We start from the raw sequence: 230,686 nt of genomic DNA, 5'->3' as shown, positions 1-230,686 counted from the left end.
TCAGATGCACATTATGGATGTGATCAGGTGGTAATGGAAGCACGCTGCTACGGACTTGCCAAGAAATATAATCCATTCCTTGTTAATACCGTGGTAGGATTTATCGGACCGGAATATCTCTATGACAGCAAACAGGTTATCCGTGCCGGGTTAGAAGACCATTTCATGGGAAAACTTACGGGAATTCCGATGGGATGTGACTGTTGTTACACCAACCATATGAAAACGGATCAGAATGACGTTGAGAATCTGGGTATGCTCTTATCAGCGGCGGGATGTAATTACATCATGGGAGTTCCTCACGGGGATGACTGTATGCTGATGTACCAGTGTACCGGATATCATGATGCAGCGGCATTCCGTGAGATTCTGGGACTGCGTCCGATTAAAGAGTTTGATATGTGGCTGGAAAAAATGGGATTTTCAAAAGACGGAAAACTGACCTCTCTTGCAGGTGATGCATCCGTATTTATGAAATAAGAAGTGAAGAATGCAGGAAGCTGCCAGAGCCTGTCTAAAAATATTTCTATCGGCATACAGCCTGATGAAATGAATTTTCAGACACGCTCTAAGAGAGAAAGGAGATATATATGATTGACCAGAAGGATTTAAAACGAATAATAGAGCAGGTATTAGTAGAAATGCAGGTGACAAAAAGTACATCAGGTACAAATGGTGCAGCGTTAGAAAGCCAGGGCACTTCACCGGCAATATCTGCAGCTGATGCCCAGACAGTACCAAAGGCAGAGGCAAAGACCGTAAATACATTTCAGCAGGCAGAATACTCTGAAAATGTTAAAGAACCGCCGGTAATTGAAGACGGATGTCTGGAAGATATTACAGAGATAGACATTAAAAAGCAGTACCTGGTACCAAATCCGGTAAACGGGGAGGCATATTATGAATTAAAGCAGTATGCACCCTGCCGCCTGGGTATCTGGAAAGCCGGAGCAAGATACATGACTTCTACCTGGCTGCGTTTCCGGGCAGACCATTCTGCAGCGCAGGATGCAGTATTCTCTAATGTGGATGAAGCTTTTGTAGAAAAGATGAACTTATTCAGCATTCAGACCAAGTGCGACAATAAAGACATTTATCTGACCCGTCCGGATCTTGGAAGAAGACTGAATGAAGAAGGAGTCAAAGCAGTTCAGGAAAAATGCAAAAAGCATCCTACTGTTCAGGTTTATGTATCGGATGGGCTGAGTTCCGCTGCAGTTGCTGCAAATGTGGGTGATTTGCTGCCGGCTATTCTGCAGGGGCTGGAAAGCTATCAGATCGATGTGGGAACGCCGTTTTTCGTAAAATACGGCAGAGTGGGAGTTATGGACCAGGTATCAGAAATTACCGGGGCAGATGTAACCTGTGTATTGATCGGAGAGCGCCCGGGACTTATTACAGCAGAATCTATGAGTGCATATATCGCTTATAAAGCAACGATGGACATGCCGGAAGCCAGAAGAACCGTATTATCCAATATACATAAAGCTGGAACAGTGCCGGTAGAAGCAGGTGCCCATATTGCAGAAATCATTAAGATTATGTTAGAGAAAAAAGCAAGCGGAACGGATTTGAAACTCTAATTGAGAGAGAGGTGTAATGAAACATGAAAAGAGATCCATTAAAAGCAAAGGTACTCAGTACAAAAATGATTCCCAATGTATCGCCGGATCTGGCAAAAAGCCTGGGATTATCGCCGAGACAAAAATCCATCGGAATGGTAACGGCGGACTGCGATGATGTAACGTATACGGCACTGGATGAAGCGACCAAAGCGGCTGATGTGCAGGTGGTTTATGCGAAGAGTTTTTACGGCGGAGCAGGCAATGCAAGTACAAAGCTGGCTGGTGAAGTTATCGGTATTATCGCAGGAACCAATCCGGCAGAAGTGAAAAGCGGTCTGGACGCTGTCATCGGTACAATTGAAAATGGTGCATGGTTTGTAAGCGCCAACGAAGATGATTCCATACCTTACTATGCCCATTGTATAGCAAGGACAGGAAGCTATTTATCAAAATCAGCAGGAATTAAAGAAGGACAGGCGCTGGCATATCTGATTGCACCGCCTCTGGAAGCACTTTATGCGTTGGATGCCGCATTAAAAGCAGCAGACGTAACCATGTGTGAACTGTATGCACCGCCCTCTGAGACAAACTTTGGCGGGGCCCTGCTCACCGGGAGCCAGTCAGCATGCAAAGCAGCGTGTGAAGCATTTGCCGCTGCAGTTGAGTTTGTAGCGGATAATCCGCTGGCATTATAATGATACGCAGAAAATGCAAAACGGGAGGTAATTATGCAGCTTTATGATAAAGACCTGTTATCAGTACAGGAAGTAAGAGAATTGGTAGAGCGCTCAAAGGCAGCGCAGGAAAAATTACTGGAGATGTCCCAGTGCCAGGTTAACAGAATTGTGGAGAGTATCGCTAATGCAGGTGTGAGAAATGCAAAAAGGCTTGCACAGATGGCTCATGATGAGACGGGATTCGGAATCATGGAAGATAAGGTGATTAAAAATATCTTTGCAAGCAAGAGCGTATTTGAATACATCAAAGATATGAAGACGATTGGAGTAATTTCGGAAGATGAAAAAGCAGGAACAAAAGATATTGCCGTTCCGGTAGGTGTAATTGCCGGGCTGATTCCTTCGACGAACCCTACATCAACAGTCTTATATAAATCGGAAATTGCAATAAAGGCCGGAAATTCCATTATCTTTTCCCCGCATCCAAATGCAAAAGAAGCGATTCTGGAAACAGTCAAAGTAATCCGACAGGCAATTGCAGAAGCGGAAGGACCGGAGGATCTGGTATCGGTAATCACCATCCCGACGATTCAGTCTACGGATACTCTGATGCGCCATCCGGATATATCTCTGATCCTTGCAACAGGAGGAAGTGCCATGGTACGTGCGGCTTACTCTTCCGGAACACCTGCAATTGGTGTGGGACCCGGAAACGGACCGGCTTATATTGAGCGGTCTGCAGATCTTAAAAAAGCCGTAAAACGCATAATGGACAGTAAGACATTTGACAATGGCACGATCTGTGCATCTGAGCAGTCCGTCATTACAGAGAGTGACCGGGAAGAAGCCGTTAAAGCCGAAATGCAGGCACAGGGAGCATATTTCTTAAGTAACGAAGAATCGGAAAAGCTGGGAAAATTCATTCTTCGCGCCAATGGAACTATGAACCCGATGATTGTTGGAAAAAATGTTCAGCATATTGCAGATCTGGCTGGTCTTAAGGTTCCGGCAGATGCCAGGGTTCTGGTAGCAAAAGAAGACGGTGTTGGAAACGGGCATCCCTATTCCAATGAAAAACTGGCGCCGATTCTGGGATTTTATGTGGAAGATAATTATCAGAAGATTTGTGAAAGATGTCAGCAGATTCTTCATTATGAAGGAGCAGGTCATACCTTTATCATTCATTCTGAAAATCAGGAAATCATCAATTATTTTGCAAAGAGAATACCGGTTTCCCGTTTTCTGGTGAATGCACCGGGAGCCCTGGGTGGTGTAGGTGCCGCAACCTCTTTAATGCCTGCATTTACATTGGGATGCGGAGCGGTAGGCGGAAGTGCAACCTCAGATAATATTGGTCCTATGAACCTGCTGAATATTCGCAAGGCAGCTTATGGTACAAAGGAACTGGATGAAATCCGGAAAGAGGCAGATCTGGCAATACCGGCAGCTGAGCCCTGCCATATAAATGTAGATTATATTGTTGAGAAGATTTTGAAGGAATTAGAGCGTATCTGAAAATTATAGCTCTGGTAAAAATAAAATAACAGGCAGGAGGAATTACAATGGCTAATTTACAGGCATTGGGATTGATCGAAACAAGAGGGTTGATCGCAGCAATCGAAGCAGCAGATGCAATGGTGAAATCTGCTGACGTATCTTTAATAGGAAAAGAATATATTGGAAGCGGACTTGTTACCATTATGGTAAGAGGCGATGTTGGAGCGGTAAAGGCTGCAACAGAATCAGGAGCGGCAGCAGGAGCTGCTGTGGGTGAAGTGGTTTCCGTACATGTAATACCAAGACCGCATAAGGATGTGGAGAGCATTCTTCCGGTAATTGCTGAAGCAGCAGAGTAAGTAAAAAAACAGGTAGTTCATAATAGAATTTAAACTTAAAGTTTAAATTTGATAAGATGAAATTGAGATAAGATTAGAATCAGGAGGACAATAAAATGGCGGTTATGCAGGCATTAGGAATGATAGAGACAAAAGGTTTAATTGGTGCAATCGAAGCAGCAGATGCAATGACAAAAGCGGCAGATGTGAAATTAATTGGAAAAGAACGTATCGGAAGCGGGCTGGTTACTGTTTTAGTCAGAGGTGACGTAGGTGCAGTAAAAGCAGCTACAGATGCAGGTGCGGCAGCAGCAGAACGGGTTGGAGAGCTGATTTCCATGCATGTAATACCAAGACCTCACGGAGATGTAGAAACCATACTGCCACATTTATAGAGAGAGTCCCAAAATCATATACTTTGGAACAATACAGGGACAGGCTTAAGGGGGCAATCATTTGAATGTTATAACAGAAGCGTATTTACGGGATATCATGAAAGAGAATCGCCCGGAGGTCTTTTATGTGCCGGAGGGAAGTTTATTATCCCCTTCTGCCCGTGATTATTTGAATCAATATAAAATAAAGATAGAAAAGCAGGAACCGGGCACTTTAGAAAAAGAAAATGCAGAGAAACCGGCGGCAGAAAGTCCTGATGATATGAAAGCTGCATATGTGGATTATGCCACCGGAGCATTTTTTACATCCAAACCGGAGCATATGACGCAGCTAACCGGTAATAAGCTGGTTCCAAAGAATCATCTGCGTATCATATTTCGTGGTAAACTGGATTCACTTCAGTCACTGATTATACGTAACCAGACTGCAATTGCAAAGAATCCCAGGCGCTCAAAGCTGCTGGAGGATCTGGAAGATATCATGAAGATCTTACAGAATATTATGCGGTGTGATGTGCTGGATGAGCCATTTACCATAGAGCGCATTATCGGACTGACTCACGCAGAGCTGCGGGAACACTCGCACAATCCAGTGAAATTTTACAATATCCGGCAAATGATCCTGCCCCACTACACCATGGGGGAGGAATATGCTATACTGAATCAAATCCGTACAGCGATCCGGGAATGCGAGATCAGTGCGGTCAATGCATATCAGGTAGGAAATGATTACACACACCAGGATATACTGGAAGAATTCAACAGGCTTTCCAGCGCGCTGCATATAATGATGTGCAAATATCTTGCGGGAGAATACAATTAGTGCGGTCACAATAATCCAATTGTGGTCCGGAGCGTGTTAAAAAATACTTAGCATGATTTTGAAACAGGCTATAGAGGAAAGAGGAGGGAAAGAGTACATGTTCAGTGAATTAATTGAAAACATAACAAACTTAGATGTATTTACAGAGAGTATTAAACAGTACATCAGCGGATTGTCAATCAATTCCGTAATTATTACAATTATGATGATCTTCATGGTCATTGGAGCTATTGACCGTATCCGGGGAAATAAACTGGGGTACGGAGAAGAATTTGAAGCCGGTTTTAATGCAATGGGCCCCCTGGCAATTGCCATGATGGGCGTGGTTGCAGCAGCTCCGGTACTCCGGGTAATTCTGCAGCCGATTATTGCACCGGTCTATGAATTATTCGGAGCATCTCCGGCGATGTTCGCAACCACACTTCTGGCAAATGACATGGGAGGATATCCCCTGGCAATGCAGCTGGCAGGAGACAATACTGCCATTGGTAATTTTGCAGGATTAATCCTGGGTTCCATGATGGGACCAACCATTGTATTTACCATTCCGGTTGCGCTGTCCATTATTAAACCAAAAGACAGACCGTTTCTTGCAGCAGGAGTACTGGCTGGTTTAATTACCATTCCAATCGGTTGTATCGCAGGTGGTCTGGTAATGAATATGACACCAAATAAGATTGATATGATTACAATTTTACAGAATTTAATTCCGGTTATTATTGTAGCAGGATTGATCGCCATTGGACTTTGGTTTAAACCAACCCAGATGATGAAAGGATTTAATCATTTTGGAAATGGAGTTACCATATTAATTACTATTTTTACCGCAATAGCTGTTTTCCAGTATGAGACCGGCATTCGTCTTCCATTATTTGATATTATGGTTGACCCGAACAAAAACGGCGGTACCATTCCTCTGGAAGAAGGTATTAAGGTTGTAGGAACGATTGCATGCGTATTAATCGGTGCTTTCCCAATGGTAAAATGGATCACCAAGACATTTAAGAAACCATTGATGAAAGTGGGAGAAAAGCTGAAAATGAATGCAGACGGCTCAGCCGGTTTAGTAGCTTCTCTTGCAAATAATATCGCAATGTTCAATATTATGGAAAATATGAATGCTAAGGGTAAACTGTTAAATGTAGCATTTGCCGTTTCAGCAGCATTTGTATTTGGAGATCACCTCGGATTCACCGCAGGTGCAAATCCGGATATGATCTTCCCGGTTGTAGTGGGTAAACTGATAGCCGGAATTACAGCTTTAATCCTCGCAAATGCGCTGGCACCAAAATTGCTGGCAAAAATTAAGGCAAGCGGAGGCAAAGAGGAGATAGAAGAAAAAACAGATTAATATATCAGATAAATAGCCGGGAAAGACAGCAGCCAGACCAAATGCTGTTAAAGGCAGCGAATAAAGATTAGTTTCAGAAAGAAGGTTATATAATGAGTATCAGCGAAGCAACCATCCGTGAGATCGTAGAAAAAGTGGTAAAGCAGTCTTTGATTACCAGGGAAAAAGCAGACTTTAAAAAAGTAAAAGATCCAAGCGGGATACTGTCTGTCTCCTGCGATACCGTTCAGACAGAACCATTCAAAGGCGCCCAGGGTGTATCATTAAAGGATATCGTTTCACTGGAAGAAAGCCCGAGAATGGGAGCAGGAATCATGGAAGTAGATCATACCAGTTTTGAGTGGACCCTGACATATGATGAATTTGATTACATAATAGAAGGAACTCTGGAAATAGAAATTGATGGACGTGTCGTAACCGGACATGCCGGTGATATCATTTTTATTCCAAAAAACAGCCATATTCACTTCCAAAGTCCGGATAAAGCAAGATTTGCATATTTCGTTTATCCGGCAGACTGGCAAAGCTAAATCATATTTTAATAAAATATCATGCAGTCAATGATAGAAAAGGAACCGATGCACTGTCTTAATCAGATAATGTATAGGTTCCTTTTAGGATTAGTGGATCTTATTAAAATGCAGACTCTCTGTATATATGAACTCTAAGTTTCTTGTTCTTAAGCGATTTTTCAATCTCATTTATTCTGCCTGATTCTAAAAGTTTTAATGTCAGTTTTCCAAATCGGTCTTCCCCTTCTTCACGAATCATATCTTCATATTCTATTGCCTTCATAAATCGAACACCTACCTCTTTATATTTAGACATTCTTTATTTAATAATCTTTTCCTGAATATTATGATAAATATCAAAATATTTTGATATAAGAATTGTGCAATACAAGTTATGATAAGCATAATAACAGATCAAAAGAATTTGATTTTACAAAAGGAGAAATTGAAAATGGAACAGAAAACTGGAATAACGAAGACTTACAGCAAGAAATTTTTATGGCGGCAGAGAATTGGATTTGGAATCTCTGATTATGCTTGTAATTTGGCATATCTGATGGTAAATACGTATCTTTTGATTTATTATACGGATGTAGCAGGCCTGAATGCAGCAGCCGTGGGGTTTATGTTTTTAGTAACGAAATTTTTTGATGCTTTTACAGATTATGTAGTAGGTACTCTAATTGATAAAACAAATACCAAGATGGGAAGAAACCGCCCATGGATGCTGGCAGGTGCTCCTGTTCTGGCAATTGGTATGGTGCTTGTGTTCACCAGTCCTGATTTTTCACAGTCAGGTAAAATGATCTGGGCTTATGCAACTTACATTATCTTTTCATTTGGTTATACACTGGTAAATATTCCGATGGGATCCATTCTTCCAACCTTAAGTTCAGATCCAACGGAACGTACAAAAATTGTTACTTCAAGAACGATTTTTTCCAATCTTGGTTCCTTAACATCTGCATCAATGGCACTGTTTTTAATTTCCAGACTGGGCGGAGGAGATGTAGCTACCGGTTATCGTAATACGAATATTATTTTTGGAATCATTGTAGTTATAATTTTATTTATTTGTGTTTTTAATATTAAAGAAATAAACCCTGCACCGAAGGTTGTAAAGAAAACAAGCATCGTTAATGACCTTGGAAGTCTTGTTAAGAACAAGCCTTATATGTTAATGCTGGCTCAGACTTTCTTCTTATTTGTAGGTTATCTGGGAATGTTCGCAACGATCGCTTATTATTTTAAATATATTGTGGGAGATGAAATGCTTACCTCTGTTGCAGTATCACTGTTAACGATTGTGCCGATTGTCTCCATGCTTATGTCAGGTGTAATGAACCAGAAAGTATCCAAGAAAAATATTTCCATTCTTGGTACTGCAATTCAGATTTTAGGATTCGCATTGCTGTTTATAGCAAAAGAATCCATCTCCATCATCTATCTCAGTATTGGAGTCATTGGTTTTGGAATGGGATTCCGCCAGACAATGTTCTTCTCTATGCTTGCAGATACAGTGGATTACGGAGAATGGAAAAACGGTAAGAATCTGGCAGGTACCCAGACGGCTGTATCCGGATTTATTAATAAAGTAGCAAGCGCTTCCGCCAGTGCAATAGCGGCAGGACTTCTTGCATGGGGAGCATATGACGGGGCAGCTGCCGTACAGAGCGCCAGCGCCAATACGGCGATTACCATTGCTTTTATCGGTATACCGATTGTTTGTAATGTAGCATGTATTATTATCTTGTTTTTCTATGATTTAGATAAAGTATATCCAAAGATCAAGAGGGAAATGGATGAGAGAAGAGCATTAAACGAGAATGAGGAGAATGCGTATGTGGAAGTATGATTTTAAAGTTCCGGATCAGAAAAAGTATCGGGTCATTGTTCACACAGACTGTAAAAATGAAGCCGATGACCAATTTGCCGTTGCGCACCATCTTATGACGCCTAAATTCGATGTAGTGGGGATTATTGCAGGTCATTTCTGCAAAAATCCTCAGGAATATGGGGAGGAAAATACGGCAAAAGCCAGCTTCGATGAGGTAAAAAAAGTACTTGGGCTAATGGGAGTGGAAGATGAATATCCTGTTTTGCTTGGTGCACCCCATTCCTTAGAAGATGGGGAGACTCCCATAGAATCAGAGGGAGCCAGATTCATCATCGATGAAGCATTAAAGGAAGACCCGCGCCCTCTGTTCGTAGTTTGTCAGGGCGCAATTACAGATCTGGCAAGTGCTTTGCTTTTGAAACCGGAAATTGCAGAGCGTATGACGGTCATCTGGATTGGCGGCGGTGTATGGCCAAAAGGTGGATTTGAATTCAATCTGATGATGGATGTCAAAGCAGCAAACCTGGTATTTTGCTCTAAGGTTCCATTATGGCAGGTTCCCATGGATGTGTATAAGCAAATAGCGGTATCACTGGCTGAATTACAATACAGAGTAAAACCATGCGGTGAAATTGGGAGATACCTGTTCGATCAAATGGTGGAATTCAACAACAAGCTTGCAGATTTTGCGCCATGGCCTCATGGGGAGACATGGGGACTGGGAGATCAGGCTACGGTTACTCTGCTTTTAGATGAATTGGAGAAAATGAATTATGATTTAAAACCAGCTCCGGCAATTGCGGATGACATGACATATATTCATGAGCAAAATAACCGTGATATCCGTGTCTACCATACATTAGATGCAAGAATGACAATGGAGGATTTCTATGCAAAACTGGCAATTAATTTTGGCAGCCGGACTGTCTGAGTCAACTAAGTAGAGCAATCAGCCATGCACAGGCATTTTAAAACACGTTTTATCGTCAGATAAGGGAATGGAGGAGTGATACATGGCATATCTGGTATTTGATGCAGGCGGAACATTTACGAAGTTTGCATTGATGAATGAAAAAACAGATATTCTGGAGCGTGGGAAATTTAATACACCGGATTATACATCAGGAACAAAAGAAGAGTTTATTAGCATGATCAGCGAGGTGATTGAGCGTTATAAGGACAGAAGTGAGGGGATTGCTTTCAGCATGCCGGGCATGCTGGACAGTGATGCCGGTTACTGTGTAACTGCCGGATATCTGGCATATTTGTGCGGTACCCCACTGGCACAAATTTTATCGGAGAAACATAAAATTCCTGTCACAATAGAAAATGACGGAAAATGTGCTGCTCTGGCAGAATTCTGGAAAGGAAGTCTGAAAGGCTGTACCAATGGTGCGGTTTTAATTCTCGGTTCCGGAGTAGGCGGCGGACTTATTATTGATAAAAAGCTGTATAAAGGCAGACGGCAGACAGCAGGAGAATTCAGTTATGTAATGGTTGATGAAAACCAGAAATATGAATTGGACAGTTACTGGGGAATGAAGAGCGGCTTCCAGGGACTAGCTAAAAGAACGGCATTTTACACCAGGGAAGACTGGGAAAGCTATGACGGGCTGAAATTATTTGAACGCGCTGCAGCAGGCGATGATATGGTATTAAAAGGGCTGAAAGATTTTACGGACACCCTTGCTTTGCAGGTATGTAATCTGAATATGCTGCTGGATCTGGATGTGGTAGCCGTAGGCGGTGGTATCAGCCGGCAGCCGCTGCTGCATGAATTTCTGCAAAAAAGTATTGATGAATATTTAGAGAATCATCCGATGAGGTTTTTAAGTCCTTATATACCAAAGCCGGTTGTTACAAATTGTGAATTCTATAATGATGCGAATTTAATCGGAGCATTATATCATTTCTTACAAAAAGAAGGAGGGGCAGTATAAATGGGATTTCCAGAAAATTTTTTATGGGGCGGTGCCGTTGCGGCAAACCAGTGTGAAGGTGCTTATCAGGAAGCCGGTAAAGGTCTGTGCATACAGGATGTAACACCACATGGTATCGTAGGTCCAAGAACAAAGGAGCCAACGGAAGATAACATGAAGCTGGTGGGTATTGATTTTTATCACAGATATAAAGAAGATATAAAACTGTTTGCGGAAATGGGATTTAAAGTATTTCGTACCTCTATTGCCTGGAGCCGTATCTTTCCAAAAGGTGATGAAGAGATGCCAAACGAAGCAGGACTGAAATTTTATGATGACCTTTTTGACGAATGCCATAAATATGGCATAGAGCCGCTGGTTACCCTGTCACATTATGAGACACCTCTCCATCTGGCAGAGGAGTATGATGGCTGGATCAACCCGAAAATGATCGGATTTTATAAAAATTATGTTACTTGTGTTTTCCGGCGCTATAAAGATAAAGTAAAGTATTGGCTTACATTTAACGAAATTAATTCCATTCTGCATGAGCCGTTCTTAAGCGGAGGAATTAATACACCCAAAGATAAATTGTCTCAGACACAATTATTTCAGGCAGTACATCATGAATTTGTAGCAAGTGCATCAGCGGTAAAGATCGGGCATGCCATAAATCCGGATTTTAAAATCGGCTGTATGGTACTGAGCATGCCTGTTTATCCACTAACGCCCAATCCCGATGATGTGATTGCTGTTATGGAAAAAGACCATATGAATATGTTATTTGCAGATGTGCAGGTACGTGGAACTTATCCCGGTTATGTGAACAGATATTTTAAAGAGCATGACATTGAGCTGATGATTACAGAGGAAGAGCGTGAGATTCTGAAAAATACCGTAGATTTTGTTTCTTTTAGCTATTACATGAGCATTTGCGAGACTGCAGATAAAAGCCTGGGTGTGCAGGGAAAAGGAAATCTTCTGGGAGGAGTCAGGAATCCGTTATTAAAGGAAAGTGAATGGGGATGGCAGATAGATCCTAAGGGGCTGCGTTACGTACTGAATACCTTTTATGACCGGTATCAGAAGCCATTGTTTATTGTGGAAAATGGGCTTGGTGCAGTTGATAAACTGGTGACTGGGAACGATGGAAACCCCACAGTAGAAGATGATTACCGCATTGAGTATCTGAGAGACCATTTACTGCAGGTAGCGGAAGCAGTAGAAGATGGCGTTGAGGTGATGGGTTACACAACCTGGGGATGTATTGATCTGGTCAGTGCATCGACGGCAGAATTAAAAAAGCGCTACGGATTTATCTATGTAGACCGTAACGATGATGGAACCGGAACATTAGAACGCTATAAGAAAAAATCATTTTATTGGTATAAGAAAGTAATTGAAACGAATGGAGAAAGCCTGAAAGAGACTTTCTAATAAATATACAAAACGTATGGGAAATGCAGAGAATGCGAAAAGTTATTTCGTATTCATCTGCATTTTTATGTCATGGAGATGGAATAAAGCTGGGAGTTACCGATAAGTTTATCATGATTAATTTAAAGTTAGCCTTGACAAACCACCCGCGGGAGTGTACACTTAAGAAAACTAAATAGTTCCGGTAGGTAAGGTTACCACAGGGATACGGATTGTTGCCGCGAAATGATGGAGACATCATCAGTTGGTTTGAACAGGCCGCATCGAAAAACAAGGTGCAGCATAATACAATTTCATCGCCCTGTGATACTAAAGCTCAAACGGTGGCAGTTCCATATTATTTTATAATATGGCTGAATGTAGAATGTTTAATTCCCATACCATAGTTTGTCCTTTGGTGCGGGATTTTTTTTGTGAAAAGAAAAGGAGGTGGTAAGAATGGATAGTGGAGGCAGTCATGAGCGATATGACATCAGCGTAGAGGGTATAGATGAAGTTCCGGATTTGCCGGGAGTGGATCATTTATCCATTCTTGGACTTCCCGGGGTGGTTTTTGTGATCGGTCTTTTTCGATAATAATGCCATTTCCAGGTTCTAGAGCATGTTTTAAAATTGCTTTGTGACAGATGTACTGGAATATTTCATCGGATGCCATCGCTGCTGTTTTTATACACATTTGATATATCTGCTGAGAATAAAGTGTTCCCGGCATTTATGCCTGCTATGTAAATGAAAACAATAGCGGTGGATTTTTATGCCCTTTTTTAAGAAATGTTACTGTGAACATGAATAAAGGAGGTATAAGACAATGAAAAAAAACAGAATGAGAAATATGGTACGCCGTGAAACGGTGAACGAAAAATTAAAATATGCAGCAACTGTTGAATGGAATAAATTTTATGAGGAATTTCAGACATCATCAGAGGGAATGACAAATGCACAGTTAGAAGTTTCTGAACAAGAATATGGAAAGAATATTGTGACTCACGGACAGAAGGAATCCCTAGTCAAGAGAATCTGCGGTGCTTTTATTAATCCATTTACAGCAATTTTGTTTGTTTTGGCAGCAGTTTCCGTATTTACAGATATTATTTTTGCGGATCCAGGCGAGCAAAATCCCGTTACGGTTATTATTATCACAACTATGGTAATGATATCCGGTATGCTGCGGTTCATACAGGAAACGAGAAGTGGTAATGCGGCTGCCAGATTGTCAGCAATGATCCGGACCACTACCTGTGTTAAGAGAATGGAAGAAGGAACAAGGGAAATTCTACTGGAAGATGTGGCAGTTGGGGATGTTGTGCTGCTTTCGGCAGGAGACATGATACCTGCTGATATCCGTATTATTTCGGCAAAGGATCTATTCATCAGCCAGTCAGCACTTACCGGAGAAAGTGAACCGGTTGAGAAGTGCAGCGCTTTAATTGGCAGCAAAGATGCGGTAACCGATTATTCCAATCTGGCATTTATGGGCAGTAACGTAATCAGCGGCAGTGCGGCAGGAGTTGTAATTGCAGTTGGTAACAATACGATGCTTGGTGAAATGGCGAAGTCTCTATCTGAAAAACCGGATCAGGCATCCTTTGAAAAAGGGGTGAATTCGGTATCCTGGGTATTGATCCGTTTTATGCTGATTATGGTTCCAGTTGTATTTTTTATCAATGGCTATACGAAAAATGACTGGATGGACGCAGCATTATTTGCCATTTCCGTTGCGGTAGGTCTGACGCCGGAAATGCTGCCAATGATCGTAACCACCTGCCTGGCAAAAGGTGCAGTATCCATGTCCAGGCAGAAAGTAATTATTAAGAATCTGAATGCGATCCAGAATCTGGGATCAATTGACATCCTGTGTACCGACAAGACAGGTACCCTGACCAGAGATAAGGTAGTATTGGAATATCATCTGGATATTGAAGGAAATGAAGATCCAAGAGTATTGCGTCATGGATTTTTAAACAGCTATTATCAGACAGGGCTTAAAAACCTAATGGATATTGCGATTATAGACAGGACGAACGAACTGCAGGAGCAGGAGGTACAGCTTCAGGGTATACAGTCCAACTACGAAAAAGTAGATGAAATACCATTTGATTTCGAAAGACGCAGGATGAGTGTAGTAGTAGCCGATAAAAATGGAAAGACACAGATGATAACAAAAGGTGCAGTGGAGGAGATGCTGCGGGTTTGTGCATTCGCAGAATACGAAGGAAAAGTAGAACCGCTGACGGATCAGATGCGCAATAAAATCCTTACAAAGGTAGAAGAATTAAACGAGAGCGGAATGCGTGTGATAGCAGTGGCACAAAAGACAAATCCATCACCGGAAGGAGCGTTTTCTGTTGCAGATGAGGCGGATATGGTTTTGATTGGCTATCTGGCATTTCTGGATCCGCCGAAGGAAACAGCAGCAGCCGCAATCAAAGCACTGCACGGTTACGGAGTAAATGTAAAAGTCCTGACCGGAGATAATGAAAAGGTTACCTGCTGTATTTGCAAACAGGTAGGCTTATCTACGAAATATTTGCTTCTGGGAACACAGGTGGATGCTATGGATGATGACCAGCTGGCAAAAGAAGCTGAGAAGACAACCGTATTTGCAAAGCTTTCTCCGGCTCAAAAGGCAAGAGTAGTAAAGATCCTCCAAAAGAACGGGCATGTGGTGGGATATATGGGAGATGGAATTAATGACGCAGCTGCGATGAAAGCATCAGATGTGGGAATCTCCGTAGATACGGCGGTGGATATTGCAAAGGAATCGGCAGATACAATTCTTCTGGAAAAAGATCTAATGGTATTGGAAAAGGGAATTCTGGAAGGACGAAAAACCTATGCGAATATGATAAAGTATATAAAAATGACAGCGTCCTCTAATTTTGGAAATATGTTTTCAGTGCTTGCCGCCAGTGCATTTCTGCCGTTTTTACCGATGACAGCAATCCACTTAATCTTGCTGAACCTGATTTATGATATATCCTGTACGGCGATACCATGGGACAATGTAGATATTGAGTTTCTGGCTGTGCCCAAAAAGTGGGATGCATCTTCTGTCAGTAAATTCATGTTGTGGATAGGGCCTACCAGTTCCATATTTGATATTGCAACATATCTTGTGATGTATTTCGTAATTTGTCCGTTGATGAGCGGCGGATTACTGTATCATCAGATTTCGGATCCTCAGATGCAGGATGCATTTGTTGCTGTATTTCAGGCAGGCTGGTTTATAGAATCCATGTGGAGCCAGACGTTAGTTATTCATATGATCCGGACAGCAAAAGTTCCGTTCATTCAGAGTCATGCAGCAGCCCCGGTAACAATACTGACACTGGGTGGAATCCTGACCGCTACCATAATTCCATTTACGGGATTAGGCAGTGCGATAGGTCTTGCAGCACTGCCGGCAGTATATTTTGCCATTTTGGCAGCAGTGATTGTTTGTTATATGGGGGTGGCAACTTTTATGAAGAAGATGTATGTGCGGCGGTATGGGGAATTGTTGTAGTTTGTTGACACAGCTTGATTTTTCTATGTTTAGAAACTGTAATCTGGAGTGTTGGAGTTTGCTGTTTTGGATAGCAGCAAGGCTTTTTTAACAGCACTCCAGTTTTTTTTGCAATAGAATTGTAAAGAATAATTAAATAAAATGAAATACATATTTTACTCACATTTCTTTGTTAATATAATAAACTGGTGGGTTATTATAAATCATAATAATACATATAGGAGGAGCAATTTAATGAAGAAAAGAGCACCATATATTGTTGCGATGGGACTAGCGGTTCTTGCACTGACCGGATGTCAGGGAAATGATTCTGCAAAGGAGACACAGCCGGGCAGCGTTCAGACAGAAGCTGTATCAGAGGCGAAAACAGAAGCAAAAACAGAGGCTGCCAAAGCAGAGGATACAGAAGCAGGTTCAGAAAAGGCAGTGACAGATGCAGGAAGCGGAGCAGCTGAAAAGAACTCTGAATATGAGGAAGGCGGCTGGAAGATTACCTATGAAGATGTAATGTCAGATACAAAACTGGAAAATGTATCTACACAATTGGGATATACAGACGTCAGCACCAGCGAATATCATAAGCAGGCTTCCGATGGGATGAAATTCTGCATGATTAAGTTAATTTTTGAAAAAGTAGATAGTAAAGAAGAAATTGATTTTACGAAATTAAAGTTAGTTGATGAAAATGGAAAAGAATATAGCCGTATGGACGATACATTCATCAGTGATCTGGGAATGAAACGACTGCAGGGAACAAAGCTTAATTTTGGTACAAATGAAGGCTGGATCTGCTTTGAAGTGGATGAATCAGCCACTCAGCTTACATTAGAATATCCTTTTGAAGCAGGTACACTGAGTATTCAGGTACTTTAGAGGGGATTAACTAGAATGAAGAAAAAATCATTAATAGTAGGTGCAGCAGCTATAGCTATAGTTGTTTGTCTGGGAGGATTTGGATATTTTTATATGACCAGGCCTAATTTAAGGTTTACAAATACCCGAATGAGCGATAAAGATAAAGGGCCGCAATATGTAAAGGTGAAAGTGGATGGCAAAAAGACCATGCCAATTTCTGCAAATGAAGAGTCAGGGAAAAATATAACTACAGACATTCCAAAGGCAGAAAGCCTTGAGGAGACTACATATCAGGTTGATCAGATGATAAACCAGGAACTTCAAAATGGAGATTATACCTTTGAAGAGCCGCTGGTTATACAGGATCCATACCAGAATTCACCGTTAACTGCAGTTGCCGTATACTCCGGGGAGGACAGTACATCTGTCAGAGTTACGGTAAAAGGCAGAAAAGAAGAAAATGATATTGTAGACACAATAGATGCGGCAAGCGATCACCTTATTCCAATTGTCGGTCTTTATCCAAATACCGAAAATGAAGTACTGTTGGAGGAACTGGACGCTGATGGTAAAGTGGTAAAATCTAACACATTGAAGATTCAGACGGAAGATCTGCCGGATGCATTGAGAGAGGCAGTAAAGGTAGAAGAAAAGACGGCAGAATCTGCAATGGGGCTAATGATTGTTACCGGCGGAGGTACACCTTATCTCTATGGATTTGATTCAAACGGTGATATCCGATGGTATCTGTTAAATAAACCAGGTGCTACTTTTGGCGGTTATCCGCTGGCAAATGGGCATTTTCTGATTGAATCGGAAAATACACTGATGCCTACAGCCGGAAAACCCAGATCAGCACAGTTTCACGAAATTGATTTAACAGGCAGAGTTTATCAGGACTTTTTCTTTGCTTCCGGCACACACCATGAAGTAAAGGAAAAGGAAGCAGATGGGAATCTTCTTGTGCTCTCAGATTCCGGAGAAGGTTATGTACAGGATCTCCTTCAGGAATATGACCGTTCAACAGGAGCACTGGTAAAAGAACTGGATTTAAAAGAGGTCTTTAAGGACAGTGGTTACGTCAGCAAATCTGACTGGGCACATACAAATACCTTTTCTTACGATCCTGATACGGACTCTATTATTGTAAATCCAAGAAATCTGCATTCCGGTGTTAAAATCAACTGGAAAACGAATGAAATAGAGTGGATACTTGGAGATCCCAGATTCTGGGAAGGAACCGGATTAGAAGACAAAGTATTGAAACCGGAGGGGGATATACAATGGCATTATCAACCTCATACTCTCTATCAGCTGGCAGAGGATATAGACAATAATCCTGAGACAATCCATGTCATGGTTTTTGATAACCATAATGATTCTGACAGAAAGGTAGATTATTTTAAAGCTACCGGCAGTTCTTATGTAAAACTGTATACCATAGATCCTGCAAAGATGACCGTGACACAGGATCATATGTATCCGTGTGAATATTCATCTGTTACATCGAACTATCTGCTGGATTATGCAAAAAAGAGAGTATTCGCTGTCAGCGCATATTCTGGTGAATCAGAGACCGGTCTATACGGAAAAATTATAGAATTTGATTTTGATTCGGAAGAGAAATTAAATCAATATTATATTAATCACAATTTTTACAGGAGCTATTCCGTACAGGTGGATCTAAACAGCTGCCTGAAAGAAGTAAATATTAGTGATACCTACTTAAAAGGTGAATTGCGCGTACCGGTACAAGTAGATAAAAAAGTGAATAAGCCGATCCGAAACTTAAAAGAAGATTCCAAAGCGCAGATAAGCATGTCATTATTAAAGGATATTCTTTTATTCACAGCACAGAACCATACTTATACCCAGGTGATTTTTTCTGGTGAAAAGCACACCTATGTATATGATATATCTGATATTAAAATGAGGTCAAAGGTTTCCTTTGTTTATGCAGTACCGATCCCATTAAGTGAGATGACAGCGGATACATACCAGATTTACGCAATGTGTCAGGATGATTATTTCAATCTGAATCAAACAATCACTATTTCTTAGCAGGAGGAGAAAATGAAAAGAAAATTAGTAATGTTGGGGATTTTAACAGGGGTTTTATGCCTTACAACTGCCTGCAGCGGCAAAAGCACGCCTACGCAGGATACACAGGCGGCCCTGGAAACACAGGAGTCAAAAGCGACAGAAGCAGCACAGACGGAAACAGCTCAAAAAGAAACGAAAGCAGCAATGGAATCAGACAGTGAAAAGCCAGGTGAAGAGGAGTCTGAGGCGAAAGAGCCAGTAGCTGTAAAGACAGTTACGGTATCGGACAACCTGGCTGAACAGGCAAAAGTAGATGAGCAGCTTATGGCAGAAGCACAGAACGGCTACACCATTGAGAATCCCTTTGTCGTGGTAAATCCTTATGGAAACTCCCCGTTAACAGCTGTGGCAATCTTTAATACGGAAGATGCTACCGGAGTAAATCTTCTGGTTAAAGGAGATCAGGAGCAGGATAATATAGAAGGAACATTTGCGAAAGAGACAACTCATATTATTCCAATCTATGGTCTGTATGCGGGAAGGGACAATGAAGTTACGTTTACGCTGGATGACGGAACAGAGAAGACAGTGACCGTTACAACGGAAGCTTTAGAAACATCTATCGGAAATAAAGCAGAAGTAAAAACCCTTGATGATACTGCATATGATTTTTCTAAGCTTACATTTGCATCCTGCGGCGGAGAGAATGAAATAGCAGCTTATGACAGTAATGGAGACATCAGATGGTATTGTAAGATTGCAGGTATGCCGTTTAAGCAGTTGTCCAATGGACATTTTATGGCTCTGACGGACACCCTGATTCATCCCTTATACTATATGTCCGGACTCACAGAATTTGATTTGTCAGGAAAAATCTATAATGAATATAGTATCCCGGGTGGATCCCATCATGCAATGTTTGAAATGCCAAACGGCAATCTGCTGGTTGGAAGCTGCAGTACGGATTTTTCCAAAGTGGAAGACCGGATTGTAGAGTTAGACAGAACCACTGGAGAAGTAGTATGGGAACTTCAGCTGGAAGATATTCTGAATCCGGAAGACGGCGGTTCTTTAAACAGGACAGATGAAGACTGGTTCCATAATAATGCGCTGTGGTATGACGAGGCAACCGATACCATTTTACTTTCCGGACGTCATGTAGATGCGGTAATCGGAGTAAATAAAACCGATAAATCCTTAAGCTGGATTATGGGTAATCCTGATGGGTGGACCACGGTTGACTCCAAATACTTCTTTACACCAGTTGGGGAAAACTTTGAATGGCAGTATGCACAGCATAATGTCACCATGCTACCTAACGGAAATGTAATGGTATTTGACAATGGTGCTTCCAGAGCCAAAGCAACGAATCCGGATGCTGCTGTAACCGGTGACCAGGTATATTCCAGAGCTGTTGTGTATCAATTGAATACGGCAGATATGACCATTGAACAGGTATGGGAATATGGAAAAGAAAGAGGTGCCGAATGGTTTTCTTCCTTTATCAGCGGTGCTGACTATATCGGAGAGAACGATTACTGGATAACATCCGGCGGAAATATGTTTGATACAGAAAATAATACTTATGATGTATCTCCTATGAATCAGCTCTCCGGGAATGTAACAAAGCAGGCATACATCAATGAGGTAAAGGATGACAAGCTGGTATTCGAAATGGTGATCCCAGGTCTTGTTTACCGTAGTATCAGAGTTTCCATGTACCAGGAAAGCAACCCATACCTGGATCTGACTGCTAAGGGACAGTGGCTTGGAGATCTTGGAGTTACCCAGACTGCAGAGCAGGAAGTAAACTGCGAAAATGCAGTGGCAGGTGATGCATCCTGGAGCATTGTGCAGAAACCATTTGGTATGATGTTCAGCGGTATTCTAACCAGTAAAAATGAAGAAGTTCAACCTGGTTTCGTGGTATTGAAAGACGAAGAAGGAAATCAGAAGGTATATACTTTAGGACAGATGCCTGTAAAGCAGGATGATGGTTCTACGCTTTTGAATATGTCTGCAACAGTTTCCGGGAAAGGACTGGAAGGCAAGACGTATCATGTCTATATTCAGACGGATGGCAATGTATACGATACTGGATATCAGGTGAAATTTTAGTATGAAGCAGACAAAGAGTATATGCCTACTTTAGGTAATATACTCTTTGTTATTTATATGGAGGGAAAACGATGAAGCATAAATTTATCAGAAGTATGCTGTGTGTCATTACCGTAGCGGCTGCACTAGGCATTTCCGGCTGCTCCACTGCTAAAACGGACAGTAAAGCATCAGATAAGGCACAACAGCAGAAAAACAGCCAGACTGCTTCCACGGAAGCGGAATATACAGATGAGCAAAAAGAGCAGTTCATTGACACGAGAACCAATAAAAAAGAAAAAGGCCCCCAGCTGGTAAAGTATAAGATTGATAAACAGGAAACCACGCTTATTCAGGGGAACGATAAAACAGGGGAAAACATAACAACAGATATTCCGCAGGTTGAGAGTCTGGAAGAAAATACATATCAGGTTGATCAAATGATTCAGGATGAGCTGGAGTCCGGTAACTATACATTTGAAGAACCTTTCGTTATCCAAAATCCTTATCAGAATGCGCCGCTCACTGCTTTTGTAGTTTACACCGGAGACCAGGAGGCCTCGGTAAGGGTTACGGTGAAAGGAAAAGACGAAGAACATAATATTGTTGATACTTTAGACGCAGCTACTCAGCATAAAGTGCCCATTGTCGGCTTATACGCAGATACGGATAATGAGGTACTGCTGGAAGAACTTGATGCTGACGGCAAGGTAATAAAGTCAAGCACAATAAACATAGAAACAGAATCTCTACCGGATGAGCTTAAAGATGTCGTAAAATTAGAAGAAAAGACAACGGTATCTGCCATGGGATTAATGATAGTAACCGGAGGAGGAGCACCTTACCTCTATGGTTTTGATTCCAACGGGGATATCAGGTGGTATCTTCTGAACAAACCCGGGGCCTCTTTTGGAGGCTATCCCCTAACCAACGGACATTTTCTGATCGAAGCAGAAGATACTTTAATGCCTACTTGCGGTAAGCCAAGAGCGGCACAGTTCCATGAAATAGATTTGATGGGAAGAGTATATCAGGATTACTTCTTTAATTCGGGATCACATCATGAGATTAAAGAAAAAGAACCGAATGGCAATCTTCTTGTATTATCAGATTCCGGATCAGGCTATGTGCAGGATTTATTACAGGAATACGACAGAAAAACCGGAGAAATCGTAAAAGAACTGGATTTAAAAGAACTTTTTAAAGACAGTGGATATGTCAGTAAATCTGACTGGGCCCATACCAATACGTTTTCATACGATGCTAAAACAGAATCCGTGCTGGTAAATCCCAGGAATCTGCATTCTGCAGTAAAGATTAATTGGAGTACAAATGAAATAGAATGGATCCTTGGAAACCCCCAATTCTGGGAGGGAACCGGGCTGGAAGATAAAGTACTGCAGCCGGAAGGGGAGGTTCAGTGGCACTATCAGCCTCATACCGTTTACCAGTTGGATGAAGATCTGGATGGAAATCCGGATACAATTCACGTTATGATGTTTGATAATCATTATGCGGCTAACCGAAAAGTGGACTATTTTGATGATACCGGTTATTCTTATGTAAAATCCTATACAATTGATCCTCAAAAAATGACAGTAGTTCAGGATCACGTATATGAATGTGACCGCTCACAGGTAACCTCTAATTTCCTGTTTGACGGAGCGATGAGCCGTGTGTTTGCCGTATGTGCCTATGCAGGTGACTCGGACAGTGGCTTATATGGAAGAGTGATTGAATATGATTACGAAAGTGGTGAAAAACTAAATCAGTACTACATTGACCATAATTTCTATCGTGGCTATTCTATCAAGGTTGATTTAAACAGCTGTATAGATGACGTAAATGTATCGGATTCTTATTTGAAAGGAACCCTTCGAATTCCGGTAGAAGTGAACGAGAAGGCAGAAGCACCCACGGACACCCTTTCATCTGATGAAATGAAAGAGATGAGCGTATCCCTTTATAAAGATATTTTGCTGTTCAGAGCTCAGAATCATGCATTTACCCAGGTTATTCTGGCAGGAAAAGATCATACATACGTTTACGATATTTCCGATTTGAAAACTAAGTCAGAGACAAAATTTGTGTACTCCGTTCCGATTCCGCTGGGTAAGCTTTCACCTGATGAATATGAGATTTATGTTATGTGGCAGGATCGGTATGTATCAATAGATCAATCCTTTACCATAAAATAAACGAACGATACAAAAATAAAGATTCCATAACTGAGTGCTCCTAAAAAGCCGGTGACCCCTATAAATGGGGTTATTGGCTTTTTTGCTGTCAGTACCAATCGGAGCCGAAATTATAAAATGGAGTATTTTTACAATTGAAACTGAGTTTATCATATTTTTTTCGTATTTTTATGCTAAAATTCTAACTAAAATGTTTTAGAATAAAGTTGGAGGAGAAAATCAATGATGGAATATCCATTTGAAGGAGAAAAATTAAGTATAACAGTTCAGTGATTTTGAGGGGAGAAATAATGAGTAAGAAAAAAAAGTATATAGCGATAGGTAGTATTGCAGCCGTGCTCCTGTTATTATTAGCCGGTGCTGCAATCTATTATATAACTCAGCCTGATTTTCGTTTTATTGATACCAGAATAAGCAAGAAGGACAAGGGCCCACAATACGTGAAAGTAAAAGTGGATGGCAGTGAAACAAAAATCATTGAGAGTAATGATGAATCTGGCAAGAATATATCTGCATCTGAGGGGATTAAGCTGACACAGTCATTAGAAGAACAAACAGTTGAAATTGATGAGATGATTCAGGCTGAATTAGATAAGGGAGAATATAGCTTTGAAGAACCATTGGTAATACTAAATCCGTATCAAAATTCTCCGCTTACAGCAGTTGCAGTTTTTTCTACAAAAGAAGAGAGTCAGATTAAGGTAACTGTGAAGGGAAGAACACAAGAAAATGATATCACGGATACCATAGGTGCTACAAGACAGCATATTATACCAATAATTGGTTTATATGCTGAGACGGAAAACAATGTTGTACTGGAGGAACTGGATAAGGATGGGAAAATGACTCGCTCCACTACTCTGAAGATTCTTACAGATTCTTTACCGGATGTATTCATAGATGCAGTGAAAATGAAAAAGAAGACCACCGAATCGTCTGTTAAACTGATGGTAATTACAGGAGGTTCAAATCCCTACTTATATGGATTTGATTCCAGCGGTGACATTAGATGGGCACTCTTGTATACCAAGGGAGCTAACTTTGGAGGATATCCATTAACAAATGGACATTTTCTTATTGAATCAGAAAATACATTGATGGCAAATGCCGGAGAACCCAGATCTGCCCAATATCACGAGGTAGACTATTTAGGAAGAGTATATCAGGATTACTTCTTTACTTCAGGGGCACACCATGAAATAAAGGAAAAAGAACCAGATGGTAATCTGCTTGTCTTATCCGATTCAGGAAATGGATACTTAAAAGATCTTTTGCAAGAATATGATCGTGAGACAGGGGAAATTGTGAAGGAATTAAACTTGCGTCCATTATTCGAAAAAACCGGCTACGTTAACAAAGCAGACTGGGCACATACAAATACTCTTTCCTATGATAAAGAAACAGATTCAATTATAGTAAATCCAAGAAATCTGCACTCTGCAGTTAAAATTAACTGGAGTACAGAGGAAATAGAATGGATACTGGGTGATCCGAAGTTCTGGGAAGGTACGGGATTAGAAGAGAAGGTTCTGCAGCCTGAAGGAGATATTTACTGGCATTATCAGCCGCATACAGTGTATCAGCTGGAGGAAGACTTGGACAATGATCCGAATACGATACATGTAATGCTGTTTGATAATCACAATGATAAGAACCGTAAAGTGGAAGGCTTTGAAAATACAGGCTATTCATATGTAAAATTATACACTATAGATCCTGAAAAAATGACAGTAAGACAAGATCATATTTACGAATGTGAATATTCACCGGTTACTTCAAATTACCTGTTAGATTATGAAAATAAAAGGGTGTTTGCAGCATCTGCATATTCAGGAAGTAAAAAGTCCGGACTTTATGGCACTGTTACAGAGTATGATTTTGATACTGAAGAAGTATTAAATCAATATAAAATTAATCATAATTATTATCGGGCATATAACATAGAGTTGGATTTTAGCAGTTGTTTGCAAAAAGTGAATGTTGAGGATACATACTTAAAAGGCCAGATACGATTTCCGGTTAAAGTAGATGCGAAAGTAAATAAACCTATTAGAAATTTAAAGGCTGATTCAAAAGCACAGATCAGTATGGCTATGTTAAAAGATATATTGCTATTTACAGCTAAAAATCATTGCTTCACACAAGTTATTTTTTCAGGTCAAGATAACACATATATATATGATATTTCAGATATAAAGGTAAGAATTGAGTATTCCTTTGTTTATGCTATACCCATCCCGTTAACAGAATTTGCAAGTGATACATACAATATATATATTATGTGCCAGGATGAGTATTTTAATTTAAATCAGTCCATAACCATTTCTTAGTATGCTTTCTCACGGTTGATTTAGGAGTAGCACAAGCTATCTTGCGCTATTTATGGGGGGATAAAAGTGTTGAGTTATTAACTGCCGTATTCATTATGATACGGCAGTTTTTATCATTTTTCCCAAAACTTCATCCCTTCTTCATAAGGTATCGTAAATTCAATAATACCATTGGAATAGGGTGCAATATCATATTGCTGGAAATAGATTACAATTCCTTCCGGTGTTAAATAAAAGTTATCCGGGGAAAAGGATACAGAGACATTTTGCTCAGGATTTTTAAAATAATCCGGATGGGAAACAGAACTTTCCAATTGCTTGCTTATCATTTCATTGATCTTGTTACGAATATAGCTTTTATAGTCGCTGCCGGGTTCAAAGAAATCCTTGAGGCGGATCATATGGCCATTATTTAAGTTCCAGGTGTTTGAATAGCGGAGAGTAGAACCATGAGCTCCGCCGGTAAATAAATAGTGGTCAAAATACAGACTTAGAATACAGCTTTCATTGAAAGTTACTTTATACCGGATATCTACCTCGTCCGGGAGAAAAGGATATCCGTGTGTCTTAGTATACTGCAGCTGCATAGAAGCATCATGAAACAGGTTGGTCCGGCATTCATTTTCGTAGACTTTAGCTCTTGTTACATAAAATTTATTAACTTTTTCCAAAGCGTCTTCGTCACAGCCGTCTTTGAGCTGCGGGTAATTAATCGTATAAGAAAGAACAGGGGTATTTTCGAAATACAGGGTATCTTCCAGTAAAAAATCTTCCACAGTAACCATTTTTCCAACTCATTCGTTTTTTCTATTATATGAAGAAAAAAAGCATTTGATAAAAATTCAGGTGACTTTGAGTGGAAAACCGGATACATAAGAATAAAACATCTTGATTTATAGAGGAAAAGTAAGACGTGCGGCAGATTTTACAAAGATTTTACACTACATTTTCACGGATTCATGTAAAATAAAAACAGGCAGGAAAATATATGTAAGCTTGTGACACCATGGAATATTGTAGTTTTTCTACAAGAATGGTGATTTCATTTTCCAGGAAGAAGGAATCAGTATGCGTTTAGAAGAAACAATTAGTTTTCGTATCGAAGAAGTTTATGCATCTTTGCGGACATCAGAAAAGCGGACAGCGGATTATGTGTTAGGGTCTTTAGCACAGGTTGGGAAAATGTCACTTACGGATTTGTCAAAAAAGGCAGGGGTAAGCCAGCCTACGATTCTGCGTTTTGTAAAGGCTTTGGGATTTAAGGGATTCCGGGAATTTAAATATGCTGTTGTGGAAGAGATGGCACAGGATGTGAAAACACAGCCGGATGGGATCTCTGCGATGTACGGATACCGGCTGAATGCTTCTGATTCTGTAGATAAGGTGCCGGCCAAAACAATTGCTACCACAATCAAGGTGATGGAAAATACACTGAAATGCATATCTGCCACTAAGTACAGCCAGGTGGTAGAACTCATAGCCAATGCCGATTTAATTGATGTCTATGGTGTGGAAAATTCAGGCACTACGGTCAGTGACCTGTATACGAAGCTGCTTTATCTGGGGCTGAAATGCCGTAGCTTTAATGACTATTACCTGCAGAGAATCTGTGCCAGCAACTTAACAGAAAAAGACGTGGCAATCGGTATCTCTTATTCGGGCTGTTCTAAGGATACGGTAGATGTAATGCGGATAGCCAAAAAAAGCGGGGCAAAAACCATCGTAATTACAAATTTTGAAAATGCACTGATCAGCAAATATGCGGATATTACACTGTGCACCACTCATGAACAGCTGCTTTATGGTGATGCTATCTTTTCCAGGGCATCCCAGCTTGCCCTGGTGGATATGATTTACCTGGGGATTATCTTAAGTGATTACGATAAATATGCCAGGCGTTTAGATAAGAGCGGACGCATTATAAGGGACAAAGCATATGATGCATAAGTGCGATAATAGCAGACAGCAAAATATTTTCTAAAAGGAATCGAAGAAGGAACTGTAATTTTTGTAGAAAAACTACAAAGATACAGTTCCTTTTTTGTGCCTATTTTACAATAACTTTACAAAGAATTGAACTGGATTTTATTGTTATTTGGAGAGGGCATTGCTATAATGGCGGTGTTCAAAGGAAAACAGTGTTGAAAAGTAAAGGAGTATTGTGATGTTAAAATTAGATCAGGTGAATAAGTCCTATGATGGAGTCAGTATTTTAAATGATATTAGTTTAGAAATAGAGGATGGTCAGATTGTTTCGATCCTGGGACCTTCCGGATGCGGAAAAACGACGCTTTTGAATTTGATTCTGGGAATTACCGATGTAGATAATGGAAGAATTATTTTTAATGATGTAGATATTACTTATGTACCTATGGAAGAGCGTGGATTCAATATTGTATTTCAGGATTATGCCTTGTTCCCAAACCTGAATGTATATAAGAACATTACATACGGATTAAAGAATAAACCGCTGATCGCTTCTAAAAATGAAGTAGAAGAATTAATTGATCTGCTGGGGCTGCGGGAACATCTGTCAAAGAAGATTGACCAGCTCTCAGGAGGTCAGAAGCAGCGGGTAGCGCTGGCAAGGACTATGGTAATGAAACCTAAGATCCTTTTGCTGGATGAGCCGCTGAGTGCCTTAGACGGGGTTATTAAAGAGTCAATCAAGGAGCGGATCAAAACTATTGCAAAAGAATATCATCTCACAACAATTATTGTAACACATGATCCCGAAGAAGCGCTGACATTGTCTGACCGGGTATTGATCGTAAATGAGGGCGGCATTTCCCAGTATGGGAAACCGGAAGATATTATACAGAAGCCGGAAAATGATTTTGTGAAGAACTTCATATTAAACCAATTAGAAATTAAGAGAAACAATATTTTTACTTTATTCCAAATGCCGGGAAAAACCAATTTCGTTTCACAGGCGGTATAGGGTTATGAAGAAAAATAAAGAGGTCAAAGTTGTATTTATTTTGCTGGCACTGCTCTTTCTTATATTTCTGGCAGTGCCGGTAGTACAGCTTTTATTAAAGTCTATTGTGGGCGGTTCCGGCATCAGCCTGGAATACTATAAATCAGTATTTACCGGCAGAGGGTTTGGGAAAGCCGTAGGAAACAGCTTTTTGATAGCGGGAGTCAGTGCATTTGTAACGACTCTGCTGGCATTTTTTATGGCATATACGATTCATTATACTAACATTGCACAGTTTTATAAAAAAATCATAAGAGCCATTGCAGTTCTTCCCATGCTGCTGCCTACAATTACATATGGATTTGCAATTATCTATTCATTTGGAAAACAGGGGCTTCTCACAAAATTATTTGGAACACAGCTGTTTGAAATATATGGATTTAATGGACTGCTGCTAGGTTATGTGATTTATACCCTTCCCATTTCCTTCATGCTGATTGACAACACCATGCGGTTTATTGATAAAAAATATATGATCGTATCCAGGATCATGGGAGACAATGGATTTTCAACTTTTTGGATTACGGTTGTGAGGCCCCTTCTGGGAACTTTGGCGGCATCCTTTATCCAGTCGTTTTTCCTCTGTTTTACGGATTTCGGTATCCCGGCATCGGTAGGAGGGGAATTCGATGTAATTGCAAGTGTGCTGTATAATCAGATGCTTGGAAGCATTCCGGATTTCAACAAAGGGGCAGTCGTGGCAGTCGTAATGCTGGTACCTTCCATTGTAAGCATCCTGGTACTGCATTATCTGGAAAAATATAATGTCCGGTACAATAAAATATCGGCAATTGAAATTAAGAAAAACAAAAAACGGGATACATCATGTGCGATTATCAGCGGAATATTTATGCTCTGTATCGTATCCATATTCCTGGTGATCTTCATTGTTCCATTTGTGGAAGAATGGCCATACAATATTCGTTTTACGCTGAAAAACATTCAGAATGTTCTGTCAGATCCCAATCTGTCCAATGTATATACGAATTCTTTATTTGTAGCTGTGATTACAGCAGTCTGCGGAACGCTGACCGCCTACGGAGCTGCACTGGTTACAGCCAGAAGTACCATTAACAGCAAGTTAAAAAGCGTAATCGAGAGCATTGCTCTTATTACAAATACCATTCCCGGGATGGTTTTAGGTCTTGCATTCCTGTTTGCATTTTCAGGAAGCAGCCTGCAGAACACATTTTTTATCATTATTATCTGCAACATCGTTCATTTCTTCTCTACACCCTATTTAATGATGAAAAATTCTCTGACAAAAATGAATGCATCCTGGGAAACAACGGCGAAACTGATGGGTGATAATTGGATTAAAACAGTCATTCGGATTGTAACGCCCAATGCAGTTTCCACAATACTGGAAGTCTTCAGTTACTATTTTATTAATGCTATGGTGACAATCAGTGCTGTAATCTTCATTGCAGGAGCCAGAACGATGGTTATCACCACCAAAATCAAAGAATTACAGCACTATGCAAAATTTAATGAGATATTTGTGTTATCGCTGTTAATTTTATTTACCAATATCCTTGGGAAAATTATATTCCAATGGCTGGCTAATCGCAAACAGAGAAATTCAAAAGGAGAGTAATATTATGAAAAGATGGAAAAGAGCAACAGCAGCGCTTATGGCAGGAGTGATTCTGGCATCGGGAACTTTAATGGCAGGCTGCGGTAAAAAAAATGATCAGGTAATTATTTATTCCAATGCGGATGACGAGGCTATGACAGCCATGAAAAATGCGCTGGACAATAATGGATTTAAGGACAAATACATACTGCAGTCATTTGGAACATCCGAACTTGGCGGGAAGCTCCTGGCAGAAGGGACGAATATAGAGGCTGATTTAGTAACGATGAGTTCCTTCTATATTGATAGTGCGCAGCAGCAAAACAGCATGTTCAAAGATTTGACATTTGACCATAAAACCTTAACGGAGTACCCATCCTATTATACACCGATTACCGCTCAGGAAGGCGCAATTATTGTAAATACCGAACTTATGAAAGAAAAGAACCTTCCCATGCCAAAATCATTAAAAGACCTTGCGGATCCACAGTACAAAGATATGGTTTCCGTAACGGATATCATGTCATCCTCTACAGCATGGCTTCTGATTCAGGCACTTGTATCGGCTTATGGGGAAGATGGAGCAAAAGATGTGCTGACTAAGATTTATGAAAATGCAGGACCGCATATTGAGGACTCCGGCTCAGGACCAATCAAAAAAGTGCGTGCTGGTGAAGTTGCTATTGGATTCGGATTAAGGCATCAGGCAGCGGCAGATAAGAAGAGTGGTCTGCCCATCGACTTCGTAGATCCTGAAGAAGGTAATTTTTCACTCACCGAATCAGCTGCAGTAATTGATAAGGGTGATAAAACAAATGAAATGGCAATGGAGATGGCAGACTGTATTATCAATAAGGGCAGAGCAGAATTAATCAAGACTTATCCAATTCCAATTTATGAAGGTGAAACAGCTGACAGCGAAAATATGTCTGCAAATCCAAAAATATTTGAAGAAGCTTTGACGGTGGATGTTTTAAAGAGACATCAGGAATTATCAGAAGGCAGTAAAGCAAAATAATACAAAAAGTATAAAAACAGATGAATTCAATTAATCAAAATAATCAAATAAAAATAATCAAATAAAAATAATCAAATTAAGGAGATATACACAAATGAATAACTATAAATTATTAACCCCTGGACCATTAACTACGACAGATACTGTTAAAAAGGAGATGATGTTTGATCATTGTACATGGGATGACGATTACAAACAGATTACGATGAAGATCAGAAAACAGCTTCTTGAGCTGGCACATGTTGCCGAAGAAGACTACACGGTAGTTCTGATGCAGGGAAGCGGAACCTTTGGGGTTGAATCTGTCATTACCAGTGTAATCGGTGATGGAGAAAAGCTATTAATTGCATCGAATGGAGCATATGGGGAACGTATGGGAGATATTGCAAAGCATGGGAAAATTCCTTATACTTTATACCAGCAGGATTATGACAAGGTTCCGGATGCCGAAAAAATAGCGGAACTTTTGGATGCAGATCCTCAGATTACCCATGTGTCTATGGTACACAGCGAAACTACTTCCGGGATCTTAAACGATATTCAGGCTGTTGCAAAGGTTGTAAAAGAAAGAGGACGCACCTTTATCGTAGATGCAATGAGCAGCTTTGGCGGTGTAGAAATTCCAGTTGGGGAATGGGGAATTGATTTCATCGTGAGCAGTGCCAATAAATGCATCCAAGGAGTTCCGGGATTCTCCTTTATCATAGCTAATAAAGAGAAACTGATGGAAAGCAAAGGGAAAGCAAGAAGCCTGTCATTAGATTTATATGACCAGTGGGAAACCATGAACAAGGATGGAAAATGGAGATTTACATCCCCCACCCATGTAGTTCTGGCATTTTCAAAAGCATTAGACGAACTTCAAACAGAAGGCGGTATAGAAGCCAGAAGCAAACGCTATTATGACAATAACAGGCTATTAATAGAGAAGTTAGAAAAAATGGGAGTTCGTCCATATATCGGAGGTGCTCTGCAGGGACCGATTATTACAACCTTTTTCTATCCGGATAACCATCACTTTTCCTTCGATGAAATGTACCGTTACATCAAGGAGAGAGGTTATGCAATCTATCCTGGAAAAGTTACAGAGGCAGACACCTTCCGTATCGGCAATATCGGTGAGATCTATAGAGAAGATATTGAAAAGTTATGTGAAATCATGGAAGCGTTTTTTCGCCAGCATTAGAACCTGTTTTAAAGTTACTTTCTGAAAGTTTCTAAAACGGTACGCCCCATTTAGTAGAAAATTCAAATGTATATATTTCGTCATACGTAATGAGCAAACGTGAAAAGATAAGGAGACAGAACATGAATAATATAGAAGCAATTATTTTAGATTGGGCAGGAACCGCCGTAGACTACGGATGTTTTGCGCCGGTACAGGCATTTGTCGAAGTGTTTAAACACTTTGGAATCGAGCCCACTATGGAAGAAGTCAGAAAACCAATGGGTATGCTGAAAAGAGATCATATCCGTACCATGCTTGCAATGCCCCGCATACAGAAATTATGGGTTGAAAAATATCAGGGTCCATCGCAGGAAAGCGATGTGGAAAAGCTCTATGAGTTATTCGAAAGCAAATTATTGAGTATACTGGACGAATTTGCACAGCCAAAGCCTTATGTGCTGGAAACAGTTGAACAGTTGAGAGAAAAAGGCATAAAAATCGGGTCAACAACCGGTTATACAGATATTATGATGGATATCGTAACGCAGAAGGCAAAAGAAGCCGGATATGAGCCGGATGCATGGTTTAGTCCGGATGCTGTGGGCAGCATGGGACGCCCATATCCTTTCATGATTTTCAAGAACATGGAGACCCTTAAAATATCTTCCGTACAAAGCGTCATAAAGGTGGGAGATACCGTATCTGATATAAAAGAAGGAAAAAATGCCGGTGTATATACCGTTGGCATACTGGAAGGCAGTTCCGAGATGGCACTTACCCAGGAGGAATATGAGGCTCTTTCCAAAGAAGAAAAACAGGCAGAACTGGACAGAGTGAGTAAAATCTATAAAGAAGCCGGTGCAGACTGTGTGATTAAGGATATCCGTGGGATCTTAGAATTAATATAATTAATGAGGTACAGATTGAGAAAGACCTTGAATCGATAGATACGTATTAGTGCGTGTTGGATTCAAGGTTTTTTTTGTGTAAAATAAGAATAATAAACAATTTTATTATATATTAAATACAATAAGATATTTAATAAAAAACAATTGAAACTTAATAACTAATATGATACTATATATACATCAAATGGGATCTCTATAAAAACAATTCTTTTCAATCTAATATAAAAAAATTCCCAAAACAAATATAAAATTGAAGAAAGGTAAATAAAGAAAACGATGATAAATGGAGAAAATACATTTTCAGATTCTAATTCTGAAGCTGAAAAAATCCGGGGAGAAAACAATACGTATCATATTTATGATAAGATATTTAAAAGAATATTAACCTTGTCCAAGAAAGCAGTCATTCATTTGATTAATGGTTTATTTCAACAGAGTTATCCTCAAGACAGTGAAGTAGAATATAATTGGACGGAACATGTGGACAAAGACTTAAGAAAAACGATCGCAGATACAATTATTACTATTAATCATACAGACAGTTATCATCTGGAAGCCCAAATGTATCAGGATGAACAGATTGTCCTGCGAATGTTCGAATATGGTTACCACCATTCCATGAAGACCAGGCAATTTCAGGATACGATTATATTTCCAGAGCCCGTAATAATATACCTGGCGGATAATTATGATAAAATTCCGGACTATTATCTTCTGAATATAGAATTTAAAGGCCAGGGGAGCTTTTCGTACAAGGTTCCCACTATTAAATATTTATCGGAACAAATAGAAGAGATCAATCGCAATAAAATGATAATCTTAATCCCCTTTCAACTGCTGAGACTTCGAAAAGCATTAAAAAAAGAGCGTAGCGATGAAAATATTGAAGCGTTGAAAAAGTTAATAAAAACTGATATAATCGAAAGTATCATAGAGAATGAAAAGTTGGGTAATATAACCAAAGATGATGCAAGACGATTAAAACGTCTTACACTACAGTTATACCATCATATCTACGACCGATATGAAGAACTGGAGGAAAGGGGTGTGTCAGAGATGGTAGAAGAGGCACTGGTATTAGATATTGATATTATTGAATATGAACATGAAAAAAAGATGGAGAGTTTAAGGAAAGAACTGGAAACGGAAATTAAAGAGAAAGAGTTGGAAATAGACAAAATTACCGAACAAAAAAACAAGGATTTAAAAGCCATGCGAATGTTGCTGGAACAAAAACCAAGAGAATATATTCTGAAAGAGACGGGTCTGTCTGATGAACAGCTAGAGGCATTAATCCAGGGGAAATAATATTCATAGATCTGCAACAGTGGGAAAGAACCTGAAAATACCGAAAAAGCTCTTGACATCTACAGTAAAAAATGTTATGTTGATTTTAGTTATACGACTGACGGAAGTGGAATTAACCACATGAAGTATAATGATAATGAGCCGACCGTCTGGGCAGAGAGCCCGGGTAGTAGGCTCTTTTTTATCAAATATTAACCATAGAGCAATTTATAAGCACGCTCTAGCATGAAAAGGAGTGTAACAGTGATGAAAGAATTCGAATTAAAGTACGGTTGTAACCCAAATCAGAAACCAGCTAAGATTTTTATGAAAGAGGGAGAACTCCCGATCAAGATTTTAAACGGCAGACCAGGGTACATAAATCTTATGGATGCTTTTAACAGCTGGCAGTTAGTAAAGGAATTAAAAGCTGCAACAGGAATGGTAGCAGCAGCTTCTTTCAAGCATGTCAGCCCGGCAGGAGCAGCCGTTGCAGAACCCCTTGATGAAACGATGAAAAAAATCTATTTTGTGGAAGGCTGTCCGTTAACAGAAGCTTCTACTGCATATATCCGTGCAAGAGGCGCAGACAGAATGTCTTCTTATGGAGATTTTGCAGCACTGTCAGATGAATGTGATGAAGCAACCGCATTATATATTAAACGAGAAGTATCCGATGGTATTATTGCACCTTCTTACTCTGAAAAAGCTTTAGAAATCCTGAAAGCGAAAAAGGGCGGAAATTATGTAGTTATCCAGATGGATCCTAACTACGTACCGGCTGTACAGGAAACAAAAGATATTTTTGGAATCACATTTGAGCAGGGAAGAAATAATATTGCGTTGAATGAAGAAATGCTTCAGAACATTCCGACTCAGGTAAAAGATATGCCGGCAGCAGCAAAAAGAGATTTATTGATATCACTGATTACTTTAAAATATACACAGTCCAATTCTGTTTGCTATGTAAAAGACGGACAGGCAATTGGCGTAGGTGCCGGACAGCAGTCCAGAGTACACTGTACCAGACTAGCAGGCAATAAAGCAGATGTATGGTATTTAAGACAGCACGCAAAAGTACTGAACCTTCCATTTAAAGAAGGTGTAAGAAGAGCTGACAGAGACAACGCTATTGATGTTTATGTATCAGACGATTACGATGATGTATTGCGTGATGGCATGTGGGAAGCAGTATTTTCTGTGAAACCGGAACCTTTGACAAAAGAAGAAAAAGTGGAATGGCTGAAGACAATGGACAATGTAGCACTGGGGTCTGATGCATTTTTCCCATTTGGTGATAATATTGAGAGAGCACATAAGAGCGGTGTTAAGTTTGTAGCGCAGGCCGGTGGTTCTGTAAGAGATGACAATGTAATTGACACCTGTGATAAATATGGCATTGCGATGGCAATGACAGGTATTCGTTTCTTCCATCACTAAGATAATAAATTTACCGTTGCTTTGGCAGATTAGTACATGCCGGAGCAGCGGTTTTTTTGCGTTTTATGTTGATTTATAAAAAAGTATTGCGATTTTTTCGTTATTCCATTAATATAATCTATATACGTTAAGCGTTGAAGTATGTATGGATACATGAGGGAGCAAGTCAAAATCGTTGTTGAAAAGGAGGCAAAAGTATGAAGAAGAAATTGTGGAAACGGGGATGTGTTGTACTGGGAGGAGGAATTCTGGCTTTTAGTATGGCAGGATGCGGCAAGGTAACTTCAGAGACGCTTTTAAAATCCATGTCAGAGAATATGTCTAAAGAAGAAAATTATAAGCTGGATATGATAATGGATTTGCAGGCGGGCGGCAGTGTTCAGGGAATCACCCTGGATATTAAAATGAATATGGATATGGGCATGAAAGTAAATACCAATCCCCAGGTGATTTATGGTGAAGGGGCTATAACGTTAGATATGCTGGGGATGAATCAGGAAATGAATATGCAAATGTATACTGCCAAAGATGGGGATAATACCGTTTCCTACTCGAAATTAGATGAAGGTGAATGGCAGAAAGAAATCAGTGGAGATATTGATGAAATGATCAAATCTTATGATTTCGGAGAAGTTCAGAAATTAGCGGGAGATCTGGAACTGGAAGAGAAAACACAAGACGTTGACGGAGTAGAATGTTATGCATTAAAAGGAACCTTAGACGGAGAAGCATTAGAAACGATGATTAAAGCAGCTCTTAGTATCATGGATGATTCCACGAAGTTAATGGGAGAAGCTGATTGGACGAAAATGGAACTTCCGGTTGAAATCTATATTTCCAAAAAAGAGAAAAAACCGGTTAAAATGAGTCTGGATATGAAATCCATGATGCTTGAGTCTATGAAAGGGTCGGATACCGGCGAAGTGGATGTAGAATTTAAATGTGATAAATGTACGTTTGATTTAAAGTTTGGATCTTTTGGAGAAGTTGAAAAAATAACAGTACCGGATGAAGTAATAAATTCAGCAGTTGAAAAAGAAGCGGATCCGGATACGGAAAAAGAAACGGATCTTGTTGCATAAGAGGATCAGAAAAATATAATACAACAAATAAAATGGACCAGGAGAAAAAGAATTGAAATCTTTCCCGGTCCATTTTGTTTTGCACAAAATGATTTGTGAACGGATGGATTTGTATGTAAATTATGCTGCGATATAAGGCTCCATGATCCGTTCTGCTAAAAAAGGATTGTTTGTATTAATAGCGAGCTTGAGAGACCGGTTGATATCCAGGCTGAATACCCCCAACAAAGATTTTGCATCAACCGTTGCCCGTCCGCAGATTAAGTCTGCATCACAGTCCAGTTGGTTGCATTTTTTTACAAATTCGTAGATGTCTTCAAAAGATTTCAGTTTAATGGTGTAGTTAACCATAGCGCCCTTCCTTTCTAAAATGTGAGTGTTTTTGTGTCTGTCAGCTGTGTTCTTTTCATTATCTTACTAAGATTCTGTCAACACAGCATGATACCTCCGTAAAGTATATGTAAAATATTTATGAAATATACCACTTTTAAGAAAAATTATGAAAAAAATAAAAATAAATTCATCTAGAGAAGAATTCTGGAAAATAATTGTAGAAAAAGTATCGTGTTGGTTTACTTTGCCACATAAAGTTAACGGCGCTTCGCTTGCTAATTGTTGTTGAAACATATACAATACGGATAACAAATGAAACGCTTTAAGTTAAGAAAGGTAAGGGAAAATTATGGTAAAGAAAAATCAGGCAGCAGCGGTTTTAAAAATACAGGATTTAACGAAGATGTACGGTGATACAAAGAAAGCAGTTGACCACTTGAATCTGGAAGTAGAGGCGGGGGATATTTATGGATTTATCGGCCACAATGGAGCTGGAAAAACCACTACCATCCGTTCTGTTGTGGGAGTGATGGAGTTTAACAGCGGAGAAATATGGATAGGTGGGCATTCTGTGAAAGAGGAGCCTATACGGTGTAAAGAGATGACAGCTTATATTCCTGATAATCCGGATCTGTATGAATACCTGACAGGGATACAATATCTGAATTATATCGGTGACATGTTTCAGGTGCAGGGAGGGGATCGTGAGAAGAGAATCAGAAAATATGGAGATCTGTTAGGAATTACGAAGAATCTGGGAGATTTGATTTCTTCTTATTCTCATGGTATGAAACAGAAGCTGGCAATCATATCGGCTTTTATACATCAGCCACGATTGTTGGTGCTGGATGAGCCTTTTGTGGGTCTGGATCCTGAAGCAGCTTTTAACCTGAAGAAAATGATGCATGAATTATGCGATAACGGAGGTGCGATTTTCTTTTCTACCCATGTTCTGGAGGTGGCAGAAAAACTTTGTAATAAAATTGCAATTATTAAAGCAGGTAAACTAATTGCCAGCGGTAGGACAGAAGATGTCCGGGGCAACAGCAGCTTAGAAGAAGTATTTTTGGAGGTGGCAGCACATGACTAAATTTATGGGGCTATTGAGAGTGCAGATATTAGGAACGTTTGGAGTGAATAAGCTTCTGCATGCCAGAGATAAAAAGGAAAAAAGCAGAGCTGTCAAGGTTGTGATTGTGGCAGTTATTCTGATTTTACTGATGTTTGGATACAGTACGGGGCTGGCAATCGGATACCGGGTACTGGGGCTGACTGAGATGCTGCCGGGGATGATGCTGATGGCAGGTGCAATGGTGACAATTGTGCTTACCTTTACCGGAAGTACAGGCGTATTATTTGGCATGAAGGACTATGACATGGTGATGTCACTGCCGGTAAGCAGTGCGTCTATTATATTAAGCAGGCTGCTTGGGGTATACATATTGAATCTTCTGGTAGGCTGTATTGCGCTTCTGCCTTCTATTATAGTATTTGGTGTGACAATGCACAGCAGTGTTGATGTCTGGCTAATGATGCTAATCGGTATATTTTTTGCACCGTTACTTCCAATGACACTTGCTTTGGCAGTGGGAGCACTGATTACAGCCATTGCATCCCGGTTCAAATACAAGAATATGGTAGTGATTATCCTGAGTATAGCTGCTACGATAGCTGTTATTGCCGGTTCATTCAGCCTGCAGGGAGGAACCGTCCAGTTGGTGGAGATCGGGACAATGTTATCCGATGCGATAAACCGTTTTTATCCGCCAGCCCGCATGTTTTCTAACGCACTGGTTCAGGGAAGCTGGATGGATTTTGTTCTGTTTTTAGCGCTATCGGTAATTCCGGCTGCTTTATTTGTAGCGCTGCTTGCTAAGTTTTATAAGAAAATAAATACAGCCATATTAAATCATCATACAAAAAGTAATTATAAAATAGGTGCTCTGAGTGTGCGTTCTCCATTTATGGCAGCATATAAAAGAGAACTTACAAAGTATACATCATGCAGTATTTATATCATGAATACGTCTATTACAGCAATACTGATGGTTGTAATGGGAATCACCCTGTTATTTATCAAACCGGATCAGATAGATAAAATGATGGAAATGCCGGGGTTATTTTCAAACTTACAAAAGTATGCACCTTTTGTTATGATATTAATTTCCTCACTGTGCTGTACCACATCTTCAACCATATCGCTGGAAGGAAAAAGCAGGTGGATCAACTGTACAATGCCGGTTAAAAACAGTTTGATTTACAATAGTAAAATTGCGTTAAACCTTACAGTGCTGCTACCGGCAATCATTGTAACGGGAATTTTATTTACCATAGCCTTTAAACCGGGGTTACTGAATGGGATCCTGATTTTCACAGTTCCTGCAGTGTATGCTTTTTACATTTCAGTATTAGGGCTTGCTATTAATTTAAAATATCCAAAATACGATTGGAATAATGAAGTTGAAGTTGTAAAACAGTCTATGTCAATGGGAATTACCATGGGTGTGGGAGCGTTGTCAGCATTTGTGCCCATCATAGCAGCAGTAATTTTTAACCAATATATAGAAATTGTTTTAATTGCCGCAACGATTATAACAGGAATCCTTACAATCGCACTTTATCGTAAAACGGTAAATACCGGGCTTTATGATTAACAGAGAATTTATCTGCATATTATCGGATCTTCGGAATAAAATGAAAGTGACTTAATATCCGGAGTCTGCCATGGACAAGAAACGTGAAAAACGTATTATACAAATAGAACTTATTATATTGATACTGCTAACAATTTTTGCCGTTTACAGAGGGGTACATAGTTCATTGTCGAACCACGCTGCAGCGGAAAATTTAAAGAGTACTGAAGATACGGGCGAGCAGGAAACAGGGCAAACGACCCGGGTTAGTGAGAAAGAGGAATCTTCCACAGCAGAAACGGAAACAGAAAAGAAGTTCATAAAATGGGTTGATTTTCATGTGACAAATGAGGCTATGCGGGCAGCTTACCAGCTTGATACAGAGAGTTACGGACAGGAGATACATCTGGACTGGGTAGACCTGCTGGCTTATCTGGGAACAAGATATGGTGGTGATTTCACACGATATAAAGAGAAAGATCTGCAGGAGTTAAAAGAAAAGCTGACCACTCAGGGACAGACTATGGAGGATTTGACAAAAGATCTAAAATATTATCCTTATTACCGGGAAGCATATGGAGCTGTTCTGGATGGCTGGGTTGGAGAATATGAGATTCAGGTAGAAAAAGACAATGCAGTGGTATGGGAAAAGAAATACGGATTGAAAGCATACCTGCCTATAGCGAAAGGGTATGAATATTCCGATTATGATGATTTTGGAACTTCGAGATCCTATGGATACAGCCGTCCTCATCTGGGGCATGACATGATGGGGCAGGTGGGTACACCGATTATTGCGGTAGAGTCGGGCTGCGTAGAAGCAATCGGGTGGAACCAGTATGGCGGATGGCGTCTGGGAATCCGAAGTTTTGATAAAAAGAGATATTACTATTATGCACATCTGAGAAAGAATTTCCCTTATAACAAGCAGTTGGAGGTGGGAAGTGTAGTGCAGGCAGGAGATGTAATCGGTTATCTTGGACGTACCGGGTACAGTGCTAATGAAAATGTGAATAATATTGATACCTCCCATCTTCACTGGGGACTGCAGCTGATATTTGATGAATCCCAAAAAGAAGGAAACGGAGAAATATGGGTTGACTGTTATCAGCTGACAAGGTTTCTCTATCAGAACAGGAGTCTTACGGAAAAGAATCTGGAGACAAAGGAATATCACAGAATCTATGATTTCAGGGATCCTGCAGTAGAGCAGTATCAAGAAACTTTGAAAAAAGGAGATTGACATAAGTCTGGAATACTGATATAATGAACGTTGTTCAAGATGGAGGTGAGCGTGTGAACCGTGTTGTAACTTCGAGAGAAGAGCTGATAAAAGCTGCGAAGGCAATTGTTTTTGAAGAAGGTGCCGATAAATTAAATATAAGGTATCTGGCTAAAAAATGCGGCATAGCCACGGGTTCCGTTTATAATTATTTTCCATCTAAGTCAGAACTGATATTTGCAGTGGTGGAAGAATTCTGGAAAACGGTATTTCATCAGGATGTATGTAAAATGCAGGGTGATATTTCGTTTGTAGAATTTTTTGAAACTGTTTATCTCAGGCTTTGTGCCAATCTCCAAGATTTCCGTTCGATTTTCATGAGCCAGTTTGAAGCAATGAAGAGTTCGGAAAAAGAAAAAGGCAGGATGGTGGAACAGAAGTATCTGGAACATGTACAGGACGGGTTTTTGATTGCTCTTGGGCAGGATAAAAAAATATCGGATGCTGTATGGACAGATACATTTACAAAAGAGAAATTCGTAGCATTTCTTTTTACCAATATGTTCTCTATGCTTACGGATGAAGAAAGAGACTGCAGTTATTTTAAAGAAGTCTTAAACAGGATTTTATATATTATCTGATCCACTTTTTGACACTTGAAAGAGTGGATTTTCTTAAAAGAAAAATGAACATCGTTCAGTAAAGACGTGTTCAAAATTTTTACACGAGAGGAGAAATGTACATGAAGAAAATGATAAATATTGCCTTTGGTTATGCGATTGCAGCTATGGCAGGAGGCGTCTTCTATCGGGAATTTACGAAGTTTAACGGTTTTGAGGGTCGCACATCCCTGGCATTCGTACATACCCATTTATTTTTACTTGGAATGGTAATGTTCCTGGTGACCGCTTTGTTTGTGGGAAAATTAGAGGATTTATGCAGGTCCAGAAAATGGAAAGCATTTATGGTGATTTATAATATCGGCGTACCTTTAACAGCATTGATGCTTCTGATAAGAGGTGTGATACAGGTGCTTGGGATCAAAGGGTCAGCAGCACTGGATGCATCGATTTCGGGTATTGCCGGAATTGGACATATCCTGACAGGCGTGGGTATCGTTTTACTATTTTTATGTTTAAAGGAGTGTGCGGCTAAAAATGAAAAATAAATTTTTTCATATACCGAAGAAGTATCTGCTGCTGGCAGCTGGAATTGTCTGGTTTGCAGCAGGATTCAATATTATAAGAATTGGAATACTGGCTTCCGGCAGGCCCTGGAGCATTTGGGCGGTATTTTCTGCTTTACTGGTATTTGGCGTGTTTTATGGTTTTATTTTTCGACGGTTAATTGGAAAGCATACGGCGCGCATCCTTCGTTACGAAGGGGAACGGATGCATATCCTTCGATTTTTTGATTTAAAATCTTATTGTATTATGGCATTTATGATGACGTTTGGCATTCTGCTGCGGCGTGCAGATGTTTGGCCGGGACATTGTATACGGATGTTTTATACCGGCTTAGGTGCTTCTCTTGTTGCAGCGGGGATAGGGTTTTGTATTAAGTTTGGTACGGTGGAGAAATTAATGGAAGATAAATGTGAGAAAAGTCACGTATTCTAAAGTTTTATAGAGTTTGATATGAGGAATTATTCAGCTTCAGGACAGCAGTATATAAAAATACGTTTTTTTAACTGGATTCGGCGTAAACAGCGGATGACAGTCAAAAAAACGTATTTTTTATTTTAGAGTCAAAACCCAGGTCAAAAAAACGATTCTTTATGAAGATTCTGTTTATTCAAAATCCACTTTCAGAATGGTAAATTATAATTAACATGAAAGGACTGCGTATAACGGGCGGAAAAAGAGATTTCTTTTAGAAAATGATTATGATATGATGTTAATCGTGAAGGAAAGTATTGGGTATGCAGATTAGGGAACTGTCTGCGGGACGGGAGGAAGAAGACGAAATGTATCGTGTAATGGTAGCTGATGATGAACCTTTAATGAGAAAGGCCATGGTTTCTTTGACAAATTGGCATGAGTTAGGATGCGAGGTAGTATATACTGCTGAAAATGGACAACAGGTAATGGAAAATCTTAAGGAGATCAAGCCAGATATTTTAATTACAGATATTAAAATGCCTGGAAAAGACGGGATTGAAATCGCCAAATATATCTGGGAAGAAAAATTGCCTATAAAAATTATTTTACTGACCGCGTATGCTGATTTTTCCTATGCCCAGTCGGCAGTTAAATATAATGTAGTGGACTATGTGACGAAAACAGGTGCTTTTGATGGCCTGATCATGGCGATCAATAAGGCAAAAGATCTGATAAAAAAAGAGCAGACCAGCATATCCAGGGAAGATAAAGAAACGGTGTTGGAATATTTCCTGAAATCGGTATTTGACGGGTCAATTTATGATGAAGAAGAGATACGATCAAAGATGTCAGAACTAGGCATGAAACCGGAAAATTATCTGGTACTGCTCCTGCATTTCCGCCTCAATGAAGACATGACTACGGAGAAGAAAAGCAGGACGTATAAGAGCCTTTTAAACTTCTTTTCCATGGTGTTTGGGGAACAGATGTTAAGAGGGATTCCGGTTCAGCGGGATATGTATGCCATCGTAGTACAAAATGTGCCGGAAAATTATATGGATACCATATTAATGAAGGGACAGCAGATTACAGATATGATGGATAACTTTATGGGGCTGTATGTCAATATCGGAGTCAGTTCCAGGCAGCAGGAAGTTATTTATATGAAAAAAGCCTATGATCAGGCGGAGAGCGTTCTTGGAAACAGCTTTATCAGCGGAGACAGTAAGATTAGCTTTTATGAAAGGGACGGAGTGAATCCGGAAAAATATAGTGCAAAGGTGGATGAATTGATTGAACAGCTCTGCTTTCAGGTAAGCCAGGGCAATACGGAAGAGGTTCAGCTAAAATTCAAAGAAATCTTAAAAACGCAGAAATTGGAGTTGTGCGCAGCAAATACAATTAAAAATTCCGGAATTATTATACAGCAGAGATGCAGAAAAATCTTAGATTCCTTTGGTACAGATATTTATCAGATTACCGGCTATAGGGGAAGCATTACGGAGAAGATTCACCGGTGTTTTTATGCAGATGAGTATGAAAAAGTCATGCTGGAAATTCTGCAGGGTACCTCCTCTTATGTCTCAAACGCATCCAGTCATAAGAATACTATTGTTAATGAATGCGAGCGTTACATAGAAGAAAATTTCCATAAAGGAATAACGGTAACGGATATTGCCGAACACGTTGGTACCAGTATCAGTTACCTGAGCAGGATTTATAAAGAAGCAACAGGGGAAAAAATTCTGAACCGGTTAAATCAGATGCGGATAGAGAAAGCCAAGGATTATCTGAAAAATACAGACATGAAAATATATGAGATTGCAGATGCACTGGGCTTTGAAAATACCACTTATTTTTCATATTTCTTTAAAAAATATACTGGGGTTTCACCAAAAGACTTTAAATAGCGGGGAGGATCGGATGTTGAAGAAAAAAACAATGCTTTTGTTGTTTGTAGCGGCAGCATGCCTCCTGGGCGGGTGTTCAGAAAAAGAGGATGTTCAGGTTACGGATATCATTCTTATGCACGGATGGGGCGGAACACTTCCCACCCATGCCACAATGCAGGAAATCTATCAGGAATTCTCCGAACTAAATCCGGATATTAACCTGATCACCTACCCATCATCAGACAGCAGTATTGCGGTGGAAAAAGCAAATGATATGCTGGCTGTCGGAAAGATGCCGGATATTGTCAGTACGAATGGTTTATCATATTATGTTTTTAATGCGGTAAAAAGGGGGATGGCGCTTGATTTAATGCCATTTATAGAAGAAGACCCGGAGCTGAAAGAGAGTATTCATCCCGCAGTTCTGGCTGGCTGGACCACGGAAGACGGGGCGCTGTATTCTATTCCGGATGCGCTGGAAATAGCAGGGTACTGGTATAATAAGAAATTTTTTGTGGAAGCGGGAATTGTGGATGAGTATGGAGCAGCGAAAACGCCGGACACCTGGGAGGAATTCCTGGCTGACTGTAAAATTTTAAATGCGTGGGGAAAACAGCAGAATCCTGATTTTGCCGCGGCAGCACTAGACAGTGTACAGCTTTCGGAAGATATTTTTCTGGCAAGAGTTGCGGGTGAAGGAGAAGAGGGCGTAGAGCTGGCGTCTAAACTGCCGGAGAATTTCAGCAGTAAGATAATTTTTCAATCGCTAAAGGATATCCGTAAGCTGGGTAAGGAGTCTAACTTTGTGTCCAGCATTGACAATGCAAGGCAGTATTTTCTGGATGGAAAGAGTGCTGTATACTTTAACGGAGTTTGGGATAGTGAGCTGCTTGGAAGCAGTTCCATAAAGGAAGATGTGGCATATGCCAATTACCCTACGAAAGATGGCAGAAGTGTTGCTTATATCTCACCTTCTTCCGGTTACGTGATTTATAAAAATGAGGATCCGAAAAAGCAGGAGGCCTGTATCCGATTCCTTAAATATATGCTGAGTGAAGAAGTTCAGAAAAAAATGGCAATGGAAACCGGACAGGCACCGTCTAATCCTAATGTAAGCGGAAATGAAATCAAAGAAGGCTATCCACTTTTGGGAGAAGCGTTGGAACTTGCTAATGATGCAGACATACACATTAAGGCAATCAGCCTGTCCTGGGGAAATGATGCGGTAGATGATCTGTCCCAGCGTTTATTTGAGGAAGCACAAGGCAAAATAGGACCGGAGACAGTGGTCAATTATCTAAATCAATAACAGAGAATATAGGCGGAGGAAACGATGAAGGATAGAAAAACGAAACGTCATTCCCTAAGAGAGAAAATGATGGCATTAAATCTCAGCGTTACACTGCTGTCCCTTATTTTCTGCGGGGTGGTATTCATCTGTTCGGTTTGGCTGATCGTGGGAAAGTATATAGAACATGATCTGGATTTTTTCCTGACCGAAACAAATAATAATCTCAATACGAAAACAGAATATCTGGAAAATATTATTTATGAAATCCGGGGTTCCGAAGAACTTATGGCATATCTGGATAAAGCAGGCAGGGCGGATCTGGACGATAAGGAACAGGAGAGGCTGCAAAATATTTATACCCGTACGGTAAATATCAGCAGTCAGAAAAACCTGGGCAATGGTAATGAACCGATTGTGGAAAAAGTGTATTTATTTGACAGTCAGGATGACTTTTTATTTACCGGTTACTATGCGATGGTGGAGTCAGAAGTACAAAAAAGCAGGGAAGAAGCAATCGGGGTATATAATAATTTCAGGAAACAACAGGAAAAACCGGGAGGCAGCGCAGATTACTGTTATTATCCGGGTCAGCAAGGTAGGGAGTACCTTGCATTTACCCTGTATGACCGGAATATGAAGGATCAGGGCAGTGTTATCTTTGAGATCCGCCTGGATGTTTTGGAAGGTATTATGAACCAGGTGGAGAATTATAAGGGAGCTTTCTGGATGTTATATGACCGGAGGGGCAATATAATCAGTGGTGAGAATTATAATATGGCTGGTGAGAAGTTAGGTGAGATCAATCAGTCATTTCAGACGGTACCATATGAGGACGTAATTGATAACACGGGGTTTCGCCTGTATACAGAAGATATGAGCATGTATCTGAGGGCTACCATAGGAATTCCGGAGGGACAAACTACCTACTTACTTTATGATTCCGTTAAAATTTATATTTTTATACTGGCTGTAATCTGTGTTGGAGTATTTGCCGCATTTGTAACGATTGTCTATCATCTGACAAAACCACTGAAAGAATTTACAGAAAAACTGCAGTCTGTAAAAGAAGGGGATTTTGAAACAAAACTTCCGGATTACAGTACAGAAGAATTCCATGAGATCAGCCTGGTATTCAATGAAATGACCGAATATGTAAATTATCTGATTAAACAGGTTTATGAGAAACAGCTATCGATTAAAGAAATGGAATTGAAATTTTTACAAACCCAGGTTAATCCCCATTTTATGTTTAACGTATTAAATACGATTGCACTGCAGGCAAGGATGGATCATAACGATGAGACCTATAAGATGATAACCTCATTTTCCCAGCTGATACAGGCGAAAATATATCGAAAAGATACGGAGAAGGTACAGATACGGCAGGAACTGGAGTATGTGGAATATTACCTGTATCTGCAGAGCTACCGTTATGGAGACAGACTTAATTATAATATTATTGTGGAAGATGAAGAAGTATTGGATATGTTTATTCCTAAGCTGTGTCTTCAGCTGATTGTAGAAAATGCGGTAGTACATGGGATTGAGCCTAAACTGGAACCGGGTTTTGTAGAAATCGTCATGTTTGAAAAGGACCGCAGTATCTATATTGAAATAAGTGATGACGGTGTGGGATTTGATCAGGAAGGGCAGGTAAGCCTTCCAATTAACAAAGAAGTGAAAGAAAAAGGACACAATCATGTGGGACTAAATAATGCCCATCATATCATACAGCTCACTTATGGTGAGAAATACGGAATCCATATTTTTTCTAAAAAAGGAGATGGGTCAAAGGTTACCGTACATATACCGTTTGATGAAGGAAACTGCACAGAATAATGTGCAGTTTTTTATGTGGAAAAGAACACCATTTATACATGGGAATGACGAAAAGGAATTAACTGGAATAATTCTAAAATTGTTATAAAAAAACAGACATTCTGTGTCGTAAACCGCGAAGTGTGTTATAATGACCTTACACTTCAGATGGCAGGATTATCCCACATTGAAAAGTGCGGGATGAAAGGATCTGAATTGGAAATATGGCGCAGTGTAGGTGTTTTGGATTCACAGAGGAGGAATGATTATGAAGAAATGCAGAATTGGAATTATTGCAGATACCCATGGATTATTGAGACCGGAAGTTTTAGAAGTTCTGGAAATGTGTGATTATATCATACATGCAGGCGATATTAATAAGGCTGAAGTATTAGAGGAGTTAAAACGGATTGCTCCGGTATACGCAGTCCGCGGAAATAATGACAAAGCGCAGTGGGCGGAAGAATTGCCGGAGGAACTATATTTTGAAATCTCAGATATGAAATTCTATATGGTTCATAATAAAAAATCCATTCCGGAAAATCTTACGCATGTGGGCGCTGTAATATTTGGACATTCCCATAAGTATTTTTGTGAAGAAAAAGATGGAGTCCTGTGGCTCAATCCCGGCAGCTGTGGCAAACGCCGGTTTGATCAGCAGATTACCATGGCGGTTATGGAAATCCATGACGGCAGATATATGGTTGAAAAAATAGAGCTAAACCAGGAATTGCAGGAGGGGTAGGAATTTTTGACAAGTGAAATTCGAAATCCCTATCTGCGGCAAAGCCTGTATGAGACTGCCTTAAAAATAGGAAGCGGAGAACTTAGTCCGGATGAAGAAACACTGTTTCAATGGATCCGGTTCTGCACGGCTAAAAAATACCATTATTTGTATGAATACCGTGAAATTACAAATCCATTATTGGAAAGAAAAGATGATGAAGATATCTGTTCCGGTGAAGAGCCACATGCAGTCTGCAGGATACTGGGGATTCAGACGGATCGATACCTAACCTGGGAGCGGGTAAATTTCAGGGAACAGAATTCTCAGCTGCTGCATGGGAACGTGCAGGACAAGGGTAAAGAGCAGACAGCAGAAAAACGAAAAGGCAATGGGGGTATTTATGAAAATCTCATACACAGAGACTTCCGCCCCTTGACCCGGGGCGAAAAGTATAGTATCGGCATTGGCGTATACACTACGAAAATGGATGGGCCCATATACCTTGCAGGCATTATAGATATGTATGATAAAAGTGCCGCCGGTGTCGTGCTGGGCGGCTATCGTTCTGCAGAGCTTGCCGGAGCGGCAATGGATATGATTCTGGAATCGAAAAAAGCAAATGCACCTATTCTTCATAGCAGTCAAAACCCCATTTATCGAACAAAAGATTATCATCAGGAGATAGAAGCCCGGGCGCTTACACCGTCCATGACATCTCCCGGAGAACGGGGCGGAAACGCTGTGATCAGCACTTTCTTCTCCCAGATAAAACGCAGAATGAAGGGATATCAGTTTGAGGATTGGCAGGATGCAGTGAACTGGATGGAAAATGACCTGTTATTACATAGAAAAGTTTGGATCAGGTAATATCTGTGAAAAGGAGACGATGATATGGCAGAAGACATCGATAGAAACCAAGAAGAAGAAATGGAACAAGCAGTTAAGATAGCGGTAAACAGCGGTTTTCACCACGCGGTATGGATAGACAGCAAAGAATTGATTTTCGATGCTGCCCTTCGTAAATACTGTGAAGAGAATCTCTGTGGAAATTATGGAAAGAACTATGCCTGTCCACCAGATTGCGGGACTGCGGTTGACATGGAAGAAAGAGTAAGAAAATATAAAAAGGCACTGGTTTTGCAGACGATAACCCAGGTTGAGGATATTATGGACAGCCAGGAGACAAAAGCTGTTAAAAAGCGCCACAACCAGAAGACACGGGAATTTGTTGCCAGAATGGAAGAGAACGGAAAGCAGGGACTTATTATTATGGCGGGACCCTGTTCTCTTTGCGCAAATTGCGGGATTCAGGAAGGTATGCCCTGCAGGTTCCCCAAGAAGATTGCATCCTGTTTGTCGGCTTACTGTATCAATGCACAGAAAATGGCAGAGAACTGCGGTTTGGAATACTGGTGCAAGGATAACCGGGTAGCATTTTTCAGCGTCTATCTGACGGAAGAAGCAGAAGAAATCAACGAAGGAAGTGAACTGCTATCTTTCTCAGATAAAATGCGGTGGTGAACAGGATGGAATATGAACTGATTTACAGTACCAGAAAAACCATTGCCATTCAGCTCATGGAGGATGGCAATGTAGTGGTGCGGGCACCTAAAAGAGCCGGAAAGCATGCAATAGAGAAGTTTCTGAAAGAAAAAGAAGACTGGATACTGACAAAACAGCAGGAAATCCGGGAAGCTTCTGAAAATAGGAAAAGCAGACAGTTAACGGATGCCCAGAGGCTTAAGATGATCAATCTGGCAAAAGAAGTGTTTGCTGCAAAGACTGCGTACTTTGCCAGAATAATGGGTGTTTCATATGGAAGAATTACTATTCGGGAACAGAAGACCAGATGGGGAAGCTGCAGCTCAGCAGGGAATTTGAATTTTAACTGGAAACTTTTGCTGGCGCCGGAAGAAGTAGTGGATTATGTGGTGATACACGAACTTGCCCACCGGAGAGAGATGAATCATTCAGCACGGTTTTATGCGGTGGTAGCAGAGATCATGCCGGATTATAAAGTGTGGCAGCGGTGGTTGAAAGTGAATGGAAAGCGGTTATAGAATTACATGAAGTTATCCGTTAAGAGCAGGTTTAGTCTATATATATGACGTGGCGGTAATCGAAGTGGCGGTGACCGAAGCGACGGCAATTAGAGTGACGGCGATCGAAGTAACTGCGATCGAAATGGCGGCAATCGAAGTAACGGAGACCGAAGTAACGGTGACTGAAGTAACGGCGATCGAAGTAACGGCGATCGAAGTAACGGCAATCGAAGTAACGGCGATCGAAATGGCGGCAACCAAAGTAACGGTGATCGAAATGGCAGCAACCAAAGTAACGGCGACAGAAGTAACAGCAATCGAAGTGACTGCGATCAAGATAAGGGTTAATGAGATTAGAAAGGGAGTTTTATATGAGAAGTGAGCAGGAGATGTACGAACTGATAGTAGGAGTTGCGAAAAATGATGACAGAATTCTGGGGGTTTATTTAAATGGGTCCAGAGCGAAATCTGATGCGCCAAGGGACTTGTTTCAGGATTATGACATTGTGTATGTGGTAACAGAAACCGCATCTTTTTTAGAAGACAGGGACTGGATTAAGGTATTTGGAGAACTTCGTATGGTACAGGAACCGGATAAGCTGGATAAAATGCTGGGGAGGCAGGTGGATTTTACCAGCTCATATGGATATCTTATGCTGTTTCAGGATGGAAACCGCATCGATTTGCATATACAGATTCTGGAAGCCGTTGAAACGGAAGAGTATTTTAAGGATTCTACAGTGATTCTCTGGGAGAAGGATGGCTGTTTAAGTAAAATCAATGATATCAAAAGGTACAGCTATCTGGTAAAATGCCCCCAGGAAGGGGATTTTACTGCATGCTGCAACGATTTCTGGTGGTGTATGGCAAATGCTGCAAAGGGAATCTGGAGAGATGAATTACCCTATGCAAAAAACATGCTGGAGACAGTAATCCGGCCGAAGTTGGATCTCATGGTCGGCTGGTGGATCGGATGTCAAAATAATTTCGAGGTATCACCCGGGAAGATGGGGAAATATTTTAAACGCTATCTTACCGAAGAATACTGGAGACTCTACAGGCAGACCTATACGGATGCAGTTTATGAAAATATGTGGCTGGGAATATGGGCAGCCTGCAGCCTTTTTCGGGAACTGGCAAAAAGTGTTGGAGCACAATTGGGCTTTTTGTATCCAATGCAGGATGATGAAAATATGACGGAATATCTGGAAGCCGTAGAATCGCTTCCAGCGGATGCTGTGGATCTTCCGTTATAAAAATGAAACTACGAAGCAAAGGAATAGAGAATGAAACTAAAATATCTGGAATATTTTATCGTTATTGCAGAACAGAAGAGTTTGCATAAAGCGGCTGAGGTCTTGTTTAACTCTCAGCCTAATCTGACCAGGGCAATGCACAGCCTGGAAGAAGAAGTAGGGGCGGAATTGCTGATAAGATCTAATCAGGGGGTAGAATTGACACCTATAGGTGAGAGTTTATATTATTATGCCAAGTCTATCCTAACCCAGTTAGATGCTGTATCAGGTTTAAAGATGCTGAGTCAGGAAACGGTGCAGAGTAAATTAAATGTTGCCGTTGCCAGGATTATTTTTGCGGATGATTTAATGCTGCGCTTCTACGAGACGGTAAAGTCAAACCATACAACGATTAATTTATTTGAAACCACAGTAGAAGAGGTGATTAACAGTGTGGCTACAATACAGTCAGAAATAGGCATTGTTGCAATCAATACCTTCCAGTTTCCTATCTTTCGCAGATCGCTGGAATTAAAAGAAATGGAATACGAAGTTCTGGACAGGGGTCCAATCTATATACAGGTGAGCGAAGAAAGTCCACTGTTAAAACAGGAAAAAATATATGCAAGGGATTTGCTGGATTATAGTTACATTCACCTTCCATATGATTATTATGCTAATATAAATTTTGGATTAGATATGGGAGGTGTCCGTTTTTCAGATTTTAGGAAAACGATAACCATGAATAATTATCATGCGATCATACGAATGTTAAAGCACGCAGACGCCTTTATTTTCGGGAACAAATGGCAGATGGAAGAACTTGCAAAAGGCAGAATTGTCAGCAGGGAAATAGAAGATGTTACCGGTGAGATGCTGCTTATTTGGATAAAACGAAAAAAAGAAGTGATCTCAGGGAATGGTCGAAAATTCCTGCAACTATTCCGGGAATACTATGGGGATAAATCAGATACCCGCGATACCTAAAAAGCATCACAAGGTTATCCGGATTAAGTATTGGCATGATTTTGGATATGGCGGTATAATCTAGGCAGATAGTAAGAAATATCCAAGTCAGAGAGCCATAGCAGCATTAAATAAAGACATAGGAGTGGCAAATATGGCGGAAGAGAAGAAATTACCTAACGAAGAGGAACAATTATCAACCGAAGCGGCCAAGAGAGCGGCGGGCGAGACAGCTGCAAAGTCGGCGGGAAAAGCAGCCGGAAAGACAGCAGAAGAACTGGCGAAAGCACTTATCAGGCAAAAGATTATTATCGGAAGCCTGGCAGGCGTAATTGCTCTGGGCGGTGCAGGAGCAGCAATTGGTTATAATATGGGATGTTTTGGCAACAAACCGGCTTCCTCTCAGATGACAGAGTCGATAGCAGATGTATCCACAGAAAAGCAGCAGCCGGCATCCGCAGATGTTGATCCAAATGCAGGAGAGTGGGACGGGACAGTACCCCAGGCACCTAAAGGTGATCCAAATGCAGATTCCATAGCGATCCCGGGATATCCTCAGATCTATTTACCGGCTGGTAAGACTGAAGTAGATGTGGCATTTTCAAATCCGGAAGGAAACCCCTGTTATTTTACCTTTGAACTTGTATTAAAAGATACGGATGAAGTACTGTATACTTCAAAACAGGTTCCGCCGGGTGAGGCAATTACTCATATTACTTTAAACCGTGCGCTGGATGCGGGAGAATATCCGGCAGTATTAAAAATATCCACATTCCATATCGTAACCCAGTCCGGTATGAATGGTGCAAATGTGGAGACAACGCTGGAAGTGAAGTAAGGAGGCGTATAGGAGGGTGGTATTTAGACACAGATCCTGGAAGAAAGGTTTTCCTCTAATTCTGATCGCAGCCCTGATAACACAAACGTTTCCCATGAAAGTGGTTAGAGCCGAAGAGGCAGGCAGTTGTATCTGTTCCTGTGAACAGTGCAGCTGCGATAATGAGGAAAAAGAAGAAATAATAAGTGACGATCTTACAGAGGGTAATGAAATATGTGCTTGTAATGAAGCGGAATTAAATCAAGGTTGTGTCCGGTGTGGAGAAGGATGCACCTGCTGTCTTATGAATGCCGGGACAGAAAATTCGGTATGCAGCCATCAACACGATGGAACTTGCGGGTATGCAGAAGCGTTACCTGAGGTTTCCTGTGATATGGATTGCAAAGATACAGATGGTGATGGCATGATTGAACATTGCCAGGGATGCTCTTATATGCCTGCAGTTGAAGGAAAACCATGTATGCATGTACATGATGAATATTGTGGACTTTATATGGAAGAAACAGTAATCCAGCCGGAAGAAATGACAGAAGAAGATACAGAAAATATGTCGGAACTTTCGACAGAGCAGGTTCTTAATGATGTGGAAGAGGTGACTGAGGATGAGAGGAAAACCATAGAGGAGACCAACGGGAATTCCAATACGGATTCAGAAGAGGAAACAGAAGCTGAAAAGTGTTTAGAGACCGAAAAATGTACGGAAACGGAAAGTGACGTGCAGGAAGCTGGTAGTACAAAAGAAAAAAGTAAAGTGCCTGAAAAAGACAGCACCCAACAGGAGACAGAAGTACTGAATGAAAGAAAAACGGCAATGACCGAAAGAGAGAAAGTCATAACCCAGGAATCAGATAGCGAAACAGAAAAGGAAAAGGGCGATGGCTCGTATGATATTCAATCGCCATACTATGCTATTAAGATTCCTTCGGAAGTGATGATCAATGAAAGTACGGACTTTGAGATTGGGACTTCTTTTATAAAAGATGTGGGAGATAAAAAATCATATCTTGAGATAGATGGGGACTGGGCAGATGATGGAACAGATTGTTTTGTTCTGATGCGGGACGGCGATGAAGATACAACCTGGAAATATCAATTATATATAGAAGGAAAGTTGATACGTAAGGGAGATAATCGCATAGAATTGGATCAGACAAAGGATAGCCAGAAGGCAAGGATTGTATCAATGGCTGATAAAGAGATCGTGCCGGCTGGGAAGTATAGTGGTGGTTTGAGATTTAATGTAGTCTATGAATAAATAATTGTAAAATATAGGAGGAATTTATCATGATGAAAAAAAGATTAGTGGCGTTTGGGTTAGCTGGGGTTATGTTGATGGGGATGAGTATGAATGTGTTTGCGGCGGATTTGGATAAGAATACAAATTCTGGTAGCACAACTCTTACTTATTCTGTACCTGAAGAATATATTGTACAAATACCAGCATCGATAACTTTTACTGCTGCTGGAGATAATTTATTTGATATAACATCAACAAAAATGTTATTGGCTTTACCAGGTACCTTAACTGTTAATGCGGGTTCAGCAGATGTTAATTTGGCGACTAGCGATGGTTCAACTTATAAGGTAAGTATTAAAAATAATGATGGTACTGCTATAGCAGATGCAACTAAGTTAAAAGTATTTACAAATGGTGATACAACTACAACTAAATTTAAATTAGTAGGCGATGGAAATCCGTCAGCTGCAGGTGAATATACGAGTACAATTAATTTTAATTTGGTATATAGTGCTACAAAATAGTTAAACTGTGTTTAAAATAATCTTGATGAGCAAAGCATTCTTATTACTTTTTAAAGAGAATGCTTTGTTTATTTTTTTAGCTTTTTTAGTGAATTGGATATTATTAATAAGTTATATAAAATATCTATTTTTTATGAAAATCATCATGATGATATATAGATGATATGGAAAGGTGAATTTTTCATAAAAATGCGTTACATATCCCCCAAAGTATGCTATACTATCATCGAAGATTCTACTCGGGTCAATGACCTGCTGGAAAGAAAAAATATAGCAGAGGTGCAAAGATGAAGAGAGTATTACTGAAACTCAGCGGCGAAGCGTTAGCCGGAAGTAAGAAGACAGGGTTTGATGAGCCTACCGTAACGGAAGTGGCGAATCAGGTAAAGCAATTAGTAGATGATGGTATTGAAGTTGGAATCGTAATTGGCGGTGGTAATTTCTGGAGGGGACGTTCCAGTGAGACGATTGACCGCACGAAGGCAGACCAGATTGGAATGCTGGCAACTGTTATGAATTGTATTTATGTTTCAGAAATTTTCCGTTCCGTTGGAATTATGACACAGATTTTAACGCCATTTGCATGTGGCTCTTTCACAAAACTGTTCTCGAAGGACCGTGTGAATAAATATTTTGAAAAAGGAGTTGTTTCTTTCTTTGCGGGAGGAACCGGACATCCTTATTTCTCAACCGATACTTCTACTGTACTCCGTGCCGTTGAAATTGAAGCAGATATGATTCTGCTTGCAAAGGCTGTTGACGGGGTTTATGACAGTGATCCAAAGGACAACCCGGATGCTAAGAAATACGACGAGATTTCTATCCAGGAAGTAATTGATCAGAAACTGGCTGTTGTGGACATGACGGCATCCATACTCTGTATGGAGAATAAAATGCCGATGCTGGTATTTGGCTTAAACGAAAAGGACAGCATTGTCAATGCCGCAAAAGGTAAGATTAACGGTACAAAAGTAACCGTATAATTTCAACTATAAAAATCAGGAGGAATGAAAAATGGATGAAAGAATTAAGTTATACGACACAAAAATGACAAAATCTTATGATAACCTGTTATCAGAGTTTGGAGCGATCAGAGCCGGACGTGCGAATCCACATGTATTGGATAAGATTAAGGTAGATTATTACGGAACCCCGACACCCCTTCAGCAGGTTGGTAATATTACCGTTCCGGAAGCCAGAATGATTCAGATTCAGCCTTGGGATGCAACTCTCGTTAAGGCGATTGAAAAAGCAATCATGACTTCTGATCTTGGAATTAACCCGAATAACGATGGTAAGATTATTCGCCTTGTATTTCCGGAATTAACAGAGGAACGCAGAAAAGAACTGGTTAAAGATGTGAAGAAAAAAGGCGAGGCTGCTAAGGTTGCAATCCGTAATATTCGTCGTGATGCAAACGATGCTTTTAAGAAAATGGCAAAAGAAGATGTATCTGAGGATGAGATCAAAGAATTAGAAGATAAGACTCAGAAAATGACGGACAAATACATCAAGGAAGTGGACAAGGCAGTGGAAGAAAAGTCCAAAGAAATCTTAACGGTTTAAGAAATTATTATAATTTTATAAATAATAGAAGGGGGCTTCTTGACAGTCCCCTTTTTTGTGATATGATGGAAAAAGGTCTATGAAATGGCAGTGTTTTGGCTGTCCTGTGAGATAGGCGCAGGAGGGAGAATAAAGATGGCAATACCACAGCATGTGGCAATTATACTGGATGGAAATGGAAGATGGGCGAAGAGCAAAGGAATGCCCAGAAATTACGGGCATGTCAGAGGAGCAAAAAATCTGGAGATTATTTGCGAAGATGCTTATAATATGGGAATCAAATATTTGACGGTGTACTTGTTCTCAACAGAGAACTGGAACCGTCCAAGCGAAGAGGTGGCATCACTTATGAAGCTGTTTCGTAGCTATACGAAGACCTGTATTAAGACGGCTCAGAAGAATAATATGAAGGTGCGTATGTTGGGAGATCCCTCGGCATTGGATCCGGATTTACAGGCTAGTATGCGGTCTTTGCAGGAGACATCGAAGAATAATACGGGACTGAATTTTCAGATTGCCATTAATTATGGAAGCCGTGATGAAATCGTGCGTGCTATCCGCAATCTGGCACAGGACTGTAAGGATGGAAAAGTAATGGTATCGGATATTACGGAGGATGTTTTTTCCGATTATCTGGATACGAAAGGGATACCGGATCCGGATCTTCTGATTCGAACCAGCGGGGAACTTCGGCTTTCCAATTATTTGATGTGGCAGCTGGCATATACGGAATTTTATTTCACAGATGTGCCGTGGCCGGCATTTAATAAGAATGAACTGATGAAAGCGATTGATAAATTCAATGGCAGAGATCGGCGTTTCGGGGGCGTGAAGGAGGATTAACCATGTTTGTGACGAGGCTCATAAGTGGTATTGTGTTAGTACTGATTGCGCTGTTGACGATTATTTCAGGGGGCTATGTATTATTTGCTACCTTGCTTCTGATATCGTTGATCGGCTTGAACGAACTTTACAGAGCAATGAAAGTAGAATCCGAGCAGAACCATGGACTGGCAATAGTAGGTTATATTGGAACTGTTGGTTACTATTTCATGTTACTTTTTGGATTTGAAGCATATAGTATGATAGGGCTGATTTTTCTGCTGGTAGCATTTATGTTTGTCTATGTGTTTACATTCCCGAAGTATCGGGCAGAACAGGTGATGGCAGGATTTTTTGGCGTTGCCTATGTATCTGTGATGCTGTCCTATATTTTCCAGACGAGAAATCTACAGGACGGTGCATTTATCGTGTGGCTGATTTTCCTGTGTTCCTGGGGATGCGATACCTGTGCGTACTGTGTGGGTGTATTAATTGGGAAACATAAAATGTCTCCGAAGTTAAGTCCGAAAAAATCCATAGAAGGGGCAGTTGGCGGAGTGGTCGGCGCTGCACTTCTGGGAGCAATTTATGCTGCTGTAATTGGAAAATATCTGGAGGCACAGAATCAGATTGCAGTCTATGCGGTTATTTGCGGAATTGGTGCATTGATTTCCATGGTAGGCGACCTGGCAGCTTCTGCAATTAAGAGAAATCACGATATTAAGGATTACGGCAAGCTGATACCGGGGCATGGCGGGATACTGGACCGTTTTGACAGTGTTATATTTACAGCTCCGGTTATTTACTTTTTAGCAACACTTTTTAATTAAGAATCAGAGTGTGTTTGAAAAAGTGCCTGGCTAATGGGGCGGGCAGATTGCTGCAATGATATTTTAAGTACACTCCAAGAAAGAACAAGAGAGGATTTTTTATGAAGACGATAGCAGTGTTAGGATCAACAGGTTCTATCGGAACCCAGACATTAGAAGTAGTAAGGGAAAATAATGACTTACAGGTAGCGGCATTGGCGGCAGGCAGTAATATCGTGCTTTTGGAAAAACAAATTCGGGAATTTGCGCCAAAGGCAGTTGCGGTCTGGGATGAGAAATCTGCTTCGGAATTAAAAGAATCCGTTAAAGATCTGGATGTAAAAGTTGTAAGCGGCATGGAGGGATTAATTGAGATCTCCACGCTGCCGGAGGTGGAGATTCTGGTCACTGCTATTGTGGGGATGATTGGAATTCTGCCTACAATTGAAGCAATTAAGGCGAAAAAGGATATTGCGCTGGCAAATAAGGAAACACTGGTTACGGCAGGACATATTATTATGCCATTAGCTAAAGAATGCGGTGTCCGTATTTTGCCAGTGGACAGTGAACACAGCGCGATTTTCCAGTCCTTAAACGGAGAGAATCCAAAAAGAATTGGTAAAATACTTTTGACGGCATCAGGCGGTCCATTCAGAGGAAAAACCAAATCATTTTTGGAAAAAGTCAGGTTGGAAGATGCTTTGAAGCATCCAAACTGGGCAATGGGACAGAAAATTACCATAGACTCGGCAACATTGGTAAATAAAGGTTTGGAAGTTATGGAAGCCAAGTGGTTGTTTGGAGTAGATTTGGATAAAATACAAGTAGTGATACAGCCGCAAAGTATTATCCATTCTATGGTGGAATATGTAGATGGAGCGATTATGGCAGAACTGGGAACACCGGATATGAAGCTGCCGATACAATATGCGCTTTATTATCCGGATCGTAAGTACCTGGGCGGAGAACGGCTGGATTTTTGGAAATTGTCACAGATTACTTTTGAAAAACCGGATATGGATACTTTCCTCGGACTGCCGCTGGCATTTCAGGCATCGAAGGCAGGCGGATCTATGCCGACGGTATTCAATGCAGCCAATGAGCGTGCAGTCAGTAAATTTTTACATAAGGAAATCCGTTTCCTGGATATTTATGATATCATTATGTACTGTATGGAGGAACATAAGACCATCCAGAATCCAACTGTGGAAGAGATACTGGCTACGGAACAGGCAACTTATGAATTGATTGAAAGCAGGTGGTAGATTGAAAATCGTTATTGCTATATTAATATTTAGTATTATCATTATTATTCATGAGCTGGGACATTTTATCCTGGCGAAATTAAATGGAATTACCGTTACAGAGTTTTCAGTGGGTATGGGTCCAAGACTGGTAAGCACTACAAAAGGTGAGACCAGGTATTCGCTGAAACTGCTCCCGTTCGGAGGTTCCTGTATGATGCTTGGGGAAGATGAAGCAGCCGGTGACGATGGTTCCTTTGGCAGTAAATCCGTTTGGGCAAGAATTTCCGTTATTGCCGCAGGTCCGATATTTAATTTTATTTTAGCATTTGTTCTGGCATTGTTTATTATTGGTAGCATTGGCCATGATTCACCTGTAGTAGGAGCCGTTACCAAAGGTTATCCTGCGGCAGAAGCAGGTCTAAAAGAAGGCGATGTTATTACGAAGATGAATAATAAGAAGATACGTGTTTCCAGAGAAATCAATAATTATGTTACATTTAATCAGGGGAAACCGGTTACGCTTGATTTTGAACGGGATGGGGAAAGCCATACTATTCAGATGACACCTGAGAAGACGGACAGCGGCAGATACGTATTCGGCATTGCTCCTGCAGGTACCAGAGTGAAAGGCAATCCTATAAGTACTCTTAAGTATAGCGCCTATGAGGTGAAATATTGGATCGATACCACGATTGGAAGCCTGAAGATGCTTGTCAGAGGTCAGGTGGGTATCAATGATATGTCGGGTCCGGTTGGTGTTGTAACGATCATTGGAGATGCATACGAAGAGAGTGCCAGAGAGGGAGGCGGTTTCCTGGTTTGGCTGAATATGCTGAACATTTCCATATTATTAACTGCCAATCTTGGGGTTATGAATCTGCTCCCGCTTCCGGCTTTAGATGGCGGCAGGCTGGTATTTTTAATTCTGGAAGCTATCAGGGGAAAGAGGATCAGTCCGGAAAAAGAAGGAATGGTACATTTTGTTGGGCTAATGGCACTTATGGTTCTGATGGTAGTCGTTATGTTTAATGATGTTATGAAGATTCTGTAAATGTGATCAGGCTGGTACACCGTTTATAAAAATATAGGATCATTATAGCAGAGTATTTTGTTTATTTTAGAAGTGTAAAAGTCAGAGCTGCGAAATAAAGGAAGATTAACTTTATTTCGCAGCTTTTTTTATTAAAGAAGTGAAGGAACTATTTTAGAAGAATTTTTAAGAGACAGTTCAAAAACGCGGTTTTTTGTCAGGAAATGCTCTCATTGCAGACAGATAACGAATATCGTATACACATGTTAAATTTCTGCATATACTATAGATGACAGGATATTTGCGAGGTCAGGCATGTCAAATAATACAATCAAAGCCATGCAGCAGGACACCCCGGATCGGGGGCGTTTACAGATACGTGTACTGTCGAACCAGCGTGCTACGCCGGTTGCAGACGCGACGATAGATATCTCCTATTCAGGGGACCCGGAAAGTACAGTAGAAGAAATCAAAACAGACAGCACAGGACAGACGGCAGCTATAGAATTGGCAACGCCGCCTCTGGAATACAGTCTTGCTCCATCAGAGACACAGCCTTATTCGGAGTATACACTTCGGATTACTGCTGAAGGATTTGAGACAATCACGATTAGTGGTACAGAGATTCTGGCGGATCAGACAGCTTTGCAGGAAGTGCGGCTGCGCCCCCTTGTTGATAATGAAGGGATTGATGTAATCGTAATTCCGGCACATACGCTCTATGGGGTTTATCCGCCGAAGATCGCGGAAGCGGAAATTAAGCCTGTTAATCAGATCGGGGAAATTGTTCTGAGCCGTGTCGTTATCCCTGAATTTATCGTGGTACACGATGGTTCTCCAAGGGACACAACAGCGACAGACTACTACATTCGTTACAAGGATTATATCAAAAATGTAGCGTCAAGCGAGATCTATGCGACCTGGCCAAGAGCTACAATTGAAGCGAATGTACTGGCTATTATGTCATTTACTTTGAACAGGGTTTATACGGAATGGTACCGGAATAAAGGATTTGATTTTACGATCACCTCATCTACAGCATTTGACCATAAATGGATCTATGGCCGCAATATATTTGAAAGCATTTCGGAAGTAGTAGATGATTTGTTCAGTAATTATCTGTCCAGGCCGAATGTTAAACAGCCTATTCTGACACAGTATTGTGATGGACAGAGAGTCCAGTGTCCAAACTGGATGACGCAGTGGGGATCAAAGACACTGGGGGATCAGGGGTACACACCGATTGAGATTCTGCGTAATTATTATGGTCAGAGTATGTATATTAATAGTGCAGAGGAAATTGCGGGCATTCCTTCATCCTGGCCGGGTTACAGTCTGGATATTGGTTCCAGCGGGGATAAAGTCAGACAGATTCAGGAACAGTTAAATGCAATTTCCAATGCATATCCGCTGATACCTAAAATTGCAGTGGATGGGATTTATGGAGAGGGTACGCAGAATGCAGTCCGGGTATTCCAGGATGTGTTTGGGCTGCCGGAGACGGGGATAGTAGATTATAGAACCTGGTATAAGATTCAGGAGATTTATGTGGGTGTTACCAGGATAGCAGAATTAAATCCGTGATTTGGTTAATGAAGTGCAAAATGAATTGCATGATTTATGAGATGATTTAGAGGATCATTATAAAATCTCTAATTAGTGAAAGCGTGTTTGAAAAAGGGAAGGATATCTTTCAGACACGCTTTTATTTTTTGTTTTCCGGCTAAGCTGTGCTGTCCAGGGCTTTGTGACATAATTTGCCGGAATTTTCATGCATAGGGGATGCGTTTATTGAATCAGGCATATTAGTGCTACAGCGAACAATTTTATCTTAAATTTGGGTTTAGCTGATTAAGGACGCTTTGTAGATGTAGGTAGTGTACGGAAAGATGGGAGTGGGAAACTTGTATGGACTCCGTCAGCTGGCCGCAGAACTGGTATTTTCTAACCTTTCCGAAGCGCTTTTTGGCGGCACGCGGGTATTCACCGAGAAATCCTGATGCATTTCTCGGTTCAGTACCCGCTTAGTATCCGATGGGAGCCAGTCGAATACTATCCGCCAAAAAACACTTCGAAAAGCTAAGTAAATACTCAGCTCTGCTCTACGCTTCCTCCGTCCATACAAGTTTCCCACTCCCATCTTTCCGAGATTCATGTTACCGCCACAAAGCTGAATTTCTCAGCATGGTCGGCCCCCTGGGCTGTGGCAGGCTGTTCTTTATTGGATGCAGCGTAGTATGTTTCGGCTATTTAAGCGTAAAAGGAGATGAAAGTTTGCTACTTTTTCTGGAATGAAGAAACAAATCACTGTGATAAGTTCAGTTGCTTTATGTTACTCGTTCTCAGCATGATAGATTCCCTGGGTGTAGATGGATGTTCTTTATTGGATGTAGAGCAGTATATTTTGACAGTTTATGCATAATAGAAGATGAAAGTCTATTCCTTTTCTGATTGCAGAATATAAAACAAATCCCGTTCTCAAGATCAGTTGCTTAACGCCAATATTGTTCAGCATGCCACAACCCCGGGGTCCCACCACGCTGAGAAAACCAGCTTTGTATCAACGAATGCTATCTCGGAAAGAGAAGGGGGCCAGCCAGGACATTGATTTGGAAGGCGTATAGCAGAGCTGAGTATTTACTTACCTTCCCAGAGCCCTTTTTGGCGGATACAATTCGACCAGTACTGCATTGCAAAATGCAGTACTTCTCCCATCGGATTGTAAGCGGGCAGTGAGCTGCGAAATGCATCAGGATTTCGCAGCGAATGCCCGCGTGCCGCCAAAAAGGGCTCTGGGAAGGTTAGAAAATGCCAGTTCTGCGGTAAGCCTTCCAAATCAATGTCCTGGCTGGCCCCCTTCTCTTTCCGTACACTACCTATCATCTACAAAGCGTCATTACTCAGCTAAACCCAAATTCAAGAAACTGTTCGCTGTAGTACTACAGCGTGTCAGGAGGCTGATCCGCCATGCAGAATAGCAGTCAGCTGTGTAAGCAGGCCACTGCTGCCATTAACAGAAATATTGCCCACGTTCTCACAGATTTTTTCCAGATACTCAAGTTCTTTGAGTTTATATAGTGTAGTATTTTCATCCATAAGCCGGGCGGTATTAAGCAGTGACCGTGTAGAAGCGACTTCTTCCCGGCGGGTAATCACGTTTGCCTGGGCGCGTTTTTCGGCAATTAGTACGGTATTCATAATATCCCGGATTTCACCGGGGAGTATGATGTCTTTTACGCCGGCATCAGTAATTTCTACGTAGAGTTCACTTGATTTTTCTTTTAGCTTTTCGAAGACATAGGCAGAAATCTGCTCTTTATTTTCAAGAATCTCATCAATGCGGTATTTACTGATATAATCCCGAAGTGCAAATTGGGCCGCAACATGCATTTGTTCCTCATAATTATCTATTTCTGTAAATATTTTGACGTAGTCTGTGATCCTATAAGTACATACGAAATTGATTCGTAGTGCGACTTTATCCTGAGAGAGTATTTCCTGCCCGTTTATATCCATTTGGGTAAGACGGGTATCTACAATGCTGTAGTCAACCTTTGTACTGCATTTCCAGTAGTAGTAGGTTCCTGCATCAAGCAGTTTTACCAGCTTCTGGTCATAGTATAACAGTGCTTTCTGATATTCTTTCACTTCAATTTTAGAATATAGATATGATGGGATTTTACTAAAAATATACTGCGGTATATCGGTTGGTACCTCCGGCGCCTTGATGGACACTTTGGTAAATTCATGTTTATGAATAACAGACCAATATGCGTATTTGCCGCGCCTTAGTATTTCCTCAAATTTACCGTTTATAAAATGAAGTGCCAGTTCTTCATCCGCGATATCTACAGTGGCTGTCTGTCTTTCAACCTTTTCATTACGAAGCAGAACTTCCGGTGAGCAGGTCTCAGATGTAAGCGGCTGATCAAGCTGGACGATTTCTATGTTTTGAGTGCCAAAGATGAAATATCTTCCGGCTTCCAGTAATTTCACAAACTTTCCGTTTTTAAAGAGCAGGCCTCTTTGATTTTCCTGAATAATAATGCGCATATGTATACCTCCCGATGATTCTTTGATTGACAGACATCCAATGTAAAAAATGCGGCTGAGTAATTAAGTTTAACATTGTCACGGGCGTAAGCATTAGCTCTGGCCGATGATTAAGCAAAACGGTATCCTTTTCAGGCAAGGCATTTGATACACTGCAGGCAAAGGGACCTTTGCACGTAACGGTGCAGATCCGGCATTTACCTGCGGGAATGTCTGTATGTTGTAATGTTAAATTCTGTGTAATGAGCACAGCAGATTGTGCCTTTTAAGCACACCAAAACCACTTGGCCGGTGAATATTCCCGGGCAGGATTCGAACCTGCGATTGTCGGCAGCATTGCTCTGGCATACGCTTTGGCAGACCTGGCGCACCGTGGTGAGATCAGAACACACACACTGAAGCAACCCTGCAACTATATTCTAATGGAAAATTATGTATTTATCACGGAAAAAAAGTTGCGAACTCTTATTTGAGGTCACAACTTTTCTGCATTAACAGTCTTTTTTTTATCAATCCTACAAAGTGTTCCGGTTCCGTTACTTTGACAAAAGGTCCAAATGATAAAACCCGGATCAGCAATTCTGTCTCATCTTCCCGCTCGTAATATATTTTTATTCTGTATTTATGTTCGGAAAGGCGTTCGGCTTCTTTTTTAAAGTGAGCAAAATGAAGCATAATACGCTCCAATGCATTTCTTTCGTCAAAAAGTTCCATTATCAGAAATTCTGTAGTGACGTTCCTGATTTTCTTGCCGGCTGTCCCTTCTGCCTCTGTTATTTCACATTCTTTGATGCGGCCCACATTGAGCATATCTGCGTACCGGCACCCTAAAATACGAATACGGAATTTATCATCCTTTTCTGAATATTCGAACTGATAAGGTGTACAGATGATGGCCCTGTAGTTGTTTTTCTGACTGTTATACCGGATGATTACCTTTTTACGGGCATGCATGGCGCTGCGGAGTTTATGAAAAATCTTAATATAATTTTCATCTTCATATTCATCTCCGTCATTATATTTGTCGAACACAACATAATCTGCGGGTGTAAACAGTGGTTCCACACCCTTTAAAAACGTAAAATCTATCTCAAATAGTTTGATTCTGGGATCAAGGGTGACTGCTTTTAACCAGCGTTTTTGCAGGGTTGTAAGCCCTATGGAAGGTTCGTGGGTCAGCGGTGTATGTAATGAGTCATCCATTAATTGCCATTCTTCATTTTTCAATGCAGGTATAATGGTTAAATGACTTTCACCAAAGGCTGTTTCATTTATGATCTTTTCCATTTCCGTATTAGTCAGGTTTCCTTTTACTGATGCTGATAAAATATTTGCTACTGCATGATAGTAACAACTGTAGATTTCATGAAAAAGCACTACGTATCCCCTCCTGATTCTTCTAATTGATATAAATCATACATATCCCTGATATCCTGTTTGAACTGGTTTTCGATTGTTCTGTTAGAAAAGCTCATGGAAGTAATCCGGCATATAAAGGTACGTATCCAGGGAATCATCTCGCCGGTATCATATACATCAGCAATAAAGCGGCAGGTATTAGCATCAATCCGCTGTATTGTTCCACATCGTTTTTCACGTTCCAGCCGATGAAAAATGTGTTCTTCACCGTTACCAATATATATGGTAAATTCTACATGTTCCAATGCGTTCCGCCGGTTACATGAAATGCCCCACATGTATTTTTGCATCTTTGCCAGTTTGTCCCGCAGCTGATCAAAATTTTCTGAGATATCCCCAAGTTTTACACCGGTAATATAATCAAGACGGTAGGAATTGATCCTATGATATTTGGTGCTATAGCCCATTAGATAGCGTCTTCCATTTTGGACACTTACGAATATCCTGAGAGGGATCAGGTCCCATGTGTTTGTATTTTCTGATCTGTTTGTATAGTTCGTGATAGTTACGAAACGCTTTTGGGAAATCCCATACAGAAGCTGGCAAAGTACTTCGCTTTCAAGAGCATGTGCTATGTAGTGATGCTTGAAAGAATAAAATTCAGATTCGTAACCGGTCTGATCCAGTAAAAAGCTGCCAATTACCCCGCAAAGCCCTGCTTCAGAAAAGAAATTTAATGCATCGGACCAGGATGACAGGTCTTCAGAGCAGGTTCTGCTGTACACAATCTGCCTTCCTTGTTTTTTACCTTTTACTAAGCCTGATTCGATGTACTCTTTTAGTTTTTTCCGAACAGTAGATTCATCAAAAAGCATAGGGGATTGGAAAAAAGAAAGGTACGATGCATCAATTTTATCTGTTATTTCTTTTAAAGTATAAGAAATACCCGGATTATACAAGATATCGAATAATATAAAATGCAGAGTGATATCGCCGTTTGTAAAGCTCTTTGCTTTTAATGCCTTATAGAGAGGATTGTGCACACAGGTTCTGCTGTCAATGGAAAGAAAGACATTTTTTCCGCCGGGAGTCTGGCGAAAGCCCATGTAATCACCAAGATAGCTTTCGATTCTGCGGCGTTCATTATCGTATGAGCGGCTGCTTTTCTTTTCGAACTCCTCTCTGCACTTAAAACCATAGACGTAGAATTCTCTCATATAATCCCGTATGCGCTCAAAATTTTTAATCAGTTCCGTATATGCCATTCAATCACCTCATTCCAATATCTACTCAAATCTTTTCCCGACACGATATTTGGAAGGCGCCACCCCATAATGCTTTTTAAATAATTTACTAAAGTGGTATACATCATCATATCCTACACAGGCGGCAACATTCTGCACGCTGATCGCTTCATCTGTTTCAATTAATTCCCGGGCTTTTTCCATCCTCAGGTTAATGAGATAGTTAATCGGAGATTCTCCGGTTTCACTTTTAAAAATACGGGAAATATAGAAAGTGCTCAGATACATATTCTGGGCGATCTGATCCAGGGATATTTTATCGGAATAGTGCTGGCTAAAATATTGAATAATTTTTTTGACGACATATTTACGGTTCGTAGATTCAAAGATACAGCCATCCGGAATCTTTTGAGAATCCTGCTGTTCCCGTATGATTAAAAGAATAATCTGTATCAGATAAGATTTTAACATAAAGTATCGTCCCGGTTTCCAGGTCTGGTATTCTTTTTCCATTGCAGAACAGATTTTGAAGATTTCCTGCTTGATAATTGCATCCATGGCAATAATGTTTTCTCCGTTGATCAAGGGCATTTGTCCTTTTGGAAGATTCTGAAAATGTACATCGGAAAAGGACAGGAAACACTCCAGGGCCTGGTTATCCGAAGAGGTAACCAGGCTTCGGTGATAGGTACCGGGATTGTAAATGACGAAATCCCCTTCTTTTACAGGATAAATCTCGCCATCAATCACGTGTGCACCTTCTCCTTTCAGAATGATGGAGAACTCAATAAAGTCGTGGCAGTGGTAATTGGTCTCTTCCTCATTTCGCTTCAGAGTACAGAAGTATAAAAATGTAGGATTTAAATCTTCGTATGTAATATCATAGTTTTGATTGCACATGTATCATCACTCCGGGTCTTTTATAATTTTATTATACACGGTTTTGGATGGGATGCAAGGCAGTATGCAAAATACTACATGAACTGTACAAGAAATTACATTCTATTTTTTTGACGAAATACTATAATAGACCGTGTTTCATTAAAATAATGAAGGGGGAAAGCAACTATGACAAAAAATATGACATCCGGACAACCGGCGAAATTAATCCTGTTTTTTACAATTCCGCTGCTGATTGGAAATATATTTCAGCAGTTCTACAGCATGGCGGATACCTTAATTGTAGGCAGGACAATTGGAGTCCATGCGCTTGCAGCAGTGGGGTGTACGGGAAGTATTACATTTTTGATACTGGGATTTGCAATGGGGCTTACCGCCGGGTTGTCTATCGTAACGGCGCAGCGGTTTGGAGCTTCTGATGAGAATGGAGTTCGCCGCAGTATTGCAGTTGGGGCATTAATCAGCCTGGCAGTTACAATATTGCTGACCGTGATTGCGGTTCCTCTGACCAGACCAATCCTGGAGTGGATGCAGACACCGGCAGAGATTATTGATGATGCCTGGAGTTATCTGGTAATTATATTTACAGGAACTGCGGCATGTATGCTGTTTAATATGTTATCGAATATTATCAGGGCGGTTGGCGACAGTAAGACGCCTCTGCTGTTTTTGATCATTGCATGTATACTGAATATTATTCTGGACTTTGTTTTGATTCTGGTATTTAAGATGGGTGTGGCAGGAGCTGCATGGGCAACGATTCTGGCACAGCTGGTATCCGGATTATTATGTCTGTGGTATATGAAGAAGCGGCTTACTTTCCTGATTCCCAAAAAAGATGACTGGAAGGTGACATCCTGGGAGGTTACCCTGCATCTGAAATTAGCCCTTCCTATGGCATTTCAGATGTCCATTATAGCAATTGGTGCAGTAATACTGCAATATGCTCTGAATGGACTGGGAGCTGTGTCTGTTGCGGCATATACGGCGGCACAGAAGATTGACAGTATTGCCACACAGCCGATGAATTCCTTTGGAACTACCATGGGTACATATGCAGCGCAGAATATGGGTGCAGGAAGAATAGACCGTATCCGTAAGGGGGTATTCCAATGTGCTTTGATTTCTGTAGGATTTAGTATCGTGATGGGACTTGTAAATATCTTTGCCGGTTATCAGCTTGCGGGAATATTTGTAGGCCCCGGACAACCGGAGGTACTTAACCTGGCACAGGTATATCTGGGCATAAACGGAAGCCTGTATTTTGTATTAGCACTGCTGTTTGTTTTCCGGTTTACGTTACAGGGGCTTGGAAAAAGCTTTATGCCGACACTTGCAGGTGTAATGGAATTGGTTATGCGCTGTTTTGCTGCAATTTGTTTGTCAGGAATTATGGGGTTTGCCGGAGCGTGCTGGTCAAATCCGCTTGCCTGGATAGGAGCTGCAATACCACTGGGAATAGCGTATTTTATGACAATGAAAAAAATGAAAACGATTTATCCGGATGGAAAACCGAAAGAAAGTGTAAGCTAGTACTCCATCCGGCTAGAAACCCTACTGACAGCACTCTATTTTGCCATCTGCCGCGTTGTCGTCAGTCAGCGGAGGAACCAACTCCGCTTCCATCCTCCACCTTGCAGACTGACAAAATAATCAGCACTGTCAGTAGGGTTTCTGGCTGGATGAAGTACTGGATTTTAGAATTATTATTGAAACAGAAGCTTTATGAACTACTGGTTCCGGTAAAAGCAGAGGTGCTATTAACCCGAACTTTTTATTGTTTTACTGCATACCATTATTAAAAATATTTTCTACATAGCTGCGCATCGCATCATGGCTGTTAATGTTTCTTGCACCGTTAATAATCTTTTCCTGTTCTTGTTTGGGGAGTCCTGCAAAACGATTTAAAACTTCGGAATGCATGGCCATTTCCATTGTAAATCCGATAGGAAGTTCTTCATTGTTAATCATGTTAGTTCACCATATCATAAAATGATTCTGCCGATTTCACAGGTTGAGTAGCTTTGGCAGTTCCCTTCTTATTATATTTTTCAACCTGTTTCTTTGTTTTCTATTTAGTTTTTGCATTCTGAGAAAAAATATCCCTGAAATGTACATATTTTTTGTAAAATTTTGCTAAGTTAAGAACACATCGACTTGTAATCAAAAATCGACCATGGTATGATATCAATATGAAATTTATCAGAGTGTGTGAAAAAATGCTTGTGCCTGTCTGATTGTAACGGTGTGTGGGATGTAACCGTGTAATTTCAGGAGCGTAGCGGTGCTGCATTCCTGAAATTGCACGATTGCAGCATACGCGGCGGAGTGGTTAGACGGGTATAATCATTTTAGGACATGTTCCAAGGTGGAGGGCGGATATGAAAAGTTCTGAGATGGTAAAGGAAATTCGTAAGCGTGCCGGGCTTAGCCAGACTCAGCTTGCAAAAGTACTGGGCGTCAGCTTTGCCACGGTGAATCGCTGGGAAAATGGACATTGTGAGCCGACAGCAGTGGCGATTAACAGCCTTCGTATGATTTGCCGAGATAATCTTATTGATTTTGATGAACTGCAAAAGGATGCAGTGGTGATTACTTCGGAAAAAAGCCTGATGTTATATCATGGTTCAAAAAGAGGGATTCAGGGAGCCGTACGCCCAATCAGCAGTGAGTTTTGTGATTTCGGCAAAGGTTTTTATATGGGGACAAATCAGAGTCAGCCAATGTCACTCATCTGCAATTTTCCGGAGGCAAGGATGTATACCGTAAAAGTAGATCTTACGGGGTTAAAGATATTGAATTTAGAGGTAAGTATTGACTGGGCCATGCTGATTGCTTTAAACAGAGGAAGAATGGAGGACATGAAGGGGACTCCTTATTATGAAAAGTTTAAAAATATTGCAAAAGATTGTGATATGATAAGCGGATACGTTGTGAGTGACAGAATGTTTGTTGTTCTGGAACGTTTTTTCTCCTGCGAGATTACAGATGTGGCATTGATGAACAGTCTGAGTGCGCTTAAGGCAGATAAGCAGTATGCAGCCGTCAGCGAACGCGCCTGTAAGCAGATTCGGATCATTGAAAATCTTCCTATTGGTGAAAAGGAAAGAGCTTATTCTAGGAAAATGTGCGAAGCAAACCGTGCCGGCGAAATCACCAGGGCGGAGGAAATCTGCAGAAAATATCGCAGGGAAGGCCGCTATTTTGATGAAATACTGAATGGGGGCAGCCGTATATGAGGAGAAAGTTAAGTTTGATGGAACACCAGATCTGTAATGTACAAGGGCGATTATTTGAACTTTCTTTAAAAATGGGATATGACAGCCCTGATTTTATAAAAGTTTTTATGAATAGCAGTGCAGCGGCAGGATTAGATGAGGATTACGACAGACTGCAGTGGGCGGGAGAAGCTTACCTGTTGGAATTGCTGGCACAGGAAGCCCGGGGACTGAAAGGGGCTGGCAATAAATATACCAATGAAGTGATGTATTGGAGCGGTTATTTGTACCGATGCTGGCATTTTATGACCGGAGAAAAGAGCCGTGATATCTTTGAGCAGGCGGATGCACAGATAATGAATGAAATTTATTTTGGTTTTCATATATTGGATATGGGAATGGCAATAGAAGACCTAAAAGAATTATACAGGCAGAGACAACATTTATGAAAGAATTATTTACAATTGGAGAAGTTGCAAAATTATTTGATGTTAATATACGTACCTTGCGGTATTACGATGGGATTGGACTTTTAAAACCGGAGCTGACAGATTCAGCTACCGGATATCGGTACTATTCTACCAGACAGTTTGAACGGCTGAATACCATAAAGTATCTCAGGGCACTCAATATGCCGATCGGGAAAATCGCAGATTTTTTTGGAAATAAGGATATTGACCAGATGGTTTATATCTTAAAAGTGCAGCAGGATGAAATTGCATCCAGAAAACGCGAATTAGATCTGGTGGAGAAAAAGCTGAAGAGAAGGCTGACTCAGATTCAGGATGCAGTGGAAACAGTGTATGACCGGATAATGGAAAAGCGAATACCGTTAAGAAAAGCAGCATATCTCAGAAAAGAGATCCCGGTAGGTGAGGATCTGGAATATCCAATCCGTGAACTGGAGCGTAACAATAAATTAAATGCGGTAATGTTTCTTGGAAAGGTAGGAGTTTCTGTATCCCGGGAAGATTTGCTGAAGCGCAGATTTGATAAGTTTTCCGGGATTTTTGTATTGCTGGAACAAGAGGATGAATACCGGGGCGACACCGTGTTTTTAAAAGAAGCGGATTATCTGTCTATCCGTTTTCAGGGAACCCATCAGGCAGCAGAGAGATATTATCTTGAATTACTGTCTTATATGGAGCAGCAGGGGTATGAACCGGATGGAGATTCCGTTGAAATAACCCTGATTGATGCGGGGATGACAAATGATTCCTCCAGATTTGTAACTGAATTGCAGATTCCATACAAAATTACTTGACCCTCTATCTACTGGAGGGTTTATATTTGAGTCTGTATGAGGAGGATAAATTTGTTATGATTGGAACGATTGTAAATACAGGAACGATTCTGGCTGGAAGTCTGATTGGGAGTCTGGTTAAGAAGGGAATTAAAGAAGAATATCAGGGGGCACTTTTTAACGCAATGGGTCTGGCTGCAGCAGGACTTGGCATCAATGCAATCGTACAGAACATGCCTAAAAGCCAGTTCCCGGTATTGTTTATTATCAGTCTGGCAATTGGCAGCCTGCTTGGCACGATGCTCGGCATAGACAGACAGTTTGCGCGGTTAACCAGTAAATTTTCAAGCAGTAATCTGGGGCAGGGGCTGGCTACCGGAATTTTATTATTCTGCATTGGTACGTTGTCAATTTTGGGACCTATGGAAAGTGCACTTCACGGGGACAATACTTATTTATTTACAAATGCTGCATTAGATTTTGTGACCTCTATGGTTCTTGCCTCCACTTATGGAATCGGGATGGCGATAACAGCAGGGGTATTGTTTGTATGGCAGGGAAGTATTTATCTGGGGGCAGGACTTTTAAGCGGTTTTTTAACTCCGGAACTTTTGACGGAGATTTCTATTGTTGGAGGTTTTCTGATTGCCAGTTCAGGACTTTCTATTCTAAAAATAAAAGACTGTAAAACATTGAACATGCTTCCGGCGCTGCTTGTACCGCCTGTCTGGTTTTTGATAAAAGGGTTACTTTTAGGATAATGAAATTTATTAGAAGATTTTAACCATCTGAAGATAGGTACTGCCATCGGACATGGTGATTTCCAGATAAGACTTGAATCCATTGCTTTCGTAGAGGGCGGCTACTTTAGAATTCTCTTTTTTACAATCGAGAAAGATAAAGCGGCCGCCTATGTTTTTGTGGCTTGGGAGGATGATAGTTTGAGCAGCATTTAATATTTCGTTTATAGATATAAACGTCAGATATTGTGAATATTTAAAATTTTTGGAGATTTGCCCAATGAGATATGCAGATAAATCTTTTGAATTTGAGAACATATCAGATCTTTTACTTTGACAAAAAGTTTCGTAAAAATTCCCAGCCTTCTTCAGATTTTTGAATTAGATTTGAAGTTGGAATTGCTGTAACCGGATTTGCAGCCGATTCCTCCAAAGCCTTTATCAAAGCCTCTGCTTCCTGATCATTACGTATTACACGTGGTGTTGTAAAAGATATCGTTGCCATAATCGACACTCCTTTCTGCTTTGTTATGTTTTAAATCTACAGTTATAGTTTAACGCAGATCACCCTCACTAATCAAGTGAAATTTTTATAAATTCATAAGCGGAAATCATACCAATCTTGTATAAAAAGCGGTATAGCTTCAGGCTAAAACAGAGATACGAATGATTTCAAAAAAATAATTCCAAAAATTTCTCAAAAAAAAGGTTGAAATGTGTCGTAAGATATGGTAGAATCTTAACAATTTGAGAACCTATAGTGTGGTGATACAAAGAAGCCTGAATTTGGATTCAGACTTCAAAGTTTGACTCGAGGGGGAGCGCATGGCAAAATTTTGCGGCTATAGGAGCCTGAGATTTTAGTGGCGTTCTCTTTTTTTTTGCGCGAAGATAGGAACTTAAGTATTTTTTCAAGGTTTTCTTGAACAGATTGCTTTGGAAATAAGGGTTATGGTTCGTACAAAATGGTTACTATAAATAAAAGAAAAAGAAAGGGCAAGGTGGCATATGAAAGCTTTTCTAATACTAGAAGATGGCACTGTATTTACCGGAACCAGTATCGGAGCCGAGAAGGAGATTATCAGTGAGATCGTATTTAATACATCCATGACAGGATATCTGGAGGTTCTGACAGATCCTTCTTATGCAGGACAGGCAGTGGTAATGACCTATCCGCTGATTGGTAATTATGGTATCTGCCATGAGGATATGGAATCTGCAAGGCCATGGCCGGACGGTTACATCGTGCGTGAGTTATCCAGAATCCCAAGTAACTTCAGAAGTGAAGGTACGATTCAGGAATTTCTGAAAAAGCATGATATACCCGGTATTGCAGGAATTGATACCAGAGCGCTCACGAAGATCCTTCGTGAAAAGGGTACCATGAACGGGATGATAACCACAAACGAGCATTATATGATAGAAGAAATCATTCCGAAACTAAAAGCGTATACCACTGGAAAAGTAGTGGAAAAGGTTTCCTGTAAGGAAAAATATGTACTGGAAGGGAATGGCCCGAAAGTTGCCCTGTTAGATTTAGGAGCTAAAAGAAATATTGCACGTTCTTTGAATCAGCTGGGATGTGAAGTGACGGTTTATCCGGCGCTGACTACTGCTGAGGAAATTATCGCATCCAATCCGGATGGCATCATGCTTTCCAATGGACCTGGAGATCCCAAAGAGTGTACTTCTATTATCGAAGAAATCAAGAAGTTATATGACTCTGAGATTCCGATTTTCGCAATCTGTCTTGGACATCAGTTAATGGCACTGGCTACAGGTGCAGATACTCATAAAATGAAATATGGACATCGTGGAGGCAATCATCCGGTTAAAGACCTGTCTACAGGAAGAGTTTACATCTCTTCACAGAATCATGGTTATGTAGTAGATACGGACAATCTGGATCCGGCTGTTGCTACACCTGCTTTTGTAAATGTAAATGATGAAACAAATGAAGGGCTGGCATATACAGGTAAGAATATTTTTACCGTACAGTTCCATCCGGAAGCTTGTCCGGGACCGTTAGATTCCGGATACTTATTTGACCGGTTTATGAAAATGATGGAGGTGACAAAATAATGCCAAAAAATCCTGAGATAAAAAAAGTATTAGTAATTGGTTCCGGTCCGATTATCATTGGACAGGCAGCAGAATTTGACTATGCAGGTACACAGGCCTGCCGCTCTCTGAAGGAAGAAGGCTTAGAAGTTGTATTGCTGAATTCTAATCCGGCTACGATTATGACAGATAAGCAGATTGCGGATAAAGTATATATTGAACCACTGACAACAGAAGTTGTAAAGCAGCTGATTTTAAAAGAAAGACCGGACAGCGTGCTTCCTACCCTTGGCGGACAGGCGGGACTGAATCTGGCGATGGAGCTGGATGAAGAGGGCTTCTTTGAAAAGAACAATGTAAAATTAATTGGTACCACTTCCATGACCATTAAGAAAGCAGAAGACCGTCTGGAATTTAAGAGTACCATGGAAAAAATAGGAGAGCCGGTTGCAGCTTCCAAGGTTGTAGAAAATATTGAAGACGGTATCGCATTTACGAATACTATTGGATATCCAATCGTATTAAGACCTGCATATACCCTGGGCGGCAGCGGCGGCGGCATTGCCCACAACGAAGAAGAACTGGTTGAAATCCTTGGTAACGGACTTCGTTTAAGCCGTGTGGGACAGGTTCTGGTAGAACGCTGTATCTCCGGATGGAAAGAAATCGAATACGAAGTAATGCGTGACAGCGCAGGAAACGTAATTACAGTTTGTAATATGGAAAATCTTGATCCCGTAGGCGTTCACACCGGAGACAGTATTGTAGTGGCACCGTCACAGACGCTGGGAGATAAAGAATATCAGATGCTTCGTACCTCTGCACTGAATATCATCAGTGAGCTTAAAATCACCGGAGGCTGCAACGTTCAGTATGCACTGCATCCAACCAGTTTTGAATATTGTGTTATCGAAGTAAACCCACGAGTAAGCCGTTCATCTGCTTTGGCATCCAAAGCAACCGGTTACCCAATTGCAAAGGTTGCTGCTAAAATCGCAGTTGGCTATACGCTGGATGAAATTAAAAATGCCATAACCGGAAAGACATATGCAAGCTTTGAGCCGATGCTGGACTATTGTGTTGTAAAAATACCCAGACTTCCATTTGATAAATTCATCAGTGCAAAGAGAACACTTACTACACAGATGAAAGCAACCGGAGAAGTAATGAGCATCTGCAATAATTTTGAAGGTGCACTTATGAAAGCGATCCGCTCACTGGAACAGCATGTGGACAGTTTAATGTCTTATGATTTCTCAAATCTACATGGGGATGACCTGTTAAAGCAGCTTGGGAAAATTGATGACAGAAGAATCTGGGTTATCGCAGAAGCAATCCGCCAGGGCGTATCTTATGAAGTGATTCATGATATAACCAAGATCGATATATGGTTTATTGATAAACTTGCAATTTTAGTGGAAATGGAACAGGCGCTTAAGGGACAGGAATTAACAAAAGAATTACTGGAAGAAGCGAAGCGCATTGAATTCCCGGATAATGTAATTGCAGCACTTACCGGAAAAACAGAGAAAGAAATCCGCGATATGCGTTATGATAACGGAATTGTTGCAGCATACAAGATGGTAGATACCTGTGCAGCAGAATTCGCGGCAACCACACCTTATTATTACTCTGTATTCGGAAGTGAAAATGAAGCAATCGAAACCAAAGACCGTAAAAAGGTACTGGTATTAGGTTCCGGTCCTATTCGAATTGGACAGGGGATTGAATTTGACTTCTGTTCCGTACATTGTACCTGGGCATTTTCAAATGAAGGTTATGAGACTATTATTGTAAATAATAATCCGGAAACGGTAAGTACCGATTTTGATATTGCAGATAAACTGTATTTTGAACCGCTTACACCGGAAGATGTGGAAAATATTGTTCGCTTTGAAAAACCGGACGGAGCAGTGGTGCAGTTTGGCGGTCAGACTGCGATTAAGCTCACGGAAGCGCTGATGAAGATGGGTGTTCCGATTTTAGGAACTTCCGCAGAAAATGTAGATGCGGCAGAAGACAGGGAACTGTTTGACAAGATTCTGGAGGAATGCCAGATTCCAAGGCCGGCAGGACATACCGTATTTACGGCAGAAGAAGCGAAGAAAGTAGCAAATGAACTGGGTTATCCCGTACTGGTAAGACCTTCTTACGTATTGGGCGGACAGGGAATGCAGATAGCAATTAATGATGAAGATGTAGATGAGTTTATCGGAATTATCAACCGAATTGCACAGGAACATCCGATTCTGGTAGATAAATATCTGGTTGGTAAAGAAATCGAAGTAGATGCGGTATGTGATGGAGACGACATCTTAATCCCTGGAATCATGGAGCATATTGAAAGAGCAGGCATTCATTCCGGTGACAGTATTTCTGTATATCCGGCACAGAGCCTGGATGCAAAGGTAAAGGCTAAGATCGAAGATTATACCAAAAAGCTGGCGCAGTCACTTCATGTAATCGGATTAATTAATATCCAGTTCATCGTATGCCAGGAAGATGTGTATGTAATTGAAGTAAATCCCCGTTCCAGCCGTACCGTTCCTTATATCAGCAAGGTTACCGGAATTCCAATTGTGACCCTTGCTACGAAAGTAATTTTAGGTTCTAAAATAAAAGATCTGGGTTATACACCCGGAGTACAGCCGGAAGCGGACTATATTGCAATTAAGATGCCGGTATTTTCATTTGAAAAAATCCGCGGTGCCGATATCAGCCTTGGTCCGGAAATGAAATCCACAGGTGAATGTCTGGGTATTGCGAAAACTTTCGATGAAGCCCTTTACAAAGCTTTCCTTGGCGCAGGCATAAATCTTCCGAAATATAAGAATATGATTATGACAGTGAAGGATGCAGATAAAGAAGATGCGGTAGAGATTGGAAGAAGATTTGAAGCAATCGGTTATAAAATATACGCAACCAGAAGTACTGCCAAAAAATTAAATGAAAATGGCGTACATGCAATTCGAATTAATAAGATTGAACAGGAATCGCCAAACTTATTGGATTTGATTCTGGGACATGAAATCGACCTGGTTATTGATACTCCATCACCAGGGGTGGAACGTGCGAAGGATGGTTTCCTGATTCGACGTAATGCCATTGAAACCGGCGTAAATGTCCTGACTTCTCTGGATACGGCAGAGGCTTTGATAACCAGTCTTGAAAATACTGATATAGAAAAGCTTACATTAATTGATATAGCGACTGTTTAAAATTTGATAAAGAAAAGTCTGGATATGAAAAACGGGTGTTTCCTGAAAATAGTATCCAGACTTTTTTAAATTTGTTAGAAATATTTACTAATGAAAAATATGGAACTGTTAATAACATCCAAATTAAAATGAAAAAGCATGCATGATTTATCTAATTGTTTTTATGAATATTTTTGCTTGTTGATAATGCATAAGAATAATATAACAAGATTGTTAAATTGTGTTATGCTTTTCACTAAATTTTCACTTGCTTTTTTACTTTGAAAAGGCTACAATGAGAAAGGTAGCAAAAAAGGTTAAGCAAAAGCCAGGAGGCCAATCCATTGAGAAAAAAATCTCATATCTCAGTTGCGAGATATATTGTTAATAATCTGAACACCCAGGAGCTTGATAACCATAAGAAAGCATTTTATTTGGGAAGTATACTTCCAGATTGTAAGCCTTCTTTTTTGACTAAGAAACATGAGTTTTTTGGAACTTTTGATCAGGTACGTGAGGATATCCGTAATTTAACAGAAGATTGTGATATATTTGGAAGAAATGAGCGTGTATACTGGAGACGTCTTGGTGAAGTAATCCATTACGTTGCTGACTATTTTACTTTTCCCCATAATGATACTTATGATGGGAATTTGAAAGATCACTGCATTTACGAAAAACATTTGAAAAAACATTTAAAAGAATATATCAAAAGTGGAGAAGCGTTAAGACAGCAGAAAGAAATGAAAACTTTCAAAACAGTAGAAGCTTTATTCCATTTTATTGAAACTTCACATCAGGAATATCTGAAATTTAAGCGTTCCGTAGAAGAGGATGTGAAATACATTATATCTCTTTGCCAGCAGGTTGTGGTATCAATTGTACAGTTGTTGAATATAAGAGTCGGTCAATTAGCACGTAATTATGCAATCGCATAAAAATAGGAAAAGTAAAGACTTCAGTGTCTTTGCTTTTTTTGCATTTTATGACATTTCTACAAGAAATCCCTATCTTAAAATCGACAAATTCAGACATAATAAAAATGATGACTAAATTAAAGTTATCATGAAAATCTGAAAGGAGAATGAAGTTATGGAATGTTCTTGCAATCAGGATGGGAAATCTGCTTGTTTTTCACAAAGCTGTACCTGCATTTTGGCAATGGCTACCGTACCCAGGCAGACATTTGGAGCAGTATACGAACCACAGGAGGCTCTGAAGCGTGGAACTATATTCCGTGATCTGGATCTGCCTTTTTATGTAGGAGGTGGAAACGATGGAAGATAGGAATGCATTGTTAAATGAATTGGATGCGGTCAGTTTTTGTGTCAATGATTTAACATTATATCTGGATACTCATCCGACAGATGTCCAGGCATTAGACCTGTTTGGTGAATATCTTGGGAAAAGAAAAGCCCTGATGGAAGCGTTTGAATCTAAATTTGAGCCCCTGACCATTGACTGCGTTAAGGCAGAAGGAATTCATGAGGCAAAATCAGAGTGTTCTTATGATGGACAACGTCATTTTACCTGGGTAGATGGAAGAACACCATGGGAAGGGGGTCTAGAGTAATGTGGACTTATGAAAAAAGATTACAGTATCCGGTAAAAATAACCCAGACGTGCCCCAAAACAGCACAATTGATCATCAGCCAGTTTGGCGGTCCGGACGGAGAACTGGCAGCATCTATGCGGTATCTGTCCCAGCGTTACACGATGCCATGCAAAGAAGTTGCCGGATTATTAACCGATATTGGAACGGAAGAACTGGCACATCTGGAAATTATATGTGCTATGATTTACCAGTTAACAAAAAATCTTACCATAGATGAAGCGAAAACATCGGGGTTTGATGCTTATTATATCGACCATACCACCGCTCTCTGGCCACAGGCAGCCGGCGGAATTCCTTTTAACGCATGTGAGTTTCAATCAAAAGGAGATGCGATTACCGATCTATTCGAAGATCTGGCAGCAGAACAAAAAGCCAGAACAACTTATGACAATATTCTGAGACTGGTACAAAATCCGGAGATCCGAGAACCGATCCAGTTTCTCAGAGCAAGGGAAGTAGTGCATTTCCAGAGATTTGGAGAGGCACTGGAGAAGACAAAAGAAAAAATGGATTCCAATAATTATTATTTTACGAATCCGGAGTTTGATAAATTTCCTGTTCATTAAATAGGGGAGGGAGAAGGACAAAGGGATGCTTTGTCCTTTTTTTCCGGGATACAGTAAATTCAACCCATAAAAAATCCAACCCATAAAAATCCAATATTACTTGACATAACATCAAATCATACATACAATTAAAATATAAATAGATACCAATCGTGCAGTTTCAAATTTTACAAATTCTTTACCTGAACCTACAGACAGATTTTCCAATTGCTGCTTATAATATTTGGAGAAGAACATGTAAACTTGTTTGTAATTTTCTGGAGGGATGAAGATGAAGAAGAAAATCGTAATAATGGGTTTCTTGTTAATGGTATTGTGCAATGTCACAGCCTGTACACAACTAAAGACGGCTAAAGAGATGGAACCGGTAACGGAAATGGAAGCGGAAGTAAATATTGTGATGCAGAATGCGAAAATACAAAGATAACGAAATATGAAGAACAGATACAGACCGAATACAAATCATGAAAGAAACTGGCGGCTGGTAGAAAAAGAGACTGATTTTTTATCAGCCTCTTTTTTAAAATTATTATTTAATTATCGTCTAAATCGCCCTCTGTGGAGTATACCTGACGTTTTCTGGCCATTTCATCACTTGCAAGATATTCGTCGTAAGTAGTGATCTTATCGATCAGTGCACCACCCGGCATGATCTCCATGATACGGTTAGCAGTGGTCTGTACGATCTGATGGTCATGGGATGCGAACATAATTGCTCCTGGGAATTTAATCAAACCGTTATTTAATGCTGTGATAGATTCCATATCCAAATGGTTGGTTGGTTCGTCCAGGATTAATACGTTAGCACCTGAGATCATCATCTTGGATAACAGGCAGCGAACCTTTTCACCACCGGATAATACCTTTACTTTTTTCACGCCGTCATCGCCGGCAAAAAGCATACGTCCAAGGAATCCACGCACATAAGTAGCATCTTTGATTTCGGAATACTGTGTTAACCAGTCTACGATTATATAGTCATTATCAAATTCTTTGGTGCTGTCCTTTGGAAAATATGCCTGGGAAGTAGTGATACCCCATTTATAAGATCCGGAATCCGGCTCCATTTCACCAACTAAAATTTTGAAAAGAACAGTTTTTGCCAGTTCGTTTCCGCCTACCAGCGCAACTTTATCATCGTGATTTAATGTAAAGGACAAGTTGTCCAGAATTTTCACACCTTCAATTGTCTTTGAAAGACCCTCGACAGTCAGAACTTCATTTCCGATATCACGGCTTGGACGGAAATCAATATATGGATATTTACGGCTGGAAGGACGGATCGTATCCAGCTCGATTTTTTCCAAAGCACGTTTTCTGGAAGTTGCCTGTTTGGATTTTGAAGCATTAGCACTGAATCGGGAGATAAAATCCTGTAACTCTTTGATCTTGTCCTCTTTCTTCTTGTTTGCTTCTTTCATCTGTTTGATCAGCAGCTGGCTGGATTCGTACCAGAAATCATAATTTCCGGCGTAAAGCTGAATCTTACCATAGTCAATATCAGCAGTATGGGTACATACCTTATTCAGGAAATAACGGTCATGGGATACAACGATAACTGTATTATCAAAGTTGATCAGGAATTCTTCCAGCCACTCAATTGCATCCAGATCCAAATGGTTGGTAGGCTCATCCAGTAGAAGGATGTCAGGATTACCGAATAACGCCTGGGCGAGAAGTACCTTAACTTTTTCACTACCTTTTAAATCTTTCATAATAGAATAGTGAAGATCTGTTTCAATGCCAAGTCCGTTTAATAACTGGGCAGCATCGGATTCTGATTCCCATCCATTCATTTCAGCAAACTCACCTTCCAGTTCACTTGCCCGGATACCATCTTCTTCGGTGAAATCTTCCTTTGCGTAGATGGCTTCTTTTTCTTTCATAATTTCATACAGTCTCTTATTTCCCATAATGACAGTATCCAAAACGGTATACTCATCATATTTAAAATGATCCTGTTGTAAGAATGAGAGACGCTGACCCGGTGTAATGACGATATCACCCTTTGTTGTGTCTAACTGTCCGGAAAGAATTTTTAAGAATGTAGATTTACCTGCACCATTGGCACCGATTAAACCATAGCAGTTTCCCTCTGTAAATTTAATGTTTACATCTTCAAACAACGCTTTTTTACCAATTCGAAGTGTTACATTATTTGCACTTATCATGTTCTAGAACCTCTTTTTATCTTTCTATATAAAAATCATATTGCATAGTCCCTTCTATTGTAACCGAAAATTGGAAAAATGCAAGGGGAAATATGTTTAAAAAAATCATTCAACTTTTTTCGGGGGATCATGACTTATTCTGCACTATTTCTTTAAGCAATTATGCGTAAAAATCTATAAATCCAGACAAAGCGACAAATTCAGACAGTATAGAAAAAAAGTGGAATAATTCAAGCTATTTATTGAGTTGTATTTGTTGATAAAATGTTCTATAATGAAAAAAATGATTTGGAAAATATGCCATTGACAGGAGGAGATCAGATATGCGGAATAATGGGGAGGAGGACGTCATAGAAATTGACAATCTCCCATGTGGTTTCTGCAAAATTAGAAATGATGATGATCTGACAATTGTGAGTGCAAATGCCCTCTTTTATAAGAGTTTTGGATACGTACCGCAGGAAGCAGAATCTGCAGGCTTCACGACAATTAGTAATATCATATATCCGGCTGACTGGCCGAAGGCAAAAGAGAAAGTAGACAGATGTAAGAAAGAGAAATTAGATTATATAGATATAGAAGTAAAAGCAATACATAGATCCGGAAGCGTACTCTGGAGTCTGATAAAGTGTACGGCTGATCCTCACGAAGCAGACTGCTTCAATTGTGTCGTACTGGATATCAGTAAACGGATGGAGGCTATTGAAGTCCTTAAAATGGGAGAAAAAGAGAAAATGCTGCTGCTTGGACATGCCAAACGGTTCGCGTTTCGATTTTATCCCATGACACGAGCTGCTGTGTTGTCAGAAGATACGGCGCTGGAACTTGGGCTGCCGGTCAAAGTGGAAAATCTGCCGGAGAGTATTGCGGATACGTATCCCGCAAAAGAGAGCAGAACAGAATTTATAAATTTTTATGACCGAATGCTGGAAGGCCAGCCTAAGGGAACTGCAATCCTGCATTTTAGAAACAAGACCGGGGATTATACCTGGTATGAATGTTCCTTTTCTATGGTATATAACCGTGACGGAATGCCATTGCATGCTGTAGTTTCTTTTGAAGATATCAGTGAACAGCGGGAAAAAGAAATTGCATATGAGAAATGGAGCCAGTTTAATCAGTCACAGCAGGAAAAAGCTGTAGCTTATTATGAGTGTGATATAACGAAAAATATTCTGGAAAGTGTCAGGACCGATATCAATAATATACTGCCGGAAGATGCAGTAGTGTCCTATGATAAAACATTAGAATATGTTGTGGACAACCTGATCGTGCCGGAGGACAGGCAGGGTTATGTAGAGTTATTCTGCAGGAGTGAAATGATCCGCCAGTTCCATAACGGGAAGCGGGAAATGAAAATGGAATGCCAGCGATATGCAAAGGATGGGAATGTATACTGGGTTATGGCATCCCTCCAGATGCTGCCCGATCCCTATTCGGATCACATAAAAGCATTTATACTGATAACAGATATTGACAAAGAAAAACGCAAAGCCCTGGAACTTCATGAACGGTCAAGGCGTGATCCGCTGACCGGGGTTCTTAACAGGCGGGCGATCATTGACCAGGTTACGGATGTATTGGATAAAAGCCAGCCAAACAGCAAACACATCTTTATCATGGTAGATATTGATCATTTTAAAGAATTAAACGACAACAAGGGACATCAGTTTGGAGACTGGGTGCTGTCGGTGATAACCAGTAAATTAAAAGAATCCCTGCGGGCAGATGACATACTGGGGCGTCTGGGAGGCGATGAGTTTATAGCTTTCTTAAAAGATGTACCGGATGAACATGTTATACAGGAACGCCTGGATACGCTTCTGCAAAAACTGGCGTTTTCCACGGGCAGCGCCTATAATATTACCGGGAGCCTTGGAATTGCCGTCTATCCAAAGGATGGAAAAGATTTTGACGGATTATACAAAAAGGCAGATCTGGCATTATATGAGGCAAAACGCCGGGGCAGAAACCAATATGTATTCTATAAGCCCGGCATGATACAATGATAAATTTTTATCAAATCTTTGGATTTGGGATTGCGTGGTATTGTGTGGAGTGAAGAAAACCCTGTCCCCAAAATCTGCTAATTCCTCTGAAACCCTGTATTTTACAGGGTTTTTTTTGTCCTAAAAATTATTGAGAAAGATGTTGATTTTTAGTGGCATTCGTGTTAAAATAAATTAAACCAAAAATAAAACAACACAAACAAACATGTAAGGAGGATTTTTTTCATGGCTAATGAATATGAAATCAAAAAACAAATTTGTGAGATCGGTAAGAGAATTTACGACAGGAATATGGTTGCTGCAAACGACGGTAACATTTCAGTAAAAATAAGCGATAACGAGTTCTTATGTACACCAACAGGTGTTTCTAAAGGATTCATGACACCAGAATTTATCTGTAAAGTAGATGCAAAAGGAAATGTTCTTCAGGCAAACGGAAACTTCAGACCTTCATCTGAAATCAAAATGCATATGAGAGTTTACGAAAAAAGACCGGATGTTGGAGCAGTAGTACATGCTCATCCTACATTTGCAACAAGCTTTGCAATCGCAGGTATTCCTTTAACACAGCCAATCATGCCGGAAGCAGTTATCGCTTTAGGATGCGTTCCGATCGCTGAATACGGTACACCTTCTACAGTTGAAATTCCAGACAATGTAGAAAAATACTTACCATATTATGATGCAGTATTACTGGAAAGCCACGGAGCTTTAACATGGAGCACAGACCTGTTAGCTGCTTACCACAAAATGGAATCTGTTGAATTCTACGCAGAGTTATTATACAAATCCAAAATGCTTGGCGGACCAAAGGAATTTGACAAAGAGCAGATCGCTAAATTATATGAAATCAGAAGACAGATGGGTCTTCCAGGAAAACATCCTGCAAATATCTGCGCTGAATTAGGCGGAAAATGCGGCGGCGGATGCCACTCAGCAGAAGGCTGCAACTGTGGATCAGCAAAAGCTGACGAACCTAGCGTTGAAGCAATCGTTGCAGAAGTGACAAAGAAAATCCTTGCTCAGATGAAATAAGGGGGTACCACAAAATGGCTATTAACGAACAAGAAATTCAAGATATTGTTCGAAGCGTGTTAAAAGGCATGGGTACGACGGCGGATAAACCGGCAGGATCTTCTAAAAAATTACTGGGTGTATTTGATGATATCAATGATGCGATAGCAGCAGCCAAAGAAGCCCAGAAAGAAATTCAGCCAATGCCATTAGAGTTTCGTGAAAAGATCATCTCCAATATCCGTAAGAAAACACTGGAAAATGCAAAAATGTTTGCTGAACTCGGTGTAGAAGAAACCGGTATGGGAAATGTAGGACATAAAATTTTGAAACACCAGCTGGTTGCAGAGAAGACTCCGGGTACGGAAGATCTGTCTACAGTGGCATGGTCAGGAGACAGAGGACTTACTCTGGTAGAAATGGGACCGTTCGGAGTTATCGGTGCAGTTTGTCCGTCTACGAACCCTACGGAAACCGTAGTATGTAATTCTATCGGAATGATCGCAGCAGGAAACACAGTTGTATTTGCACCACATCCATCTGCTAAAAACGTTTCAAATCTGGCAATTGATATGATTAACAGAGCCAGTGTTGAAGTGGGCGGACCGGAAAATATAGCCGTTGCTGTAAAAGAACCGACTATGGAAGTCAGCAAAGTGATTTTCTCACATAAAGATATCTCATTATTAGTAGCAACAGGAGGCCCGGGTGTAGTTACCACCGTTCTTTCTTCCGGTAAGAGAGCAATGGGAGCGGGCGCAGGAAATCCACCTGTTTTAGTTGATGAAACAGCTAATATCCCGAAAGCTGCAGAAGATATCATCAATGGATGTACATTTGACAATAACCTGCCTTGTATTGCTGAAAAGGAAGTTGTTGCAGTTGATATGATAGCGGACGAGCTGATCTACCATATGGAACAGGTTGGATGTTATCATGCAAACGCAGAAGAAGTTCAGAAATTGATCCAGACTGTTTTTATTGAAAACAATGGTAAGAGAACCCTGAACAGACAGTGCGTTGGACGCAGTGCAAAAGTTCTTCTTGGCAAAATCGGAGTTACGGTTGGCGATGAAATCCGTTGTATCATATTCGAAGGTGAAAAAACAAATCCTATGATCTGGGAAGAGCTTATGATGCCGATTCTGGGTATCGTAAGAGTAAAGAATGTAGAAGAAGGTATGGGCATTGCTCTTGAATTAGAACATGGCAACAGACATTCCGCACATATGCATTCAACAAATGTAAATAACCTTACAAAGTTTGGTAAAATGATCGACACCGCGATCTTTGTTAAAAATGCCCCATCTTATGCAGCACTTGGTTTTGGAGGAGAAGGATATCCTACTTTCACAATCTGCAGCCGTACAGGTGAAGGATTAACCTCCGCTAAAAACTTTACTAAGAGCAGAAGATGCGTAATGGGCGATGCACTTTGCATCAGATAAGGAGTGATAGACGTGGAAATGAATATAGAAGAAATTGTAAAACAGGTGCTTTCTGAAATGCAGGGCAATACCAGCAGCGCAGCACCGGCAGTAGCTCCTTGCAAAGCTTCCGGAACAATTCCGGCAACTTCAAAAGTAGCTATGCTGACAGCATTAGAGCATTATGATATTAAAGAGTTCCCGATTCCTGAAATCGGAGATGACGACATCCTGGTTAAGGTTGAAGGATGCGGCGTTTGTGGTACAGATGCACATGAATTCAAAAGAGATCCATTTGGTTTAATTCCTGTTGTACTTGGACATGAAGGAACCGGTGAAATTGTTAAAATCGGTAAAAACGTGAAAAAAGACAGCGCAGGCAAATCTCTTGGACTTGGTGACAAAGTTGTTACCTGTATGATTTTCAAAGACGATCCGGACATTACAATGTTCGATTTAAATAAGCAGAACGTAGGCGGAGCTGATGTATACGGCTTACTTCCGGATGATGATGTTCATCTGAACGGATGGTTTGCAGATTACCTGGTAATCCGTAAAGGTTCTACCGTATTTAATGTAAGTGAACTGGATTTAGAGTCCAGAATCTTAATTGAGCCATGTGCAGTATTAATCCATGCTGTAGAAAGAGCTAAAACAACCGGAATCTTAAGATTCAACAGCAGAGTTGTTGTTCAGGGATGCGGACCGATCGGTTTGATCTGTATCTCAATCTTAAAGACTATGGGAATTCAGAATATCGTCGCAGTAGACGGCGAGCAGAAGAGACTTGATTTCGCAAAAGAAATGGGCGCATCTCAAACTGTAAACTTCAAAGACCACAAAGGAATTGAAGCTCTTGCAGAAGGCGTGAAAGCAGCATTTGGCGGATACCTTGCAGACTTTGCATTCCAGTGTACCGGATCTCCGATCGCTCATGCAAATATCTACAAATTCATCCGTAACGGCGGCGGACTTTGTGAACTTGGATTCTTCATCAATGGTGGAGATGCAACAATCAATCCTCACTTTGATATCTGCTCCAAAGAAATCACAATCGTTGGTTCCTGGGTATATACACTCAGAGATTACGCAACTACATTTGAATTCTTAAAGGGCGCTCAGGCTATCGGACTTCCAATGAAGAAACTGATCACACATAAGTTCCCGTTAAGTGAAATTAATGAAGCTCATGTAACAAACCTGAAGATGGAAGGTCTTAAGATCGCTATCATCAATGAGTAAGTGAAAGGGGTGTGTTAGGCCATGCGTGAAGCAGCAGGAATTTTAGAAGTGTTTGGATGCGTAGCAGCATTTGTGGCGGCGGATGCAGCAGCAAAAGCGGCAAATGTCCGGATCGAATCCATCGACAAGAACAAACCTGCAAATGCAGATGCGTTACCGGTACCGCTTATTACTTGCTTAAAAATCAGAGGCAGTGTTGCAGATGTTAATGCTGCAATGGATGCGGCAGAAGAAGCAGCAAACAGTATTACAGGTGTTGTAACGAGATATGTTATCCCAGCTCCATCAGAGGATACTGAAAAGATGTTGAGATTAAGTGCAATATAGTGTAGAATAAATGTTTAGAGTAGATAAAATGAAGAATATCTGATGTTGGAAAACAACAACAAGGTTAATTAAGGAGGATTTTTATAATGACACAGGAAGCTTTAGGAATGGTAGAAACAAGAGGTTTAGTAGCAGCAATTGAAGCATCTGACGCTATGGTGAAAGCAGCAGACGTTCAGTTAGTAGGAACAGAAAAAATCGGATCAGGTCTTGTAACAGTTTTAGTTCGTGGAGATGTTGGAGCTGTTAAAGCAGCTACAGAAGTAGGCGCAGCAGCAGCAGGAAAACTTGGCGAGTTAGTAGCAGTACACGTTATCCCAAGACCTCACACAGACGTAGAAAAAATATTACCAAGCATCTAAAACGTGCTCCAATATCCTGAAAACAGAAGGAAAGATATATGAAATCAATTGGATTAATTGAATTACCTAATATTACGGATGCGATTCAGGCTCTTGATGTCATGCTGAAAACAGCAGATATCAGGTTCCTGACTTGGGAAAAGAAGTTAGGCGGACGACTGGTAACCATAATCGTTCAAGGCAATGTTTCTGCGGTGACGGAAGCAATAGAGTCTGCAAAGAGAAGTGCAGTAGGCAATATTGTGGCATCTGCAGTAATAGCAAATCCACATGAAGAAACGATGAACCTTGTAGAAATCAGTAGAAAGAAATATAAATTTCTACAGGAAGATTAAAATCTGTTATAAACAGATTCTAAGACTTCAGGATAAATCGAGGTAAAAGATATGGCCGATGAAAAAAATGTAAAAACTGCAGCTGCGAAAGCTCCTGCAAAAAGAAAACCAAGAACAACCCGCAAAAATGCGAATGCTGCCGCACCGGCAGCAAAACCAGTAATTAAGGAGGATATCAGAATGGAACTTCAGGCATTAGGAATGATAGAAACAAGAGGACTTATTGCTTCAATCGAAGCAGCAGATGCTATGTTAAAAGCAGCTAATGTAGTTTTAGTTGGAACAGAGAAAATCGGTTCCGGTCTTGTAAGTGTTATGGTTCGTGGCGATGTTGGAGCAGTGAAAGCAGCTGTTGAAGCTGGAAGCGCTTCTGCTGGAAGATTAGGCGAAGTTATCGCTGTTCATGTAATCCCAAGACCTCATACAGATGTAGAAAAGATCCTTCCACAGTTTTAATAAACAAATGACATTGCATGCTTTTTTCGCGGACAGATAATTGCCCGGGAAGAGGCATGCAGTTGACTTTATATGTCAGGAAGTGATTTTTTGAAATCCAACATAATGGATATGGTAGCTGTGTCCAGGATGCTCTATGAATTGAATAACCCCATGAAGAGAGGGACCGAAAAAATGCAGGAACAACAATTAGTAGATGAGATTGCAAGGTTAGTAGCTGAGCAATTAAAAAATAGTGTTGATGTATATAACCCGGCAGATGAGATTCCTATTGGAATTTCTGCAAGACATGTGCATCTTAGCAGAGAAGATGTAGAAACCTTATTTGGTAAGGGCTATCAGTTAAATAAGAAAAAAGAACTTATGGGCGGACAGTTCGCAGCCCAGGAGTGTGTAACCATCGTTGGAACAAAATTAAGAGCAATTGAAAATGTCAGAGTTTTGGGACCGGAGAGAATCCAGTCTCAGGTTGAAGTTGCCAAGACAGATGCGATACGTCTGGGATTAAACCCGCCGGTTCGTCAGTCAGGGGATCTTGCAGGCTCCGCACCAATTGCTATGGTTGGTCCAAAAGGTGTTGTATATTTGAAAGAAGGATGTATTGTTGCCAAAAGACATATTCATATGGCACCGGCAGATGTAGCCAGATATGGCGTAAAAGATAAGCAGGTTGTTAAAGTACGTTTTGACAGCGGCCGTGGCGGTGTTTTTGAAGATGTTGTCATCAGAGTAGATGATACATTTACATTAGAGATGCATATAGATACCGATGAAGCAAATGGCTTGGGTATCGGTAAAGATAAGGGAATTTTAATTAAATAATTCGATGAAACCCGATCGGCATTCGTATAAATCCATATAATTATGGATGACTGCATGAGGAAAAAGCATGAATTAGCGGATATTCCCGATAAAGTAATGTCGCAGCAGATGCAGCAAATGACGCAGTGAGTGCGGTAAATGACGCAGCAAATGCGGCAAATGTTGCGGTAGTGCGACGAATGACGCAGCAAATGCGACATAGGAGGAAAACATGATTATAGGCAAAGTAGTAGGAACGGTAATTTGTACAAGAAAGAATAATGATCTTGTTGGAAGCAAATTCCTGATCGTAGATCCAATGGAAAAGATGAAAACTGAAAATAGTAATCGTCTTGTTGCTGTGGATAACGTAGGAGCTGGTATCGGTGATATCGTGCTGGTGACAACAGGTAGTTCTGCGCGGCTTGGCTGTGGTGATCCGGATTCTCCGATTGATGCATGTATTGTAGGTATTGTAGATGACCCGCAAAAAATAGTCATAGTAGAATAGGTTGGAGTGGACGCAATGAATATGGTAGATATGAAAAAGGCTTTATTCGATGGCGGTGTTGTAGGAGCAGGCGGAGCAGGTTTCCCGACTCATGCAAAACTTTCAGACCAGGCAGAGACAATCATTTTGAACTGTGCAGAGTGTGAACCTTTGATCAAGGTTGACAGACAGCTCATGAGTGATTACATAAACGAAATACTTTCGGGCATGCAGATGCTTGCTGATACGTTAGGTGCCAACGAAGGAATCATCGCTGTGAAAAAGTCTTATACTGCTTCCATAGAGGCAGTAAACAGTTGCATTGGTAATTATAATAAACTTCGCCTTCATATTTTACCGGACATCTATCCGGCGGGAGATGAAGTCGTATTAATTTATGAAACCACGGGAAAAATCGTACCCCAGGGTAAGATTCCGATCCTGGTTGGATGTGTTGTTGTTAACGTGGAGACAGTATTGAACCTGTATCGCAAGGTAACAAGCGATACCAATGTTGTTACGAAGTTTGTAACGGTAGCAGGTTTGGTAAACGATCCGCTTACGGTAGAAGTGCCGATTGGTATTACGGTTAAAGAATTAGTAGACATGGCAGGTGGATTCTCTGCGGAAGATCATGTGATAATCATGGGTGGTCCTATGACGGGACGCATTTGTTCCGCGAGAGATATTGTAACGAAGACTACAAAAGCAATTTTAGTATTGCCTCCTACCTGTCCGCCAGTCGTTAAGAGACAGAGAAGCAATAAGTTAGACCTTAGAAATGCAATGTCTGTCTGTTCACAATGCTTCATGTGTACAAGTTTATGTCCTAGGAATTTACTTGGACAGTCAATTAAACCTCATGAATTTATGAGAGCGATCGCAAATGGAACTACTTATAATGTAGAGCCGTTCCTGAACTCTTTCTTCTGTTGTTCATGTGGATTATGTGAACTGTATTCTTGTCATCAGGATTTATCTCCAAGAAGATTACTGGATGCATATAAAACGGGTCTGAGAAGCAAAGGCGTGAAGATACCGGATAAAGCAGGGAAAGGCGTGGCAAGCAGTATGCGTGAGGAACGTAAAGTTCCGGAACACCGTCTGATGCTCAGGCTTGGTCTGGCTAAATTTGATATTCCGGCACCGATGAAAGGCTGTCCGATTGAAATTAACGAAGTAAAATTAATGCTTCGTCAGAATATTGGCGCACCTTGTGTACCATCTGTAAAGGTGGGAGATGAGGTGACTGTCGGACAACAAATCGCTGCACCGCCGGAAGGCGCTTTAGGAACCTGTTTACATGCAAGTATTGCCGGAAAAGTTACGGCAGTTACTGATAACTTTATCAGCATTAAATCATAATGGAGATGAGAACGATGAGAGCAATTGGAATGGTGGAATATAAAACTGTTTCCACAGGTATTAAGGCGGCAGACCTTATTGTGAAAACAGCTGATGTTGAGCTGATTCAGGCTCAAACAGTTTGCCCGGGTAAATTCATTATCTTATTTACCGGCGATCTAAGTGCAATCAGAGTTTCCGTAGATGCTGCTAAAAAAGAGTATCCGGAAAGCATGATTGACAGTTTCGTGCTGGGTAACCCGCACGAATCCGTATTTAAAGCACTTAACTGCACAGCAGATATCGAAGATGTTCAAGCTTTAGGTGTAATTGAAACCTTTACCGGAGCATCGGCTATTGTAGCTGCTGATCACGCAGCAAAAACCGCAGAAGTAGACCTTTTTGAAATCAGAATTGCAAGAGGTATGTGCGGTAAATCATATGTGTTATTAACAGGAACAGTATCTGCAGTTACAGAATCTGTAACCTCTGCTGTTGCTTTAATAAAAGAAGAGGGTCTTGTACTGGATTATGCAGTCATTCCTAGTCCTTCTAAAGAGTTTGTAAAAACCTTAATTTAAACCTTGTCGGAAAAAAGCCTGGTGTTTATCACCGGGCTTTTTTTCGCATTATATGGATATGGTTTTCCGATGCAGTTTATTGATACAAGGCTGATTTTCACAGTATGGTGGAATACGGGGATTAATCCACTTTCTATGAACTGGGGGATTGAATATTTAGCATATTCTGATTATAATGATAAGTAGTTTTTAAAGATTAGACGGCTGATAGAACAAGAAAAATCACAAAAAGAAAAAAGACGACCAGAAAAGGAGTGTACATCATGGCAATTGAGAAAGTTAGGGCTTATTTAAAAGTATTTAATATGGATGATCAAGTATTGGAATTCGATACTTCCAGTGCGACCGTGGAACTGGCTGCACAGGCAGCGGGAGTAGAGCCGGCGAGAATAGCAAAGACACTTTCTTTTAAGAGTAAGTCCGGAGATCATGCAGTTTTAATTGTTGCGGCGGGAGATACGAAAATAGATAACAGCAAATTCAAGGGCTTTTTTGGCATGAAAGCGAAGATGCTGGCACCGGAAGAAGTGGAAGATCTGGTGGGTCATGCTATAGGAGGGGTATGTCCTTTTGCAGTGCCAGAGTCGGCAGAAATATATCTGGACGAATCATTAAAAAGGTTTGATACTGTCTTTCCGGCGTGTGGCAGCAGCAATAGCGCTATAGAACTGACCTGTTCCCAGTTAGAGCTATATGCAAAGGCAAAGGAATGGGTCGACGTATGTAAAGGCTGGGAATAAGAAGTTTTTGAAAGAGGCATGGCTGTTGTTAACTTTATTAAAAGTAAGGTTGACAATAGGTATGCCTTCGTTTATAATGTGATTGTCAACAAAATATACATATTAGTTTACAATGAAAGGGATCTTATGAATAAGAAAAATAATATAAAAACGCAGTCTATAGTTCTCGTGGGAATGTTTGCCGCTATCCTGGCAGTACTATCCCAGATTTCAATTCCGATGCCGTCAGGGGTGCCTGTAACAATGCAGACCTTTGCAGTAGCTTTAACCGGGTGTGTACTGGGGTGGAAAAAAGGAACTATGGCAACGGTAATCTATATTGTTCTGGGTGGAGTTGGTGTTCCTGTATTTTCCGGCTTAGCGGGGGGATTAGGGATTTTATTTGGCAAAACAGGAGGATTCATATTTGGATTTATTTTCCTTTCCCTTCTGTGCGGACTGGCCGTCAGTATAAAAAATAGGGTGATTGGCGGAGTATTTGCCGTATGCGGTCTGCTGATCTGCCATATACTTGGTATCCTGCAGTTTATGCTGTTGATGAATATGTCATTCTGGTCATCAGCCGTGTTGGTTTCTGTTCCGTATCTGATTAAAGACATTATTTCTATAGTACTTGCTTTTGTAGTAGGAGCCGTATTGCGAAAATCATTGAATGCTGCCAATATTTTAACCTATGCAAAAACATTCTAAGAAAATGTCCGGTGTTATATTTTGGTAATATTACGTACGGATTTTCGTTCGATAAAATTGGTGTCGATCATTTTTACCACGGGGAAATTGGTCTCACATCCATTGATGCGTTTGAGCAGTAGTTTTGCTGCCTGTTTCCCCATTTCCTGCAAGTTTTGTACGATAGCTGTAATGGGCGGCTCAAAGGCAGAGAAGATTTCATCGTCGTCAAATGTCAGGATAGACAGGTCTTGGGGAATAGATATGCCAAGGGTATTGAGTTCCATAATGACACCCAGTGTCGTGATATAGCCCAGAATTAAAACTGCAGTAGGCCGAGGGGTCAGCTCTAACATACGGCGCAGCTGTACGGCTCCGGAATGGGGTGAAAAGTCGCCGTTCATAACAATACGGCAGGGAAAAGGGATTTGGTGATCGTCACAGGCATCATAAAAGCCTTGTATGCGCTCTTTGATGGTATAACTGTCCAGCAGACCGCCGATTACACCCAGACAGCGGTGTCCTTTGGAAATCAGGTATTCTGTGGCATCATAAGCACTTTTGCGGTTCGTAGAAGTAACGGAATCACCAGGAGGGTTCGTGACTACCTGATCCAGATATACCAGGGGAATATTATTTTGGATAATGGATTGGATCAAATTTAAATGTGATGCATTTTCAGGAATTAAAATAACACCATCTACCTGATTGCTTAGCAATAAGCGCATAACATCAGAATTATCCTCCGTCTTTGAATCATAGGAACTGACAATTGTGGAATAGTTATATTTTTGTACATATTCTTCAATGTATGAGCAGAGTGAACCCCAAAAATAATCTCCGATTACAGGAATCAGAATACAGATGGTATTTGTCTTTCGTGCACGAAGCATTTGTGCGGTTTTATTAGGTGTATAGCCTAATTTTTTTATGCTTTTTTCTATTTTTGCCCGGTTCTCGGGAATGATATTTTTCCCATTTAGATATTTTGAAATAGTAGCCAGAGACAGGTTCGTGTCTCTGGCTATATCTTTGATTGTACAACCCATTTCGTGCCCCTCCTTTGATTGGTAGAATTGAATAATATTATACCATAAAAATTAATTAAATCAATAATAATAGTTAAATATGCGAAACGTTTTGCTTTTAATTAAATATTAATGTTTATATAAGTGTTGTGTTGGATACAAATAATATAAAAAATGAACAATAAAGTATTGACATAATTTGGAATTAATATTATTATATAGTTACAAAAACGAAACGTTTCGCGCAAAACCATATTAACCCAGTTATGAAAAGTGAGAAGGAGAAACAAAATGAAAAAAAGATTATTGGCATGTTTGTTAACAGGAACGATGGTTTTATCACTTGCGGGTTGTGGAAACAGCCAGGGTACGGGAACAACTGAAAGCAAAGAAACCTCTGAGCAGGGAGCTGCCAGGGACACGGCAGCAGCAAACGAAACAGAAGCAAACGATACCCAAGGGAAAGAAACGGCGGCAAAAGAGGATGCAAAAAGCGGTGATGATGTTACGATCTATGTATCTTCCAGGTATGGGGCAGATGTTCCGGATGAAGAGTTTTACCGAAAAAAAGTAGAGGAATTCAATGCGCTGGATAATGGAATTACGGTTGTTATGGATAATATCCCGCCGGAAGCAGAGTATTTTGATAAAATCCGTACTTCCTTTGCAAGCGGTGATGCGCCAAATGTATTTATTGAATATGGCGGATCCAGAACACTGGATTACGTGGAATCCGATGCACTTTTGGATATGCAGCCATATTTCGAGGAAGACCCGGACTGGTATAACAGCTTTTACCCATCGATGTTTGGGGATTTGAAATATGAGGAATATCCCGGAACCTGGGGAGTGCCGTTTAAATCCTATACCGTACCCCTTTATTATAATAAAGAAATTTTTGAAGCCCAGAACCTTACACCGCCGGAGTCATTTGACGATCTGCTGGAGGTTTGTGAAAAGCTGAAAGCAGCCGGTATCAAGCCTTTCCAGGTAGGGGAGCACGATGTCTGGAGACTGGGGCATTTCCACAATAACGTGGTAATCAAAACCCTGGGTGCAGATGCGGCGGCCAAGCTTGCGGACAGAAGCCTTTCCTATGACAGCCCGGAAATGACCGGAACCTATCAGGTCATAAAAGATATGGTGGATAAGGGATACTTTGGAGACGATATCATTAATACGGATTACAATACGGAGAAATCTGTTTATGCAGACGGGGGATGTGCAATGCGCTGGGATGGTTCCTGGTATGTATCGGAGATTTACGGTTCGGAGATTTATGATAAAACAGGAGTGGTGCCATTTCCATACATCAATGAAGCGTACAAGGACAATGCCCAGGGCGGCGCATCGGACATGTGGTTTATCACGAAGATGGACAAGTCAGAGGAAGAGATCGCAGCATCGGTGGAGTTTGTAAAATATGTGACTTCAAAGGAATACTATGCACAGAACAATGAAGTGGCGGCAGTGATATATCCTGCTAAATTTGAAGCCACAGCAAATACACCGGAGAACCCGTTGCTGGATGAGGTGAATAAAATCGTTTCAGGCTATACGGCAATGCAGACAGACCTGCAGAACCCGGATCCGGATTCCCATATGATGGATACGGTAAGAAATGCCCTGCAGGGAATAGCAATGGGCAATACGCCGGAAGAATGCGGTAAGGAAATCGTGGACCGGATTGCAGAATATGCAGAATAAGAGCAGATAACCGGAAAGCGGACCGGACGGCGGTTCCGAGTGGCTGCCTGGCGCAGGAGACTGTACAGGTGGCCTTCTATTAAGAAAGGGGAAGTTATAGTGAAAAAAAAGGCAAAGGACAGATGGATCATTATCTTGTTTTTACTTCCGGCCCTGTTGATATTTCTGGGGTTAATTGTATATCCTGTCTGTAATACGGTTTTTCTTTCCTTCCACAGCTGGAAAGGGGTCCATGGTGCGGCAAAGAAGTTTATTGGATTATCGAATTATACCAAGGTGCTGGCCAGTGACAGTTTCTGGAATTCGATGCTGAATGCACTGTACTTTACGATTGGGGGCTTTGTGGTGCTGATGCCCCTGGCATTCGGTCTGGCATTGCTGATCACGTCGAAGCTGAAGGGCACAAAGATCATGAAAACGGCGTTTTTTATGCCGGTCATGCTATCCACCACAGCGGTTGCGCTAATGTGGGTGTACATATTAAATCCCGGGTACGGCGCATTGAATGAGATCCTGCGGTTCCTGGGTCTGGAATCCCTGTGCAGGGAATGGCTGACGACCCCGACTTTAAACATCTGGAGTGTAGTGCTGGTAAATGAGTGGATGTATGCCGGATACAATATGCTGATTTTTGCGGCAGGGCTAGTATCGATTCCGGATTCTCTCTATGAGGCGGCGGAAATAGACGGATGCACCGGATGGAAGAAAGTACTGCATATTTCGGTTCCGTTATCAAAGGAGTCTTTTAAGATCTTTGCGATCATGTGCATTACCGGCTGCCTCAAAGCCTTTGATCTGGTATGGGCAATGACAAAAGGGGGACCGAACCATACATCTGACACACCGGCAACCCTGCTTTATAACGAGGCGTTTACTTTTAAATTTTTTGGGAAGAGCAGTGCAATCGGTGTAATCCTTCTGGTGCTGGGCATCGTACTGAGCCTGATGGTAAACCGTTTGTTTAAACCGGAGAAGGAGTAGGTGTATCATATGAAGAGAAAAATAGGCAGAACCATTATTTATATATTTGCAGTATTCTGGGGAATGATAACGATATTTCCGCTGCTGATAACATTCCTGTCTTCGGTGAAGGATAACCAGGGCATAAACCTGGGCATGTTTAAACTGCCGGAGCAGTGGCTGTGGTCCAATTATGCGGCGGCATTTGAAAGCGCCCATATCGGAAGGGCGGTGGTGAATTCGGTGTTTCTGGGCATTGCGTCCACCATTGTGGTAACGGTCATAGGCATGCTGGCAGCGTACATCATATCCAGAAAAAGCTTCCGGTTAAAGGGAACGGTCTATGCCCTGTTTATGGTAGGGGTCATGGTACCGGTGCACTGTACGATTATTCCGGTGTCCAGTCTGGCGACGGAGGTAGGGGGGAAAAATTCATTCCTGTTTCTGACCCTGATTTATGTGGCGTTTAACCTGGCCCAGGCGATTTTCCTTTATACAGGGTACCTGAACGGGGTGGACAGGGAGCTGGATGAAGCAGCCATAATTGACGGATGTGACGACATACAACTGCTGTTCCGGGTACTGTTCCCGGTTTCCATACCGATTATATCCACAGAGGCAATCCTGGTATTTATATATGGCTATGGAGAGCTGATCTTCTCCATGCTTTTACTTTCAGATGAAAACAAATATACGGTGTCAAGAGCGATGCTGGCATTTTCAGGAGGATATCAGCAGCAGCTGGGACCGATCTTTGCATGTATTATAGTCGCAGTGCTGCCGATGATTATCCTTTATATACTGTTCCATGAAAAAGTGCAGGCCGGTATGATGGCGGGAGCCGTTAAAGGGTAGGCATGTCTGGTTTGGAACTGTAACGATGATTTAAGTGTTCAGATTAAAACAAGAATTGCCAGAATGAAATAGGTTAAAACGCATACTGCGATCTTAGAGGGTAAGCTGGTTGACAGGGAACCCTACTTAATTAGGAGGTTATATATGGAAGAATTAAGATTTCGGCAGATTCATATGGATTTTCACACCAGTGAGAAAATAATGGATGTGGGAGCCGCGTTTGATGCGGAAGAATTTGCAGATACACTGGATAAAGCAAGGGTTAATTCGGTTACCTGCTTCTCCAGATGCCATCATGGGATGTTGTATTATGATTCAGTCAGATTCCCGGAATTGGTGCATCCGGGTCTGGTCAATAAGAACTTATTAATCCAGCAGATTGATGCCTGCCATAAAAGAGGAATAAAAGTACCTGTTTACACTACGGTACAGTGGGATTATTACTCCGGTATGAAACACCCGGACTGGGTTTGCTTAAATGAGGATGGAAGTTTAAAGGATTTTTGCCAGGATGATAAGTCTGCAAAAGTATATGATGCAGGATTTTACAGAACCCTGTGTGTCAATTCACCGTACAGACAGTTTTTAAAAGACCAGATTCTGGATGTCTTTGAAGTGCTGACAGCAGAGAGGATTGACGGATTATTCCTTGATATTGTAAATCCAGTAGACTGTTCCTGCAGACATTGTGTGGAAAAAATGGAAGCAGAAGGATATCGCCCGGACAAGAAGGAAGACCGGATGCTCTTTGCCAGAAAGACCATGCAGGATTTCAAAGAAGATATTTCTGCTTATATCAGAAGTCTGAAAGAAGATGTTACAATTTTCTATAATGCCGGGCATATTAATGCGGTTTCGGTAGATGCCAGAGATGCTTATACACATTGGGAATTAGAATCCCTTCCAAGCGGACAATGGGGATACTCCCATTTTATGAATACAGCCCGTTTTGCCAGAACTACCGGTATGGACTATCTTGCACATACCGGAAAATTTCATACGGAATGGGGAGATTTTCATTCCTTTAAAAACAGGGAGGCTTTGGAATATGAGTGTTTTCGGATGCTGGCATATAATTCAAAATGTCTGATCGGGGACCAGCTGGATCCGGATGGCAAAATATCCGGCGCGGTATATGATTTGATCGGCAGTGTGTATCGGGAAGTAGAAAAGAAAGAGCCCTGGTGCCAAAAAGCGAAAGCCCTGACGGAGATTGCAGTTTTTACAAGCGAATGTCTCAAGGAGCATACCGGTCCCGGAGGTTCAGTGCCCAGGGAAGTTAACGGCGCTTGTACGATGCTGGATGAACTGGGATACCAGCTGGATATTGTAGATGACCGTTCGGAGTTTAATGGGTACAAAGTATTGATTTTACCGGATAGCATACTTTGTGATTCCAAGCTGGCCGAGAAGATAAAAAGCTTCATCGCATATGGCGGTAAGGTAATTGCCAGTTACAAGTCCGGACTTTCCGATGATGAGACGGATTTTGCGATTGATGAATTAGGTGTGCATTATTTAGGAGAGGCGCCTTATAGTCCGGATTTTATTATGCCAAATGAACAGATCGGCAAGTCTCTTCCACAAACGGAACATGTAATGTATGATAAGGGAGCGCAGGTGGAAGCAGCGGGGGCAGCGGTACTGGCGGACACTTACATTCCGTATTTTAACAGAACCTGGGAGCATTTTTGTTCTCATCGCCACACACCTTCTTCGCATAAGAAGGGATACCCTGCAATTGTTCAGACAGATTCCTGTATTTATATGATGCATCCGGTATTTACTACTTATTATAAGAAGCATCCCAAATGGTGTAAGGAAATTGTAAATGATATTTTAGAACTGGTACTCCCAAACCCTCTGCTAAAACATAACGGTCCCACCTCTTTGCTCAGCGCGGTGAATATCCAGGCAGATAAAAAACGGTATGTGCTTCACGGTCTTCACTATATACCGGTGAAAGTCTCGGAAGAACTATTTACAATAGAGGATATTATTCCATTGTATGATATTCATTATTCCGTAAATTTACCGGAAAAAATAAAATCAGTACGCCTTGTACCGGAAGGAAGTGAATTAGAATTTTCATCCATGGATGGCAGAATCGAATTTATCGTTCCTGAAATAAAAGGCCATTGTATGATAGAATTTCAGTATTAAGAACATGCGCATATGTAATTCATATTTATAGTTGTTGGTTCAGATAGACTGTGATAATATTATGGGTAAACAGTAGTCTGGATAGTCCTTTAGGGACTTTTTCAAGATAGATAAAGAAAAATTACATGTGGGTGAAGAACGATGGCAGTTACAATAAAAGATGTAGCAAAAGAAACAAATTTAGCGATTTCGACAATCTCGAAATATATGAATGGAGGAAATGTTAAACCCCAGAACCGGATGGTGATAGAAGCAGCGGTTCAAAAGCTGGGATATCAGCCGAATAATGCAGCGAGAGGCCTAAGAAGCGCTAAAACCTATACCGTCGGCATCGCGATAGATTCACTGGAAAGCCAGTTTCTGGCAAAGATTACGGCGTATATAGAAAAACTTTTGAAGGACAGGGGATATTCGCTGCTGCTTTGCTGTCACAGAGGGAATGCACAGGAGGCACAAAGGGCAGTCAAATTTCTCTCAGATAAACAGGTAGATGGGATTATTTTCAGCTATGCCATGAAAAGTGAAGTGGATTTTATGGCACCGGCCAGAGAACGGAAGATACCAGTGGTGCTGGTAGATTGTCTGTGCCAGTACACGCCCTGCGACAGCGTGATGGCAAATTCTGCGGCAGGCACCTATACAGCAGTAGAATATTTAATTGGACAGGGGCACCGGCAGATTGCAATTCTGTCAGGAACCAGTGAGAAGATACCGGAACGGTTTACGGCTAAAGACCGGATGAAAGGCTTTTTGCGTGCGATGGAAGATTATGATATCCCGGTGACAAAAGAATATATCGAAAAAGGAGATTTTACTTTTGAATCCGGATATAAATGCATGCAGAAAATCTGGAAGCTGAAGAAGAGGCCTACAGCAGTATTTGTTTCTAATTACAATATGTGTCTCGGTGCCATGACAGCGGTTCATAATCTGAGCATTGACATTCCCGGTGAATTGTCTTTTGTTACATTTGATGACATGGAATTTTCCATAATGTCACGGCCCAGTCTCACTTCAGTCAGACAGCCGATTGAAATGATTGCCCGCAAATGTGTGGAATTGGTATTGAAAAGAATGGAAGGGGATTATACGGATTTCCCTAAAAATTTAAAACTGCCGACTACTTTTAAGGAAAGGGAGTCGGTTCAAATGATCATTTCGTAAAGGAGAAGTAAAAAATGAAAGATACAAAACAGCAATGGTTTAAGGATGCAAAGTTTGGATTATTTATCCATTGGGGATTATATTCTATTTTAGCAGGGGAATACAATGGCAAGAAGACAGACCGGATTGCGGAGTGGATTATGAATCATCTGGATATACCGGTCAGTGAGTATGAAAAGCTGGCAGGACAGTTTAATCCGGTAAATTTTAATGCGGAGGAGATTGTAAAAAAGGCAAAGAGCTGGGGGATGAAATATATTGTATTTACTTCGAAACATCATGAAGGTTTTGCAATGTATGACTCCAAGTGCAGTGATTACAACGTAGTAAAGGCAACACCTTACAAAAAAGATATTCTGAGACAGTTAAAAGATGCCTGTGATAAATATGATATGAAACTGGGTCTTTATTACTCCCAGGCGCAGGACTGGCATGATCCTGACGGGTTAATGTATTTAAAGGATAATTCCCACAAAGATTATCAGCACTATCTGGATACAAAGGTTAAACCGCAGTTAACTGAAATTCTAACGGAGTACGGAGATATTGCTTTAATATGGTTTGATACACCGATGGGAACCACCCCGGAGCAGAGTAAATCCCTGGTTGACCTGGTAAAATCCCTGCAGCCGGACTGCATTGTCAGCGGCAGAATTGGAAATGAACTGGGTGAATATATGACTACGGGAGATAATTTCATACCGAGGCTGCCGTATGAAGGAGACTGGGAACTGCCGGCTACTTTAAATGATACCTGGGGATTCAACAAGGATGACCATAACTGGAAGAATCCGGATGATATTATCCGGCTTCTGCTGAAAGTAACCAGCAGGGGAGGCAATTACCTTCTGAATATCGGTCCGGATGCAACCGGACATGTACCGGACAGAAGCATCGCTATTTTGGACGAGGTGGGAAAATATGTTCAGGATAATGCGGACAGTATCTTTGGAACCAGAAGAGTAGACCTCTATGCTTATGAATTAGAGTGGGCTCAATTTACACAGAAAGATTATAAGTTATTTGTACATGTCTTAGCTCCGAGGCGCCGTATTGAATTGCTTAATGTAGGCAATAAAGTAAAAAGTGCATATTTAGTAAGCAATGGACAGGAACTGGAATACGAGTGTTCCGTTACCTGTGAGGGAGCAGGTGTGATTGAAGTAGAAGTCCCAGAAGAATTATGGGATGAAAAAAATTACTGTGTCTGCCTTGAGACAGAGGAAAAAGATCCGGTATTTGAACCGATAAGAGGATAGTATAGAGCGTGTCTTAGAATAATTGCACCTGTCTGACGCTTGTGTGAAGCGGACAGTACAGACTCAAATATTTTAAGATACGCTCTTTTGGCAGTGCATCCCGTAATTTTTTGTGTATTGTGAAAAGTACAAAAAAAATGTTAAATTAAGTACCAGGCAAATGGACAAGTATCCCGAAATGTGCTATGATTAGTTCATATGAGGAAAATCATAAATCCATATGTACAAATGAATCCTTTCGGGGATTCTAAATAATAAGGAGGAAAAACACAAATGGCTAGAAAAATGAAGACCATGGATGGTAATCATGCTGCAGCTCATGCTTCGTATGCGTTTACAGACGTAGCAGCAATCTATCCGATCACACCATCATCTGTTATGGCTGAAGCAACTGATGAATGGGCAACCCAGGGAAGAAAAAATATCTTCGGACAGGAAGTTCAGGTAACTGAAATGCAGTCTGAGGCAGGTGCTGCCGGTACCGTTCACGGATCCCTTGCAGCAGGTGCTTTAACAACTACTTATACAGCATCTCAGGGACTTTTACTTATGATCCCTAACTTATACAAAATTGCAGGCGAGCAGTTACCAGGTGTATTCAATGTTTCCGCACGTGCTCTTGCAAGCCATGCATTATCTATATTCGGTGACCATTCTGACGTTTATGCATGTCGTCAGACAGGATGCGCTATGCTTTGTGAATCCAGCGTACAGGAAGTAATGGACTTAACAGCTGTTGCTCACCTCGCTTCCATCAAAGGACGTATTCCATTTATCAACTTCTTCGACGGATTCCGTACATCTCATGAAATCCAGAAGATCGAAACATGGGATTATGAAGATTTAAAAGATATGGTAGATATGGATGCAGTTGATGCTTTCCGTAAACATGCTTTAAATCCAAATCATCCATGCCACAGAGGTTCTGCACAGAATCCTGATATCTTCTTCCAGGCTAGAGAAGCTTGTAACGAAAGCTACGATGCTTTACCGGCTATCGTTCAGGACTACATGGACAAAGTAAATGAAAAAATCGGTACAGATTATAAATTATTCAACTACTACGGAGCAGCAGATGCTACACACGTAATCATCGCTATGGGTTCTGTATGTGACACAATCGAAGAAACAATTGACTACTTAACAGCAGCAGGCGAAAAAGTCGGTGTTGTAAAAGTTCGTCTTTACAGACCATTCAGCGCAGAAGCTTTGATTAATGCTATTCCGGAAACTGTAAAACAGATCTCCGTATTAGACAGAACAAAAGAACCAGGCGCACTTGGCGAACCATTATACTTAGATGTAGTTGCAGCATTAAAAGAAACGAAATTTGATGCAGTTCCGGTATACTCAGGACGTTACGGATTAGGTTCTAAAGATACAACACCTACTCAGATCGTTGCTGTATACAAAAATGCAGAAAAGAAGAAATTCACAATCGGTATCGTGGATGATGTAACAAATCTGTCTCTTGAATTAGGAACACCGCTTGTTACTACACCAGAAGGAACAATCAACTGTAAATTCTGGGGACTTGGTGCTGACGGTACTGTTGGTGCTAATAAGAACTCCATTAAGATTATCGGTGATAACACAGATATGTACGCTCAGGCTTACTTTGATTATGATTCAAAGAAATCCGGCGGTGTTACCATGTCCCATTTACGTTTTGGTAAGAGCCCGATCAAATCTACTTACTTAATCCGTCAGGCTAACTTTGTTGCTTGTCACAACCCATCTTATGTTAATAAATATAACATGGTTCAGGAATTAGTAGACGGCGGCAAATTCTTATTAAACTGCCCATGGGATATGGAAGGTCTTGAGAAACATTTACCAGGACAGGTTAAGAGCTTTATCGCTAACCACGGTATTAAATTATATGTAATCGACGGTATCAAGATTGGTAAAGAAATCGGACTTGGCGGACGTATCAATACTGTTCTTCAGTCAGCATTCTTCAAACTTGCAAACATCATTCCGGAAGAACAGGCTATTGACCTGATGAAAGCAGCTGCAAAAGCTACTTACGGAAGAAAAGGCGATAAGATTGTACAGATGAACTATGATGCAATTGATGCCGGTGCGAAACAGGTTGTTGAAATCACAGTACCGGACAGCTGGAAAGATTCTGCTGACGAAGGACTTGCAATGTCTCACGCTGAAGGCGGAAGAAAAGACGTTGTTGATTTCGTTAACAATATCCAGAGCAAAGTAAATGCACAGGAAGGTAACTCCTTACCAGTATCTGCATTCAAAGAATATGTAGACGGATCTACACCATCCGGCTCTTCTGCATATGAAAAACGTGGTATCGCAGTAGATATCCCTGTTTGGAAACCAGAAAACTGTATCCAGTGTAACAGATGTGCTTATGTATGTCCTCATGCAGTTATCCGTCCGGTTCCTATGACAGATGAAGAAGTTGCTGCAGCACCGGAAGGAATGACAACCATTCCAATGACAGGTATGCCAAATTATAAATTTGCAATAACCGTTTCTGCTTATGACTGTACAGGATGTGGATCTTGTGCGAACGTATGTCCAGGTAAGAAGGGTGAAAAAGCACTTGTTCTTGAAAATATGGAAGCAAATGCTGGCTGCCAGAAATACTTTGACTACGCTGTAGAATTACCTGCAAAAGCAGATGTTGTTGAAAAATTCAAAGAAAATACCGTAAAGGGAAGCCAGTTCAAACAGCCATTACTTGAGTTCTCAGGAGCTTGTGCAGGTTGTGGTGAAACACCTTACGCTAAATTAATCACTCAGTTATTTGGTGACAGAATGTACATTGCAAATGCTACAGGATGTTCTTCTATCTGGGGTAACTCTTCACCATCCACACCTTATACTGTAAATGCAAAAGGACAGGGACCAGCATGGTGTAACTCCTTATTTGAAGATAATGCAGAATTTGGTTATGGTATGTTATTAGCTCAGAAAGCCCTGAGAAACGGCTTAAAAGCAAAAGTTGAAGAAATCATTGCAAATACAGAAGACTCTGATGTAAAAGCTGCTTGCCAGGATTGGATCGATACCTTTAATTCAGGCGCTACAAATGGTTCTGCAACTGACAGAATGGTAGCTGCTTTAGAAGGCAAAGACTGCGATACATGCAAAGAAGTTGTAAATAACAAAGACTTCTTAGCTAAGAAATCCCAGTGGATCTTCGGTGGTGACGGATGGGCTTATGACATCGGTTTCGGCGGTGTTGACCATGTATTAGCAAGCGGACAGGATATCAACATCATGGTATTCGATACAGAAGTTTACTCTAATACAGGCGGACAGTCTTCCAAATCTACACCTACAGGAGCTGTAGCACAGTTCGCTGCCGGTGGTAAAGAAGCGAAGAAAAAAGACCTTGCAAGTATCGCTATGAGCTATGGTTATGTATATGTAGCACAGATCGCTATGGGTGCTGATTACAATCAGACTGTAAAAGCGATTGCGGAAGCAGAAGCTTATCCAGGACCATCCTTAATTATCGCTTATGCTCCATGTATCAACCACGGAATCAAGATCGGTATGAGCAAAGCTCAGACAGAAGAAGATAACGCAGTAAAAGCTGGTTACTGGCATTGCTTCCGCTTCAACCCAACATTGGCTGAAGAAGGAAAAGCTGCATTCAGCTTAGACAGCAAAGCTCCAACAGGAGATTACCAGGCATTCTTAGACGGAGAAGTTCGTTACAATTCACTGAAACGTTCTAATCCTGAAAAAGCTGCTGTACTCTTCGCTAAATCTGAAGAATACGCAAAAGAAAGATATGCTTACCTGCAGAAATTAATTACTCTGTATGGTGGAGAACAATAAGATAGAAATATTTTAAAGAAAATAAAGACCGGATGGCGATTGGCTATCCGGTCTTTTCTTAAGGGTGTGTGGGAAAAGGTATGAGGGAAGAAGGGAAGTTATGAGTTTGATGATAAAATAGTATGGAGCGATTTATTTATATGCTATACTATTTATGGGAGATGATTTTATGATATATATTGCAGTTTGTGATGTAGATAACAAGATATGTTCGTTTATGGAACATATTATTCGAAAGTATGCCCGGGAAAATGCTATTAATGTGGAAATAGACATTTTTTATAGTGGTGAAGCTCTGTGCAAGTCTTTAGAAAATTCTAATTATTATGATCTGATCTGTTTAGATATTCAATTACAGAAAATGAGTGGGATAGATGTGGGACTCTATTTGAGAGAGAAGCTGGGAAATGATGCAACACATCTCATTTATATTTCCGAGAGTACCAATCACGCTATGAAATTATTTCAGATAAGGCCGCTAAATTTTTTGATTAAGCCTGTTTATGATTCAGCCATGTGGAAAAATCTGCATAAGGCTGTACAATTAATTGAAAAACAAAACCTTTGCTATCAATATAAAAATGGCAGGACTTATCATAGAATATTATATAGTAGTATTCTTTATTTTAAAAGTGAAGGTAAAAAAGTATATATTATTTTAGATGATCATAGCAAAGAATTCTATGGGAAAATTGATCTGATTATGTCTGAGGTTCCTCTGCAAAAATTTATAAGAATCCACAAATCGTATATTATTAATTTAAATTATATAAAAGAATATTGTTTTGAATCTGTGAAAATGGACTCCTAATTTTGCATAATGCATTCTGGCATAAGAAAATCAGAATTGCCAATTGATACAAAATATCCAAACATGAGAAAGAACCCTATTCTCTTGATATACAGTGCTATATAGCATAATTTACTTTATCTACAATCTGAAACCGGCTGCTGCAGCCGGTTTTTTATATGAAGAAATAATAATTCTGGATCAGGGAGCACTGTCATAATAAGCGTCCATATAAACCTTCTGCACATCTACCAGCGCAGCCTCTTTCGGATTTTCAGGCATTCCTGTATCCTCCAGAGCATGTAAAGACAAAGTCACCACATCAGAAGGCCGAAATGATGTTGTGTTCAATTTAGGAATTCCGATCCGTTGTGATAGTTCGCGGATGTGGCAGATAGCTGCGGCTGCCCCCTGATCTGCCGTCATCCGGGAAGTGTCAATACCAAGTGCCTGACCAATCCGGGAATACCGTTCTTTACATACAGATGTATTGTATTTCATAACATAGGGCAGCAGGATAGCATTTGCAACACCATGAGGGGTATTATAAAAACCGCCCAGCTGGTGAGCCATAGCGTGTACCATTCCAAGACCCGAATTAGAAAATGCAAGACCAGCCATATATTCTGCCCAGCACATGTCAGTGCGGGCTTCTATATTTCTGCCTTCAAATACGGCCTTTTCCAGGGACATACCAATTAAATGAATTGCTTCAAGTGCGATTCCATCGGTAAAAGGAAAATGAGATTTGGCAGTATAAGCCTCAATGGCATGTGTCAGAGCATCCATTCCGGTAGATGCCGTCAAAAAGGCAGGCATATCCAGCATCAGCATGGGATCATTAATTGCCAGATAAGAGAGGCAGTTGGCATCAACCATCAGCATTTTTACTTTATTAATTTCATCCGTAACCACATAAGCCCGGGTTACTTCTGAGCCGGTCCCTGCAGTTGTATTAATGGCAATAAGCGGAATACCGGGGTTTTTTGATTTATTCAATCCGTTATAAGCGGCAATATCCCCGCCATTATTAGCAAGTATACTGACAGCCTTGGAAACATCCAGGGAAGAGCCGCCTCCAATCCCGATCATGTAGTCACAGTGTTCCCGGTCAAAAAGTGATTTAGCCTCATTTACGATAGATACGGTCGGATTCGGTTTAACTCCGTCATAAATCGTATAGTCTTTACCGGCACTATCCAGCACATCAGTGACCTTCTTTACAGTTCCAATATCTACAAGCGGCTTATCAGTGACAATAAATGCCTTCTTACCTGATATAAGATCAATGTGCCGCGGTATTTCACAAATACAGCCCTTACCAATCAACGTATGTGCCGGTTGGTACAATTCTCGATAATTCATTTAAACACCCTCCTATACATTTAATAGCATCTCATGAACAAATGATAGTGCAATAAAAACATATGTTATTAAAACTAAAATAGCATAAATTAAATGGAAAGTCAATGAGGCAAGGTTACAAAATGCCAGTAATAGGGTAATAGCAAATCTTTATCGACAAATTACCCAGGGAGAGCTGCTTTAATGATATAAAGCTATAAAATGTTTACTGAATTTTAAGTGTAAAAATTATGAAAATCGACAAAATGCCCTGATATTATAAAAATAATTGCAATTTATATTGACAATGCACAAAACTTATAGTATTATCCATGTATACAAATGATAATCATATAGTTACATATGTTCCTATAATATGTTTGAAAGGACAAGGGAATGAAATCGTATTTTATTGGAATTGATACGGGGACTCAGGGAGTACGGGTTGGAATTGTTGATGAAGATGGTGAAATGCTGATCAGCCATGAAAAAAAGTGGGAAACTTCTTATCCTAAAGTCGGCTGGGCAGAACAAAATCCTATGGATTGGTGGGAGAGCATTCTGGAGGTGCTAAAACAGTGCTCCCGTGAAATGACGGATGAGCAGAAGAAATCCGTGAAGGCGTGCTGTGTCTGTGCTACATCTTCTACGGTACTGGCTATCGATGAACAGGGAAAGCCTCTTATGGATGCCATGATGTGGATGGATGCCAGATCCCGGGAGGAAATGAATGAGATCAATGAAACGCATGATCCGGTTCTGGATTACTGTGGGAAGGAGACATCCTTTGAATGGATGATTCCAAAAGCATTATGGATCAAAAAACACCGCAGGGATATTTACGATAAGTGTTTCCGGCTGGTAGAACAACTGGACTGGATTAATTACATGTTATGCGGAAAGCTATCCAGTTCCATCTGCAATACGACATGCAAATGGAATTACATAGAATCAAAAGGCGGTTACCAGAAAGAATACTTTGAACGGATAGGTTTTGAAGATTATAAGGAAAAAATCGTCACACAGGTAGATAAAATCGGTGAGGTTGTGGGGAAAATAAGACCCGGACTGGCAGAGCGTTTTGGATTTAATCCTGATTTAGTGGTGGTACAGGGAGGAATTGATGCCCATATGGCGATGTTTGGACTGGATGTTATTAAGCCTCATAAACTGGGTGTTGTTATGGGAACCAGTTTTGTACATCTGTGTATGTCCAAAGAGAAGCCGGATCTAAAAGGCATCTGGGGGCCTTATGACAGTGCACTGGTAGACGGACTCTGGCTGCTTGAAGGAGGTCAGATATCGGCTGCCGGACTGGTAAACTGGTTTCGGAAAAATTTTCATATCGGAGAAGAAGACGGTAATCCTTATGCCAGACTGCTTCGGGCGGCAGAGGAAGTCGATCCCGGATCTGACGGGTTAACGGTTCTGGATTTTTTCCAGGGAAACCGAACACCGTATAAGGATGCAATGGCCAAAGGTGTGATCTATGGACTGAATGTCAAACATACCTGGAAACATATTTACCATGCTGTGTTGGAATCCGTATCATTTGGTACATACAACATTATACGGAATTATGAAACCCAGGGATATGAAATAAATTCGCTGACTGTCTGCGGGGGAGTTACCAAAGACCGTGGATGGATTCAGATGATATCGGATGTAACCGGTAAAAAGATTATTATCAATCGGAACAGCCAGGCAGGGGTATTGGGGTGCTGTGTGGCAGCTGCATCAAAAGGAAGACATTATCATAGTTTTCAGGATGCAGCAGATAAGATGGTAGTGCCCGAAATAGTGATCAAACCCGATATGGAAAAGCACAAATTGTATCAGGAACCATTCCGGAGATATCTGAAGCTTTACCGGAGTTTGAAGGATTTGATGCATGATACCCAGGAGATTAGCCTTATTTAGCATGGTGCTAAATAAATCTAATATATGGCAGACTGCTTCCGGGAGCCTGTTGCAGATTCAGCGATCCGCCACAATAAGCGGAATGCATAATCTTGCAGAAACAGAAAACTTTTCTGACACGCACCAGAATAGCAGCAGCCGCAAATATTCATATTCTAAGGAGGAATAAAATGAGAAGGTACAAAAAGATGTTGGGGATTTTATTAACAGTGGCAATGTCCGTTTCCATGCTGTCGGCATGTGGAGGCACAACGAAGAGTTCTGATGCGGACACCGCGGCAAAAACAGAGGCTCAGGCAGAGACAAAAGCTGCAGAGACAAAGGCAGCAGAAACAAAAGAACCAGTAACGGAATCAGCAAAAGAAACAGCATCAGAGGCAGTCACGGAAGCAGAGAAAAAAGCGGATGCTTCCGGTAAAAGTTTTAAAGTCGGCTATGTAAATAAGACCTTAAATAACCCATATTTTGTAGCTCTGGATGCAGCCCTCAAAGAAGAAGTCGAATCAAGGGGATGGTCTTATGCCAGCCTGGATGCTTCCGAAGATATTTCCAAGGAAATGGAAAATATGGAAACGTTCGTTTCCCAGAATTATGATTGTATTATTATGAACTGTGTAGATTCCGAGGCCTGTCTTCCGGCGATTGCAAATGCAACAGCAGCAGGTATTCCGGTAATCAATGTAGATAATGCCTGCGATACATCGGCTGATAATATTACGACCGTTTGTTCCGATAACCTGAGAAACGGAAGAGCAGTAGGACTCTATGTTGGTGAGCAGTTCGGGAAAGACCCGATTGTATCCGTACTCCTATCCGGTGTAAAAGGTGCGGTGGTATCTCAGGAAAGACGTACCGGTCTTATGTGCGGAATTATTGAACAGAGAACAGGCTGTACGGAAGATGAAGCCTGGGCTGCAGCAAAAACAATGGAACAGGAGCTGATGGACAAAGGTAAAGCAGAAAATGCGGATGCAGATTTCAAGATCAACGGCCAGGGCTGGGGTAACTGGACTGCAGATGAAGGTCTTCCGGCAATGGAGGATTTACTGGTAGCAAATAAGGATATCAACCTGGTATTAGGCGAGAATGACAATATGTTATTAGGCGCTATGACTGCTATTGAAAATGCAGGCTTAACCGATAAGATTAAACTCGCGGCAGCAGCAGACGGACAGAAGGAAGCAATCAAACTAATCGCAGATAATACGGGTTATATTGCTACTGGGGATAATAATCCAAAGACGGTTGCGGCTATGGCTATGCAGGTTGCAGACGATGTTTTACTGAATGGTAAGACAGCAGACGATTATGAGGATATCACACGGACACCGCCTCTTTGTTATACCATTGAAAATGCAAAAGACTACTATGATGAAAATGCGGCATTTTAACAACGTAATGTAAGGCAGGTGTAATACACCGCCGCGGAAATAAAGGAATCAAAAATGGGGGTGTTGTGTCAGTTTATCAGAAGAAAGATAACGATGCGGCATCCCCAAAAAAGAAAAGCAGCAGAAACACAGAAAATGATGAGGAGTGTAGGCGATGGGTAGTGAATATCGGGTTGAGATGGAGCATATTGACAAAAAGTTTGGCGGCGTCTATGCACTGAAGGATGTTTCTTTGCGGGTAAAGCCAGGAGAAGTTCATGCTTTAATCGGAGAAAACGGTGCAGGAAAATCTACTTTGATGAAAATCTTATCCGGGGCGGTTTTACGGGATGGAGGGACTATTCGGATTGACGGGCAGGAGGTAAAGATCACCTCTCCAAGAGAAGGGAAAGACCTGGGGATTGCAACGATATATCAGGAGTTTATGCTGGCGCCTCATTTAACGGTTGCTGAAAATATATTTATTGACCGGTTAAATCAGGGCGGAGCGGCTATTCGGTGGAAAAAATTAAATAAAGATGCTTCCGAAATATTAAAGAAGCTGGGATTTGGAGAAATTGACCCGAAACAAAAGGTTGCGGAATTGTCGGTGGCATATCAGCAGGTTGTGGAAATCTGCAAGAATCTCAGCCGGGATGCAAAGATTCTGGTGCTGGACGAACCAACTGCAGTGCTGACATTTACAGAAATTGAAAAACTCTTTTCACTGGTGAACCTTTTGAAAAAAGACGGAGTCAGCATCATCTACATATCCCACCGGTTGGAAGAAATATTCCAGTTATGCGACACAATAACGGTATTTAAAGACGGGAAGTTTGTAAAAGAGCTTTCTACCGGAGATATCGATAAGCATGGGCTGATCAATCTCATGGTCGGTCGGGAAATGTCTACCCTGTATCCGGAGAGAAAAGTGAAGCTGGGAGAGGTGGTTCTGGATGTGAAAAACCTGAACTGCGGAAATATGGTACAGAATGTGTCTTTTTCTGTTCGGGCAGGTGAAGTGCTGGGATTCAGCGGACTGGTGGGGGCAGGAAGGACGGAGACTATGCGTGCCGTATTTGGAATAGACCGTAAAGAAAGCGGTGAAATTACGCTGGCGGGGGAAAAGGTGTCGTTTAAGGCGCCTAAGCATGCAGTGGAACGCGGGCTGGGATTCCTGCCCGAAGACAGAAAGCAGCAGGGGGTACTGCTAAATCAATCCATACGTATTAACACGACCCTTGCTTCCCTGAAACAGGTAAAATACGCCATGGACGTTATCAACGGAAAAAAAGAAAAACAGACAGTAGAAAATATCCTGGGGCAATTGTCTACGAAATATGCATCCATGGAGGATGATGTATCCAGTCTGTCCGGAGGCAACCAGCAAAAAGTGGCTCTTGCAAAATGGCTGGCGGCTGACTGTAAATGTATGATACTGGATGAGCCTACCCGTGGAGTGGATGTCGGGGCAAAGGTAGAAATATATAAAGTAATTAATGATCTGGCGGGACGGGGAGTTGCAATCGTCATGATCTCTTCGGAGATGACGGAAATCATCGGAATGTGCGACCGGGTTATCATTATGAGGCAGGGCAGAGTTACCGGCGAAGTTGCCAGAGAAGAATTATTTGAAAATGTGCTGATAAAATACGCAATGGGGGTTTAAGTGTAAGCCGGCTTGAGGTTTTCATGGGTTTAGGTTTGAAAGAAAAATATGAAATCGAAAGGAAGCCACATTTTGATTCTTTCAAATTGATTTAGTTGTGGCAGTACAGCAGGCATGCCTGCTGTATGCAATGGGTGAAAAAATGAATACAAAAAATAAAGCTGCAAAATTATTTGTCAAACATAATACTTATTTTATGCTATTGCTGTTAGTGGTTATCTGTATCTGCATATCGCCGGATTTCTTTACCTTACAGAATATCATTAATATCCTGCGCCAGTATTCAGGTACCACCGTTGTCTGTATGGGGATGTTGTTTGTAATTCTGACTGGGGGAATTGATTTATCTGTTGGATCTATTCTGGCACTTGGAAGCGTAATGGTGGCATTTGCACTGACAACCCACAGTCTGGGTATGGGAGCTGCAATTCTCCTACCGGTTCTGGTTGGGTGTGTATTAGGTGCAGCTACCGGATTTCTGGTATCTTATGCCAAGATGGCAGCCTTTGTGGCTTCATTGGCAATGATGACCATTGCAAGAGGTCTGGCATTTGTTATATCCAATGGGCAGCCGGTGCAGACACCAAAGGATACCATTGGTAAATTGGGTGTAGCGATGATCGGGGGCGTGATTCCATGGCTGGCAGTCATTGCGGTAGTTGTTATTTTGATATTTGCGTTTATTCATAAGTATACTGCTTTTGGACGTATCATAGTTGCCATAGGAAGTAATGAAACGGCCGTAAAATTAGCGGGAATCCGTGTAAACCGGTATAAAATGTCTGTGTATGCCATCTCTGGAATCTGTGCTGCTATTGGTGGCATTATCGCATCTTCCAGAACGGCTATCGGAACACCGATTATAGGACAGGGATTGGAACTGGATGCTATTGCAGCCTGCGTGATTGGGGGCGCAAGCCTGTCGGGCGGAGAAGGGTCCTGTATTAAGACCGTTGTAGGTGTACTGGTGCTGGCACTGATCAGCAATATCATGAATCTGCTCGCAGTTCCTTCTTATCCCCAGGATATCATAAAAGGCATTATTATTATCATTTCTGTGCTATTACAGGGTCTTACTTCTAAAAATAAAACAGTCTAGAGTGTTTTAAAATAGCTTTCTAATAGCTGTACGTCATGGTTTGACAGAGAGGAGCATTGCAATGAAAGATATTTTACTGATGGCAGTGGATTTGGGCACAAGTTTTATAAAAGTTGGAGTTTATGATACGGACAGTACGTGTATTACCCTGGAGACAGAACCGGTAAAAGATTATAGACCGGGTCCCGGCGTATTTATACAAAAGGGAGAAGAATTATTAGCCTCCGTAATCACCTGTATGAAAAAAGTATGTGCTGCACTGGAGGGAAGGGCAGAATGTATTGAAGCCATTGCCTTTACCGGACAGATGTCAGGGTTCATGGGAGTGGATGAAAACTGGAATGATATCACCACCTGGTCCTGTTCTCTGGACAGCCGGTATATGCCTTATGCAGAAAAACAAATGGAAAAACTAAGAGATCCATTTTTATGTATTGGGGGAACGAACTTTCCCCAAATGGCACCAAAATATGAGTGGTTCAAAATGGAATATCCGGAACAGAGCAAAAAGATTGCAAAATATCTGATGATCAGTGGGTACGTGATTGGAAAATTAGGTGATATATCCGTGGAAGATGCGGTAATAGACAGATCCTTTACCCAGTGGACCGGACTTGCTGATGTACAAAATGACAGATGGTCACAGGAAATCTGCAGGGAGATTGGACTGGATGAGAAATATCTGCCTAGAATTGTGAATTCTAACCACATCTGTGCACGGCTAAATAAGGAAATGGCAGCAGCGACGGGATTAAAACAAGGGGTTGTTCTGGTATCCGGTGCAGGAGATAAGCCTGCGGGCTGTCTGGGGGCTGGAATTGTAAACTATGGAGATATGATATTTGAAGCTTCGTCCTATGGAGAAGTGAGCTGCTGTGTCAGTGAATATCGTCCGGATATGGATGAAAGGCGTCTGGATGTCATTCCATCAGCGGTACCGGGAGAGTTTTATGCCACTCATTTTGCAGCAGGTTCCGGGATTACTTTAGACTGGTTTATGAATACTTTCGTAAAACAGGCAGGCATCAGTACGAAAGAAATGTTTGCAGATATGGAACATAAAATGAGCAGCATTGCGCCGGGATGCAATGGTCTGATGGGAATCGGGCTGCTGGGCGGCAGCTCTATGCCGCTTGATGGTTCACTGCGGGGTATGTGGATGGGATTCGACTGGAGCCATTCCAAAGAGCATTTTTATAAAGCGCTGTTAGAAAGTTTTACCTATGATTTTACCCTGTGCATGCAGCGAATGGAAGAACTGTATCCGGAATATGAGCTTGATCATGTCCGAATCATTGGAGGGGGCGCCAAATCGCCGGTATGGACGCAGATGTGTGCCGATGTCCAGGGAAAGCGATATGAGGTCCTGAACCGGGAGGATGCTGCCATGTGGGGAGCTGCAATTCTGGCTGGAAATGCCATAGGTGTTTTTCCGGATTTAAAAGAGACCGCATTAAAGCATGTGAAAGTAGAACGGGAATTCCTACCGGATTTAACAAAAAGAGAAGCGTATATGCCTTACTTGCATTTATATAAGGATTACATGGTGGAGCTTCATGATTTCTATGAGCGGATAGGACAATTATCCAATAATATGGTATAGAAGGAGAAGGAAATATGGCGAAGACAGTAAAAACAATGAAAGCACTGGTTGTTTACGGAAAAAATGATTATCGGCTGGAGTCAGATTATCCGGTACCGGAATTAAAAAAGGGTGAGGTACTGATTAAAGTGGAGGCTTGCGGTGTGTGCGCAAGTGATATTAAAAACTGGCATGGAGCAGAAGGTTATTGGGGAGATGGTAAATCAGAGCCCTGGGTAAAAACACCGTTTATTCCCGGGCATGAATTTGTGGGAGAAGTAGTCGAGGTGGCTGAAGATTACCAGGGATGTGCAAAGGCAGGTGACCGGATAACCGGTGAACAGATTGTACCCTGCGGGGAGTGCATGTTCTGCAGGACCGGGCACTATTGGATGTGTGACCAGGCAGATATCTTTGGATTCCGTGCCCATGTCAATGGTGCCATGGCGGAATATATGATATTGCCTGAAAAGACAAGGATTTATCAGATTCCTAAGGATCTGGAATTAGAAAAAGCCATCTTAATTGAACCGTACAGCTGTGCAAAGCACGCAGTGGACCGTGCGGATATTTCCAATACCGATGTAGTTGTAATTTCCGGAGTGGGAACATTGGGGCTGGCAATGGTTAATTATGCGAGATTGAGAAGGCCTAAAAAGCTCATTGCAATTGATATGAAGGAAGACAGGCTTGCGATTGCCAAAAGTTTTGGTGCGGATATCTGCCTCAATCCGTCAGAGTGTGACGTAGTAAAAGAGATTCAGAGCATGACAAATGGTTATGGCTGTGATATTTATATAGAAGCAACGGGACATCCTTCCAGTGTGCAGCAGGGTTTAGATGCCATACGGAAATTGGGGAGATTTATTGAGTTCAGCGTATTCGGACAAAAAGTAAGTGTGGATTGGTCTGTAATCGGTGATGGAAAGGAACTGGATATTCTGGGAGCACATTTAGGACCTTACTGTTTTGATGTGGTAACGGAATGGATTGCTGATAATACCATTTATACGGATGGTGTAGTGACTCATACATTTTCCCTGGATCAGTGGCAGCAGGCTTTTGAACAGAATGCCAAAGGAGATGGATCTCTTAAGGTTGTTATAAAACCATGATAATGGAGGAATGAAAATGATTACAGTACAGGCAGAGCAGTTAAGCAAAGAGAGTTTTGATATATTTGGCCAGTTCCATCCTATGTGCGCAGAGGAAGGCGCATGTTTTGGAGATCAGAATTTTACGTTTTACCGCGACAGTATCCGCATGGTACCGCCGGTATCAGCACTTGCATTTTCAACCCTCCAGGTAGAGAGGTCAGCCCGGTTCCTGGTTCCGGCACTGGAATACCATGATCACACGGCTGAAATCATGATGCCTATGGATGATGATACCGTATTGTGCCTTGCGCCTGCAGGAAATACCGGGAGACCGGAAACCGGAGACATACGTGCATTTTTTATACCCTGTGGTACCATGATCCATTTGAATCCCGGTACCTGGCATTACATGCCCCAACCGTTAAACAAGGAAGAAGTTCATGTCCTGATCGTACTTCCGGAACGCACCTACTGGAATGACCTGACAGCGGTAAACTTTGAAGGGGATAGCTTATTAACCGTCAAAACAGGAGGAGACTATGAAAGCATTTGTTTATAATGGGGATAAAAATTTTCGTATCGAAGACAGGGAAAAACCGTCTGCATCAAAAGATACGGCAGTGATTAAAATAGAAGCTGCATCTATCTGTGGAACGGACGTGAGAACTTATGCCAATGGAAACCCAAAGATCACTCCAGGCAGGATTATCGGGCACGAGTGCTGCGGAAGAATTGTAGAGATCGGCAGAGAAGTGCCGGGATTTGCACTTGGGGACCGGGTTCAGATCGCGCCTGCGATTGGATGCGGTGTGTGCAGGCCCTGCCAAAAAGGGCATACGAATATGTGTGACCATTTAAGGACAATCGGTTTTGAATTTGATGGAGTTTTTGCAGAATATATGGAGATACCTGCCGATGCCTTTCACCAGGGGAATGTCAATAAGGTGAACGAGCATGTGACGGCAAATGAAGCGGCGCTTGCAGAACCAATGGCATGTGCTTACAATGCACAGCAAATATGCAATATCAAAGAGGGGGATACCGTTGCTGTATTTGGTTCCGGTTTCATCGGCTGTTCCCATGCAGAACTTGCATTTGCAGCGGGGGCATCTAAGGTCATGATGATGGAAGTATCGGATTTTCGCATCCGTCAGGCACGGGAATTAATCCCGGATATTATTGTCATCAATTCTAAGACGGAAAACTGTTATGACAGAATTATGGAAGAAACAGACGGCAATGGGGCGGATGTGGTAATTACGGCATGTTCAGTTGGACAGGTACATACGGACGCACTGAAGATAGCAGCAAAGCATGGCCGGATCAGCCTGTTTGGAGGAATACCGGGAGACGGAAAGGGATTTTTAGACTCCAACGATATTCATTATAAAGAACTGGGGGTCTTTGGTGTTCATGCTTCCACCAGCAGGCAGAACAGGGAGATATTAGAAAAAATAGCCAGGAGACAGCTGCAGCCGGAAAAATATATTACGAAAGAATACCCATTAGAAGAAATCCTGGAAGCTTTTGAACATTTGAAGGCGGGCCGGATTCTAAAAGCAATTATCCACCCATAAAGATTTCAATGGAAAGTATTGCTTAAAGGAACATTTGTAAACCGTTAAATGATAAATAGCAAAGAATAAAACAGTTAATTCAGTATAAGACAACGCATATAAATTGTGTCAGGATAAGACAACGCATATAAATTGTTGACTTTAAATATGCGTTGTGTTATTATAATTTTAAAGTAACATAATTTACTATAGCATGAACAAATGTAAATAGAAAGCTGTGGATAGATGATAGATAAGGAAGAATTAGAAAGAATTATCCGTGATACCATCCAAAGATATCAGAAAAAAAAGCCCATAATTGCAGTAAACTGGAAGATGAATATGACAATAGCGGAGGGAAGGAAATTTTTAGAGGATCTAAAATATATTCCGGATGTACCACTTGTCATTTTCCCGCCCTTCACAACATTAGCAGCATTAGCAGAGGAGTTTTCCGGGCGTCATATTCTCATGGGAGCGCAGAATTTCCACGATCAGCCGAGAGGTGCCTTTACCGGAGAGATTTCTATTCCCATGCTTCGTGAGCTGGGGTGTACGTATCTGATGGCAGGTCATTCCGAACGGCGGATATACAATTATGAGTCGGATGAGGAAATTAATCGAAAAGTGTTTTCCGCTGCACAGGCATCTATGGAAATCATGCTTTGCATTGGGGAAAGTATGAAGGAACGCCAGGAGGGCATGTGGAAAGAGACGCTTCGCAGCCAGCTTCAAAAAGATCTGGCAAGACTGCCCTGTGAGGCGGTTTCAAAATTACATATCGCATATGAACCTGTCTGGGCGATCGGAACAGGTGCAAGTGCATCGATAGAAGAGATTCATGAAACACATGTATATTTAAAAGGAATTATCCGGGAGATCTTAGGTGCGGAAGTGCCAGTACTTTATGGAGGCAGTGTAAATGAAAAGAACGCGGCAGCCATTGGCAGTATTCCTTCCGTAGATGGATTTTTAATTGGAAGTGCAGGGATTCATGCCGGGAAATTAAACCACATTCAGGAGAGTGTCTGAAAGTTCAATGTGCCGTAAGATAATATATTAGGAAGAGAGGACATACATATGGAAATGGAACAGTTGGTTGCAAAAATTGCAGATGAGATTTTAAGAAAGCTGGAAAGCCAGGGAGGGCTGAAATCTTCCCCGTCCGGATCTATTGCAGGTATGATAGACCATACGCTGCTGAAACAGGATGCAAACGAAGAACAGATCAAAAAATTGTGTGAGGAAGCAAAAGATAATCATTTTTGCTCAGTGTGCGTAAATCCCGGATACGTTCCCCTTTGCTATGAAATGCTGAGAGGGACAGACGTAAAAGTATGTACCGTCATCGGATTCCCGCTGGGTGCCACTACAACGAAATCCAAAGTTTTTGAAGCGAATGAAGCCATCGAAAACGGAGCGAATGAAGTAGATATGGTGATTAATGTAGGGAAAGTGAAATCAGAAGACTGGAATTTTGTAAAAAAAGATATTTCAGATGTGGTTACTGCTGTACATGGAAGAGCAATTGTAAAAGTAATCCTGGAGACCTGCCTGCTCACGGAGGAAGAAATTGTACATGTATGCCAGATCTGTAAAACGGCAGGTGCAGATTTTGTAAAGACATCCACCGGATTTTCCACCGGAGGGGCTACCGCAGCTCACGTGGCACTTATGAGGAAAACGGTTGGGAATGAGATGGGCGTAAAAGCATCCGGCGGTGTAAAGAGTGCAGAAACAGCCAAAGAAATGATTTCGGCGGGAGCAACAAGGCTGGGTACCAGTTCCGGTATTGCAATCATAAATGGTTTGACCGGAAGCAGTAATTATTAAAGGAGAGGAGTGAAGGAAATGGCACAAAAAATGAGGGCTGTAAGATTGTTTGCACCAAAAGATATCCGTTGTGTGGAAGTAGATGTACCCCAGATTGAAAAGGATACCCAGGTTTTGATTAAGGTAAAAAGCTGTGGGGTATGCGGATCTGATATTCCCAGAGTTATGGTAAAGGGAACCTATCATTTTCCAACTACAATAGGGCATGAGTTTGCAGGACAGATTATAGCCTGCGGTGATAAGGTGAAAAACCAGCTGGATGTGGGGGACCGGGTATCGGTTATGCCGTTAATTCCATGTGGTGAATGCCAATACTGTAAAGTAGGGCAGTCACATCTCTGCGACACATATGACTACTATGGTTCCAGAAGAGACGGTGCAATGGCAGAATATATCGTGGTAGAGTCAGAAAACTGTCTCAAACTACCATCCGGAGTAGATTACGAAGAAGGTTCCTTTACGGATCCCGTATCGGTAGGACTGCATGCAGTGCGGAAAACAAAAATAGAAGCTGGAAAATCGGCAGCAGTATTCGGGTTGGGAGCCATAGGCTTTATTACGGTTCAGTGGCTGAAATCCCTTGGATGCACAACGGTAATTGCTGTAGATGTATCCGATGACAAGCTCCGTCTGGCTAAGCGGCTTGGTGCCACAGCCGGTGTAAACGGAAAAGACCTGGACGCAGTAAAGGCAATTAAAGAGTTGACAGGAGGGGAAGGGGTAGATATTGCAATCGAATTTGCTGGTAGTAAATATACCCATGTACAGGCAGTAGCTTCCTGTAAGAAAAATGGCGAGGTCGTATACGGCGGTATCACTTATGATGATGTAACGTTCCCCAACAGTGTCATAGCATCTATATTAAGAGGGGAACTGACCATTCACGGAAGCTGGAACTCATCCATTAACCCGCTGCCGATTAACGAATGGAAAAGTGCCCTGGAATTTATACATACCGGACAGATGAACGTAGACCCGTTAATTACCCACAGGGTGCGCCTGGAAGATTGTAAAGAAGTATTTGATATGATGTTTAACCGAACAGAGGTATTTACGAAAGTACTCTTTAAACCGGAGTTGTAACGGGTGGACGGTACATTATGCAGAAAGCATTTTTAAGAAACATCAGGAGCGGGAAATTTGAGATATTTAATAAATAGAAACCAAGCAGGAGGATAAGTAAATGACACAGGAAGCGTTAGGATTAGTAGAAACAAGAGGTCTGGTAGCGGCAATTGAAGCAGCTGATTCGATGGTAAAAGCTGCAGATGTAACATTGGTGGGATCAGAGAAAATCGGATCCGGATTAGTTACGATCATGGTACGGGGAGATGTGGGAGCGGTGAAAGCTGCAACTGAAGTGGGAGCTCAGGCAGCAGGAAAGCTGGGGGAACTGGTTGCGGTACATGTGATACCAAGACCTCATGGTGATGTGGAAAAGATATTGCCCCAGGCATAAATTCCAGACAATATAAGATAAGGACAAAAGGCAGGGTCTTGAGATGGAAAGCCCTGTCTTTCTTATTGTTCATTATTGGATATAAAACAGAACTATGTTATAATACCTAAATAATATCCAAATACTGTCCTTTTATATAAAATAGGGAGATGATTGTCGGGAGGAGAATGATGATGAATGATTATAAGAAGATAGAGCTTTTGGTTCAGGTTGCTAAACTCTATTATGAAAACGACTATAGCCAGGAGATGGTGGCAAAGAAGTTAAGTTTGTCCAGACCATACATATCGAAACTTTTGAATGAAGCGAAAGAGGTGGGCATTGTTCGCGTCCAGGTGATTGACCCTATGAGCGTAGAGAGCAAGCTGGAGCAGAAATTCAGGAATAAATTCAATTTGAAGAAAGTGATTATAACGCCATCGAATGCCGATGAGAATCCGTTGTCCCGCATTGGGATGGAAATGGCAAGATATCTGAACAGTATTATAAAAAATGGTGATATTCTGGGGCTTTCCTGGGGCGATACCTTATTTGAGTGCTCTAAATCCCTGATTGGAAGAGAAGACCTGGAAAATGTAACAGCAGTGCTTCTTTGCGGCGGTATCAGTAATTTAAAGAAAAATATCTATTCTACGGAAATTGCAAATAATTTTGCCAACAAGTTAAGAGCCTCATCTTATGTATTGCCCCTTCCGGCAGTGGTGGATAATAAAAAAATGAAGGATATTATCCAGCGGGATCACAATATGGGAAAAGTACTCCAATATGGATATGATGCCAACATTGCAGTTTTCACAATGGGGGCATTTGGGTTGAAAAGTGCAATTGTACGTGCAGGCTACTTAAGTGACCGCACAATGGAAGAACTCTCACAAAAAGGTGCGGTAGGGGATATCTGTTCCCATATTATTGACATTAACGGGAATATCTGTGATATGGAATTAGACGAAAGAACGATCGCAGTGCCTCTGGATGTAATCAGGCAAAAAGAATACCGCATTGGTGTAGCACAGGGAACCAGTAAAATCGATTCCATCTGTGGAGCATTAAATGGCGGGCTGATAAATGTATTAATTACGAATGAAGAGACAGCAGAATTAGTTTGGAATAAAATTGAGAAGATGGAATGTGATTAAGGAAGTGTTAAGCGTAGCGGCACGCGGGCATTCACCAGGAAATACTGATGCATTTTCTGGTGAATGCCCCCATAAACTGTTTGTGCTACCCTACCATATCAATGGAACGCTGAAGAGCATCCGCGGATGCTTTAATTTCATCCGTTTCCACATCTGAGATGGTTTCCGGTTTTGCTTTTTTCAATAGTTTCCTTAGATTTGCGATATCATTTTTCAAGAAATTCTTTTGATCTTTTGTCAATTCTTTTTTTCGTTCGGATAAAAGCTGTTCTGCTTTGATAATCATTCCCTGGGCATCATTTATTGTATCCAGTGAGCCTTTACGCCTGGAATCCTGGGATTCGTACTGCTGGGCATCCTGAATTGCTTTTTCAATATCGGCTTCTGACAGGTTGGAAGCCGCAGTAATAGTGATATCCTGAGCTTTTCCGGTTCCCAGATCTTTGGCAGAGACATGTACAATGCCGTTGGTATCTATATCAAAGGTAACTTCAATCTGTGGCCCTCCTGCCATGGCACGTTTTATACCGCTTAAACGGAATTTGCCAAGACTTTTGTTATCTCTGGCGAATTGTCGCTCTCCCTGAAGAACATGTATGTCGACAGAAGTCTGGAAGTTTCCGGCGGTGGTAAAAATTTTGGATTCCCTTCTGGGGATGGTTGCATTTTTGGGAATCAGTACGTTACATACTCCGCCCACTGTTTCTATGGACAGGGAAAGGGGCGTGACGTCAAGCAGGAGGATTTCGTTCAGGCCTGCGTCCCCAGCCAGTTTTCCACCCTGGATAGAAGCACCCAGTGCAACGCATTCGTCCGGATTTAAATTCTTGCTCAGATCGTGGCGGGTCAGCATTTTTACTTTTTCCTGTACAGCCGGAATACGTGTAGAACCGCCAACCAGAAGTACCCTGCCAAGCTCAGAGGTGGAAATTCCTGCATCATTTAAGGCAGTCTGGACAGGGAGGGCAGTACGTTCCACCAGGTCACTGGTCAGTTCCTCAAATTTTGCTCTGGTCAGGTTCATATCCAGATGTACCGGACCGGAACGGGTAGTACTGATAAAAGGAAGATTGATATTCACGGTAGTAGCTGCAGATAATTCTCTCTTGGCCTTTTCGGCTTCTTCCCGGATACGGTTCATGGCAACATTGTCTTTCGTCAGGTTGATACCTTCCTGCTTTTTGAATTCACTGATCAGGTAATCGCAGATGCGTTTATCGAAATCATCACCACCCAGCTGATTATCCCCGGCAGTTGCAAGCACTTCCACAACACCCTCACCGATCTCAATCACGGACACGTCAAAAGTTCCGCCGCCCAGATCATAGATCAGAATTTTCTGAGGTGCGAAATTGTCAAGGCCGTAAGCCAGAGCAGCTGAAGTCGGTTCATTAATGATACGCTGAACATTAAGGCCTGCTATCCTTCCGGCATCTTTGGTAGCCTGTCTCTGTGAATCGCTGAAATAGGCGGGAACCGTGATAACTGCATCGGTAACTGTTTCACCAAGGTAACTCTCAGCATCTGTTTTTAATTTTTTCAGAATCATAGCGGAGATTTCCGGTGGAGAATATTTTTTGCCATTTATTTTTACTGTATAGTCAGAACCCATGTGCCGCTTTATGGAAAAAATAGTATTATCCGGATTAGTCACAGCCTGACGCTTAGCCGGTTCGCCAATAAGGCGGTCACCATTTTTGGTAAAAGCCACAATAGATGGAGTTGTCCGAAATCCTTCTGCATTTGCAATTACGACAGGCTGGCCCCCTTCCATAACAGCCACACAGCTGTTCGTCGTACCTAAATCAATGCCAATAATTTTACTCATTTTCATATACCTCTTTCTCATCTCATCTTTTCTTTTTGATACAACCCCATTTCGACAGATGCCGACACAGCCGGGGCGTCTTTTCTACAAATAGCATATTGGATAAATGTGACACCTTTATGTATGGTTTCTAAAGAAAGTAAAAATAATTACCCTATCATTTTATGAATTGTTTATATTTACAATATTTTTAGAAGTTTAATGAAAGTTTAATGAAAAGTTAACTTTTATTTGTATAGCAAAACGACGTTATATATGATATAGTTCTTTGTGAATCAAAATAATTGATGACTATGGAAAAGTGTTATGTGTGATCACGTATCCATTATGGAAATGCGGAAAGGAGCAGAATACATGGCGTCGTTAATTCAGGTAAAGGATTTGAGTAAGATATACAATCCGGGAGAGAATGAAGTGCGTGCCCTGGATCATGTCAGCCTGGAAATCAATACAGGTGAGTTTGTAGCGATTATCGGTCAGTCAGGTTCCGGAAAATCTACGCTGATGAATATGCTGGGATGTCTGGATGTGCCCACATCCGGAGAATATTATTTAAATGGTGTGGATGTATCAACGATGAAAGATAATGAGCTGGCGGCGGTAAGAAACCGGGAGATCGGTTTTATCTTTCAGGGATTTAATCTGATTGCCAATCTGACTGCGGTGGAGAATGTGGAACTTCCACTGATATACCGGGGAGTTGACATGAGGGAAAGAAAGAAGCTGGCAATAGAATCACTAAAGATGGTGGGGCTGGAAAAGCGCATGCACCACAAACCTACTGAAATGTCGGGAGGACAGCAGCAGAGAGTAGCAATTGCCAGGGCAATCGCAGCAAAACCACCGGTTATTCTGGCGGATGAACCTACCGGTAACCTGGATTCTGCATCCAGTAAAGAAATACTGGGAATATTGAAAAATTTACATAAAGATGGAAGAAGCGTCATATTGATTACACACGATAATGGAATCGCAGACCAGGCACGACGGGTTGTGCGGATTATGGATGGGAAGATAGAATCAGATACAATGAATGAGTGAGTCAATAGTCACGGGTAGTCAAATAAGATGGAGGAGATCATTATGAAAAAGAAACATAAAAAATTACCTTTTATTATTGCAGGCGTCGTCGTAGTGGCGGGCGTCGGTTTTTTTGCCCTCAGAGGGCAGGGAACCCAGACGGTGAATACACAGGCCGTAGCAGTAGTACCGGTAACTACCGGAGATGTGCAGGAATATGTAGATACCAGTGGAACGGTTGAGAGCCGTACTAAGAAAACCTTTTTCTCACCGGTCAATGCAACCATAAAGAATCTGAATTTTCAGCGTGGAGATTCTGTGAAAGCAGGTGATATGCTGATTACTTTTGATTTGGAAAATCTGGAAAAGGACAATAAAAAAGCAGAATTAAATGTGTTATCCGGCAAATACGGATATCAGGATACGATAAATAAATCGAATAAAGCTGCGAACGATAAAGCAGATGCAGCCAGCCAGGTAAACAGTCTGCAGGCACAGGTGGATCAGTGGAAACAGAGAGTTACGGATTTAAACCGTGCCATCGCACAGAAGACGAAAGATGCCCAGGCTGAAGTAATCCAAAAGCAGTCGGAAGCTGCGGCACAGGCTGAATCTGAGGCTAAAGCCCAGGCAGAGGCAGCCAAAGCAGAGATCAAAGCAGAGACAGATAAATTAAAGGACAAAATCGAAAAATTAACCAAGAAGAAAGCAGAATATACCGTAAAATTAAATGCGGCGGTTCAGACTTTAACACAGCTTCAGGGACAGTTGAACGATGCAAAATTCCAACAGGGCATCCTGCAGCAGAGCTATGATGAAGCAAGCGGTTTAGGGGATGCGGCAAAGATTGAAACGGCAAGCCAGGCATTAAAAGCCCAGATGGCAGTTGTACATGAGCTGGAGGACAACAAGGTACCTGCCGCTCAGGCAAAGGCAGATGAGCTGAATGCGAAGATTGCACAGGATTTCGACAATCCGATAGCGGAATACCAGGCACAGATTCAGAAATTGTCATCTCCTGAGAGCAGCACCCAGGTGGGGACGCAGGGAGGGACCGGAGGAACAGATCTGTCCGGAAACGGCATGAGCCAGACAGGAGAGGCAGATACTACGGATCTTCAGATGGAACTTCAGGATGCCCAGTCAACGCTGGCTGAATTACAGTCGGATCTGGCATCTAAAAAGGCGATTGCAGAAGCAGATGGGGCAACTTTATCAGATGAATCCAAAGCGCAGATGGAAGTAAATAATAACCTCCAGGAACTGGAGAGTAAAACATTAGAAGAACTAATTATAAAGGGAAAACAGGGCATTACCGCAGAATTCAGCGGAGTTATTTCTGATAGTAAGGTTGCACAGGGAGGTATGGTTACACAGGGTGGTGAAATGTTTACGCTTCAGAGTACCCAGGATGTAGATGTAAACATCTCACTTTCCAAATATGATTTTGAAAAAGTCCAGAAGGGACAAAAAGCAACCGTTAAGATTGGAGCAAAAGAATACAAAGGTACTGTGAGTAAGATCAGTCATATCGCAATTCCAAATGAAAAGGGAACGCCGATCATCAGTGCGGCAGTATCCATTGACAATCCGGATGAAGATATTTTTCTGGGTGTAGAAGCAAAGGTATCGATTCAGGCGGCGGAAGCGAAACAGGTTCCGATTGTTCCTGTTGAGGTAGTCAATACCGGAAACGATGGTTCATTCTGCTATATCGTAAAAGATGGTGTAGTGGCGAAGCAGATTGTTGAGACAGGTGTGTCCTCAGACAGTTATATTGAAATCAAATCCGGACTGGAGCCCGGAGACCAGATAATTCCGGATATCGGAATGTATCAGGAAGGAAGCCCGGTTGTGCCAATGGATGAAAACAGCATGAATGCAGGAACAGGAAGTGCCGGCGGTTCGGAAGGCGTAGCAGTTCAGGCAGAATCATAAGAACAGCAGATATTTGCAAAGTTTGAAAGGAAATCGCTTTCAAACTACTGATTAAGGAATAGCACAAGACAGCTTGCGCTATTCGGGAGTAAAAAATGAAAGGGGCACATATATGAGTAGTTTGCTTGAATATTTTAAAATGGCAATAAAAAGTATTGTTGCAAATAAAGGCCGTTCTTTCCTGACTATGCTGGGTATCATTATTGGTATTGCTTCTGTTATTGCAATTATGTCAGTGGGTGCCGGAACTACGGAGTCCATGACAGCGGAAGCAAACGATGTGGGAGGCGGACAGATCTATGTATCCTGTAGTGAAGATGCAGTAAATGCCAATCAGATGATCACAGCGGCTGATATGGAAGCTATTACTTCGAAAGTAAAAGGTGTGGAAGGTGTTACGCCGGCTTCCGGAAGCAGTGGAACTACGGTAACCGGAAAAGGTGAATTTCAGCTGAGTCTCAGTGCAGGAACACAGATGCTGCAGAGAATGAGCAACTTTACGATGAAAAGAGGAAAATATTTCACGGATGCAGATGTACAGGAAGGAAAGAACGTCTGCGTTCTGACCGACACAGATGCCAAACGGTTATTTGGATCTGACGATGTAGTGGGAATGGATATTGATGTTACCATGGATGGTATGACATATGCATACCGTATCGTGGGAATCACCGGGGCAAAGGAAAATACAGCATTTGTAAGCTATAGTTACGAAGGGCAGCCGGTTACCCTTGATATTCCGTATACTTCACTGACAAATTATGGTTATGATCCGGAGCCATTTTACAGTATTTATGTATTTGCGGATAAGACGATGGATGCAAAACAAATTACAAATTCCGTAATTCACATACTGGAATCCAGGCATCAGAGTGCGGGAGAGGACTTCTACCGGGTTCAGAACTTTCAGGATGTGCTGCAGAGTATTAACAGTATGATGGGTATGGTTACAGCATTTATCTCATTTGTAGCAGCGATTTCATTGCTGGTAGGAGGAATTGGCGTTATGAATATTATGCTGGTTTCCGTTACGGAACGTACCAGGGAAATCGGTATCCGAAAATCTCTGGGAGCCAAGACGTCTTCTATTATGGTACAATTCCTGGCTGAATCAGCAATTATTACAGCACTGGGCGGAGTGATCGGCATCATTTTAGGGGTAATAGCAGCTTTTGGTATCTGCAGTATTATGACTGTTTCCTTAGGAAGTACCATCAGCCCGGGAATTAGTGCAGGAACAATTCTGGGGGCAACGTTTTTTGCCTGTGCAGTTGGTATCTTCTTTGGAATTTATCCGGCTAGAAAAGCAGCGAAACTCAGCCCGATTGAAGCATTGAGAAGAAATTAGTATAATTAATAAATGCAATATGCAGCAGAGGAACGTAGATATTAGATATCGGTTCCTCTGCTTTTCTTTACGTGATCCCTGCGCTTTCCATCACCTCCGGTATATTGTTTATATCTCTATAATTTCCTCCTGCCGGAGGATGTTTTGTCTTGACAAACCCCCTTTGGAATGCTATGATATAAGAAATTACACTCGAGTGCAAATAAAGGAGACGTGGGTTGTGTGTATGAGAAACCGATAACATTAAAAGATGTAGCAGAGAAGTCGAAGTTTTCCCTTCGGACGGTCAAAAAAGTTTTATCCGGTGATGAGACGGTGAGACCGGAGACAAAGGAACATATTTTACTGGTAGCCAAGGAACTGGGGTATCGCAAGAACCGGATGGCAAGTGTTCTGGCTACAAATAAGGTGCATAATATCGCTATTGTAATCGGCGATTTTAAGTACTTCTTTCCTGAGGCGAAAGCTGGTTTTGGGAAGTGTTACCGGGAATACCGGGAACTGAAGATTGGTATTGAGTTTTTTACGCCCGCCAATGAATCAGTTCTGGCTTCCAGGGAGCTTTTACAGGAGTTGCAGGATAATGACAATATTGATGCAGTGATTATGCATGCCTGCAGCATGAGCGGTCTGAACCGGGAGATCAATGCCCTGGTTAAAAAAGGAAAGCCGGTATTTACTTTTGGGGCGGATGCTCCCTCCAGTGACCGCATCTGTTACGTAGGACCCAAAGCTTATGAATCAGGCAGGATTGCGGCGCAGATCATGGTGAATTATATTGGGAAAAAGGGAAATGTTTTTATCGTTAACCAAAGTATAGAAGAGATGCAGACGGTAGAACGTAACCGGGGATTTATGGATTATATAATGGAATATTGTCCAGGGGTGAAAGTGCAGCAGATTACGGTACAGAAAAATGAAAAAGAGTATTACGACAAGGTACGCAGGCTGATAGAAACCCAGCAGGTTTCGGGGATTCTGGGGGCAGATGCGGATTGCTATATTGTTGGAAATGTTCTGAGGGATCTTAAGAACCGGGATATTACTGCTATGGGTTTTGACTTGTCAGATGACACAGAACAGCTATTGAAAGAGGACTATTTTAAAGTGGTGCTCAGTCAGAATCCGGATAAACAGGCTTATAAAGTATTGCAGAAAATGTGTGATTATATTTCTTATGGGGTAAAAGTTAAGAAAAATATCTATACAGATGTATCAATTATTACTAGTGAGTGTTTGCGGTATAGAGAAGAGTAACGAAGAATTTTCGGTTACTCTTTCCTTTAACAAACATAGTGCACTCGAGTGCACGAAGGAGGAAAGATGTATCAGTCAGTGGAAAGCTATCGGAACCAGCGAAATTATAACTGCAGGATCCGGGAAGTAGTGTATCAGGGGGTCAGGCAGGTTAATCTGGAAAATGAATACCTGCATATTGGGGTTCTGGCAGGGAAAGGCAGTGATATCTTTGAATTTGTTTATAAACCGATGGATTTGGATTTTATGTGGCATTCTTTTCATGGGGTAAAGAATCCGCAGACTTTTGTAACGACCAAGAACAGCAGATATGGAAGATTTTTAGATTTATACGAAGGCGGGTGGCAGGAGTTATTTCCCAACTACGGGGCGGCAAGTACCTATATGAATGCAGAACTTGGTATCCACGGTGAGGTCTGTGTAGCACAGTGGGATTACCAGATTGAAAAAGATACCGAGGAAGAGATAACGGTGAAATTTGAGATCCGCACTGCGAAGACGCCGTTCTATCTGGAAAAATGGATGACCTTAAAAAGCGGTGACCCTACTCTTTATATACGTGAGCGGGTCACTAATGAAGGTGCGGTGCCACTGCAGTTTATGTGGGGACATCATCCTGCTCTGGGTGCACCGTTTCTGGATGGGAACTGCGAGATTATTATAAATGGTGACTGTAAGGTACATACTTTAAATATACAGAGTGCATTGCCGGCAAACAGGCAGATGGACTGGCCGGTGGTAAAAGATGTTAACGGAAATGAGTTGGATTTATCCAGAGTGCGTAATCCGGGAGAAAAGAAGTATCTGGAATATGGGATTTCCGGAATAGAAGACAGCCGGTATTGCGTTTGGAACCATGGATTGCACATTGGATTTGGAATGGAGTGGGAGAAAGATATGTTTCCGTATCTCTGGATCTGGGAGCCGAATTGTGCGGCACAGGGGTATCCCTGGTATGGAAGAAACTATACCCTGGGCTGTGAACCCTGGTCGGTGCTGGCGGAGAGCATGGAGGAAGTGGAAAGAGAAGATGCGGGAATTAAAATAGAAGCCGGAATGAGTATTGAGACTCATCTAAAAGCTTATGTGTGTCTCGAGTATCATTCAGGCGCACCCTTGAAAATCGAAAGGAATGAGGTGTGGCAGCATGTTTGTGATTGGACTGGATGTGGGGACGACTGGGACAAAGGCTCTGCTGATAGATGAAAACGGGAAGCAGCAGGGCAGAGGATATCAGGGCTACAAGACGATTCCGGGAGAGGGGGGCATCGTAGAACAAAGGGCAGAAGACTGGTGGGAGGCTTCCGTTAAGGCAGTTAAAGAAGCCTGTGCAGGGTGTGAAAAATCCCAGGTTGCGGCACTGGCGCTTTCTACTCAGGGAGCCAGTTCCCTGCTGGTGGATGCTGATTTCCATGCCATTGGAAATGCGGTTACCTGGATGGATAAAAGAGCTATGAAAGAGGTGGAGGAATTAGAAAAAAAGGCAGGCAAAGGGTATTATTATTCGAAAACAGGATGGGAATTAAGTGCCAGCCTGGATGCCTGTAAAATGCTTTGGCTGAAAAGAAATCGCAGGGAAGATGCAGAGCGGGCTTTAAAATTTATTTCCACCCTGGAATATATGAATTATCATTTGACAGGAAATGCGGTAATCGATCCTACCAATGCAGCAATCCGCCAGATGATGGATATACAGACCTGGAAGTGGGATGAAAAGATATTGGGGGATATCGGCATTTCGTCAGAGCTGCTTCCGGAAATAAAAAGGACAGGGGAATATCTGGGAACATTGACAGGGAATGCCGCTGTGGAATTAGGGCTGCCGGCTGAGGTAAAAGTATATAACGGAGCCCATGACCAGTACTGTTGTGCACTGGGGTCAGGCAGCGTGGAAAATGGGGATCTGCTCCTTGGTACAGGCACGGCATGGGCAGTGATGAGTATAACGGATAGACCCATGCTGACAAAATCAGGAATCTCACCTGCCAGACATGTTGTGCCGGGGCTGTGGGGAGCTTTATCATCCATTAGTGGCGGTGGTATTGTACTGGACTGGTGGAAAGACCAGATGGGGGGATTCACCTATGAAGCCTTAAATGACGGAGCTGTCCAAAAGTTAGGAAGAGAGGAAGAGCTTATGTTTTTCCCTTATCTCACGGGAGCAGGATGCCCTGTATGGGACGACAGGGCAAAAGGGACGCTGACTGGATTGGAATTAAAACACGACAAATTGGATGTGGCAGTGGCTGTGATGGAAGGAATTGTCTTTCATACGGCGATGCTCTTAGAGGATTACCGGGAAAATGGGGCACAGATTAACAGTCTGAGAGTAATGGGCGGTGCTTTAAACAGCAGAGTTTGGATGCTTATGCTGCAGGCAGTGCTGGATTGTGAGGTAATCCGGGTTACCCAGACGGATGCGGCTTGCGTAGGAGCGGCAATGATTGCCGCTGTAGAATACGGAATATATAAAGATTATCCTATGGCGGTAAGAACCATGGTTACTTACGAGCGTATGCCTGATGTATCCGTGAAGTTAAAGACATTTTACCGTAAGAAATACGAAGCTTACAAAAAAAACTGGATCATAGTCAGGGAAATCTATCATAGTACCGGGAAGAAGGGAGTGGCAATATGATCAATAAATGGTTTCATAAGACAGAGCTGGATATTGAATTTTATAACGAATATTTAGAAGAAAGGCTGCCTGAAAAAATAACAGATGTGCATGTGCATATGAATCTGGAAGAACATGTAAAAGGTGTAAGCAAGGAGCGGATTTCAATGGATTGGGCTTTGGAATGCGGGCTTCAGATGGAATATGAAGCGGCTCAGCATTATTATCAGACCATGTTTCCGGGTAAACAGATTTTATTGACGGCTTTCCCATTTCCCCTGGCAGAAGTGGATATACCTGCAAATAATGCATATTTATCAGGACTGGCGAAAACAGGAAAGATTGATGCCCTGATGAGTGTGAGGCCGGAGTGGACGGCACAGTACTGTGAAGAAATACTTGTGAATAATCCGTTTTTGGGATTTAAGCCGTATCCTTATCTGGCGTCTGCCATAAAAGGGGCTGATATCAGCATATATGATTTTATGCCGGAGAGTCAGCTTTCTGTTCTGGACAGGCATAAGAAGGCTTTAATGCTGCATCTTCCCAGAAAAGGAAGACTGCCGGCTCCTGACAACATACGGGAACTGCGTGAAATCAGACAGAAATTCCCGGATATACATATCATTCTTGCACATTTCGGACGGAGCTTTACAACGGAAATATTTAACCAGGGAATCACGGCGCTGGGGGAAGATTTAAAAGGGTTTTATTTTGATACGGCGGCGGTGGTAAATCCAGGGGTTCATCAGATGGCTATGGAGCGGCTGGACAGCAGGCAGATCTTATTCGGAACGGATTTTCCAATTATGACCTGGCATGGAATGCGGGAGTGGCATACGGATACACCCACCAATTATTGCAGAGAAAATTTTGGATGGAACAGGCATGAAAAAGGAGCAGAGGCAGAAGCGGAATTCACTTTTATCGCTTATGTACAGCTTAAGAATATGCTGGATGCCATAGGAAATGACCATATACGAAAAGAACAGATTTTCTACAAAAATGCGTTGGATGCGTTTCGAAAAGGAGGGAAGTGATTTTTACAGGATAAAACAATTTCTAATATTGGGGTAAGGTATGATTTTCAAAAAAGGAGGATATGAAAACATGGGTGTTACAGAAACGAAAGAAGGAAGTGTAAAATCAGAGGCAGTAGAAGGAAAGGCGCATACTGCTTCGGGAGTCAGGAAAAATACGCTGTGGAAGATACTGGAGATGAGAGAGCTTTCCATTGCAATTATACTTGCAATTATGGTGATTTTCCTGATGATCAGTACCAGTACTTTTGCAACCAGTGCCAACATCAGAGTCCTGATCCAGGGAATGAGTGTGGACATGATGATTGCCATTCCAATGGCTATCTCTCTTATTGCCGGTAATATTGATTTTTCCGTAGGGTCAACGCTGTGTCTTTCCAGCTACATCGGCTGTATGGCTATGGGAGCGGGGGCTCCTGCCTGGCTCGGTATTCTGGTGGGGCTTCTGGCCGGAGCAGTATTGGGAGCAATCAATGCAGTGATTATTAATCAGTTCAAGATTACACCTCTGATTGCAACTCTTGGAACCTGGATGGCATATCAGGGAATTGCACTGGTGCTGGCAGGGGGGAATACCGTTTCCAATCTTCCGGCAGCATTTAAAAGCTTTGGCAGGATGGAAGCAGGGGGCGTTCCGTTTACTATCATCTATATGGTAATTATCATTGTGGCAGGTATTTTTGTATTAAAGTACGTTAATTTTTTCCATGAAGCTTACTTTATCGGCAGCAATAAAAACTCCGCGCTGCTGGCGGGGATTCATACCAAAAAATTCATTTATATCAGCTATGCCCTGACAGGAGCAGTCGCTGCATTTGCAGGTATGACGCTGGCAGCCAGGCTTGGAAGCGTATCCCAGAACTCCGGAACCGGTCTGGAATTCAGAAATGTGGTGGCACTGCTGATTGGCGGTGTCTCCATGGACGGCGGCGAGGGCAGCCTGATAGGAGTGGTTCTTGGCGTAACCATTATGCAGGTTGTCAGCAACGCACTGGTATTGCTGGATATTAATGCAAGTTATACAAAGGTGATCCAGGGTGCCATTTTGATTATTGCAGTTGCGATTGACCAGCTGAATAAGCAGCGCAAATTAAAGGCAGCAGCGTGATGGGGAAAAAACGGGTTTGACAGACCGTAATGCCGTCAGCCTGAAAAAGCAGAACAGATGGCTGGCGGCGCTTAAGGAGGAGGAAGCAGTTTGGAAAATTTAATCGAATTACAAAATATATGTAAATTTTTCCCCGGAGTTAAAGCGCTGAATGATGTGAGCCTGTCTATTAAGAAAAACAGTGTGCACTGTATTATCGGAGAAAATGGGGCGGGAAAATCTACGCTGATGAAAATTATGTCCGGTGCCTATAAGAGAGATAAAGGGCTGATGGTCATGGATGGACAGGAGCTGAATCCCTCATATCCCGGGGATGCTTTAAAAGCAGGCATTGGTATTGTATATCAGGAACTTAATAATTTTTCACATCTGGATGTGGCGAGTAATCTTTTTATCGGACGCTTTCCAAAGAGAGGAAGATGTATTGATTACAAGACAATGTACAAAGAAGCGGAGAAACTGCTGGAGCGCTTCGGCCTGGGGCATATCAGGCCAACGGACAGTATGGACCACATCAGCCTGGGGGCGCAGCAGATGGTGGAGATTGCAAAGCTTTTGTCTATGAATGTAAAACTTATGATTTTGGATGAACCCACATCTGCATTGACGGATATGGAAGTAGAACTGCTGTATAAGCTGATTGACCAGGTAAAGGCGAAAGATGTTTCCATTGTTTATATTTCCCATAAACTGGATGAGGTGCTGCATCTGGCAGATGAAATATCGGTTTTAAAAGATGGTGAACATGTGGCAACATTTCCAAACAGTCCCGGACTGACCAAGGATGATCTGGTGCGGTATATGGTTGGCAGAGATGTGGCTTACGATTATGGGGTGGGAACTTCAAAGATACAGAATGAAATTCTGCGTGCTGAAAATCTATGCAGCGGATCAAAGGTAAAAAATGTGACGTTTGCCCTTAGAAGGGGAGAAATTCTGGGATTTGCAGGGTTGGAAGGGTCTGGACGTACCGAGGTGGTGGAGACGATCTTCGGTTGGAGAAAGAAAACCGGAGGAACCATCCAAATCGGCGGGAAGCAGGTTAAGATCACCAGCCCAATTGATGCCAAGAAAAACGGAATCGCTTACATTACAAAAGAGCGTAAGACGTTAGGGCTGTTTCTGGAACTGAGCAGCGAAGACAATATGAGTGCGGCAAACGGAAGAAAGTTTGTGAAAAAAGGACTTGTGGATTATAAACATATCACAAAGAATGCAAAAGAATACCAGCAGAAGATGCAGATTAAATTATCGGATGTGAAACAGAAGGTGGGGAATCTTTCAGGAGGGAACCAGCAGAAGGTGCTTTTGTCTATGTGGATGACGGCAAATCCCGATATCATTTTAATTGATGAACCTACCAGGGGGATTGATGTAGGTGCGAAGGCCGAAATACATATGCTGCTTCGGCGTCTTGTTGGAGAAGGAAAGGCAATTATCATGATCTCGTCGGAGATGCCGGAAATTATGGCAGCCTGCGACCGGGTACTGGTATTTCATGATGGAAGGATAACCGGGGAACTCTGCGGTAAAGAAGTGACGGAGAATGGCATGATGCGTCTGGCGTCCGGAATTACCGCTTAATAAAAACTATATAAAAGGGAAAAAGGAGGATTTTACGTATGAAACAGTACAAAAAAGTGATGGGGATCTTATTGGCAGGAGTACTGGCATTATCAATGGCAGGCTGTGGGGACAGCGAGAAGACAGACGGTAAGGCAGAGACAAAAGCAGAAGAAGGAGCAGGAGTTCAGGCGGCATCAGGCGCAGATGAAGAGTATGCAGTTATCATGTCCGTAAACCAGCTGGAATTTTTTGATGCATTAAAAGCCGGTGTTAATGATGCGGCACACAGTCTGGGCGCCAAATGGTACTATGCAGGACCACAGGATCTGGCACCGGATAAAGTGGCGGAAGCAATCGATCAGGCAGTAGCGAAAAAAGTGACCGGAATCGTGGTTCACGGACAGTTCCAGGAGACCGGGGCAGCCATTGACAATGCCATTGCAGCAGGGGTTCCCGTGATCTGCGTGAATACAGATATTGAATCTAACCGCCTCTCTTTCCTGGGATGTGACCCATATAATACCGGAGTGGAAATGGCAAAGCAGATGGCAAAAGAAATCGGTGACAAAGGAAAGATAATCATTTCAAACTTCATCAGCGGCGGACAGCCCTCTGCAATTTCGAATATGGAAGGTTGCAGGGATGAATTAGAGAAGAATCATCCGGATATTGAAATCGCTGCAGAAGTAGATGATAAGGCAGACGAGACTACGGCGGCAACGGCGGTTGGTGCGGCACTTCAGGCTAATCCGGATGTAGTGGGAATTATCGGTATGCAGGCTCCTTCTGCAGTAGGAGCTGCTACTGCAGTCAGGGAAGCCGGAATTGACGGCATTAAGATTGTAGGCAGAGACAGGGACAGCGCGACACTGGAATTGATTGAAAGCGGAGAAGTTGCGGCATCCTTCGCTCAGAATTCATATGTGGAAGGCTATATTGCCGTTAAATGGCTTCATGACTATGTAAATGGAAATCTGAAAGTTACGCAGAATTATCTGGATGCGGGAATTAATCCCCTTCCGCCTGTTGTGGATTCCGGTTCCATTATTATCACCAAAGATAACGTAGAGCAATTTAAAGAAAAATATACTTATGATAAATAAACGGGCAGAAGCGTGTCTGAAAACAACTATGGAAAAGAAACACGCAGGAGGATAATAATATGAGACGACCAAAAGCAGGGTTATTGTGTCTGTACGTAAAACTTTACGATGACACACAAGCCTGGCTCAGAAAGGAAGTGGAGTGGTTCCAGGAGCAGATTGCACAGAAATTGGAGCAGGCAGGACTGGAACTGTTCCGCCATGATATCTGCAGGCAGGAGGAGGAATTTCAGTCAGCCATTGCAGACTTTGAAGAACAGGGGGCAGATGCGGTGATTACACTGCATCTGGCATATTCCCCATCTCTGGAATCGGAGCGGGTACTAAAAAATACTTCTCTTCCCATTCTGGTATTGGATACCACACCGGATTATTCCTTTGACGGTATCACAGGAGCAGGCAGGATTATGCAGAACCACGGTATTCACGGAGTGCAGGATATGTGCAGCCTGTTAAGAAGAAATAATGTGGCATATGAAGTATTTGCCGGTCACTATCTGGAATCCGACGTAATCAAAAACGTATCCGAAGCGGCAAAAGGAGCAATGATGGCTGCCCGGATGAAGCAGTGCCGGGTGGGAAGAGTTGGGGAACCATTTACAGGAATGGGAGATTTTTGCCTTCCGGATGAAGTGCTTCAGGAAAAGACCGGTATTTCAATCTTCGATTATGATTTTAACGAAAGTGTGGATCTGCTTGAGAGTATAACAGAAGCGGATATAAAAGCGGAATGGGAAATGGACTGTGAGCGGTTTGTCTGCAGAGATCTTACTTTTGATGTATATGCCGAATCAGCCAGAGTAAATCTGGCTATGAGAAAATGGATCGGGAAAAACAATCTGGATGCATTTACCGTAAACTTTATGGCAACAGATGAAAATCCTGCCCTGCCCAGGATGCCATTTATGGAGACCTGTAAGGCAATGGAGGCGGGAATCGGTTATGCAGGAGAAGGGGATGTCCTGACGGCTTCCTTTACGGCGGCACTGATGAAGGGATTTGAAGAGACTACATTTGCGGAAATGTTTTGCCCTGACTGGAAAGGAAATACGGTATTTTTAAGCCATATGGGAGAATATAATCTGCGGATCGGTGCTGGAAAGCCTTTGCTTACAGAACTGGATTTTCCCTATACGTCGGCTGGGAATCCGGCGGCACTTTATGGCTGCATGAAAGAAGGCAGGGCGGCTTTTGTTAATTTAAATCCACTGTCTGAAGGAAGGTTTGTGCTGATTATGGCCACCGGAAATATGGTAGAAATGACGGAAACTTCGCCTGATTTTGAAAAGACAGTGCGGGGATGGTTTCGCCCGGATGTTCCGGTTTCCGAATTTTTATCCAGATACAGTAAGGCCGGCGGCGGGCATCATGGTGCAATTGTCTATTATGCAGGTGAGACAGCGCTGCGGATGATGGCGGAAGTGATGGGCTGGGAGTTCTGTCTGATTGGGTAAAAGTGCCGCGCGGCGGATTGTATTTGAAACAGTTGAAAGCGTTTTTTGGGTGACTCCGGAAGACGCTTTTTGTATGATCGAAACAATCCCTAAATGAAAGAAACAATCATTTTGTGTTGACAGAAACAGTAAAGAGGTTTAAGATCAGAATAGAATAAACAGAGGAGGTCGGAACATGAAATATATATTGACTTTTGATGTAGGAACAACCGCTATGAAGTGTACCCTTTATAATGAATTGTTTGACGTGGTATTTTTTGACTCCGGTGAATATGATCTGCTCACGCCTGAAGCTGGGATTGTGGAACTTCCCGTACAGGTATACTGGGAGGCTTTCTGTTTGAGCATAAAGAGGATGGAAAGCTCCGGTATAGACATGGAGCAGATAGCAGCAGTTACCTTTACAACCCAGGGAGAAACCCTGATACCCATTGATGCCAACGGTCAGGCGCTGTATCCCGCGATTGTCTGGATTGATTCCAGGGCAAAGGAGGAAGCCCGGTATCTGAAGGATGTCCTTGGAGAAGAAAAGATTTACCGCCATACGGGAGCCGGTGAATTTACCGGTGCGGCGCCGGCAGCTAAGCTGATGTGGCTAAAAGAACATAAGCCTGAAATATATGAAAAGGCAGAAAAATTCTTACTACTGGAGGATTATTTTATCTACCGGCTCACCGGACGGGCGGTTACGGAAATGGCGCTTTTATCCTCCACGGGATGGTTTGATATCCGGGAGGAATGTTACTGGGCAGAGATGCTAAAAGCTGCAGGACTGGATGAAGATAAGTTACCCCAAATCAGTGCGTGCGGGAAAATTGTAGGAAATGTTACATCTGCAGCGGCGGCTAAAACAGGTCTTTCCATACATACCCGGGTTACGACAGGTGCCATGGATCAGGTTGCTTCTGCGGTTGGTGCCGGAAATATCAGAGAAGGTATGGTGACAGAAACGACAGGAACAGCGCTGGTAGTGGGGGCAGCCACGGCATCACCGGACTTTGCAAATCCCCAGCGGATTACCATTTATAAAGATTACGGACAGGGCTATCTGTATATGCCGTTTTGCAATACGGCGGGAATTGTATTGAAATGGTTTCGGGATACGCTGGCTGAAGAAGTGAAAAGGGAAGCCCTTTTAAACGGACAGTCCGCTTATGACTTGATTGATGAACTGGCTAAAAAGTCTCCTGCCGGAAGTAACGGACTAATACTGCTTGCCCATTTTGCGGGGAAGCCGGCACCTTGTCCCAGTGATTTGGCGAAAGGCGTATTTTTTGGGATGACACTGGCGACTACAAAGGCTGATTTTGCCAGGGCTGTGCTGGAAGGTATTGGCTATATGCTGAAAGAAATCATAGAAACATTAGAGAAAGCGGGACTAAAAGTTCAGGAAATCCGTTCTATGGGCGGCGGAGCAGCCAGTCCGCTCTGGTGTGAAATAAAATCAGGCATCTGCCAAAAGCCTATTCGCGTGATGAACAATAAGGAAACCACATCTCTGGGTGCGGCAATTCTGGGTGCGGTGGCAGTAGGAATCTGCCCTTCGGTGGAAGCAGCGGTTGAAAAAGCTGTTCATGTGGATGAACCCGGATATTTTCAGGAAGAACAAATTTATCAGGAGGGATATCAGCTTTACCAGGCACTGTACCGGGCGCTGATCCCGGTATTTGAAAAGTTATAAAACCATAGAATACGATTTTGAGAACAATGTAAACCAGATTTTAGCATATTGACATAATTCTAAAATATTGACCGGTTTCAAGAAACTTTTTCTGGAAAACAGAGAATAGGTTTTTGTGACTGGTCAATTTTTTGTAATAATGAAGCCAGGCGTAACATTGTTTTTTAGCTGATTTTCCCCTAAAATGAATTCAGAAAGTTGATACATGAGAAATTAATCAGTGTGTCAGGCAGATTTGTGCTATGCAGGCAGTCGGTCAATAAACCAATGGGAGGTAAGAACAGTGAAAAATGCGAAACAACTTAATGTAATTATGCTTCATCTGGGGGAAGCGATGTATCCTCAGGATTATCTGGCAGATGTGATTCAGAAGGTGCAGGAAGCAGTTGCAGGGATGGACTGTAATTTGCTGGGATGTTATAAAGTCATGTCAGAAAAGGATGCAGGAATGTGCAGAAAAAGTATAGAAGGCATGCCGGTGGATTTATTTATATTAAATTTTGTCTCCTGGCATATCACACCCTATGTCATGCACATATTAAAAAACAATACCCGTATTCCACTTTTAATCTGGGGAATTGGAGGAACTACCGATGAAACCGGAAAACTGCATTCACCTGCTGCAGCAGCAGGTATTACCGGCTTTCTCCCAGTCGCCAAAGAATTTGGGTTTACTGTAAAAGTGATTCTTCAGAAACCGGACAGTGTGCCTGCAACAGAAGAAGCTGCCCATTTTATTCACCTGGCAGCCTGTGCTAAGAAGATCAGAGAGTCCAGAATCGGTTTAATCGGGTATGCTGATATGGGGCTGTATACCTGTGCTTACGATAAGACAGCTTTATTTAAAAAATTGGGGATCGATATTGAAGATTATTCCGGATACGAGATTATGAACCGGATGGAACAATGTACCCGGGAGCAGGCGGCAGAGATCGTGGCTGATATTCGGGAGCATCTAAAGTTTGAAAACCAGATATCAGATAAGGTATTGGAAAAAGCAGCCCGACTCTATTACGCCATGAAAAGTAAAGCAGACGGGAGTGATTTAGATGCCATTTCCATTAAGTGTGTGAACGGAACCACAGACCATCTGGGGCTGAATCCCTGCCTTGCACAAAGCCTGCTGGCGGGAAAAGACCTGTCTGTTATCTGCGAATGCGATGCCTACGGCCTGGTTACCAGTATTCTGCTGGCAGCAGTTACCGGACACGCGGCAGCATTTATGGAACATTACGAAGTGTTTGAAAAAGAAGTACTGGTTGGGGTATGTGGTTTTATACCGGAAGAATTTACCGAGAATGGAGTAAAAATACGTGCTGCAAACTTAGGTGAAATCAATACAGGTATCAGCAATGTATCAAAGGTTCGTACCGGAGAAGTTACCTTTGCCCGGTTTTATCAGACAGGTGGAGCGTTTAAGCTGTTTCTTTCAAAAGGAATAGCAAAAGCAGCACCCAAATGGACAGAACTTGGATGGGAAGAACCCACACCGGACTTCCCGGCGGTACTGCTGGAACCATCTATTCCAATGGAGGAGTATCTGGACAAGGTGCCCGGACAGCATATCATTATGGTATATGGTGACTGGATGGAAGATGTGAAAACAGTCTGCAGGTTATTGGATATAGAAGTTGTACAGTAGGGGTGTTTGGAAAGGAGAAAATATGAGGCTGCTGCATAAAGAAGTGTGGTATGACCCGGACTGTCCACTGTATGATAAAAAAGTATCAGGGGAAGTTCTGGAGCGGGATTTTGAGATAAAAACAGGCGTGTGGGACTATAAAAATGGCTGGATCACAGGGAAGAATCCGGATGAATATCCAGGGATGATAATCTCCAGACAGGATTTTTATGGAGATGTGATGGTGGATTTTCTTGCAAAGGTTCTGGAGCCGTCAACACACGATATTAATGTAATGTGGAACGGCTGCTGGGATGAAAAGAAGAAGGAAAGAGGCATTGCTTATGTAGCCGGTGTTCAGGGCTGGTGGGAAGGGAAGGTGGGAATAGAGAAATCACCCGATTATCTTTTGAATGTAGGTACACCACTGTTCGAGTTCTGTCCCGGAAAGGTCTATCATATCCAGGTGGGAAGTGTAAAGGGGCATTGCTTTTTACGGATAGACGGACGGTTGATTATCGAAGTAACGGATCCTGATCCCATCGATTCCAGAAGGTTTGGAAGAATTGGCTTTGAAGCTTATGCAAGTATGATCGCTGTAAAAAATATAAAGGTTTATCAGCTTTACCATAAACAGGTACGCCAGCATTATCCGAAAGAATTTACATAATTTTCCAGAATCCACTGTGGAGTAGTAGTCCTGCTTCAGAGTGGATTGTGTTATAATTAGGGAATAATAAAAAGTCCACTGGAGAGGGGCAGGCTATGGGATTACGAAAGATAAGAAATCTGAAGTATCATTTAAAATACTCAATTATTTTCTTTTTACTGTTGTTTTTTCTGCTTCCGTTACTGATACAAAACCTGGTGAATAAATCCGTATTTGAGAATATTTTAGAGAGTAAGATTTATAAATTATCAGACCAGACGGCGGAAAGTCTTTCCTACAGTGTCAGCAATGCACTGCAGGCTCAATTTGATATTGTTAAAAGTGCGGCAAATAATACAGCAGTTCTAAATTATGTGTCCGGGGAGCAGGGGGGAACTACTCAGCAGCGTTATTCCGGGATATATTATGAAATCGTGAAAAATTCGGATGCCACAAAAAATGCATATCCTTTTCATTATATTATTGTAAACCAGAACGGAGAATTCTTCACATCAGCATTTGCACTGAAGGAAGGTCAGTCAGATGCACGGGGGGTTGGATTTAGCAATGATGAGACAGTGAAAGGGCTTTGGCACTCCTATACATTTGCCAATAAATTTTATGTTCATGATAATTACATTTTATCGAAGTCAGGCACACAGCTTTACTGTGGTGCAAATCTTCTAAAAGCAGATAAACAGCTGGGGGTTATTGCTGTGGGGATGGATGCTTCCTATTTTGCAAAGCTATTGTCCAGAAGTTTATTTGGAGAAAACGGGTCTGTTTTTCTGATTGATGAAAAAGGAGAATGTCTGATTCAGGGGGATGAAAGTAAACTGCGGTACGAAGAACTTTCAGGGAACCTAAGGGAGAAACTGCTCTCCAATATGGGAAAAGAGGGATATCAGACATTCCTCTACCGTAACCAGACGTATATATTGTTTACCCATGCTGTAAAAGTTAAAGGGTGCAATACCGGATGGCAGATGGTCAATATTTCTCCCCAGAATGATCTGACCAGTGATCTCAGGTATATTAATCTGGTGAATTATATTATGATCTTACTTTGCGTGATCTGTATAACGATTCTGCTGTTTTTCTTCAGCAGGAAGATTTTTAAGCCGCTCAAGGTTTTAAACCAGATGACGAAAGAGATTGGAAAGGGAAATCTGGATATAGAGCTGCCTGTGCAGACCTTAGGTGACAAAAATGAAATTGAGGGGCTGATGGAAGCATTTTCAGAAATGGCTGGGGATTTAAAAAACAGCATCGGTCAGATTAAAGAGCAGGAGCAGAATAAACACCAGATGGAAATGAAGATGCTGCAGGCACAGATTAAACCTCATTTTGTCCGGAATACCCTGAACAGTATCCGGTGGATGGCGAAGCTAAAAGGAGCCGAAGGAATCAGCCGGAGTATCCTTGCTTTCTCCAATATGCTGGACTACAATTTTTCGGACAGCCGGATATTTGTGACAGTAAAAGAAGAATTAAAATATGTAGAAGAATACCTTTATCTGCAGCAAATCCGGTTCCAGAACAAATTCAGTTATGAGATTGATGTGGAAAAAGAGATGATGGAGGGCATGATTTTAAAACTGCTGTTTCAGCCTGTGGTGGAAAATTCCATTAATCACGGTGTGCTGCCAAAAAGGGGAATCGGACGGATTGTGATCAAAGGGCGGAGATGGGAAGATAACTATGTCTTTGAAATAACCGATGATGGTGTTGGAATGGAACAGGCACAGGTAGATACACTTCTGGATGAAAAAGAGAACTGGGAAAAAGCCCATGAGGAAGAAAATATTGCACTTTGGAATATCAATCAGAGAATGCAGATGCATTATGGAGGAAGCGCCGTTATAGAGATTCGCAGTGAACCCGGAAAAGGATGCGCAGTAACCATGGTATTTCCGGCAATAAGCAAAGGTGGGGATGAACATGAGCATGTTAAAAGTAATGATTGTGGATGATGAAATATTAACCAGAATAGGGATGAGATCCATAATTCCCTGGGAAGAGTACGGTTTACAGGTAGTTGGGGAGGCAGAAGACGGAGAACAGGCCCTTGGGCTGGCAAAGGAAATTGTACCGGATATTGTGCTTGCGGATATTATGATGCCGAAAATGGATGGACTTATCTTTATCCGGGAATTGAAGCGGATACAGCCTGACTGTAAATTCCTGATTCTAAGCTGCGTGGACGAGGTGTCATATCTGCAGGAGGCTATTAAGCTTGGGGTCAGCGGGTATATTTTAAAAAGTGCAATAGAGCCTCAGAATATGATGGAAGAAGTCACCAGGGTAATAGAAGAGATAAAAGCAGAACGGGTATGCGATGATACGGATATGGAAGAACACCGTTATGTCAATGCCAATGCAGTTCTGGGAGAATATGCCAATCTGGTTCTCCGTGGATTTATTACGGATAAACAGGCGGTTCGGGAACGCTTTGAAAGTGCTTTTATGAATCCCTGCGATGCGTCTGTTTTTCTGGTGTGCATTGAGATTCCCAAGGTTGAAATATTGAGTGCCGTCAAAGGGGTGGAGTATTCTGTAGCAGCGATCTGCCAGAATATTATAGAAACCATGGCGGGAGGCAAGGTATTTTTAACGGACAGCACCAAGCTTTGGGCAGTGATATCTTATCGTGAGGACGGGGTGCAGCTGCTTAAAGATATCTGTAACCGTCTGGAACTAACCATGTACCAATATCTGGACATGCATCTTTCTTTTGGAATTGTCCGGGTGGTAAAGGATGATTTTGACCTGCCGAAATATTACGAACAGGCGGATATAGCCCTCAGCCAGCGGTTTTATAAGCCGCAGTGCAGATTCTGCTTTTTTGAAGATCTTCTGATTACCAGAGAAATTCAGGATAAAATTAAAAACTCCATGGAACGCTGCCGTTTCATAGACGATATGAACACCTTTGGAGAGGATGTAAGAAATCTCTATATGCTTTTACAAGATTATCCGGTGATACCGGAAAAAGAATTAAAGGAAGCCATGAAGCAGACTATTGCGGTGCTTACTGCATTATCGGCACCGAATCAGGAGAGAGAGAATAAGCTCAAAGAAATGTTCTGCAAAATCATGGAGTGCGCAAGCTGTGAAGAGTTGTTCCGGTGTATGCAGGAATGGATCATAGGCTTTGATGATCTGGCGGTATGTGCAAACAGCGGAGACACCCTGATCGGGGAGGTCATCCGGTACATAAAGAACAATATAGGAGAGAAGCTGACACTGGGCGGCATTGCAAAACAGGTATATCTCAATCCGGATTATCTTTGTAAGCTTTTCAAGAAAAAGACCGGTGAAAATCTGATTGCATATATTCTGAAATATAAAATTTCGCTATCAAAAGAATACCTTAAAGAAGGGATGAGGATTACCCAGATCAGCGAATGTCTGGGCTTCTCTTCCGAGGGACATTTTATAACAACCTTCAAAAAGCTTTGCGGAATCACACCGGGCGCATATATGAAGAAGATCCATAAATAAGCGGGTATAGCAGTAGAGTAATTGTTTGCTAAGCAGGAGCGTGTCAGATAATTCCAAGATGTTGTTCTGATTACAAAATATGGCGGTATAAATCAGCACAAAAAGAAAAAAAGCCCTGCAAATCCCATGCCGCAGGTCAAGATCCTGTAGGAACGCATCAATCTGTTTCATTGTCTTTTTTCAGGTAAAATCTTACAATAATAGTACAACAGGAACAAGCCGGATGAAACTTAAAACCAGTAAAGGGGGATTTTCATGAAGAAGAGAAGAAACAGATTTATGGCACTTGGAATGGCAGCGGCTCTGGGGCTGACGATGGCGGGATGCCAGAGTACACAGGAGTCGCCAAAACAGACGGATGCATCAGCACCTGTCAGTGAAAGCAAGAGGCAGGAGGAAGAACAGGTAAAAACGGAAGAAAAGAAAACGGAGCAAACCGGGGAAACCGAGAAAACGGAGAAAGAAGCAAAAACAGAGGAAACAGTTTTGAGTATCTGGCTGGCGACTTATATTTCAGATGAAGATAAGAAAAAGCCTCAGGAAGAGTGGCCGATTACAGAGATCTGCAATGAGTTCGAAAAGCAAAATCCGGGTGTCAGGGTAGAGATTACACTGCTTCCAGACCAGGGGGCGGCACATCAGTCTTATAAAGCCGCAGCATTGGCAAAAAGCGGTCCGGATATCATTAACCTGTGGTCGGGACAGCCGATCTTTGCTTTAAAAGATGTGGTGCTGGATATTTCCGATATGATTCCACCGGAAGATAAGGAAAATCTGATGGGGTGGGATGTGGTTACGGAAGATTTTAAAGAAGGCGGAAAGATACTGGGCTATCCCGCAGCAGGATCGGAAATATGTGGATTTATCTATAATACGGATATTATGAAACAGGCAGGTGTGGATCTGGAAGGCAATCCGCCAAAAACAGTAGATGAATTTCTTACAATGCTGCAGAAAGTAAAAGATACCGGAATTCTTCCGATAATTGCAGATTCGGCAGGGGTAAACTCCTTGTTTACCATGGATATGGCAACCTGGTGGGTGCAAAAGACCAGTAATGAAGATATTGCGGCAGAAAGCAAGGGAGAAAAGAAATTCTCCGATGACGAAAACTTTAAAAATGCTTTCCGAGTTACCCAGGATATGTTCCAGAAAGGATATGTCAACGAGGATTATGCCAGTTCGCAGGATGCTTTATCCAGATTCCTGAAAGGAGATGCTGCGATGCTTGGGGGTGTGACTACCGGTATCCTCCAGGTAGTGCGGGAATCCCTTGGAAATGATAAGGCTGGATTTTATACACTGCCGGATTATGACGGTAATGTCCTGAAAAGCAATACGGCAATTGGCGGCTCCGGACAGGTACTGGCAGTTGCAAATTACTGTCCCAATCCCGAATTGGCAGTAAAATTCTGTTCTTTCTTAAGCAACAAACAAAACCATCTGAAGCTGCTGCAAAATTATCCGATGCTTCCGCTGAGAAAGGATATTACGTTAAAAGAGCTTGGCTGGGAAGGGGACAGTGTGATGGAAAAACTTTATGATATAGCCCAGAATTATTCCTACTGGACAGATAACAGTATGGTGCCGGACATTGCAAATGAATGTTTCTCTCTGGGCACGCTTGCGGTTACAGGTAAAATGACGCCGGATGAACTGGCGCAGAAGCTGGATGAAAAAGTGCAGGAGCTCCAGTAAACGGAGGCTCCGGCATGTGAACGGGGAGGAGCCGGGACATGAAGAAAAGAAGATTCTGTCATAGAGAAGCACTTCAGGGATGGCTTTCCATATTGCCGGTGTTAATTATTTTAGTTGCTGTCAGGGGAATACCCGTGGCAGCAGCTGTTATAAAAAGTTTTACAAATTGGGACGGAATGTTTAAATCTGATTTTGTGGGACTGAAAAATTATATCCAGATTTTGGGACACGGGGAATTTTGGGGGCTTTTCAGGAACAATCTGGTGCTTTTGATATACATACCAATCCAGATCTTTATCGGGGTTGTGGTTGCTGTTTTACTATATGAAGAAGTGAAGGGATGGAAGATATTCCGTACAATTTACTATATCCCGCAGGTAGTATCTTCCTTGATTGTTGGATTTTTGTTTGCTATCTTTTTTGGATTTAACGGACCGATCAATACCTTATTCCGGGCGGTTGGGATGGACGGACTGGCAATCGAATGGCTGGGACAGGCTTCCAGCGGGTTGGGTGTCATTATTTTTTGCCTGGTATGGATTAATATCGGATGGCAGGGAATGCTGGTGCTGGGCGGTCTGGCATCTGTTTCACCGGATATTTATGAAGCGGCGAGACTGGATGGTGCAGGCTACTGGCAGAAATTATTCCTGGTCACCCTGCCGCTTCTGCGCAGAACCATAGAATATTCCATTATGGTATCGGTAATCTGGTCTTTTACCAGCTTGTTTCCGCTGATCTATTCCCTTACCAGGGGAGGTCCGGGAACCGAGACCATGACAATTGATTATATGATTTACCAGAAATCTTTTGTAAGCGGAAGCCAAATGGGATATTCCTGCGCAATGTCCGTCATCCTATTAATCATTATTTTGATCTTTACGGCGGTTCAACAGGGAATTTCACAGAAAAAAGAAAGGGAGGAGGGAGCTTAGTGAAAAAAATAAAGTGGTCTAAAATATTGGTATTTACCGCACTCTGCCTGATGTCCCTTACCTTTTTATATCCCCTGATTTTTATGACAATGACTGCCATGAAGTCAGGAGCCGAGTATCTGGCTGACCCTTTTGCGCTGCCAAAGTCAATAAACCTGGATAATTTTGAGGCGCTGATTTCCAGATTCAAGATTATGAAGAATTTTCTGAATACCTTTATCGTCGTGGGTGCCAGCGTTGTTCTGATTACCATCTTTTCCGTATTTGCCAGCTATGCGTTTACCAAACTCCGGTTCCGGGGAAGAAACGTGATGTTTTTAATTATTATCGCTACCATGTTTATTCCCGCACAGGTTACCATGATTCCAATGTATGTTATATTTGCAAAGTTTAAATTAGTAGATACCTATACTGGAGTTGTATTATCCTATCTGGCGATGGGGCTTCCCAGTACGATTATGCTGATGACTACCTGCTTTCGGGGGATCGATAAGGAAGTCATGGAAGCTGCTAAAATTGACGGTGCCGGTTATTTTGGATTAGTGGCGAATGTAATTGTCCCTATGGGAATTGCCGGGGTTGCCATGTCTGTCATTACAAACTTCATCGGCTATTGGAATGATCTGTTTACTCCGATGATCTTGTTAAAATCTATGGATAAAAGAACAGTTATGGTTGCACTGTCATCCCTGATGGCTGACCGGACTTCGGTTGACCCCACTTTTCAGATGACGGGGCTTTTAATCAGTGTAATACCCACACTGATCATTTATCTGCTCTTCCAGAAGTATATGACAAAAGGACTGACGGCAGGTGCTATTAAATAAAAAAGATGAGCCGGCCTATGCGGGCAGCAGGCTATGAATACAGGAGGATAAGAAATGAGTGTGAAAATCAGTTTAATCGGCGCAGGTTCCGGAATTTTTTCTATAAATTTGATTAAGGATTTGTGCCTTAATAAAAATCTATCAGACAGTTGGATCTGCCTGATGGATATAAATGAGGGCAGGCTGGATGATATTTACCGGATGTGTGTACGGTATGCAGCGGAAGCAGGCACAGCACTTAAGATTACCAGAACGACGAATCGTTTAGAGTGCCTTAAGGATGCGGACTTTGTGGTTAATACAGCACTGGCAGGAGGTTACGAAAGGCTGAAAGAGGGGTGGAAGCTTGCTAAGAAATGGGGCTACCGGTTTGGAGGAAGTTTTCACATCGTACATGATGAGTCCTTCTGGGTGAACTTTTATCAGTTGAGGCTGATGGAAGATATTTATCAGGATATGCAGAAGGTGTGTCCGGATTCATGGTACATTATGGTTTCTAATCCGGTGATGGGAGGAGTGACCTATCTGACCCGGAAATACAAAGGAATAAAACTGGCAGGTATGTGCCATGGTTACGGGGGTGTATACCGGCTTTGCGAACTGCTGGGGCTGGAACGGGAAAATGTTACCTTTCAAGTTCCGGGCATTAACCATTTTGTGTGGCTGAACAGCTTCTGCTATAAAGGCCGGGATGCCTATCCGCTTCTGGATCAGTGGATTGAAGAAAAATCAGAGGATTATTTTAAAACTTGCAGATACAGTGATGATTTTGGGCCGAAAGCGATTGATCTGTATATGAAATATGGAATCATGCCTATTGGGGATACCTGTACTCCGGGCGGAGGCAGTTGGGGATACTGGTATCATACCGACGGGGAAGTACAGGAGGTCTGGAAAGAAGATCCCGATCTTTTTTATGATGAATATTTTAAGATTTCCCAAAAGCATGTGGATGACATACACAGGGCAGCCTGTGACGAGTCCATTCGTATGATGGAATTTTTTTCCAAAGTACCTTCGGATGAGCCAATGATACCCTTAATGGAAGCATTGGCGTGCGATGTTGAGCGGGTGGTCATTGTGAATATACCAAATGACTTTACCTATGTGGAGGGAGTGCCGGAAGATTTTGAAGTGGAAATACCGGCATTGGTATCCGGGAGAGGGATTCAGGGTATCCACACGCTGCCACTTCCCAAAATGGTACAAAGTCATATGAAAAGAGACCGCATTGCGTCCGTAGAGATGGAGCTGGAGGCTTATGATAAAGGGAGCAGGGAGCTGCTGGTAGAATTGATTATGATGGATCCTTTCACAAAGTCCAGAAATCAGGCGGAAGGATTTTTAAATGAATTATTGGAGCTTCCATTTTTAGAGGAAATGAAACAGTATTATAAATGAAAAAAAGCAGACAAGCCGGAGTTTTAAAATAATCGAAATCCAAAGCTTGCCTGCTTTTTACCTGCTTTTTTCAGGCAGTACAGATATCAATACCCTTCAGTCGCACCGTCTCCAAAAATTCCGGATCCGCTGTCCTTCCAGTGATAATGCAGTCAGCCTGGTCTAAGGATGCATAGCTTAAAAAGGAACGCTTTCCAAGCTTCCCGGCATCGGTCATGACAATTGTCTGTTCGGAGCGGGAGATTGCCAGTTCTGCCATAAGTGCCGTATCGGAGTCGGTAGCCATCAGGCCCTCTTCCAGAGAAATGCCGTCAGCGCCGATAAAGCATTTGGTGAAATTAAAATGACTGATAAATTTGTTGCTGGCATAGCCGGCAAAGTCCATGCGTTTCTGGCGGTATTCTCCTCCGATCAGAATAACGCGGCAAACCGGGGATAGAATCTGAAGGTTAGCCAGGGAATTAGTAAAAACCGTCAGATCCTTGATTTCTTCGGCTTCCAGCTTCTGGGCAAGTGCCTGGCACAGATAATACAGGGTGGTGCCGGAATCGAAAAAAAGGATATCAGAATCCTGAATATAGCGGAGTCCGCATACGGCAATGGCCTCTTTTTCCTCCTGATGGCTTTCAATCAGGCGGTCGAAAGAATATTCGCCGGGGGTTTTATTGGCAAGCTGTATTCCGCCATATCTGCGAATCACTTTTTGTTCCTGCTCCAGTTCACTAAACAGCCTCCTCACGGTAGATTCGGATACATCTAAAAGTTCCATAGCTTCTATGGTGGTCAGGCGCTGCCTGATTTTCAGTATATTTAAAATGGTTTCAGTTCGTTGTGTCTGTTTGCTCATAAGAAACCTCCTTTTCATTTTTGTCTGAAGCAAGTAGAGCGTCAGGCTAGTACGTCAGGGTAGAACCTGTTTCCGTACTGCCTGTTAGCTCTGGAATTTCTTATCTTTAGTTATAGTATAAAAAGAATGATCTGTCAATGAATATCCCGAATAATTGAACGAAAAAACAATAAAATGAAAGAAACAATCAAAAATAGTTGACAAAATGAAAGAAACGTTATATTATGAAGTGGAAGAAAGGGATGTACAAACCACATATAATGTAAAGGAGGATTTTATTATGAGAAATGATTTAGCTATGTCTCTGGGGGATCTGTTGGGGGAGGAATATGTGAATGCGGTTGCTGCTGCAGCAGTTTCGCTGCTGGGGGTAGAGGAAGAAAAGGCGGAGTCTGCCAAGACAGAAAAGGTAGAATTTTTCCCGGAGTCCTATGTGGAAAAGCTGGATTCCATGCTTGACAGAATCGGTCAAATTGTGACGGTGCCTTTTACGGGTAAAATGGAAGGAGCACCGACACAGGCTTTTGCCAAGGCGGCAAATCATGATGCAAGTCCTATTTCCGGATTCGGATACTACCGGGTAGGGCAGGATGGAAAGCTGTATGTCATTGCCAAGAGTGAGCATTACCACACGCCGCTGGGACATTTCTTTCCGGGATATAAACTGATCGATAATGCCAGAACACTTGGGATTTCCAACGCAACACACAATAATACCAGAGGCTACATAACGAGATTGTGTGAACAGGAATTAGTGAGAATTGCCAATGGGCTGGGGAAAGACCAGAAGCAGGAGCTGGAGGATATATTAAAATGTGATAAACCCCATGTACTAAACCGCGTGATCAATCTGGAGACCGGTTCTCTTGCATGTGAAGCCGGAATTAAGATGATGCTCGCCAGATTTTATAAACTGGACAAAACATTTCCTGCACCAAAATACAGCGGACGAATTCCTGTTTTCTTTGTGATGGGCGACTATGAAGGCGGACGTATGGCAAACTACCATGGCACAACCGTTATTGCTCAGACTTTCCGGGATATGTGGCCGGAATTTTATAAAAAGAATGAAGAAAATGATATCTATAAAGTGGTTCCGGTTGCGATTAATGACCTGGAGGATTTCCGGAAAAAATATGAAATGTATAATCAGGGCAAATATAAAGCAGCTGGCTTTACCCATGAAATTATTCTGATGAATTATGGGGGCATCCGGTTGGAGGAAGATTATCTGAGAGCAGTATATAAAATCTGCCATGAAGGTGATACGCCTATCATGTGTGACGAGATTCAATCCTGTATGTGGTATGATGGTATGTTCTTATTCCGGCAATATGGTCTGAATCCGGATTTCTCAGTGGTAGGAAAAGGCTTTCCGGGCGGGCAGTACCCGGCTTCCAGAATTATTACCACCGCCGAAATGGACAACCTAAACCAGTTCGGTGCACTGGTTACCAACGGACAGGAAGAACTGGCATCGTTGTCTTACCTGATTACAATGGCATTTGTGGAACAAAACGGCAGTGCTGTTTCCGAAACAGGCAGGTATTATGAAGCACGTGTGAAAACGTTGAAAGATAAGTTTCCGGAAGTAATTGACTATGTGGAAGGGGAACAGATGTTAAGTGCCATCACCTTTAAAAATGTGGACGATACGGTTACTTTTGTGAAGAAGATGACGGGACAATATTTTGATATCAGTGCTCAGGTATACAAGGCATTCTGCCCGCCGGCTGCGTTATTGAAGCTGCCATTAATCGCGACACACAAACTGATTGACTGCCTGATTTGGCATATGGAAGCTGCACTGCATGAAATGGAAGAAGGAAAGTAGGGGGAATCTGATATGGGAAAAACAATACGTTTTGGAATTATAGGATGCGGGCTTATGGGAAAAGAATTTGCCAGTGCAGCCGCAAGATGGTGCCATCTGACGGTACAGGCAGCAAGGCCGGAGATCGTGGCAGTCTGTGATGTCAATGAAGCATCTCAGAAATGGTTTACTGATAACTTTGATACCATTCAGTTTACAACAACGGATTACAAAGAACTTTTGAAACGGGAAGATGTAGAAGCGGTATACTGTGCACTTCCCCATCTGCTGCATGAACAGGTATACTGTGATATCATTCGTGCCAAGAAGCACCTGCTGGGGGAAAAACCCTTTGGAATTGATCAAAAAGCCAATCAGAAAATTCTGGAGGCCATTGCACAAAATCCGGAAGTAGTGGTGCGGTGTGCCAGCGAATATCCCTATTTTCCGGCCTGCCAGGAATTAATACGCTGGGTTAAAAATGATAAACTGGGACGGATTATTGAAGTGAAGGCAGGATTTAACCATGCCAGTGACCTGGATATTCATAAGCCCATTAACTGGAAACGTACCGTTCGCATGAATGGGGAATATGGATGCCTTGGGGATTTGGGCATTCATGCGGAACATGTACCTTTCCGGCTGGGATGGATTCCGAAAAATGTTTATGCGGTACTGAGTGATATCGTAACAGAACGTCCGGATGGAAAAGGCGGCATGGCGGCATGTGATACATATGACAACGGAACGATGATCTGCCAGTGTGCCGATAAAGATGATAATGAGTTTGCCTTGTATATCGAGACGAAGAGGCTGGAGCCCGGGGCTACCAGTAACTGGTATCTGGAGGTGACGGGAATGGATGCATCCGTCCGATTTTATTCGGATGACCCAAACGCTTTTCACTATCTGTTTTCCGAAGGAAAGAATCAGGCGTGGAGCAGGGTCAATATCGGAACAAAACCACTGATTCCTACCATTACCGGAGATATATTTGAATTTGGATTTACCGATGCCATTTTACAGATGTGGGCGGCATTTATATTGGAAGTAGAGGGAAAAGAGACAGCATTCGGCTGCTTTACACCAGAGGAGACCAGAATCTCCCATGCCCTGCATACGGCGGCATTAAAGTCTTATCAGGAAAAACGGGCAGTGGAACTGGATCTTACTCCTTTGCCTGCAGATTCCCATAATCTATAATGGATAGCACGGTTAGGAATCGGGCATGAAATGCAAAAGATTCATGATAGCAGATCATGATAGTAGATTATGATAGAAGATCATAATAGAAGATCATGATAGAAGATCATAGTAAGAGATCGTAAAGTAAGATCATAAAGAGAGATCATAAAAAGGGTGCGGCGAATAGCCGGAAAGGGGTAAGTAAATGAAAGTAGGTACCGTTACAGAAATTAAGAAACATGAATACCGCGTAGGCCTTACACCAAATTCAGCAAAAGCATTTATTGATCACGGACATGCGGTTTATATACAGAAAGGCGCCGGGGAAGGATCTGGCTACCAGGATGATATGTATGAACGGGCAGGATGTATTTTACAGGATACGGCAAAGGAGGTATTTGACACCTGTGACATGATTGTAAAGGTAAAAGAGCCGCTGGAACCGGAATACCGGCTGATCAGAGAGAACCAGATTATCTATACGTATCTTCACCTGGCAGCAGATAAAGCGCTGACGGATGCCATGCTGGAGAGCAAATGTATCGGAATTGCATTTGAGACGATAAAAGGCAGAAATGGCGGATTGCCCTGTTTAAAACCCATGAGCCAGATAGCAGGAAGATTAAGCGTTCAGGAGGGGGCGAAATATCTGGAAAAACCCTTTGGCGGAAGAGGTGTCCTGTTAGCGGGAGTTCCGGGTGTGGAACGGGCAAAAGTGGTAGTCCTGGGAGCGGGAATTGTAGGAACCAGCGCAATTAAAATTGCTGCGGGAATGGGGGCAGAAGTTACGGTTCTGGATATTAATCTGGACCGGCTGGAATACCTGGAGGACATTTATCAGGGCAGAATTAATACGGTTTTTTCCACACCCCAGCATATACAGGAATGCCTGGCAGATGCGGATCTTGTGATCGGGGCGGTATTAATCCCGGGTGCGGCGGCACCAAAGCTGATTAAAAGAGAGTATTTAAAGAATATGAAAAAAGGTGCGGTGATTGTGGATGTGGCAATTGACCAGGGCGGATGCAGTGAAGTGAGCCACGTGACTTATCACGATGATCCGGTATATGTGACAGAAGGTGTGGTCTGCTATTGTGTTGGGAATATGCCGGGAGCGGTATCGAATACTTCTACCAATGCATTAAATAATGCCATATTAAACTACGGACTCCATATTGCAGATAAGGGTGCAGAGACGGCACTGAAAGAAGATGCGGGTCTTTTGGAAGGCTTGAATATATACAAAGGAAAGCTAACATACCGGGCAGTAGCGGAGGTTTACGGACTGGAATTTACAGATGCCAGAGCCTGCATTTAGTTTCATGCCCCAATTCAATAAAGATAAGAAGGTGTATATATGGCGATTGTGACACTAAAAGAAATATTAAAAGATGCAAAGAACCGGAGATATGGCATTGGAATGTTTAATACCATTAATCTTGAAATGGCAAGGGCAATTATAGGGATAGCAGAAGAAGAGCGTTCCCCGGTGATCATCGGTTTTGCCGAAGCACATCTTCCTTACGCAAATCTCGAAGACATCGCGCCGATTATGGTGAAATTTGCAAGAGAAGCAGTGGTGCCGGTTGCGATTCATTTTGACCACGGAATGACCTTTGAATATATCATGAAGGCCATCCATTATGGCTTTACCTCCGTAATGTTTGACGGCTCCACACTAACCTATGAAGAGAATATCCGTCAGACAAAAGAAATTGTGAAAGTAGCCCACGCGCTGAACGTATCAGTGGAAGCAGAGCTGGGGCATGTGGGCGGTGCGGAAGGCGGCGGTGATGACGGGCATGAGGAAATGTATACCAAAGTAGAGCAGGCAGCTGATTTTACCGCCAGGACGGGAATTGATGCTCTGGCTGTGGCAATTGGTACAGCTCATGGAGAATATAAGATAAAACCGGTTCTGGATATAAACCGGCTGCGGGAAATCCGAAATGCTGTGGACGTTCCATTAGTATTGCATGGAGGATCCGGGCTGACGGATCAGGATTTCCGAAGCTGTGTGGCAAATGGAATCAGTAAAGTTAATATTTTTACCGATATGTCGAAAGCTGCAGTCAACACTATTAATGAAAATCTCTGCGGAGCACGTAAGATAAATCTTGGAAACAGCCAGGAACTGATAGAAGGAATCGTGAAAGAGGTAATGCAGCAGTTAAAGGGCTGCACCTGTACTTCCATCAGTTATCCGGAATTAATTAATTATACCATAGACGGCATAAAGGCTGAAGTAGGAAGCAAAATGCGTCTGTTTGGAAGCTCACAGAAAGCATAAAAGAAATCGTGACGCATATCTTACAGAAACCAATTATCAAAAACATGCTAAGAGAGGAAGTGGAACTATGGTAAAACATATTTTATTCTGGGCGTTAAAACCAGAGAAAAAACAGGATGCAGAAGAAATAGTAACAGAGCTGAACCGGAAATTCCAAAATATGCAGCCGCAAATAAAGGGACTTCTGAAAGCGGAAGTGGGAGCTAATTATAATGGCGGTGAATTTGACTTTGCACTCTATACGGAGTTTGTGGACAGGGTGTCGGAAACAGCGTATCAGGGACATCCGGAGCATGTGAAGATAAAAGAGTATATAAAAGCAATTACGGTCGGGAAAGTTTGTGTGGATTATGAATGCTGATTAAGGGACGCTTTGTATCAGGAGATAGTGTTTGTAAAGAAAAGGGGCGGACCATGACAGGCGTTTAGAAGGCTTACTGCAGAACTGGCATGAGCCATAAGCCATTTAGCCATTTATAAACTGTTCGCTGTAGTACAAGGATAGGCCAGAATTTGGCTTATCCTTTTTTCGTGCCTATCATTAGCTGAAAAACAATTTCTGATCATTTTTGGAATGGAAAATGGAAAATGATCGCATTTCTTTCTAAATATATAAATATTTATATTATAATAGTAAAAACCATTGACAATTAATTTGTATTATGCTTTAATGTGGTTATAATCGCTAATGAAAGTCATGTTTAAAAAAATATATTATACAATTTTACAAAAAACAACGGCATAATTTTGTATATGAATGCCGAAGTACATCTTTGCCGATCGCAACAATTATGGGAGCCTGGGTTGACGGTGCAGGTAAGTTAAAGGGAATCCATTTTCCATTATCTATGCACTTCCGTCCATTATTTTATACGTGTTGACGCAGAGATATATGTCCAAGGGATTCAGCATGCAGGGCGGAACAAAAGGTTAAAGAAAGAAGGTGTATTTGTGAATACAATGGAAAAGTATCTGAAACTGAAAGAGAAAAAAGGGAAAAATTACTGGGAAGAACGTATTCTTGCCCAGCTGGGATACCTGATACAGTTACGAAATGGGGAAATCCCGGAAGATGCAGCAAAAGTAATTGACCATCTCTATCAGCAGGAGAAGGAAGAAGGGGCAATCACAAAACAGGAAGCAGCCGCTGCGGAAAATAAACTGCTTCATTATAAAGAATCTGCCAAGAAATTAAGTGTGATCTGTGCAGGACACGCCCATATTGACATGAATTGGATGTGGGGATATCAGGAAACTGTGTCTGTTACAATAGATACCTTTCAGACCATGCTGAATCTGATGCGGGAATATGAAGATTTTACATTTTCACAGTCTCAGGCATCTACTTATGAGGCAATTGAAAAATATTGTCCCGACATGCTGCCGGAGATCAGAGAACAGATTAAAAGAGGAAAATGGGAAGTTACGGCATCTACCTGGGTGGAACCGGACAAAAATATGACAGGTACGGAGAGTATGGCGAGGCATATTCTGTATACCAAAAACTATTTGTCAGGTTTGTTGGAGCTGCCAAAAGAGGCAATGGAACTGGATTTTGAGCCGGATACCTTCGGTCACAGCGCATGTGTGCCGGAAATTTTAAATCAGGGTGGAATTAAGTATTACTACCATTGCAGAGGCTTTGATAAATATATGCTGTACAACTGGGAAGCACCTTCAGGGGAAAGAGTACTGGTATACCGTGAACCAACCTGGTATCTGGGACCCATTGAATATGACATGATGCTTAATGTTCCTGAATTTTCCAGGGAGAATCATACCAGTACCATGTTAAAAGTATATGGTGTGGGAGACCATGGCGGCGGACCGACAAGAAGAGATATTGAACGGATTATGGATATGAGCAGCTGGCCGTTGATGCCGGATATTCGTTTTGGAACCATGCATGAGTTCTTTCATGCCGTAGAAAAGGACAGAGACCGGTTCCCCGTAGTTACAGGAGAATTAAATTATGTTCTGACGGGATGCTATACTACCCAGGCCAGAATCAAGATGGCAAACCGTATCGGAGAAGATAAGTTATATGATGCGGAAACGCTCTGTACCATGGGTGCACAGTTAACCGGCAACCACAGATTGACGGACCGTTTGGATCGGGCATGGAAAAATGTGCTGTTTAACCAGTTCCACGACATTCTGCCAGGGTCAGGGGTTATAGAAACCAGAGAACATGCTATGGGACTTTTCCAGGAGACGCTGACCATCTCCATGGCAAATGCAAACCGGGCTATGCGGGCAATCAGTGAGCGCATTGATACCAGTATATTTGGAGGAAACGATACAAAAGACTCCATGTCAGAAGGAGCAGGTGTGGGCTATGGTACCGGGCAGACGGAGGATTGTTACGGAAATGAAGGTGACGGACGTTTTGGTTTTTCCAGTACCCACAGAGGAAGCGGAGACACCAGGGTTTATACGCTGTTCAATACTACCCAGTACTTGAGAAAAGAGCTTGTGGAAATTACTGTCTGGGATCCGGAATTCCCGGTGGATGAGATTACGGTTGTGGATGAGATGGGAAGGGATGTTCCCTGGGAAATAAAAGGAGAAGGACTTCATTACTGGCAGCACCATTATCTCAAACTGCTGTTTATGGCTGAGGTAGGACCATTTGGTTATGCATCTTACTGTGTGAAGCATACGCCGGCCCAGTCAGAAAAGCTTCCGGTAAGGCAGGATCCAAGAGTCCACGATATGGAGGATGGGGCATATATTCTGGAAAACGACAGGGTTCGGGCAGTATTCGATACCAGAACAATGAAATTGCTGTCCTTTGCAGGCTTGAACGGCGGTAAGGAATTGATTGACAATGAGAATCCCTCAGCTTATTTCCGCTATGTGGAAGAAAGTGATACGGAGGAGATGACAGCCTGGATCGTTGGACGGTACTCCAGAATAACAGATGTCAATGAGCAGGCATTTGTCAGAGTGATTGACAAGAAACTAACGGGTCTGAACCGATATCTGACTTATGAATTGGAATATGGAAAATTCAAATTAAAAGTAAAGATTAGCCTGAATGGCGATGACACAATGCTTCGCTATAAGATCAAACTGGATTGGCTGGAGACGGGAGCGAAGAATAAGAAAATTCCGCAGCTTCAGTTCTATACGCCTTTTGGCTATGAGGCGGAGGATTACCTCTATGATATTCCGGCGGGTTCTGTTGTTCGAAAAGGCCTGGGGCATGATGTTCCTGCTGTATACTATGGAGCGCCGCTGCCGAAAATCGGAGATACGGCAATGATGCTGACGTCTGATTGTAAATACGGCTACCGGGGAGGGAACCAGGCACTCTTAATTGATTTGGTAAGGGGTTCTTTTGATCCTGACCCATATCCGGATCTGGGAGAGCATTACATCAACATTGGAATCGGTTTTGAAAAAGATTACAGCAGAGAGAAGCTTTTAAGGGAAGCAATTCTATTTTCACATCCTGTTTATGCGCTGTCCTGTACGGTTCATGAGGGAAAAGCAAAACAGAGGGAATGTTTCCTGAAGGTTACGGGAAATGCAAAAGTTTCTTCTGTGAAGGCGGCGGAAGACGGAAGCAACGCGGTAGTCATCCGATTGTACAGTTGCAGTGAAGCAGAAGAACCGGTAAGCCTAAAATTTTTAGAAAAACCCATAACGGCTGGATTTATCTCTTTGACAGAAAACGAATGTGCAGACACAGCAGTGGAAATGGATGGATGCGAAGTAAGGGTAACCCTGCCGAAATATGCATTCCGGTCCATTAAAGTCAGTTTTTAAAACTACGAATTAAGGAATAGCGCAAGCCAGTATGCGTTGTTCAGAGGAATGTATATGACAAAAAGAGAGATTTTAATTGATTATGTGAAAAACGGCGGGCAGAGATTTTTATGCTCGCCGCAGATAGGGGCAGGAGCCGGATTTGATACCAAGATTGCAAATAAAACCTGGATAGGGGATACTACCATTGAAGATACCAGAAAAGCCTGGGAGATGTTTAATGTAATCCCTCTGTACAATTATGAACTTCCGCAGCTGCACGAACTCACCCCAAAGCTGGTGATGGAAAATATGTCCGCCCATGGAAATACAGCGGACAGAAAGATTACCCATAAAAAGCTAATGACAGCTCTTGGAACTCTTACTTCAGAAATTATAGAAGATGAAGGAAAGGGAGCTATGGCGGTAAAATATTTTATCACGGAAGAAGAAGAACTGGAAATCTTTGAATATTATCTGGACTGCCTGTTGGAGGTGAAAGATTTTTCAACCATTACAGACGGAGTCAAGCACATACGGGAAATAGTGGGAGAAGACAGTGCACTGGATCTTCAGTGGCCGATGCAGCCCTATGAACTGTTGTGTTTTCCCAATACGGTGGATACGGCAGTGTTTGCCCTTACCTGCCCGGAGATTTTTAAAAGGCTGATGGATAAAATCTTAGAGCTTGACGAAAGATTGATTTTGGCGGTTGCAAAAGGAGGTGCTGACTTTGTTTTTCTGGGAGGTCCCGGTTCGGAATTAATATCACCCCAATATTACCGGGATTATCTGGTACCATACTCAAAAATTGTAACCGAAATGGCTCATAAAAACGGCCTGCTGGTATATACCCATATCTGTTCAAAGATTGAGCCCATGCTGTCTCTTGGGTTTTATAATGAAATGGGGATTGATTTGTTTGAAACTCTCTCAGAAGAGCCGGTTGGAAATGTAAAATCCATTGAAGATGCATTCTTAAAATTAGACCCTGAGATCTGTACCAGAGGAAATATCGGTCTGGATAAACTGCTGTTGGGGACGCCCGGGGAGATTAAAGAAATAAGTTTTAGAATTTTGGAAACGGCAAAGAGGTTGGGCAGAAAGCATATTCTGGCAGCCAGCGATTATATGTTTTACGATACTCCTGTTGAAAATGTAAGGGCCATGGCAGAAGCAGCAGCCGAGTTTAACGGCTGCCCTTTGGATGATTGGAAGTAAAGAAATTCCCGGCAAAAAATTCGTTTAACAGGCAGCAGGCGCTGCCGATAATGGGAGTTTTCATGGCAAAGCTGGATTTTCTGATGGAAATGTACTTATGGCTTGCGGCAAGTATCTTGGCATTTACTTCCTGCTGGATGTATTCTATATAAGAATCCGGCAGGTAGTAACCTTCATGCCCAAGGATGATGATCTGAGGGTCCATCATGTTGCAGGCATTGATAATTGCATAGGAAAGTTTTTCAGCCATATCCTGGAAAACAGCATGGCATGCTTCCTGTTTTGCCACAGTTACAAAATCGGAGCAGGTAAGAGCAGGGTTATTGCTTGCAAGGCGTAATTTCTCCAGTATGACCGGCATATTGATATAGGCCTCCAGGCAGCCCCTTCTTCCGCAGGAACACAGAGCGCCGTCATAGTAGATGCCCATGTGTCCGATTTCTCCCACAAAGCCGCTTTTGTTCTGAAACAGCTTCCCATCCGATATGATGCCCGATCCGATGCCATTGGAGATTCCAAGGTAGACAAAGTTCTTCGTATCCATACACATACCGAACAGCTTTTCCGCAAGTGCGGAAGCATTCATATCATTATTGACAAATACAGGCATCTGGAAGCAGTCCTCCAGAATAGCTTTAATGGAATAGTCAGAGATATGAAAGAAATTTGTAGGCTTTAAAATGACTCCTTTTTCAGCATCCAGAGGTCCGATGGAGGAGACACCGATTCCAAGGATGGTATCAGTAGTCACGGAAGCTGCATCCTGAATAAGCTTTATGATTTTCTGTGTGAGAGAATTAGCTGTCTCTTCACACAGAGAGGTAAACTGGTGATATAAAATCTTGCCGGTGATCTCGGTAAGAATACAGTGAACCGCATCCCTGGAAAGGTAAATGCCAATTACCTTAGGGGCATCCGGTGCGATATCCAGCTGAACCGGATTTCTTCCAATATTGGTATTTTCTTCAATTTGTGATTCACAGACATAGCGTTCCTCAATCAGTTCATTCACAATGTTTGTCACGGTCATCTTAGATAAATGAATTTTAGAGGCAATAGCCGCCCTGGAATAGTCTCTTCCGGAAGCAATCAGCTGCAGTATAATGCCGCGGTTTGTATTTTTGACATCTGTGTGGTTAACTCCTTTACGCAAGATATTACCCTCCTTTAGTATAAGATATTTATCAAAAAATAGTAAAATATATTTACAAAATAGATACCAACAAATCTTTGTACCAGTAAACAGGTATATAAATAAAAACTATTTATTAATTTAATTATAGCAAACAGCGCTATTGCCAGTCAACCTATATTTTGTAAAAATTACAGAGTATGTAAGAAAATGGTTACTGTTCACACCTAAACACACCGCTTGGCTGATGGACTTGTAGCCATACCGTAAAACAGCCAATGAGCCTGCCCTTCGTTAGCGCCGGCTTTAAATGGTCAGGCAGCAGAAAAAAATTAAAACAGGGCTTTGGCAGGAAAGGAAAGAGATATGAATAGAAAAGTTTATCAGGAAGTGAAAGAAGAGGCATTAAAATATTTTAAAGAAGCCAATATTGTTCTGACCCCGGATGAGGAGGAGCAGATTGAAGTGGCAGATTTCGGATTAAATGATATCTATAGAATTGGTTTGGAAAGCGTTGTGTATGTAAATACGGACCGCTGCTGTGCTAAGGAGATGGTGTTGTTACCTCATCAAACCTGTCCCGAGCATCTTCATCCATCGGTAGGAGAGAATTATGAAGGCAAAGAAGAAACCTTCCGATGCAGGAAAGGAGAGGTCTACCTATATGTGGAAGGGGATGCCACGGAGGATATAAAAGCAAAAATATTACCGGATCAGCCAGGATTTACCGTGTTTCATGAAATCTGCTTAAAAGAGGGGGAACAATATACCCTGTATCCCAATACCAGGCACTGGTTCCAGGCAGGGGAAAAAGGAGCAGTCATCAGTGAATTTAGTACGCATTGCTATGATGAGTATGATATTTTTACGGATGTCAGGATTAAAAGGATGCCGGAGATTGAGGAATAAAAGGACCTTATAAAGTGTTGTTCGGCATTTGACAAATAGACTCACAGGTGATATTATATTTATACAAAAAGGAATAACCGCCCCATGTTAGGTAGTTATCCTCATGATAAGGACTTGTCCTTAATGGACGATGCCTACCTTGTTGGTGAGAACAGGGTAGGCTTTTTTATTTCTTCTTGTCGATATAGGCAAGGAGAGAAATTAGAAAACTTCCAAATATAAACAATAATGTTAATACCTGATATGTATTCATAACATCACCCCCCTTCTTCTGAAGTTGGAGGGTAACCACCCTGTAACGATTATTCCAGATATTTAGTATACCATATTCTATTTATGATGTCTAATTATTTATACAGTCTTATAATTTGCAATTATATATATATAAGGTGTATATATAAATATTTATACCTACAATAAACCACATAAATCTTAATTCCGTTTTTCAAAAACAATCCCAGGAAACAAATAAAACCAACAAAAAACAAAAAGAAAACTTGCAAAACCACATCACTTTGTAGTATAATACTTATATAATTTTTAGAAACTTATAGTAGAGGTATTTTACAGACAATTACCCGGTACAACGGTTAAAAGGTGAAAGCATGAAGAGGTCAAAAAGAATTGAAACATTAGACAAACGCCCGGTCAATATGGATGGATTTATCAATGAATGGCCGGAGATGGGTTTTGTTGCTATGAAAAGCCCATATGACCCGAAACCTTCTATTAAAGTAGAAGATGGTGTCATTACGGAACTGGATGGAAAGAAAAAAGCGGAGTTTGATTTCCTGGACCAGTTTATTGCAGAATATGCGATTAATGTGGAAAGAGCAGAGCGTTCTATGGCAGTGCCGTCTTTAGATATTGCCCGCATGATCGTGGATATTCATGTATCCAGAAAAGAAATATTGGAACTTGTTTCCGGGATTACACCGGCTAAAATGGTGGAAGTTATCAATTATCTGAATGTGGTAGAAATGATGATGGGTATGCAGAAAATGCGTGCCAGAAGGACACCGGGAAATCAGGCGCATATTACAAACCTGAAGGATGATCCGGTACAGATAGCAGCAGATGCGGCGGAAGGTGCACTCCGGGGATTTGCTGAAGAAGAGACTACGGTTGGAATAGCGCGGTATGCTCCGTTTAACGCAATCGCACTTCTGATCGGTTCCCAGGCAGGAAGAAAAGGTGTATTAACCCAGTGTGCGGTTGAAGAAGCTACAGAGTTAGAACTTGGTATCCGCGGACTTACTACATATGCAGAGACCTTGTCCGTATATGGTACGGAAAAAGTCTTTGTAGACGGAGATGATACTCCTTATTCCAAAGCATTTTTGAATTCTGCTTATGCATCCAGGGGACTGAAAGTCCGTTTTACTTCGGGGGCAGGTTCCGAAGTATTAATGGGAAGCACCGAGAAAAAGTCGATGCTTTATCTGGAGTGCAGATGTCTCTATGTCACAAAAGGTGCAGGATCACAGGGAATTCAGAATGGATCCGTTAGCTGTATCGGTATAGCAGCCAGCGTGCCGGCAGGAATCCGCGAGGTTATGGGTGAGAATCTGGTAGCCGCACTTTTAGGACTGGAATGTGCTTCTTCCAATGATCAGAGTTTTTCCAACTCAGATATGCGAAGAACAGCAAGAACCATGCTTCAGTTTATGCCGGGTACGGATTTCATTTTCTCCGGTTATGCGGCAGAACCGAATTATGATAATTTATTTGCAGGTTCTAACTTTGATGCAGAAGACTTTGATGATTACAATGTTATTCAGCGTGATATGCAGGTGGACGGGGGTCTTCGTCCTGTTACGGAAGAAGAAGTTATCCGTGTCAGAATGAAAGCAGGAAAAGCTGTTCAGGCAGTATTTAAATATCTGGGACTCACTGAGGTCACAGATGAGCAGGTAGAAGCAGTGGCATATGCACATGGAAGCAAGGATACTTTATCCCGTGATGTGGCAGCCGATCTTATGTCTGTAGAAGATATGATGAAACGGGGAATTACAGGTGTTGATATTGTAAAAGCCCTTGCAGACAGCGGATTTGAAGATCTTGCACAGAGTATACTCAATATGTTAAAACAACGGGTAATTGGAGATTATATGCAGACATCGGCGATTCTGGACGAGAACTTTAATGTACTGTCCGGTGTAAATACACCGAATGATTATATGGGACCTGGTACCGGATACCGTGTGGATGGAAAACGCTGGGAAGAAATTAAAGCGATTCCACATATTATCGATCCGGATAAGTTTTAGGAGGTGGCAGAATGGAATTAAATGAAGAGTTAATACAAAGCATTGCAAAGGCGGTTATCGCTCAGCTTGGCAATCATCCGTCTGCCGCATCTGCAGCAAAAGACCACACAGTTGTAAAAACTGATTATTCAGGCTTTCCTCTGGCGAAAAAAGGAACAAATCCCAAGGAAGTAGTAATCGGTGTGGGACCTGCTTTTCAGAGAGAAATCGGTGCAACAATTGTTGGCTTGGATCTGAATGAGGTATTGAAGAACCTGAAAGCCGGAATTGAAGAAGAAGGAATGGTTCCAAGGGTAGTAAAAGTACTGAAAACATCAGATGTTTGTTTTATGGGACTGGAGGCAGCCAAGATCAGCGGTTCCGGCATCGGAATCGGACTGCAGTCGAAAGGAACGGCTGTAATTCACCAGAAGGATCTGTATCCTTTGTCAAATCTGGAATTATTTCCACAGGCACCGCTTATGACACTGGAAACTTACCGGAAAATAGGCAGAAATGCAGCACGGTATGTAAAAGGAGAAAAAGTGACTCCCATTGAGAGCATTAATGATCCAATGGTTCGTGCGAAGTTCCAGGTGAAAGCAGCGCTTATGCATATTCGCGAGACAGAACAGGTGGACAAGGAAATACCAATTATTGAATGGGAGGAAGCATAGGATGAGATACCCATTAGGACAACATGAAGCGGAGAGTATTACTTCTAAAACCGGAAAAAAGCTGTCAGATATTACTTTGGATCAAGTGAGAAAAGGGAATATCACAGCAGATGACATTAAAATCTCTAAGGAAATGTTAAAAAAGCAGGGACAGGTTTCCAAGGAAGCCGGTAATGACCCTATGGCGTTAAATTTTGAACGTGCCGGAGAACTGGTTGATGTTCCGGATGAAGTAATTCTGGAAATGTATAATAAATTACGCCCGAACCGTTCCACGAAGCGGGAACTGGTAGAGATGGCGAAGGAACTATTGGAGAAATATGGAGCGGTACACTGTGCAAAACTGGTTATGGAAGCTGCAGAGGTGTACGAGAAACGAGGGATTCTTCTGTGAAAATAGTTGCAGGTGTTGATATTGGCAATTCCACAACTGAAGTATGTATCGGCTCTTTTTCGGAAGAGGGCAAACTGCGCTTTTTATCCAGTGCTTCCCGCATGACTACGGGAACCAAAGGCACCGTGGCAAATGTTCACGGGATAAAAGCAGCTCTTTTAGAGGCAATGGGCCGTATTGACCGGAAGGTAAATGAGATAGAACTGATCCGGATCAATGAGGCTGCACCTGTCATCGGGGATACGGCGATGGAAACCATAACGGAAACCATTATAACAGAATCCTCTATGATCGGGCACAATCCATCCACACCTGCCGGAGCGGGGCAGGCAGTCGGATATTTACTGCCTCTGGAACAGATTGCATCGGCAAAAAGCAATGTCTCATATATACTGACAGCATCCAGCCGTTTCGGCTATGATGAAGTTGCAGGAATTATTAATAAATACAGCGGGCGCATTGGAATCAAAGGTTTGATACTCCAGGCGGACGAGGCGGTTCTTGTTGAAAACAGAATTTCTATTGAAATTCCTATTATTGATGAAGTGCGTCAGATAGAGCGTGTACCGGAAGGAAAGCTTGCGGCGATAGAAGTTGCGCTGCCCGGTCAGGGAATCAGTATGCTGTCTAATCCTTATGGAATCGCAACACTGCTTGAACTTGGACCCGAAGAAACCAGAATGGTGACGCCCATTGCAAAAAGCCTGATTGGAAAGCGGAGTGCCGTAGTGATCAAAACACCTCACGGCAACGTAAAAGAAAATATTCTGCCTGCAGGTGATATTTATATAGAAGGAACAAATTCTCTAACTGTAAATATTGATGCGGGTGCAGATGCAATTATGGATACCCTTTCAGGAGCCGGAGAAATCCGTGATATCAGCGGACAACAGGAAACTAATGTGGGAAATATGCTTTCCGGCATTAAAAAAGGCATGGAAAAAGTGACAGATGAGACCGGTCAGGATATTCGCATCACAGATATACTTGCTGTTGACACCCTGGCTCCAGTACAGATTTCCGGCTCTCTCGCAGGAGAGATGTGCATGGAAAAAGCAGTGGGAATTGCGGCTATGGTTAAAACAAGGCAGCTGCCTATGGAAAAGATTGCAGATGAGTTAAAAAAGGAACTGGGGATTTATACAAAGGTGGCGGGAGTGGAGGCTGTGATGGCTACGCTTGGTGCCTGTACTACCCCGGGAACACAGCTCCCTCTGGCAATTCTCGATCTTGGCGGCGGTTCTACAGATGCAGCTATGATAGATGAAAAGGGGATGGTCAGAACGACCCATCAGGCTGGAGCGGGAGAACTGGTATCTATGCTTATTCAGACCGAGCTTGGACTGTCCGCAAGAACAACAGCAGAACAGATTAAAAGATATCCTCTTGCAAGAGTGGAAAGTCTGTTTCATATGAGGCTGGAAAATGGTGCAATGCAGTTTTTTGATGAATCCATTGATCCGAGGTATTTTGGAAATGTGGTACTGCTCCATCCGGAAGAACTCATAAAGATAGAGGAAGATATACCAATGGAAAAAATTGCGTCTGTAAGGCGGGAGGCCAAGAAAAAGGTTTTTGTCCGCAATGCAGTCAGAGCGCTGACCCAGGTGGCACCTGATCATAATCTTAGAAATATTCCAAATGTGGTATTGGTAGGCGGATCTGCAGAAGACTTTGAGATTCCCCAGATGCTTATGGAGGAACTTTCCAATTATAAGATTGTCTGCGGACGGGGAAATATCAGACGTTGTGAGGGACCCAGAAATGCGGTTGCAACAGGGCTGGTGCTTTCCTATCTTGGAGGAAGCAAATGATTGCAAAAAAGCCTTCCATTCTAATTTGTGGAAATCAGCCGGACAGAGATCTGCTTCGGGAAATCTGTGCAGGTATTGAAGAAGAAGGCGTTTTATACGAAGTATTGAAACTGGAATCTGCGGATTTGGATGAACTGGCATACGAAGCGGCATCAGAGTCTATTTTAGGAGCAGGTATCGGGATCATCGGTTCACGTGCAGCCATGCAGATGCGGGGTCTGCATAAAGGGCAGAACGTATTTGAAGTCAACCGCCCGAGCTTTGCCCAGTGCAGGTCGCTGGGAGCAAATAGCGCCAGAGCAATTAAAAGAGTAGCTTTTAAAAAGGTATATGATGTATAATAAGACTGCAGCTTTAAAATCAGCTTGAAAATTTGATTGAAATATCTGGAGGGATCACGTATGCTGGCAATTGAGAGAAAGAATGAGATATTATCAATTTTACAAAAAGAACAAAGAGTATTAGTGGCGGAACTCAGTCAAAAATACAATGTTACAGAAGAAACAATCAGAAGAGATCTGGAAAAATTAGAAAAAGAAGGATTTGTGAAGAAAACATATGGCGGAGCTGTGCTTAATAAGCATATCACTATGGACATGCCCCTGAAAATAAGGGAAAAGACCAACCGCAAAGAAAAGCAGGTTATTGCGAAAAAAGTAGCCGGGCTTATTGAAGAAGGGGACTGTATCATGCTGGACAGCTCTTCCACCTCCCTGATGATAGCGCAGGAGCTTAAACGGATGAAAAAGCTCACGGTTATCACCAACTCTGTGGAAGTGCTCATTGAATTGTCCGGAAATGACGGAATCCAGGTAATATCCACCGGTGGAAATCTTAGAGACTCATCCCTTTCCCTGGTTGGTAAGGCAACGCAGGAGGTATTGTCCCATTATTATGTGGATAAAGCCGTTATTTCCTGTAAAGGTGTGGATATTGAAAAAGGAGTCACAGACTCTCATGAAATGGAAGCAGAAGTAAAAATCGCCATGCGCAAAAGTGCAAAGTCAACGATTTTGGCGGCTGACAGCAGTAAGATGGGGGAAGTCTTCTTTGTAAAAGTATTAAATCTGGAAAGCGGAGATATACTTGTTACTGACAAAATTCCGGAAGAATGGCGCAAGCCTCTGGCAGAGCGCGGTGTAAAAGTTTTATCAAATGAGGATGAATAAACTAGAAATTATATAATATGGTTTCTATGATTATAAAAAACAAATTCTAAAATTTAAATGAGAGGTGCTAGACATGGGAGAAGTAATTTATAATCTGGCGTTTGACTTTGGAGCGTCCAGCGGAAGAATGATTTTAAGCAAATATCAGGATGGGAAAATAGAATTAGAGGAATTACACCGTTTCGCTAATGATCCGGTTCGTGTAGGAAAGAATTTTTATTGGGATACTTTCCGTTTATATCATGAATTGAAAACAGGATTGAAGAAAGCAGCAGCTAAGAAAATTCCGATCCAGAGCCTTGCAATTGATACCTGGGGTGTTGATTACGGTTTAATCGATAAAGATGGAAATCTCATCGGCAATCCAGTAAACTACCGTGATGACAGAACGATTGGTGTGATCGAAGAAGTAGGCAAAATTGTTCCCCTAAAGGATATTTATGCCACAACCGGAATCCAGTTCATGAATTTTAATACGCTGTTCCAGATCTATGCAGATAAACAAATGCGCCCGGACATTTATGAAAAAGCAGTTCGCCTCTTATTTATGCCGGAACTTTTTGGATATTTCCTCACAGGCAAAATGTACAATGAGTATACAATGGCAAGTACCGGACAGCTTCTGGATGCCAAAACCAGAGACTGGGATTATGAGTTGATTGAAAAAGTGGGTCTTAAAAAAGAGCTGTTTGGAGAATTGACAAAACCGGGAACAGTTATCGGAGATTTATGTCCGGAAGTAATCGAAGAGACAGGTCTATCAGGGGTAAAAGTAATTGCAGTTGGAAGTCATGATACGGCATCTGCAGTAGCAGGAACTCCATTTGAAGAGAAAAATGCGGCATTCTTAAGCTGCGGAACATGGTCACTCTTTGGCATGGAAATTGATGAACCTATTTTAACGGAAGAATCTTTTGAATATAATTATACAAATGAAGGCGGAGTTGAAGGCAAAATCCGTTACCTGAAGAACATCAACGGTTTATGGATTATGCAGAATCTGCGTAAAAACTGGTGTGAATTCGAGGGAGACGTTTCTTTCCCGGATATCATCAAGGCTTCCAGAGAAGCTAAGAGACAGGATTTCATGATTGATCCTAATGACCCAAGATTTACGGCTCCATATAACATGATGAAAGAAGTTATCGCATATTGTAAAGAACACGGACAGGGAACACCGGAAGGGCTCGGAGAAATTGCTATGGCAATTTACAATGGACTTACTAATGAATATGGTGCAACGATCAGAGGACTGGAAGTATTGACAGGAGAGACGATTCCATGTATTAATATGGTAGGCGGCGGTATCCAGGATCAGCTTTTATGTGAACTGACAGCGAAAGCAACCGGTAAGAAAGTAGTGGCAGGTCCGATCGAAGGTTCCGTTCTCGGAAATGTGGTAATGCAGCTGAAAGCTATGGGAGCTATTGATTCCTTAGAAGAAGGACGTAAGATTGTGAAGGCATCCTTTGCACAGCAGGTACATATTCCGGCATAAGATAACAGTTAAGCTTACTGATCCGGTGGTTGATAATCTGATTCCTTTTCAGGTGTTAAGGACTGCCGGAGACATGTTGATATAACTTTAAATTGCCAGATTCATAAGAATCGGGCATAATAGATGCGAGGTTTGAAAGTATGGGCATTTCGACAAAAAATGGCGATGGTGGTATGACCAACCTGATAAAAACAAAAAATGTGCCAAAATCAGATGAGCGTGTTCACTTGTTAGGAAGCATAGATGAGCTTACCAGCCATTTGGGACTGGTAAAGGCGAAAGTATGCATGACTCAGGTGAAAGAAATGCTTGCGTCTGTTCAGGATACGCTTATTACCGTAATGGCAGGTATCGCAGACCCGCACAATATGAAATACAAACTAAAAGAAGCTGAAGTCACAAGACTGGAAACAGAGATGGCACGCATGGAAAGTGAGTTCACCATGCCTCAGGGCTGGGTGCTGCCTGGCGGGAATGCCGTGTCTGCGGAAGTGGACATAGCAAGAACGGTAACCAGGAGATGCGAACGCTATCTGTCCGGTGTTACCATTAAATACGGCTCGGACAAAGTAGCAAAACAATACCTGAACCGTTTGTCAGACTACTTGTTTATATTAGCACGTTATACAGATGCGGTCATGACAGAGCCTGTCAGTCCGCAGATACAACCCATGGCTCCTTCTATAGCCGCTCAGGAACAGCCTGTGAGGTCTGCTCCAGCGGATGCAGGTGTAAAATCCATAAAAATGGAAGAACCAAAAGCTGATCCGGTTATGGAAAATACAGTTATGGTTAATAAGGAAAAACTGATGGATATGACGAGTGAAGCAATTATACAGGAAGTATTAAAAAGAATGAACAAGCCGGAGAAAATATCTCTGGATGCAGCAAAAAAGCTGATTGAGAAAGTAGAAGAGTACTCCAAATCCCAGGGAATGCAGGCTGTAATAGCAGTCTGCGGTCCGGATGGCAATCCCATTGCGGTACATGTAATGGATGGAGCTTTCCTGGTAAGCTTTGATGTGGCTATTAAAAAAGCCTATACGGCTGCAGCAGTTAAGATGTCCACATTGGAACTGGGGGAATTAATCAAGCCAGGAGCGACGTTCCAGGGTCTGGATCATATCGAAGGAGACAAAATGGTATTCTTCGGCGGAGGTGTTCCGCTAAAATCAGGTGGACGCATGATAGGTGCTCTTGGAGTAAGCGGCGGTACCGGAGATGAAGATGACAGGCTTGCCCAGTATGGACTGGGTGTTTTAGAGGAAGTACTTTCTTAGTACTAGAGCGTGTTTAAAAATTGCTTTCTGACAGATGTGCGTCACAGTTTGTGGTAGATTTGTCCCGGATGAAGGGCGCGTAGCGGGCTACGCAACCTGAATTCGGGGCAAATCTACCGCAAAGTGGGGCGTGCAGATGACAGGAATGAATTTTAAAACACCTCAAGAGCCTACATCTGATTAAATGAATTTACACACAAGATTACGTTTTAGATGAAAAGGCAGCTATGGCATAGCGGGGAATCGCTTGTTGTAGCTGCTTTTAATTTAGTACTTCCCACCCCCCTGAATAAATGTTATAATTATCGCAATAATATTCACATAAGCATATTTTATGCGAGAAATGGAAATGGAGGAAATTTTATGCAGTTTACCACATTGCCGCAGTATGAACTTCAGATAGAAGAAGATATTGCGGATATTAATTCAAAGGGTTATCTGTTAAGACATAAAAAGAGCGGCGCCAGAATTATGGTGATTGCCAATGATGATGAAAATAAGGTTTTTCATATTGCTTTTCGGACACCGCCCAAGGACAGTACAGGGGTAGCTCATATTTTGGAGCATAGTGTTTTGTGCGGAAGTGAAAAGTTTCCGTCAAAGGATCCTTTCGTTGAATTGGTGAAAGGGTCCCTTAATACGTTTTTAAATGCTATGACATATCCGGACAAGACGATGTATCCGGTTGCAAGCTGTAATGACCAGGATTTCCGCAATCTGATGCATGTATACATGGATGCGGTTTTCCACACAAACATTTATAATAAGGAAGAGATTTTCCGCCAGGAAGGCTGGAACTATCATTTAGAGACTCCGGAAGATGAACTGACTTATAATGGAGTGGTTTACAATGAGATGAAGGGGGCTTTTTCCTCACCGGATGATGTTCTGGATCGGGAAATTCTGAATTCCCTGTTTCCGGATACACCATATGGAAATGAATCCGGCGGTGATCCTGCATTTATACCGGATCTTACGTACAATGATTTTCTGGAATTCCATAGTAAGTATTACCATCCTTCCAACAGTTACATTTATCTGTATGGGAATGCAGATATGGAAGAAAGGCTGAAATGGCTGGATGAGGAATATTTAAGCCAATATGATGCCATCCAGGTGGATTCTGCAATTCCCATGCAGAAACCATTTGATAAACCTATCGAGATAAAGAAAAAGTATTCGATTTCCAATACTGATGATGAGAAGGACAACACCTTCCTCTCTTATAATGCAGCTATTAAAACCAGCCTGGATGTTCGGCTGGCAAATGCATTTTCTGTGATTGAGTACGCTTTGCTTACTGCTCCCGGAGCACCTTTGAAGCAGGCGCTGCTGGATGCAAAAGTTGGGAAAGATATTCAGGGTTCCTATGACAGCGGGGTTTATCAGCCGGTATTTTCAGTAGTGGCTAAGAACTCTAATATAGATTCCAAAGACAGATTTTTGGAGATCATTCAAGATGTTCTGACCCGGATCGTTAAAGAGGGCATAGATAAGAAAGCGCTTCTTGCCGGAATAAACAATATGGAATTTAAATTCCGGGAAGCAGATTATGGTTCGTATCCTAAGGGGCTGATGTATGGTATTGATGCCATGGACAGCTGGCTGTATGATGATGCCGCACCTTTTGATTATTTAAAGCAGCTTGGCATTTTTAAATTCTTAAAAGAGCAGGTGGAAACCGGATATTTTGAACAATTGATACAGGAATATCTCTTGGATAATACCCATGCGTCTGTTGTAATTGTGGAACCGCAAAAAGGTTTAACAGCCATAATTGATGAGGAGATAAAGAAAAAGCTAAAAGAATATAAGGAAAGCCTGACTGCGGAAGAAATCCAGACCTTGGTGGACAAAACAGAGAAGCTCCGCCTGTTTCAGGAAACACCATCTGCAAAAGAAGAACTGGAAGCGATTCCTGTGCTGGAAGCGTCTGATATTAAGAAAGAAGCAGGAAAGTTCTATAATGAAGAACATTTGCTGGGAGATACTACTGTTTTACACCATAATATGTATACCAACGGCATAGGATACCTGAAGATTTTGTTCGATACCAAATACGTGCCACTTGAGTATATTCCTTATCTTGGTATTTTAAAAGCAGTACTCGGTATGGTAGATACACAGCATTACAGCTACGGTGAATTATTTAATGAAATTAATATTCATTCCGGCGGAATTTACCCCGGCATCGAAATATTTGTTGGTGATAAGCAGGGTGACTGCAGGGCAATGCTTGAAATAAAGGCTAAGATTCTATATGAGAAGCTGGATTTTGCCTTTGATATGATAGAAGAAATAATTTTTACATCGAAAATAGAGGATGAAAAGAGACTGTATGAAATTATTGCGGAATTAAAGTCCAGGGTTTCTGTACGATTAAATTCGGCAGGACATTCTACGGCTGCAATCCGTTCCATGTCTTATTTCTCCCAGACAAATGCATTTAATGATGCGGTTAGCGGAATCCGTTTTTATAAACTGGTAGAGTCACTGGAAGTACACTTTGATGAAAAGAAAGAAGACCTGATCCGTATTTTAAAAGAGCTGATGAAACTGGTTTTCCGAAAAGATACGCTTCTGGGAAGCTATACAGCTGATGAAGCCGGATTTGCACCATTGATGGACAGATTATCTGCTTTTAAAGAAAAACTGTTTGAAGAAGCAGGAGTTACGCCTCATGGGAAATTAGAGACAGATCAGAAAAACGAAGGATTCCAGACTTCTTCCAAGATACAGTATGTGGCAAGAGCAGGCAATTTCGTACAGGCAGGACTGAAGTATACCGGCGTATTGAAGATCTTAAAAGTCATTTTAAGTTATGAATACCTGTGGGTAAATATCCGTGTAAAAGGCGGTGCCTATGGATGTATGAGCGGTTTTGGAAAGACAGGGGATTCCTACTTTGTATCTTACCGGGATCCAAATCTGAGGAAAACAAATGAAGTTTATGAAGGTGTTGTGGATTATGTAAAGAATTTCACGGTAGAAGACAGGGATATGACAAAATATATCATCGGCACGATCAGTGAAATGGATACACCATTGAATCCTTCTGCAAAAGGCAGCCGTTCCCTTGGGGCTTATATCAGTAAAGTGTCTGAGGAAGATCTGCAAAAAGAACGGGATGAGGTGTTAAATGCTACCCAGGAAGATGTCCGTGCCCTGTGGAAGATCATGGAGGCGATTGTGGCGGCAGACAATATCTGTGTAATTGGAAATGAAGAAAAGCTGGCAGCGGAAAAAGACATGTTTAAAGTACTGGTGCCTTTTATCGGCTAATTAACAAAGGATAAAGTTGTATGCTGCCATTGGCAGCAGATAGGAGTAAGAATGACAACAGCAAGTTATAAATCTGGTTTTGTTACTTTAATTGGCAGGCCAAATGTAGGAAAATCAACACTAATGAATTACCTGATCGGCCAAAAGATTGCAATTACATCGAACAAGCCGCAGACTACCAGGAACCGGATTCAGACGGTCTATACCTGTGAAAAAGGACAGATTGTTTTCGTAGATACACCTGGTATTCACAAAGCGAAAAATAAGCTGGGTGAATATATGGTGAACGTAGCCCAGAGGACTTTAAATGAGGTGGATGTAATACTATGGCTGGTAGAGCCAAGTACCTTTATTGGTGCCGGAGAACGCCATATTGCGGAGCAGCTTTTAAAGACAAAGACTCCGGTTATTCTGGTAATTAACAAAATAGATACAGTAAAGAGAGAAGAGATATTAAAATTTATAGATGAGTACCGGAAAATATATGATTTTGCGGAAATTATTCCTGCGTCTGCCCTGAAGGGGCAGAACACCCAGGATATTATTGATACGGTATTTAAATATCTTCCTTACGGACCACAGTTTTATGATGAAGAGACCGTAACCGATCAGCCAGAGAGACAGATTGTTGCGGAACTAATCCGGGAAAAGGCACTTCGCAGTCTGGATGAAGAGATTCCTCATGGAATTGCAGTTTCCATAGACAGAATGAAAGAGCGGACAGGCGGAAAACTGACAGATATTGAAGCAACGATTATCTGTGAAAGAGATTCCCACAAGGGGATTATAATCGGAAAAGGCGGTACGATGCTTCGTAAAATAGGTTCCCAGGCGAGAAAAGAAATTGAAGAAATGTTAGAAATGAAAGTCAATCTGCAGCTTTGGGTAAAAGTAAAGAAAGATTGGCGTGACAGTGATTTCTTAATGAAGAACTTTGGTTATGATAAAAAGGATGTCTAGAGTGCCTCTGAAAAATCATTGCACCTGTCTGACTGCCAGGTACAATCATAATTCAGACACGCTCTGACCAGAAGGTGTAAAATGGGACAGACAGTGACGTTAACGGGGATGGTGCTTTTAGCCGCCCCAATTGGTGATTATGATAAAAGGCTGGTGCTGCTTACAAAAGAAAGAGGCAAAATTACAGCATTTGCAAAAGGGTCAAGAAGACAGAACAGTCCGCTTCTGGCGGCGGCAAATCCGTTTTCCTTCGGTGCGTTTACCTGTTTTGAGGGAAGAACTTCCTATAACCTGATGCAGGCAGAGATCAGCAATTATTTTTCAGGGCTGTCCCAGGATTATGAGGCGGCCTATTATGGCTTTTATTTTATGGAAATTGCAGACTATTACGCAAGGGAAAATAATGATGAGGCGGAAATGCTGAGGCTGCTGTATGCAACACTGCGGGCGCTTATGAATGCGCATATACCCAATGAGCTGATCCGGTATATATTCGAGTGGAAGTCAATGGTTATAAGTGGAGAATATCCCCAGATGTTTTGCTGTACAGGCTGCGGCGTACAGGAGGATCTGCGTGCATTTGTCCCTGCAGGAGACGGGCTGGTCTGTAAAAACTGCCTGTCAGGATCAAAAGGAGCAGTTCTTTTATTAGAGTCAACCATCTACACGTATCAGTATATCGCATCATCTACCATTGAAAAGCTGTATTCTTTTACGGTTTCTGAAGATGTGCTGCGTGAAATGAAACGTCTTCAGAGCCGTCTTTGCAAAATTTATATGGATAAACAGTTTAAATCCCTCGATATTTTAGAGTCGATTGTTACATAAGTTTTAAATCGACCCGCCAGAGTGTTCTTCTCCCAATAATTAGTTGAAAATATCATACTTTAAAGGTATAATAATTAGGATTATACAAGGAGGATGCAGTTTATTATGAAAAAAAGGAGAATTCTGGCGGTGATGGTTGGAGTTATGTGTCTGCTAAGCGGGTGCAGTAAATTCTCGTCACCAGATGAGTCAGCAGTTTCGATTAGCAAAGATGGAGGAATAACAGGGACAGCAGTGGAGAGCCTGGATAAAGAGTATTATGATGAGACAGAGCTTAAAACAATGATTGAGAGCGAAATTGATGCATATAAAGCCAGTACAGGCAAGGATAATATAGATCTGGATAAATTCAGCGTCAGCGAAGATACGGCAAAGTTGATTATAGATTATGCTTCATCACAGGATTATGCGAATTTTAACCATGTTGAATTTTTTGTGGGGAAAATATCTGAGGCACAAAAATCAGGTGTTACCTTTGACGGAGGCTTCCAGTCCGTGGAAGATGGTAAGGTGGCGAAGAGCGGTTTGACCAGCAGCGATGTACTTAAGAAAGACTATCAGGTAGTTGTAATGGAAGAACCGGTGCTGGTTCAGGTGCCGGGAAACATCCTTTTTACCAGTGACAATGTGGAAGTAAAAGGGAAAAGTGAAGCAAAAGTAAAATCTTCCGGTGCAGAGCCGGCTACAGAAAAGCAGTCGGAAACGGCAAAGCAGGAAGAAACGGATTCTGAAACCGGTATGGTTTTATTGTCCCCCGAGAGCGGTAATTCCGGGACCTCTTCGAAAGAGGTTGAAATTGGTAAGAAATTAGCTTATATTATTTATGAGCTGGGTTGATCTTTAAATACCCCCGGTAAGTTTTAGAGCGTGTCTGAAAAGGTATTACCGTTATCTGCACGCAGAGAAAATGTCAGAAAATAGAATGAAAATAGAATGGAATGTGAGGAATTAACAATGGAAAAAACGATGGATAAAATTGTAGCATTGGCAAAGGCAAGAGGATTCGTATATCCAGGTTCAGAAATCTATGGAGGACTTGCTAATACCTGGGATTACGGAAACCTTGGCGTTGAGCTGAAGAACAATGTAAAACAGGCATGGTGGAAAAAATTCGTAACAGAAAATCCTTATAATGTAGGTGTTGACTGTGCTATTTTAATGAACCCGCAGACCTGGGTTGCAAGCGGACATCTGGGTGGATTCAGCGATCCGCTGATGGACTGTAAAGAATGCCACGAGAGATTCCGTGCGGACAAAATTATTGAAGATTACTGCGCAGAAAAAGAAATCGCAGTGGAAGGTTCCGTAGATGCCTGGAGCCAGGAAGAGATGAAGAACTTTATCGAAGAACATCAGATTCCATGTCCGACCTGCGGCAAGCATAATTTCACAGATATCCGTCAGTTTAACCTGATGTTCAAGACATTCCAGGGTGTTACGGAAGATGCTAAGAATACCGTATATTTAAGACCGGAGACAGCTCAGGGTATTTTCGTAAATTTTAAAAATGTTCAGAGAACATCCAGAAAGAAAATTCCATTTGGTATCGGACAGATCGGTAAATCTTTCCGTAACGAAATTACTCCGGGAAACTTTACATTCCGTACAAGAGAATTCGAGCAGATGGAACTGGAATTCTTCTGTGAACCGGGTACAGACCTGGAGTGGTTCGCATACTGGAAAAAGTACTGCCTGGACTGGTTAACAGCTCTTGGCATGAAAGATGACGAGATGCGTGCAAGAGACCATGCGGCAGAAGAACTCTGCTTCTATAGTAAAGCAACTACCGATATTGAGTTCCTGTTCCCATTCGGCTGGGGTGAATTATGGGGTGTTGCAGACAGAACAGATTATGACCTGACACAGCATCAGGATACATCCGGACAGGATATGAGCTATTTTGATGACGAGAAAAAAGAAAAATATATTCCTTATGTTATTGAACCGTCACTGGGTGCAGACCGCGTGGTACTTGCATTCCTCTGCAGTGCATATGATGAAGAGGAACTGGAAGGCGGTGATAAGAGAACCGTACTTCGTTTCCATCCGGCACTGGCACCGATTAAGGTAGGCGTGCTGCCATTATCCAAGAAATTAAATGAAGGCGCAGAAAAAGTATTTACTATGCTGGCTAAGAAGTATAACTGCGAATTTGACGATCGTGGAAACATCGGAAAACGTTATAGACGTCAGGATGAAATCGGAACTCCATTCTGTGTAACATACGATTTTGAATCCGAGACAGACGGAGCAGTAACTGTCCGTGACCGTGATTCTATGCAGCAGGAAAGAATTAAAATTGAAGAATTAGAAGCATATCTGGCAGACAAATTTGAATTTTAAGTAGCTGTCGGTACATCATATCGGATGAGATACGCTCACAGCGGGAATGTAAAATTTCCTCCTGTGGGCGTTTTTTGCGGTATTTTTTAAGAGCACAACTTTGTACAAATATTCGCATACCTGGCAATTCCTCCCTTAAGCCGGAGAGATTATAATAAGTATAAAGTAAAAGCTTTGGAGGAGGTTGTTTATGAGGTATGGATATTTTGATAATGAGAATAGAGAATATGTAATTGAACGGGTGGATCTTTCTGCTTCCTGGACGAATTATATAGGGGTTGAGGATATGTGTGGGGTTGTGAACCATACGGCAGGAGGATATTTATTTTATAAATCGCCGGAATACCACCGGATTACCAGGTTCCGGGCGAATGCCGTTCCCATGGACCGCCCGGGGCATTATGTTTACCTGAGAGACCATGAGTCAGAAGACTACTGGAGCATATCCTGGCAGCCCGTAGGAAAGTCTCTGGACGAGGCGAAATACACCTGCAGGCATGGATTGTCCTATTCGGTTTATGAATGTGATTATGAGGGAATCAAAGCTTCTCAGACTCTGGTAATTCCCATTGGAGATGCAGTGGAATTATGGGATGTGAAAGTGCAGAACCAGAGTGACCGGGTGAGAGAATTAAGCTTGTTTTCTTACTGTGAATTCTCGTTCCATCATATCAATATGGACAATCAGAATTTCCAGATGAGTATGTATGCAGCTGGGTCTTCCTGTGAAGACGGAATTATAGAGCATGACCTGTTTTATGAAGAGTTCGGATATCAGTATTTTACATCCAGTGTCAGTCAGGACAGTTTTGAAACCTTAAGAGATCAGTTTATCGGGAAATACCGGACCGAAGATAATCCCATTGGGGTAGAACAGGGATATCTGGAGGGCGGATTTGAAAATGGCAATAATCACTGCGGTGCATTCCAGAAAAAGATTGTGCTGCAGCCGGGAGAGGAAGTAAGAGTCGTATATATGCTGGGAGAAGGCGGACGAAAGGTTGGTGCTGCTATCCGGGAAAAATACAGCAGGCCGGATGCAATGGAGAAGGTATATGCCGATCTGCGGACTTTCTGGAAAAAGAAATTGGATAAACTCCAGATTCAGACTCCAAATGAAGGCATGAATACATTAATCAACACCTGGACCCTGTATCAGGCTGAAATAAACGTTATGTTTTCCAGGTTTGCATCGTTTATCGAAGTGGGAGGAAGAACCGGACTTGGCTACCGGGATACGGCGCAGGATGCAATGACAATCCCCCATTCCAATCCGCAGAAGTGCCGCCAGAGGCTGGTGGAATTGCTGAGAGGCTTGGTTTCAAAAGGATACGGACTTCATTTATTCCAACCGGAATGGTTTGATCCGGATACGGAAGTGAAACCCTTTAAATCACCTACCGTTGTGCCAACGCCCAATGCTAAAGACATGATTCACGGACTGGAAGATACCTGTTCAGATGATGCGCTCTGGCTGGTCAGCGCGATTGTAGAGTATGTAAAAGAAACCGGTGAATTTTCTTTCCTGGATCAGGTACTGTCTTATGCCGATGGGGGTGAGGGAACGGTTTATGAGCACATGATGAAGATTCTGGATTTCTCGGCAGAGCAGGTGGGAGAAAGCGGAATCTGTAAAGGGCTTCGTGCAGACTGGAATGACTGTCTCAACCTGGGCGGCGGTGAAAGTGCCATGGTTTCCTTCTTACATTACTGGGCAATCCGGAATTTCCTGGAAGCTGCAAGGTATCTAAACCGCACCGCAGATGTGGAAAAGTATGAACAAATGGCAGAGAAGGTAAAGCAAGTCTGTGATACCAGACTTTGGGATGAAGAATGGTTTATCCGGGGCGTGACGAAAAATGGCAGAAAAATTGGTACCATGAAGGACAAAGAAGGAAAGATTCATCTGGAGTCCAATGCATGGGCAGTTTTATCCGGTGCAGCTTCCGATGAAAAAGGCAAAAAGGCAATGGACAGTGTAGACAAGTACCTGTACACACCATATGGCATTTTGTTAAATGGCCCTTCCTATACCCGGCCGGATGACGATATCGGATTTGTAACCCGTGTATATCCCGGATTAAAAGAAAACAGTTCGGTATTCAGCCATCCAAATCCATGGGCATGGGCAGCAGAATGTGTATTGGGCAGGGGAGACCGTGCAATGAAATTTTATGATGCACTTTGCCCGTATAACCAAAATGACCAGATAGAGATCCGGGAGTCGGAACCTTATTCTTACTGCCAGTTTATTGTGGGACGGGACCACAAGGCATTTGGAAGGGCAAGACATCCGTTTATGACCGGAACAGGAGGCTGGGCGTATTTTTCAGCAACCAGATATATGCTTGGCGTCAAACCGCAGTTTGACCATCTTCAGATAGATCCCTGCGTGCCGGCAGACTGGAAAGAGTTCAAGGTGAGCAGAGAATTCCGGGGTGCGATGTATGAGATTACAGTTTTAAATCCGGAAGGCATAATGAAAGGTGTTAGTAAATTGTATCTGGATGGTGTGGAAACGCAGCAGATACCGGTATGCGATGCCGGAAGCAGGCATGAAGTAACTGTTGTTATGGGAAGATAAAAGAAGGTAGGCGAAAAGATTATGGTACATTTTGGAACAGGCGGTTGGAGAGCCGTAATTGGTGACGAATTTACAAGAGAAAATATACAGAAACTCTCAATGGCAATGGTACTGAAAATGAAGGCGGAAGGGGTAGAAGAAGACGGAATGGTGATTGGCTACGACCGGAGATTTTTGTCGAAAGAAGCGGTCATGTGGGCATGTGAAGTTTTCGCGAAAGAAGGAATCCATACGTATTTTATCAATCGTTCTTCACCGACTCCTCTGATCATGTATTATGTTATGAAGCATGGACTTCATTATGGCATGATGGTGACGGCAAGCCATAATCCTGCTATATATAATGGGATTAAGGTGTTCACCCATGGAGGCAGGGATGCGGATGAAGAGCAGACCAGAAATATAGAAGATTATATCGCAGAAGTGGAAGAAAGATGCAGCAAGGGTAATGCCATTGAAATTATGGAATATGAACAAGCAAAGGAGAAAGGGCTGGTAACAGAGTTCAATCCTTTAAACGAATACCTGGATAATATTATAGCTGCGACAGATATGGAAGCCATAAAAGAACGGGGGCTGCGGGTGGCATTGGATCCTATGTACGGCGTGAGCCAGACCTCCATTAAAACGCTGCTTTCTATTGCACGCTGTGAGCTGGAAGTAATTCATGAACGTCATGATACCCTGTTTGGAGGTAAGCTGCCGGCGCCAAATGCCAATACCCTCCGTTCTCTTCAGAACTATGTACTGGACAGAGGATGTGATATTGGTATCGCAACAGATGGAGATGCCGACCGCATCGGTGTGATTGATGATACCGGAAGATTCCTTCATCCAAATGATATCCTGGTGCTGCTGTATTACTATCTGGTGAAATATAAGGGATGGCATGGGGCAGTAGTGAGAAATATTTCCACCACCCACAGATTGGACCGGGTAGCGGAGAGTTTCGGAGAAAAATGCTATGAAGTTCCGGTAGGATTCAAATATGTGTCTGCTAAGATGCAGGAGACCAATGCTGTGATTGGGGGAGAATCTTCCGGAGGATTGACGGTACGGGGGCATATCAATGGAAAAGACGGGATTTATGCAGCAGCACTTCTGATTGAGATGATCGCAGTAACCGGTAAAAAGATATCCCAGATTGCCAGGGACATTGAACTTGAGTATGGATTTCTGCATATGGAAGAGCGGGCTTATAAATTCAGTCAGGAGAAAAAAGAAGAAATCCATAACATACTGATGATACAGAAACTGCTGCCCGAGATTGAAACAGAAGCAGAGAAGGTATCCTATCTGGACGGATGCAAGGTCTATTTCAAAAATGGAGGTTGGATCAGCGCAAGATTTTCGGGTACAGAGCCGCTTCTTCGGATTTTCTGTGAAATGCCAAAGCCAAAAGAAGCTTCTGAACTTTGCGGGCTTTTTGAAGAGTTTCTGGGGATCACCTGTGAACCCGTCTGAGTGGGTGGCATGTTTTGAATGCAGGCGGTATTTACACGGATGATTGAAATAGAACAGAGCAGATGCAGTACATCAATTCGTACTGTATCTGCTCTCTTTTGATAGGAGAAAAAGTGGATTTATCCATAAATTTTCATGCAAAACGCAAGGGTACTATGTTACAATAGACCCATGGAAGAGGGAGGTTCAGGACTATGGAAAATCAGTCTCAGAATACACAAAAGCCCAGATCTTTGAAATCAAGGATGCTTTTTTTCATTATGCTCTGCTGGGTAATACCGCTATTGGTACTATTTGTATTTATGGTTTTTTCTTATCGGAATGAAATTTTAGAAAAATCGGAAATGATGTTGAATCTGGGCATAGAAAATGTGACATCTACACTTTCCCAGAGAATTGATGAGGCAATTACGGCATCGAAAAAACCATCTTATGAAGGTGTATGTGAAAAAGCCTGGAGAAAGTACCGGAAAGGTGAGACAAATAAGAATCAGTTTTACCAGGACATTAATAATGAGTTGAAAAGCAAGTTTTACATAGACAAGAAATTCAGTATGTTTACTTTCTATCTGGAAGGCGACGATGAGCCTTTATGTTATTCTGCAAATAATGAATTTTCTTACTTAAGTTATATGGAGCAGATCCATGGGGAAATGAAAGATCTCATTGAAGGCCATTCTTCGGATGCGGTACTCCGCGTAGTGGACGGGCGGATATATATTGTCCGGAATATGTATACGGTAACCAAGTATATTAAGTTTGGAACGTTAATTGTAGAATTGAACCAGGATCAGCTGTTTCGAAATATCCAGATGGACTTAAGCGTCAATGCGGCAATCTGCTTTAATGATGGTGAGGAATTTGTTCTGGTGGGAAATCAGGATGAGGATGCATCTTTGAAATACTTTCCGGCACTGTTTCAAAAGTATGATAAGAATAAAGATGACACAATCCAGATGGATTTAAGCAACAGCTACAAAGGTTATCTGAAAGAAAAAAAGTGCAGGGATTATAACGTAGGCGTTGCATTTCTGGTAAGTAAGGCATTATTTTATGAATCACTGTATAATCTATACAAGATTATTGCATGTATAATATTGATACTAATTCCGGTTCTAATGTACGGGGTGAAATTTTTAAATAAGCAGGTAAGTATTCCGGTCAGCCGGATGATCCGGGCTTCCGAAGCCATTGAAGAGGGACAGCTTGGAACTGTGGTGGAGGGTGAAAATATGCCAAATGCAGAATTTTCATATCTGATGGATTCTTTTAACCGGATGTCCAAACAGGTAAAGTATCTGTTCGATTATGCTTATGATGAAAAGCTGGCACGCAGAGATGCTAAAATTATGGCACTCCAGGCACAGATCAATCCGCATTTTCTGAATAACACCTTAGAAATGATGAACTGGCAGGCGCGAATGTCCGGAGATACCACCATCAGTAAAATGATCGAATCCCTGAGTACAGTACTGGATTACCGGATGGACAGGGCAGGAAGCCGCCTGATTAACCTTGCAGAAGAACTGCATTGTGCGGATGCGTACTTCTATATTATATCTATGAGGTTTGGAAAGCGTCTGAAAGTGGAATGGAAGGTTGATGACAGTCTGTTACAGGTAAAGGTACCAAGGCTTATTCTGCAGCCGCTTTTGGAGAATGCCGTAGTACATGGGATAGAGCAGGTAAAAAACGGTATTATAGAAATACAGATATTCCATGATGAAACAAAGATCTATGTAAAGGTATTCAATTCCGGAAAGCCTATGACCAGGGAAGATATGGAGAAAATTAACGCGATCCTGTCCGGAAGCCCCGGAAGTATCAAGGCTGAGCCGGGGCAGCATACTTCTCTTGGAATCCGCAATGTAAATGAGCGGATCAAGCTGATCTACGGGGCGCAGTACGGGCTTTCGATTACACCGGGTGAGGATGGCAAAACGGAATCCGTCATTACGCTGCCCTATGAGAAGGAAATGGACAAAGAGGAAGAAATTAATAGACAAAAGGCACAAAAAGAATTGCAGAGTACCGGTAAAATTGGGGAATAAAACGGGTAACTTTGTCGCAGGATTTGTTCATTCTTGTGAAGAGGGCAAGAATGAACAAATAATGTCAAGTAGGTCTAATGCATTTTGAGGTCATTGCAAGTATAATAGGATTATAAGAAATGAGAGAAATACTCATAGAAATAAAAAACTCATAGGGAGGAAATAAGTATGAAACTCAAAAAAGTATTGGCAGTAACAATGACAGCAGCGATGACGATGTCCATGATGGCAGGCTGCGGAAGCTCCACAAGCGCAGCAACAGAGGCAAAGAAAACAGAAGCAAGTGCAGCATCAGAGGAAACAAAAGCTCCGGCAGCGGATGGAGAAACCAAAGAAGCTACAGAAGGCGGCAGCGAAGAAACCGAAGCAGCATCGGAAAGCGCACCGGCGATAGAGACAGCAACATCAAAAAAGGCAGCCGAAGAAGTTGCAGGAGGTAAAGACGTAACCCTTAAGACCGTTTCCATGTTCGGTGGAACAGACCCCAATGCCATCGTTTATCAGGCAGTGAATAAAGCATTTATGGAACAGCATCCAAATGTAACGCTGGAAGATGATTCCCAGGTATCCAATGAAGAGTGGAAATCCAGAATCGCAGCAGACTTTTCCGTAGGAAATGAACCGGATGTATTGCAGTTCTTCGTAGATGCTACGGCAAATGATATTATTTCTACCGATAAATTAGTACCTTACGATGAAATCGTAAAAGAATATCCGGAGTATGCGGGGGATACATTACCGGATGCATTGGAAAAAGTAAAAAATGCAGATGGTGTGAAAAGAGCAGTTCCCACAACGGGTTATTGGGAAGGACTTTTCTGTAACAAGGATGTATTTGAACAAAATGGCGTAGAACTTCCTACCGACTGGGACTCCTTTACAAAAGCAATTGAGACATTTAAGAGCAAAGATATCATCCCCATTGCTTGTTCACTGAATGAAGTACCTCATTACTGGGTTGAGTTCTGTATGTTGTATACAGCTGGACAGGAAGAATATGTTTCCATGCCGGACAAAGCACCTGAAAGCTGGATCAAAGGAATTGAAGTCATTAAGACTTTGAAAGAAATGGGCGCATTCCCTGAAGATACCGATACCATCGACAACTCATCCGCAGAGCAGCTATTTAACAGCAAAAAAGCTGCAATGCAGTTAGACGGCAACTGGAGAATGAATGGTATTGATGATAAAGAAAACGTAGTAGTCGTTCCTTTCCCGGGTGTACCTGATCAGGCAGCAGATGTAGCAGGCTATATGGTAAGCGGTTTATCTTCCGGATTCTATATCACAAGAAAAGCATGGGATGATCCTGACAAGAGAGATGCAGCAGTCAAGTTTGTCATGGCTCAGACCTGTAAGGATTCCCTTATGAAATACTGGAATGGTGCAGGTATCCCGACCTGTGAAATCTCTGAAGATGAAATGCCTTCTGACAACCTGGCTAAGAGCGGTCTTGAGTATGCTCAGGCAGCAAAAGGACTGGTACTGCCAACTGACGCAAGATACAACACATACAAAGCACTGACCAGCCAGATTTCCGGTATGGCAGCAGGTATGGTGAAGGCTGAAGACATTATCAATGATATGATTACACGTTATAAAAACGGTGAAACCATAGAGTAGTAAAGAAATAAATATTGTCCTTGTGAGCAGAGGGAGATTTCAAAACCGCCCCCTCTGCTTCTTTATACCCAAAATTCAGTGTATTTTTTAAAACAGGAGGTAATTCACCATGTTATATAAGAAAAAATGGCCGCTTCTCATCTTTTTGATTCCAGGAATTTTATTTCTTGTGATATTCCTGTACGTACCCTTTGTAGAAAATATCAAAAATGCCCTTTATGATATGTCCGTTCCAGTAGCAATGCCGGGCCGTGCATTCCGGTATGTGGGCGCTGAAAATTTCCAGAAACTGTTTTCCGATCCTATGATCCGTGTGGCTCTTGGGAACTCTGTAAAAATGATGTTTCTAACCGTAATTTTTGAAGTAGGAATTGCATTTGTCTTAGCTGTACTGGTAAGCAATATCAAAAAAGGGCAGCAGTTTTTCAGAACCGTATACTTCTTCCCGATTGTTATTTCAGCAACAGCAATCGGCTTACTGTTTAAATTATTCTATAACTACGATTCCGGTATGTTAAATCAGATATTAACCGCACTGGGATTTGCCAAGGTCAAGTGGCTGGGTGAGAGCCTTGCATTTATCATGGTATGTATACCAACGCTCTGGTCTTATGTGGGCTTCTATTTTGTAATACTGCTGACCGGATTAAGTGACATACCGGAAGAGGTATATGAGGCAGCATCCATCGACGGATGCAGTAAGTTCAAACAGGTATTTTATATCACAATGCCAATGCTTCGCGGTGTTTTCTGTACCTGTATTACCCTGGCGGTAACAGGAGCTTTAAAGGTATTCGATCTGCCCTGGGTAATTGCCAGTCAGGGAGCTCCTTATGGACTGACACATTTTATGGGAACTTATATGTACCAGACCACATTTGAATTAAATGATTATGGCTATGGCTCTGCAATCGCAATCTTGATCGTTATTTTAGGAGTTATCGTATCCAAGATCGTTACAAAAGTTGCCAGACCAGACGCAAACATGTAGGAGGACGGTTATGACGGAATTAAGATATAGTAAAAGTAAAGAATTTTCAATGGATTTGAAGATACCAAAAAAGAAGGCCGGTATTGGGAAAATTGTAATTTATGCGGTGCTGATTTTATGGGCAGTCACTACAATCTTTCCATTTTTATGGGTGTTCCTAAACTCTTTCAAACCGTCTGCTGAAGTAATCAGTAATTCATTCAGTCTGCCTCAGGCATTTGATCTGGCAAACTATAAGAAAGCATTTGAAAGCCTGAATATTTTAAGGGCTTATGGGTTCAGTATTACCATTTCAGGATCTGTAACACTGGGTGTTATGCTGCTTTCAACCATGATGGCATTTGCGATGACCAGATATAATTTCAAGGGAAAAAACTTCATGGACAGTTTTATTGTGGCAAGTTTGATGTTTCCAGTATTCTCCACAATTATACCGGTACTGAGAATGATGGTAAAAGCAGATCTTCTGAGTACGCCGATTGCAGTTATTCTCCCTCAGATAGCCGGAAATTTAAGCTTTGCGGCAATCGTAATGATGGGATTTCTAAGGGGACTGCCAATCGAGATGGAAGAAGCGGCATATATGGAAGGTGCCAATGTATTCCAGGTATTCACTAAAATCATTATACCGCTATGTAAAGCATCCCTTTCTACCGTAGCAATTTTCAGCTTCTTATGGTCCTATAATGATTTGTTTGTACAGAAAACGATGATGCGTGATCCAAAAAATATGCCGATCTGTGCATTATTAGAAATGATCAGTTCCAAGTACGGAACGGATTTCGGACTCATGGCGGCATCGGTAACCCTGATTGTAGTTCCGGTATTAATTGTATACATTTTCCTGCAGAAAAACATTATTAAGGGATTGACAGCGGGTGCAATTAAGGGATAATATGGATATACTATCCAGATAAAGGGATCATTTCAGTCTGTGGATGTGTCTGTCTGGACAAGAAAAGTACTGGGGGCCGTAGTTATGTATCGAGTAGTAATTATTGATGATGAGCCAATCATTGTGGAAGGAATCTCAAGAAGTGTGGATTGGAAAAAATGGGATTGTAAAGTTGTTGCCACGGCAAATGACGGCATTGAAGGACAGGAAGTAATCCGGGAGCATAAGCCCAATATCATAGTTTCCGATATCTCTATGCCGGGACTAGACGGGCTGGCAATGGCAGCCGGGTTGAAATCAGAATTTGAAAACATGGAAATTACCATTCTGACCGGATTCCGGGATTTTGATTATGCACAGAAAGCCATCCGCCTGGGGGTGACCAGGTTCTTGCTGAAGCCTTCTAATATGAGTGAAATAGAGGAAGCTGTAGATGCAATGGTGCAAAATCTCCGGAAGAAGAAAATTACCGGAGAGGCGGATGCAGTGGAGGAGAGTTCCGACAGTGCAGCCAGCAGTTTTATCGTTAAAAATGCATTGAAATATATTGAGGACAATTATAATCGAAAAATAACGCTTCTGGAGGTGGCAGAGAAGACTTACGTAAGCCAGTGGCATTTGAGTAAGCTTCTTAACCGCCATACAGGGCAAAGTTTCTCAGAGCTGTTAAACCATACAAAAATTGAACATGCGAAAGAGATGTTAAAGGATCCTTCCCTTCGAATCGGGGATATAGCAGAAGCAGTGGGATTTCTGGATATGGCACATTTTTCAAGGGTGTTCAAAAAGCAGACAGGAATGTCCGCAAATGAATATCGGAATCATGAGGTTTAGAGAGTGTTTGAAAATTGGGAGCTTAAGAAGGCAGGTTAGAATATTCAAACGCGCTCTAAGGTATGAGGGCAGCAGGGCATTTTCCGTTGGCGGTTAACGGAAGGTGCCTTTTCGTTTTTATTTTGCGTAAATTGACGATCGGAATATCACCGCTAATAGAAAAATATCTTGATTTATTCTTTCTGTTATGTTATATTAAAAAATAATAAGAGATTGTTTCAATCTGTTTATGTGTATTTTTATTTTTTGTCTTTTATCTTTTTTTATTTTATAATCTGATCACTTCTGATTTATTCAAATCAAAACCCCATGTTGTTAAGCAAAGTAGATGATACGTATATATTTTATTATATTGTCTTTTAAGACATACTCTGGTGTGGTATATGTATGATTGTACATTTGCAAATAAAGGAGAGTGCACGAACTGGAAGGAATTGCCTATCAAAATAAAGATATTTTATCGAAAATATTTGCAGAGTCACTAAAAGAAAAATCATTTTCCGTTTACGGAATCGAACTACCGAAGATCGTTGAAGTGCTGCCAACCAATCTGCCCAGCCTGCAGGTAAATGAACTGCGTTTAGACAATTTGTTTTTGTTGGCTGATAACAGCATTGTCCTGGTAGATTATGAGAGTAAATTTTTGAATGAAGACCTGATAGATTATCTGGGCTATGTCTGCAGAATTCTAAAAAGGCTGGGAAAGGATTGGTTCGGTGTGAAAATAAGGGTCTTAATTCTGTATACATCGGATGTTGAACATGCAAACGATGTTCTGGATATTGGATGCCTTACATTTAAAATTGAGCAGGCATTTCTTTGCGGTTTGGATACTGACTCGATCTATGAAAATATAAATAAGAAAATAAAATGCCGTGAGCATCTGACAGATGATGAAAAAATGCAAATGATTATATTGCCATTGACGGTAAAAGGAAAAGAGGAGAAGCTGATTCTTTTAAAAAAGATTATTATATTAGCAAAAGAATTGGAAGCTGAAAATGATCGTACATTTATTTTGGCTGGATTATTGACATTTGCTGATAAGATTATAAGCAGACGGCTGGCGGAAGAGATAAGGAGGGAAATCCGAATGTTAAAAGTTGAGAAAATTATATTTGAGGAAGGGTTGGAAGAGGGTATCTTGGAAGGTGAACATAGAAATAAGATTAAAATAGCGGAAAATATGATTCGTGCAGGGAAAACCATACAGGAGATTGCTGAAATTACTGAAATGGCAATTGAAGATATCCTTAAATTACCCAAAATGATACCCGTAAAGTAGGAGTGTGTTTTACTATTAAATTACCGGCAGAACTTTGCCAGTTGTTCTGCCGGTTGTGATTTTATTTACGGTACATCTTATAGATCCTGTTTGGGGTGTAGCCGGGAACGGCCTTTTTCCAACTGGATTTTCCTATGGTTTTCAGGTATTTGTTGGTATATTTACCTGAATTTTTGGTGTCCATATATTTGAGCACATTATATGCTTTTTTTCCGCTGATGCCCATATACAGGCCCTGTGCAGTTTCACCGGGTTCATCGCTATAACTTCTTATGATGAAGGAATCAATCATGGGATTACATGCAGCTTTGTAGTAGCCGTATGCGATTGCAGCTGCCTGGACGTCTTCACCTTTTGAGGAACTGAATCCTTGCTCCGATAAGATAATACGGGTTTTTGAGCCATAATGCTTTTTAACGTAATTTGTTAAGACCTGAATATTCTCCATTGTGACATAAGGTGAATCTTCTTTGGATGAAACAGCACTGTTATTCCAGAAATCAGGACTTGTTAAAGGTGCCGGATAAGCATGAAAAGCAACATTCCAATTAATACCGCTCTGCATACTCTTTATTTTCTTTGCAAAGGCATTCATAAAGTCTTTTGCCGTATATCCCGCATCTGCAGTGTTCCAGCAATGGTCCAGACAAATAAATACTTTAGTATTGCTCCAGTTGCTTTTTGCAGCGTTATATAAGGAGCGGAAAGCATATGAATAGGAATTGATAAATTTAGTCTTGCTCATGCTGCCTTTATAATTCCAAAGATTACAGGAATTTACCTCATTTCCTAAAACCCAATTGGATACATGGCATTCACTGGTACTGAATTTTGAAGCAAGGAAACTGAATATAGCCTCCATTTTTTCTCTCGCCGCTTTACTGGAGGTATTCCAGGTATAAAGGATATGCCCTTCACTTCTTGCCTGGGATGCAATTAAATCCTGATAGCTGCCGTCACCCCAATCCAAGCCCAACTGTAAAGTTACATTGATTTCTTTGGCATTAAATTCGGATACTGCAACTTCATATCCCCGGAGACTGTTAAAATGATAAGTCTTTCCATTGTATTTATAAGTCGTATCCGGATTCGATAAAATTGTCGATGCATATAGATTTAAAAATGTATTCTTTGCATCCACTTTTTCAACATCCTGGGTAGTTGTAAACTGGATTCCTTTTTTTGTTTTACCGGTTTCATATGTATGTGAGTTTTTAGCAGTAATTTCCGGATTTGTTACATACTTGGCACTGCTGATCACTTTATATCCTTTTTTTTGTTTTACGGCTATTGCATATTTTGCCAATGCATATCCTTTATTGGGTTCTGCTGTATTTAATGCAAAAGTTACGGAAGTTTTCTTTGCCGTTCTTGCAGTCCTTTTAATTACTTTACCAGAATTGGGATCTACGGTAACGAGATAGTAATACGAATCAGTACTCTTAATTCGTTTGGCGATTTTAGCCTTTATCATGATTCGATCCACACCACTGCCTTTACAACTGGTAATTTGTGCTGAATTGGATTTTGGAGCGTATTCTTTCTGCTTTTTCTGCTTAGCTTTATTGGATGTCTTGGCAGAAGCAGGTTCCGTTTCGGAAACATTTGTGCGTTGCTGCTTTGGGGCGGATACCAGACCCACCGGCGACTCCTTCTCTGATTCGGTAAGGGGTTCCGTTATTTTTTCTGTAAGTTCACATACAGTTTTTTCGGTTTCTGTCATTTCGGTTTCTGCCATTTCGGTTTCTGTCATTTCAGTTTCCTCTTTTATTTCAGTCAGAGGGATTTCTGATTCCGAAGAAGAGGTTTGGTTGTTGGTATTTAAATCCGAATCATCGCTATTTGTAACTTCACTTTCTGTAGTATCAATTGTTGTAACATCATTTTCTGTAGTATCAATTGTTGTAATTCCATTTTCCGGTATACCTGACGATTCGGCATCATACATTTGAGATTCCTGGATCTTTGCAGATGCTGTTTCTGCGGCAAGTGCCGAAATGCTGTTAACAGGTATCACCATAGATAGAGCTAACAGGACTGCCATTAATTTCTTTTTCATATAATCTCCCATCTGGTAGTTCTTCGACTACCTGCGTATTTTTTACGCATAAAAAGCTATTCAGTTTAATTTGTTAATTTTTATTACGAAGAGCATAATCTTTTGGAGAATATCCGTAAGATTTTTTGAAACGTTTGCTAAAATAAAATACATCAGAGTAGCCAACCTGTTCCGCAATTTCTGAAATCTTGTATTGATTAGATTCCAGCAGGCGCTTAGAAGCTTCCATTCGTACATTTGTAATGTACTGAAGGATGGATAAGTCATTTACTTTCTTAAATACACTGCCCATATAAGAGGGGTTTAACTGAAAGATATCGCCGATCTGAGCTACCGATAAATCCTGATTACGATAGTGTTCATCAATGTAGGACATCAGTTTCTTGCTTAAAGCCACATCCGAAGGGGAGGTGTCATTTTGCTGGATACATTGCAAGCCGTAGTGGATTGCCGTATTTTTTAAACTATCCAGAGTATATTCTTCATCCAGTATGGAGGATATAAATTCATTGATATTCTGCGGCGTGTTCTCCAGTATGTGGTAATAAATATGGAAAGTCATAAACAATTCCGTTACGATCAGGTATAAATAGTCAACACTGTGTTTCTTTTCAATGGATGAAAACAACTCTTCGATGTAATCAGAAAATGTTTTTTCATCTTTTCCATTGAGATGTAAGGTAATATTTTGCCTTATTTTAGGCAGATCAATGGAATAATCAGGTTCCGGCGTAGCGGCGTACTCCAGCAGCAGATTTGAACCTGTTGAAAAATAGCGCTGGCTCAAACCGTGGAGAACCCGTTTGAAATAAGGGTTCCAGCTTTCTGTTAAGGCAAATAGGTTGCCTACGCTCAGAAATACAAAATGCTTTTCCTTTTCCACAAATTCAGTTAATATGCTGCCAATATGATGAGATGCCTGTCTGGCTGTAAAAAAGATCTGCAGCACATAAATATACTCTGCTTCCTGGGTGTATTCACACTGGAAACCTTTCAGCCGGAGTGATGTGATCAGCCGATGAACCGCCACCTCTGTATCCTCAAATACAAAAGCACCGATATAGAGAGCATGGGTAATTTGTAAAAATTCCGGATAATTTGTATAAAGTGTCTGAATATCAAGAGAGCCGTTTTGCACATTTGTAAGGGCAGTACATTTTTCATAATGGTTAAGTTTTTCAATTTGGCGGTGCTGTTTTCGGGAGAGGGCTATTTTTTCAATACAATCCTCCAAAGTACTTTTTAACACCAGAGTATCTACTGGTTTCAGCAGATACTCTGTAACTCCATACCGCATGGCAGTACGGGCATATTCAAAGTCATTATAGCCGGATAAAATAATAATTTTTGTCTGAGGGTAATCCTCGTGAATTTGTTCCGCTGCCTGAATTCCTGTCATTTTTGGCATTTTAATATCCAGTATAATGATATCCACCGGGTGCTGCTCCAGCAGTTCCATGACTTCCAGTCCATTTTCTGCTTCACCGATAAAGTTCAGATTCAGAGCAGTCCAGGGAATAATTTTTTTTAAACGCTGTCGGATGAAATATTCATCGTCAGCGATCAGCAGATTTAAGGTCATTTTGATTTGCGGCCTCCTTTCCAATTGTAATTGTTGTTACACAGCCTCCTTCAGGGCGATTAGCGATTTCCAGGCCATATTCCGTTCCGTAATAAAGCTGGATACGCTGATGAATGTTTTTAATACCAAAGTGATCGCTGCCAGCCTGCCATATCTGGTCATATGCGTCCTTTGAAAAACCAATGCCGTTGTCCTGCACAACAATGCGGATAGCATCGGTATATTCCGTGACCATGATTTCAAGAACACCTTTATATTCCAGCTCTTTAATCCCGTGATAAATGCTGTTTTCCACAATCGGCTGCAGAAGCAGTTTCAGGCAGGGATATTCATACAGATAAACGGGGCAGTGAATATAGTAATCAAATTTATTAAAGTATCGCACCTGCATAATGTGCAGATAGGCTTCTGTTATTTCCAGCTCTTCTTTTATTGTAATGTAAAACTTACCATTACTCAAGCCTTCCCGGTAAAAAGTAGATAGATTCATTACGATATCAATCAGAGTCTCTTTCTCATCAATTTCAGCAAGGGAACAGATATTATCCAGGGTATTATAGAGAAAGTGCGGATTCACCTGCTGCTGAAGCAGATCCAGTGAAATTTTAGTTTTCATTTTCTGGGATTCCAGCAGGTCATTTTTTAACTTTTCCTGGGCTGCAATCATGCTGTTAAAAGCCTTAAATAATTCTCCGATCTCCGTATCGCTGCATTCTTCCTGTACGGGTGTCCAGTTTCCTTCCTTGATCGTCCGCGTGTGATGGATCAGATGGTCGATAGGAGAACTGATGGTATGGGAAACCTTATGGGATACATAGATACATACTGCGATACATATCAGTGTGATCATCATGGTTATAAAAAATAAAAACATGGTTGGCCTGATAAAATCCAGAAGATTAATTTCGTTTATAATATACCAGTCCAGGGTAGGAAAATACTTATATAATATAATGGAATGAGACGTAAATCTGGATTCATCCCCGGTAGTCGGCTTTAATAAAGAAAAAGAGTCATATTGGGAGCCAAGGGAGATGGAATTATCAGAACTTCGCACATTGCCCGATTCATCTGCCATAAATATATGATTTGTTTCGGTAATCTTATCCCGGTAAATCTGGGAAATTGTGTGCTCCGGTATGGATATTTCAATATAGCCCAATAGGGAGGCTGTCTGATAATGATAAAAAGGACGGACTAAAGAGACCGCTTCCATATTCTGATAACGATTTGTCTGCGGGTGCTTTGTGCGAAGTACCCATACGGATTCCGTATCTACCGGAACATCATCAAGAGTCGTATCATAGGGATAAATCTCAGTAGTAGCCACCATATCTTTTTCTGAAGAATATATGGTTACCGCATGTATAAAGGGAGTGGCTTGTACAATGCGGTTAATCTGGGCGGTTATATTTCGTTTGTCATCAGCATTAAAGGCAGTATGATTATCTTTATATTTACGCATCAGAGACTGTACCGTATTATCTATAATAATAGTCTTAGAATAATTTTTGGTAGATGTCAAATAATAATCTAGCTGAGAAGAAATATAATCTAACTGCCGCAATGCGGAGTTTGTTTCCAAAGCAATAAAATGTTTATAAAAAATAAAAGACGTGCTAAGAAGCAAAACGACCATAAATGCTATGGCAATCCCGGCACTGCTCAGGAAAAATTTAGATTGTATCGAGGCAGAATTTTTCTTATTCATGAAAAAATTTCCTTTCTTATAAATAAAGAGATTTTTAGTTTCTCCTATTATCTTCCTTATATTATATTATTTTAGACAAAAAGTCTACGTAAGGAATATGCTTTTTGCAAATGAAATGCAAAATGTACAAAAAAAATAGAAAATGACCATTCTAATTTGCGGGGAAATTTTTTATAATGATTAAGACTTAAGAAATGAAAACTTAAAAAAATATAAAAAACGGAGGAGAAGAAGCAATGAGAATGAAAAAAGTAACAGCATTATTACTGGCAAGTGCAATGTGCGTTGGAGCTTTGGCTGGATGCGGTAATTCATCCGACACAAAGGAAACAAAAGCAGCAGGTGATACACAGGCAGCTGGAGAAACAAAAGCGGCTGACGGAACAGATGCGGCAAAATCAGAAGGATCCGGTGATGGTGAAAAAGTTACGATCCGTCTTCTGACCAGAATGGCAGGAACAACAACTCAGGTTAATATCTACAATGATATCATCAATGAGTTTAAGGAAAAACATCCGGATGTAACAATCGTGGATGATTCCCAGAGTGATGAGTCTGCATTTAACAATATTCTCTCAACAGATATTGCATCCGGAACGATGGCAAATATCTTCAGAATCCAGGGTGTTGCAAACCTTTCTGAGTATATTGATAACGGCATGATCTTAAATCTTCAGCCGTATTTAGATGAAGATAAAGAATGGGGCGGCGGATTTACAGAAGGTTCCCTTGCATACTACCAGGTACCTGGACAGGAAGGAACTTACGCAGTACCAATGGAATCCGGACTGATCGGTGTATATTATAACGAAGATTTATTCAAAGCTGCAGGCGTTGATAAATTCCCGGAAACATGGACAGAATTTACAGATGCTATTACAAAATTAAAAGACAGCGGTGTAATCCCGATTGCTATGGGAGCTCAGAGTACTTACATGGCAGGACATTTACATGACCAGATCTTCTACAAATGGTTAGGAACAGAAGCAGCGAAACTGCTTGGAACCCGTGAAAAGAAATGGACAGACAGTGACGTTGTTGAAACCTTACAGAAAGAAAAAGACTTAATCGATTTAGGTGCATTCGATGCAAGTGCAGCTGGTATCACAGATGATATCGCTATGACACAGTTCCAGCAGGGTGAAGCAGCAATGGTTATCACAGGACCATGGAACATCGGAACCTTTACAGATAAAGAAAAAACACCTGTAGCTGACAGTATCAAAGTTGCAAAATTCCCATATTTCGAAGAAAAAGAGGAATTTAAAAACGAAGATATGCAGACATTAAGCCCATACATGGTAAGCGGCAAATTACAGGGAAAAGAATTAGACCTGACAATTGAATTATTAAAAATGCTGACAAACAAAGATGCTGCTAAGAGATATGCAGAAGAAGCTGCTTTCTTAATCCCGAGAACAGATATCGATCTTGACGAAAGCAAATGCTCACCATTATTTGTTGAAAATGTAAAATTAGGCGGAACATCAACTGGTATCGGTGTTGACGTATTCGACTTTGATCCATTGACATCCATGCAGGACAGAACCAGAAACTCCATCGTAAGTATGTTTACAGGTGCAACCGCAGAAGCAGCTGCACAGGAGATTCAGGGCGAAGTTGACAATAACGCAAAATAGTGCGGGGTATCAGTCAGTAAATTAAATTCATAATTTCAGATGCTGCCGGGGAATACTCCGGCAGTATATAAAAAATTTCACAATTCACTTTTGAGTATGTTATTGATACCACGCTGATGCGGTGTGCTTTAAATTGAATTGTGAAATTTTTTGTCTAAAAGGAGGACAAAGATACGAATGAAACTAAAAAGTAAGAAGACCAAATTTTATATCTTTCTATTTATCGTTCCTGCATTAGTGATATACCTTCTGTTTCAGATTATTCCATTAATCGGAGCAGTGTATTTTTCCTTTATTGAATGGAGCGGAATTGCAGGATCAGAGCTGAAGTTCGTAGGATTCCAGAACTATGCAAATGCATTTAAGAATCCCGACTTTATATTAGCGTTGAAAAACATGTTAAAGATGGTAGTATTCAGTGTTATTTTCCATACACCAATCGCTCTTTTAATGGCTGTTGCAATTAACACGAAATGCAAAGGATACCGTGTGTTTAAGGCATTATTCTTTGTACCGACAGTATTTCCGTTAACTGCAGTAGGTCTGATGTGGTATTTTGTATTTATGCCAACAGGATCATTCAATGCATTATTAAAAGTAATCGGACTTTCCGATCTGGTTACCCCTTGGCTGGTTAACCCTGCATCTGCAATGAATGTAATCGTATTCGTTAATATCTGGGCGGGTGTTGGATATTTCATGGTAATTTTACTTGCAGGGCTGACTACAATACCGGAAGACCTGTATGAAGCGGCATCCATAGACGGTGCTACAAAAGTACAGCAGTTCTTTAAAATCACAGTACCAATGATGAAACCAACTATTTCTATGTGTATCTTACTGGATATCATCGGATCTGTAAAAGTATTCGACCTGGTATTTGCGATGACCGGCGGAGGACCAAACGGACTTACCAATCTGCCGACAACGCTTATGTACAACGAGGCATTCAAATACAGTCATTACGGACTTGGCAGTGCAATCGGTATTATCATACTGGTCATCTGTCTGGGTGGTACTTTAATCAGTAATAAACTTATGAGCAGCAAAGAGAACTAGGAGGTATACCATGAAAAACAAAGTGAAAAAAGAACGTAAAAAAATAACAGTGGGTACCGTGGTAATGTATTTATTCCTGATTGCGAATGCGGTAATGTTTGCAATGCCAATGGTTTTCACCTTGTTGTCTTCTGTAAAAACGAAAGTAGAAATCTTCTCCAAGCCGTTTGCGCTTCCGGAAGTATTTCAGTGGAAAAACTACGTAGATGCATGGAACGGTGCCAACATGGGCCAGTATTTCATGAACAGTATCATTCAGGCAGGTGCTACGGTTATCGTGTTAGCAATTGTGGCATCTATGGCAGCTTTTATGCTTTCCAGATTTGATTTCAAAATAAATGGATTTTTAAGTGTATTCTTTATGGTAGGTATGATGATACCGGTGCATACGGTTCTTGTTCCGGTTTCCTATATTATCGGAGCTTTAAATCTGAAAAATAATATACCGGCACTGATTATGATCTATGTTGCGTTCAACCTTCCATTCAGTATAATTGTAACTTCAAACTTTATGAAAGGGGTTAACAAATCCCTTGAAGAAGCAGCATTAATTGATGGTGCTACTTATTTCCAGATATACCGCAAAGTTATGCTTCCATTATCGGTACCGGCGTTGTCCACAATTTCCATTTTCAATTTCCTGGGTGCATGGAATAACATTTTATTCCCTCTGTTGTTCATCAATGATAAAAAATTAAAACCAATTGCCTTAGGGTTGCTGAACTTCAACGGAGAACGTGGTAGTGAACATGGTCTTTTAATGGCTGCAATTGTTATAACAGTAGTAGTACCGCTTGTATTATACCTGTTATTCCAGGAAAAAGTAGAGAGCGGTTTGTCAGCAGGAGCAGTAAAAGAATAAGAATTGATAATTGCTATTGGCTGAATAATCAGATATAATTTTAAATATATGCCCAGGCAGTTTTTTACAAACGAAATAAGGGCGGAAAACATCAGGAGGAATGGTACGTGGGAAATATCAGATACAGACAAATTCATTTAGACTTCCATACCAGTGAATATATACCAGAAGTAGGAAAAGACTTCAATAAAGAAGAATTTGCAGACACCTTAGTGAAAGCAAATGTAGATTCTATTACCTGTTTTGCAAGATGCCACCATGGATGGCTCTATTATCCATCTAAGAAATTTCCGGAATTAATCCATCCGGAACTTACGAACCACAACCTGTTATTAGAGCAGATTGAAGCCTGCCATGAAAAAGGCATCAAAGTACCGATCTATACAACTGCACAGTGGGATGGACGTATTATGAGAGAACATCCGGAATGGCTTGCTGTGGATGAGAATGGTGAATATATCGATACCCAGCACGTACCGGCACCTCATTTTTACCATACCATCTGCCTGAACAGCGGATATCGTGAATTCTTCAAGGAACATTTGGAAGATATGATTGATGTGGTAGGGGCAGATAATGTGGATGGTATCTTCATGGATATACTTTTCCAGGTTGATTGTAAATGTGAGCACTGTGTTAAGAAGATGGAAGAACTTCACGTAGATGTGGAAAGCAAGGCGATGCGCCTTCGTTATTCCATACATATGCTGGAAGAATTCAAGTCTGAAATTTCAGCATTCATCCGTGAAAGAGCGCCAAAAGCAAGTATATTTTATAACAGTTCCCATGTAGGTCCTGCTTATAAGGACAGTTTCAAGGATTACAGCCATTTAGAGCTGGAGTCATTGCCAAGCGGCGGGTGGGGATATGATCATTTCCCGGCAACCAGCCGATATGCAAGAAACCTTGGAAAAGAGATGATCGGAATGACCGGTAAATTTCATACTTACTGGGGAGATTTCCACTCTCTGAAAAACCGTGCGGCGCTGGAGTTAGAATGCTTTAGCATGCTGGCAATGGGCGCAGGCTGTTCTATAGGTGACCAGCTGCATCCAAATGGGAAATTATCCCCGGGTGCCTATGACCTGATCGGGCAGGTTTATGGCAGCGTTAAGGAAAAAGAACCATATTGCCGCAGTGCGTCATCCGTAGCAGAAATAGCAGTGCTTACACCGGAAGAGTTCTATCCGGAAGAAGAATACGATCTGGGAATTTCACCATCTCTGATTGGTACGGTACGTATGCTTCAGGAATTGTCCTACCAGTTTGACATCATTGACAGTCAGATGCCTATGGATCAGTATAAAGTTGTCATCTTACCGGATTGTATCTATTACAATGCGGATTTGGAAAAGGTGATGAAAGATTATATTGCAAAAGGCGGAAAAGTAATTGGTTCTTTTGATTCCTGTATTCCAAAGGATGGAAGTGAAAATATTTATGGTGTGAAATATTTAGGAGAATCTAAGTTTTACCGTGAATTTGTCATGCCGAATGAAGTAATTGGCAAAGATCTTCCAAAAGAAGAATTTGTTATGTATTTAAGAGGATTTGATGTGGAAGCGGCAGGAGCCGAAGTGTTAATGGATAAAATAGAACCTTATTTTGACCGTATTGGCAAGACTTTCTGTTCCCATCAGCATGCTCCGTCATCCGGAAAAGCAGGTTATCCGGCTGTGACGAGAAATGGAAATGCCGTTTATTTTTCACATCCGATCTTCCATCTCTATCGCAAGAATGCGGCAAGATGGTGCAAACTGATGGTGAAAGATGCGCTGGATTTATTATTAGAGAATAAGCTGGTAAACCATGATGGACCATCCACACTGATATCATCACTGAATCACCAGGAAGCAGAAAACCGTGATATTCTTCATTTATTACATTATATTACTGAAAAACGTTCCGAAGATATCTATACGGTAGAAGATATCATCCCGCTGTATATGATTACAATGAAGCTTTATGCAGGAGACAAAGAAGTTAAATCCGTGTCTCTGGTACCGGAGAACAATGCCATTTCCTTTAAACAGGAAGGACAGTATATTACTTTTACTTTGCAGGAAGTGAAAGGACATAACATGATTAGTATCCAGTATTAATCCAGTAGTCCATATAGCTTGAATCCTCAATAAACACTTGTCTATTTCCGAATATTATCAATTTTAATAAAACGGGAAAACACGATTAATATCAAAGAGCAGGATGCCAGGAGAGATCTCAAGCATCCTGCTCTTTATGGAGTCCTAAATAAAAACAGAGAAAGGAATGCCCGCCGTCAACAGTACGTCAGGTGAGGTGTGATTATGATAGAAGCAGTTGTGAACAGCAGCGAGACTTTTCAGGTGAATTTTATAAATAAAGAGGCATGGAGCCGCACGAAATGCCCGGAATATGTAAAAAGACTTTTCCAGGGTGAATATCTTCAATCCTGCTTTATGAAAAATTCAAATGAACGGATTGATTTATTCATCGGTTTAGGTGATAATGAGTGTAGCAGTAAGGAGATCAAAGAGGTTACAGCCAAGGCAGTAAAAGAGATGAAGCAGCACAATATCTATGAGTTTTCCATAGATGTATCGGACTTCATAGAAAAAAAGGGAACCTTTGCCGTTCGTGAAGCAGCGGAGGGAATCCTTATGGGAGCTTACGAAGGACCTTTTTTTGGAGAGAAAGAAAAGAAAGAATGGAAAGTATATTTAACCGGAATAGCACAAGCCGAGTTAGAGCCGGCAAAAAAAGAGCTTGAGGCAGGGATTCATATCGGGGAATCAGTAGTATGGGCAAGAGATATGGTTAACATGCCCGGCAATCATTTTAAGCCCTTGGATTTCGCTGCAGAGATCAGTAAAAAGATGGAAAGTAGTGGTGCTGTCTGCGAACTTATCAGCTATGAGCAATTGAAAAAGCTTGGAATGAAAGGTCTGCTGGCAGTTGGTGAGAGCAGCTCCAATGAACCCTGCTTTTTAATTTTCCGATATCTTGCAGCTCCGGACAGTAAAGAAATAACTGCCCTGGTTGGAAAAGGAGTTACCTGTGATACGGGCGGATATTGCTTAAAGCCTGCTAATTCCATGCTTGGAATCAAAGGCGATATGGCAGGGGGCGCAGCCGTTGCAGGTGCGGTACTGGCGCTGGCAAAAAATAAGGTTAAAACAAATGTAATTGGTCTCATTCCAATGTGTGAGAACCGGATTGCTCCAGGAAGCCTTGTTCCGGGAGATGTGATATCTTCTTATGCTGGAAAGACAATTGAGATATGTAACACGGATGCAGAGGGGCGCCTGATATTGGCGGACGCGGTTGCCTATGCTGTGAAAAATGAAAATGTGACCCGGGTTTTAGATATTGCCACACTTACGGGAGCGGTTGTAAATATGTTTGGATTCTCTACAGCGGGAGTTGTATGTGATAACGATGACCTTTTCGCAGACTTTAAAGAGGCATATCAGATATCAGGAGAACGCTATTGGCGGCTGCCTGTCTATGAAGAGCAGGAGCGAATGATTGAGAGTAAAATTGCAGATATCAAAAATATGGGAGAAAGCCATTGCGGTACCATTACGGCAGCGTTATTTATAAAAGCGTTCGCGGAGGAAAAACCGTGGATTCATCTGGATATCGCAGGTACTGCCTGGGTAGACAGCCCACTTTTTGAGTTTCAGTCAAAAGGTGCAACCGGTGCAGGAGTTACATCCCTTTATTATTTATTAGACAGAAAGGATAATTAATATGTTTTCAATAAAATGCGAAGAACGGATTGAAAAAGGATTTGCAGATGCAGCAGCGGCATATCCGGAGATTTATGGAAAAATCATTGACAAATTTAACGAATGCTCCGAACATGAGACAATTCTGATGAAATATTTATATGCTGCCATGCCCCTTAGTGATCTTGGAAATTACACTTTTGAGGACTTTTCAGATTATGCGAAACAGGGCGTGTTACTGTGGGACAAGGGCCCGTTTGCCGGAAAAGTTCCAGAGGACATCTTCTTAAATTATGTAGTTTATCACCGTATAAATGAAGAGGATATTTCTCCTTGCAGAAGCTTTTTCTATTCACAGTTGTCTAAACGGATAGAGGGGAAAAGTATGGAGGAAGCGGCCCTGGAAGTAAATTACTGGTGTGCCGAAGAAGCTACATACCAGACTACGGATGACCGTACCGTATCACCTATGACTGTGTATAAAAGTGCGTTTGGCAGATGTGGGGAAGAATCTACATTTACCACAAGTGCACTGAGAAGTGTGGGAATTCCTGCGCGTCAGGTCTATGCTCCCAAATGGTCCCATTGTGATGATAATCATGCCTGGGTAGAAGTATGGTGCGATGGTGAATGGCATTTTATTGGTGCGTGTGAACCGGAAGAAATTCTGGACAAAGGCTGGTTTACCAATGCGTCATCCAGGGCCATGCTGATTCATTCCAGATGGTTTGATTTCATAGGGGCAGAGGAAGAAGTGATCCAGAAGGATGGCATGGTAACCGTGCTGGGTCAGCTTAAGCGTTATGCGCTCACAGAAAAACTGACGGTACACGTTACAGACCGTAATGGCAGGCCGGTGCCGAGAGCACTTGTAAAATTTGAGATTTTAAACTATTCCGAATTTGCTCCCATCGCTTCAATCGTAACAGATGAAAAGGGACAGGCGGGATTTTGTACAGGACTTGGAAGCTGTCATCTGCATGTGATAAAAGATGGGGTATTTGCAGAGATCTTAGTGGATGTGGATAAAGAAAAGGAGTGTTCTGTATCTTTTGATGCTGTACTGGAAGAAGATCACCTTACAGATGTCAAAGCCGGATGCATGCCGCCGGTTATGGACGGCTGGCAGGATTTTGACGTGATTGCCCCTAAAGATGCCAGAATTAACACGAAGCAGCCGGCAAAAGAGCAAAAGGAAAGAGGAGAGGTACGTTTCGCAGAGGCCGCAGCCCTCAGACAGAAAAAGGCGGCATCCTTCTATCAGGCGGCAGAAGCAAATGAGATCAGCAGCTCATATGGAAGCGGGATTGATGAGATTCTAAAAGAAAGCAGGGGCAATTTTAAGGAAGTAGTAAAATTTTTGTCTGCTTCCGAAGAAATGGATCTTAGAAAAGAACTGCTCTTCGTATTGACAAAAAAAGATTACCGTGATTTGAAAAGTGACGTACTGGAAGAGCATCTAAGAGAAAGCAAGGCTTATGCCGAACATGTACCCCATGACATTTTTGTTCGTTACATTTTAAACCCCAGAGTGCATATGGAACCCCTTACCAAATACCGTGAGTCCATCCTTGGATATTTTACAGAGGATCAAAAACAGGCATTTATTGCAGAACCAACCCGTATCTGGGATTATATTGTAGCAGCCGTTGGGGAAAAGAAAGACAGAGAATATGACAGCCTGACAACTTCACCGGTGGGATGTCTGATGCTGAAGACAGGCAGCACCCAGTCCAAAAAGATTCTTTTTGTTGCAGTCTGCCGTACACTGGGCATAGCGGCAAGGTTAAATCCTGCGGATCTTGCCATGGAGTATTATAAAGAAGGTGCATTCTGTCCCATCGTGGAAAATGCGAAAAAAGATTGTACACTCAGTCTGGCATCCGGCGGCAGTACAAAATGGGTATATTTCCAGAACTGGACTCTTGCAGTATTAAAAAATGGTGATTATCAGACTTTGAACCTGGCAGCAGAAGTGTGGAAGGATGGTATGACCGTTCCATTAGAGACAGGTGTTTACCGCATTGTAACCTCAAACCGTCTGCCAAACGGAAATATTTTTGCAAAAACGTATTGTTTCTCATTGGACCAGGGAGAAAAGAAAGAATTAGTTCTTTCCCTGCGCGAGGCAAAATTATCCGATATGCTGGAAAATATCGAGATTAATGATTTTATACTTCACAGAAAAGACAGAAGCGAGATCATGGCTTCTGAAATCTTGCAGAATAAAAAGAACCTGATTATCTGGATGGAAGAGAGCAAAGAGCCTACCGAACATATTTTAAATGAATTATATGAACGGAAAGAGGAATTTAACAGCATTGACGGACAGATTATCTTTGTAGTAAAGGAAGAAAAATCACTGCAGGATCCTACCTTGTCCAGAACGCTGGCATCTCTGAAGGATGTTCAGATTTATTATGACAGCTTTGCTGAAAATGTAAATACACTGGGAAGAAGGATGTATGTAGACCCGGATAAGTTACCGCTAATTATTGTGACAAATCCCGGCTTAAACGGAGTATATGCAACCAGCGGCTATAATGTTGGAACCGGAGACATGCTGCTTAGAATATTGAAATAGATATGAGGAAAGTCCGGTAATTAAAGATAGAACGGGGAACGGGCGTATTGCTGATGACAATACGCCCGTTTTTTCGTGTAATCCTATTGTTTTTTTGTATTTAAGCCTCGTCTTTCAGTGGTGAATAGCGGACCTTAAAGCGGATATCCTGGTTATAATCCCCGAAGGAGCTGCCAAATATAGTCATTCCGCCTACATGTCTGGCGGTATCCGGAACGCCCAGTCTGAACCGGATCATGTCCCGGTCGGTAAAAGCAAAATCATCAATCGTGACATCTGAGATTTTCAAATCATCCATAAAGGTGCCGTTTTTATTTATGATCAGGTTCTTTAAAAGGCCATATTGATTCCAATTCGGAAACCACCAGCCTGGCGTAAAATGACCCGGGCGGTCTGCATAGTCTCCGGGGCTGGTCCAATAACCCACAAAGGTTTCATTTATATAAAAATGAATATCGGATGGCCAGATACTGTTGCTTCCCGGGGCTTCGGAGCTGATTTCCAGAGAGATATCAATTTCATCAATTCGCTGTGACGCAGGCAGTACATTAGGCAGAATATATTCCACATAGCCTTTTCCGAGCCAGAGGATATCAGCGTCAAAACGCTGTTGATGAACGAAGAATCTGGGATCATCCACATCACCGATCAGAGAAGCAGGTGTGGAGATGCCGCAGGTGGGATAAATGGAAAAATCGGAATATTGCCCGACTTTCAATTCCGCAATAGATTCGTTCTGGATAACAGGTTCCTGAGTCAGAGAAAAAAGTATCTGTCCGATATGAGCAGAGCAGACCTTCTGGTTGCCGTGTCCATCACCTTCGCTGGTGATTTTCACCAGACCGCAGTCTTCCAGCTTCTTAATATGGCTGGTCAGGGCACCGTTCGTGATATTTACCCGTCCGGCGAGTACGTTCATATTCATAGGGCCTTCATCCAACAACAGATTTAAAATAGAGATCCGGATATCGGAACCAAGGGCTTTAAAAAGCGGCAGGCCGCTGTCGATGTCTTTGAGATAACGCATAGGGTGTTCCTTTCGTAAAACCTTTTTGGTCGTATTGAGAATTATTATAGCGCTATTTGGAGGAAAATACAATAACGAATGCGGAAGCAGAAGGAACACACAACAAAATCAAAGAGTTTAAGATAAACTAAATTAATTTAAAAATAACTTGACAAGATATGGATTAAAATGTATAGTTTAGTTACGAAGCGAATAAAAAGTCATTAAAAATATACAAATTGCACAAAATACATATGATGAATATATACTAAATGCCGGCCGGCAGAAAATAGTTTTGATGATTGTTGAAGCAGTGCTGTGATGTGTGGGTTGATGACCTTTTTTGCTTGGTAAATGTAACCTTATGTGAGTTATTTTCTAAGTGAGTTTATTCAGGGAGGAACGAAAATGAGAAGAAAATTAATTAGTACTTTATTGTGTGTGTCTATGGCAGTTACTATGCTTACCGGGTGTGGAGGTAAGGAGGGCAGTTCGGCTTCGGGAACGGAAGGGACCAATACAAGCTCTAAGGAGGATGCTTCTTCTGAAAATGCGGATGGGAAGGAAGCAGATTCTGAGACAGAAGTTGTGACAACTACCGGCGATGCCAATGGAACGCATTTTGATATGTGGACATTTGTAGAGATGCATTCACAGTTTTATTCAAATATGGTGCAGAAGTGGAACGAAGAAAATCCGGATAAGACCATTGAAGTTACATTTACTACATATCCATTTGCAGATATGCATAATAAGCTTACCCTGGCATTACAGTCAGGCGAAGGTGCACCTGATTTATGCGATGTGGAAGTTGGACAATTCCCCAATTTTCTGCAGGGGGAAGTACAGTTTAAAGAACTGAATAGTTTTATGGAACCTTATACAAAAGATATCGTACAGTCACGTATTGACCTTTACAGTAAAGATGGGAAAAATTACGGAGTGCCTACCCATGTTGGGGCAACGGTAATGTTCTATAACACAAAGATCCTGGATCAGTATGGTATAGACTATACGCAGATTAAAACCTGGGATGATTACACACAGGCAGGGAAGAAGTTAGCAGAAGCGTCTGATGGTAAAGTCAGGATGACATCTGTGGATACGGCAGGTACGGACTGGCTGTCCCTGTCTATGGCGGAATATGGTGAGGACTGGACAGATGAACAGGGCACAGCAGACGTAACCATTGATTCTGTGAACAAGATGCTTACCATGCAGCAGGACTGGCTGGATGAAGGAATTGCCATGGTATCGCCGGGCGGCCATGTAGATATGGAGGAAGGGTATGCCAATGTGGCAGATGGAAATATTGCTTCATTCCCAAAAGCAATGTGGTTTATGTCCAGATTCCTGAATTATATGCCGGAAATGACAGATACCTGGGCGATTGCACCCTGCCCGGTATATGAAGAAGGACAGAACAGATCTGTGGGCATCGGCGGAACAGGAACGGTTGTAACCAATCAGTGTGAAAGTGCAGACCTGGCAGCAGAATTTCTGGCATGGGCGAAATTGTCGGAAGAAGGAGAAAAGAAAATCTGGGAAGACCTGGGCTTTGATACCTGTAATACGAAAATATGGACAGATAAATCCATAACAGAAGATACATCAAATAAATATATTTCCTATTTCAAGACAAATCCATTTGATACTTTAAATGAGATTAAAGATGAGATCGGCATTGTAAAAGTAGTTACGATTACCCCGACTATTGGCGAAGTATTTAATAATACCACCTTAAATGCAATTTTAGAAGACCGGCAGGATGTTACAGAGGCGCTGCAGGAAGCGCAGGATAATGTTTCCCTGGAACAGTAATGAGTGCAGATGCTAAAATTGGTTAAAGGAGGGAAATACCGTGAACAAGTTAAAAAAAATATTTTATTCCCAGAAAATTGCACCTTATGTGTTTGTTCTTCCGTTTATTTTAAGCTTCCTGGTATTCTGGATCTATCCTTTGTTCAGTACGGTTAAGATGAGTTTCCAGTCGGTCCTGCCGGGTCAGGTGGAATGGATAGGGACAGCCAATTATACCAAGCTAATAAAAGATGCTGCATTTCATACGGCTGTCTGGAACAGCGCAAAATATACGCTGTTCACCATTGCATTACTGATCCCTTTTCCCATGCTGTATGCGGTAATGATGGACAGCCGCCTGACAAAAGCAAAGGGACTCTGGAAAGCAATTTTATATCTCCCGGCCCTTACCTCAGTAGTGGTAGCAGGTACTATATTCCGGCTGATGTTCAGCGAATTGAATGGGTCCGCCATGAATCAGCTGATCGGACTGTTTGGAGCAGGCCCTCTGAAATGGCTGAAAGAATCCACAACAGGCATGTTGGCATTACTTGTGCTGGCATGCTGGAGATGGACCGGTGTGAATACACTGTATTTTATAGCAGGGCTTAAAAATATTGACACAGCTCTTTACGAGTCGGCAGATATCGATGGAGCAACAAAATGGCAGAAATTCCGTTTTGTAACGGTTCCGCTTTTGAAGCCCACCAGTATCTATGTATTGACAATCAGTATTTATGCAGGATTATCCATGTTCCTGGAAAGCTTTATGCTATGGAATGGGAATTCGTCACCTAAAAATATCGGACTTACGATTGTAGGGTACCTGTATCGGCGCGGTATTGAGAAGAACCAGCTGGGGTATGCATCTGCCGTAGGATTGGTGCTTCTTCTGATAGCCTTGATTATCAATATATTCCAACTGGTTATGAATGGGACTTTTAAAAAGGAGGAACGGTAAGATGGGTAAAAGAAAAGAGCGTTCATCCATGAGCAGAAACCAGAAGATCCTGGCAGCAGTCAATACCGGAATCTTTGCGATTGTAAGTTTAGTTGTAGTAGCCCCGCTGCTTATTTCGTTTATAGCATCATATCGTCCAGGTAAGGATCTGATAAGGTATGGAATGAGTCTGAATCTGGATTTTTCCGCCATGAGCCTGAATAATTACAAATACTTGTTTACCGGGAATCACAGTTATTTCTTATGGTTTAAAAACAGTATGGTGCTTACGGTTCTGACAGTTGTACTGACACTTCTGATCTGTTATTTTGTAGCATACGGGCTGACGATGTATCAGTATAAACTGCAGAATTTACTGTTTTTCCTGGTAATTGCAACAATGATGGTACCTTTTGAAATCCTGATGCTTCCGCTGTATCAGGAGATCATAGACCTGAAACTGATTAACAGCCGTGCGGGGGCGATTCTTCCGGGACTTTGTGCTGCGTCAACGATCTTCTTTTTCCGGCAGTACATGAGCGGTCTGCCGAAAGAACTGCTGGATGCAGGCAGAATAGACGGGGCAACGGAGTATGGAATCAGTATTAAAATAATGATGCCAATCACGAAGCCGGCTTTTGCGGCAATGTCAATATTATGCGCCATGGGTTCCTGGAATAACATGCTCTGGCCCCTGCTGGTATTTCGTGATGCTGATAAATTTACTTTGCCCATCGGTTTAAATACGCTTTTGACTCCTTATGGAAATAATTATGACCTGTTAATTGCAGGTTCTATGTTTTCTATTCTGCCAATATTTGTACTTTTTTTATGTTTTCAAAGGTATTTTATTGATGGAATGACGGCGGGAGCAGTCAAAGGATAATGAAGCGGTGTGGGATAAATAAAAAAATAAATTAAGAATTTTGGAGGAAAATTAAGATGGCAAGACTTTTCATTGATGCGCAGCAGAAAAAAAGTAAAATACATAAGGAAATTTACGGTCATTTTTCAGAACATTTGGGAAGGTGTATTTATGAGGGTCTCTATGTGGGAGAGGACTCACAGATACCCAATAGGAACGGAATGCGCAGCGATGTGGTAGAAGCGCTGAAAGATATGAAGATACCGGTCTTGCGCTGGCCGGGAGGCTGCTTTGCCGATGAATACCACTGGCAGGACGGTATTGGACCAAAGGAAAATAGAAAGAAAATGATCAATACACATTGGGGAGGCGTGGTAGAAGACAATAGCTTTGGAACCCATGAATTTATGGAACTGTGCCGCCAGTTGGGCTGTGAAGCGTATGTCAATGGAAATGTAGGAAGCGGTTCGGTAAGAGAAATGTCTGAATGGGTGGAATATCTCACCTTTGACGGTGTCTCACCAATGGCGGAACTCAGAAAAAAGAATGGAAGAGAAGAGTCCTGGGATGTAGAATTCTTCGGAGTAGGCAATGAAAACTGGGGCTGCGGAGGTAATATGACTCCGGAATATTATGCCAATGAATATAGAAGATATCAGACATACGTCCGGGATTACAAACAGGATAAGAAAATCTACAAGATTGCCTGCGGGCCAAACGTGGATGACTATGAATGGACGCAGGAAGTATTAAAAACCTGTTTCCGTCATTCCCAGCCTTTCCAGCATGGTTTTATGGACGGACTGTCCCTCCACTATTACACCCACCCTGAGGGATGGGAAGATAAGGGCAGTGCAACGGATTTCGATGAAAAGGCCTGGTATAAGACACTTTCTAAAACCCTTTATATGGAGACCCTGATCAAACGCCACAGTGCAATTATGGATCAATATGACCCGGATGAGAAGATCGGACTCATTGTAGATGAATGGGGAACCTGGTTCAATGCCATGCCGGGAACAAACCCAGGATTCCTCTATCAGCAGAACACCATGCGGGACGCTCTGGTAGCCGGTATTAATCTGAATATTTTCAACAAATATTCCAAACGTGTCCGTATGGCAAATATCGCCCAGTTAGTAAATGTACTGCAGTCTGTGATTTTAACCGAAGGACCACGTATGGTAAAGACACCTACCTACCATGTGTTCCATATGTATCAGTGCCATCAGGATGCAGTGCTTCTGGAAAGCCATATAGATACGGACCAGATCGGACTGGAAGAAGAGTTCCTGGTACCAAATCTTACAGAATCGGTATCGGAAGATAAGAATGGCAAGATGCATCTTACCATAACCAACTTATCCATAGAAGAAGCTTATCCGATTGATACCACAATCGCAGGGCGCAGCGTGGAAAAGGCAGTGGGCAAAATTCTGGTAAATGAGATGCATGCTATGAATACGTTTGATGAGCCGGAAACAGTTAAGGTTCAGAACTTTGATGATATTCAGATTACCGGTCAGGGCATATCTTTTGTAATCCCGCCGTGCAGCGTAGTTCATATTGAGGTGGAATAAATGAATCAAAGCCAGAGAGTATGTAAAAAATGCCTCTTGAAAGAAATGCCGGAGAGCGTTTATTATCAAAATCTCTATGATTACATCAGCCGGCTGGATGAAGATGTTAAAACAGAAGAAAATAAGTATCGGGAACGCCTTGATAAATGTAAAGCGTGTGACAGCCTGATAAATGGAATGTGCAGGATATGCGGATGTTTTGTGGAAATGAGAGCAGTCATTGAAAAAAATGGCTGCCCCCACACAACTCCAGAATGGTGAATAGGAGAAAAGGAGTAGGAAATGACTGGTAAAAAGTATGCAAAAATGGTAATAGACAAAGATTTTAAGATATCTAAGATTGATAAGCGGATTTATGGATCTTTTATAGAACACCTGGGGCGTGCCGTATATGAAGGAATATATCAGCCTGGTCATCCCACGGCAGATGAAAATGGCTTTCGTCAGGATGTGATGGATCTGGTAAAGGAATTACAGGTGCCCATAATACGTTATCCCGGCGGTAATTTTGTATCTAACTTTTATTGGGAAGACAGTGTGGGACCGGTGGAGCAGAGACCGAAACGTCTGGAGCTGGCATGGAGAAGTCTGGAACCCAATGAAATCGGGGTAAATGAATTCTCAAAATGGTGCAAAGAGGTAAACTCAGAAATTATGATGGCGGTAAATCTGGGAACCAGAGGTGTAGCGGATGCCTGCAGCCTGTTAGAATACTGCAATCATCCATCCGGGACGAAGTACAGCGATCTGAGAATTTCCCACGGTGTAAAACAGCCTCATGGAATCAAAACCTGGTGCCTTGGTAATGAAATGGATGGCCCGTGGCAGGTAGGATCGAAAACCCCGGTTGAATACGGGCGGATTGCGTCGGAAACGGCAAAGGCAATGAAACTGATAGACCCTTCCATAGAACTGGTTTCCTGCGGCAGTTCCAATACCGGAATGCCAACGTTTCCCCAGTGGGAGGCAACAACCCTGGAACATACATATGATTACGTAGACTACGTTTCCCTCCATCAGTATTTTGGTAATCCGGATCATGATACAAAGAACTTCCTGGCACGTTCCGTGGAAATGGATCACTTTATTCGCACAGTCATTGCCACCTGTGATTTCGTAAAAGCGAAAAAGAGAGGCAGTAAGAATATCAACTTAAGCTTTGATGAATGGAATGTATGGTTCCACTCCAACGAATCCGATCAAGATACCATGGCAAACCATCCATGGCAGAAAGCTCCGGCGCTTCTGGAAGATGTCTATACTTTTGAGGATGCTCTTTTAGTGGGACTGATGCTTATTACCTTTTTAAAACATGCCGACAGGGTAAAAATAGCATGCCTGGCACAGCTGGTCAATGTTATCGCACCCATAATGACAGAGACAGACGGCGGTGCGTGGAAACAAACGATCTTTTATCCATACCTCCATGCTTCCATATATGGAAGGGGTACTGCATTGCAGCCGGTATTTGACAGCTCCAGGCACGATACAAAAGAATATACCGATGTAACGGATGTGGATGCAGTAGCAGTTTACAACGAGGAAGCAGAGGAGGTAACCATCTTCGCCGTAAACCGCGATTTAGAAGAAGGAATACCTATGGAATGCGATATCAGAAGCTTTCCAGGTTACCAGATACTGGAGCATATCGTGCTGGAAAGCGATGACTTAAAGGCAAGCAATGGTCCGGGAAAAGAAAGGGTGGTACCTGGACATTCTGCTAACAGCAGAGTGGAAGATGGAATTTTGAAGACGGTATTGAACAGGGCTTCTTGGAATGTGATAAGGTTGAAGAAGTGATGTGTTTTAATTAGAAAGGACGCTTTGCTGATTAAGTGTGTGTACGGAAGGCCCCCTGCTCCTTCCGGTCACCATCCCTGCCCCGTCCCGACCCACTGGAATTATATCCAAAAGTATGTTAAACTATAAGAAATTCAATTTATAGGAGGACTAAACGAACATGAAAGTAGCAGTAACGTATGAAAACGGACAAATTTTCCAGCATTTTGGACATAGCAGCCAGTTTAAGGTATATGAGATCAATGAGAATGAGATTATTTCCAGTGAAGTACTGGATACCAACGGCAGCGGACATGGTGCACTGGCAGGATTTTTGAAAGAGGCAGGTGTTGATGTGCTGATCTGCGGCGGTATCGGCGGAGGAGCCCAGAATGCCCTTAAGGATGCAGGGATCAAGCTGTTTGGCGGAGCTTCCGGTGATGCTGATAAGGCTGTTGCAGATTTGCTGAAGGACAAGCTTCAGTATAATCCGGATGTAAAATGCAGCCATCATGAGCATGCTCATGGGGAAGGCCACAGCGATTGCGGCAGCCATGCAGATCACAGCTGCGGACATAACTGCAGCCATTAATAAGGCGCGTAAAGTACGTTATGAAGAGATTTATGTATCATTCATAAAGTACTACGCACAATTACTCCAAATTCAAATCAAAAAAGGTAAAATTATCATGCGTTTTCTATATTGACTTTTTCCTCATCTCCCGATATCCTAATATTGAAATACCGGTGAACAGTGCATGTGCTTTGCAGGCATGGGCAAGAACAGATGAGGAGTAAAAAGATGAATCATAAGAAAATTATATTTTTTGATATTGATGGAACTATATATGATCACAGGACAGGGGTAGAGCCATCTACAAGGCAGGCAATTGCAATGCTGGTAGAGAATGGCCATATTCCTGTCCTTTGTACTGGCAGGGCAAGAGCGATGATCATGCAGGAACTGATAGATCTGGGGTTTCAGGGAATTGTGGGCGCCTGTGGAACATATGTTGAGTATCAGGGAAAGCAGGTAGAAAATCGTACCCTAAGCAAAAGGGATGTACAGCGGGTAGTGGACGCATCTGTAAAATACGGACTGGAGGTAATCCTGGAGGGAAGTAAAGCCATGTATTACAATGAGAATTTAAATTTGCCCCAGTATCTGGAACAGATTAAACATATGACAGGAAAGTATTGTTTACTTCTGCCAATGATTGAGAACAGAGATTCCATCCAAATAAATAAGTTAACAGTACATTTTGGGAAAGAATCTGAATTAAAAGGATTTCGGGAAGAGTTAAAAGACATTCTGGACTTTATTATACATTTTGAATCAGATGATGAGAATTATGCGGAATGTGTGCCTGTTGGTTTTACAAAAGCAACGGGTATCGAAACGCTGCTGCAGTACCTGGATATCGATAAGAAAGACAGTTACGCATTTGGAGACAGTGTAAATGATCTGGAAATGATCCAATACGTAAATTATGGAATTGCCATGGGCAACAGCAGCGAAGAAGTATTTGAAGTTGCAAAATACAGAACTGACGGGATGTATGAAGACGGCATTTATAATGGACTGAAAGAGTTCGCACTAATTTAAGAATTCTGGAAACAGATGATTATTTATACAGAAAAATAAATAAAACACCAAAGAGAACATTCCCCAGTGAGGTTTTTCTTTGGTGTTTTTTCATGATATCAAATCATAGATTTACACTTTCTTTACATACAAAGCAATTCGACAGAAACCCCCAAAATCCAACATGGAACCCACATACAAAGAAAAAAGAACTATGAAATTTATACAGTTTTTTATCCATATACTGCATAAACTGTATAATCTTTTCCTATTGACATAGAGTGCACTCTATAGCGCATAATAAAACAAGGAGGCAGTTATGGAATATTCAGTAAAACAAGTTTCAGAAAAATTAGGAATATCAGTTTATACGTTACACTATTATGATAAAGAGGGACTTCTGCCATTTATTAAGAAAAAGGAAAATGGAACCAGGGTCTTTACGGAAGGCGATGTAGAATGGGTGGATATGATTCTTGCCCTCCGTGAAATCGATATGCCCATTGCGAAAATAAAAGAATATATTTCACTTCTGGTGCAGGGAGAAGTTACGTTGTCCCAGAGAAGAACGCTAATCACCCAATACCGTGAATATTTAGAATACCGGATGCAGGCAATGAAAAAATGTCTGGATATTACCAGCAGGAAACTGAATGAATATGACAAAGGAGTGCTGGATATTTTAGATGAAAAAGAAGGAATCAGGGAAGAGAAGGAGCGGAAAATATGACCTATGAAGATTTATTTGAAGAGATTAAATGTATGTTTATGAAGGCGGATGTCAGTGACATAGCCACACACCTGGCATATCAGTTTAATATTGAGGGAGAAGCTGAGGGTGCATTTTATGCTGAGGTGAAAGACGGGGAGCTTTATATAGAACCATATGAGTATTACGACAGAGATGTGCTGTTTACCTGCACTGCAAAGACACTTTTGAAAATTGCAAAAAAGAAGTCAGATCCCATTTTGGCATTTACCCTTGGGCAGTTAAAAGTAGAAGGAGATTTTGACAAGGCACTGATGCTTCAGAAATTTATTCCCGCAGGCGACGGGGTTTTTGACCTGAGGGGTTGAAAGGAGTTTATCTATGAGTAAATCAGTAATAATACTGGGAGCAGGAATAGTAGCTGCTGCAGTGGAGACCGGGATTGCAGGATATTTTTTCCGCCGTACCATGATTCGGGGAAATGCAAAAGAAGAACGAACCACCAAGATGGCGGGAACCGACTGGAACCAATATCTGCCGGAAATACGGAAGAAAAAAGAATGGGTAGTCAGACAGGAACGGGAAGCTGTTTCCATCATCGCCAGGGATGGATTGAGACTGAAAGGACATTTCTATCCGGGTGCTAATCCGGATAAAGTCATTTTATGTTTACACGGTTATACCAGTCGGGGTTCCAATGATTTTAATTCTTTGGCATATTTCTATCTGCATTTAGGTTACAGTCTGTTGATTGTAGATCACAGATCACACGGGGAGAGTGAAGGAACCTATATTGGCTTTGGATGCTTAGACAGATTTGATGCATTAAAATGGATAAAATATTTGGAAAAAAGATGTGGAAAGAATTGTCAGGTCATGCTTCATGGGATCTCAATGGGAGGCGCAACTGCTTTAATGGTCAGCGGACTTTCACTTCCGGACTGTGTAAAAGGGATTATTTCCGACTGTGGATTTACTTCTGCATGGGAGGTCTTTGATTCGGTTTTAAAAAATACATACCATCTGCCCTCATTCCCAATCTTACAGATAGCCGATGTAATGGCAAAAAGAGAAGCAGGATATGGGCTGAATGAGTGTAATGCATTAAATGAGGTGGCAAAATCCACCGTTCCTATTTTGTTTATTCACGGGGATGCGGATACTTTTGTGCCGTCCCGGATGTGTCATAAACTGTATAAAGCATGCAAAGCACGAAAAGAGATGCTGATAGTGAAAGGTGCAGCCCATGCAGAAAGTTATTATAAAGGCACAGAAAAATACGAAAATAAAGTCAAAGAATTCTTGAACAGCATTTTGGAGGAGTAGTTATGATGAAAACAAGATATGGGAAAAAAGTATATCCGATAACTGCGGCGCAGCGCCTGCATTTCTTTACACTGGCTCACTGCCCTAAGAAACAGGTCTTAAATATTGGAACCAGTCTAACCATCGAACAGGATCTGGACTGGGAGGTTTTAAAGAAAGCAATATATGAAGCATATGCCAGATGTGAGAGTATGCGCATCCGCTTTGCAAAGGATAAAGCTGGTAATGTATATCAATATATTGCAGACAGAGAGGAACGTGAAATAGAACACTTTGATTTTACCGGATGGCAGCACAAACATGCTGAGGATAAAATGAAAGAATGGACTGGGATTCCCTTTGAGCGGTTTGACAGTCCCATGAACCGGATTGTCATGATTCAGCTTCCCGATGGGTATCAGGGCGTTTATATGCTGGTGGACCACATGACTATGGATGCTCAGTCGCTGATTGTCTTTTTAAAGGATGTCATCGAGATTTACTGTCATTACAAGTATGAAGGAATTGATTATCCAAAAGAAATGGCGTCTTACATTACCCAGTTGGAAAAAGATATTGCTTATGAAGCAGGAACTTCTGCAAAGAAAAGGGATACGGCTTTTTTTGAAAGCTTGATTAAAAATTCAGAGCCGTTTTTCTGCGATATACATGGACCGGAGAAACTGATGAATGAACGTAAATCCACGGGCAATCCCAAACTTCGTGCTGCTACAAATCTCACCGATAATGTGGATGCCAATATTACGGTATTTCATCTTGAAGCGGAGCCTTCCAAGCAGCTTTTGGATTTCTGTGAGGAACGCCAGATTTCCATGGTATGCCTGCTCATGATGGGACTTCGCACCTTTTTACAAAAAGAGAATGATATGGATGATGTTTCCTTAACCACAACGATTGCCAGAAGAGCAACACTTTCGGAGAAAAAAAGCGGCGGAACAAGAATTCACTGCTTTCCTTTCCGAACAGTTGTTTCCCGGGATGAGACCTTTCTGGAAGGAATTCATAAGATCCGTGACGGGCAGAATCAATTATTCCGACATGCCAATTATGACCCGGTTTCTTACTTTGATGTGAGAAGAAAATATTATAAAATGCAGGGCGCACAGACTTATGAACCCATGAGCCTGACCTACCAGCCACTTACCATGCAGAGTAAGGGATTGGACAAACTGGGAGATATTAAATACAAGACTGCCTGGTATACCAATGGAGCAGCAGCCCATACCCTGTACCTTACAGTTATGCACAGAGCGCAGGATAACGGACTGGATTTTAGTTTTGAATATCAGACCGGAGCAGTGACACCGGAAAAACTGGAATATGTATATTACTATCTCTGCAAAATATTATTTTATGGAACCACCCATCCGGAGAATACGGTTGGAGAAATAATGGATCATGTATAAGGGAGGCGGGAAAGATGCTGGAACAATTAAAGGAAATGATTTGTGAATATGTGGAAGTTGATCAGTCTGAGATTAAAGAAGAGAGCCGTTTTATCGAGGATCTTGGATTTAATTCCTATGATTTTATGAGTATGGTGGGGGAGATCGAAGATACTTTTGATATTGAAGTAGAAGAGCGCGAAGTGGTAAATGTAAAAACAGTTGGCGATGCAGTGAAATATATAAAGGAACTTCAGGAAGCATAAGCATAAGTAACGTAAGTAGATTTTGACACCGTTATGGAACAAACCTGAAATGGGAGGAGCATATGGAAACTAAAATTCAAAATATGAAAGACATTATTGAATACGCCGCAGAAATGTATGGGGAATCCCCTGCAATCCGGTATAAGGTGCGTAAAGAGGTCATTACCAAAACCTATCGGGACATAAAAAAAGACAGTGAATCATTCAGCCGGTCACTGGAAAAACTGAATATGCTTAAAAAGCATGTGGCGATTATTGGTTCCACTACATATCCATGGATTATCAGTTATTTTGGAACGGTGAATTCGGGCAGTGTGGCAGTGCCGCTGGATGCACAGCTTCCCGCAGAGGAATTGTGCGAACTGATAAACCGCGCAGATATCAGCGTCCTGGTATTTGATGAACTTCGTAAAGATCTGGTACAGGCAGTAAAAGAGAAGTGTCCCGGACTGCAGTACCTGATTTCCATGCAGGCTTCCGAAAGTTTAGATGAAATCCTGTCTTTTAACAGGCTGATTGTAGAAAATGAAGGCAGTTTTTTTACCGATATTGACTGTGATAAAATGACCGCTATTCTCTTTACATCCGGAACAACCGGAAAGAGCAAAGGTGTTATGCTGAGCCATCGTAATCTGGCGGATAATGCGGTGTGTCTGGATATGAAGATTCCGGCAGGCACCATATCCATGACGCTTTTACCCATTCATCATGCTTATTGTTTTACCATGGATATTTTAAAAGCCATCTATATCGGAATGGTTATCTGCATCAATGATTCCATTATGCATGTACAGAAGAATATGAAATTATTTAAACCGGAAATCATTTTGCTGGTGCCAATGGTGATTGAATCATTATATGCAAAGCTTGTGGATGCAACTGGGATTTTACCGAAAAAGATGGTGGCAAAAGCTGCTCTTGGAGGAAATCTGAAAACAATCTGCAGCGGCGGGGCCTATTTGAATCCGGACTTAATCGACGGTTTTAGTGCATACGGGATCCGTATTCTTCAGGGTTATGGAATGACAGAATGTTCTCCGGTGATCAGTACGAATCTGGAGTGGGACAGCCGTAAAAATTCCGTAGGCAAACTTCTGCCGGGATGTGAAGTGAAAATAGTAGACGAGGAAATTTGGGTGAAAAGCCCTTCCGTAATGCTGGGATACTATAAAATGCCAAAAGAAACGGAAGATACATTGGAAGACGGCTGGCTCAAAACCGGTGATCTGGGATATGCCGATGCGGATAATTTCTTATATATCACAGGACGTAAAAAGAATCTGATTATCTTAAATAACGGGGAAAATGTCTCACCCGAAGAGCTGGAAAATGAAGTCAGTAAAGCACCGCTGGTAAAAGAAATTATTGTGAGCGAGAAAGACAGTGTGATACAGGCGGAAATTTTCCCTGATTATGATTATGCTAAGAAAAAGCGCATCAAAAATATAGAAGCAGAGCTGCAGAACATTCTGGATGCATATAATAAAGACAGGCCGGTATATAAAAGGATCCATGGATTAAAGGTAAGAGAAGAAGAATTTGCAAAGACACCATCCAAAAAGATAAAAAGGGTGTAGTGGATCATCTATTGTAATTGCCGCCCATTCCGTATACAATATGAGTAGAAGAATTGTCATATAAAAATGGAATGGAGTTCATGGAATGCGATATTATGTGAAAGATAAATTAATCCCTTTGAATAAGGGAGAAACACCTGCTGAGGGGCTTGTCGTTGTGGAATGTCTTTCTTCATCTGAATATAAGAAACGTTATGAGAAAACCCTTCACGTGGATTTACTGACCAGAAGCCTTGGCAATGTTGAATTTTGTAAGGCAGATGTGCTGAGAAACTGTATTGTGGGAACTTTTGTGATTCCCTGCAAAGAGGATCTTTTGGAGAAGGAATCCGGATTTGGCTATTACATGGATAAGGAAAGGCTGCTCTTTGTGGACGATAATCACATTGTAGAAAAGATGCTGGAGGAAATCTGTCAGATACAGGTTCTTCCCAAGACATACGTGGCACATGTATTTTTTGAATTTATGGAATATCTGACCAGGGATGATGTGATTTTCTTGCAGCAGTATGAAGAAAAGCTGGAAGATATGGAAGAGGGTCTTTCCAATTCAGACACCAGGGATTTCAATAAAAAGCTGCTTAAATGCAGAAGGGAACTGTTAAAGCTAAACGCTTATTATCAGCAGTTAATGGACTTAAGTGATACCCTTAGTGAAAACCAGAACCGTTTATTTAACCGGGAAGACTGCAGACTCTTCACTTTTTATACAAAGCGGGTGGAAAGATTTTATGATACTACCCATATGCTCAGGGAATATTCCATGCAGCTTCGGGAAATGTACCAGTCCCAGATCGATATCCACCAGAATAAAGTAATGCAGTTTTTAACTGTAGTTACAACAATTTTCATGCCGTTAACTCTGATTGCAGGATGGTATGGCATGAATTTTGCCAACATGCCGGAACTTAATACGAAATACGGATATGGAATTATCATTCTGGTAAGCATTCTCGTAACCGGAATTGAAATCTGGTATTTTAAAATCAAAAAGTGGTTCAAATAGAAGCTTATATTCAGGCATTAAAAAAGCGGGTATGCTGTTGGCCCCGCTTTTTTTCCGCTTATTATTGAACCCGCACTGCTTTTCTTTTTAAAGATATTAACTGAAAGCCAACCATAGCAGATCCATTTACTAACAATCCAAGTGTTACGATCATTCCTGCCATTACTGCCATCTTTACCACTCCTCGCCTTGTGATTTATTTAACGTATTCTATCACCTTTTCGTCTGTTTGACAAATTTTGGATAAATAGATTTATATAGAAAGAACGATAAAAAATTGTATAAATATAAATACATTGACGAAAATTTAATACAATCATTGTATAAAATTTAACGAACACAGAACAGCTGCCGGAGATTATTTTAAATAATGACTTAAAATGTCCTCTGCTATTTATGAAAAATAGTAGAAAATGGGAAATTTTTATTTTAACTGAAAAATTGAAAATTTGAAAGGATGACAGATGATTTATACTGCATTTCGTGATATACTAATAGTCCATAAAGTGTGAAGCAGGAGGTAAAAATGGACAGAGAGCGGATGATTCAGGAGTTCTGCCGCTTAGTATCAATCGATTCCCCTTCCTTTGGGGAGCGGGAGATGGCGGATTATCTGATTGGAGTTTTTGCTGAGAATCAGATTATTCTGGAAGAAGATAAGGCGGGAAGCTGTTATGGCGGAAATAGCGGAAATCTGTATGGTTACTGGAAAGGGACATGTGAAGGCGCGCCTATTTTATTTTCCATGCATATGGATACCGTGGAACCGGCAAAAGGCAAAAAAGCGATCGTACAAGAAGATGGAAAAATAACAAGCGGCGGGACAACGGTTCTTGGCGCCGATGACTTGGCTGCTATAGCGGAGGTAATCGAAGCCGTCCGCAGCATTACGGAACAAAACATACCCCACCGGGATGTGGAGTTTCTGATCTCTATAGCGGAAGAGCAGCATCTGCGGGGAAGTCAGGTGTTCGATTTTTCCAGAATCAGAGCAAAAGAATCCTATGTACTGGATAAAACCGGGCAAATCGGAACTGCTGCAGTTGCGGCCCCTTCCCTGGCGACATTTGAAGCAGCGGTGCAGGGGAAAGCAGCTCATGCCGGATTTGCACCGGAAGATGGAGTGCATGCTATTTTAATCGCATCCAAAGCGATTTCCCGAATTCCCATGGGACATGTAGGAACGGAGATGACGGTAAATATCGGAAGCATTCAAAGTGAATTTGCTACCAATATCGTGCCGCCTGTGTGCAAAGTAAAAGGAGAGGTGCGCAGTTTCTCTCATGAAGCGGTATTAAACCAGTTAGTAGACATTCGTAATATTTTTGAAGAAGAGGCTGGCAAACTGGGCGGAGTCGTGGAGTATCAGGAAGAAATATTATTTCAGGCATATGTGACACCTGAAGATGCAGCCGTTGTCAGACGATATGAAAACGTCTGTCATACCTTAAAAATAGGGCCGGTATTGGAAAGAACTTTTGGAGGCAGCGACCAAAATCATTTATGTGCCAATGGAATCCGGGGAATGGTCCTGGCATCAGCCATGCAGCAGGCACATTCCAGCAGTGAATATACTACTGTAAATGATATGGAAAAGGTTACGAAAATTGTGATGGGGTTAATGCAGACATCCGATTAAATTTATACTTTTTTGTATGAAAACAACAAAAAGATGAAAAATAGAAAGATAGGAGAAGAACCATGATAAACAGTCAATTTGATAAACTTGTAGACAGAAAAGGCACTAATTGCCTGAAATATGATTTTGCAGCGGAGTTCGGAAGACAGGAAGGACTGATCCCCCTGTGGGTGGCGGATATGGATTTCTGTGTGCCGGAGCAGGTGAAAAAAACCTTACTGCGGTGTGCGGAACACGGAGTTTTTGGATACACCGATGCAAAACCGGAGTATTTTCAGGTTCTCGGAAAATGGTTTTTGGATCATTTTGGATGGAAAACGGATGCATCCTGGGTTGTTAAATCTCCCGGTGTGGTGTTTGCCCTGGCATCTGCGATTCGTGCATTTTCTAAAGAAGGAGAAAGTATTCTGATCCAGCAGCCGGTATACCATCCGTTTGCAAATGTAATTAAAGCCAATGAACGCAAGCTGGTGGTAAACCAATTGGTATGTGAAGATGGTGTTTACCGTATGGACTATGCAGACTTTGAGAAAAAAATAGTGGAAGAAGAGGTAAAGGTCTTCCTGCTGTGCAGCCCTCATAATCCGGTAGGACGGGTCTGGACCAGAGAGGAACTGCAAAGAGTTGGGGATATCTGCCTGAAACATAAAGTGCTGGTAGTTTCTGATGAAATCCATTGCGATTTCACCTATCCGGGTTATCAACATCTGGTTTATGCCTCATTGGGACAGGCATATGCGGACAATTCCATTGTGTGCACCGCTCCCAGCAAGACCTTTAACCTGGCAGGCCTGCAGGCATCCAATATCTGGATTCCAAATCCGACTATCCGGGAACAGTTTCAAAAAGAGATTGCCAAAACCGGATACAGTGACTTGAATACCTGCGGTCTTGCAGCGTGTCAGGCGGCATATGCCTATGGCGGAGAATGGCTGGAAGAACTAAAAGAATATCTCACGGGCAATCTGGAATTTGTAAGAACATTTTTGAAAGAAAACCTGCCCCAGATTCATCTCATCGAACCTCAGGGAACTTATTTATTATGGGTTGATTTCAGAGAATTGGGGCTTTCAGCAGAAGAATTGAATCAATTGCTGGTAGAAAAAGCGCATCTGTGGCTCAACGATGGTTCCATGTTTGGAGAGTGCGGAAGCGGATTCCAGAGAATTAATATTGCCTGTCAGAGAGAAACCCTGAAAAAGGCTTTTAAACAACTGGCAGAAGCCATTGACAGCTTGAAGTAGGAGGGGGCAGATGCAGTTAAATACAATACACCATGTGGCAATTATTGTCTCGGATTATGAAAGATCCAAAGAATTTTATGTAGAGAAGCTGGGATTTGAAATCATACGTGAAAATTACCGGGAAAAGAGAAATGATTATAAGCTGGATTTAAGGCTTGGAACCTGTGAACTGGAGATCTTCGCAATTCCCGGCAGCCCCAAACGCCCCAGTTATCCGGAAGCCTGCGGACTTCGCCACCTGGCTTTTCAGACAGATAACATAGAAGAGACAGTCGCATGGCTAAAAGAAAAGGGAATCGAAACGGAGCCCCTTCGGCTGGATGATTATACCGGTAAAAAAATGACGTTTTTTCATGATCCGGACGGTTTGCCGCTGGAACTGCATGAATAATCCCGGAACAAAGAAAGGTAAAGTAAATGAATACAAATAGTTATGAGTTTGATGCAGAGATTAAAAAAGTTCCGGATATAGACGGTGCTTATGTAGAAATCCCCTTTGATGTAAAGGAGGTCTTTGGGAAAGGCAGGGTTAAGGTTCATGCCTTATTTGACGGAGAACCCTATGCAGGAAGCCTGGTTCGGATGAAGACTCCCTGTCATATCATAGGACTTCGCAAAGACATCCGGCAGAAAATACAAAAACAGCCCGGTGATATGGTGCATGTATTCATTAAAGAGCGGGAATAAAAATCGGAATACTATCTGCCAAAATCAAGAGTTATCTTGTATGTGGAATTCTTTCGGGCCACCCTGGAATATTTCCATTTAATACGGCGGTAAACATTCTTTCCTTTACTCCGGGATTTTCCCCGTTAAGCTGACGGATCAGATTTTTTGCATACTCCCTTTTGGTATAGCCGTCGATGGGGCACGGGCTCTTTGCAACCGGAAGATGGTATTTATTTTTAAAGCCGATGACATCTGCCTCCAATACGTACATCAGTGGACGGATAACCGTCATATCCATACGGTCTAAATATGTTTTTGGGGAAAAAGAGTGGAAGCGCCCTTCAAAAATCAGGGACAGCAGCATCGTTTCTACAATATCATCTTTGTGATGGGCGTAGGCTACTTTGCTGTATCCCATTTTTTTTGCAGTTTCATTAAATGCGCCTTTTCTCATTTTGGCACACAGGGAGCAGGGATTGCTCTCTTTTCTTTCGTCAAAAATAATTCTGGCGATTTCCGTATCGATTACGGTATAAGGAACGTCCAGTTCTTTACACAGTTCTTTGATTGGTTCCAGATTAAAATCGGGATAGCCCAGGCTGACCGTAATAGCCTCCAGTTCAAAATGTTTTGGATAAAACCGTCTCAGGCCATGAAGGGCATATAACATAGTCAGGCTGTCTTTGCCGCCGGAAATGCCTACGGCTATTTTGTCCCCTTCCTCAATCATCTGGTATTCATCAACGGCTTTTCTGGTATAACTTAAAAGCTGCTGTAATTTCATTCGTATTCCTCCTAAAATGTATGTGGTAAAACCTGTATCAGTATATCATATTTTTACCTAATGGGAGCATACAATTCGAATTTAGACCTATGAAAATAGGAAAAGTGTGATATAATATGAGATTATGCGGCATTTGTTGTATATTTAGAGAAGGGGAATTAGATGGAAAAAGGAAAAAAAGGTTTTTTTAGTGTTGTATTCAGTCGCAGTGCAATTCTGATCTTCCTGCTGCTGATTCAGATTGGAATTCTGTTTCTGGGATTTGAATTGCTGAGAGACTACATGTTTTATGCCTATGGAGCCGTAGTGGCACTGGCATTGGTACTTGTTATTTATATTATTAATAAGAGGGAAAATCCTGCATTTATGATTGCCTGGATTATTCCAATTCTGGTTATACCCGTATTTGGGGCTCTGTTTTATTTATTTATTGAATTACAGATTGATACAAAATGGGTAAACTCCAGGCTGAAAAGATTAAATATAGAAACAAAAGAGCTGACTCCCCAAAATGCAGAGGTTTTGAATAATCTGCGCCTGGAGGATGAGGGAATGGGACATCTGTCCGATTATTTATATCGTGTAGAGAATCTACCGGTTTACCAGAATACCTCTGCCAAATATTTCCCGCTGGGAGAAGATAAGTTTGCAGAGATGATTGTACAGTTAGAGCGGGCACAGCATTTTATATTTATGGAATATTTTATTGTG

The 230,686-nt window shown here is 41.7% G+C and carries 200 protein-coding genes, 1 pseudogene and 2 riboswitches (2 of these 203 only partly in view); of the genes and pseudogenes, 178 read left to right on the top strand and 23 right to left on the bottom strand.

The window, feature by feature from the left end; all coding sequences use genetic code 11:
- The 9 genes from QR40_RS01510 to QR40_RS01470 form a co-directional block, all read left to right on the top strand.
- Positions 1-480, top strand: the final stretch of a protein-coding gene (locus tag QR40_RS01510) for an ethanolamine ammonia-lyase subunit EutB (RefSeq protein WP_027293626.1). Its footprint begins 888 nt before the window's first position; 480 of the gene's 1,368 nt are visible here — the last part of the coding sequence; its start codon lies off the left edge, out of view; it ends in the stop codon at positions 478-480.
- 110 nt (positions 481-590) lie between these two features.
- Positions 591-1,583 carry an ethanolamine ammonia-lyase subunit EutC gene (gene eutC, locus QR40_RS01505; RefSeq protein ID WP_027293627.1) on the top strand — a complete coding sequence of 331 codons (993 nt, stop codon included), beginning with the start codon at positions 591-593 and terminating at the stop codon, positions 1,581-1,583.
- Between the two features lie 23 nt (positions 1,584-1,606).
- Positions 1,607-2,260, top strand: a complete 654-nt coding sequence (gene eutL, locus QR40_RS01500; protein WP_027293628.1) for an ethanolamine utilization microcompartment protein EutL — start codon at positions 1,607-1,609, stop codon at positions 2,258-2,260.
- Between the two features lie 33 nt (positions 2,261-2,293).
- A complete protein-coding gene (locus QR40_RS01495) occupies positions 2,294-3,757 on the top strand; it encodes an acetaldehyde dehydrogenase (acetylating) (RefSeq protein ID WP_052430650.1) in 1,464 nt (487 codons plus the stop codon).
- Between the two features lie 47 nt (positions 3,758-3,804).
- Complete coding sequence (locus tag QR40_RS01490; protein WP_027293629.1) at positions 3,805-4,098, top strand: BMC domain-containing protein; 294 nt, start codon at positions 3,805-3,807, stop codon at positions 4,096-4,098.
- Positions 4,099-4,193: 95 nt separating this feature from the next.
- Complete coding sequence (gene eutM, locus QR40_RS01485; RefSeq protein ID WP_027293630.1) at positions 4,194-4,472, top strand: ethanolamine utilization microcompartment protein EutM; 279 nt, start codon at positions 4,194-4,196, stop codon at positions 4,470-4,472.
- 61 nt (positions 4,473-4,533) lie between these two features.
- On the top strand, positions 4,534-5,295 hold the full coding sequence (locus QR40_RS01480; protein WP_063837564.1) for an ATP-binding protein: 762 nt from the start codon (positions 4,534-4,536) through the stop codon (positions 5,293-5,295).
- Positions 5,296-5,392: 97 nt separating this feature from the next.
- Entirely contained in the window at positions 5,393-6,646 is a 1,254-nt protein-coding gene (locus QR40_RS01475; protein WP_044289299.1) for an ethanolamine utilization protein EutH, read from the top strand.
- Positions 6,647-6,738: 92 nt separating this feature from the next.
- Positions 6,739-7,176 carry a cupin domain-containing protein gene (locus QR40_RS01470; protein ID WP_027293632.1) on the top strand — a complete coding sequence of 146 codons (438 nt, stop codon included), beginning with the start codon at positions 6,739-6,741 and terminating at the stop codon, positions 7,174-7,176.
- A gap of 103 nt (positions 7,177-7,279) precedes the next feature.
- Here QR40_RS01470 and QR40_RS31635 read toward each other — a convergent pair whose 3' ends face one another.
- A complete protein-coding gene (locus tag QR40_RS31635) occupies positions 7,280-7,441 on the bottom strand; it encodes a hypothetical protein (protein WP_160295756.1) in 162 nt (53 codons plus the stop codon).
- 168 nt (positions 7,442-7,609) lie between these two features.
- Between QR40_RS31635 and QR40_RS01465 the strand changes: the two genes are divergently transcribed.
- The 11 genes from QR40_RS01465 to QR40_RS01420 all read left to right on the top strand — a co-directional run bounded on the left by QR40_RS01465 (position 7,610) and on the right by QR40_RS01420 (position 25,379).
- On the top strand, positions 7,610-9,013 hold the full coding sequence (locus QR40_RS01465; protein ID WP_044293040.1) for an MFS transporter: 1,404 nt from the start codon (positions 7,610-7,612) through the stop codon (positions 9,011-9,013).
- The gene (locus QR40_RS01460) at positions 9,000-9,926 is read left to right on the top strand and encodes a nucleoside hydrolase (RefSeq protein ID WP_044293039.1); all 927 of its coding nucleotides are present in this window, start codon (positions 9,000-9,002) and stop codon (positions 9,924-9,926) included. The genes QR40_RS01465 and QR40_RS01460 overlap by 14 nt, the downstream gene beginning before the upstream one ends.
- An 82-nt stretch (positions 9,927-10,008) precedes the next feature.
- Positions 10,009-10,935, top strand: coding sequence for an ROK family protein (locus tag QR40_RS01455; RefSeq protein ID WP_044293038.1), 927 nt, complete (start codon positions 10,009-10,011; stop codon positions 10,933-10,935).
- Positions 10,936-12,351 carry a glycoside hydrolase family 1 protein gene (locus QR40_RS01450; RefSeq protein WP_044293036.1) on the top strand — a complete coding sequence of 472 codons (1,416 nt, stop codon included), beginning with the start codon at positions 10,936-10,938 and terminating at the stop codon, positions 12,349-12,351.
- Positions 12,352-12,524: 173 nt separating this feature from the next.
- A riboswitch (M-box (ykoK) riboswitch) is annotated at positions 12,525-12,687 on the top strand.
- A 102-nt stretch (positions 12,688-12,789) separates the two neighbouring features.
- Positions 12,790-12,927: a hypothetical protein gene (locus QR40_RS31630; protein WP_156042859.1), complete on the top strand. Its 138-nt coding sequence runs from the start codon at positions 12,790-12,792 to the stop codon at positions 12,925-12,927.
- A gap of 232 nt (positions 12,928-13,159) precedes the next feature.
- Positions 13,160-15,856 carry a magnesium-translocating P-type ATPase gene (gene mgtA / locus QR40_RS01445; RefSeq protein WP_044293033.1) on the top strand — a complete coding sequence of 899 codons (2,697 nt, stop codon included), beginning with the start codon at positions 13,160-13,162 and terminating at the stop codon, positions 15,854-15,856.
- 234 nt (positions 15,857-16,090) lie between these two features.
- Positions 16,091-16,729 carry a DUF4352 domain-containing protein gene (locus tag QR40_RS01440; protein WP_044293031.1) on the top strand — a complete coding sequence of 213 codons (639 nt, stop codon included), beginning with the start codon at positions 16,091-16,093 and terminating at the stop codon, positions 16,727-16,729.
- Positions 16,730-16,744: 15 nt separating this feature from the next.
- Positions 16,745-18,772: an aryl-sulfate sulfotransferase gene (locus tag QR40_RS01435; RefSeq protein ID WP_044293029.1), complete on the top strand. Its 2,028-nt coding sequence runs from the start codon at positions 16,745-16,747 to the stop codon at positions 18,770-18,772.
- 12 nt (positions 18,773-18,784) lie between these two features.
- Complete coding sequence (locus QR40_RS01430) at positions 18,785-20,872, top strand: aryl-sulfate sulfotransferase (protein ID WP_052430649.1); 2,088 nt, start codon at positions 18,785-18,787, stop codon at positions 20,870-20,872.
- A 71-nt stretch (positions 20,873-20,943) separates the two neighbouring features.
- On the top strand, positions 20,944-23,049 hold the full coding sequence (locus QR40_RS01425) for an aryl-sulfate sulfotransferase (RefSeq protein ID WP_044293027.1): 2,106 nt from the start codon (positions 20,944-20,946) through the stop codon (positions 23,047-23,049).
- A 290-nt stretch (positions 23,050-23,339) separates the two neighbouring features.
- Entirely contained in the window at positions 23,340-25,379 is a 2,040-nt protein-coding gene (locus tag QR40_RS01420; RefSeq protein ID WP_044293025.1) for an aryl-sulfate sulfotransferase, read from the top strand.
- Positions 25,380-25,492: 113 nt separating this feature from the next.
- On the opposite strand, the gene QR40_RS01415 is transcribed toward QR40_RS01420, so the two are convergent.
- Positions 25,493-26,155: a DUF3298 and DUF4163 domain-containing protein gene (locus QR40_RS01415; protein ID WP_160295755.1), complete on the bottom strand. Its 663-nt coding sequence runs from the start codon at positions 26,153-26,155 to the stop codon at positions 25,493-25,495.
- A 292-nt stretch (positions 26,156-26,447) separates the two neighbouring features.
- Here QR40_RS01415 and QR40_RS01410 point away from each other — a divergent pair, with 292 nt between their 5' ends.
- The 9 genes from QR40_RS01410 to QR40_RS01370 all read left to right on the top strand — a co-directional run bounded on the left by QR40_RS01410 (position 26,448) and on the right by QR40_RS01370 (position 36,838).
- Positions 26,448-27,326: a MurR/RpiR family transcriptional regulator gene (locus tag QR40_RS01410; protein WP_027293641.1), complete on the top strand. Its 879-nt coding sequence runs from the start codon at positions 26,448-26,450 to the stop codon at positions 27,324-27,326.
- A 217-nt stretch (positions 27,327-27,543) separates the two neighbouring features.
- On the top strand, positions 27,544-28,320 hold the full coding sequence (locus QR40_RS01405; protein WP_027293642.1) for an ABC transporter ATP-binding protein: 777 nt from the start codon (positions 27,544-27,546) through the stop codon (positions 28,318-28,320).
- A gap of 4 nt (positions 28,321-28,324) precedes the next feature.
- Positions 28,325-29,956 (top strand): ABC transporter permease subunit, encoded by a 1,632-nt coding sequence (locus QR40_RS33470; RefSeq protein ID WP_044289300.1) that lies wholly within the window; start codon positions 28,325-28,327, stop codon positions 29,954-29,956.
- A gap of 4 nt (positions 29,957-29,960) precedes the next feature.
- Complete coding sequence (locus tag QR40_RS33465; RefSeq protein WP_027293643.1) at positions 29,961-30,953, top strand: extracellular solute-binding protein; 993 nt, start codon at positions 29,961-29,963, stop codon at positions 30,951-30,953.
- Positions 30,954-31,047: 94 nt separating this feature from the next.
- Entirely contained in the window at positions 31,048-32,139 is a 1,092-nt protein-coding gene (locus QR40_RS01390) for a 2-aminoethylphosphonate--pyruvate transaminase (protein WP_044293023.1), read from the top strand.
- 122 nt (positions 32,140-32,261) lie between these two features.
- Positions 32,262-33,029: a phosphonoacetaldehyde hydrolase gene (gene phnX / locus QR40_RS01385; protein ID WP_027293645.1), complete on the top strand. Its 768-nt coding sequence runs from the start codon at positions 32,262-32,264 to the stop codon at positions 33,027-33,029.
- Positions 33,030-33,305: 276 nt separating this feature from the next.
- On the top strand, positions 33,306-34,337 hold the full coding sequence (locus QR40_RS01380) for an RpnC/YadD family protein (RefSeq protein ID WP_242858431.1): 1,032 nt from the start codon (positions 33,306-33,308) through the stop codon (positions 34,335-34,337).
- A gap of 83 nt (positions 34,338-34,420) precedes the next feature.
- Positions 34,421-34,499, top strand: a riboswitch (ZMP/ZTP riboswitch).
- Positions 34,500-34,583: 84 nt separating this feature from the next.
- Positions 34,584-35,756: a phosphoribosylaminoimidazolecarboxamide formyltransferase gene (locus tag QR40_RS01375; RefSeq protein WP_197041657.1), complete on the top strand. Its 1,173-nt coding sequence runs from the start codon at positions 34,584-34,586 to the stop codon at positions 35,754-35,756.
- Positions 35,757-35,953: 197 nt separating this feature from the next.
- Complete coding sequence (locus QR40_RS01370) at positions 35,954-36,838, top strand: DUF6612 family protein (RefSeq protein WP_027293649.1); 885 nt, start codon at positions 35,954-35,956, stop codon at positions 36,836-36,838.
- A gap of 120 nt (positions 36,839-36,958) precedes the next feature.
- Here QR40_RS01370 and QR40_RS01365 read toward each other — a convergent pair whose 3' ends face one another.
- Positions 36,959-37,189: an HPr family phosphocarrier protein gene (locus tag QR40_RS01365; RefSeq protein ID WP_027293650.1), complete on the bottom strand. Its 231-nt coding sequence runs from the start codon at positions 37,187-37,189 to the stop codon at positions 36,959-36,961.
- Between the two features lie 331 nt (positions 37,190-37,520).
- On the opposite strand from QR40_RS01365, the gene QR40_RS01360 reads away from it, so the two are divergent.
- The 27 genes from QR40_RS01360 (at position 37,521) to QR40_RS32410 (ending at position 62,671) form a co-directional block, all read left to right on the top strand.
- Complete coding sequence (locus tag QR40_RS01360) at positions 37,521-38,261, top strand: ABC transporter ATP-binding protein (RefSeq protein ID WP_044293021.1); 741 nt, start codon at positions 37,521-37,523, stop codon at positions 38,259-38,261.
- Entirely contained in the window at positions 38,254-39,825 is a 1,572-nt protein-coding gene (locus tag QR40_RS01355; RefSeq protein ID WP_044293019.1) for a hypothetical protein, read from the top strand. The genes QR40_RS01360 and QR40_RS01355 overlap by 8 nt, the downstream gene beginning before the upstream one ends.
- A gap of 70 nt (positions 39,826-39,895) precedes the next feature.
- Positions 39,896-41,047, top strand: coding sequence for a M23 family metallopeptidase (locus tag QR40_RS01350; protein WP_044293018.1), 1,152 nt, complete (start codon positions 39,896-39,898; stop codon positions 41,045-41,047).
- Positions 41,048-41,100: 53 nt separating this feature from the next.
- Positions 41,101-41,667: a TetR/AcrR family transcriptional regulator gene (locus QR40_RS01345; protein ID WP_044293457.1), complete on the top strand. Its 567-nt coding sequence runs from the start codon at positions 41,101-41,103 to the stop codon at positions 41,665-41,667.
- Positions 41,668-41,768: 101 nt separating this feature from the next.
- Positions 41,769-42,194, top strand: a complete 426-nt coding sequence (locus QR40_RS01340; protein WP_027293655.1) for a DUF2871 domain-containing protein — start codon at positions 41,769-41,771, stop codon at positions 42,192-42,194.
- Complete coding sequence (locus QR40_RS01335) at positions 42,184-42,645, top strand: hypothetical protein (RefSeq protein WP_044289303.1); 462 nt, start codon at positions 42,184-42,186, stop codon at positions 42,643-42,645. Before QR40_RS01340 ends, QR40_RS01335 begins: the two co-directional genes overlap by 11 nt.
- A gap of 302 nt (positions 42,646-42,947) precedes the next feature.
- Positions 42,948-44,537: a response regulator gene (locus QR40_RS01330; protein WP_081998746.1), complete on the top strand. Its 1,590-nt coding sequence runs from the start codon at positions 42,948-42,950 to the stop codon at positions 44,535-44,537.
- A gap of 13 nt (positions 44,538-44,550) precedes the next feature.
- On the top strand, positions 44,551-45,828 hold the full coding sequence (locus tag QR40_RS01325; protein WP_044293016.1) for an ABC transporter substrate-binding protein: 1,278 nt from the start codon (positions 44,551-44,553) through the stop codon (positions 45,826-45,828).
- A gap of 24 nt (positions 45,829-45,852) precedes the next feature.
- Positions 45,853-47,649, top strand: coding sequence for a sensor histidine kinase (locus tag QR40_RS01320; RefSeq protein WP_044293014.1), 1,797 nt, complete (start codon positions 45,853-45,855; stop codon positions 47,647-47,649).
- A 247-nt stretch (positions 47,650-47,896) separates the two neighbouring features.
- A complete protein-coding gene (locus QR40_RS01315) occupies positions 47,897-48,373 on the top strand; it encodes a metallophosphoesterase family protein (protein WP_044293012.1) in 477 nt (158 codons plus the stop codon).
- A gap of 6 nt (positions 48,374-48,379) precedes the next feature.
- Positions 48,380-49,222, top strand: coding sequence for a hypothetical protein (locus QR40_RS01310; RefSeq protein ID WP_044293011.1), 843 nt, complete (start codon positions 48,380-48,382; stop codon positions 49,220-49,222).
- Positions 49,223-49,246: 24 nt separating this feature from the next.
- Positions 49,247-49,876 (top strand): DUF2284 domain-containing protein, encoded by a 630-nt coding sequence (locus QR40_RS01305; protein WP_063837563.1) that lies wholly within the window; start codon positions 49,247-49,249, stop codon positions 49,874-49,876.
- A gap of 5 nt (positions 49,877-49,881) precedes the next feature.
- Positions 49,882-50,415 (top strand): M48 family metallopeptidase, encoded by a 534-nt coding sequence (locus QR40_RS01300; RefSeq protein WP_044293010.1) that lies wholly within the window; start codon positions 49,882-49,884, stop codon positions 50,413-50,415.
- A gap of 94 nt (positions 50,416-50,509) precedes the next feature.
- The gene (locus QR40_RS01295) at positions 50,510-50,779 is read left to right on the top strand and encodes a hypothetical protein (RefSeq protein WP_152614148.1); all 270 of its coding nucleotides are present in this window, start codon (positions 50,510-50,512) and stop codon (positions 50,777-50,779) included.
- Positions 50,769-51,653, top strand: coding sequence for an aminoglycoside 6-adenylyltransferase (locus QR40_RS01290; RefSeq protein WP_044293007.1), 885 nt, complete (start codon positions 50,769-50,771; stop codon positions 51,651-51,653). The genes QR40_RS01295 and QR40_RS01290 overlap by 11 nt, the downstream gene beginning before the upstream one ends.
- A 30-nt stretch (positions 51,654-51,683) precedes the next feature.
- Positions 51,684-52,619 carry a LysR family transcriptional regulator gene (locus QR40_RS01285; RefSeq protein WP_044293005.1) on the top strand — a complete coding sequence of 312 codons (936 nt, stop codon included), beginning with the start codon at positions 51,684-51,686 and terminating at the stop codon, positions 52,617-52,619.
- A gap of 133 nt (positions 52,620-52,752) precedes the next feature.
- Positions 52,753-53,436 (top strand): hypothetical protein, encoded by a 684-nt coding sequence (locus tag QR40_RS29370; RefSeq protein ID WP_052430648.1) that lies wholly within the window; start codon positions 52,753-52,755, stop codon positions 53,434-53,436.
- 94 nt (positions 53,437-53,530) lie between these two features.
- On the top strand, positions 53,531-54,691 hold the full coding sequence (locus QR40_RS01275) for a hypothetical protein (protein WP_152614147.1): 1,161 nt from the start codon (positions 53,531-53,533) through the stop codon (positions 54,689-54,691).
- Between the two features lie 29 nt (positions 54,692-54,720).
- The gene (locus QR40_RS01270) at positions 54,721-55,197 is read left to right on the top strand and encodes a hypothetical protein (RefSeq protein ID WP_044292999.1); all 477 of its coding nucleotides are present in this window, start codon (positions 54,721-54,723) and stop codon (positions 55,195-55,197) included.
- A 287-nt stretch (positions 55,198-55,484) separates the two neighbouring features.
- Positions 55,485-56,180 (top strand): UMP kinase, encoded by a 696-nt coding sequence (gene pyrH, locus QR40_RS01265; RefSeq protein ID WP_027293666.1) that lies wholly within the window; start codon positions 55,485-55,487, stop codon positions 56,178-56,180.
- 31 nt (positions 56,181-56,211) lie between these two features.
- The gene (gene frr, locus QR40_RS01260; RefSeq protein ID WP_027293667.1) at positions 56,212-56,763 is read left to right on the top strand and encodes a ribosome recycling factor; all 552 of its coding nucleotides are present in this window, start codon (positions 56,212-56,214) and stop codon (positions 56,761-56,763) included.
- A gap of 135 nt (positions 56,764-56,898) precedes the next feature.
- Entirely contained in the window at positions 56,899-57,606 is a 708-nt protein-coding gene (locus QR40_RS01255; RefSeq protein WP_027293668.1) for an isoprenyl transferase, read from the top strand.
- 2 nt (positions 57,607-57,608) lie between these two features.
- Positions 57,609-58,415: a phosphatidate cytidylyltransferase gene (locus QR40_RS01250; RefSeq protein ID WP_044292998.1), complete on the top strand. Its 807-nt coding sequence runs from the start codon at positions 57,609-57,611 to the stop codon at positions 58,413-58,415.
- Positions 58,416-58,516: 101 nt separating this feature from the next.
- On the top strand, positions 58,517-59,659 hold the full coding sequence (gene dxr, locus QR40_RS01245; RefSeq protein ID WP_027293670.1) for a 1-deoxy-D-xylulose-5-phosphate reductoisomerase: 1,143 nt from the start codon (positions 58,517-58,519) through the stop codon (positions 59,657-59,659).
- A gap of 1 nt (position 59,660) precedes the next feature.
- Positions 59,661-60,692 (top strand): RIP metalloprotease RseP, encoded by a 1,032-nt coding sequence (rseP, locus tag QR40_RS01240; RefSeq protein ID WP_044292997.1) that lies wholly within the window; start codon positions 59,661-59,663, stop codon positions 60,690-60,692.
- A gap of 294 nt (positions 60,693-60,986) precedes the next feature.
- Positions 60,987-62,255 (top strand): peptidoglycan-binding protein, encoded by a 1,269-nt coding sequence (locus QR40_RS01235; RefSeq protein WP_027293672.1) that lies wholly within the window; start codon positions 60,987-60,989, stop codon positions 62,253-62,255.
- A 293-nt stretch (positions 62,256-62,548) separates the two neighbouring features.
- Positions 62,549-62,671 (top strand): hypothetical protein, encoded by a 123-nt coding sequence (locus QR40_RS32410; protein WP_255348070.1) that lies wholly within the window; start codon positions 62,549-62,551, stop codon positions 62,669-62,671.
- Between the two features lie 637 nt (positions 62,672-63,308).
- Here the strand turns inward: QR40_RS32410 and QR40_RS01230 are convergent.
- The 5 genes from QR40_RS01230 to QR40_RS01205 all read right to left on the bottom strand — a co-directional run bounded on the left by QR40_RS01230 (position 63,309) and on the right by QR40_RS01205 (position 68,227).
- Positions 63,309-63,554 carry a hypothetical protein gene (locus QR40_RS01230; RefSeq protein ID WP_044292993.1) on the bottom strand — a complete coding sequence of 82 codons (246 nt, stop codon included), beginning with the start codon at positions 63,552-63,554 and terminating at the stop codon, positions 63,309-63,311.
- Positions 63,555-63,620: 66 nt separating this feature from the next.
- Complete coding sequence (locus tag QR40_RS01225; protein WP_044292992.1) at positions 63,621-64,724, bottom strand: slipin family protein; 1,104 nt, start codon at positions 64,722-64,724, stop codon at positions 63,621-63,623.
- Between the two features lie 465 nt (positions 64,725-65,189).
- Positions 65,190-66,101, bottom strand: coding sequence for a WYL domain-containing protein (locus QR40_RS01215; RefSeq protein WP_044292990.1), 912 nt, complete (start codon positions 66,099-66,101; stop codon positions 65,190-65,192).
- A complete protein-coding gene (locus QR40_RS01210; protein WP_044292989.1) occupies positions 66,101-67,348 on the bottom strand; it encodes a WYL domain-containing protein in 1,248 nt (415 codons plus the stop codon). Before QR40_RS01210 ends, QR40_RS01215 begins: the two co-directional genes overlap by 1 nt.
- Before the next feature lie 21 nt (positions 67,349-67,369).
- Positions 67,370-68,227 carry an AraC family transcriptional regulator gene (locus tag QR40_RS01205; protein WP_027293677.1) on the bottom strand — a complete coding sequence of 286 codons (858 nt, stop codon included), beginning with the start codon at positions 68,225-68,227 and terminating at the stop codon, positions 67,370-67,372.
- Positions 68,228-68,395: 168 nt separating this feature from the next.
- Between QR40_RS01205 and QR40_RS01200 the strand changes: the two genes are divergently transcribed.
- A complete protein-coding gene (locus QR40_RS01200) occupies positions 68,396-69,760 on the top strand; it encodes an MATE family efflux transporter (protein ID WP_027293678.1) in 1,365 nt (454 codons plus the stop codon).
- Between the two features lie 249 nt (positions 69,761-70,009).
- On the opposite strand, the gene QR40_RS01195 is transcribed toward QR40_RS01200, so the two are convergent.
- Complete coding sequence (locus tag QR40_RS01195; RefSeq protein WP_027293679.1) at positions 70,010-70,198, bottom strand: hypothetical protein; 189 nt, start codon at positions 70,196-70,198, stop codon at positions 70,010-70,012.
- A 410-nt stretch (positions 70,199-70,608) separates the two neighbouring features.
- Here QR40_RS01195 and QR40_RS01190 point away from each other — a divergent pair, with 410 nt between their 5' ends.
- The 4 genes from QR40_RS01190 to QR40_RS01175 are packed head-to-tail and all read left to right on the top strand — an operon-like array spanning position 70,609 to position 73,449.
- Positions 70,609-71,466 (top strand): DUF3990 domain-containing protein, encoded by an 858-nt coding sequence (locus QR40_RS01190; protein ID WP_044289307.1) that lies wholly within the window; start codon positions 70,609-70,611, stop codon positions 71,464-71,466.
- Positions 71,463-71,894 carry a hypothetical protein gene (locus QR40_RS01185; RefSeq protein ID WP_027293680.1) on the top strand — a complete coding sequence of 144 codons (432 nt, stop codon included), beginning with the start codon at positions 71,463-71,465 and terminating at the stop codon, positions 71,892-71,894. The genes QR40_RS01190 and QR40_RS01185 overlap by 4 nt, the downstream gene beginning before the upstream one ends.
- Positions 71,891-72,709, top strand: a complete 819-nt coding sequence (locus QR40_RS01180; protein WP_044292988.1) for a MerR family transcriptional regulator — start codon at positions 71,891-71,893, stop codon at positions 72,707-72,709. Before QR40_RS01185 ends, QR40_RS01180 begins: the two co-directional genes overlap by 4 nt.
- Before the next feature lie 26 nt (positions 72,710-72,735).
- Complete coding sequence (locus QR40_RS01175; RefSeq protein ID WP_330373603.1) at positions 72,736-73,449, top strand: DUF554 domain-containing protein; 714 nt, start codon at positions 72,736-72,738, stop codon at positions 73,447-73,449.
- A 307-nt stretch (positions 73,450-73,756) separates the two neighbouring features.
- Here QR40_RS01175 and QR40_RS31625 read toward each other — a convergent pair whose 3' ends face one another.
- Positions 73,757-73,933, bottom strand: a complete 177-nt coding sequence (locus QR40_RS31625) for a hypothetical protein (RefSeq protein WP_160295754.1) — start codon at positions 73,931-73,933, stop codon at positions 73,757-73,759.
- Positions 73,934-74,436: 503 nt separating this feature from the next.
- Between QR40_RS31625 and QR40_RS01165 the strand changes: the two genes are divergently transcribed.
- The 7 genes from QR40_RS01165 to QR40_RS31620 all read left to right on the top strand — a co-directional run bounded on the left by QR40_RS01165 (position 74,437) and on the right by QR40_RS31620 (position 81,294).
- Positions 74,437-75,510 carry a carbamoyl phosphate synthase small subunit gene (locus tag QR40_RS01165; protein WP_044292982.1) on the top strand — a complete coding sequence of 358 codons (1,074 nt, stop codon included), beginning with the start codon at positions 74,437-74,439 and terminating at the stop codon, positions 75,508-75,510.
- The gene (carB, locus tag QR40_RS01160) at positions 75,510-78,707 is read left to right on the top strand and encodes a carbamoyl-phosphate synthase large subunit (RefSeq protein WP_044292980.1); all 3,198 of its coding nucleotides are present in this window, start codon (positions 75,510-75,512) and stop codon (positions 78,705-78,707) included. The genes QR40_RS01165 and carB overlap by 1 nt, the downstream gene beginning before the upstream one ends.
- A 323-nt stretch (positions 78,708-79,030) precedes the next feature.
- On the top strand, positions 79,031-79,624 hold the full coding sequence (locus QR40_RS01155; protein WP_044289308.1) for a zinc dependent phospholipase C family protein: 594 nt from the start codon (positions 79,031-79,033) through the stop codon (positions 79,622-79,624).
- Between the two features lie 154 nt (positions 79,625-79,778).
- Positions 79,779-79,973 carry a spore coat associated protein CotJA gene (locus QR40_RS01150; RefSeq protein WP_044292978.1) on the top strand — a complete coding sequence of 65 codons (195 nt, stop codon included), beginning with the start codon at positions 79,779-79,781 and terminating at the stop codon, positions 79,971-79,973.
- Entirely contained in the window at positions 79,963-80,259 is a 297-nt protein-coding gene (locus QR40_RS01145; RefSeq protein WP_044292976.1) for a spore coat protein CotJB, read from the top strand. Before QR40_RS01150 ends, QR40_RS01145 begins: the two co-directional genes overlap by 11 nt.
- The gene (locus QR40_RS01140) at positions 80,259-80,867 is read left to right on the top strand and encodes a manganese catalase family protein (protein ID WP_044292975.1); all 609 of its coding nucleotides are present in this window, start codon (positions 80,259-80,261) and stop codon (positions 80,865-80,867) included. Before QR40_RS01145 ends, QR40_RS01140 begins: the two co-directional genes overlap by 1 nt.
- Before the next feature lie 271 nt (positions 80,868-81,138).
- Positions 81,139-81,294 (top strand): hypothetical protein, encoded by a 156-nt coding sequence (locus QR40_RS31620; RefSeq protein ID WP_156042869.1) that lies wholly within the window; start codon positions 81,139-81,141, stop codon positions 81,292-81,294.
- 106 nt (positions 81,295-81,400) lie between these two features.
- On the opposite strand, the gene QR40_RS01135 is transcribed toward QR40_RS31620, so the two are convergent.
- Positions 81,401-83,038 (bottom strand): ABC-F family ATP-binding cassette domain-containing protein, encoded by a 1,638-nt coding sequence (locus QR40_RS01135; protein WP_027293689.1) that lies wholly within the window; start codon positions 83,036-83,038, stop codon positions 81,401-81,403.
- Between the two features lie 323 nt (positions 83,039-83,361).
- Here QR40_RS01135 and QR40_RS01130 point away from each other — a divergent pair, with 323 nt between their 5' ends.
- The 14 genes from QR40_RS01130 (at position 83,362) to QR40_RS01060 (ending at position 94,856) form a co-directional block, all read left to right on the top strand.
- A complete protein-coding gene (locus QR40_RS01130; RefSeq protein WP_044292974.1) occupies positions 83,362-85,047 on the top strand; it encodes a sensor domain-containing diguanylate cyclase in 1,686 nt (561 codons plus the stop codon).
- 225 nt (positions 85,048-85,272) lie between these two features.
- Complete coding sequence (locus QR40_RS01125) at positions 85,273-86,082, top strand: class II aldolase/adducin family protein (protein ID WP_027293691.1); 810 nt, start codon at positions 85,273-85,275, stop codon at positions 86,080-86,082.
- A 14-nt stretch (positions 86,083-86,096) separates the two neighbouring features.
- Entirely contained in the window at positions 86,097-87,509 is a 1,413-nt protein-coding gene (locus QR40_RS01120) for an aldehyde dehydrogenase family protein (protein WP_044292972.1), read from the top strand.
- Between the two features lie 18 nt (positions 87,510-87,527).
- On the top strand, positions 87,528-88,730 hold the full coding sequence (locus QR40_RS01115) for a zinc-dependent alcohol dehydrogenase (RefSeq protein WP_330373635.1): 1,203 nt from the start codon (positions 87,528-87,530) through the stop codon (positions 88,728-88,730).
- Between the two features lie 21 nt (positions 88,731-88,751).
- Positions 88,752-89,057, top strand: coding sequence for a BMC domain-containing protein (locus QR40_RS01110; protein ID WP_027293694.1), 306 nt, complete (start codon positions 88,752-88,754; stop codon positions 89,055-89,057).
- Positions 89,058-89,143: 86 nt separating this feature from the next.
- Positions 89,144-89,419 carry a propanediol utilization microcompartment protein PduA gene (gene pduA / locus QR40_RS01105; protein WP_027293695.1) on the top strand — a complete coding sequence of 92 codons (276 nt, stop codon included), beginning with the start codon at positions 89,144-89,146 and terminating at the stop codon, positions 89,417-89,419.
- A 38-nt stretch (positions 89,420-89,457) separates the two neighbouring features.
- Positions 89,458-89,754: a BMC domain-containing protein gene (locus tag QR40_RS01100; RefSeq protein ID WP_027293696.1), complete on the top strand. Its 297-nt coding sequence runs from the start codon at positions 89,458-89,460 to the stop codon at positions 89,752-89,754.
- Between the two features lie 180 nt (positions 89,755-89,934).
- Complete coding sequence (locus QR40_RS01095) at positions 89,935-90,210, top strand: BMC domain-containing protein (RefSeq protein WP_027293697.1); 276 nt, start codon at positions 89,935-89,937, stop codon at positions 90,208-90,210.
- Positions 90,211-90,384: 174 nt separating this feature from the next.
- Complete coding sequence (locus tag QR40_RS01090; protein ID WP_052430685.1) at positions 90,385-91,032, top strand: phosphate propanoyltransferase; 648 nt, start codon at positions 90,385-90,387, stop codon at positions 91,030-91,032.
- A 211-nt stretch (positions 91,033-91,243) separates the two neighbouring features.
- A complete protein-coding gene (locus QR40_RS01085) occupies positions 91,244-91,522 on the top strand; it encodes a EutN/CcmL family microcompartment protein (RefSeq protein WP_027293699.1) in 279 nt (92 codons plus the stop codon).
- A 15-nt stretch (positions 91,523-91,537) separates the two neighbouring features.
- Positions 91,538-92,866 (top strand): SLBB domain-containing protein, encoded by a 1,329-nt coding sequence (locus QR40_RS01080; protein ID WP_044292968.1) that lies wholly within the window; start codon positions 91,538-91,540, stop codon positions 92,864-92,866.
- Positions 92,866-93,426, top strand: a complete 561-nt coding sequence (locus QR40_RS01075; protein WP_242858429.1) for a BMC domain-containing protein — start codon at positions 92,866-92,868, stop codon at positions 93,424-93,426. The genes QR40_RS01080 and QR40_RS01075 overlap by 1 nt, the downstream gene beginning before the upstream one ends.
- Before the next feature lie 263 nt (positions 93,427-93,689).
- Positions 93,690-94,166, top strand: a complete 477-nt coding sequence (locus QR40_RS01065; RefSeq protein WP_027293703.1) for a YbaK/EbsC family protein — start codon at positions 93,690-93,692, stop codon at positions 94,164-94,166.
- A gap of 126 nt (positions 94,167-94,292) precedes the next feature.
- The gene (locus QR40_RS01060) at positions 94,293-94,856 is read left to right on the top strand and encodes a biotin transporter BioY (protein ID WP_027293704.1); all 564 of its coding nucleotides are present in this window, start codon (positions 94,293-94,295) and stop codon (positions 94,854-94,856) included.
- Positions 94,857-94,870: 14 nt separating this feature from the next.
- Here the strand turns inward: QR40_RS01060 and QR40_RS01055 are convergent, their stop codons facing one another.
- Positions 94,871-95,884, bottom strand: coding sequence for a LacI family DNA-binding transcriptional regulator (locus QR40_RS01055; protein WP_044292966.1), 1,014 nt, complete (start codon positions 95,882-95,884; stop codon positions 94,871-94,873).
- Between the two features lie 270 nt (positions 95,885-96,154).
- Here QR40_RS01055 and QR40_RS01050 point away from each other — a divergent pair, with 270 nt between their 5' ends.
- The 8 genes from QR40_RS01050 (at position 96,155) to QR40_RS01015 (ending at position 108,598) form a co-directional block, all read left to right on the top strand.
- Positions 96,155-97,570 carry an ABC transporter substrate-binding protein gene (locus QR40_RS01050; protein ID WP_044292965.1) on the top strand — a complete coding sequence of 472 codons (1,416 nt, stop codon included), beginning with the start codon at positions 96,155-96,157 and terminating at the stop codon, positions 97,568-97,570.
- A gap of 99 nt (positions 97,571-97,669) precedes the next feature.
- Positions 97,670-98,551, top strand: a complete 882-nt coding sequence (locus tag QR40_RS01045) for a carbohydrate ABC transporter permease (RefSeq protein WP_242849082.1) — start codon at positions 97,670-97,672, stop codon at positions 98,549-98,551.
- A 9-nt stretch (positions 98,552-98,560) separates the two neighbouring features.
- On the top strand, positions 98,561-99,385 hold the full coding sequence (locus QR40_RS01040) for a carbohydrate ABC transporter permease (RefSeq protein ID WP_027292411.1): 825 nt from the start codon (positions 98,561-98,563) through the stop codon (positions 99,383-99,385).
- 144 nt (positions 99,386-99,529) lie between these two features.
- Entirely contained in the window at positions 99,530-101,548 is a 2,019-nt protein-coding gene (locus QR40_RS01035) for an alpha-amylase family protein (protein WP_044292964.1), read from the top strand.
- A gap of 141 nt (positions 101,549-101,689) precedes the next feature.
- A complete protein-coding gene (locus QR40_RS01030; RefSeq protein ID WP_027293710.1) occupies positions 101,690-102,712 on the top strand; it encodes a LacI family DNA-binding transcriptional regulator in 1,023 nt (340 codons plus the stop codon).
- Between the two features lie 14 nt (positions 102,713-102,726).
- Complete coding sequence (locus QR40_RS01025; RefSeq protein WP_044292963.1) at positions 102,727-103,971, top strand: alpha-L-fucosidase; 1,245 nt, start codon at positions 102,727-102,729, stop codon at positions 103,969-103,971.
- A 273-nt stretch (positions 103,972-104,244) separates the two neighbouring features.
- A complete protein-coding gene (gene nifJ, locus QR40_RS01020; protein WP_027293712.1) occupies positions 104,245-107,787 on the top strand; it encodes a pyruvate:ferredoxin (flavodoxin) oxidoreductase in 3,543 nt (1,180 codons plus the stop codon).
- Positions 107,788-107,956: 169 nt separating this feature from the next.
- Complete coding sequence (locus QR40_RS01015) at positions 107,957-108,598, top strand: LytR/AlgR family response regulator transcription factor (RefSeq protein ID WP_044292961.1); 642 nt, start codon at positions 107,957-107,959, stop codon at positions 108,596-108,598.
- 180 nt (positions 108,599-108,778) lie between these two features.
- Here QR40_RS01015 and QR40_RS01010 read toward each other — a convergent pair whose 3' ends face one another.
- Entirely contained in the window at positions 108,779-109,942 is a 1,164-nt protein-coding gene (locus QR40_RS01010; RefSeq protein WP_044292960.1) for an iron-containing alcohol dehydrogenase, read from the bottom strand.
- A 375-nt stretch (positions 109,943-110,317) separates the two neighbouring features.
- Here QR40_RS01010 and QR40_RS01005 point away from each other — a divergent pair, with 375 nt between their 5' ends.
- The 13 genes from QR40_RS01005 (at position 110,318) to QR40_RS00945 (ending at position 124,642) form a co-directional block, all read left to right on the top strand.
- Positions 110,318-111,841, top strand: a complete 1,524-nt coding sequence (locus tag QR40_RS01005) for an FGGY-family carbohydrate kinase (RefSeq protein WP_044292959.1) — start codon at positions 110,318-110,320, stop codon at positions 111,839-111,841.
- 170 nt (positions 111,842-112,011) lie between these two features.
- Positions 112,012-113,232 (top strand): substrate-binding domain-containing protein, encoded by a 1,221-nt coding sequence (locus tag QR40_RS01000; RefSeq protein ID WP_052430646.1) that lies wholly within the window; start codon positions 112,012-112,014, stop codon positions 113,230-113,232.
- 154 nt (positions 113,233-113,386) lie between these two features.
- Entirely contained in the window at positions 113,387-114,880 is a 1,494-nt protein-coding gene (locus QR40_RS00995) for a sugar ABC transporter ATP-binding protein (RefSeq protein WP_027293719.1), read from the top strand.
- A 97-nt stretch (positions 114,881-114,977) separates the two neighbouring features.
- Positions 114,978-115,979, top strand: a complete 1,002-nt coding sequence (locus QR40_RS00990) for an ABC transporter permease (RefSeq protein ID WP_242849083.1) — start codon at positions 114,978-114,980, stop codon at positions 115,977-115,979.
- Between the two features lie 61 nt (positions 115,980-116,040).
- Positions 116,041-117,582, top strand: coding sequence for a xylulokinase (locus QR40_RS00985; RefSeq protein ID WP_044292958.1), 1,542 nt, complete (start codon positions 116,041-116,043; stop codon positions 117,580-117,582).
- A 14-nt stretch (positions 117,583-117,596) separates the two neighbouring features.
- Complete coding sequence (locus tag QR40_RS00980) at positions 117,597-118,676, top strand: alcohol dehydrogenase catalytic domain-containing protein (protein ID WP_044292956.1); 1,080 nt, start codon at positions 117,597-117,599, stop codon at positions 118,674-118,676.
- 16 nt (positions 118,677-118,692) lie between these two features.
- Positions 118,693-119,217 carry an ureidoglycolate lyase gene (locus tag QR40_RS00975; RefSeq protein WP_044292954.1) on the top strand — a complete coding sequence of 175 codons (525 nt, stop codon included), beginning with the start codon at positions 118,693-118,695 and terminating at the stop codon, positions 119,215-119,217.
- Positions 119,198-120,235, top strand: a complete 1,038-nt coding sequence (locus QR40_RS00970) for an alcohol dehydrogenase catalytic domain-containing protein (RefSeq protein ID WP_027293724.1) — start codon at positions 119,198-119,200, stop codon at positions 120,233-120,235. Before QR40_RS00975 ends, QR40_RS00970 begins: the two co-directional genes overlap by 20 nt.
- Before the next feature lie 225 nt (positions 120,236-120,460).
- Positions 120,461-121,246, top strand: a complete 786-nt coding sequence (gene tpiA / locus QR40_RS00965; RefSeq protein ID WP_052430645.1) for a triose-phosphate isomerase — start codon at positions 120,461-120,463, stop codon at positions 121,244-121,246.
- Positions 121,247-121,396: 150 nt separating this feature from the next.
- Complete coding sequence (deoC, locus tag QR40_RS00960) at positions 121,397-122,047, top strand: deoxyribose-phosphate aldolase (protein WP_044293440.1); 651 nt, start codon at positions 121,397-121,399, stop codon at positions 122,045-122,047.
- Positions 122,048-122,065: 18 nt separating this feature from the next.
- Positions 122,066-123,130 (top strand): galactitol-1-phosphate 5-dehydrogenase, encoded by a 1,065-nt coding sequence (locus QR40_RS00955; protein ID WP_044292953.1) that lies wholly within the window; start codon positions 122,066-122,068, stop codon positions 123,128-123,130.
- A 100-nt stretch (positions 123,131-123,230) separates the two neighbouring features.
- Positions 123,231-123,506, top strand: a complete 276-nt coding sequence (locus QR40_RS00950; RefSeq protein ID WP_027293728.1) for a BMC domain-containing protein — start codon at positions 123,231-123,233, stop codon at positions 123,504-123,506.
- A gap of 167 nt (positions 123,507-123,673) precedes the next feature.
- On the top strand, positions 123,674-124,642 hold the full coding sequence (locus tag QR40_RS00945; protein ID WP_160295753.1) for a sugar-binding transcriptional regulator: 969 nt from the start codon (positions 123,674-123,676) through the stop codon (positions 124,640-124,642).
- 85 nt (positions 124,643-124,727) lie between these two features.
- Here the strand turns inward: QR40_RS00945 and dnaK are convergent, their stop codons facing one another.
- Entirely contained in the window at positions 124,728-126,470 is a 1,743-nt protein-coding gene (gene dnaK / locus QR40_RS00940) for a molecular chaperone DnaK (RefSeq protein ID WP_044289311.1), read from the bottom strand.
- Positions 126,471-126,824: 354 nt separating this feature from the next.
- Here dnaK and QR40_RS00935 point away from each other — a divergent pair, with 354 nt between their 5' ends.
- The 20 genes from QR40_RS00935 to QR40_RS00840 all read left to right on the top strand — a co-directional run bounded on the left by QR40_RS00935 (position 126,825) and on the right by QR40_RS00840 (position 153,237).
- On the top strand, positions 126,825-127,511 hold the full coding sequence (locus tag QR40_RS00935) for an ABC transporter ATP-binding protein (protein WP_044293438.1): 687 nt from the start codon (positions 126,825-126,827) through the stop codon (positions 127,509-127,511).
- 42 nt (positions 127,512-127,553) lie between these two features.
- Positions 127,554-129,428, top strand: coding sequence for an efflux RND transporter periplasmic adaptor subunit (locus QR40_RS00930; protein WP_052430644.1), 1,875 nt, complete (start codon positions 127,554-127,556; stop codon positions 129,426-129,428).
- Positions 129,429-129,540: 112 nt separating this feature from the next.
- Positions 129,541-130,776, top strand: coding sequence for an ABC transporter permease (locus tag QR40_RS00925; protein WP_027293731.1), 1,236 nt, complete (start codon positions 129,541-129,543; stop codon positions 130,774-130,776).
- Between the two features lie 222 nt (positions 130,777-130,998).
- Positions 130,999-132,033, top strand: a complete 1,035-nt coding sequence (locus tag QR40_RS00920; protein ID WP_044292952.1) for a substrate-binding domain-containing protein — start codon at positions 130,999-131,001, stop codon at positions 132,031-132,033.
- A 66-nt stretch (positions 132,034-132,099) separates the two neighbouring features.
- Positions 132,100-133,239, top strand: coding sequence for a DUF4432 family protein (locus tag QR40_RS00915; RefSeq protein ID WP_052430643.1), 1,140 nt, complete (start codon positions 132,100-132,102; stop codon positions 133,237-133,239).
- On the top strand, positions 133,181-134,671 hold the full coding sequence (locus QR40_RS00910) for an FGGY-family carbohydrate kinase (protein ID WP_044292951.1): 1,491 nt from the start codon (positions 133,181-133,183) through the stop codon (positions 134,669-134,671). The genes QR40_RS00915 and QR40_RS00910 overlap by 59 nt, the downstream gene beginning before the upstream one ends.
- Positions 134,668-135,690, top strand: coding sequence for an amidohydrolase family protein (locus QR40_RS00905; RefSeq protein WP_044292949.1), 1,023 nt, complete (start codon positions 134,668-134,670; stop codon positions 135,688-135,690). The genes QR40_RS00910 and QR40_RS00905 overlap by 4 nt, the downstream gene beginning before the upstream one ends.
- A gap of 70 nt (positions 135,691-135,760) precedes the next feature.
- On the top strand, positions 135,761-136,798 hold the full coding sequence (locus tag QR40_RS00900; RefSeq protein ID WP_044292947.1) for an ABC transporter permease: 1,038 nt from the start codon (positions 135,761-135,763) through the stop codon (positions 136,796-136,798).
- A 90-nt stretch (positions 136,799-136,888) separates the two neighbouring features.
- Positions 136,889-138,382: a sugar ABC transporter ATP-binding protein gene (locus tag QR40_RS00895; RefSeq protein WP_027293736.1), complete on the top strand. Its 1,494-nt coding sequence runs from the start codon at positions 136,889-136,891 to the stop codon at positions 138,380-138,382.
- Positions 138,383-138,420: 38 nt separating this feature from the next.
- On the top strand, positions 138,421-139,467 hold the full coding sequence (locus QR40_RS00890) for a substrate-binding domain-containing protein (protein WP_052377766.1): 1,047 nt from the start codon (positions 138,421-138,423) through the stop codon (positions 139,465-139,467).
- 59 nt (positions 139,468-139,526) lie between these two features.
- Positions 139,527-140,921: an L-arabinose isomerase family protein gene (locus QR40_RS00885; protein WP_044292946.1), complete on the top strand. Its 1,395-nt coding sequence runs from the start codon at positions 139,527-139,529 to the stop codon at positions 140,919-140,921.
- A gap of 175 nt (positions 140,922-141,096) precedes the next feature.
- The gene (locus QR40_RS00880; protein ID WP_027293738.1) at positions 141,097-142,602 is read left to right on the top strand and encodes a xylulokinase; all 1,506 of its coding nucleotides are present in this window, start codon (positions 141,097-141,099) and stop codon (positions 142,600-142,602) included.
- Between the two features lie 283 nt (positions 142,603-142,885).
- Positions 142,886-144,244 carry a hypothetical protein gene (locus tag QR40_RS00875; RefSeq protein ID WP_044292945.1) on the top strand — a complete coding sequence of 453 codons (1,359 nt, stop codon included), beginning with the start codon at positions 142,886-142,888 and terminating at the stop codon, positions 144,242-144,244.
- A 22-nt stretch (positions 144,245-144,266) separates the two neighbouring features.
- On the top strand, positions 144,267-144,893 hold the full coding sequence (locus QR40_RS00870; protein WP_044292944.1) for a hypothetical protein: 627 nt from the start codon (positions 144,267-144,269) through the stop codon (positions 144,891-144,893).
- 95 nt (positions 144,894-144,988) lie between these two features.
- Positions 144,989-146,845, top strand: a complete 1,857-nt coding sequence (locus QR40_RS00865) for a cache domain-containing sensor histidine kinase (protein ID WP_044292942.1) — start codon at positions 144,989-144,991, stop codon at positions 146,843-146,845.
- Complete coding sequence (locus QR40_RS00860; protein WP_044292941.1) at positions 146,814-148,376, top strand: response regulator transcription factor; 1,563 nt, start codon at positions 146,814-146,816, stop codon at positions 148,374-148,376. Before QR40_RS00865 ends, QR40_RS00860 begins: the two co-directional genes overlap by 32 nt.
- Positions 148,377-148,631: 255 nt before the next feature.
- Positions 148,632-150,074 (top strand): ABC transporter substrate-binding protein, encoded by a 1,443-nt coding sequence (locus QR40_RS00855; protein WP_044292939.1) that lies wholly within the window; start codon positions 148,632-148,634, stop codon positions 150,072-150,074.
- A gap of 38 nt (positions 150,075-150,112) precedes the next feature.
- Positions 150,113-151,009, top strand: coding sequence for a carbohydrate ABC transporter permease (locus tag QR40_RS00850; protein WP_052377767.1), 897 nt, complete (start codon positions 150,113-150,115; stop codon positions 151,007-151,009).
- Positions 151,009-151,836: a carbohydrate ABC transporter permease gene (locus QR40_RS00845; RefSeq protein WP_027293744.1), complete on the top strand. Its 828-nt coding sequence runs from the start codon at positions 151,009-151,011 to the stop codon at positions 151,834-151,836. The genes QR40_RS00850 and QR40_RS00845 overlap by 1 nt, the downstream gene beginning before the upstream one ends.
- A gap of 54 nt (positions 151,837-151,890) precedes the next feature.
- A complete protein-coding gene (locus QR40_RS00840) occupies positions 151,891-153,237 on the top strand; it encodes a family 4 glycosyl hydrolase (RefSeq protein WP_044292938.1) in 1,347 nt (448 codons plus the stop codon).
- A gap of 70 nt (positions 153,238-153,307) precedes the next feature.
- Here the strand turns inward: QR40_RS00840 and QR40_RS00835 are convergent, their stop codons facing one another.
- A complete protein-coding gene (locus QR40_RS00835) occupies positions 153,308-154,084 on the bottom strand; it encodes a DeoR/GlpR family DNA-binding transcription regulator (protein ID WP_027293746.1) in 777 nt (258 codons plus the stop codon).
- Between the two features lie 280 nt (positions 154,085-154,364).
- Between QR40_RS00835 and QR40_RS00830 the strand changes: the two genes are divergently transcribed.
- The 7 genes from QR40_RS00830 (at position 154,365) to QR40_RS00800 (ending at position 164,346) form a co-directional block, all read left to right on the top strand.
- On the top strand, positions 154,365-155,918 hold the full coding sequence (locus QR40_RS00830) for an aminotransferase class III-fold pyridoxal phosphate-dependent enzyme (RefSeq protein ID WP_044292937.1): 1,554 nt from the start codon (positions 154,365-154,367) through the stop codon (positions 155,916-155,918).
- A gap of 12 nt (positions 155,919-155,930) precedes the next feature.
- The gene (locus QR40_RS00825) at positions 155,931-157,100 is read left to right on the top strand and encodes a Gfo/Idh/MocA family protein (protein WP_044292936.1); all 1,170 of its coding nucleotides are present in this window, start codon (positions 155,931-155,933) and stop codon (positions 157,098-157,100) included.
- A gap of 187 nt (positions 157,101-157,287) precedes the next feature.
- Positions 157,288-158,400 (top strand): alanine dehydrogenase, encoded by a 1,113-nt coding sequence (gene ald, locus QR40_RS00820; protein WP_044292935.1) that lies wholly within the window; start codon positions 157,288-157,290, stop codon positions 158,398-158,400.
- A gap of 39 nt (positions 158,401-158,439) precedes the next feature.
- A complete protein-coding gene (locus tag QR40_RS00815) occupies positions 158,440-159,372 on the top strand; it encodes a class II fructose-bisphosphate aldolase (protein WP_044292934.1) in 933 nt (310 codons plus the stop codon).
- 67 nt (positions 159,373-159,439) lie between these two features.
- Positions 159,440-159,733 (top strand): Dabb family protein, encoded by a 294-nt coding sequence (locus QR40_RS00810; RefSeq protein ID WP_044292933.1) that lies wholly within the window; start codon positions 159,440-159,442, stop codon positions 159,731-159,733.
- A gap of 599 nt (positions 159,734-160,332) precedes the next feature.
- On the top strand, positions 160,333-163,146 hold the full coding sequence (locus tag QR40_RS00805; RefSeq protein ID WP_242858448.1) for a glycoside hydrolase family 38 N-terminal domain-containing protein: 2,814 nt from the start codon (positions 160,333-160,335) through the stop codon (positions 163,144-163,146).
- A gap of 54 nt (positions 163,147-163,200) precedes the next feature.
- Positions 163,201-164,346, top strand: a complete 1,146-nt coding sequence (locus QR40_RS00800; protein WP_044292932.1) for a uroporphyrinogen decarboxylase family protein — start codon at positions 163,201-163,203, stop codon at positions 164,344-164,346.
- Here the strand turns inward: QR40_RS00800 and QR40_RS00795 are convergent.
- Positions 164,315-165,499, bottom strand: coding sequence for an ROK family protein (locus QR40_RS00795; protein ID WP_044292931.1), 1,185 nt, complete (start codon positions 165,497-165,499; stop codon positions 164,315-164,317). The two genes, QR40_RS00800 and QR40_RS00795, sit on opposite strands and share 32 nt — an antisense overlap.
- A gap of 345 nt (positions 165,500-165,844) precedes the next feature.
- Here QR40_RS00795 and QR40_RS00790 point away from each other — a divergent pair, with 345 nt between their 5' ends.
- Positions 165,845-166,387, top strand: coding sequence for a D-lyxose/D-mannose family sugar isomerase (locus QR40_RS00790; RefSeq protein WP_044292930.1), 543 nt, complete (start codon positions 165,845-165,847; stop codon positions 166,385-166,387).
- A 166-nt stretch (positions 166,388-166,553) separates the two neighbouring features.
- Here the strand turns inward: QR40_RS00790 and QR40_RS32160 are convergent, their stop codons facing one another.
- Complete coding sequence (locus tag QR40_RS32160) at positions 166,554-166,640, bottom strand: putative holin-like toxin (RefSeq protein ID WP_242858446.1); 87 nt, start codon at positions 166,638-166,640, stop codon at positions 166,554-166,556.
- 352 nt (positions 166,641-166,992) lie between these two features.
- Between QR40_RS32160 and QR40_RS00785 the strand changes: the two genes are divergently transcribed.
- The 8 genes from QR40_RS00785 (at position 166,993) to QR40_RS00750 (ending at position 175,468) form a co-directional block, all read left to right on the top strand.
- Positions 166,993-168,657, top strand: a complete 1,665-nt coding sequence (locus tag QR40_RS00785; RefSeq protein ID WP_027293754.1) for a propanediol/glycerol family dehydratase large subunit — start codon at positions 166,993-166,995, stop codon at positions 168,655-168,657.
- Between the two features lie 11 nt (positions 168,658-168,668).
- A complete protein-coding gene (locus QR40_RS00780; RefSeq protein ID WP_027293755.1) occupies positions 168,669-169,313 on the top strand; it encodes a propanediol/glycerol family dehydratase medium subunit in 645 nt (214 codons plus the stop codon).
- Between the two features lies 1 nt (position 169,314).
- A complete protein-coding gene (locus tag QR40_RS00775; RefSeq protein WP_027293756.1) occupies positions 169,315-169,707 on the top strand; it encodes a diol dehydratase small subunit in 393 nt (130 codons plus the stop codon).
- Entirely contained in the window at positions 169,704-171,521 is a 1,818-nt protein-coding gene (locus QR40_RS00770; RefSeq protein ID WP_044292929.1) for a diol dehydratase reactivase subunit alpha, read from the top strand. Before QR40_RS00775 ends, QR40_RS00770 begins: the two co-directional genes overlap by 4 nt.
- A complete protein-coding gene (locus QR40_RS00765) occupies positions 171,518-171,862 on the top strand; it encodes a glycerol dehydratase reactivase beta/small subunit family protein (protein WP_044292928.1) in 345 nt (114 codons plus the stop codon). The genes QR40_RS00770 and QR40_RS00765 overlap by 4 nt, the downstream gene beginning before the upstream one ends.
- 60 nt (positions 171,863-171,922) lie before the next feature.
- A complete protein-coding gene (locus QR40_RS00760; protein ID WP_027293759.1) occupies positions 171,923-172,690 on the top strand; it encodes a DeoR/GlpR family DNA-binding transcription regulator in 768 nt (255 codons plus the stop codon).
- A gap of 73 nt (positions 172,691-172,763) precedes the next feature.
- Positions 172,764-174,188 carry a rhamnulokinase gene (locus QR40_RS00755; RefSeq protein ID WP_044292925.1) on the top strand — a complete coding sequence of 475 codons (1,425 nt, stop codon included), beginning with the start codon at positions 172,764-172,766 and terminating at the stop codon, positions 174,186-174,188.
- 140 nt (positions 174,189-174,328) lie between these two features.
- Positions 174,329-175,468 carry a cob(I)yrinic acid a,c-diamide adenosyltransferase gene (locus tag QR40_RS00750; protein WP_044292924.1) on the top strand — a complete coding sequence of 380 codons (1,140 nt, stop codon included), beginning with the start codon at positions 174,329-174,331 and terminating at the stop codon, positions 175,466-175,468.
- A gap of 13 nt (positions 175,469-175,481) precedes the next feature.
- Here QR40_RS00750 and QR40_RS32920 read toward each other — a convergent pair whose 3' ends face one another.
- The gene (locus QR40_RS32920) at positions 175,482-175,634 is read right to left on the bottom strand and encodes a DUF6783 domain-containing protein (protein ID WP_334291646.1); all 153 of its coding nucleotides are present in this window, start codon (positions 175,632-175,634) and stop codon (positions 175,482-175,484) included.
- Positions 175,635-175,831: 197 nt separating this feature from the next.
- On the opposite strand from QR40_RS32920, the gene QR40_RS00745 reads away from it, so the two are divergent.
- The 13 genes from QR40_RS00745 (at position 175,832) to QR40_RS00685 (ending at position 194,608) form a co-directional block, all read left to right on the top strand.
- Positions 175,832-178,750, top strand: coding sequence for an insulinase family protein (locus tag QR40_RS00745; protein ID WP_044292922.1), 2,919 nt, complete (start codon positions 175,832-175,834; stop codon positions 178,748-178,750).
- Positions 178,751-178,801: 51 nt separating this feature from the next.
- Positions 178,802-179,710, top strand: coding sequence for a GTPase Era (era, locus tag QR40_RS00740; protein ID WP_044289314.1), 909 nt, complete (start codon positions 178,802-178,804; stop codon positions 179,708-179,710).
- An 81-nt stretch (positions 179,711-179,791) separates the two neighbouring features.
- Positions 179,792-180,538, top strand: coding sequence for a DNA repair protein RecO (recO, locus tag QR40_RS00735; protein ID WP_027293764.1), 747 nt, complete (start codon positions 179,792-179,794; stop codon positions 180,536-180,538).
- Positions 180,539-180,643: 105 nt separating this feature from the next.
- Entirely contained in the window at positions 180,644-181,375 is a 732-nt protein-coding gene (locus QR40_RS00730; RefSeq protein WP_027293765.1) for a hypothetical protein, read from the top strand.
- Between the two features lie 117 nt (positions 181,376-181,492).
- Positions 181,493-182,881 carry a glycine--tRNA ligase gene (locus QR40_RS00725; RefSeq protein ID WP_044293434.1) on the top strand — a complete coding sequence of 463 codons (1,389 nt, stop codon included), beginning with the start codon at positions 181,493-181,495 and terminating at the stop codon, positions 182,879-182,881.
- A gap of 190 nt (positions 182,882-183,071) precedes the next feature.
- Positions 183,072-185,465, top strand: coding sequence for a glycoside hydrolase family 94 protein (locus QR40_RS00720; protein ID WP_044292920.1), 2,394 nt, complete (start codon positions 183,072-183,074; stop codon positions 185,463-185,465).
- Positions 185,466-185,486: 21 nt separating this feature from the next.
- The gene (locus QR40_RS00715) at positions 185,487-186,929 is read left to right on the top strand and encodes a phosphoglucomutase/phosphomannomutase family protein (RefSeq protein WP_027293768.1); all 1,443 of its coding nucleotides are present in this window, start codon (positions 185,487-185,489) and stop codon (positions 186,927-186,929) included.
- 194 nt (positions 186,930-187,123) lie between these two features.
- Positions 187,124-188,980 (top strand): sensor histidine kinase, encoded by a 1,857-nt coding sequence (locus tag QR40_RS00710; RefSeq protein ID WP_044292919.1) that lies wholly within the window; start codon positions 187,124-187,126, stop codon positions 188,978-188,980.
- Between the two features lie 168 nt (positions 188,981-189,148).
- Positions 189,149-190,603 carry an ABC transporter substrate-binding protein gene (locus QR40_RS00705; RefSeq protein ID WP_027293770.1) on the top strand — a complete coding sequence of 485 codons (1,455 nt, stop codon included), beginning with the start codon at positions 189,149-189,151 and terminating at the stop codon, positions 190,601-190,603.
- 109 nt (positions 190,604-190,712) lie between these two features.
- Entirely contained in the window at positions 190,713-191,594 is an 882-nt protein-coding gene (locus QR40_RS00700) for a carbohydrate ABC transporter permease (protein WP_027293771.1), read from the top strand.
- 10 nt (positions 191,595-191,604) lie between these two features.
- Positions 191,605-192,489 (top strand): carbohydrate ABC transporter permease, encoded by an 885-nt coding sequence (locus QR40_RS00695; protein WP_242858427.1) that lies wholly within the window; start codon positions 191,605-191,607, stop codon positions 192,487-192,489.
- Between the two features lie 84 nt (positions 192,490-192,573).
- Complete coding sequence (locus tag QR40_RS00690; RefSeq protein ID WP_044292918.1) at positions 192,574-193,323, top strand: response regulator transcription factor; 750 nt, start codon at positions 192,574-192,576, stop codon at positions 193,321-193,323.
- Between the two features lie 415 nt (positions 193,324-193,738).
- On the top strand, positions 193,739-194,608 hold the full coding sequence (locus tag QR40_RS00685) for a hypothetical protein (RefSeq protein ID WP_044292917.1): 870 nt from the start codon (positions 193,739-193,741) through the stop codon (positions 194,606-194,608).
- A 61-nt stretch (positions 194,609-194,669) separates the two neighbouring features.
- Here the strand turns inward: QR40_RS00685 and QR40_RS00680 are convergent, their stop codons facing one another.
- The 3 genes from QR40_RS00680 to QR40_RS00670 all read right to left on the bottom strand — a co-directional run bounded on the left by QR40_RS00680 (position 194,670) and on the right by QR40_RS00670 (position 199,960).
- A complete protein-coding gene (locus QR40_RS00680) occupies positions 194,670-196,667 on the bottom strand; it encodes a DUF5722 domain-containing protein (RefSeq protein ID WP_044292916.1) in 1,998 nt (665 codons plus the stop codon).
- A 73-nt stretch (positions 196,668-196,740) separates the two neighbouring features.
- Positions 196,741-198,249 (bottom strand): response regulator transcription factor, encoded by a 1,509-nt coding sequence (locus tag QR40_RS00675; protein WP_044292915.1) that lies wholly within the window; start codon positions 198,247-198,249, stop codon positions 196,741-196,743.
- Positions 198,224-199,960 (bottom strand): cache domain-containing sensor histidine kinase, encoded by a 1,737-nt coding sequence (locus QR40_RS00670; protein ID WP_052430641.1) that lies wholly within the window; start codon positions 199,958-199,960, stop codon positions 198,224-198,226. The genes QR40_RS00675 and QR40_RS00670 overlap by 26 nt, the downstream gene beginning before the upstream one ends.
- Before the next feature lie 236 nt (positions 199,961-200,196).
- Between QR40_RS00670 and QR40_RS00665 the strand changes: the two genes are divergently transcribed.
- The 6 genes from QR40_RS00665 to QR40_RS00640 all read left to right on the top strand — a co-directional run bounded on the left by QR40_RS00665 (position 200,197) and on the right by QR40_RS00640 (position 209,815).
- Complete coding sequence (locus QR40_RS00665) at positions 200,197-201,600, top strand: ABC transporter substrate-binding protein (RefSeq protein ID WP_044292914.1); 1,404 nt, start codon at positions 200,197-200,199, stop codon at positions 201,598-201,600.
- A 177-nt stretch (positions 201,601-201,777) separates the two neighbouring features.
- A complete protein-coding gene (locus tag QR40_RS00660; protein WP_044289315.1) occupies positions 201,778-202,659 on the top strand; it encodes a carbohydrate ABC transporter permease in 882 nt (293 codons plus the stop codon).
- Positions 202,660-202,669: 10 nt separating this feature from the next.
- Positions 202,670-203,521 carry a carbohydrate ABC transporter permease gene (locus QR40_RS00655; protein WP_044292913.1) on the top strand — a complete coding sequence of 284 codons (852 nt, stop codon included), beginning with the start codon at positions 202,670-202,672 and terminating at the stop codon, positions 203,519-203,521.
- A 107-nt stretch (positions 203,522-203,628) separates the two neighbouring features.
- On the top strand, positions 203,629-205,623 hold the full coding sequence (locus QR40_RS00650) for a beta-galactosidase trimerization domain-containing protein (RefSeq protein ID WP_027293779.1): 1,995 nt from the start codon (positions 203,629-203,631) through the stop codon (positions 205,621-205,623).
- Positions 205,624-205,827: 204 nt separating this feature from the next.
- Positions 205,828-207,252, top strand: a complete 1,425-nt coding sequence (locus QR40_RS00645) for a leucyl aminopeptidase family protein (RefSeq protein WP_044292911.1) — start codon at positions 205,828-205,830, stop codon at positions 207,250-207,252.
- 1 nt (position 207,253) lies between these two features.
- Entirely contained in the window at positions 207,254-209,815 is a 2,562-nt protein-coding gene (locus QR40_RS00640) for a transglutaminase domain-containing protein (RefSeq protein WP_044292909.1), read from the top strand.
- A 100-nt stretch (positions 209,816-209,915) separates the two neighbouring features.
- Here QR40_RS00640 and QR40_RS00635 read toward each other — a convergent pair whose 3' ends face one another.
- A complete protein-coding gene (locus tag QR40_RS00635) occupies positions 209,916-210,842 on the bottom strand; it encodes an ArsR/SmtB family transcription factor (protein ID WP_027293782.1) in 927 nt (308 codons plus the stop codon).
- Between the two features lie 387 nt (positions 210,843-211,229).
- On the opposite strand from QR40_RS00635, the gene QR40_RS00630 reads away from it, so the two are divergent.
- The 19 genes and pseudogenes from QR40_RS00630 (at position 211,230) to QR40_RS00540 (ending at position 229,209) form a co-directional block, all read left to right on the top strand.
- Positions 211,230-212,642 (top strand): ABC transporter substrate-binding protein, encoded by a 1,413-nt coding sequence (locus QR40_RS00630; protein WP_044292907.1) that lies wholly within the window; start codon positions 211,230-211,232, stop codon positions 212,640-212,642.
- A 40-nt stretch (positions 212,643-212,682) separates the two neighbouring features.
- Complete coding sequence (locus QR40_RS00625) at positions 212,683-213,582, top strand: carbohydrate ABC transporter permease (RefSeq protein WP_027293784.1); 900 nt, start codon at positions 212,683-212,685, stop codon at positions 213,580-213,582.
- A 1-nt stretch (position 213,583) separates the two neighbouring features.
- Positions 213,584-214,447 carry a carbohydrate ABC transporter permease gene (locus QR40_RS00620; RefSeq protein ID WP_027293785.1) on the top strand — a complete coding sequence of 288 codons (864 nt, stop codon included), beginning with the start codon at positions 213,584-213,586 and terminating at the stop codon, positions 214,445-214,447.
- A 56-nt stretch (positions 214,448-214,503) separates the two neighbouring features.
- Positions 214,504-216,006 carry an alpha-N-arabinofuranosidase gene (locus tag QR40_RS00615; protein ID WP_044292906.1) on the top strand — a complete coding sequence of 501 codons (1,503 nt, stop codon included), beginning with the start codon at positions 214,504-214,506 and terminating at the stop codon, positions 216,004-216,006.
- Positions 216,007-216,267, top strand: a complete 261-nt coding sequence (locus QR40_RS00610) for a DUF6171 family protein (protein WP_027293787.1) — start codon at positions 216,007-216,009, stop codon at positions 216,265-216,267. It abuts the gene before it with no gap.
- A gap of 21 nt (positions 216,268-216,288) precedes the next feature.
- On the top strand, positions 216,289-217,806 hold the full coding sequence (gene arfA, locus QR40_RS00605; RefSeq protein WP_027293788.1) for an arabinosylfuranosidase ArfA: 1,518 nt from the start codon (positions 216,289-216,291) through the stop codon (positions 217,804-217,806).
- Between the two features lie 160 nt (positions 217,807-217,966).
- A pseudogene (locus QR40_RS00600) lies at positions 217,967-218,377 on the top strand (NifB/NifX family molybdenum-iron cluster-binding protein); the annotation flags it as partial.
- Between the two features lie 210 nt (positions 218,378-218,587).
- On the top strand, positions 218,588-219,391 hold the full coding sequence (locus QR40_RS00595; RefSeq protein ID WP_044292905.1) for a Cof-type HAD-IIB family hydrolase: 804 nt from the start codon (positions 218,588-218,590) through the stop codon (positions 219,389-219,391).
- Positions 219,392-219,689: 298 nt separating this feature from the next.
- A complete protein-coding gene (locus QR40_RS00590; protein WP_027293791.1) occupies positions 219,690-220,100 on the top strand; it encodes a MerR family transcriptional regulator in 411 nt (136 codons plus the stop codon).
- Positions 220,097-220,447, top strand: a complete 351-nt coding sequence (locus QR40_RS00585) for an SCP2 sterol-binding domain-containing protein (protein ID WP_044292902.1) — start codon at positions 220,097-220,099, stop codon at positions 220,445-220,447. Before QR40_RS00590 ends, QR40_RS00585 begins: the two co-directional genes overlap by 4 nt.
- Before the next feature lie 13 nt (positions 220,448-220,460).
- The gene (locus QR40_RS00580; protein ID WP_044292900.1) at positions 220,461-221,405 is read left to right on the top strand and encodes an alpha/beta hydrolase; all 945 of its coding nucleotides are present in this window, start codon (positions 220,461-220,463) and stop codon (positions 221,403-221,405) included.
- A gap of 5 nt (positions 221,406-221,410) precedes the next feature.
- Entirely contained in the window at positions 221,411-222,811 is a 1,401-nt protein-coding gene (locus QR40_RS00575) for a condensation domain-containing protein (protein WP_044293427.1), read from the top strand.
- A 14-nt stretch (positions 222,812-222,825) separates the two neighbouring features.
- Positions 222,826-223,056 carry an acyl carrier protein gene (locus QR40_RS00570; RefSeq protein ID WP_027293795.1) on the top strand — a complete coding sequence of 77 codons (231 nt, stop codon included), beginning with the start codon at positions 222,826-222,828 and terminating at the stop codon, positions 223,054-223,056.
- A 62-nt stretch (positions 223,057-223,118) separates the two neighbouring features.
- Entirely contained in the window at positions 223,119-224,633 is a 1,515-nt protein-coding gene (locus tag QR40_RS00565; protein ID WP_044292898.1) for an AMP-binding protein, read from the top strand.
- Positions 224,634-224,730: 97 nt separating this feature from the next.
- Positions 224,731-225,639, top strand: coding sequence for a magnesium transporter CorA family protein (locus tag QR40_RS00560; protein ID WP_160295752.1), 909 nt, complete (start codon positions 224,731-224,733; stop codon positions 225,637-225,639).
- A gap of 526 nt (positions 225,640-226,165) precedes the next feature.
- Positions 226,166-227,278: a M20/M25/M40 family metallo-hydrolase gene (locus QR40_RS00555; protein ID WP_044292897.1), complete on the top strand. Its 1,113-nt coding sequence runs from the start codon at positions 226,166-226,168 to the stop codon at positions 227,276-227,278.
- Positions 227,279-227,340: 62 nt separating this feature from the next.
- On the top strand, positions 227,341-228,522 hold the full coding sequence (locus tag QR40_RS00550) for a MalY/PatB family protein (RefSeq protein WP_044292896.1): 1,182 nt from the start codon (positions 227,341-227,343) through the stop codon (positions 228,520-228,522).
- Positions 228,523-228,532: 10 nt separating this feature from the next.
- Entirely contained in the window at positions 228,533-228,913 is a 381-nt protein-coding gene (gloA2, locus tag QR40_RS00545; RefSeq protein WP_044292894.1) for an SMU1112c/YaeR family gloxylase I-like metalloprotein, read from the top strand.
- 26 nt (positions 228,914-228,939) lie between these two features.
- A complete protein-coding gene (locus tag QR40_RS00540; protein ID WP_027293800.1) occupies positions 228,940-229,209 on the top strand; it encodes a DUF1905 domain-containing protein in 270 nt (89 codons plus the stop codon).
- 31 nt (positions 229,210-229,240) lie between these two features.
- Here the strand turns inward: QR40_RS00540 and QR40_RS00535 are convergent, their stop codons facing one another.
- On the bottom strand, positions 229,241-229,975 hold the full coding sequence (locus QR40_RS00535; RefSeq protein ID WP_044292892.1) for a tRNA lysidine(34) synthetase: 735 nt from the start codon (positions 229,973-229,975) through the stop codon (positions 229,241-229,243).
- A 162-nt stretch (positions 229,976-230,137) separates the two neighbouring features.
- Between QR40_RS00535 and cls the strand changes: the two genes are divergently transcribed.
- On the top strand, positions 230,138-230,686 hold the start of the coding sequence (gene cls / locus QR40_RS00530) for a cardiolipin synthase (RefSeq protein WP_027293802.1). 1,002 nt of this gene lie beyond the right edge of the window; only the first 549 of its 1,551 coding nucleotides appear in the window; its start codon is at positions 230,138-230,140; its stop codon lies off the right edge, out of view.

The sequence above is a fragment of the Robinsoniella peoriensis genome, from assembly GCF_000797495.1.
Classification (GTDB): Bacteria; Bacillota; Clostridia; order Lachnospirales; family Lachnospiraceae; genus Robinsoniella; species Robinsoniella peoriensis.
The sequence above is the reverse complement of the archived record's forward strand: the minus strand, read 5'-3'. Positions and strand labels throughout refer to the sequence as shown.

What these genes read in the sequence shown, in the direction of transcription:
- QR40_RS01455 (WP_044293038.1), top strand. Translation starts at nt 10,009, where the DNA reads ATGGCATATCTGGTATTTGATGCAGGCGGAACATTTACGAAGTTTGCA.
- QR40_RS01440 (WP_044293031.1), top strand. Translation starts at nt 16,091, where the DNA reads ATGAAGAAAAGAGCACCATATATTGTTGCGATGGGACTAGCGGTTCTT.
- QR40_RS01235 (WP_027293672.1), top strand. Translation starts at nt 60,987, where the DNA reads ATGTCAAATAATACAATCAAAGCCATGCAGCAGGACACCCCGGATCGG.
- QR40_RS01025 (WP_044292963.1), top strand. Translation starts at nt 102,727, where the DNA reads ATGAAAGATACAAAACAGCAATGGTTTAAGGATGCAAAGTTTGGATTA.
- QR40_RS01410 (WP_027293641.1), top strand. Translation starts at nt 26,448, where the DNA reads ATGCGTTTAGAAGAAACAATTAGTTTTCGTATCGAAGAAGTTTATGCA.
- QR40_RS01120 (WP_044292972.1), top strand. Translation starts at nt 86,097, where the DNA reads ATGGCTATTAACGAACAAGAAATTCAAGATATTGTTCGAAGCGTGTTA.
- carB (WP_044292980.1), top strand. Translation starts at nt 75,510, where the DNA reads ATGCCAAAAAATCCTGAGATAAAAAAAGTATTAGTAATTGGTTCCGGT.
- QR40_RS00985 (WP_044292958.1), top strand. Translation starts at nt 116,041, where the DNA reads ATGAAAGATATTTTACTGATGGCAGTGGATTTGGGCACAAGTTTTATA.
- QR40_RS01180 (WP_044292988.1), top strand. Translation starts at nt 71,891, where the DNA reads ATGAAAGAATTATTTACAATTGGAGAAGTTGCAAAATTATTTGATGTT.
- QR40_RS00755 (WP_044292925.1), top strand. Translation starts at nt 172,764, where the DNA reads ATGGGAGAAGTAATTTATAATCTGGCGTTTGACTTTGGAGCGTCCAGC.
- QR40_RS01325 (WP_044293016.1), top strand. Translation starts at nt 44,551, where the DNA reads ATGTTGAAGAAAAAAACAATGCTTTTGTTGTTTGTAGCGGCAGCATGC.
- QR40_RS00925 (WP_027293731.1), top strand. Translation starts at nt 129,541, where the DNA reads ATGAGTAGTTTGCTTGAATATTTTAAAATGGCAATAAAAAGTATTGTT.
- QR40_RS00970 (WP_027293724.1), top strand. Translation starts at nt 119,198, where the DNA reads ATGAAAGCATTTGTTTATAATGGGGATAAAAATTTTCGTATCGAAGAC.
- QR40_RS01360 (WP_044293021.1), top strand. Translation starts at nt 37,521, where the DNA reads ATGGTAAAGAAAAATCAGGCAGCAGCGGTTTTAAAAATACAGGATTTA.
- QR40_RS01060 (WP_027293704.1), top strand. Translation starts at nt 94,293, where the DNA reads ATGAATAAGAAAAATAATATAAAAACGCAGTCTATAGTTCTCGTGGGA.
- eutC (WP_027293627.1), top strand. Translation starts at nt 591, where the DNA reads ATGATTGACCAGAAGGATTTAAAACGAATAATAGAGCAGGTATTAGTA.
- QR40_RS01450 (WP_044293036.1), top strand. Translation starts at nt 10,936, where the DNA reads ATGGGATTTCCAGAAAATTTTTTATGGGGCGGTGCCGTTGCGGCAAAC.
- QR40_RS00675 (WP_044292915.1), bottom strand. Translation starts at nt 198,249, where the DNA reads ATGACCTTAAATCTGCTGATCGCTGACGATGAATATTTCATCCGACAG.
- QR40_RS00615 (WP_044292906.1), top strand. Translation starts at nt 214,504, where the DNA reads ATGGCAAGACTTTTCATTGATGCGCAGCAGAAAAAAAGTAAAATACAT.
- QR40_RS01200 (WP_027293678.1), top strand. Translation starts at nt 68,396, where the DNA reads ATGACAAAAAATATGACATCCGGACAACCGGCGAAATTAATCCTGTTT.
- QR40_RS00570 (WP_027293795.1), top strand. Translation starts at nt 222,826, where the DNA reads ATGCTGGAACAATTAAAGGAAATGATTTGTGAATATGTGGAAGTTGAT.
- QR40_RS00790 (WP_044292930.1), top strand. Translation starts at nt 165,845, where the DNA reads ATGAATAGAAAAGTTTATCAGGAAGTGAAAGAAGAGGCATTAAAATAT.
- QR40_RS01430 (WP_052430649.1), top strand. Translation starts at nt 18,785, where the DNA reads ATGAAAAGAAAATTAGTAATGTTGGGGATTTTAACAGGGGTTTTATGC.
- QR40_RS00660 (WP_044289315.1), top strand. Translation starts at nt 201,778, where the DNA reads ATGAAACTAAAAAGTAAGAAGACCAAATTTTATATCTTTCTATTTATC.
- QR40_RS00705 (WP_027293770.1), top strand. Translation starts at nt 189,149, where the DNA reads ATGAAACTCAAAAAAGTATTGGCAGTAACAATGACAGCAGCGATGACG.
- QR40_RS00955 (WP_044292953.1), top strand. Translation starts at nt 122,066, where the DNA reads ATGGCACAAAAAATGAGGGCTGTAAGATTGTTTGCACCAAAAGATATC.
- QR40_RS01365 (WP_027293650.1), bottom strand. Translation starts at nt 37,189, where the DNA reads ATGGTTAACTACACCATTAAACTGAAATCTTTTGAAGACATCTACGAA.
- QR40_RS01040 (WP_027292411.1), top strand. Translation starts at nt 98,561, where the DNA reads ATGAAGAGAAAAATAGGCAGAACCATTATTTATATATTTGCAGTATTC.
- QR40_RS01115 (WP_330373635.1), top strand. Translation starts at nt 87,528, where the DNA reads ATGAATATAGAAGAAATTGTAAAACAGGTGCTTTCTGAAATGCAGGGC.
- QR40_RS00880 (WP_027293738.1), top strand. Translation starts at nt 141,097, where the DNA reads ATGAAATATATATTGACTTTTGATGTAGGAACAACCGCTATGAAGTGT.
- QR40_RS00620 (WP_027293785.1), top strand. Translation starts at nt 213,584, where the DNA reads ATGGGTAAAAGAAAAGAGCGTTCATCCATGAGCAGAAACCAGAAGATC.
- QR40_RS00725 (WP_044293434.1), top strand. Translation starts at nt 181,493, where the DNA reads ATGGAAAAAACGATGGATAAAATTGTAGCATTGGCAAAGGCAAGAGGA.
- QR40_RS01495 (WP_052430650.1), top strand. Translation starts at nt 2,294, where the DNA reads ATGCAGCTTTATGATAAAGACCTGTTATCAGTACAGGAAGTAAGAGAA.
- nifJ (WP_027293712.1), top strand. Translation starts at nt 104,245, where the DNA reads ATGGCTAGAAAAATGAAGACCATGGATGGTAATCATGCTGCAGCTCAT.
- QR40_RS01005 (WP_044292959.1), top strand. Translation starts at nt 110,318, where the DNA reads ATGAAATCGTATTTTATTGGAATTGATACGGGGACTCAGGGAGTACGG.
- QR40_RS01270 (WP_044292999.1), top strand. Translation starts at nt 54,721, where the DNA reads ATGATGAAAAAAAGATTAGTGGCGTTTGGGTTAGCTGGGGTTATGTTG.
- QR40_RS01375 (WP_197041657.1), top strand. Translation starts at nt 34,584, where the DNA reads ATGAAAGAATTCGAATTAAAGTACGGTTGTAACCCAAATCAGAAACCA.
- QR40_RS01225 (WP_044292992.1), bottom strand. Translation starts at nt 64,724, where the DNA reads ATGCGCATTATTATTCAGGAAAATCAAAGAGGCCTGCTCTTTAAAAAC.
- QR40_RS33465 (WP_027293643.1), top strand. Translation starts at nt 29,961, where the DNA reads ATGAAAAGATGGAAAAGAGCAACAGCAGCGCTTATGGCAGGAGTGATT.
- QR40_RS00910 (WP_044292951.1), top strand. Translation starts at nt 133,181, where the DNA reads ATGTTTGTGATTGGACTGGATGTGGGGACGACTGGGACAAAGGCTCTG.
- QR40_RS01190 (WP_044289307.1), top strand. Translation starts at nt 70,609, where the DNA reads ATGAAAAGTTCTGAGATGGTAAAGGAAATTCGTAAGCGTGCCGGGCTT.
- QR40_RS01145 (WP_044292976.1), top strand. Translation starts at nt 79,963, where the DNA reads ATGGAAGATAGGAATGCATTGTTAAATGAATTGGATGCGGTCAGTTTT.
- QR40_RS00585 (WP_044292902.1), top strand. Translation starts at nt 220,097, where the DNA reads ATGACCTATGAAGATTTATTTGAAGAGATTAAATGTATGTTTATGAAG.
- QR40_RS00535 (WP_044292892.1), bottom strand. Translation starts at nt 229,975, where the DNA reads ATGAAATTACAGCAGCTTTTAAGTTATACCAGAAAAGCCGTTGATGAA.
- pduA (WP_027293695.1), top strand. Translation starts at nt 89,144, where the DNA reads ATGACACAGGAAGCTTTAGGAATGGTAGAAACAAGAGGTTTAGTAGCA.
- QR40_RS00980 (WP_044292956.1), top strand. Translation starts at nt 117,597, where the DNA reads ATGGCGAAGACAGTAAAAACAATGAAAGCACTGGTTGTTTACGGAAAA.
- QR40_RS01080 (WP_044292968.1), top strand. Translation starts at nt 91,538, where the DNA reads ATGAATATGGTAGATATGAAAAAGGCTTTATTCGATGGCGGTGTTGTA.
- QR40_RS00810 (WP_044292933.1), top strand. Translation starts at nt 159,440, where the DNA reads ATGGTAAAACATATTTTATTCTGGGCGTTAAAACCAGAGAAAAAACAG.
- QR40_RS00930 (WP_052430644.1), top strand. Translation starts at nt 127,554, where the DNA reads ATGAAAAAGAAACATAAAAAATTACCTTTTATTATTGCAGGCGTCGTC.
- QR40_RS00730 (WP_027293765.1), top strand. Translation starts at nt 180,644, where the DNA reads ATGAAAAAAAGGAGAATTCTGGCGGTGATGGTTGGAGTTATGTGTCTG.
- QR40_RS01065 (WP_027293703.1), top strand. Translation starts at nt 93,690, where the DNA reads ATGGCAATTGAGAAAGTTAGGGCTTATTTAAAAGTATTTAATATGGAT.
- QR40_RS00840 (WP_044292938.1), top strand. Translation starts at nt 151,891, where the DNA reads ATGAGTGTGAAAATCAGTTTAATCGGCGCAGGTTCCGGAATTTTTTCT.
- QR40_RS00710 (WP_044292919.1), top strand. Translation starts at nt 187,124, where the DNA reads ATGGAAAATCAGTCTCAGAATACACAAAAGCCCAGATCTTTGAAATCA.
- QR40_RS01425 (WP_044293027.1), top strand. Translation starts at nt 20,944, where the DNA reads ATGAAGCATAAATTTATCAGAAGTATGCTGTGTGTCATTACCGTAGCG.
- QR40_RS01255 (WP_027293668.1), top strand. Translation starts at nt 56,899, where the DNA reads ATGGCAATACCACAGCATGTGGCAATTATACTGGATGGAAATGGAAGA.
- QR40_RS01340 (WP_027293655.1), top strand. Translation starts at nt 41,769, where the DNA reads ATGAAGAAAATGATAAATATTGCCTTTGGTTATGCGATTGCAGCTATG.
- tpiA (WP_052430645.1), top strand. Translation starts at nt 120,461, where the DNA reads ATGATAGATAAGGAAGAATTAGAAAGAATTATCCGTGATACCATCCAA.
- QR40_RS01055 (WP_044292966.1), bottom strand. Translation starts at nt 95,884, where the DNA reads ATGGGTTGTACAATCAAAGATATAGCCAGAGACACGAACCTGTCTCTG.
- QR40_RS00635 (WP_027293782.1), bottom strand. Translation starts at nt 210,842, where the DNA reads ATGCGTTATCTCAAAGACATCGACAGCGGCCTGCCGCTTTTTAAAGCC.
- QR40_RS00610 (WP_027293787.1), top strand. Translation starts at nt 216,007, where the DNA reads ATGAATCAAAGCCAGAGAGTATGTAAAAAATGCCTCTTGAAAGAAATG.
- QR40_RS01210 (WP_044292989.1), bottom strand. Translation starts at nt 67,348, where the DNA reads ATGGCATATACGGAACTGATTAAAAATTTTGAGCGCATACGGGATTAT.
- QR40_RS00775 (WP_027293756.1), top strand. Translation starts at nt 169,315, where the DNA reads ATGAGATACCCATTAGGACAACATGAAGCGGAGAGTATTACTTCTAAA.
- QR40_RS00550 (WP_044292896.1), top strand. Translation starts at nt 227,341, where the DNA reads ATGATAAACAGTCAATTTGATAAACTTGTAGACAGAAAAGGCACTAAT.
- QR40_RS00995 (WP_027293719.1), top strand. Translation starts at nt 113,387, where the DNA reads ATGGGTAGTGAATATCGGGTTGAGATGGAGCATATTGACAAAAAGTTT.
- QR40_RS01390 (WP_044293023.1), top strand. Translation starts at nt 31,048, where the DNA reads ATGAATAACTATAAATTATTAACCCCTGGACCATTAACTACGACAGAT.
- QR40_RS01100 (WP_027293696.1), top strand. Translation starts at nt 89,458, where the DNA reads ATGAAATCAATTGGATTAATTGAATTACCTAATATTACGGATGCGATT.
- QR40_RS01350 (WP_044293018.1), top strand. Translation starts at nt 39,896, where the DNA reads ATGGACAAGAAACGTGAAAAACGTATTATACAAATAGAACTTATTATA.
- QR40_RS01075 (WP_242858429.1), top strand. Translation starts at nt 92,866, where the DNA reads ATGGAGATGAGAACGATGAGAGCAATTGGAATGGTGGAATATAAAACT.
- QR40_RS00765 (WP_044292928.1), top strand. Translation starts at nt 171,518, where the DNA reads ATGATTGCAAAAAAGCCTTCCATTCTAATTTGTGGAAATCAGCCGGAC.
- QR40_RS01015 (WP_044292961.1), top strand. Translation starts at nt 107,957, where the DNA reads ATGATATATATTGCAGTTTGTGATGTAGATAACAAGATATGTTCGTTT.
- QR40_RS00900 (WP_044292947.1), top strand. Translation starts at nt 135,761, where the DNA reads ATGGGTGTTACAGAAACGAAAGAAGGAAGTGTAAAATCAGAGGCAGTA.
- QR40_RS01230 (WP_044292993.1), bottom strand. Translation starts at nt 63,554, where the DNA reads ATGATAGGTAGTGTACGGAAAGAGAAGGGGGCCAGCCAGGACATTGAT.
- QR40_RS01315 (WP_044293012.1), top strand. Translation starts at nt 47,897, where the DNA reads ATGAAGAAATGCAGAATTGGAATTATTGCAGATACCCATGGATTATTG.
- QR40_RS00745 (WP_044292922.1), top strand. Translation starts at nt 175,832, where the DNA reads ATGCAGTTTACCACATTGCCGCAGTATGAACTTCAGATAGAAGAAGAT.
- QR40_RS01380 (WP_242858431.1), top strand. Translation starts at nt 33,306, where the DNA reads ATGATAAATGGAGAAAATACATTTTCAGATTCTAATTCTGAAGCTGAA.
- era (WP_044289314.1), top strand. Translation starts at nt 178,802, where the DNA reads ATGACAACAGCAAGTTATAAATCTGGTTTTGTTACTTTAATTGGCAGG.
- QR40_RS01205 (WP_027293677.1), bottom strand. Translation starts at nt 68,227, where the DNA reads ATGTGCAATCAAAACTATGATATTACATACGAAGATTTAAATCCTACA.
- QR40_RS00805 (WP_242858448.1), top strand. Translation starts at nt 160,333, where the DNA reads ATGGAAAAGTATCTGAAACTGAAAGAGAAAAAAGGGAAAAATTACTGG.
- QR40_RS01035 (WP_044292964.1), top strand. Translation starts at nt 99,530, where the DNA reads ATGGAAGAATTAAGATTTCGGCAGATTCATATGGATTTTCACACCAGT.
- QR40_RS00885 (WP_044292946.1), top strand. Translation starts at nt 139,527, where the DNA reads ATGAGACGACCAAAAGCAGGGTTATTGTGTCTGTACGTAAAACTTTAC.
- QR40_RS00700 (WP_027293771.1), top strand. Translation starts at nt 190,713, where the DNA reads ATGTTATATAAGAAAAAATGGCCGCTTCTCATCTTTTTGATTCCAGGA.
- QR40_RS01095 (WP_027293697.1), top strand. Translation starts at nt 89,935, where the DNA reads ATGGAACTTCAGGCATTAGGAATGATAGAAACAAGAGGACTTATTGCT.
- QR40_RS00935 (WP_044293438.1), top strand. Translation starts at nt 126,825, where the DNA reads ATGGCGTCGTTAATTCAGGTAAAGGATTTGAGTAAGATATACAATCCG.
- eutM (WP_027293630.1), top strand. Translation starts at nt 4,194, where the DNA reads ATGGCGGTTATGCAGGCATTAGGAATGATAGAGACAAAAGGTTTAATT.
- QR40_RS00945 (WP_160295753.1), top strand. Translation starts at nt 123,674, where the DNA reads ATGATGATGAATGATTATAAGAAGATAGAGCTTTTGGTTCAGGTTGCT.
- QR40_RS00850 (WP_052377767.1), top strand. Translation starts at nt 150,113, where the DNA reads ATGAAGAAAAGAAGATTCTGTCATAGAGAAGCACTTCAGGGATGGCTT.
- QR40_RS00780 (WP_027293755.1), top strand. Translation starts at nt 168,669, where the DNA reads ATGGAATTAAATGAAGAGTTAATACAAAGCATTGCAAAGGCGGTTATC.
- QR40_RS01405 (WP_027293642.1), top strand. Translation starts at nt 27,544, where the DNA reads ATGTTAAAATTAGATCAGGTGAATAAGTCCTATGATGGAGTCAGTATT.
- QR40_RS00575 (WP_044293427.1), top strand. Translation starts at nt 221,411, where the DNA reads ATGAAAACAAGATATGGGAAAAAAGTATATCCGATAACTGCGGCGCAG.
- QR40_RS00665 (WP_044292914.1), top strand. Translation starts at nt 200,197, where the DNA reads ATGAGAATGAAAAAAGTAACAGCATTATTACTGGCAAGTGCAATGTGC.
- QR40_RS01470 (WP_027293632.1), top strand. Translation starts at nt 6,739, where the DNA reads ATGAGTATCAGCGAAGCAACCATCCGTGAGATCGTAGAAAAAGTGGTA.
- QR40_RS00855 (WP_044292939.1), top strand. Translation starts at nt 148,632, where the DNA reads ATGAAGAAGAGAAGAAACAGATTTATGGCACTTGGAATGGCAGCGGCT.
- QR40_RS01300 (WP_044293010.1), top strand. Translation starts at nt 49,882, where the DNA reads ATGGAATATGAACTGATTTACAGTACCAGAAAAACCATTGCCATTCAG.
- QR40_RS01305 (WP_063837563.1), top strand. Translation starts at nt 49,247, where the DNA reads ATGGCAGAAGACATCGATAGAAACCAAGAAGAAGAAATGGAACAAGCA.
- QR40_RS00975 (WP_044292954.1), top strand. Translation starts at nt 118,693, where the DNA reads ATGATTACAGTACAGGCAGAGCAGTTAAGCAAAGAGAGTTTTGATATA.
- QR40_RS01355 (WP_044293019.1), top strand. Translation starts at nt 38,254, where the DNA reads ATGACTAAATTTATGGGGCTATTGAGAGTGCAGATATTAGGAACGTTT.
- QR40_RS01165 (WP_044292982.1), top strand. Translation starts at nt 74,437, where the DNA reads ATGAAAGCTTTTCTAATACTAGAAGATGGCACTGTATTTACCGGAACC.
- QR40_RS01490 (WP_027293629.1), top strand. Translation starts at nt 3,805, where the DNA reads ATGGCTAATTTACAGGCATTGGGATTGATCGAAACAAGAGGGTTGATC.
- QR40_RS01150 (WP_044292978.1), top strand. Translation starts at nt 79,779, where the DNA reads ATGGAATGTTCTTGCAATCAGGATGGGAAATCTGCTTGTTTTTCACAA.
- QR40_RS00540 (WP_027293800.1), top strand. Translation starts at nt 228,940, where the DNA reads ATGAATACAAATAGTTATGAGTTTGATGCAGAGATTAAAAAAGTTCCG.
- QR40_RS00870 (WP_044292944.1), top strand. Translation starts at nt 144,267, where the DNA reads ATGAGGCTGCTGCATAAAGAAGTGTGGTATGACCCGGACTGTCCACTG.
- QR40_RS31625 (WP_160295754.1), bottom strand. Translation starts at nt 73,933, where the DNA reads ATGGCAACGATATCTTTTACAACACCACGTGTAATACGTAATGATCAG.
- QR40_RS00645 (WP_044292911.1), top strand. Translation starts at nt 205,828, where the DNA reads ATGATAGAAGCAGTTGTGAACAGCAGCGAGACTTTTCAGGTGAATTTT.
- QR40_RS01420 (WP_044293025.1), top strand. Translation starts at nt 23,340, where the DNA reads ATGAGTAAGAAAAAAAAGTATATAGCGATAGGTAGTATTGCAGCCGTG.
- mgtA (WP_044293033.1), top strand. Translation starts at nt 13,160, where the DNA reads ATGAAAAAAAACAGAATGAGAAATATGGTACGCCGTGAAACGGTGAAC.
- QR40_RS00695 (WP_242858427.1), top strand. Translation starts at nt 191,605, where the DNA reads ATGACGGAATTAAGATATAGTAAAAGTAAAGAATTTTCAATGGATTTG.
- QR40_RS00785 (WP_027293754.1), top strand. Translation starts at nt 166,993, where the DNA reads ATGAAGAGGTCAAAAAGAATTGAAACATTAGACAAACGCCCGGTCAAT.
- QR40_RS00590 (WP_027293791.1), top strand. Translation starts at nt 219,690, where the DNA reads ATGGAATATTCAGTAAAACAAGTTTCAGAAAAATTAGGAATATCAGTT.
- QR40_RS00890 (WP_052377766.1), top strand. Translation starts at nt 138,421, where the DNA reads ATGAAACAGTACAAAAAAGTGATGGGGATCTTATTGGCAGGAGTACTG.
- dnaK (WP_044289311.1), bottom strand. Translation starts at nt 126,470, where the DNA reads ATGAGTAAAATTATTGGCATTGATTTAGGTACGACGAACAGCTGTGTG.
- QR40_RS01370 (WP_027293649.1), top strand. Translation starts at nt 35,954, where the DNA reads ATGAAGAAGAAATTGTGGAAACGGGGATGTGTTGTACTGGGAGGAGGA.
- ald (WP_044292935.1), top strand. Translation starts at nt 157,288, where the DNA reads ATGAAAGTAGGTACCGTTACAGAAATTAAGAAACATGAATACCGCGTA.
- QR40_RS01110 (WP_027293694.1), top strand. Translation starts at nt 88,752, where the DNA reads ATGCGTGAAGCAGCAGGAATTTTAGAAGTGTTTGGATGCGTAGCAGCA.
- QR40_RS00865 (WP_044292942.1), top strand. Translation starts at nt 144,989, where the DNA reads ATGGGATTACGAAAGATAAGAAATCTGAAGTATCATTTAAAATACTCA.
- phnX (WP_027293645.1), top strand. Translation starts at nt 32,262, where the DNA reads ATGAATAATATAGAAGCAATTATTTTAGATTGGGCAGGAACCGCCGTA.
- recO (WP_027293764.1), top strand. Translation starts at nt 179,792, where the DNA reads ATGGGACAGACAGTGACGTTAACGGGGATGGTGCTTTTAGCCGCCCCA.
- QR40_RS00825 (WP_044292936.1), top strand. Translation starts at nt 155,931, where the DNA reads ATGGGAAAAACAATACGTTTTGGAATTATAGGATGCGGGCTTATGGGA.
- QR40_RS00565 (WP_044292898.1), top strand. Translation starts at nt 223,119, where the DNA reads ATGGAAACTAAAATTCAAAATATGAAAGACATTATTGAATACGCCGCA.
- QR40_RS01285 (WP_044293005.1), top strand. Translation starts at nt 51,684, where the DNA reads ATGAAACTAAAATATCTGGAATATTTTATCGTTATTGCAGAACAGAAG.
- QR40_RS00680 (WP_044292916.1), bottom strand. Translation starts at nt 196,667, where the DNA reads ATGAAAAAGAAATTAATGGCAGTCCTGTTAGCTCTATCTATGGTGATA.
- QR40_RS00860 (WP_044292941.1), top strand. Translation starts at nt 146,814, where the DNA reads ATGAGCATGTTAAAAGTAATGATTGTGGATGATGAAATATTAACCAGA.
- QR40_RS00905 (WP_044292949.1), top strand. Translation starts at nt 134,668, where the DNA reads ATGATCAATAAATGGTTTCATAAGACAGAGCTGGATATTGAATTTTAT.
- QR40_RS00640 (WP_044292909.1), top strand. Translation starts at nt 207,254, where the DNA reads ATGTTTTCAATAAAATGCGAAGAACGGATTGAAAAAGGATTTGCAGAT.
- QR40_RS31630 (WP_156042859.1), top strand. Translation starts at nt 12,790, where the DNA reads ATGGATAGTGGAGGCAGTCATGAGCGATATGACATCAGCGTAGAGGGT.
- pyrH (WP_027293666.1), top strand. Translation starts at nt 55,485, where the DNA reads ATGAAGAGAGTATTACTGAAACTCAGCGGCGAAGCGTTAGCCGGAAGT.
- QR40_RS01320 (WP_044293014.1), top strand. Translation starts at nt 45,853, where the DNA reads ATGAAGGATAGAAAAACGAAACGTCATTCCCTAAGAGAGAAAATGATG.
- QR40_RS00690 (WP_044292918.1), top strand. Translation starts at nt 192,574, where the DNA reads ATGTATCGAGTAGTAATTATTGATGATGAGCCAATCATTGTGGAAGGA.
- gloA2 (WP_044292894.1), top strand. Translation starts at nt 228,533, where the DNA reads ATGCAGTTAAATACAATACACCATGTGGCAATTATTGTCTCGGATTAT.
- QR40_RS00830 (WP_044292937.1), top strand. Translation starts at nt 154,365, where the DNA reads ATGAGAAATGATTTAGCTATGTCTCTGGGGGATCTGTTGGGGGAGGAA.
- QR40_RS32160 (WP_242858446.1), bottom strand. Translation starts at nt 166,640, where the DNA reads ATGAATACATATCAGGTATTAACATTATTGTTTATATTTGGAAGTTTT.
- QR40_RS00800 (WP_044292932.1), top strand. Translation starts at nt 163,201, where the DNA reads ATGACAAAAAGAGAGATTTTAATTGATTATGTGAAAAACGGCGGGCAG.
- QR40_RS01330 (WP_081998746.1), top strand. Translation starts at nt 42,948, where the DNA reads ATGCAGATTAGGGAACTGTCTGCGGGACGGGAGGAAGAAGACGAAATG.
- QR40_RS01140 (WP_044292975.1), top strand. Translation starts at nt 80,259, where the DNA reads ATGTGGACTTATGAAAAAAGATTACAGTATCCGGTAAAAATAACCCAG.
- QR40_RS01195 (WP_027293679.1), bottom strand. Translation starts at nt 70,198, where the DNA reads ATGATTAACAATGAAGAACTTCCTATCGGATTTACAATGGAAATGGCC.
- QR40_RS01335 (WP_044289303.1), top strand. Translation starts at nt 42,184, where the DNA reads ATGAAAAATAAATTTTTTCATATACCGAAGAAGTATCTGCTGCTGGCA.
- QR40_RS00760 (WP_027293759.1), top strand. Translation starts at nt 171,923, where the DNA reads ATGCTGGCAATTGAGAGAAAGAATGAGATATTATCAATTTTACAAAAA.
- QR40_RS01275 (WP_152614147.1), top strand. Translation starts at nt 53,531, where the DNA reads ATGAAAGTGGTTAGAGCCGAAGAGGCAGGCAGTTGTATCTGTTCCTGT.
- QR40_RS01435 (WP_044293029.1), top strand. Translation starts at nt 16,745, where the DNA reads ATGAAGAAAAAATCATTAATAGTAGGTGCAGCAGCTATAGCTATAGTT.
- QR40_RS01185 (WP_027293680.1), top strand. Translation starts at nt 71,463, where the DNA reads ATGAGGAGAAAGTTAAGTTTGATGGAACACCAGATCTGTAATGTACAA.
- QR40_RS01010 (WP_044292960.1), bottom strand. Translation starts at nt 109,942, where the DNA reads ATGAATTATCGAGAATTGTACCAACCGGCACATACGTTGATTGGTAAG.
- QR40_RS01085 (WP_027293699.1), top strand. Translation starts at nt 91,244, where the DNA reads ATGATTATAGGCAAAGTAGTAGGAACGGTAATTTGTACAAGAAAGAAT.
- QR40_RS00835 (WP_027293746.1), bottom strand. Translation starts at nt 154,084, where the DNA reads ATGAGCAAACAGACACAACGAACTGAAACCATTTTAAATATACTGAAA.
- QR40_RS00750 (WP_044292924.1), top strand. Translation starts at nt 174,329, where the DNA reads ATGGGCATTTCGACAAAAAATGGCGATGGTGGTATGACCAACCTGATA.
- QR40_RS01250 (WP_044292998.1), top strand. Translation starts at nt 57,609, where the DNA reads ATGTTTGTGACGAGGCTCATAAGTGGTATTGTGTTAGTACTGATTGCG.
- QR40_RS01135 (WP_027293689.1), bottom strand. Translation starts at nt 83,038, where the DNA reads ATGATAAGTGCAAATAATGTAACACTTCGAATTGGTAAAAAAGCGTTG.
- QR40_RS00950 (WP_027293728.1), top strand. Translation starts at nt 123,231, where the DNA reads ATGACACAGGAAGCGTTAGGATTAGTAGAAACAAGAGGTCTGGTAGCG.
- QR40_RS00630 (WP_044292907.1), top strand. Translation starts at nt 211,230, where the DNA reads ATGAGAAGAAAATTAATTAGTACTTTATTGTGTGTGTCTATGGCAGTT.
- QR40_RS01290 (WP_044293007.1), top strand. Translation starts at nt 50,769, where the DNA reads ATGAGAAGTGAGCAGGAGATGTACGAACTGATAGTAGGAGTTGCGAAA.
- frr (WP_027293667.1), top strand. Translation starts at nt 56,212, where the DNA reads ATGGATGAAAGAATTAAGTTATACGACACAAAAATGACAAAATCTTAT.
- QR40_RS01050 (WP_044292965.1), top strand. Translation starts at nt 96,155, where the DNA reads ATGAAAAAAAGATTATTGGCATGTTTGTTAACAGGAACGATGGTTTTA.
- dxr (WP_027293670.1), top strand. Translation starts at nt 58,517, where the DNA reads ATGAAGACGATAGCAGTGTTAGGATCAACAGGTTCTATCGGAACCCAG.
- QR40_RS33470 (WP_044289300.1), top strand. Translation starts at nt 28,325, where the DNA reads ATGAAGAAAAATAAAGAGGTCAAAGTTGTATTTATTTTGCTGGCACTG.
- QR40_RS01130 (WP_044292974.1), top strand. Translation starts at nt 83,362, where the DNA reads ATGCGGAATAATGGGGAGGAGGACGTCATAGAAATTGACAATCTCCCA.
- QR40_RS01125 (WP_027293691.1), top strand. Translation starts at nt 85,273, where the DNA reads ATGGCTAATGAATATGAAATCAAAAAACAAATTTGTGAGATCGGTAAG.
- deoC (WP_044293440.1), top strand. Translation starts at nt 121,397, where the DNA reads ATGATAGACCATACGCTGCTGAAACAGGATGCAAACGAAGAACAGATC.
- QR40_RS31635 (WP_160295756.1), bottom strand. Translation starts at nt 7,441, where the DNA reads ATGAAGGCAATAGAATATGAAGATATGATTCGTGAAGAAGGGGAAGAC.
- QR40_RS00555 (WP_044292897.1), top strand. Translation starts at nt 226,166, where the DNA reads ATGGACAGAGAGCGGATGATTCAGGAGTTCTGCCGCTTAGTATCAATC.
- QR40_RS00815 (WP_044292934.1), top strand. Translation starts at nt 158,440, where the DNA reads ATGGCGATTGTGACACTAAAAGAAATATTAAAAGATGCAAAGAACCGG.
- QR40_RS29370 (WP_052430648.1), top strand. Translation starts at nt 52,753, where the DNA reads ATGGCGGAAGAGAAGAAATTACCTAACGAAGAGGAACAATTATCAACC.
- eutL (WP_027293628.1), top strand. Translation starts at nt 1,607, where the DNA reads ATGAAAAGAGATCCATTAAAAGCAAAGGTACTCAGTACAAAAATGATT.
- QR40_RS01000 (WP_052430646.1), top strand. Translation starts at nt 112,012, where the DNA reads ATGAGAAGGTACAAAAAGATGTTGGGGATTTTATTAACAGTGGCAATG.
- QR40_RS01465 (WP_044293040.1), top strand. Translation starts at nt 7,610, where the DNA reads ATGGAACAGAAAACTGGAATAACGAAGACTTACAGCAAGAAATTTTTA.
- QR40_RS00915 (WP_052430643.1), top strand. Translation starts at nt 132,100, where the DNA reads ATGTATCAGTCAGTGGAAAGCTATCGGAACCAGCGAAATTATAACTGC.
- QR40_RS00715 (WP_027293768.1), top strand. Translation starts at nt 185,487, where the DNA reads ATGGTACATTTTGGAACAGGCGGTTGGAGAGCCGTAATTGGTGACGAA.
- QR40_RS00655 (WP_044292913.1), top strand. Translation starts at nt 202,670, where the DNA reads ATGAAAAACAAAGTGAAAAAAGAACGTAAAAAAATAACAGTGGGTACC.
- QR40_RS31620 (WP_156042869.1), top strand. Translation starts at nt 81,139, where the DNA reads ATGAAGAAGAAAATCGTAATAATGGGTTTCTTGTTAATGGTATTGTGC.
- arfA (WP_027293788.1), top strand. Translation starts at nt 216,289, where the DNA reads ATGACTGGTAAAAAGTATGCAAAAATGGTAATAGACAAAGATTTTAAG.
- QR40_RS01030 (WP_027293710.1), top strand. Translation starts at nt 101,690, where the DNA reads ATGGCAGTTACAATAAAAGATGTAGCAAAAGAAACAAATTTAGCGATT.
- QR40_RS01475 (WP_044289299.1), top strand. Translation starts at nt 5,393, where the DNA reads ATGTTCAGTGAATTAATTGAAAACATAACAAACTTAGATGTATTTACA.
- QR40_RS00720 (WP_044292920.1), top strand. Translation starts at nt 183,072, where the DNA reads ATGAGGTATGGATATTTTGATAATGAGAATAGAGAATATGTAATTGAA.
- QR40_RS00580 (WP_044292900.1), top strand. Translation starts at nt 220,461, where the DNA reads ATGAGTAAATCAGTAATAATACTGGGAGCAGGAATAGTAGCTGCTGCA.
- QR40_RS00595 (WP_044292905.1), top strand. Translation starts at nt 218,588, where the DNA reads ATGAATCATAAGAAAATTATATTTTTTGATATTGATGGAACTATATAT.
- QR40_RS01460 (WP_044293039.1), top strand. Translation starts at nt 9,000, where the DNA reads ATGTGGAAGTATGATTTTAAAGTTCCGGATCAGAAAAAGTATCGGGTC.
- QR40_RS00670 (WP_052430641.1), bottom strand. Translation starts at nt 199,960, where the DNA reads ATGAATAAGAAAAATTCTGCCTCGATACAATCTAAATTTTTCCTGAGC.
- QR40_RS01090 (WP_052430685.1), top strand. Translation starts at nt 90,385, where the DNA reads ATGCAGGAACAACAATTAGTAGATGAGATTGCAAGGTTAGTAGCTGAG.